The sequence below is a fragment of the Mycobacterium sp. 48b genome (genome assembly GCF_048282725.1).
Lineage (GTDB): Bacteria > Actinomycetota > Actinomycetes > Mycobacteriales > Mycobacteriaceae > Mycobacterium.
This window is the reverse complement of sequence record NZ_JBLVUL010000001.1, coordinates 5661398-5885439: the sequence shown is the minus strand read 5'-3', so window position 1 is coordinate 5885439 and position 224042 is coordinate 5661398. Positions and strand designations below refer to the sequence as shown.

General features: G+C 67.1%; 224 protein-coding genes, 1 tRNA gene and 2 pseudogenes (2 of these 227 running past the window's edge). 124 read left to right on the top strand and 103 right to left on the bottom strand.

What is annotated here, in order from left to right:
• Positions 1-1402, top strand: partial view of a DUF1254 domain-containing protein gene (locus tag ACNQR1_RS28755; RefSeq protein WP_418048991.1) — the 3' portion only. It extends 5 nt beyond the left edge of the window; 1402 of the gene's 1407 nt are visible here — the last part of the coding sequence; the start codon falls outside the window, past its left edge; it ends in the stop codon at positions 1400-1402.
• 15 nt (positions 1403-1417) lie between these two features.
• On the opposite strand, the gene ACNQR1_RS28750 is transcribed toward ACNQR1_RS28755, so the two are convergent.
• Positions 1418-1996 (bottom strand): alpha/beta fold hydrolase, encoded by a 579-nt coding sequence (locus ACNQR1_RS28750; RefSeq protein ID WP_418048990.1) that lies wholly within the window; start codon positions 1994-1996, stop codon positions 1418-1420.
• A 226-nt stretch (positions 1997-2222) separates the two neighbouring features.
• Positions 2223-3497, bottom strand: a complete 1275-nt coding sequence (locus tag ACNQR1_RS28745; protein WP_418048989.1) for a primosomal protein — start codon at positions 3495-3497, stop codon at positions 2223-2225.
• A 126-nt stretch (positions 3498-3623) separates the two neighbouring features.
• On the opposite strand from ACNQR1_RS28745, the gene ACNQR1_RS28740 reads away from it, so the two are divergent.
• Positions 3624-6821 (top strand): AAA family ATPase, encoded by a 3198-nt coding sequence (locus ACNQR1_RS28740; RefSeq protein ID WP_418048988.1) that lies wholly within the window; start codon positions 3624-3626, stop codon positions 6819-6821.
• 7 nt (positions 6822-6828) lie between these two features.
• Here ACNQR1_RS28740 and ACNQR1_RS28735 read toward each other — a convergent pair whose 3' ends face one another.
• The 4 genes from ACNQR1_RS28735 to ACNQR1_RS28720 form a co-directional block, all read right to left on the bottom strand.
• Positions 6829-7914, bottom strand: coding sequence for a C40 family peptidase (locus ACNQR1_RS28735; RefSeq protein ID WP_418048987.1), 1086 nt, complete (start codon positions 7912-7914; stop codon positions 6829-6831).
• Positions 7915-7916: 2 nt separating this feature from the next.
• Complete coding sequence (locus ACNQR1_RS28730; RefSeq protein WP_418048986.1) at positions 7917-8222, bottom strand: hypothetical protein; 306 nt, start codon at positions 8220-8222, stop codon at positions 7917-7919.
• A gap of 180 nt (positions 8223-8402) precedes the next feature.
• Positions 8403-9137, bottom strand: coding sequence for an SDR family NAD(P)-dependent oxidoreductase (locus tag ACNQR1_RS28725; protein ID WP_418048985.1), 735 nt, complete (start codon positions 9135-9137; stop codon positions 8403-8405).
• 20 nt (positions 9138-9157) lie between these two features.
• A complete protein-coding gene (locus tag ACNQR1_RS28720; protein ID WP_418048984.1) occupies positions 9158-9754 on the bottom strand; it encodes a sigma-70 family RNA polymerase sigma factor in 597 nt (198 codons plus the stop codon).
• A gap of 202 nt (positions 9755-9956) precedes the next feature.
• Between ACNQR1_RS28720 and upp the strand changes: the two genes are divergently transcribed.
• Entirely contained in the window at positions 9957-10580 is a 624-nt protein-coding gene (upp, locus tag ACNQR1_RS28715) for a uracil phosphoribosyltransferase (RefSeq protein WP_418048983.1), read from the top strand.
• On the opposite strand, the gene ACNQR1_RS28710 is transcribed toward upp, so the two are convergent.
• From ACNQR1_RS28710 to ACNQR1_RS28700, 3 genes are read right to left on the bottom strand one after another with little or no spacing between them, the layout of a single operon-like run.
• The gene (locus tag ACNQR1_RS28710) at positions 10562-12073 is read right to left on the bottom strand and encodes a hypothetical protein (RefSeq protein ID WP_418048982.1); all 1512 of its coding nucleotides are present in this window, start codon (positions 12071-12073) and stop codon (positions 10562-10564) included. The genes upp and ACNQR1_RS28710 overlap by 19 nt on opposite strands.
• Positions 12074-12085: 12 nt before the next feature.
• Positions 12086-13702 carry a phospho-sugar mutase gene (locus ACNQR1_RS28705; protein ID WP_418048981.1) on the bottom strand — a complete coding sequence of 539 codons (1617 nt, stop codon included), beginning with the start codon at positions 13700-13702 and terminating at the stop codon, positions 12086-12088.
• Entirely contained in the window at positions 13699-14145 is a 447-nt protein-coding gene (locus tag ACNQR1_RS28700) for a MarR family winged helix-turn-helix transcriptional regulator (RefSeq protein WP_418048980.1), read from the bottom strand. Before ACNQR1_RS28700 ends, ACNQR1_RS28705 begins: the two co-directional genes overlap by 4 nt.
• Before the next feature lie 109 nt (positions 14146-14254).
• Between ACNQR1_RS28700 and ACNQR1_RS28695 the strand changes: the two genes are divergently transcribed.
• The gene (locus tag ACNQR1_RS28695; RefSeq protein ID WP_418048979.1) at positions 14255-15373 is read left to right on the top strand and encodes an AbrB family transcriptional regulator; all 1119 of its coding nucleotides are present in this window, start codon (positions 14255-14257) and stop codon (positions 15371-15373) included.
• Here ACNQR1_RS28695 and ACNQR1_RS28690 read toward each other — a convergent pair.
• Positions 15334-16095, bottom strand: coding sequence for a hypothetical protein (locus tag ACNQR1_RS28690; protein WP_418048978.1), 762 nt, complete (start codon positions 16093-16095; stop codon positions 15334-15336). The two genes, ACNQR1_RS28695 and ACNQR1_RS28690, sit on opposite strands and share 40 nt — an antisense overlap.
• A 13-nt stretch (positions 16096-16108) precedes the next feature.
• Positions 16109-17257, bottom strand: a complete 1149-nt coding sequence (locus ACNQR1_RS28685; protein WP_418048977.1) for an FAD-dependent oxidoreductase — start codon at positions 17255-17257, stop codon at positions 16109-16111.
• Between the two features lie 100 nt (positions 17258-17357).
• Between ACNQR1_RS28685 and ACNQR1_RS28680 the strand changes: the two genes are divergently transcribed.
• Positions 17358-17903: a TetR family transcriptional regulator gene (locus ACNQR1_RS28680; RefSeq protein WP_418048976.1), complete on the top strand. Its 546-nt coding sequence runs from the start codon at positions 17358-17360 to the stop codon at positions 17901-17903.
• On the opposite strand, the gene ACNQR1_RS28675 is transcribed toward ACNQR1_RS28680, so the two are convergent.
• On the bottom strand, positions 17900-18685 hold the full coding sequence (locus ACNQR1_RS28675; protein WP_418050542.1) for a purine-nucleoside phosphorylase: 786 nt from the start codon (positions 18683-18685) through the stop codon (positions 17900-17902). The two genes, ACNQR1_RS28680 and ACNQR1_RS28675, sit on opposite strands and share 4 nt — an antisense overlap.
• Positions 18686-18729: 44 nt before the next feature.
• Between ACNQR1_RS28675 and ACNQR1_RS28670 the strand changes: the two genes are divergently transcribed.
• From ACNQR1_RS28670 to ACNQR1_RS28655, 4 genes are all read left to right on the top strand, one after another.
• Complete coding sequence (locus tag ACNQR1_RS28670) at positions 18730-19914, top strand: M20 family metallopeptidase (RefSeq protein ID WP_418048975.1); 1185 nt, start codon at positions 18730-18732, stop codon at positions 19912-19914.
• Positions 19911-21077, top strand: coding sequence for a M20 family metallopeptidase (locus ACNQR1_RS28665; protein ID WP_418048974.1), 1167 nt, complete (start codon positions 19911-19913; stop codon positions 21075-21077). The genes ACNQR1_RS28670 and ACNQR1_RS28665 overlap by 4 nt, the downstream gene beginning before the upstream one ends.
• A 105-nt stretch (positions 21078-21182) precedes the next feature.
• On the top strand, positions 21183-22121 hold the full coding sequence (locus ACNQR1_RS28660; protein ID WP_418048973.1) for a hypothetical protein: 939 nt from the start codon (positions 21183-21185) through the stop codon (positions 22119-22121).
• Positions 22122-22275: 154 nt separating this feature from the next.
• The gene (locus tag ACNQR1_RS28655) at positions 22276-23163 is read left to right on the top strand and encodes a hypothetical protein (RefSeq protein WP_418048972.1); all 888 of its coding nucleotides are present in this window, start codon (positions 22276-22278) and stop codon (positions 23161-23163) included.
• An 82-nt stretch (positions 23164-23245) separates the two neighbouring features.
• Here ACNQR1_RS28655 and ACNQR1_RS28650 read toward each other — a convergent pair whose 3' ends face one another.
• Positions 23246-23713, bottom strand: coding sequence for a gamma-glutamylcyclotransferase (locus ACNQR1_RS28650; RefSeq protein WP_418048971.1), 468 nt, complete (start codon positions 23711-23713; stop codon positions 23246-23248).
• Positions 23714-23754: 41 nt separating this feature from the next.
• Between ACNQR1_RS28650 and ACNQR1_RS28645 the strand changes: the two genes are divergently transcribed.
• The 4 genes from ACNQR1_RS28645 to ACNQR1_RS28630 are packed head-to-tail and all read left to right on the top strand — an operon-like array spanning position 23755 to position 28632.
• Positions 23755-25170: an NAD(P)H-quinone dehydrogenase gene (locus tag ACNQR1_RS28645; protein ID WP_418048970.1), complete on the top strand. Its 1416-nt coding sequence runs from the start codon at positions 23755-23757 to the stop codon at positions 25168-25170.
• 42 nt (positions 25171-25212) lie between these two features.
• Entirely contained in the window at positions 25213-26958 is a 1746-nt protein-coding gene (locus ACNQR1_RS28640; protein ID WP_418048969.1) for a glycerol-3-phosphate dehydrogenase/oxidase, read from the top strand.
• Positions 26959-26965: 7 nt separating this feature from the next.
• Positions 26966-27820, top strand: coding sequence for a pseudouridine synthase (locus tag ACNQR1_RS28635; protein WP_418048968.1), 855 nt, complete (start codon positions 26966-26968; stop codon positions 27818-27820).
• 41 nt (positions 27821-27861) lie between these two features.
• Positions 27862-28632: an SDR family NAD(P)-dependent oxidoreductase gene (locus tag ACNQR1_RS28630; protein WP_418048967.1), complete on the top strand. Its 771-nt coding sequence runs from the start codon at positions 27862-27864 to the stop codon at positions 28630-28632.
• On the opposite strand, the gene ACNQR1_RS28625 is transcribed toward ACNQR1_RS28630, so the two are convergent.
• Both ACNQR1_RS28625 and ACNQR1_RS28620 read right to left on the bottom strand, forming a co-directional pair.
• A complete protein-coding gene (locus tag ACNQR1_RS28625; protein WP_418048966.1) occupies positions 28629-29411 on the bottom strand; it encodes an enoyl-CoA hydratase/isomerase family protein in 783 nt (260 codons plus the stop codon). The two genes, ACNQR1_RS28630 and ACNQR1_RS28625, sit on opposite strands and share 4 nt — an antisense overlap.
• A gap of 9 nt (positions 29412-29420) precedes the next feature.
• Positions 29421-30113 (bottom strand): TetR family transcriptional regulator, encoded by a 693-nt coding sequence (locus ACNQR1_RS28620; protein ID WP_418048965.1) that lies wholly within the window; start codon positions 30111-30113, stop codon positions 29421-29423.
• 71 nt (positions 30114-30184) lie between these two features.
• Between ACNQR1_RS28620 and ACNQR1_RS28615 the strand changes: the two genes are divergently transcribed.
• A complete protein-coding gene (locus ACNQR1_RS28615) occupies positions 30185-31276 on the top strand; it encodes a ferredoxin reductase (protein ID WP_418048964.1) in 1092 nt (363 codons plus the stop codon).
• A gap of 28 nt (positions 31277-31304) precedes the next feature.
• Positions 31305-32456 carry a fatty acid desaturase family protein gene (locus ACNQR1_RS28610; protein WP_418048963.1) on the top strand — a complete coding sequence of 384 codons (1152 nt, stop codon included), beginning with the start codon at positions 31305-31307 and terminating at the stop codon, positions 32454-32456.
• Here ACNQR1_RS28610 and ACNQR1_RS28605 read toward each other — a convergent pair.
• Positions 32446-32961, bottom strand: a complete 516-nt coding sequence (locus tag ACNQR1_RS28605) for a GNAT family N-acetyltransferase (protein WP_418048962.1) — start codon at positions 32959-32961, stop codon at positions 32446-32448. The two genes, ACNQR1_RS28610 and ACNQR1_RS28605, sit on opposite strands and share 11 nt — an antisense overlap.
• A gap of 80 nt (positions 32962-33041) precedes the next feature.
• On the opposite strand from ACNQR1_RS28605, the gene ACNQR1_RS28600 reads away from it, so the two are divergent.
• From ACNQR1_RS28600 to ACNQR1_RS28590, 3 genes are all read left to right on the top strand, one after another.
• Entirely contained in the window at positions 33042-33662 is a 621-nt protein-coding gene (locus ACNQR1_RS28600) for a TetR/AcrR family transcriptional regulator (RefSeq protein ID WP_418048961.1), read from the top strand.
• A gap of 89 nt (positions 33663-33751) precedes the next feature.
• Complete coding sequence (locus ACNQR1_RS28595; protein ID WP_418048960.1) at positions 33752-35074, top strand: flavin monoamine oxidase family protein; 1323 nt, start codon at positions 33752-33754, stop codon at positions 35072-35074.
• A 37-nt stretch (positions 35075-35111) separates the two neighbouring features.
• Positions 35112-35951, top strand: a complete 840-nt coding sequence (locus tag ACNQR1_RS28590) for an SDR family NAD(P)-dependent oxidoreductase (RefSeq protein WP_418048959.1) — start codon at positions 35112-35114, stop codon at positions 35949-35951.
• Between the two features lie 24 nt (positions 35952-35975).
• On the opposite strand, the gene nei2 is transcribed toward ACNQR1_RS28590, so the two are convergent.
• The 4 genes from nei2 to ACNQR1_RS28570 are packed head-to-tail and all read right to left on the bottom strand — an operon-like array spanning position 35976 to position 42928.
• Entirely contained in the window at positions 35976-36728 is a 753-nt protein-coding gene (nei2, locus tag ACNQR1_RS28585; RefSeq protein WP_418048958.1) for an endonuclease VIII Nei2, read from the bottom strand.
• 3 nt (positions 36729-36731) lie between these two features.
• Positions 36732-37679 (bottom strand): SDR family NAD(P)-dependent oxidoreductase, encoded by a 948-nt coding sequence (locus tag ACNQR1_RS28580; protein ID WP_418048957.1) that lies wholly within the window; start codon positions 37677-37679, stop codon positions 36732-36734.
• A 42-nt stretch (positions 37680-37721) separates the two neighbouring features.
• A complete protein-coding gene (locus ACNQR1_RS28575; protein WP_418048956.1) occupies positions 37722-42239 on the bottom strand; it encodes an ATP-dependent helicase in 4518 nt (1505 codons plus the stop codon).
• A 35-nt stretch (positions 42240-42274) separates the two neighbouring features.
• Positions 42275-42928, bottom strand: a complete 654-nt coding sequence (locus tag ACNQR1_RS28570) for a TetR/AcrR family transcriptional regulator (RefSeq protein WP_418048955.1) — start codon at positions 42926-42928, stop codon at positions 42275-42277.
• Between the two features lie 63 nt (positions 42929-42991).
• Between ACNQR1_RS28570 and ACNQR1_RS28565 the strand changes: the two genes are divergently transcribed.
• Together ACNQR1_RS28565 and ACNQR1_RS28560 are read left to right on the top strand one after the other, a co-directional pair.
• Positions 42992-44386 (top strand): cytochrome P450, encoded by a 1395-nt coding sequence (locus ACNQR1_RS28565; protein ID WP_418048954.1) that lies wholly within the window; start codon positions 42992-42994, stop codon positions 44384-44386.
• 80 nt (positions 44387-44466) lie between these two features.
• Complete coding sequence (locus ACNQR1_RS28560) at positions 44467-45918, top strand: lipase maturation factor family protein (protein WP_418048953.1); 1452 nt, start codon at positions 44467-44469, stop codon at positions 45916-45918.
• On the opposite strand, the gene ACNQR1_RS28555 is transcribed toward ACNQR1_RS28560, so the two are convergent.
• A complete protein-coding gene (locus tag ACNQR1_RS28555) occupies positions 45898-46701 on the bottom strand; it encodes an SDR family NAD(P)-dependent oxidoreductase (RefSeq protein ID WP_418048952.1) in 804 nt (267 codons plus the stop codon). The genes ACNQR1_RS28560 and ACNQR1_RS28555 overlap by 21 nt on opposite strands.
• 9 nt (positions 46702-46710) lie before the next feature.
• Positions 46711-48288: an aldehyde dehydrogenase family protein gene (locus ACNQR1_RS28550; RefSeq protein WP_418048951.1), complete on the bottom strand. Its 1578-nt coding sequence runs from the start codon at positions 48286-48288 to the stop codon at positions 46711-46713.
• 42 nt (positions 48289-48330) lie between these two features.
• On the opposite strand from ACNQR1_RS28550, the gene ACNQR1_RS28545 reads away from it, so the two are divergent.
• Entirely contained in the window at positions 48331-48795 is a 465-nt protein-coding gene (locus ACNQR1_RS28545; RefSeq protein WP_418048950.1) for an Lrp/AsnC family transcriptional regulator, read from the top strand.
• Positions 48796-48847: 52 nt separating this feature from the next.
• Entirely contained in the window at positions 48848-50182 is a 1335-nt protein-coding gene (gene lat, locus ACNQR1_RS28540) for an L-lysine 6-transaminase (protein WP_418048949.1), read from the top strand.
• Here lat and ACNQR1_RS28535 read toward each other — a convergent pair.
• Complete coding sequence (locus ACNQR1_RS28535; RefSeq protein ID WP_418048948.1) at positions 50179-50742, bottom strand: restriction endonuclease; 564 nt, start codon at positions 50740-50742, stop codon at positions 50179-50181. The two genes, lat and ACNQR1_RS28535, sit on opposite strands and share 4 nt — an antisense overlap.
• 71 nt (positions 50743-50813) lie before the next feature.
• Here ACNQR1_RS28535 and ACNQR1_RS28530 point away from each other — a divergent pair, with 71 nt between their 5' ends.
• From ACNQR1_RS28530 to usfY (ACNQR1_RS28520), 3 genes are read left to right on the top strand one after another with little or no spacing between them, the layout of a single operon-like run.
• Positions 50814-51500: a PAS and ANTAR domain-containing protein gene (locus ACNQR1_RS28530; protein ID WP_418048947.1), complete on the top strand. Its 687-nt coding sequence runs from the start codon at positions 50814-50816 to the stop codon at positions 51498-51500.
• Positions 51501-51558: 58 nt separating this feature from the next.
• Positions 51559-52176: a flavodoxin family protein gene (locus tag ACNQR1_RS28525; RefSeq protein ID WP_418048946.1), complete on the top strand. Its 618-nt coding sequence runs from the start codon at positions 51559-51561 to the stop codon at positions 52174-52176.
• A 12-nt stretch (positions 52177-52188) separates the two neighbouring features.
• Positions 52189-52497 (top strand): protein UsfY, encoded by a 309-nt coding sequence (gene usfY, locus ACNQR1_RS28520; protein WP_418048945.1) that lies wholly within the window; start codon positions 52189-52191, stop codon positions 52495-52497.
• Between the two features lie 69 nt (positions 52498-52566).
• Here usfY (ACNQR1_RS28520) and ACNQR1_RS28515 read toward each other — a convergent pair whose 3' ends face one another.
• Positions 52567-52809, bottom strand: coding sequence for a CsbD family protein (locus ACNQR1_RS28515; RefSeq protein WP_418048944.1), 243 nt, complete (start codon positions 52807-52809; stop codon positions 52567-52569).
• 179 nt (positions 52810-52988) lie between these two features.
• Here ACNQR1_RS28515 and ACNQR1_RS28510 point away from each other — a divergent pair, with 179 nt between their 5' ends.
• Both ACNQR1_RS28510 and ACNQR1_RS28505 read left to right on the top strand, forming a co-directional pair.
• Complete coding sequence (locus ACNQR1_RS28510) at positions 52989-53678, top strand: HemK2/MTQ2 family protein methyltransferase (RefSeq protein WP_418048943.1); 690 nt, start codon at positions 52989-52991, stop codon at positions 53676-53678.
• Entirely contained in the window at positions 53675-53890 is a 216-nt protein-coding gene (locus ACNQR1_RS28505; protein ID WP_418048942.1) for a CDGSH iron-sulfur domain-containing protein, read from the top strand. Before ACNQR1_RS28510 ends, ACNQR1_RS28505 begins: the two co-directional genes overlap by 4 nt.
• On the opposite strand, the gene ACNQR1_RS28500 is transcribed toward ACNQR1_RS28505, so the two are convergent.
• The 7 genes from ACNQR1_RS28500 to ACNQR1_RS28470 form a co-directional block, all read right to left on the bottom strand.
• On the bottom strand, positions 53870-54889 hold the full coding sequence (locus tag ACNQR1_RS28500) for an iron-containing redox enzyme family protein (RefSeq protein ID WP_418048941.1): 1020 nt from the start codon (positions 54887-54889) through the stop codon (positions 53870-53872). The genes ACNQR1_RS28505 and ACNQR1_RS28500 overlap by 21 nt on opposite strands.
• Positions 54890-55146: 257 nt before the next feature.
• Positions 55147-55485 (bottom strand): hypothetical protein, encoded by a 339-nt coding sequence (locus tag ACNQR1_RS28495; protein WP_418048940.1) that lies wholly within the window; start codon positions 55483-55485, stop codon positions 55147-55149.
• Positions 55472-55846, bottom strand: a complete 375-nt coding sequence (locus tag ACNQR1_RS28490) for a hypothetical protein (protein WP_418048939.1) — start codon at positions 55844-55846, stop codon at positions 55472-55474. The genes ACNQR1_RS28495 and ACNQR1_RS28490 overlap by 14 nt, the downstream gene beginning before the upstream one ends.
• On the bottom strand, positions 55843-57072 hold the full coding sequence (locus tag ACNQR1_RS28485; protein WP_418048938.1) for an NRAMP family divalent metal transporter: 1230 nt from the start codon (positions 57070-57072) through the stop codon (positions 55843-55845). The genes ACNQR1_RS28490 and ACNQR1_RS28485 overlap by 4 nt, the downstream gene beginning before the upstream one ends.
• Positions 57072-57545, bottom strand: coding sequence for a hypothetical protein (locus tag ACNQR1_RS28480; RefSeq protein ID WP_418048937.1), 474 nt, complete (start codon positions 57543-57545; stop codon positions 57072-57074). The genes ACNQR1_RS28485 and ACNQR1_RS28480 overlap by 1 nt, the downstream gene beginning before the upstream one ends.
• An 11-nt stretch (positions 57546-57556) precedes the next feature.
• Entirely contained in the window at positions 57557-57781 is a 225-nt protein-coding gene (locus ACNQR1_RS28475; RefSeq protein ID WP_418048936.1) for a hypothetical protein, read from the bottom strand.
• 50 nt (positions 57782-57831) lie between these two features.
• Positions 57832-58851, bottom strand: coding sequence for a DNA topoisomerase IB (locus ACNQR1_RS28470; RefSeq protein WP_418048935.1), 1020 nt, complete (start codon positions 58849-58851; stop codon positions 57832-57834).
• Between the two features lie 202 nt (positions 58852-59053).
• Here ACNQR1_RS28470 and ACNQR1_RS28465 point away from each other — a divergent pair, with 202 nt between their 5' ends.
• Positions 59054-59416 carry an anti-sigma factor gene (locus ACNQR1_RS28465; protein ID WP_418048934.1) on the top strand — a complete coding sequence of 121 codons (363 nt, stop codon included), beginning with the start codon at positions 59054-59056 and terminating at the stop codon, positions 59414-59416.
• On the opposite strand, the gene ACNQR1_RS28460 is transcribed toward ACNQR1_RS28465, so the two are convergent.
• The 4 genes from ACNQR1_RS28460 to ACNQR1_RS28445 form a co-directional block, all read right to left on the bottom strand.
• On the bottom strand, positions 59413-59838 hold the full coding sequence (locus ACNQR1_RS28460; RefSeq protein ID WP_418048933.1) for an STAS domain-containing protein: 426 nt from the start codon (positions 59836-59838) through the stop codon (positions 59413-59415). The genes ACNQR1_RS28465 and ACNQR1_RS28460 overlap by 4 nt on opposite strands.
• A gap of 185 nt (positions 59839-60023) precedes the next feature.
• Positions 60024-60662: a maleylpyruvate isomerase family mycothiol-dependent enzyme gene (locus ACNQR1_RS28455; RefSeq protein WP_418048932.1), complete on the bottom strand. Its 639-nt coding sequence runs from the start codon at positions 60660-60662 to the stop codon at positions 60024-60026.
• Positions 60659-61147, bottom strand: a complete 489-nt coding sequence (locus ACNQR1_RS28450) for an SRPBCC family protein (protein ID WP_418048931.1) — start codon at positions 61145-61147, stop codon at positions 60659-60661. The genes ACNQR1_RS28455 and ACNQR1_RS28450 overlap by 4 nt, the downstream gene beginning before the upstream one ends.
• Positions 61144-61464, bottom strand: coding sequence for an ArsR/SmtB family transcription factor (locus ACNQR1_RS28445; protein WP_418048930.1), 321 nt, complete (start codon positions 61462-61464; stop codon positions 61144-61146). The genes ACNQR1_RS28450 and ACNQR1_RS28445 overlap by 4 nt, the downstream gene beginning before the upstream one ends.
• Before the next feature lie 151 nt (positions 61465-61615).
• On the opposite strand from ACNQR1_RS28445, the gene ACNQR1_RS28440 reads away from it, so the two are divergent.
• The 4 genes from ACNQR1_RS28440 (at position 61616) to usfY (ACNQR1_RS28425) (ending at position 62773) form a co-directional block, all read left to right on the top strand.
• Positions 61616-61849: a hypothetical protein gene (locus ACNQR1_RS28440; RefSeq protein ID WP_090432616.1), complete on the top strand. Its 234-nt coding sequence runs from the start codon at positions 61616-61618 to the stop codon at positions 61847-61849.
• Between the two features lie 7 nt (positions 61850-61856).
• Entirely contained in the window at positions 61857-62012 is a 156-nt protein-coding gene (locus ACNQR1_RS28435) for a DUF6131 family protein (RefSeq protein ID WP_418048929.1), read from the top strand.
• A 16-nt stretch (positions 62013-62028) separates the two neighbouring features.
• On the top strand, positions 62029-62286 hold the full coding sequence (locus ACNQR1_RS28430; protein ID WP_418048928.1) for a Rho termination factor: 258 nt from the start codon (positions 62029-62031) through the stop codon (positions 62284-62286).
• A gap of 178 nt (positions 62287-62464) precedes the next feature.
• Positions 62465-62773: a protein UsfY gene (gene usfY, locus ACNQR1_RS28425; RefSeq protein ID WP_418048927.1), complete on the top strand. Its 309-nt coding sequence runs from the start codon at positions 62465-62467 to the stop codon at positions 62771-62773.
• 62 nt (positions 62774-62835) lie between these two features.
• Here usfY (ACNQR1_RS28425) and ACNQR1_RS28420 read toward each other — a convergent pair whose 3' ends face one another.
• Positions 62836-63180 carry a hypothetical protein gene (locus tag ACNQR1_RS28420; RefSeq protein WP_418048926.1) on the bottom strand — a complete coding sequence of 115 codons (345 nt, stop codon included), beginning with the start codon at positions 63178-63180 and terminating at the stop codon, positions 62836-62838.
• Positions 63181-63230: 50 nt separating this feature from the next.
• Between ACNQR1_RS28420 and ACNQR1_RS28415 the strand changes: the two genes are divergently transcribed.
• Positions 63231-64217 carry an LLM class F420-dependent oxidoreductase gene (locus tag ACNQR1_RS28415; protein WP_418048925.1) on the top strand — a complete coding sequence of 329 codons (987 nt, stop codon included), beginning with the start codon at positions 63231-63233 and terminating at the stop codon, positions 64215-64217.
• On the opposite strand, the gene ACNQR1_RS28410 is transcribed toward ACNQR1_RS28415, so the two are convergent.
• Complete coding sequence (locus tag ACNQR1_RS28410; protein WP_418048924.1) at positions 64185-64730, bottom strand: DUF6328 family protein; 546 nt, start codon at positions 64728-64730, stop codon at positions 64185-64187. The two genes, ACNQR1_RS28415 and ACNQR1_RS28410, sit on opposite strands and share 33 nt — an antisense overlap.
• Before the next feature lie 280 nt (positions 64731-65010).
• Here ACNQR1_RS28410 and ACNQR1_RS28405 point away from each other — a divergent pair, with 280 nt between their 5' ends.
• The gene (locus ACNQR1_RS28405) at positions 65011-65445 is read left to right on the top strand and encodes an ATP-binding protein (protein WP_418048923.1); all 435 of its coding nucleotides are present in this window, start codon (positions 65011-65013) and stop codon (positions 65443-65445) included.
• Between the two features lie 26 nt (positions 65446-65471).
• Positions 65472-66194: an RNA polymerase sigma factor SigF gene (locus tag ACNQR1_RS28400; RefSeq protein ID WP_418050541.1), complete on the top strand. Its 723-nt coding sequence runs from the start codon at positions 65472-65474 to the stop codon at positions 66192-66194.
• Here the strand turns inward: ACNQR1_RS28400 and ACNQR1_RS28395 are convergent.
• Positions 66165-66587, bottom strand: coding sequence for an STAS domain-containing protein (locus ACNQR1_RS28395; protein ID WP_418048922.1), 423 nt, complete (start codon positions 66585-66587; stop codon positions 66165-66167). The genes ACNQR1_RS28400 and ACNQR1_RS28395 overlap by 30 nt on opposite strands.
• Before the next feature lie 195 nt (positions 66588-66782).
• Here ACNQR1_RS28395 and ACNQR1_RS28390 point away from each other — a divergent pair, with 195 nt between their 5' ends.
• Positions 66783-67328 carry a nucleotidyltransferase family protein gene (locus ACNQR1_RS28390; RefSeq protein WP_418048921.1) on the top strand — a complete coding sequence of 182 codons (546 nt, stop codon included), beginning with the start codon at positions 66783-66785 and terminating at the stop codon, positions 67326-67328.
• An 8-nt stretch (positions 67329-67336) separates the two neighbouring features.
• Here the strand turns inward: ACNQR1_RS28390 and ACNQR1_RS28385 are convergent, their stop codons facing one another.
• The 4 genes from ACNQR1_RS28385 to ACNQR1_RS28370 form a co-directional block, all read right to left on the bottom strand.
• Entirely contained in the window at positions 67337-68086 is a 750-nt protein-coding gene (locus tag ACNQR1_RS28385; RefSeq protein WP_418048920.1) for an SDR family oxidoreductase, read from the bottom strand.
• A 109-nt stretch (positions 68087-68195) separates the two neighbouring features.
• The gene (locus ACNQR1_RS28380; RefSeq protein ID WP_418048919.1) at positions 68196-69191 is read right to left on the bottom strand and encodes a malate dehydrogenase; all 996 of its coding nucleotides are present in this window, start codon (positions 69189-69191) and stop codon (positions 68196-68198) included.
• Complete coding sequence (locus tag ACNQR1_RS28375) at positions 69188-69520, bottom strand: hypothetical protein (RefSeq protein ID WP_064849307.1); 333 nt, start codon at positions 69518-69520, stop codon at positions 69188-69190. Before ACNQR1_RS28375 ends, ACNQR1_RS28380 begins: the two co-directional genes overlap by 4 nt.
• An 88-nt stretch (positions 69521-69608) precedes the next feature.
• On the bottom strand, positions 69609-71402 hold the full coding sequence (locus ACNQR1_RS28370; RefSeq protein WP_418048918.1) for a biotin carboxylase N-terminal domain-containing protein: 1794 nt from the start codon (positions 71400-71402) through the stop codon (positions 69609-69611).
• Positions 71403-71615: 213 nt separating this feature from the next.
• On the opposite strand from ACNQR1_RS28370, the gene ACNQR1_RS28365 reads away from it, so the two are divergent.
• Positions 71616-72335 (top strand): DUF6199 family natural product biosynthesis protein, encoded by a 720-nt coding sequence (locus ACNQR1_RS28365; protein WP_418048917.1) that lies wholly within the window; start codon positions 71616-71618, stop codon positions 72333-72335.
• Between the two features lie 10 nt (positions 72336-72345).
• On the opposite strand, the gene ACNQR1_RS28360 is transcribed toward ACNQR1_RS28365, so the two are convergent.
• The gene (locus ACNQR1_RS28360) at positions 72346-72819 is read right to left on the bottom strand and encodes a SufE family protein (protein ID WP_418048916.1); all 474 of its coding nucleotides are present in this window, start codon (positions 72817-72819) and stop codon (positions 72346-72348) included.
• The gene (locus tag ACNQR1_RS28355) at positions 72759-73646 is read right to left on the bottom strand and encodes a sulfurtransferase (protein WP_418048915.1); all 888 of its coding nucleotides are present in this window, start codon (positions 73644-73646) and stop codon (positions 72759-72761) included. The genes ACNQR1_RS28360 and ACNQR1_RS28355 overlap by 61 nt, the downstream gene beginning before the upstream one ends.
• 214 nt (positions 73647-73860) lie before the next feature.
• Between ACNQR1_RS28355 and ACNQR1_RS28350 the strand changes: the two genes are divergently transcribed.
• Positions 73861-75264 (top strand): IS1380 family transposase, encoded by a 1404-nt coding sequence (locus tag ACNQR1_RS28350; protein ID WP_011768002.1) that lies wholly within the window; start codon positions 73861-73863, stop codon positions 75262-75264.
• A gap of 148 nt (positions 75265-75412) precedes the next feature.
• Positions 75413-76150, top strand: a complete 738-nt coding sequence (locus ACNQR1_RS28345; RefSeq protein WP_418048914.1) for a DUF6199 family natural product biosynthesis protein — start codon at positions 75413-75415, stop codon at positions 76148-76150.
• Position 76151: 1 nt separating this feature from the next.
• On the opposite strand, the gene ACNQR1_RS28340 is transcribed toward ACNQR1_RS28345, so the two are convergent.
• From ACNQR1_RS28340 to ACNQR1_RS28325, 4 genes are all read right to left on the bottom strand, one after another.
• Positions 76152-76379 carry a hypothetical protein gene (locus ACNQR1_RS28340; RefSeq protein WP_418048913.1) on the bottom strand — a complete coding sequence of 76 codons (228 nt, stop codon included), beginning with the start codon at positions 76377-76379 and terminating at the stop codon, positions 76152-76154.
• A 99-nt stretch (positions 76380-76478) separates the two neighbouring features.
• Positions 76479-77117: a Maf family protein gene (locus ACNQR1_RS28335; protein ID WP_418048912.1), complete on the bottom strand. Its 639-nt coding sequence runs from the start codon at positions 77115-77117 to the stop codon at positions 76479-76481.
• Between the two features lie 32 nt (positions 77118-77149).
• The gene (locus ACNQR1_RS28330; RefSeq protein ID WP_418048911.1) at positions 77150-77452 is read right to left on the bottom strand and encodes an acyl-CoA carboxylase subunit epsilon; all 303 of its coding nucleotides are present in this window, start codon (positions 77450-77452) and stop codon (positions 77150-77152) included.
• Entirely contained in the window at positions 77449-79077 is a 1629-nt protein-coding gene (locus ACNQR1_RS28325; protein ID WP_418048910.1) for an acyl-CoA carboxylase subunit beta, read from the bottom strand. Before ACNQR1_RS28325 ends, ACNQR1_RS28330 begins: the two co-directional genes overlap by 4 nt.
• 126 nt (positions 79078-79203) lie before the next feature.
• Between ACNQR1_RS28325 and ACNQR1_RS28320 the strand changes: the two genes are divergently transcribed.
• The 8 genes and pseudogenes from ACNQR1_RS28320 to ACNQR1_RS28285 all read left to right on the top strand — a co-directional run bounded on the left by ACNQR1_RS28320 (position 79204) and on the right by ACNQR1_RS28285 (position 87000).
• The gene (locus ACNQR1_RS28320; RefSeq protein ID WP_418048909.1) at positions 79204-80346 is read left to right on the top strand and encodes a PucR family transcriptional regulator; all 1143 of its coding nucleotides are present in this window, start codon (positions 79204-79206) and stop codon (positions 80344-80346) included.
• Between the two features lie 134 nt (positions 80347-80480).
• Positions 80481-81058: pseudogene (locus ACNQR1_RS28315) on the top strand (nuclear transport factor 2 family protein).
• Positions 81051-82715: an AMP-binding protein gene (locus ACNQR1_RS28310; RefSeq protein WP_418048908.1), complete on the top strand. Its 1665-nt coding sequence runs from the start codon at positions 81051-81053 to the stop codon at positions 82713-82715. Before ACNQR1_RS28315 ends, ACNQR1_RS28310 begins: the two are co-directional and overlap by 8 nt.
• Before the next feature lie 10 nt (positions 82716-82725).
• Positions 82726-84270: an FAD-binding protein gene (locus tag ACNQR1_RS28305; protein ID WP_418048907.1), complete on the top strand. Its 1545-nt coding sequence runs from the start codon at positions 82726-82728 to the stop codon at positions 84268-84270.
• A complete protein-coding gene (locus ACNQR1_RS28300; protein ID WP_418048906.1) occupies positions 84267-85376 on the top strand; it encodes a Rieske 2Fe-2S domain-containing protein in 1110 nt (369 codons plus the stop codon). Before ACNQR1_RS28305 ends, ACNQR1_RS28300 begins: the two co-directional genes overlap by 4 nt.
• 31 nt (positions 85377-85407) lie before the next feature.
• Positions 85408-86217 (top strand): biotin--[acetyl-CoA-carboxylase] ligase, encoded by an 810-nt coding sequence (locus tag ACNQR1_RS28295; RefSeq protein ID WP_418048905.1) that lies wholly within the window; start codon positions 85408-85410, stop codon positions 86215-86217.
• Positions 86218-86226: 9 nt separating this feature from the next.
• Entirely contained in the window at positions 86227-86745 is a 519-nt protein-coding gene (locus ACNQR1_RS28290) for a PH domain-containing protein (RefSeq protein WP_418048904.1), read from the top strand.
• Between the two features lie 81 nt (positions 86746-86826).
• Positions 86827-87000 carry a CsbD family protein gene (locus tag ACNQR1_RS28285; protein ID WP_418048903.1) on the top strand — a complete coding sequence of 58 codons (174 nt, stop codon included), beginning with the start codon at positions 86827-86829 and terminating at the stop codon, positions 86998-87000.
• A 30-nt stretch (positions 87001-87030) separates the two neighbouring features.
• Here ACNQR1_RS28285 and ACNQR1_RS28280 read toward each other — a convergent pair whose 3' ends face one another.
• Positions 87031-87690: a GtrA family protein gene (locus ACNQR1_RS28280; protein WP_418048902.1), complete on the bottom strand. Its 660-nt coding sequence runs from the start codon at positions 87688-87690 to the stop codon at positions 87031-87033.
• A gap of 71 nt (positions 87691-87761) precedes the next feature.
• Between ACNQR1_RS28280 and ACNQR1_RS28275 the strand changes: the two genes are divergently transcribed.
• The gene (locus ACNQR1_RS28275) at positions 87762-89033 is read left to right on the top strand and encodes a 5-(carboxyamino)imidazole ribonucleotide synthase (protein WP_418048901.1); all 1272 of its coding nucleotides are present in this window, start codon (positions 87762-87764) and stop codon (positions 89031-89033) included.
• On the top strand, positions 89026-89538 hold the full coding sequence (gene purE / locus ACNQR1_RS28270) for a 5-(carboxyamino)imidazole ribonucleotide mutase (RefSeq protein ID WP_418048900.1): 513 nt from the start codon (positions 89026-89028) through the stop codon (positions 89536-89538). Before ACNQR1_RS28275 ends, purE begins: the two co-directional genes overlap by 8 nt.
• Before the next feature lie 13 nt (positions 89539-89551).
• On the opposite strand, the gene ACNQR1_RS28265 is transcribed toward purE, so the two are convergent.
• Positions 89552-90208, bottom strand: coding sequence for a TetR/AcrR family transcriptional regulator (locus ACNQR1_RS28265; protein WP_418048899.1), 657 nt, complete (start codon positions 90206-90208; stop codon positions 89552-89554).
• A 135-nt stretch (positions 90209-90343) separates the two neighbouring features.
• Here ACNQR1_RS28265 and ACNQR1_RS28260 point away from each other — a divergent pair, with 135 nt between their 5' ends.
• Positions 90344-91513, top strand: coding sequence for an acyl-CoA dehydrogenase (locus tag ACNQR1_RS28260; RefSeq protein WP_418048898.1), 1170 nt, complete (start codon positions 90344-90346; stop codon positions 91511-91513).
• An 86-nt stretch (positions 91514-91599) separates the two neighbouring features.
• On the opposite strand, the gene ACNQR1_RS28255 is transcribed toward ACNQR1_RS28260, so the two are convergent.
• Both ACNQR1_RS28255 and ACNQR1_RS28250 read right to left on the bottom strand, forming a co-directional pair.
• Positions 91600-92304 (bottom strand): TIGR03089 family protein, encoded by a 705-nt coding sequence (locus ACNQR1_RS28255; RefSeq protein ID WP_418048897.1) that lies wholly within the window; start codon positions 92302-92304, stop codon positions 91600-91602.
• A gap of 25 nt (positions 92305-92329) precedes the next feature.
• Positions 92330-93817, bottom strand: coding sequence for an LCP family protein (locus ACNQR1_RS28250; RefSeq protein ID WP_418048896.1), 1488 nt, complete (start codon positions 93815-93817; stop codon positions 92330-92332).
• Positions 93818-93883: 66 nt separating this feature from the next.
• Between ACNQR1_RS28250 and rfbD the strand changes: the two genes are divergently transcribed.
• The 4 genes from rfbD to ACNQR1_RS28230 all read left to right on the top strand — a co-directional run bounded on the left by rfbD (position 93884) and on the right by ACNQR1_RS28230 (position 97166).
• On the top strand, positions 93884-94768 hold the full coding sequence (gene rfbD, locus ACNQR1_RS28245) for a dTDP-4-dehydrorhamnose reductase (RefSeq protein WP_418048895.1): 885 nt from the start codon (positions 93884-93886) through the stop codon (positions 94766-94768).
• The gene (locus ACNQR1_RS28240; protein WP_418048894.1) at positions 94765-95655 is read left to right on the top strand and encodes a glycosyltransferase family 2 protein; all 891 of its coding nucleotides are present in this window, start codon (positions 94765-94767) and stop codon (positions 95653-95655) included. The genes rfbD and ACNQR1_RS28240 overlap by 4 nt, the downstream gene beginning before the upstream one ends.
• 1 nt (position 95656) lies before the next feature.
• Positions 95657-96736, top strand: a complete 1080-nt coding sequence (locus ACNQR1_RS28235; RefSeq protein WP_273732691.1) for an NDP-sugar synthase — start codon at positions 95657-95659, stop codon at positions 96734-96736.
• Positions 96737-96818: 82 nt separating this feature from the next.
• Entirely contained in the window at positions 96819-97166 is a 348-nt protein-coding gene (locus tag ACNQR1_RS28230; protein WP_418048893.1) for a DUF732 domain-containing protein, read from the top strand.
• Here the strand turns inward: ACNQR1_RS28230 and ACNQR1_RS28225 are convergent.
• From ACNQR1_RS28225 to cofD, 4 genes are read right to left on the bottom strand one after another with little or no spacing between them, the layout of a single operon-like run.
• Positions 97163-97999 (bottom strand): SDR family NAD(P)-dependent oxidoreductase, encoded by an 837-nt coding sequence (locus ACNQR1_RS28225; RefSeq protein ID WP_418048892.1) that lies wholly within the window; start codon positions 97997-97999, stop codon positions 97163-97165. The genes ACNQR1_RS28230 and ACNQR1_RS28225 overlap by 4 nt on opposite strands.
• Before the next feature lie 9 nt (positions 98000-98008).
• Positions 98009-98521, bottom strand: coding sequence for an NUDIX hydrolase (locus ACNQR1_RS28220; protein WP_418050540.1), 513 nt, complete (start codon positions 98519-98521; stop codon positions 98009-98011).
• 32 nt (positions 98522-98553) lie between these two features.
• Entirely contained in the window at positions 98554-99909 is a 1356-nt protein-coding gene (locus ACNQR1_RS28215; RefSeq protein ID WP_418048891.1) for a coenzyme F420-0:L-glutamate ligase, read from the bottom strand.
• Positions 99906-100889 (bottom strand): 2-phospho-L-lactate transferase, encoded by a 984-nt coding sequence (gene cofD, locus ACNQR1_RS28210; RefSeq protein ID WP_418048890.1) that lies wholly within the window; start codon positions 100887-100889, stop codon positions 99906-99908. Before cofD ends, ACNQR1_RS28215 begins: the two co-directional genes overlap by 4 nt.
• Before the next feature lie 396 nt (positions 100890-101285).
• Between cofD and ACNQR1_RS28205 the strand changes: the two genes are divergently transcribed.
• Positions 101286-101573: a WhiB family transcriptional regulator gene (locus ACNQR1_RS28205; RefSeq protein WP_273733430.1), complete on the top strand. Its 288-nt coding sequence runs from the start codon at positions 101286-101288 to the stop codon at positions 101571-101573.
• 46 nt (positions 101574-101619) lie between these two features.
• Here the strand turns inward: ACNQR1_RS28205 and ACNQR1_RS28200 are convergent, their stop codons facing one another.
• Positions 101620-102042: a metallopeptidase family protein gene (locus ACNQR1_RS28200; protein ID WP_036388738.1), complete on the bottom strand. Its 423-nt coding sequence runs from the start codon at positions 102040-102042 to the stop codon at positions 101620-101622.
• Between the two features lie 129 nt (positions 102043-102171).
• On the opposite strand from ACNQR1_RS28200, the gene ACNQR1_RS28195 reads away from it, so the two are divergent.
• The 4 genes from ACNQR1_RS28195 to manA all read left to right on the top strand — a co-directional run bounded on the left by ACNQR1_RS28195 (position 102172) and on the right by manA (position 106373).
• On the top strand, positions 102172-102591 hold the full coding sequence (locus ACNQR1_RS28195; protein WP_418048889.1) for a DUF3499 domain-containing protein: 420 nt from the start codon (positions 102172-102174) through the stop codon (positions 102589-102591).
• Between the two features lie 96 nt (positions 102592-102687).
• A complete protein-coding gene (locus ACNQR1_RS28190) occupies positions 102688-104076 on the top strand; it encodes a phosphomannomutase/phosphoglucomutase (protein WP_418048888.1) in 1389 nt (462 codons plus the stop codon).
• The gene (locus ACNQR1_RS28185) at positions 104073-105143 is read left to right on the top strand and encodes a TobH protein (RefSeq protein ID WP_418048887.1); all 1071 of its coding nucleotides are present in this window, start codon (positions 104073-104075) and stop codon (positions 105141-105143) included. Before ACNQR1_RS28190 ends, ACNQR1_RS28185 begins: the two co-directional genes overlap by 4 nt.
• Before the next feature lie 3 nt (positions 105144-105146).
• The gene (manA, locus tag ACNQR1_RS28180) at positions 105147-106373 is read left to right on the top strand and encodes a mannose-6-phosphate isomerase, class I (RefSeq protein WP_418048886.1); all 1227 of its coding nucleotides are present in this window, start codon (positions 105147-105149) and stop codon (positions 106371-106373) included.
• 13 nt (positions 106374-106386) lie between these two features.
• On the opposite strand, the gene ACNQR1_RS28175 is transcribed toward manA, so the two are convergent.
• Entirely contained in the window at positions 106387-107775 is a 1389-nt protein-coding gene (locus ACNQR1_RS28175; RefSeq protein ID WP_418048885.1) for an FAD-dependent oxidoreductase, read from the bottom strand.
• A gap of 234 nt (positions 107776-108009) precedes the next feature.
• On the opposite strand from ACNQR1_RS28175, the gene ACNQR1_RS28170 reads away from it, so the two are divergent.
• Entirely contained in the window at positions 108010-109317 is a 1308-nt protein-coding gene (locus ACNQR1_RS28170; RefSeq protein ID WP_418048884.1) for an AurF N-oxygenase family protein, read from the top strand.
• A 36-nt stretch (positions 109318-109353) separates the two neighbouring features.
• Here the strand turns inward: ACNQR1_RS28170 and ACNQR1_RS28165 are convergent, their stop codons facing one another.
• Complete coding sequence (locus ACNQR1_RS28165) at positions 109354-110187, bottom strand: methyltransferase domain-containing protein (protein ID WP_418048883.1); 834 nt, start codon at positions 110185-110187, stop codon at positions 109354-109356.
• Between the two features lie 155 nt (positions 110188-110342).
• Between ACNQR1_RS28165 and ACNQR1_RS28160 the strand changes: the two genes are divergently transcribed.
• The 7 genes from ACNQR1_RS28160 (at position 110343) to ACNQR1_RS28130 (ending at position 116909) form a co-directional block, all read left to right on the top strand.
• Positions 110343-111812: an amino acid permease gene (locus ACNQR1_RS28160; RefSeq protein ID WP_418048882.1), complete on the top strand. Its 1470-nt coding sequence runs from the start codon at positions 110343-110345 to the stop codon at positions 111810-111812.
• Between the two features lie 264 nt (positions 111813-112076).
• Positions 112077-113234, top strand: coding sequence for an alkane 1-monooxygenase (locus ACNQR1_RS28155; RefSeq protein WP_418050539.1), 1158 nt, complete (start codon positions 112077-112079; stop codon positions 113232-113234).
• Positions 113231-113404, top strand: a complete 174-nt coding sequence (locus ACNQR1_RS28150; protein ID WP_418048881.1) for a rubredoxin — start codon at positions 113231-113233, stop codon at positions 113402-113404. Before ACNQR1_RS28155 ends, ACNQR1_RS28150 begins: the two co-directional genes overlap by 4 nt.
• Complete coding sequence (locus tag ACNQR1_RS28145) at positions 113401-113586, top strand: rubredoxin (RefSeq protein WP_418048880.1); 186 nt, start codon at positions 113401-113403, stop codon at positions 113584-113586. The genes ACNQR1_RS28150 and ACNQR1_RS28145 overlap by 4 nt, the downstream gene beginning before the upstream one ends.
• 53 nt (positions 113587-113639) lie before the next feature.
• Positions 113640-114263 (top strand): TetR family transcriptional regulator, encoded by a 624-nt coding sequence (locus ACNQR1_RS28140; protein ID WP_418048879.1) that lies wholly within the window; start codon positions 113640-113642, stop codon positions 114261-114263.
• Between the two features lie 138 nt (positions 114264-114401).
• Complete coding sequence (gene ahcY, locus ACNQR1_RS28135; protein WP_418048878.1) at positions 114402-115862, top strand: adenosylhomocysteinase; 1461 nt, start codon at positions 114402-114404, stop codon at positions 115860-115862.
• A 156-nt stretch (positions 115863-116018) separates the two neighbouring features.
• The gene (locus ACNQR1_RS28130) at positions 116019-116909 is read left to right on the top strand and encodes an LLM class F420-dependent oxidoreductase (protein WP_418048877.1); all 891 of its coding nucleotides are present in this window, start codon (positions 116019-116021) and stop codon (positions 116907-116909) included.
• Here the strand turns inward: ACNQR1_RS28130 and ACNQR1_RS28125 are convergent.
• Entirely contained in the window at positions 116864-117709 is an 846-nt protein-coding gene (locus ACNQR1_RS28125; RefSeq protein ID WP_418048876.1) for a helix-turn-helix transcriptional regulator, read from the bottom strand. The two genes, ACNQR1_RS28130 and ACNQR1_RS28125, sit on opposite strands and share 46 nt — an antisense overlap.
• A 182-nt stretch (positions 117710-117891) precedes the next feature.
• Here ACNQR1_RS28125 and ACNQR1_RS28120 point away from each other — a divergent pair, with 182 nt between their 5' ends.
• From ACNQR1_RS28120 to secA, 7 genes are all read left to right on the top strand, one after another.
• A complete protein-coding gene (locus ACNQR1_RS28120) occupies positions 117892-118524 on the top strand; it encodes a dTMP kinase (protein WP_418048875.1) in 633 nt (210 codons plus the stop codon).
• Between the two features lie 52 nt (positions 118525-118576).
• Complete coding sequence (mtrA, locus tag ACNQR1_RS28115) at positions 118577-119263, top strand: two-component system response regulator MtrA (protein ID WP_019343547.1); 687 nt, start codon at positions 118577-118579, stop codon at positions 119261-119263.
• A complete protein-coding gene (mtrB, locus tag ACNQR1_RS28110; RefSeq protein ID WP_418048874.1) occupies positions 119260-120921 on the top strand; it encodes an MtrAB system histidine kinase MtrB in 1662 nt (553 codons plus the stop codon). The genes mtrA and mtrB overlap by 4 nt, the downstream gene beginning before the upstream one ends.
• On the top strand, positions 120918-122678 hold the full coding sequence (gene lpqB / locus ACNQR1_RS28105) for an MtrAB system accessory lipoprotein LpqB (RefSeq protein ID WP_418048873.1): 1761 nt from the start codon (positions 120918-120920) through the stop codon (positions 122676-122678). The genes mtrB and lpqB overlap by 4 nt, the downstream gene beginning before the upstream one ends.
• 131 nt (positions 122679-122809) lie before the next feature.
• Positions 122810-123439 carry a ComF family protein gene (locus ACNQR1_RS28100; protein WP_418048872.1) on the top strand — a complete coding sequence of 210 codons (630 nt, stop codon included), beginning with the start codon at positions 122810-122812 and terminating at the stop codon, positions 123437-123439.
• A gap of 330 nt (positions 123440-123769) precedes the next feature.
• Complete coding sequence (hpf, locus tag ACNQR1_RS28095) at positions 123770-124420, top strand: ribosome hibernation-promoting factor, HPF/YfiA family (protein ID WP_418050538.1); 651 nt, start codon at positions 123770-123772, stop codon at positions 124418-124420.
• A 171-nt stretch (positions 124421-124591) separates the two neighbouring features.
• Positions 124592-127438, top strand: a complete 2847-nt coding sequence (gene secA / locus ACNQR1_RS28090; protein ID WP_418048871.1) for a preprotein translocase subunit SecA — start codon at positions 124592-124594, stop codon at positions 127436-127438.
• On the opposite strand, the gene ACNQR1_RS28085 is transcribed toward secA, so the two are convergent.
• Positions 127435-127965 carry an Rv3235 family protein gene (locus ACNQR1_RS28085; RefSeq protein ID WP_418048870.1) on the bottom strand — a complete coding sequence of 177 codons (531 nt, stop codon included), beginning with the start codon at positions 127963-127965 and terminating at the stop codon, positions 127435-127437. The two genes, secA and ACNQR1_RS28085, sit on opposite strands and share 4 nt — an antisense overlap.
• 154 nt (positions 127966-128119) lie before the next feature.
• Here ACNQR1_RS28085 and ACNQR1_RS28080 point away from each other — a divergent pair, with 154 nt between their 5' ends.
• From ACNQR1_RS28080 to ACNQR1_RS28045, 8 genes are all read left to right on the top strand, one after another.
• A complete protein-coding gene (locus ACNQR1_RS28080) occupies positions 128120-130000 on the top strand; it encodes an ABC transporter ATP-binding protein/permease (protein ID WP_418048869.1) in 1881 nt (626 codons plus the stop codon).
• 79 nt (positions 130001-130079) lie between these two features.
• Positions 130080-131489 (top strand): WS/DGAT/MGAT family O-acyltransferase, encoded by a 1410-nt coding sequence (locus ACNQR1_RS28075; RefSeq protein ID WP_418048868.1) that lies wholly within the window; start codon positions 130080-130082, stop codon positions 131487-131489.
• Positions 131490-131561: 72 nt separating this feature from the next.
• Entirely contained in the window at positions 131562-133337 is a 1776-nt protein-coding gene (locus tag ACNQR1_RS28070; protein WP_418048867.1) for a BCCT family transporter, read from the top strand.
• A 9-nt stretch (positions 133338-133346) separates the two neighbouring features.
• A complete protein-coding gene (locus tag ACNQR1_RS28065) occupies positions 133347-133859 on the top strand; it encodes a DUF6912 family protein (protein WP_418048866.1) in 513 nt (170 codons plus the stop codon).
• A gap of 21 nt (positions 133860-133880) precedes the next feature.
• On the top strand, positions 133881-135296 hold the full coding sequence (locus tag ACNQR1_RS28060) for an amidohydrolase family protein (RefSeq protein WP_418048865.1): 1416 nt from the start codon (positions 133881-133883) through the stop codon (positions 135294-135296).
• Between the two features lie 58 nt (positions 135297-135354).
• Positions 135355-136491 carry a ferredoxin reductase gene (locus ACNQR1_RS28055; protein WP_418048864.1) on the top strand — a complete coding sequence of 379 codons (1137 nt, stop codon included), beginning with the start codon at positions 135355-135357 and terminating at the stop codon, positions 136489-136491.
• Between the two features lie 68 nt (positions 136492-136559).
• Positions 136560-137798: a fatty acid desaturase family protein gene (locus ACNQR1_RS28050; protein WP_418048863.1), complete on the top strand. Its 1239-nt coding sequence runs from the start codon at positions 136560-136562 to the stop codon at positions 137796-137798.
• A 132-nt stretch (positions 137799-137930) separates the two neighbouring features.
• Entirely contained in the window at positions 137931-138353 is a 423-nt protein-coding gene (locus ACNQR1_RS28045; RefSeq protein ID WP_418048862.1) for a hypothetical protein, read from the top strand.
• 2 nt (positions 138354-138355) lie between these two features.
• On the opposite strand, the gene ACNQR1_RS28040 is transcribed toward ACNQR1_RS28045, so the two are convergent.
• From ACNQR1_RS28040 to aroA, 3 genes are all read right to left on the bottom strand, one after another.
• Positions 138356-139162, bottom strand: coding sequence for an SDR family oxidoreductase (locus ACNQR1_RS28040; RefSeq protein WP_418048861.1), 807 nt, complete (start codon positions 139160-139162; stop codon positions 138356-138358).
• 70 nt (positions 139163-139232) lie between these two features.
• Positions 139233-140213: a ribosome small subunit-dependent GTPase A gene (rsgA, locus tag ACNQR1_RS28035; RefSeq protein WP_418048860.1), complete on the bottom strand. Its 981-nt coding sequence runs from the start codon at positions 140211-140213 to the stop codon at positions 139233-139235.
• 6 nt (positions 140214-140219) lie between these two features.
• Positions 140220-141521 carry a 3-phosphoshikimate 1-carboxyvinyltransferase gene (aroA, locus tag ACNQR1_RS28030; RefSeq protein WP_418050537.1) on the bottom strand — a complete coding sequence of 434 codons (1302 nt, stop codon included), beginning with the start codon at positions 141519-141521 and terminating at the stop codon, positions 140220-140222.
• A 66-nt stretch (positions 141522-141587) separates the two neighbouring features.
• On the opposite strand from aroA, the gene ACNQR1_RS28025 reads away from it, so the two are divergent.
• The 4 genes from ACNQR1_RS28025 to ACNQR1_RS28010 are packed head-to-tail and all read left to right on the top strand — an operon-like array spanning position 141588 to position 145332.
• Positions 141588-142358: an SOS response-associated peptidase gene (locus tag ACNQR1_RS28025; RefSeq protein WP_418050536.1), complete on the top strand. Its 771-nt coding sequence runs from the start codon at positions 141588-141590 to the stop codon at positions 142356-142358.
• Positions 142355-143857, top strand: coding sequence for a methyltransferase (locus ACNQR1_RS28020; RefSeq protein WP_418048859.1), 1503 nt, complete (start codon positions 142355-142357; stop codon positions 143855-143857). Before ACNQR1_RS28025 ends, ACNQR1_RS28020 begins: the two co-directional genes overlap by 4 nt.
• A 39-nt stretch (positions 143858-143896) precedes the next feature.
• Entirely contained in the window at positions 143897-144487 is a 591-nt protein-coding gene (locus ACNQR1_RS28015; RefSeq protein ID WP_418048858.1) for a TetR/AcrR family transcriptional regulator, read from the top strand.
• Entirely contained in the window at positions 144487-145332 is an 846-nt protein-coding gene (locus ACNQR1_RS28010) for an enoyl-CoA hydratase/isomerase family protein (RefSeq protein WP_418048857.1), read from the top strand. The genes ACNQR1_RS28015 and ACNQR1_RS28010 overlap by 1 nt, the downstream gene beginning before the upstream one ends.
• Here the strand turns inward: ACNQR1_RS28010 and ampC are convergent.
• Positions 145329-146501: a class C beta-lactamase gene (gene ampC, locus ACNQR1_RS28005; protein ID WP_418048856.1), complete on the bottom strand. Its 1173-nt coding sequence runs from the start codon at positions 146499-146501 to the stop codon at positions 145329-145331. The genes ACNQR1_RS28010 and ampC overlap by 4 nt on opposite strands.
• A gap of 3 nt (positions 146502-146504) precedes the next feature.
• The gene (locus ACNQR1_RS28000) at positions 146505-147293 is read right to left on the bottom strand and encodes a class I SAM-dependent methyltransferase (protein WP_418048855.1); all 789 of its coding nucleotides are present in this window, start codon (positions 147291-147293) and stop codon (positions 146505-146507) included.
• A 68-nt stretch (positions 147294-147361) separates the two neighbouring features.
• Between ACNQR1_RS28000 and ACNQR1_RS27995 the strand changes: the two genes are divergently transcribed.
• Positions 147362-148552 (top strand): NDMA-dependent alcohol dehydrogenase, encoded by a 1191-nt coding sequence (locus tag ACNQR1_RS27995; RefSeq protein WP_418048854.1) that lies wholly within the window; start codon positions 147362-147364, stop codon positions 148550-148552.
• On the opposite strand, the gene ACNQR1_RS27990 is transcribed toward ACNQR1_RS27995, so the two are convergent.
• Together ACNQR1_RS27990 and ACNQR1_RS27985 are read right to left on the bottom strand one after the other, a co-directional pair.
• Positions 148546-150150 (bottom strand): DUF222 domain-containing protein, encoded by a 1605-nt coding sequence (locus ACNQR1_RS27990; RefSeq protein ID WP_418048853.1) that lies wholly within the window; start codon positions 150148-150150, stop codon positions 148546-148548. The genes ACNQR1_RS27995 and ACNQR1_RS27990 overlap by 7 nt on opposite strands.
• A 102-nt stretch (positions 150151-150252) precedes the next feature.
• Complete coding sequence (locus ACNQR1_RS27985) at positions 150253-151101, bottom strand: SDR family oxidoreductase (RefSeq protein WP_418048852.1); 849 nt, start codon at positions 151099-151101, stop codon at positions 150253-150255.
• A 93-nt stretch (positions 151102-151194) separates the two neighbouring features.
• Here ACNQR1_RS27985 and ACNQR1_RS27980 point away from each other — a divergent pair, with 93 nt between their 5' ends.
• On the top strand, positions 151195-151344 hold the full coding sequence (locus ACNQR1_RS27980; protein ID WP_418048851.1) for a metallothionein: 150 nt from the start codon (positions 151195-151197) through the stop codon (positions 151342-151344).
• A gap of 1 nt (position 151345) precedes the next feature.
• On the opposite strand, the gene ACNQR1_RS27975 is transcribed toward ACNQR1_RS27980, so the two are convergent.
• The 6 genes and pseudogenes from ACNQR1_RS27975 to ybaK form a co-directional block, all read right to left on the bottom strand.
• Positions 151346-151786, bottom strand: coding sequence for a M15 family metallopeptidase (locus tag ACNQR1_RS27975; protein WP_418050535.1), 441 nt, complete (start codon positions 151784-151786; stop codon positions 151346-151348).
• A 124-nt stretch (positions 151787-151910) separates the two neighbouring features.
• The gene (locus tag ACNQR1_RS27970) at positions 151911-152831 is read right to left on the bottom strand and encodes a LysR family transcriptional regulator (protein WP_418048850.1); all 921 of its coding nucleotides are present in this window, start codon (positions 152829-152831) and stop codon (positions 151911-151913) included.
• A 70-nt stretch (positions 152832-152901) separates the two neighbouring features.
• Positions 152902-155319 carry a CoA transferase gene (locus ACNQR1_RS27965; protein ID WP_418048849.1) on the bottom strand — a complete coding sequence of 806 codons (2418 nt, stop codon included), beginning with the start codon at positions 155317-155319 and terminating at the stop codon, positions 152902-152904.
• A gap of 5 nt (positions 155320-155324) precedes the next feature.
• Positions 155325-156521, bottom strand: coding sequence for an acyl-CoA dehydrogenase family protein (locus ACNQR1_RS27960; RefSeq protein ID WP_418048848.1), 1197 nt, complete (start codon positions 156519-156521; stop codon positions 155325-155327).
• A 2-nt stretch (positions 156522-156523) separates the two neighbouring features.
• Positions 156524-157630 carry an acyl-CoA dehydrogenase family protein gene (locus ACNQR1_RS27955; protein WP_418048847.1) on the bottom strand — a complete coding sequence of 369 codons (1107 nt, stop codon included), beginning with the start codon at positions 157628-157630 and terminating at the stop codon, positions 156524-156526.
• A gap of 119 nt (positions 157631-157749) precedes the next feature.
• Positions 157750-158285: pseudogene (ybaK, locus tag ACNQR1_RS27950) on the bottom strand (Cys-tRNA(Pro) deacylase).
• Between the two features lie 167 nt (positions 158286-158452).
• Between ybaK and ACNQR1_RS27945 the strand changes: the two are divergent.
• Positions 158453-159097, top strand: coding sequence for a sigma-70 family RNA polymerase sigma factor (locus ACNQR1_RS27945; RefSeq protein ID WP_418048846.1), 645 nt, complete (start codon positions 158453-158455; stop codon positions 159095-159097).
• Positions 159094-159399: a mycothiol system anti-sigma-R factor gene (gene rsrA / locus ACNQR1_RS27940; protein WP_418048845.1), complete on the top strand. Its 306-nt coding sequence runs from the start codon at positions 159094-159096 to the stop codon at positions 159397-159399. The genes ACNQR1_RS27945 and rsrA overlap by 4 nt, the downstream gene beginning before the upstream one ends.
• An 82-nt stretch (positions 159400-159481) precedes the next feature.
• On the opposite strand, the gene ACNQR1_RS27935 is transcribed toward rsrA, so the two are convergent.
• Positions 159482-159574 carry a 50S ribosomal protein bL37 gene (locus tag ACNQR1_RS27935; RefSeq protein WP_003882799.1) on the bottom strand — a complete coding sequence of 31 codons (93 nt, stop codon included), beginning with the start codon at positions 159572-159574 and terminating at the stop codon, positions 159482-159484.
• Between the two features lie 136 nt (positions 159575-159710).
• Between ACNQR1_RS27935 and ACNQR1_RS27930 the strand changes: the two genes are divergently transcribed.
• A complete protein-coding gene (locus ACNQR1_RS27930; RefSeq protein ID WP_077743593.1) occupies positions 159711-159926 on the top strand; it encodes a biotin/lipoyl-binding carrier protein in 216 nt (71 codons plus the stop codon).
• Between the two features lie 19 nt (positions 159927-159945).
• A complete protein-coding gene (locus ACNQR1_RS27925; protein WP_418048844.1) occupies positions 159946-161445 on the top strand; it encodes a sensor histidine kinase in 1500 nt (499 codons plus the stop codon).
• 184 nt (positions 161446-161629) lie between these two features.
• Here the strand turns inward: ACNQR1_RS27925 and whiB1 are convergent, their stop codons facing one another.
• The 3 genes from whiB1 to ACNQR1_RS27910 all read right to left on the bottom strand — a co-directional run bounded on the left by whiB1 (position 161630) and on the right by ACNQR1_RS27910 (position 163549).
• On the bottom strand, positions 161630-161884 hold the full coding sequence (gene whiB1, locus ACNQR1_RS27920) for a transcriptional regulator WhiB1 (RefSeq protein WP_003882795.1): 255 nt from the start codon (positions 161882-161884) through the stop codon (positions 161630-161632).
• Between the two features lie 259 nt (positions 161885-162143).
• Positions 162144-163106, bottom strand: a complete 963-nt coding sequence (locus tag ACNQR1_RS27915) for a diacylglycerol/lipid kinase family protein (protein WP_418048843.1) — start codon at positions 163104-163106, stop codon at positions 162144-162146.
• Between the two features lie 35 nt (positions 163107-163141).
• Entirely contained in the window at positions 163142-163549 is a 408-nt protein-coding gene (locus ACNQR1_RS27910) for a YchJ family protein (RefSeq protein WP_418050534.1), read from the bottom strand.
• Between the two features lie 114 nt (positions 163550-163663).
• On the opposite strand from ACNQR1_RS27910, the gene aroQ reads away from it, so the two are divergent.
• Both aroQ and ACNQR1_RS27900 read left to right on the top strand, forming a co-directional pair.
• Complete coding sequence (gene aroQ, locus ACNQR1_RS27905; RefSeq protein ID WP_418048842.1) at positions 163664-164104, top strand: type II 3-dehydroquinate dehydratase; 441 nt, start codon at positions 163664-163666, stop codon at positions 164102-164104.
• The gene (locus ACNQR1_RS27900) at positions 164101-164478 is read left to right on the top strand and encodes a hypothetical protein (RefSeq protein ID WP_418048841.1); all 378 of its coding nucleotides are present in this window, start codon (positions 164101-164103) and stop codon (positions 164476-164478) included. Before aroQ ends, ACNQR1_RS27900 begins: the two co-directional genes overlap by 4 nt.
• Here ACNQR1_RS27900 and ACNQR1_RS27895 read toward each other — a convergent pair.
• From ACNQR1_RS27895 to ACNQR1_RS27885, 3 genes are read right to left on the bottom strand one after another with little or no spacing between them, the layout of a single operon-like run.
• Complete coding sequence (locus ACNQR1_RS27895) at positions 164475-164963, bottom strand: GNAT family N-acetyltransferase (protein WP_418048840.1); 489 nt, start codon at positions 164961-164963, stop codon at positions 164475-164477. The two genes, ACNQR1_RS27900 and ACNQR1_RS27895, sit on opposite strands and share 4 nt — an antisense overlap.
• Entirely contained in the window at positions 164960-165991 is a 1032-nt protein-coding gene (locus tag ACNQR1_RS27890) for an isochorismate synthase (RefSeq protein WP_418050533.1), read from the bottom strand. The genes ACNQR1_RS27895 and ACNQR1_RS27890 overlap by 4 nt, the downstream gene beginning before the upstream one ends.
• Positions 165992-166041: 50 nt before the next feature.
• Entirely contained in the window at positions 166042-166653 is a 612-nt protein-coding gene (locus ACNQR1_RS27885) for an acid phosphatase (RefSeq protein ID WP_418048839.1), read from the bottom strand.
• A 28-nt stretch (positions 166654-166681) separates the two neighbouring features.
• On the opposite strand from ACNQR1_RS27885, the gene ACNQR1_RS27880 reads away from it, so the two are divergent.
• The gene (locus ACNQR1_RS27880; protein WP_162490783.1) at positions 166682-167509 is read left to right on the top strand and encodes a ParA family protein; all 828 of its coding nucleotides are present in this window, start codon (positions 166682-166684) and stop codon (positions 167507-167509) included.
• Positions 167510-167553: 44 nt separating this feature from the next.
• Positions 167554-168630, top strand: coding sequence for a MerR family transcriptional regulator (locus ACNQR1_RS27875; RefSeq protein ID WP_418048838.1), 1077 nt, complete (start codon positions 167554-167556; stop codon positions 168628-168630).
• Positions 168631-168649: 19 nt separating this feature from the next.
• Here the strand turns inward: ACNQR1_RS27875 and ACNQR1_RS27870 are convergent, their stop codons facing one another.
• Both ACNQR1_RS27870 and ACNQR1_RS27865 read right to left on the bottom strand, forming a co-directional pair.
• Positions 168650-169876 carry a hypothetical protein gene (locus ACNQR1_RS27870; protein WP_418048837.1) on the bottom strand — a complete coding sequence of 409 codons (1227 nt, stop codon included), beginning with the start codon at positions 169874-169876 and terminating at the stop codon, positions 168650-168652.
• 37 nt (positions 169877-169913) lie between these two features.
• The gene (locus ACNQR1_RS27865) at positions 169914-171425 is read right to left on the bottom strand and encodes a DEAD/DEAH box helicase (protein ID WP_418048836.1); all 1512 of its coding nucleotides are present in this window, start codon (positions 171423-171425) and stop codon (positions 169914-169916) included.
• A gap of 295 nt (positions 171426-171720) precedes the next feature.
• Between ACNQR1_RS27865 and ACNQR1_RS27860 the strand changes: the two genes are divergently transcribed.
• Positions 171721-172419 (top strand): ferritin-like fold-containing protein, encoded by a 699-nt coding sequence (locus ACNQR1_RS27860; protein ID WP_418048835.1) that lies wholly within the window; start codon positions 171721-171723, stop codon positions 172417-172419.
• Positions 172420-172426: 7 nt separating this feature from the next.
• Here ACNQR1_RS27860 and ACNQR1_RS27855 read toward each other — a convergent pair whose 3' ends face one another.
• Positions 172427-173185: a hypothetical protein gene (locus ACNQR1_RS27855; RefSeq protein ID WP_418048834.1), complete on the bottom strand. Its 759-nt coding sequence runs from the start codon at positions 173183-173185 to the stop codon at positions 172427-172429.
• 230 nt (positions 173186-173415) lie between these two features.
• Here ACNQR1_RS27855 and ACNQR1_RS27850 point away from each other — a divergent pair, with 230 nt between their 5' ends.
• Positions 173416-173655, top strand: coding sequence for a DUF3107 domain-containing protein (locus ACNQR1_RS27850; protein WP_044516780.1), 240 nt, complete (start codon positions 173416-173418; stop codon positions 173653-173655).
• A gap of 2 nt (positions 173656-173657) precedes the next feature.
• Here ACNQR1_RS27850 and ACNQR1_RS27845 read toward each other — a convergent pair whose 3' ends face one another.
• Positions 173658-174314, bottom strand: a complete 657-nt coding sequence (locus tag ACNQR1_RS27845) for a TetR/AcrR family transcriptional regulator (RefSeq protein WP_418048833.1) — start codon at positions 174312-174314, stop codon at positions 173658-173660.
• A gap of 201 nt (positions 174315-174515) precedes the next feature.
• On the opposite strand from ACNQR1_RS27845, the gene ACNQR1_RS27840 reads away from it, so the two are divergent.
• The 3 genes from ACNQR1_RS27840 (at position 174516) to ACNQR1_RS27830 (ending at position 177760) form a co-directional block, all read left to right on the top strand.
• On the top strand, positions 174516-175553 hold the full coding sequence (locus tag ACNQR1_RS27840; RefSeq protein WP_418048832.1) for a DUF3152 domain-containing protein: 1038 nt from the start codon (positions 174516-174518) through the stop codon (positions 175551-175553).
• A gap of 137 nt (positions 175554-175690) precedes the next feature.
• A complete protein-coding gene (moeZ, locus tag ACNQR1_RS27835; RefSeq protein ID WP_090432958.1) occupies positions 175691-176869 on the top strand; it encodes an adenylyltransferase/sulfurtransferase MoeZ in 1179 nt (392 codons plus the stop codon).
• Between the two features lie 36 nt (positions 176870-176905).
• A complete protein-coding gene (locus tag ACNQR1_RS27830) occupies positions 176906-177760 on the top strand; it encodes a TIGR02569 family protein (RefSeq protein ID WP_418048831.1) in 855 nt (284 codons plus the stop codon).
• A gap of 15 nt (positions 177761-177775) precedes the next feature.
• Here ACNQR1_RS27830 and ACNQR1_RS27825 read toward each other — a convergent pair whose 3' ends face one another.
• Positions 177776-178072: an MGMT family protein gene (locus ACNQR1_RS27825; RefSeq protein WP_418048830.1), complete on the bottom strand. Its 297-nt coding sequence runs from the start codon at positions 178070-178072 to the stop codon at positions 177776-177778.
• A gap of 1 nt (position 178073) precedes the next feature.
• Entirely contained in the window at positions 178074-178847 is a 774-nt protein-coding gene (locus ACNQR1_RS27820; protein WP_418048829.1) for an alpha/beta fold hydrolase, read from the bottom strand.
• 78 nt (positions 178848-178925) lie between these two features.
• On the opposite strand from ACNQR1_RS27820, the gene ACNQR1_RS27815 reads away from it, so the two are divergent.
• Both ACNQR1_RS27815 and ACNQR1_RS27810 read left to right on the top strand, forming a co-directional pair.
• Positions 178926-182072, top strand: coding sequence for an ATP-dependent helicase (locus tag ACNQR1_RS27815; protein ID WP_418048828.1), 3147 nt, complete (start codon positions 178926-178928; stop codon positions 182070-182072).
• A 14-nt stretch (positions 182073-182086) separates the two neighbouring features.
• Positions 182087-185392, top strand: coding sequence for an ATP-dependent helicase (locus ACNQR1_RS27810; protein ID WP_418050532.1), 3306 nt, complete (start codon positions 182087-182089; stop codon positions 185390-185392).
• A gap of 16 nt (positions 185393-185408) precedes the next feature.
• On the opposite strand, the gene ACNQR1_RS27805 is transcribed toward ACNQR1_RS27810, so the two are convergent.
• On the bottom strand, positions 185409-186122 hold the full coding sequence (locus ACNQR1_RS27805; RefSeq protein ID WP_418048827.1) for a VIT1/CCC1 transporter family protein: 714 nt from the start codon (positions 186120-186122) through the stop codon (positions 185409-185411).
• A gap of 147 nt (positions 186123-186269) precedes the next feature.
• The gene (locus ACNQR1_RS27800) at positions 186270-186650 is read right to left on the bottom strand and encodes a hypothetical protein (RefSeq protein WP_418048826.1); all 381 of its coding nucleotides are present in this window, start codon (positions 186648-186650) and stop codon (positions 186270-186272) included.
• 75 nt (positions 186651-186725) lie between these two features.
• Here ACNQR1_RS27800 and ACNQR1_RS27795 point away from each other — a divergent pair, with 75 nt between their 5' ends.
• Positions 186726-187820 (top strand): potassium channel family protein, encoded by a 1095-nt coding sequence (locus tag ACNQR1_RS27795; protein WP_418048825.1) that lies wholly within the window; start codon positions 186726-186728, stop codon positions 187818-187820.
• The gene (gene nudC / locus ACNQR1_RS27790) at positions 187817-188764 is read left to right on the top strand and encodes an NAD(+) diphosphatase (protein ID WP_418048824.1); all 948 of its coding nucleotides are present in this window, start codon (positions 187817-187819) and stop codon (positions 188762-188764) included. Before ACNQR1_RS27795 ends, nudC begins: the two co-directional genes overlap by 4 nt.
• A gap of 18 nt (positions 188765-188782) precedes the next feature.
• Here nudC and ACNQR1_RS27785 read toward each other — a convergent pair whose 3' ends face one another.
• Positions 188783-189031 carry a mycoredoxin gene (locus tag ACNQR1_RS27785; RefSeq protein WP_170856455.1) on the bottom strand — a complete coding sequence of 83 codons (249 nt, stop codon included), beginning with the start codon at positions 189029-189031 and terminating at the stop codon, positions 188783-188785.
• Between the two features lie 101 nt (positions 189032-189132).
• Here ACNQR1_RS27785 and ACNQR1_RS27780 point away from each other — a divergent pair, with 101 nt between their 5' ends.
• The 5 genes from ACNQR1_RS27780 (at position 189133) to ACNQR1_RS27760 (ending at position 193752) form a co-directional block, all read left to right on the top strand.
• A complete protein-coding gene (locus tag ACNQR1_RS27780; RefSeq protein WP_418048823.1) occupies positions 189133-190269 on the top strand; it encodes an acyl-CoA dehydrogenase family protein in 1137 nt (378 codons plus the stop codon).
• Positions 190266-191279: an acyl-CoA dehydrogenase family protein gene (locus ACNQR1_RS27775; RefSeq protein ID WP_418048822.1), complete on the top strand. Its 1014-nt coding sequence runs from the start codon at positions 190266-190268 to the stop codon at positions 191277-191279. The genes ACNQR1_RS27780 and ACNQR1_RS27775 overlap by 4 nt, the downstream gene beginning before the upstream one ends.
• A 101-nt stretch (positions 191280-191380) precedes the next feature.
• Entirely contained in the window at positions 191381-191908 is a 528-nt protein-coding gene (locus ACNQR1_RS27770; RefSeq protein WP_418048821.1) for a helix-turn-helix domain-containing protein, read from the top strand.
• Between the two features lie 142 nt (positions 191909-192050).
• Positions 192051-192836, top strand: a complete 786-nt coding sequence (locus tag ACNQR1_RS27765) for an aldolase (RefSeq protein ID WP_418048820.1) — start codon at positions 192051-192053, stop codon at positions 192834-192836.
• A gap of 37 nt (positions 192837-192873) precedes the next feature.
• Positions 192874-193752: a dihydrodipicolinate synthase family protein gene (locus ACNQR1_RS27760; RefSeq protein ID WP_418048819.1), complete on the top strand. Its 879-nt coding sequence runs from the start codon at positions 192874-192876 to the stop codon at positions 193750-193752.
• Here ACNQR1_RS27760 and ACNQR1_RS27755 read toward each other — a convergent pair.
• Positions 193741-194223 carry an RrF2 family transcriptional regulator gene (locus tag ACNQR1_RS27755; protein ID WP_418048818.1) on the bottom strand — a complete coding sequence of 161 codons (483 nt, stop codon included), beginning with the start codon at positions 194221-194223 and terminating at the stop codon, positions 193741-193743. The genes ACNQR1_RS27760 and ACNQR1_RS27755 overlap by 12 nt on opposite strands.
• Before the next feature lie 74 nt (positions 194224-194297).
• Between ACNQR1_RS27755 and ACNQR1_RS27750 the strand changes: the two genes are divergently transcribed.
• The 3 genes from ACNQR1_RS27750 to ACNQR1_RS27740 all read left to right on the top strand — a co-directional run bounded on the left by ACNQR1_RS27750 (position 194298) and on the right by ACNQR1_RS27740 (position 198019).
• Positions 194298-195053, top strand: a complete 756-nt coding sequence (locus tag ACNQR1_RS27750; protein WP_418048817.1) for an SDR family oxidoreductase — start codon at positions 194298-194300, stop codon at positions 195051-195053.
• 54 nt (positions 195054-195107) lie between these two features.
• Positions 195108-197222: an ATP-dependent DNA helicase UvrD2 gene (locus ACNQR1_RS27745; protein ID WP_418048816.1), complete on the top strand. Its 2115-nt coding sequence runs from the start codon at positions 195108-195110 to the stop codon at positions 197220-197222.
• Between the two features lie 485 nt (positions 197223-197707).
• Positions 197708-198019: a WhiB family transcriptional regulator gene (locus tag ACNQR1_RS27740; protein WP_418048815.1), complete on the top strand. Its 312-nt coding sequence runs from the start codon at positions 197708-197710 to the stop codon at positions 198017-198019.
• Positions 198020-198098: 79 nt separating this feature from the next.
• Here the strand turns inward: ACNQR1_RS27740 and ACNQR1_RS27735 are convergent, their stop codons facing one another.
• Genes ACNQR1_RS27735 through ACNQR1_RS27725 form a run of 3 tightly spaced genes read right to left on the bottom strand, consistent with a single transcriptional unit; the run spans position 198099 to position 201809 of the window.
• Positions 198099-199433, bottom strand: coding sequence for an ABC1 kinase family protein (locus ACNQR1_RS27735; RefSeq protein ID WP_418048814.1), 1335 nt, complete (start codon positions 199431-199433; stop codon positions 198099-198101).
• 42 nt (positions 199434-199475) lie between these two features.
• The gene (locus ACNQR1_RS27730) at positions 199476-200324 is read right to left on the bottom strand and encodes a cyclodehydratase (protein WP_418048813.1); all 849 of its coding nucleotides are present in this window, start codon (positions 200322-200324) and stop codon (positions 199476-199478) included.
• A gap of 60 nt (positions 200325-200384) precedes the next feature.
• Positions 200385-201809 (bottom strand): zinc-dependent metalloprotease, encoded by a 1425-nt coding sequence (locus tag ACNQR1_RS27725; protein WP_418048812.1) that lies wholly within the window; start codon positions 201807-201809, stop codon positions 200385-200387.
• A gap of 91 nt (positions 201810-201900) precedes the next feature.
• Between ACNQR1_RS27725 and ACNQR1_RS27720 the strand changes: the two genes are divergently transcribed.
• From ACNQR1_RS27720 to ACNQR1_RS27690, 7 genes are all read left to right on the top strand, one after another.
• Positions 201901-202929: a PDZ domain-containing protein gene (locus tag ACNQR1_RS27720; protein ID WP_418048811.1), complete on the top strand. Its 1029-nt coding sequence runs from the start codon at positions 201901-201903 to the stop codon at positions 202927-202929.
• 95 nt (positions 202930-203024) lie between these two features.
• On the top strand, positions 203025-206036 hold the full coding sequence (locus ACNQR1_RS27715) for a UPF0182 family protein (RefSeq protein ID WP_418048810.1): 3012 nt from the start codon (positions 203025-203027) through the stop codon (positions 206034-206036).
• Between the two features lie 133 nt (positions 206037-206169).
• Entirely contained in the window at positions 206170-206691 is a 522-nt protein-coding gene (locus ACNQR1_RS27710; protein WP_418048809.1) for a WXG100 family type VII secretion target, read from the top strand.
• A 25-nt stretch (positions 206692-206716) separates the two neighbouring features.
• A complete protein-coding gene (locus ACNQR1_RS27705) occupies positions 206717-207892 on the top strand; it encodes an ESX-1 secretion-associated protein (protein WP_418048808.1) in 1176 nt (391 codons plus the stop codon).
• On the top strand, positions 207889-208419 hold the full coding sequence (locus tag ACNQR1_RS27700; protein ID WP_418048807.1) for a hypothetical protein: 531 nt from the start codon (positions 207889-207891) through the stop codon (positions 208417-208419). The genes ACNQR1_RS27705 and ACNQR1_RS27700 overlap by 4 nt, the downstream gene beginning before the upstream one ends.
• A 107-nt stretch (positions 208420-208526) precedes the next feature.
• The gene (locus ACNQR1_RS27695; RefSeq protein ID WP_418048806.1) at positions 208527-209921 is read left to right on the top strand and encodes an FAD-binding oxidoreductase; all 1395 of its coding nucleotides are present in this window, start codon (positions 208527-208529) and stop codon (positions 209919-209921) included.
• A gap of 84 nt (positions 209922-210005) precedes the next feature.
• Positions 210006-210082 (top strand) — tRNA-Met (locus tag ACNQR1_RS27690).
• Positions 210083-210153: 71 nt separating this feature from the next.
• On the opposite strand, the gene ACNQR1_RS27685 is transcribed toward ACNQR1_RS27690, so the two are convergent.
• The 5 genes from ACNQR1_RS27685 to ACNQR1_RS27665 form a co-directional block, all read right to left on the bottom strand.
• Entirely contained in the window at positions 210154-210909 is a 756-nt protein-coding gene (locus ACNQR1_RS27685) for a hypothetical protein (RefSeq protein ID WP_418048805.1), read from the bottom strand.
• A gap of 52 nt (positions 210910-210961) precedes the next feature.
• Positions 210962-212260, bottom strand: a complete 1299-nt coding sequence (locus ACNQR1_RS27680; protein WP_418048804.1) for an NtaA/DmoA family FMN-dependent monooxygenase — start codon at positions 212258-212260, stop codon at positions 210962-210964.
• A 25-nt stretch (positions 212261-212285) separates the two neighbouring features.
• Complete coding sequence (locus ACNQR1_RS27675) at positions 212286-212900, bottom strand: TetR/AcrR family transcriptional regulator (protein ID WP_418048803.1); 615 nt, start codon at positions 212898-212900, stop codon at positions 212286-212288.
• On the bottom strand, positions 212897-214723 hold the full coding sequence (locus ACNQR1_RS27670; RefSeq protein ID WP_418048802.1) for a flavin-containing monooxygenase: 1827 nt from the start codon (positions 214721-214723) through the stop codon (positions 212897-212899). The genes ACNQR1_RS27675 and ACNQR1_RS27670 overlap by 4 nt, the downstream gene beginning before the upstream one ends.
• Positions 214724-214829: 106 nt before the next feature.
• Complete coding sequence (locus ACNQR1_RS27665) at positions 214830-215873, bottom strand: class I SAM-dependent methyltransferase (RefSeq protein WP_418048801.1); 1044 nt, start codon at positions 215871-215873, stop codon at positions 214830-214832.
• A gap of 176 nt (positions 215874-216049) precedes the next feature.
• Between ACNQR1_RS27665 and ACNQR1_RS27660 the strand changes: the two genes are divergently transcribed.
• The 3 genes from ACNQR1_RS27660 to ACNQR1_RS27650 all read left to right on the top strand — a co-directional run bounded on the left by ACNQR1_RS27660 (position 216050) and on the right by ACNQR1_RS27650 (position 218722).
• Complete coding sequence (locus tag ACNQR1_RS27660) at positions 216050-217495, top strand: DHA2 family efflux MFS transporter permease subunit (protein ID WP_418048800.1); 1446 nt, start codon at positions 216050-216052, stop codon at positions 217493-217495.
• A gap of 119 nt (positions 217496-217614) precedes the next feature.
• Positions 217615-217908, top strand: a complete 294-nt coding sequence (locus ACNQR1_RS27655) for a hypothetical protein (protein WP_135453325.1) — start codon at positions 217615-217617, stop codon at positions 217906-217908.
• A gap of 67 nt (positions 217909-217975) precedes the next feature.
• Entirely contained in the window at positions 217976-218722 is a 747-nt protein-coding gene (locus tag ACNQR1_RS27650) for an SDR family oxidoreductase (protein ID WP_418048799.1), read from the top strand.
• Between the two features lie 68 nt (positions 218723-218790).
• On the opposite strand, the gene ACNQR1_RS27645 is transcribed toward ACNQR1_RS27650, so the two are convergent.
• From ACNQR1_RS27645 to ACNQR1_RS27635, 3 genes are all read right to left on the bottom strand, one after another.
• Complete coding sequence (locus ACNQR1_RS27645; protein ID WP_418048798.1) at positions 218791-218940, bottom strand: hypothetical protein; 150 nt, start codon at positions 218938-218940, stop codon at positions 218791-218793.
• Between the two features lie 223 nt (positions 218941-219163).
• Complete coding sequence (locus tag ACNQR1_RS27640; protein ID WP_418048797.1) at positions 219164-220327, bottom strand: CaiB/BaiF CoA transferase family protein; 1164 nt, start codon at positions 220325-220327, stop codon at positions 219164-219166.
• 40 nt (positions 220328-220367) lie between these two features.
• Positions 220368-221585: an acyl-CoA dehydrogenase family protein gene (locus ACNQR1_RS27635; RefSeq protein ID WP_418048796.1), complete on the bottom strand. Its 1218-nt coding sequence runs from the start codon at positions 221583-221585 to the stop codon at positions 220368-220370.
• 207 nt (positions 221586-221792) lie between these two features.
• On the opposite strand from ACNQR1_RS27635, the gene ACNQR1_RS27630 reads away from it, so the two are divergent.
• The gene (locus ACNQR1_RS27630) at positions 221793-223856 is read left to right on the top strand and encodes an acyltransferase family protein (RefSeq protein ID WP_418048795.1); all 2064 of its coding nucleotides are present in this window, start codon (positions 221793-221795) and stop codon (positions 223854-223856) included.
• Between the two features lie 3 nt (positions 223857-223859).
• Here ACNQR1_RS27630 and ACNQR1_RS27625 read toward each other — a convergent pair whose 3' ends face one another.
• Positions 223860-224042, bottom strand: the final stretch of a protein-coding gene (locus ACNQR1_RS27625) for a nitroreductase family deazaflavin-dependent oxidoreductase (RefSeq protein ID WP_418048794.1). 240 nt of this gene lie beyond the right edge of the window; the window shows 183 of its 423 coding nt (coding positions 241-423); the start codon falls outside the window, past its right edge; it ends in the stop codon at positions 223860-223862.

Here is a 224042-nt window from a genome sequence, read left to right as displayed (position 1 = left end):
GTTTCTGGCGTACGGACTGACGGCGGTTCTGCTCGCCGCGGTCGTCAGTTGTGGCGGAGCCGGCAAGCCGCCGAATGCGGCGCCGACACCTGAGACGGTGCGCGAGATCGCCAAGGAGGCCTACACATACGGCTTCCCGATGGTCGACTCGTACCGCATCCAGCACGCCTACTTCGTCGACAAGGCCAATCCCCAGTACAAGGGCGACTGGAACCAGACGCACAGCATCGCGCGGGTGTTCACGCCTGAGGACACCACGATCCAGACGCCGAATTCCGATACGCCTTACACGATGCTGGGTGCTGACCTGCGGGCCGAACCGTTGGTGCTCACCGTGCCGCCGATCGAGGCCGGCCGTTACTACTCCTTGCAGTTCATCGACAGCTACACCTACAACTTCGCCTACGTGGGCAGCCGCACCACCGGCAACGGAGGCGGCAGGTATCTGCTGGCCGGACCGAGTTGGAAGGGCGACAACCCCGCCGGCATCACCGAGGTGATCCGATCCGACACCGATTTCGCGTTGGTCATCTACCGCACCCAGCTGTTCGATCCCCAGGACATCGACAACGTCAAGAAGATCCAGGCCGGCTACACCGTCGAGCCGCTCTCGGCGTTCGCCAAGGAGCCCGCGGCGACCGCCCCTGCGGTGGATTTCATCGCGCCGCTGACTCCCGATGAGCAGAAGACCTCGCCCAAGTTCTTCGAGATCCTCAACTTCCTCATGAAGTACGCGCCGGAAGCGCCCTCGGAGAAAGAGCTTCGGGCTCGCTTCGCCACCATCGGCATCGGCCCCGACGGGGACTTCAATCCCGACACGATGAGCAAGGAAACGCTGCAGGCCGTGAAGGACGGGATGGCCGACGCGTGGACCGAACTCGACACCTTCAAGAAGGACAAGTTGGCCACCGGGCAGGTGACCTCGAGTCAGCTGTTCGGCACCCGGGAAGCCCTGAAGGACAACTATCTGTACCGGATGGCCGGCGCGGTGCTCGGTATCTACGGCAACTCCAGCGCCGAGGCCATCTACCCGGTGCTGGCCGTGGACTCGACCGGGGCACCGTTGACCGGGAACAACAACTACACCGTGCGGTTCGCGCCGGGGCAGTTGCCGCCGGTCAACTCGTTCTGGTCGACCACCATGTACACGATGCCGCAGAGCCTGCTGGTGGCCAACCCGATCAACCGGTATCTGATCAATTCGCCGATGCTGCCGAAACTGGTCAAAGACCCCGACGGCGGCGTCACGATCTACGTGCAGAACCAGTCGCCCGGCCCGGAGAAGGAGGCGAACTGGCTGCCCGCGCCGGACGGACCGTTCCAGATGATCCTGCGGTTGTACTGGCCCAAGGAAGAGGCGCTCGACGGCACCTGGCACGCACCGAAGGTCACCAAGGGCTGACCGGAGCGCGATAGGTCAGCCGCGCAACACCTCGCGGAGCACCTCGGCGAAAGCCCCTGGGGCGCCCATGAATCCACCATGGTCACCCGGGAACATCACCGGACGCGTCCCCAACAGATCAGCGAGCGCCGTCGTCGTCCGCTGGGTCAACAGGTGCTCGGACTCCTCGCCGAGTCCGAGCACCACCCGTCCGTTCTTCAGCGCCTCGACATCGGGCAGGTACCGCGTGGTGGCCCGCAGTTCGTGGTTGAAGAAGTGTGCCGCGTCGCGCAATTCCTGATCGCTCGGCGCGGGCATCTCGGGTGCACCGGCAGGCACGTCGAAGCCGGCGTTGGCCATGAACTTGCCCCAGGCCGCGAACATCCCGTCGCGGGAGAAGGTGGCGATGATGTCCTCGGTTGCGGCGCGCTGCTCGGCCGCGTCGGGCAACAACTCGAGCAGGGGAGGTTCGTGGGCCACGAGGGTGCCCACGCGGCCGGGGTGCCGGGCCAGCAGGGCCAACCCTGTCACCGCGCCGCCCGACGAGCCGAACATATCGGCCGAGGCGGCGCCCAGGTCGTCGAGGATCGCCGCGACGACTGCCCGCGATGCCACGTGGGTCGGCGGTCACCACGGTGTGATCACCGGCCAGCGCGTGCGCCAGCGGGGCGAACTCGGCTGCCGCCATCGGGGCGCCGAGGATCAGCAGCAACGGTCCCTGCCCGCGCACCTCATAGTGCAGGCGGGCGCCGGGAACCGTGACGGTGTGGGTGGAGAGGTTGCTCGAGGTGGTCATGAGTGGTCTGACCGCTTTCGCGGCCAGGACTCATCGCCGGACGGGCTACTCCGCGCGCAGGCGCGACTCCACGAAACGCTCCAACGCATCCCACTGCTCGACGGCCTGGGCGTAGGGGGCCTCGGGCTCGCGGGCGCCCTCGTCGCCGAGCACGTAACTCACGAACTTGCCGAGCGCCTTGGTGCCGGCCAGCGTCTCGTCGACGGTCTTGTCCTCGGAGTAGTCGCTGACGTCGCGGAGCAGTTCGACGGCCAACTCCAACTGGTCGTGGTCCACCGCGTCGGGTCCGTCGGCGATGTCGTCGGAGATGCCACTGAGGACGTAGACGTTCTCCTCGGCGACGTCGACCCGCAGGGAGCCGTCGGTGGCGGCGGTCCTGATGTCGTCGTAGGTGGCCAGGTCCGACAGGTCGTGGTCGTGTTCGTCGGCCAGGTAGCGGGCCAGCGCGCGCTCTGAGCTGAACACGCTGATGCGACCGTTGCGGCCGAGGAAGACCGGATCGTCGTCGAGGTAGCAGCGCAGGGTGTAGACGGTGCCCGAGCCGGTCATGATGCGCACGGGGTCGATACCGACCTTCTGCCAGAAGTCGACGTCGTCACCCAGGACTGCGGAGTCGGCAGCGCTGCGCACGGGCTCGGCGGCCACGTCGTCCTCGTCGCCGTCCTCGGAATCTTCGGAGTCAGCGTCGACGGCGAGGTCGTCCTCGTCCTCCTCGGGCGCCGGTTCCTCCAGCTGGGCCTCGGCCTTCTTGACCGCGTCGGCGTCGATGTCTTCAGGGATGCTGACGATCTCGTCGATGGAGTCGAGCACGCCGTCCCAGCCCCGGGCAATCACGGCTTCGATCTCGGACCAACGCTTGCGCCCGGACCGACCGGTGAAACCTTCCAGCCCGCCGCCCAGAGTGCCGAGCACGGGGTTGCCGTTGAAGAACTTGCTGATGGCGGCCAGCTCACACACCGAGCCGATCGACGACACCACCACCAGGGTGCGGTGCAGGCTCGCGACCGAGTCCTCGGTCGGCTTCTCGGCGACCAGGTCGGGCACCCCGACGATGTCGTACTCGCGATCCTCCGACGGCTGCAGCTTGTGCGCGTTGGCAGCGGTCAGCTTGCCCCATGACGGGTGATCGGCCAGGTCGTTGTCGGTGTTGGTGCGGACGAACGCCACCAGGTCGGCGACCGATTCGAAGGCGTACAGGGCGTCACCTTCGCCCAAGAAGGCCTCCCACTCGTCGCCGGCGTCCCGCCAACGCGGAGCCCACAGTGTGTAAAGGTCGCCCTTGGTCAGCCCGAGCCGGACCGGCACGATGTCAGCAGCCATGCGGCACAGCCTAATGGGGTGCCCTGGACGCCAGTCAGGTTGTCTCCGGTTCGGGGCCCGGATCGGCGTCGCCGGGCCGACATCGAATCTGCGGACACGGCTGACCTGCGGTGAAACAATATCGGCGTGGCCGACGTCGGCGACCGCCAACCGACAGCTGCCGTTCTCTCCTGCGGGGCATGCGGCGCTCAGGTAGCTGCGACCGCCAAGTTCTGCAGTCAGTGCGGCGCGCCGATCGCACGCACCGCACAGTTGGCGGAGTACAAGCAGGTCACGGTGTTGTTCGCCGACGTAGTGCATTCGATGGACATCGCCGCCGCGGTGGGCGCCGAACGGCTGCGCGAGATCATGACCGAGTTGGTGGCGAGGTCAGCGGCGGTGGTGCGTCGCTACGGCGGCACCGTCGGGAGTTTCACCGGCGACGGAATCATGGCGGTGTTCGGCGCGCCGCTGGCATTGGAGCATCACGCCGTCCACGCGTGTCTGGCGGCGTTGGATATTCAGGACGAAGCGAAACGGCTCGGACCCGAGATTCACCGGCGCGACGGTGTGGAGCTGTTGCTTCGGGTGGGCCTCAACTCCGGTGAGGTGATCGCGGGAGAGATTCGGTCTGGTCCACTCGGCTACACCGCCATCGGCGAACAGGTCGGGATGGCCCAGCGGATGGAATCGGTCGCGCCGCCGGGTGGCGTGATGCTGAGCTCGTCCACCGCGCGACTGGTCGAGGGCAACGCAATTCTCGGCGAGCCGGAGCGGGTCCGGATCAAGGGGGTCGTCCATCCGGTGCCGGCCCGCCGACTGATCGGCATGCGTCAGGATCGGATCCTCAGGCGAGCCGAGTCCACACTCGTCGGTCGACGGTCGGAGATGGACACCGTTGATGCATTGTTGGACCGTGCCATTGACGGCGATGGGGCGGTGATCGGCGTCGTGGGGCCACCGGGTATCGGGAAAAGCCGATTGGTGCGGGAACTTTCGGCTACCGCGCTCGCTCGTGGTGTCGAGGTGTTCACGACCTATTGCGAGTCCCACGCCGCCCAGATCCCGTTTCACGTCGTGGCTCAATTCCTGCGCGCGGCTACGGGAACGGCAGGGCGCGACGGGCAGAGTGCTCGTGATCGATTGCGCGACAGTTTCTCTGGTTCAGATCCCGAGGACCTGGTGCTGCTTGCCGACTTACTGGGAATCGCTGATCCCGACGAGCCATTGCCCCGGATAGATCCTGACGCGCGGCGGCGGCGATTGACCGCATTGGTGCACGCCGCGGCGATGGCGAGGGAGAGCTCGGCGCTGTATCTCATCGAGGACGCCCATTGGATCGACGAGGTCAGCGAGTCGATGCTGGCCGAGTTCCTCTCGGTGACGGCGCAGACGCACTCGTTGGTCGTCGTCACCTACCGCCCGGAGTACGCGGGAGCACTGACCCGGGCGCCCGGCACTCAGACCATCGCCCTGGAGCCGCTGAGCGACACGGAGACTGCCGCGCTGGTGTCGCAGCTGCTCGGTTCTGATCCCTCGGTGGCGGCCGTGACTCGGATGATCATCGAAAGGGCTGCCGGCACCCCATTTTTCGCTGAGGAGATGGTGCGGGACCTGGCGGAGCGCGGGGTGCTCCGCGGTGAGGTCGGCGCATACCGGTCGACGGCAGCAGTCGCCGAGGTGACGGTACCCGCGACCTTGCAGGCGATCATCGGTGCGCGCATCGACCGGCTCGACCCGAAGGCCAAACGTACGCTGACCGCGGCGGCGGTGGTCGGCTCACGATTCGGCGGTGATCTGCTGATGACGCTCGGCGTCGAGCCGGAGGTCGACAACCTCATGACGGCCCAGCTCATCGACCAGGTCAGGTTCACACAGCAACCCGAGTATGTCTTCCACCATCCGCTCATTCGCGCCGTGGCCTACGAGTCACAACTCAGATCCGATCGTGCCGAGATGCACCGACGGGTCGCGGCGGCACTCGAACGACGTGAACCAGCGTCTATCGACGAGAACGCCGCCTTGATCGCAGAACATCTCGATGCTGCAGGCGATCTGCACGCCGCACACGGCTGGCACATGCGTGCCGCGACGTGGGCGAGGGGCCGTGACATCACCGCAGCTCGACTCAGCTGGGACCGGGCCCGAATGATCGCCGACGCATTGCCCACCGACGACCAGAACCGCGCGGCGATGCGCATCGCCCCTCGCGCCATGCTGTGCGCCACTGCCTATCGGTTGCGTGCACATGGCGCCGGCGCACGCTTCGCCGAACTGCGCACCTTGTGCACGGGTGCCGGGGACAAGCCGTCTCTGGCGATCGCCATGTCCGGGCTGGTGATGGATCACGCGTATCAGGGTCAGATTCGTCAGGCCTCGCAGTTGGCATCGGAAGCCATGGCTCTCGTCGAGTCGGTCGCTGATGAGACGTTGACGGTGGGACTGTCCTACCCGGCGATCTTCGCCAAGGTCGAAAGTGGTGAGTATTCCGACGTATTGCACTGGTCGCAGAGAGTGGTCGACCTGGCCGGCGGCGATCCGTTCAAAGGCAATTTCATCTTCGGTTCTCCGTTGGCGCTCGCGTTGACGTCGCGGGCGACCGCCCGCTACTGCCTGGGGCTTTCTGGCTGGCGGGACGACCTGCGTGATGGCATCGCCATGGCTCACACTGCCGACCCGTTGACCTATGCCGCGGTTGTCGCGCTGGGTTACTTCCCGGGGATAGCGAATGGCGTCTTGGCTGCCGATGATCGCGCGGTGCGGGAGAGCGAGGATGCGCTACGGATTGCCGAACGATCCGGCAATGACATGGCGTTGGCGTTCGCGCGGTTCGCCCTGGGTATCGTGCTGGTGCATCGCGAGGCGGCTGTGGAGCGCGATCGCGGGCAGGTACTCCTGGCCGAGGTCAGCGAGGTGCTGGAACGTCAGCGACACAACCTCGGGGAACTGCCGTTGGTCAACGTGTACCTGGAGCGTGAACGGTTCCGTCAAGGCGATCATGGCCAGGCCATACCGAAGATGCGCGCTGCGGTCGACCAGTTGGCCCATGAGGGCCAACTGCTCGCGTGGGGCACCCCGACCACAGCTGTTGTCGCCGAAGCACTGATCGATCGTGCGGCCGAGGGCGATCTCGCCGCGGCCGACGCCGTGATCGATCGGTTGGCCGCCGCGCAGGCCGAGGACGCATTGGTGGTGCGCGACATCTGGATGTTGCGGGTACGTGCGCTACTGGCCAGGGCACGTGGCGACGAGGCCACGTACGGTGACTACCGGGAGCGTTATCGCACGATGGCCACGGAGTTGGGCTTCGAGGGACATATCGCGCTCGCTGCCGAGCTGCCGTGACAGCAACTCACACCGTCGGCCGCCAGAATCCCTGAAAGCCCTGCCCGGCGTTCGTAGTTCGGACGGGTGACAGTTTCACCGGGTCTCCCGCCTCGATCATCGTGTTCGCTCCGACGATCATCGCGACGTGCCCGTCCCACACCGCCAGGTCACCCGGCCGCAACGTTCCCGCCGAGACGGCCTTACCGATGTCCTGCTCCTGTGCCAGCCGCGGAATGTCCAGTCCGGCTTCGTGATAGGCCCACTGCGTCAGGCCGCTGCAGTCCAAGCCGACGCCCGGCGTGGTGCCACCCCACCGGTACGGCACCCCCAGCTGGGTCAGCGCGTGCCGGACGGCGCTGGCGGCCACGGCGTTGGGTGCCACCGCGGTGCTGCCGTCGGGCAGCCGCACCGCCACGCCGTCGCCGAACATGCCCGGATCGCGTAGCCCCTCCGCGGGTTCGGCGCCGCCCGGGCCGCTCAGCGGTGCGCCCGCAGACCACCCCGACGAGGCCGGCGCGGCACCGCCGGAGCCGGCCGAGAATCCCGCCGAGCGCGGGTACATCCCGGCCGCCGATGGCAAACCGCCGGCTGGTGCCGTGCCGGTGCCGGTGCCGGTGCCGGTGTCGGTGAGGGACCCGGCCTGACAGTCCAGTTCGGCCCGCAGTTCGTCGACGACGGCCGAGGCCTCGTCGACCGCGCGTCGCGCCTCGGCTTCCAACTCCTGCGCCACGCCCGGTTCATCGAGGTGAGGGGTCAGCGCCGCGGCACGTCCCTCGAAGCGGTCGATGATCGCCTGCAGCCGGGACCTGGCCTGGGCCACAGCCGAACCCGCGTCACGAGCCGCGGTACTGAGTGCCTGCGCCCGCAAGGCCAGGCCCGTGATTTCCGCGGCGGTGTTTGAGGCGAAGCCCGCGGCCGCCGTTGCCGACATGCCCGACCAATCGCCTGCGGCGCGCTCCCACGACCGCCCGAGTGCGCCCGCGATGTCCGACAGGGCGGCCTGCGCCCCGGTAAGTGCGGTCACGGCGGGGTTGTGGGCCTGCCAGCCGCTGCCGACCAGGTCCCGCAGCTCATAGAGTGGCGCAGCCAGCGCGATGGCGGATGCGGGCACGGCTACACCCGCGGCAACAGCTGTGCGGCCCGCTGACCGGCGGCGTCGTAGCCGGCGGCGGTGTTGCCGGCACTGACGGCCCCCGCGCCGGTACTGGCACCCAGCGCCGCGACGGCATCGCTGTGGGCGCCCACGGCGTCGGTGAAGGCCGCCGCGAACCGATGGCCGATCGGACCGAGTGCGGCCCCTGGTGACGGAATCGACCGCAGGGCAGCAGCCACGGCGCTGAGTTCGGCGGCGTACGCGTCGAGGGCGTCGCCAAGGGTGCGGATGGCCGCCATGTCGGCGCGCAGGGTTTCGGCGGGCATGTGGTTAGGACGCCCGCCGAACCCGATCGGTTCCCCTGAATCGCTGCGTCTTGCCCGCGGTGCTTACCGGTTTTCTACCTGAGGGTTGCTCGTGCGCGAGGGTTACCGCCCTGAGGTAGAAATCGACGCATACCGGATGAAATCGGCGCACACCGGCCGTGCCGAGCCAGGGTCACGCGTTCAGATCGCGGTGCCGCCGCCGTCGGCGTGCAGCGTGGATCCCGTGATGAACGCCGCGCGCGGTGACGACAGGAACAGCACCGCGTGGGCGATCTCTTCAGGCGTGGCGGTGCGACCCAACGGCAGTGCGCGGCCGAGTTCCTCGTTGGTGTCGCCCCATTGGGCCTCCACGCCCTCGGTGCGCGTCGGCCCCGGCGCCACACTGTTGACCCGCACACCGCCGGAACCGAATTCGGCGGCCCAGGTGCGCGTCAGCGATTCGACGGCCGCCTTGGACGCGCTGTAGGCCGAGGCGCCGGGAACGCCTTTCGATGCGACCATCGAGGTGACGTTGACGATGCTGCCGCGGCCGCGGTCGAGCATGCCGCCGACCAGTTGGGCCACCAGGAAGTAGGTGCCGCGCACGTTGGTGTCGAAGGTCTGCTCGAACGAGGCGACGTCCTGGTCGACGGTGAGTGCGCCGGGAAAGGCGGCCGCGTTGTTGACCAGGATGTCCAGCTGATCACATTGCCGGGCAAGGGATTGCACGGAATCCAGGTCGGCGAGGTCGGCGCCGACGAATCGGACATCCCCGCCGAGCGCGGCGGCCGCGGCACGCCCCCGCTGTTCATCTCTTCCGGTGATGGTCACCGCGGCGCCTGCCCGGGCCAGCAGGTCGGCACATGCCAGGCCGATGCCTGCGGTGCCACCGGTGACCAGCGCGCGATATCCCCTGAGTTCTGCTCCGGATTCCATTGTTTCCTTCCGTTCTCTTGTCATGCGACACGTCGGGTGTCGTCGTCTTCGCTCAATGCCGCCCTGAGCCGTTCGCGGCTGCGGGCGATGCGCGACATCACCGTTCCCACTGGGATTTCCATCAGTGCGGCGGTTTCGGCGTAGGTGAACCCCTCGATATCGGCGTAATACAAGACCGTTCGGAAGCCCTCCGGCAGGGTCAACACCGCATCGCGGATCCGGTCGTCGCAGAACACGTCGAGCGCCCGGTCCTCGGCCGAGCGCTCCGCGGTGGTGGAGTGGAGTGCGTTGCCGAACATGTCGCTGTCGGTGATCTCGGCGACGGCGAAGGTGTCGGGCCGGCGCTGCTTCATCCGGTGCGTGCTGATCCAGCGGTTGTGCAGGATGCGGAACAACCAGGCCCGCAGGTTGGTGCCCGGCTCGAACTGCCGGAAACCGGTGTAGGCGTTCATCAGTGTGTCCTGGACCAGATCCTCGGCGTCGGCATGGCTGTGCGTCAGGCGCCGTGCGGTGCGCAACAGGACGGTGTGGAACGGCATGGCATCCCGGACGAACCGGGCCGCCAGTTGCGCGTCAGACTCGGCGCTGAGCTCCTCGGCACCGATGCTCAAGGTCATCGGGCGGGAGCGACATCGGTCGACGGGGCGGCTGCGACTTTCGTCATGATCAGATCTCCAGAGTCGGGGACAAGAATGAGCGTCACCTCAGACTGGTTCGGAGAACTCCGTAGCGGACCCTTGAAAACCCGTAGTCCGTAGTCCGTGGAACCTGGCCCGGATCCACCTGCACGGCAGCGGCACCGACCGTTAAGGTCAGCGCATGGATGTACGCGTTGTCGACCACCCTCTGGCCGCCGCGCGGCTGACCACCCTGCGGGATGAGCGGACCGACAACGCGGGGTTCCGTGCGGCATTGCGCGACCTGACCCTCATGCTGGTGTACGAGGCCACCAGGGACGCGGCATCCGAGCAGATCCCGGTGCGCACCCCGGTGACCGACACCACCGGTTCGCGATTGGCCAACCCACCCTTGTTGGTCCCGGTGCTACGAGCTGGGCTGGGGATGGTCGACCAGGCGCATGCCCTGATCCCTGAGGCGCAGGTGGGCTTCGTCGGGATGGCGCGCGACGAGACGACCCATCAGCCGACGCCGTACCTGGCCTCGCTGCCCGAGGACCTGAGCGCACGGTCGGTGTTCGTCCTCGACCCGATGCTGGCGACCGGCGGATCGATGGCCTACACCATCGACCTGCTGCGGGAACGCAATGCCGTGGACATCACCGCGGTGTGTGTGGTGTGCGCGCCGCAGGGGATCGCCGCGATAGAGAAGATCGCCCCCGAAATGCGGCTGATCACCGCGACCATCGACGAAGGACTCAACGAATCCGCCTACATCGTTCCGGGACTGGGCGACGCCGGGGACCGTCAGTTCGGTCCGCGCTGAGGCGCTGTCGCGGTCAGGTAGGGCCGGGACAGCACCAGTGCCGCGGCGGTGGCGAGCACGAGCACATAGACCGGCAGCAGGTGGATGAACGTGGTGTAGCCGATCGCGTAGTGCACGGCAAGCGCCGGCAGTGTGCCCGTCACGAACCCGATCGACAACGTCCACCACACCCAGCGTTCGCCCCTGCGGAATCCCCACATCGCGATCAACGCGATCGCCAGTCCCGAACCGATCAAGGCGCCCCCGAACCCGGCCCGGTCATGGGCGATGAAGCTGACCAGTTGCGGGTCGGCGGTCCGTAGCGCCGCACCGTGCGTGTGCATGTATCCGAGGTCGGTGGAGACGAATACGTCGGTCAGCCCGACGAACGAGATGGTCGCCCCGGCCCCGGCGAGCCCGGCGCCCAAACCGATGAACAGCAGCTGGCCCCACAGCGCGCGTCGACGCTGTGACTCCGGACCGTCCGGCAGTGACGGCCATCGGGGCGGGTGCGGCTTGTTCCACACGGCGGCGAGCAGCATCGGGAACAGAGTCACCACCACCAGGGTGTGCAGGGGGTCGACGAATCCTGTTCCGACGAAATAGAACAACGTGAGAAATGCGACCAGCCCCGACAGGAGCAGCGTATTGCGGGCCCACACCTGGCCGCGCCTGATACCACCCCAGCACAGTCCGGTGTACAGCGCGCCGAGGCCGATCATGTTGCCGGCCATGCTGATCCGGTCATGCTGTATGAAATGCACCAGGTTGTCGTTGATTCGGTGCAGGTCATCGATGCCGAGGCCCAGATAGGACCGGTCATAGCTCAACAGCACCGGTCCGAGTGTGATGGCGCCCGCGCCCAACCCGGCCACGATCAAGCCGAGACCGGCCAGCGCACCCCACAACCAGCCCGGCCAGCGAAACGGGTTGAGCCCGGCATCGGCCAGGCCGGGCGGCTGCGTCGGTGGCGTCGAGGCTGCCTCGATCACCCGGTTGAACCAGCCCGGCCCGGCCGCCACCAGCACAGCGGGCCGGGCCAGCACGGTGGCCGAACTGTTGCGCAGGGCAGTGACGGCCGCAGCGACGTCGGGGTCGGTCAGATAGACCGTGTCGCTCGCAGAGCCGATGGCCACCTCGTCGACGTCGTTGACGAGCAGCTCGGCGACCTCGGCGGAGTCCGCCCGGGCGACGACACGGCAGCGTCTACCGGCCGCGGCCTGCCGCACCGTGTCGACGTCTGCGGCCGTGACCGGAGCGATCTCGACGATGCCGGCGCCCTGGACCGGCAGCACCAGGACGGCGTCGCGAGCCACCGACGGCGGGACCACCGCGCCGAACCGGCCTGCCCACTCCGGCGGCAGGGGCGGGTGATCGAAAACCCGTGGAATCCAGCGGTACCCACCCGCCTCGACCAGGGTCGCCAGGAACCGCAGCGCCCAGCGCTGGGTACGCCGTTCCCCGATGACCGCGGACGCGATGGGGCGAAGCGGTTGATAAGTCCAGTCCGGCATGAAGGTTCGTCGCTACCAGCGCGCCGCGGCGTCGGCGAGGTCCTGACTGAGCTTCTGGGCATGAGCCCTGGCGGTGTTGAGGTCATCGGTCGGTGCGCAACGGACTTCGGTGTAGGACTTGAGTTTCGGTTCGGTTCCCGACGGACGCACCACCACCCGGGCCGACGTACCCGCATCGCTGCCGGAGAGGATCAGGGCGTCGGTGCGCTGCTGTCCACGTCGCTCCAGTAGGTCTTCGACGGTGACGGTGATGCCGGCCAGTTCGGTCGGCGGAGCGGAGCGCAACCGTGCCATCGCCGCCTCGGCGTTGTCGACATGACGGCTGACCGCGCCGGTGACATGCACGCCGTGCACCTTGGCCAGGGCGTCGAGCGCATCGAGCATCGTGCGGCCCTGGTCGCGCAGCGCGGCCACCAGATCGCAGGCCAGGATCGCCGCTGTGATGCCGTCCTTGTCGCGTACCGAGGCGGGGTCGACACAATGTCCGATCGCCTCTTCGTAGGCGTAGACGAGGGTGGTGCCGGGTGTCTGGGCCCGCGCCAACCATTTGAATCCGGTGAGGGTTTCGGCATGCCGGACACCGTGCGCCGCCGCGATGGAGGCCAGCATCCGGGATGACACCACCGTGCTGGCCACCAGGGCGGCTTCGCTGACCGGACCCGGCTCAAGTTGGGACAAGATGTAATCGCCCAACAGCCAACCTGTTTCGTCGCCGGTGAGCATGCGCCACCCGTCCGGCCCCGGAACTCCGACGGCGCAGCGGTCGGCATCGGGATCCAGTGCGATCGCGATCTCGGCGTCGACGTCGTCGGCCAGGGCCAGCAGCGCGTCGACCGCGCCGGGCTCTTCGGGGTTGGGGAAGCTGACGGTGGGGAAGTCCGGGTCGGGGTTGAACTGCTCCTCGACCACGTGCACATCGTCGAATCCGGCCAGGGCCAGTGCATCAAGGGCGTACTCGCCGCCGACGCCATGCAACGGGGTAAGTGCCACCCGCACGGAACCGGTGCTGCGACGGACCCGGGCGGCGCGTTCCAGATAGCCGTAGATCTGCCTGCGGCCCGCGGTTTCCACTGCGGCCCTGCGAATCTCGTCGGCGTGCGGAGCCCGGGCCACCGCGGCCTCGATCTCGCGGTCGACGGGGGAGATGATCTGCACACCGCCGTCGAGAAACACCTTGTAGCCGTTGTCGGTCGGGGGATTGTGCGATGCGGTGATCTGGATACCGGCCGCCGCGGGCAGGTGCCGGACGGTGTATGCGACCACCGGCGTCGGGACGGCCGCCATCATGAGCAGTACGTCGAATCCCTCGGCGGCAAGCACTTCGGCCGCCGCCAGGGCGAATTCGTCGGACTGGTGCCGAGCGTCGCGGCCGACCACCACGTGCGACCCGCCCAGGCCCTTTTCCTTGAGCACCTGGGCCAGCGCCCACGTGGTGCGCATGACGACGGCCAGGTTCATCGCATCGGGGCCGCCCCGTAGCGGGCCGCGCAACCCGGCGGTGCCGAAGGTCAGCGGATGGCTGAATCGGCGGTCGAGTTCATCGGGACTACAGGCGGACAGTTCGGCGGCAGTCCGCGGGTCGGGGTCATGTGCGATCCAATCGGCGGCGGCGGTCGCGATGGAAGTCATGACCCAAGTGTGCCCGCAGCGGCGTCCGTGTACGCAAGCTTGCGCAGGACCGGTGCCACCAGCATCAGCAGATCGAACTCCAGATCCGTCAGGTTCTCCCGCATGGTGGCGTGCAGCCAGGCGTCCCGTTCGGCGCGGTCGGCCTGCAGCAACGCCGTACCTTCTGCGGTGATCTCGATGAGCTGACGGCGACGGTCGCTGTCGTCGGGACGCCGGGCGATCAGGCCACGACGCACGAGTTCGTTGATGCTGTCGGTCAGCGACTGGGCCCGCACGTGCAACCGGGCGCCCATCTCGGCCGGAGTGGTGGTTCCGCTGCGACTGGCCTCGCCGAGTAGTTCCAGCTGGCTCAAGGTCAGGCCGTGATCCGGGCGGTGCCGTCGCATCTGGCGGGTCACCGCCATCATCGACTCACGCAGTTCGGTCGCGGATGTGGCAGCCATAGACAAGTTATACCTTGGTATTAGTGGTGATGAATGCATGAATTGCCGAACTGGACGAGTAAAGAGCAAAGGTATCCCTTATTATTTCGGTAGGAGGTGCGACGAGGGGATGGCCCGGATACTGCGGTGGGTACTGCTGGTCGTCGCGACTGTCGCCGTCACCCTCCTGCTCAACCTCGTCGGGGTTCCCTCAGCCGCACTGTTCGCCGGGCTCGTGGTGGGCATCGCACTCGCCCTGGCCTCGCTCGCCCCGGAACGGATGCCACCCCCGGCCGGGGTTGTCGCCCAGGGAGTGCTGGGTGTCTACATCGGCACGATGGTCCATCAGGACGCCGTCAGCGCGCTCCGCTCGGACTGGCTGATCGTGCTGGTGATCACCGTGGCCACGTTGCTGCTCAGCATCTTCGCCGGTGGATTGCTCGGCCTGCACCGCGATGTCAGCCCGCTGACCGGATCCTTGGCACTGGTCGCCGGTGGCGCATCGGGTCTGGTGGCCATCGCCCGCGAACTCGGCGGTGACGATCGCGTCGTCTCTGTCGTCCAGTACCTGCGGGTGGCACTCGTCACCGCGACCATTCCCCTGGTGGTGACCCTCGTGTTTCATGCCGACCGGTCGCATCCGGCGACCGACCCGGCCGGGTCTCCGGATCAAACCGTTTCGGCACCTTGGTATCTCAGCCTGTCGCTGCTCGCCGTCATCGTCGCGGTCGGCATCGTCGGGGGGCGCTGGGCCAAGCTGCCCGGCGCCGGCCTCCTGGGCCCGCTGGCCCTGACGGTGGCACTGCAGCTCACCGGCCTGTCGTTCGGTCTGGCGGTCCCGGCGCTGCTGGTGCAGGCCGCCTACATGGTGATCGGCTGGCAGGCCGGCGTCGCCTTCACCCGTGACTCACTGCGCGCGATCGGGCGGATCCTCCCGCTGGCGCTCACCCTCATCGTGGTGCTGGGTGCGGCTACCGCGGGCCTCGGCGTGGTGCTGGCCGACGTCACAGGGAGGACCCAGCTTGAGGGCTACCTCGCGACCAGTCCCGGCGGGGTCTACGCGGTGTTGGCCACCGCGGTGGAAACCGGCTCCAACGTCACCTTCATCATTGCGGCCCAGGTGCTTCGGGTCCTGCTGATGTTGTTCGCGGCACCCCTGATGGCCAGGGGTATGGCCCGGATGGGCAGGCGCCGCAGTCTGGGACACGGTCAGCCGACCGGAGAACCGGTCGGCGCTGTCCGGCGATAGATGATCGGCTGGGCCGCGACGTCATTGGCGATGAAATTGGCCAGTACGAACGATCGGAATGTGCGACGGAACAGCAGGCTGGGCAGGAATGCCCGCAGGGTCGGCCAACTGGCGTGGTTGACCACGCGGTAGTCGGTCGGCTCACCTGGCCGCGGGGCGAGCAGCGTCGAGTCCGGCAGTGCGGTGTGGCGCTGAAACCATCCGGCCGTGTATTCCCATGTGGCATAGACCGTTTCCGCCGAATCGCAGTGAAAGTAGTTGAACAGGAACCACCGGTCGCTGGTGTGGTCGACGTCGGCGATCCGCGCCGCGTTGCCTGCCGCCATGAGATACGAATGCCGTGCGCTCTGGTGGATTTCGGAAACCATGCAGCGGTAGACGTCGTCCGCTCGTATGTCGGCGATCGCGCCGACACCGGCGGTGCGGATCAGGACGACCAGATCGTAACGGGCGGGCCGGACGCCCGCGCGCGCCAGCAGTGCCCCGCCCTCACCGGGTGGACGCAGCGCTCCGCGGAACACCACCGCCTCGGCGACGTCGTGGCGGTGAGTCAGCTTGGCCGCGGCCCGTTCGAGGGTGCGGGCCAGTCGGCGGCGGGTGCGTGACGGCAGGGCGAACGGGCCGCCCCAGCGTCCGGCTTCGGCCGCCAGGATCAGAAAACCGTCGTCCGTCGGCTGGATGAGCTGGACCGGCACCGCGAGTCGATCGTTGACGAGTTTCATCAGCGTTGCCTCCTCAGCGTCGGTTCAGGCCGGACAACCGCCAGGCCAGCGCCCGTCGGACGGCGGGCAATCTTCCCGCCATGCGCATGACGCGATTGCGGATGGGACGGCGGCGGGCCGATGCGGTGGCAAGTTCTGTCAGGCGGCTGGTCATCGCGACGACGCCGCCCGCGGTGCGGCGCCGGGCGACGGCGTACTCGTCGAGCAATGCTTCGTCGGCCCCGGCGTCGAGCACCTCCGAGAGGCGCTCGCCCAGCACGACTGCGTCCTCGATCCCGAGGTTCATCCCCTGCCCGCCGGCGGGCGAGTGCACGTGTGCGGCGTCGCCCGCAAGCAGGATGCGGTTGTCCCGGAACGCGTCGGCGATCCGGTGATGCACGCGGAAGCGCGATCCCCAGACCACCTCCTCGACCACCGCCGGCCGCGACACCGGGCCGCGCTCGTCGAGAAGCGACTGCACGAACGCGATGTCGGGGTGCTGCGGCGCCTCGTCCACCGTCGCGACGATGCGGTACATCCCGTCGGGCAAGGGGGCGACCACCACCAGTCCGGCCGGCGAGAAGTACAGGATGACCTCGTCGGCGGGTACTCCGCCGGACAGGCGGACATCGGCCAGCGCGAACGACTCACCGTATGTGCCGCCGCTGAACGCGATACCGGCCTGGTCCCGGACCGTGCTGTGCATTCCGTCGGCGCCGACCAGGTACCTGGCCCGGATCTGCTGCCCGTCGGCGAACGTGGCGACCGCGTGGTCGCTGGACTGCCGGATCGCGGTCACCGATGCGGGGCGGATGACCTTGCCGCCCAGCTCCTCCAGCCGGTTGAGCAGGAACGCCTCGGTGTCGGCCTGCGAGATCATCAACGTGTACGGGTAGGGGGTCGGCAGCTCGCTGAACGGCACGGCGATCAGGAGTTCGTCTCGGTCGCGGATGGTGAAGGTCGGGGTATGAACGCCCCGTGCGACGAGTTCGTCGACCACACCGTAGGGCTCCAGCAGTTCGAGGGTGCGGGGGTGGACCACGGCGGCCCGCGAGGTGTTGGTGCCCTCGGCTTGGCGGTCCACCACCGCCACGTCGTGGCCGTGCTGGACGAGCACGATGGCGGTGGTCAGACCGACCGGCCCGGCTCCCACGATCAGGACGTCTGTAGTGGTCGTTTGCATCTTCGGCTCCTTTGTCAACAACTGTTGGTCAACAACTGTTGACTTGAACTTAGGAGCCTTCCGGTCCGATGTCAACGGTTGTTGGCCTACAATTGTTGGCATGCGTCGACCGGCAGCTGAGACCAAGTCCGTCATCCTCGCCGCGGCCCGGGAGCGATTCGCCGCCGACGGGTACGAGCGGGCCACCATCCGGGCCATCGCAGCCGATGCCGCCATCGACCCGTCGATGGTGATGCGCTACTACGGCAACAAGGAGCGACTGTTCGCCGCCGCGGCCGAATTCGATCTGGAACTACCCGATCTGACCCGGGTGCCCCGTGAACAGGTCGGTGCCGCGCTGGCCGCGCACTTCCTCGAACGCTGGGAGCGCGACGAAGCGCTGTTGATCCTGTTGCGGGCCGGCGTGACCAACGAGGCCGTCGCGGAGCGGATGCGCACGATATTCGCCGCGCAACTGGCCCCGGTCATCGCGGAGACCACGGGCCACGCTCCCGACACCCCGGTGCGGGCCAGCCTTGCGGCGTCGCAGGTGCTGGGCATGGCGTTGTGTCGCTACGTGCTGGAATTCCCGCCACTGGTGGCCATGCCCCGCCAGCAGGTCGTCGACTGGATCGGGCCCACGCTGCAGCGATATCTGGTCGGCTAGATCCGTTCGATCACCGAACGCAGGAGCGCACCCATCCGGGTCGCGGACTGACGCCCGGCCTCGAGCACCTCGGCGTGGCTGAGCGGCTCACCCGTCATTCCCGCAGCCAGGTTGGTCACCATCGAGATGCCCAATACCTGCAGGCCCGCGGCCCGGGCAGCGATGGTCTCGTGCACCGTCGACATACCGACAAGGTCGGCACCGAGGGTGCGCAGCATCCGGATCTCGGCCGGCGTCTCGTAGTGCGGGCCCGGCAGCCCGGCGTAGACGCCCTCGGCCAGCGTCGGCTCGATCTCCCGCGCCAACGCCCGCAGCCTCGGGGAGTAGGCGTCGACCAGGTCGACGAACTGCGCCCCGACCAGCGGGGACCGGGCCGTGAGATTGAGGTGGTCGCTGATCAGCACCGGTTGGCCGACCTGGTATTCGGCTCGCAGTCCGCCCGCGGCGTTGGTGAGCACGACCGTGGACACGCCGGTGGCCGCCGCGGTCCGCACCGGGTGCACCACGTGCTGCAGGTCATGACCCTCGTAGGCATGGATGCGCCCGGCCAGCACCAGGACCCGCTGGTCACCGATGCGCACCGAGTGGACCTGGCCGCCGTGCCCGGCCGCGCTCGGCGGGGTGAAGCCCGGTACGTCGGCCATCGGCACTGTTGCGACCGGGTCACCGAGCTCGGCCACCGCAGGCGCCCAACCCGAGCCGAGCACGACCGCGACATCGTGGCGATCGACGCCGGTGCGTTCTGCGATGGCTGCTGCGCACGCGAGGAGATCGGTCACGATAGGCGAGCTTAACGGCCACGAACACGCAGTGAGATACTGCGAGGATGCCGTCTGCCACCGCCTCGCTGAGCGTCGAGGAAGCCGTCAATCGGCGTCGTGGCGACCTCATCGAGCTCTCTCACTCGATCCACGCCGAGCCCGAGTTGGCCTTCGCCGAGCATCGCAGCTGCGCCAAGACGCAGGCGCTGGCGGCCGAGTACGGGTTCGAGATCACCGCGGCGGCCGGCGGGCTGGACACCGCGTTCCGCGCCTCCTACGGCAGCGGCCCGCTCGTCGTCGGGATATGCGCCGAGTACGACGCCCTTCCCGAGATCGGGCACGCCTGCGGGCACAACATCATCGCCGCCTCGGCGGTCGGCACCGCGTTGGCACTGGCCGATGTGGCCGACGACCTCGGCCTGACCGTGGTGCTCGTCGGCACCCCGGCCGAGGAGCTCGGTGGCGGAAAAGTGTTGATGCTCAACGCCGGAGTTTTCGACGACATCGCCGCGACGGTGATGCTGCACCCAGGGCCGGTCGATATCGCCGCGGCCCGGTCGCTGGCGCTCACCGAGGTGACCGTCGAGTACACGGGCCGGGAGTCGCATGCGGCCGTCGCCCCGTACCTCGGGGTCAACGCAGGCGATGCGGTCACCGTCGCGCAGGTGGCCATCGGCCTGTTGCGCCAGCAGCTCATGCCGGGACAGATGGTGCACGGCATCGTCACCCACGGCGGGCAGGCCACCAATGTGATCCCCGGACGGGCCGAGATGCGTTACACCATGCGGGCCACCGACATGTCCGCGCTGCGGGAGCTGGAAGACCGGATGGCCGGTTGCTTTTCAGCGGGTGCGCTGGCGACGGGCTGTGAGCACCAAGTCGCCGACATCGCTCCGGCCTATGCCGAGCTGATGCCCGACCCGTGGCTCTCGGAGACCATCCGTGCCGAGATGCTGCGCCTGGGTCGTACCCCGTTGCCGGAGAACGTGGAGGCAAGTGTGCCGCTGGGCAGTACCGACATGGGCAACATCAGTCAGGTGATGCCCGGCATTCACCCGGTGATCGGGATCGACTCCGGTGGGGCGGCGATCCACCAGCCGGCGTTCACTGCTGCGGCAGCGGGCCCGAGTGCGGACAAGGCCGTGCTGGAGGGCGCAATCATGTTGGCCCGCACCGTGGTTCGGTTGGCCGAGACGCCCGCAGAGCGGGACCGCGTGCTTGAGGCGCAGCAGCGGAGGCGGGCTTCATGAGTGTGTTGCAGCACGCCGCTGCCCGCTGGTTGTCGGCCAACTACGACGAGATGGTGTCGTGGCGGCGGCATCTGCACGCCCATCCCGAACTGGGTCGCCAGGAGTTCGCAACCACCGAATTCGTCGCACGCCACCTGGCCGAGGCGGGCCTGAACCCCAAGGTGCTGCCCGGTGGCACCGGATTGACGTGTGATTTCGGGCCGGAGGACCGTCCGAGGATCGCGCTGCGCGCCGACATGGATGCGTTGCCGATGGTCGATCGGACCGGGGCGTCGTATGCCTCGACGGTGCCCAATGTCGCGCACGCCTGCGGGCACGATGCGCACACCGCGGTACTGCTGGGCACCGCGATGGCCTTGTCATCGGTGCCGGAATTGCCGGTCGGGGTGCGGCTGCTGTTCCAGGCGGCCGAGGAGCTGATGCCGGGCGGCGCGATCGACGCGATCAACGCGGGCGTTCTCAACGGGGTGAGCCGGATCTTCGCGCTGCACTGCGATCCTCGCCTGGCCGTGGGGCAGGTGGCCACCAAACCCGGTCCGATCACCTCGGCGGCCGATTCCATCGAGATCACCCTGCACTCGCCGGGTGGGCACACCTCCCGGCCGCACCTGACCGGCGATCTGGTCTACGGGCTGGGCACCTTGATCACCGGGTTGCCCGGCGTGCTGTCCCGTCGCATCGACCCGCGCCACGACACCGTCATGGTGTGGGGTGCGGTCAACGCCGGGGTGGCCGCCAACGCCATCCCGCAGATCGGCACGCTGGCCGGGACGATCCGCACCGCCAGCCGGGACACCTGGCTGACCCTGGAATCGATTGTGGAAGAGACGGTTACCGCGCTGCTGGCGCCGCTCAACATCTCGCACAGCCTCAACTACCGGCGCGGGGTGCCCCCGGTGGTCAACGAAGAGGTGTCCACGCGCATTCTCACCCACGCCATCGAGGCTGTCGGCCCTGATGTGCTGGCCGACACCCATCAGTCCGGCGGCGGCGAGGACTTCTCGTGGTACCTCGAAGACGTGCCCGGTGCGATGGGCCGGCTCGGCGTGTGGAGTGGGCAGGGCCCACAGCTCGACCTGCACCAGCCGACGTTCGACATCGACGAGCGGGCCCTCGGCGTCGGTGTGCGCACGATGGTCAACATCATCGCCGCGTCTGCGTAGCTGTTCCCCCTGCCCCGCGAGCGTGCGTGTCTGCCGCCCAACACGCCGCGTTTCACCGACATTTTGGCGTCACTCGCGGGCGGCGAGCGCCCATAGGCTGTCGACATGACAGCTGCGCCTGACGATCAACTGGCTTCGGCGACGGCCGCGATGCGGGAGGCCGAATCGCTCAAACGACAGCTGAAGACTGCGCAGTTGCACGCCGAGGAGTCCGCCGCCCGGGCCGAAACTGCCGAGGGTCGGCTGGAGTCAGAGGCTCGTGACGTCCACAAGTTGGAGTCGCTCTCGCTGACCAAGATCTGGGCCCATCTCAAGGGCTCCCACGAGGACGACATGGCCCGCGAGACCGCCGAGCGTCAATCCGCCGAGTACGACTACCTCACCCAACGAGCGCGCGCCGACGCCGACCAGCGGCACGTCGAGCATCTGAGCGGGCGGCTGGCGGCGCTGGGTGACGCCGGTGTCGCTCTGGAGCAAGCACTGCGTGCAAAAGAACGGTGGCTGCAGGAGAACGATGGCCCGGGTGCGTCGAGACTTCTCGAAATCGCAAGTATGCGAGGGCGATTGACGGCTGAGCGCACCGAGATCTCGGAAGCTTCCTCCGCCGGCCAGCGGGCATTGAAGGAGTTGCGCACCGCCGCCGAGAAGCTCGACAGTGCCCGGTCCTGGTCGGCCTACGACACCTGGTTCGACGGTGGCATGATCGCCAGCATCGTCAAGGAGGACAGGCTCGACAGCGTTGCGGTGTCGCTGCGTTCGGCTGACACCGATCTCAAGCGATTCAGCACCGAGCTTGCCGACATTCACCTGGAGGGTGTGCGTCTCGTCGAACTGAGTTCTTTCACAAGGGTTTTCGATGTGTGGTTCGACAATTTCTTCACCGATTTCGCAGTTCGTGACCGCATCATCGAGGCCCAGGAGAAGGTCGACCAGGCCATCACGGGTGTCAAACGGATCCTCAGCGACCTCGACCAACGCGCCCAGGCCCGCACCATCGAGTTGAACCGGCTGACCGCCGAACGCGCGGCCCTCCTCACCCCATAGCCCCGCGAGCGTGCGTGTCTGCCGCCCAACACGCCGCACATCACCAACTCTCCGCGCACGCTCGTCGCCGCCGGTTGTGCACAGCGTGCAGTTCATCCACAGATCCGCACATTGCGTCTTTCGAAGACATTGCGTACCAACGACGATCCTCAACATGGACGCTCAACTGATGCGGTTGTTCGACGAGCAGAACGGTGTCGCCACCAGTGGCCAGATTCTCTGCTCGATGACGCGCCATGCCTTCGAATCCGCAGTAGATTCTGGTGTGCTGGAAAGGATCTGGCATGGCATCTACTGCCGAGGTGAGCCTACGGAGCAGCTGCTGTTGCAAGGTCTGGACCTCGCCTGTGGTCGCAAGGTGCCGCTGTGTCTGGCCAGCGCCGCAGCTGTGCACGGATTCGACACCGAAGGCTCGGCTGACCTGCACATCTTGAATCCGCCGGGCTGTCAACTCCGCTCGGCTGACGGGCTGGTGGTGCATCGCAGGGACGGTGCGCCGTTGATTTCCGTCGACGGCAGGTACGTCACCGCGCCGGCATGGACCGCGATCGAGGTGGCCCGCACACTGCGCCGTCCGCGCGCCCTGGCAACACTGGATGCCGCGTTGCGAAGCAACACCTGCACGCGCGCCGATCTGTGGCGCGCGGCCCTCGAGCAGGCCGGGCGTCGCGGCATCGTCGCGGTCCGCAACCTGATCGCACTGGCCGACGGGCGCGCCGAGTCCCCGATGGAGAGTGAGGCGCGGCTGGTCATGCTTGACGGTGGTTTGCCGGTGCCCGAGTTGCAGTACGAGGTCATCGACGGCAACGGCCAGCTGAGGCGGCTCGACTTCGCGTGGCCGCGCCAGAAAGTCGCGGTCGAGTACGACAGCTTGGATTGGCATGGCAATCCCGATGCCTTGCGTGACGACCGGCGACGGACTGCGGCGTTGATGAAGGTCGGGTGGACCGTCATCGCAATCGTCTTCGAGGACGTGCGTTATCGCCAAGGTGAGCTGGTTGCGAGGATCAATGGGCAGTTGAGCGACGCTCGTGCCGCGTGAGGGTGCACGAATTGCCGGCGAAATGCGGCGTGTCGGGCGGCAGACACGCACGCTCGCGGTGCAAAGGGGGCAAGGGGAGCAGCTACGGGCCGATGTTGCGAGCCGGGCGGGTGCGCAGATCGTGGACGTACGCGTCCGGCGCCCCGGCGATCTCCGCGGCGTCGGCCATCACCCCGAGATAGCGGGCCGAGGGCAGACCGCCCTCCCAGGCGTCGACCACGTACAGCCAGGCCAGCACCGGGTCGGTGTTGGTGTCCGACGAGGTCCGGTCCACCCGGCACCGGATCTTCTTGTGGAATCCGAGCTCGGAACCTTCCCAGTGGTCCAGGCTCTGCTCGTCGGCCGGTGTCATGTCGTAGAGCACCACGAACACCTTCGACAGCGGGTCTTCGACGACGGTGGCCAGCGCGCCTTCCCAGCCGATGTCCTCACCGCCGAAGGTCAGCCGCCAGCCATGCAGCCACCCGGTACCCGCCATCGGCGAGTGCGGAGCCCGCTCCTGCATTTGCTCCGGGTGCATATTCGATCCATACGCGGCGTACAGCGGCACGGTAAGACAGCTTAATCGGCGAAGTTGGTTAGGTTGGTCCAGTGGCTACCCGCATCGTGATCATCGGCGGCGGACCCGCCGGCTATGAGGCGGCACTTGTCGCCGCTGCCCGCGGCCCGGAGGTCGCCCACGTCACCATCGTCGACTGCGACGGTATCGGCGGCGCGTGCGTGCTGTGGGATTGCGTGCCGTCCAAGACCTTCATCGCCTCCACGGGTGTGCGGACCGAACTACGGCGCGCCCCCAACCTGGGGTATTCGCTGGATTTCGAGCAGTCCAAGATCTCGCTGCCGCAGATCAACGAGCGCGTGAAGAACCTGGCCACGGCGCAGTCCGAAGACATCGCCGAGCGGTTGCGCAGCGAGGGCATCGAGTTGATCGCGGGCCGTGGCGAACTGATCGACGACGTCCCGGGCATGGCCCAGCACCGGGTCAAAGTCACCGGCCCGGACGGCGCGGTGAGTCAGTTGACCGCCGATGTGGTGCTCATCTCAACCGGTGCCAGCCCGCGGGTGCTGCCCAACGCCGCGCCCGACGGGGAGCGCATCCTCAACTGGCGCCAGCTCTACGACCTCGAAGCGCTGCCCGAACACCTCGTGGTGGTGGGGTCGGGTGTCACCGGCGCCGAGTTCGTCAACGCCTACACCGAGCTCGGCGTGACCGTGACGGTCGTGGCCAGTCGTGACCAGATCCTGCCGCATGAGGACTCCGACGCCGCCGCGGTGCTGGAGGAAGTGTTCTCCGAACGCGGTGTCACGCTCGTCAAGAACGCCCGCGCCGAGTCGGTCACCCGTACCGATACCGGCGTCCGCGTGACCATGGCCGACGGCCGAACCGTCGACGGCAGCCACGCCCTGATGACGGTCGGATCGGTTCCGAACACGAGTGGTCTCGGCCTGGAGCGCGTCGGCATCGAGCTCGGGCCCGGCAACTACCTCAAGGTCGACCGCGTGTCGCGCACCTCAGTGCCGGGCATCTACGCGGCGGGTGACTGCACCGGCCTGCTGCCGCTGGCCTCGGTGGCCGCCATGCAGGGACGCATCGCGATGTATCACGCCCTCGGCGAGGCCGTGGCCCCGATTCGGCTGCGAACCGTCGCCGCGGCGGTGTTCACCCGCCCGGAGATCGCCGCCGTCGGGGTTCCGCAGGCCGCAATCGACGACGGGTCCGTGCCAGCGCGCACCCTGACCCTGCCGCTCAACACCAACGCCCGGGCCAAGATGTCCAGCCTGCGCCGCGGCTTCGTCAAGATCTTCTGCCGCCCGGCCACCGGCGTGGTGATCGGCGGCGTGGTGGTGGCCCCGATCGCCTCCGAGTTGATCCTGCCGATCGCACTGGCCGTGCAGAACGGCATCCCGGTCGACGAGCTGGCCCAGACGTTCTCGGTGTACCCGTCGTTGTCCGGTTCGATCACCGAGGCGGCGCGCCAATTGATGAAACACGACGACCTGGACTAGAGAATCGGGCAGATCCCACCTCACCCACGTAGCCTGGGAATCGTGACTGACCCGATCTCAGCACCGGGCGACGGGCAAACCTTCCTCGGACCGCAGCAAAGGGCGCAAGCCTGGCAACGACTCGGCAGTGAACAATTCGACGTGGTGGTGATCGGCGGCGGTGTCGTGGGCGCCGGCGCTGCGTTGGACGCGGCCACCCGAGGATTGAAAGTCGCACTGGTCGAGGCCCGTGACTTCGCGTCGGGCACATCCAGCCGCAGCTCCAAGATGTTCCACGGCGGGCTGCGCTACCTCGAGCAGTTGGAGTTCGGGCTGGTTCGTGAGGCCTTGTACGAGCGGGAACTGAGCCTCACCACGCTGGCCCCGCATCTGGTCAAGCCGTTGCCGTTCCTGTTCCCGTTGACCAACCGGGTGTGGGAGCGGCCGTACATCGCGGCCGGCATCTTCCTCTATGACCAGCTCGGCGGCGCGAAATCCGTTCCCGCACAAAAGCATCTGACCAGGGCCGGTGCCTTGCGGTTGGCTCCTGGGCTCAAGCGCAGTTCGCTGATCGGCGGGATTCGTTACTACGACACCGTCGTCGACGATGCCAGGCACACCATGACCGTGGCGCGCACCGCAGCCCACTACGGCGCGGTGGTGCGTTCGTCGAGCCAGGTGGTGGCGTTGCTGCGCGAGGGCGATCGCGTCGTGGGTGTCACGCTGCGCGATTCCGAGGACGGCGCGATCACCGAAGTGCGAGGCCATGTCGTGGTCAACGCCACCGGAGTGTGGACCGACGAGATCCAGGCACTGTCCAAGGAACGCGGCCGGTTCCGGGTTCGCGCCTCCAAGGGCGTGCACATCGTGGTGCCACGGGATCGGATCGTCAGCGAGGTGGCGATCATCCTGCGCACCGAGAAATCGGTGCTGTTCGTGATTCCGTGGGGCACGCACTGGATCATCGGCACCACCGACACCGACTGGAATCTGGACCTCGCGCATCCCGCCGCGACAAAGGCCGACATCGATTACATCCTGCGCCACGTCAACACCGTGCTGGCCACCCCGCTGACCCACGACGACATCGACGGTGTGTACGCCGGGCTGCGTCCGCTGCTGGCCGGTGAGAGTGAGGAAACCTCCAAGCTCTCGCGTGAGCACGCTGTCGCGGTGCCCTCGCCGGGTTTGGTGGCCATCGCGGGCGGGAAGTACACCACCTACCGGGTGATGGCGGCCGATGCGATCGACGCTGCCGCAGAGTTCATCCCGGCTCGGGTCGCGCCGTCGATCACCGAAAAGGTCCCGCTGATGGGCGCCGACGGATATTTCGCGCTGATCAACCAGACCGAGTTCGTCGGGAAGCATTACGGGCTGCACCCGTACCGGGTCCGGCATCTGCTGGACCGCTACGGCTCGCTGATCGGTGAGGTACTCAAGATGGCGGAGGACGAGCCCGAGCTCTTGGCCCCGATCACCGACGCGCCGGTGTACCTCAAGGTCGAGGCCTACTATGCCGCCGCGGCGGAAGGCGCCCTGCACCTTGAGGACATCCTGGCCCGCCGGATGCGGATCGCCATCGAATACCCGCACCGCGGTGTCGATTGCGCCCGCGAAGTCGCCGAAGTGGTTGCGCCCGTGCTGGGATGGACCGCCGAGGACGTCGACCGTGAGGTCGCCACGTATATCGCCCGGGTGGAAGCCGAGGTGCTGTCGCAGACCCAGCCCGACGACGAGTCCGCCGATGCGCTGCGCCAGGCCGCACCCGAGGCCCGCGCCGAGATCCTCGAGCCCGTGCCGTTGAATTGACCCGACATTGAGAAAGCCCCCTCCGCTGCCGGTGCGTGACGGTCTGGGTCCGGCGCGGTTGCGGTTGTTGGGCGGCAATGTGTACGACGAGCTGCAGACGCGGTTCGGTATCGGCGCGAAAGTGCTTGCCGGAGAGGTGGTTCTGCCGGACGGTACGACGGTCGATGCGACGACGACGCTGCCCGCGGGAGCACATGTCTACTTCTACCGTGACCTGGTCGACGAGGTGGAGGTGCCGTTCGACATCCCGGTGCTGTACCGCGACGACGACATCGTCGTGGTGGACAAGCCGCACTTCCTGGCCACCATGCCGCGGGGCGGCCACGTCGTGCAGACCGCGCTCGTGCGGTTGCGTCGTGAACTGGACCTACCGGAACTGAGCCCTGCGCACCGACTGGACCGGCTGACCGCGGGTGTGCTGCTGTTCACCGCGCGCCGCGAGGTCCGGGGCCGGTATCAGCGGCTGTTCGCCGAGGGCGGGACCCGCAAGACGTATCTCGCTCGCTCTGAGGGCACCGCCTCGGTGGCCCTGCCGGCCACGTTGCGCAGCCGGATCATCAAGCACCGTGGTCGGTTACAGGCTTTCGAGGAACCCGGGGAGCCCAACGCCGAGACCTATGTCGAGGAGATGGGAAGCGGGCTCTACCGGCTGTCTCCCCGCACCGGGCAGACGCATCAACTACGTGTGCACATGGCCTCCATCGGGTTGCCGATCGTCGGTGATTCCTTGTACCCCAACGTGATCGACGTCGCACCCGATGATTTCGGGAACCCGCTGCAGCTGCTGGCCCAGCGCCTGGCGTTCACCGACCCGATCAGCGGCGAGGACCGTGCGTTCGTCAGTTCCCGCGTATTGGGCTGAAGCCTTGCGTGGCCGGACCGCGGTGATGTTCTACTGACGGGGTGAACCGTGAGACTTTTGACCATCTGTTCGACATGACCGACCGGACCGTGATCGTCACTGGTGGCACCCGTGGCATCGGATTGGCTCTCGCCGAGGGTTTTACGCTGGCCGGTGCGCGCGTGGTGGTGGCCAGCCGCAAGGCCGACGCCTGCGACCGGGCGGCCGAGCACCTGCGTGAACTCGGGGGACAGGCGATCGGAGTGCCCACACACAGCGGCAACATCGACGACCTCGGCACGTTGGTGGAGCGTACGGCCGCCGAGTTCGGCGGCATCGACGTGGTGGTCAACAACGCCGCCAACGCGCTCGCCCAGCCGCTGGGGCAGATGACGCCGGAGGCCTGGGCGAAGTCGTACGAGGTGAATCTGCGCGGACCGGTGTTCCTGGTGCAGCACGCGCTCCCGCATCTGAAGGCCAGCGCAAACGCCGCGGTGTTGAACATGGTGTCGGTCGGGGCGTTCAATTTCGCTCCCGCGCTGTCCATCTATGCCTCGGGCAAGGCCGCACTGATGTCGGTCACCCGGTCGATGGCGGCCGAGTTCGCCCCGCTGGGCATCCGGGTGAACGCCCTGGCGCCGGGACCCGTCGACACCGACATGATGCGCAACAACCCACAGGAGGCCATCGAGCTCATGAAGGGTGGGACCTTGATGAAGCGGCTGGCCACCCCGGACGAGATGGTAGGCGCGGCCCTGCTGATGTGTTCGGACGCAGGCAGCTACATGACCGGGCAGGTGGTCATCGTCGACGGGGGCGGGACAGCGCGCTAGCGGCCCGGAATCGAATTGGTCAGGCTGCCGGTGCCGACGGACAGGATCTGGCTGCGGTTCTCCACGTGCAGTGCCGTTTCCAGGCAGCCGGCGTCGAGGTTGGCCCACAGCACCTGCTTGGTCGATTCCAGTCCGAACTTGCCGTAGCCGCACAGGGTTTCGGCGATCTCGAGGGCTGCGTCGAGCAGGTTCGCGGTGTCGTCGACGATGCGGGTGACCAGACCGAGCCGCAGTGCCTCTGCCGCGTCGACCGCACGCGCGGTCAGGATCAGGTCGAACGCCGGGCCCGCGCCGATGATCCTGGGCAGGGTGTAGCTCACCCCGATGTCGCAGCCGCCGATGCCCAGTTTGATGAACTGCGTGCAGAACTTCGCCGACGGGCCGGCGATGCGGATGTCGCTGGCCGCGGCCAGCGCGAAGCCGCCACCGTAGGCCGCGCCGTTCACCGCGGCGATGACGGGCTGGCGCAACCGGTGCAGTTTGACCGTGAGGTTCGCGATGCGTTCCTGCCAGCGCATGCCCGACCGGGGGAACTCGGTGCCGCCACCGGCCTCGGGAGGGTTGGGGTTGCTCAGATCCAGGCCCGAGCAGAAGCCGCGCCCGGCGCCGGTGAGCACCACGACGCGGCACTCGTTGTTCGCCGCGATCGTGTCGAGGGTGGCGTGCAGGGCCTCGACGAGTTCGAAGGACAGCGCGTTGAGTTTCTCGGGGCGATTGAGCGTGATGACCGCGATGTCGGGCCGCGGGTAGGCAAGGTCGAGTGGCTGTGCAGGTGGCATGACCGGACCCTAGCCGGTGCTGTGCCACCCGTTGACGCCAACGGCGATCATCCGTAGTTGCTTGACCGCGGTGCGGTGGATGGCATCGACCGCTGAAGCGTCGCCTGCATCCTCAAGGCTCTCCGCTATCGAGATCATGGCGTTGACGAACAGGTTGGCCAGGATGTTGAGATCCTCGCTGCTCCAGTCCTTCAGGCCGGGGAAGCGGGCCAGGTCGATGGCCAGCTCGGAAGTGATCAACCGGATCTCGGTGCGGATCGCGTAGCGCAGCACCGACACACCGCTGGAACGTTCGCGGGCGATGAACCGCCAATGCTCACGCCGGTCGTTGAAACTTCCGATCAGGATCTCGGCCGAGGATTCGATGACGTGATGGGGGTCGAGCTTGCCGGCGCGCGCACCGCGCAGCATGTCGCGCAGAGACCGGAACGACTCGTCGATGAGGACGAGACCGAGCGCATCCATCGAGTCGAAGTGCCGGTAGAAGGCGGCGGGCACGATGCCTGCCTCTCGGGTGACCTCGCGCAGGGACAGCGCGCTGAAGCTCTGGTCCTCCAGAAGCGTGAGCGCGGCGGTGATGATCGCCCGCCGGGTGGCCTCTTTGCGCTCTTCCCTGGACAGCGTCTCCCGCGAACGCGACGCCGAGTCCGGCTTTCGTGTTCGTGACGTCGATGTTCGTGAATTGGGCGTACGTCTGTTCACTGGTGTGAACCCTACCACTTGCTGCGTTTTTATCGTTGACAGAGTCGCCTGTGCACGCGCACTGTGTACACATGTTCACTCAAACATTGGCTGAAGGTGTTGGCCGACGGCTATTGGCCGGACCGCGAATGAGTGCGCTCGCGAACCTGCTGACCGGCCCGCACGGCGTCGACCGCTACACCGAGCTGGTCGAACCGACCTGGACCCGCGGCGATGCCCGGGCCAAGGTGGTGGCAGTGCGGCGGCAGACGCCGCGCAGTGTCACGCTGACCCTGGAACCGAACGCGGCCTTCGCCGGGTTTCGGGCGGGTCAGCACATCAACCTCTCCGTCGAGATCAACGGCCGCCGTCGTACCCGGTGCTACTCGCCGGCCAACGCCGAAGGGGCTGGTCACCTCGAATTGACCATCGGCCGCCACGACGGCGGGCTGGTCTCGACCTACCTGTGTGACCACGCGTACCCGGGCATGGTGCTGGGGCTCGACTCGGTCGGCGGCGATTTCGTGCTGCCGGAGGCGCTGCCGCAGCGCATCCTGTTCGTGTCCGGCGGCAGTGGCATCACCCCGGTGCTGTCCATGCTGCGCACCTTGCGTGCACAGGCGTTCACCGGGGAGATCGCCTTCGTGCACTACGCGCGCGGCGCCGAGGAGGCCTGCTACCGCCCGGAGTTGGCGGCCATGCGTTCGGCCGGTGTCCGGATCCTGCACGGTTACACCCGAGGCGGCGTCGCCGGCGAGCTGGACGGGTACTTCGGTTTCGCGCACCTGGCCGAGGCCTTCCCGGGCGCCGAGCCCGACGCGGTGTTCGTCTGTGGCCCACCGGCACTGGTCGACGCGGTGCGTGAGGTTCGTCCCGACGCGCACTCGGAGAGCTTCGTTCCACCCGTGTTCGCGGCGCCGACCGGATCGACCGGAGGCACCGTCCGATTCGCCAACAGCGACGTGGAGGTGACCGACGACGGTCAGCCGCTGTTGGTGCAGGCCGAGGCCGCCGGCCTCACGCCGGAGAGCGGTTGCCGGATGGGTATCTGCCACACCTGCACCCGATTCAAGACCCGCGGCGCGGTCCGCAACCTGATCACCGGCGCGATCTCCACCGCCGACTGCGAAGACATCGAAATTTGCGTCACCGCACCCGTCGGCGACGTCGTCATCGACCTTTGAGACCTATCGACTCATGAAAGGCGCAGACATGACTCACTACACCCTTACCCCCGAGCAGTTCGAAACCTTCGGCGCCGAACTCGACGCCATCCGTGAAAAGGCGACCGCAGATCTCGGCGAACGCGATGCCACCTACATCCGCGACATCATCAAGATGCAGCGCAAGCTCGAGTTCGGAGGCCGGGCCCTGCTGTTCCTGCCGCCGGCCTGGCCGATCGGCACGGTGATGCTCGGGTTGTCGAAGATCCTCGACAACATGGAGATCGGCCACAACGTCATGCACGGTCAGTACGACTGGATGGGCGATCCCGCGCTGCGCGGCCAGAACTTCGAATGGGATTCGGCCTGCCCGTCCAACCAGTGGCGGCACTCCCACAACTACATGCACCACACCTACACCAACATCGTCGACATGGACCGCGACATCGGCTACGGCGTCCTGCGGATGAGCGAGGATCAGAAGTGGAGCCCGTACTACCTGGGCAACCCGCTGTACGCATTCCTGTTGATGGTGTTCTTCCAGTACGGCGTGGCCCTGCACGAGCTGGAGACCGAGCGGATCCGCACCGGTGAGATCAAGCTGCGTGACAAGAAGGACATGCTGCGCGAGATGTGGGCCAAGGTGCGCAAGCAGACCGTCAAGGACTATGTGGCGTTCCCGCTACTGGCCGGCCCGTTCGCACCATTCGTGTTTGCGGGCAACATGACTGCCAATCTGATGCGCAACGTGTGGTCCTACACGATCATCTTCTGCGGCCACTTCCCGGAGGGCACCCACGAGTTCACCATCGAGGAGACGCAGAACGAGACGCGTGGCCAGTGGTACTTCCGCCAGCTGCTGGGTTCGGCAAACCTGTCCGGCGGCAAGTGGTTCCACATCTTCAGCGGCAACCTGTCGTTCCAGATCGAACACCACCTGTTCCCGGACATCCCGGCGCACCGCTACGCCGAGATCTCCGGTGAGGTGAAGGAGATCTGCCAGCGTTACGGCCTGCCCTACAACACAGGCCCGATCCACAAGCAGTTCGCCTCGGTGGTCCGCAAGATCGTGCGGCTGGCGTTTCCGTGGGGCGGCACGCCCAAGGATCCCGAGCCCGTTGTGACCGAGTCCACAGCCAAAGAGTCCGCACTACAACCGGATTCGCAGCCGATCTGCGAGCCCGAACTCGTCAACTGCTGACCTTCAGGCTGCACTGCAGCAGCACCGTGTCCAGCCATCGTCCGTGCTTGTAGCCCACCGCACGCAGCCGCCCAGCTTCGGTGAAACCGTGTTTGCGGTGGAGGGCAAGGGATGGCGCTGCCTCGTCGGTGTCGACCACCACGGCGATGACCTCACGGATGTCTGCCGCAGTGCAGCCGTCCAGAAGCCCTTGCAGCAGCAGGGTTCCGATGCCGCGGCCGGCGCACTGCGGCGTGAGGTAGATGGAGTTCTCCACAGTGTGCCGATACGCCGGGCGCAGCTTCCATGGCGAGCAGTAGGCATAGCCCACGATCTCGTCGTCGAGTATCGCCGTGAGAAACGGCAGTTCACGTTCGCGGGCCGTCGCCAGCCGGCGCTCCCACTCTTCGCGATGCGGTGGGATCAACTCGAACGTGGCCACACCGGTCTCGACATGGTGGGCGTAGATGACGCTGATCGCGTCGAGGTCGTCCGGTGACGTGGGACGGACCACGATGTTGGTCATGATTTCACCCTAAAGGGCGTCGACCCGGTCGGTTGTCTGACTTTCTCCTAAGCTGTCGCTCAGTTGAGGAAGGGATTCCGATGGCCTACGTGAAGGCAGCCGAACGTCAGGAACAGATCGTCGCGGCGGCGATCCGCGTGCTCAGCGACGTCGGCGTGCCGGGGACGACGCTGCGTGCCGTCGCGGCGGAGGCGGGCGTCCCGCTGGGCACGTTGCATTACGTGTTCCCGTCCAAGGATCAGATGCTGCGCGCCGTCATTGTCGCCGTCATCGACGAGGTCGTCGCCACCGTGCATGACAGCCTGCAGCTCGACCGGGGTCTGGCCCACGCGCTGCGTCACGGCGTCACGACGTTCTGGGACGCCCTGGTCGAGGGCGACGTCGGCGTGCAGGTCATGCAGTACGAGCTGGCGATGTACTCCGTACGCAGCGAGGGGTCGGAAGGACTGGCGCGGCTTCAGTACGACCGCTACACCGCGCTGGTCACGGAGTTCTGCGAACAAGCGGCCAATGCCGCCGGCGAGCGCTGCGCCGTGGACTTCGCCACCCTGGGCCGCCTCGGGCTCGCGATGCTCGACGGCTTGATCATCCAGTACGTGGCCAGCCGCGACGGCCGGCGGGCGCGTCGTGATCTCGACCGCGGGATTCAGATGCTCGTGACGCTGGCAGATCCCCAGCCGGTGGGCGCTACGCGCGACTGAACCCTGGTCCGCTCGACGCGGGCTGTTGCCGCCAGGTGCCGCCGTGTTATAAAATTCGGACGGTTGACCGACTTAGAAACGGAGGCGGCATGACGGCACCGGGCAGTGCAACGGACGCCACGGTGGTTGTGGTCGGCGCGGGGATATCCGGGCTGACGGCAGCTCGCGAACTTCGCCGCCGTGGCGTCGACGTGGTGGTGCTGGAAGCGGCCGACCGGCTCGGCGGTCGAACGATGAGTGAGACCACCGCGCTGGGAACGACGGTTGACCTCGGTGGTCAGTGGATCGGCCATGATCACCACCGACTCATGGCGTTGGCCGACGAGCTCGGCCTGACCCGGTATCAGATGCACACGGGTCCGATGCCGGGCCTGATCGACCGCTCGCGCCGGTTGTCCGCGGCATCGCCGCCGGTGCTCCTGGCCGGATTGGCCTTGGCGACCGTCGAAGTCCTGTCCCGCACCGGCGTGCCGCGCTGCTGGAACAACACGACGGTCGAGTCGTGCTTGCGTCGAGTGCCGGGCCGCACCGCCCGACGACTGCTGGAAGTGATCGCGGCGGTGTCGTGGACTGCCGATCTGGACCGACTCTCGGTCTACGCCGCGGCGCGGATGATCCGGCAGCAGGGCGGCGTGCTCACCATGTTGTCGACCAAGGGTGGTGCGCAAGATTCCCTGATCGTCGAAGGAATGCGCGGACTCGCCGCGGGCTTGGCCGCCGAGCTGGACTCCCGGATCCGCTTGGGACATAAGGTCGTATCGATCGCTCGTGAAAGCTCTGGCGTGACCGTGCATACGACGGCGGGGGACTTTCGGGCAGCCAAGGTCATCGTCACGGTTCCGGCGCCGATGGCCGGCTCCATTGCCCACCAACCACCGCTCCCGCCGGAACAGGCCCGGCTCGCGGGTGACACGTACATGGGTTCGGTCTACAAGGCCATCGCGGTGTACGACCGGCCGTTCTGGCGGCAGCGCAAGGGTGGCGAGGTGATCGTCCTCGACGGTCCGGGCAGCGGTGTTTTCGACACCAGCCCGCCGGGCGGCCCGGGCCACCTTTGCGTGCTCATCGGCGGACCCGCGGCCCGTGAACTCGACGCCCTCAGTGCCGACGCCCGGCGAAGGTCTGTGCTGGAAACTTTGATCGGTCACATTGGGCCCGAGGTGCTTGAGCCGGTCAGCTGGCACGAGAAGTCTTGGCATACAGACGAATACGCCGGCGGCGGTTATATGGCGTTGCCGGTCGCGGGCGCCCTGGACGGGCTTCTTCCGCTGCCCTCCACACCCGTCGGTGACATCCACTGGGCCGGAACCGAAACCGCGAGCGATCACCCCGGCTACATCGAAGGCGCGATCGAATCCGGCCTGCGCGTGGCGCAGGAGGTCACTCAGGCGCTGGAGGACATTCGCGACTAGCGTCGTCTACTCCTGGTGGTGGAAGTACCCTCGCGTCATGCCCTCAGTTCTTGTCACCGGAGCCGCCCGCGGTATCGGCAAGGCTATCGTCGAGCATCTGGCCGCCACCGGGTGGGACGTCATCGCGGGAGTCAGATCGCACACCGACGGCGCCGCGGTGGCGGAACTCAACCCGCAACGCATCACGGCGGTGGTTCTTGACGTCACCAATGCGGACCATCTTGCCTCGTTGCCTGCTGCGCTCCCGCAGCGGCTCGACGCGGTGGTGAACAACGCGGGCATCGTGGTGGCAGGTCCGATCGAGACCCTGAGCCCCGAGGACTGGCGCAAACAGTTGGACGTCAACGTGATCGGCCAATTCGCGGTGACCCGGACAGTACTGCCGAAGCTGCGGGCCTCCCGTGGCCGTGTCATCTTCATCTCCAGCGTGAACGGGCAACTGTCAGCGCCGCTGCTCGGGGCGTACGCAGCGTCCAAGTTTGCCCTGGAAGCAGCAGCCGACGCGCTCAGGATCGAGGTACGCCCGTGGGGGGTGCGGGTGGCTGTGGTGGAGCCGGCGCAAACCGACACCGACATGTGGCGCACCGCCGACGATATGGTGGCGGAGCTGGAAACCTCGATGTCAGCAGAGCATCGCGCCCTGTATGACAAGCACATTGCCGGGATGAAGAAGTTCATCCCGCTGTCGAAGAAGTTGGCGGTACCGACTTCCAACGTGGTCGCGGTCGTCGAGAAGGCGCTGACCGCGCGTCGGCCTCGAGCTCGATACATGGTCGGTCTCGGAAGCAGAGTTCAGACGTCGATCATGACAAATATCCCTGCGGCAGTGCGTGATCGCGTTATCGCGGGGGTTGCCGGCGTACCGCGTAGGCCGTAGTGAGCCGGCGCGACCGCACATGGATCAGGTCTGACAGGTCGGACACCAGTACGTCACCCGCTCGCCGCCTTTGTCGGTCTCGATCAATGTCCCGCAGCGGCGGCAGGGCTCACCGGCGCGGCCGTACACCCACAGCTGTCGTCCATGCCGTGTGTCCCCGGTAGTGGTGCGGTTCCAGCGGGACCGGTTGAGCCACAGCATGTCCCGGGCCCGTTGCACGACACGCAGGGGATCGGTCAACGAGCTCACCGGAGAGGTGGGAAGCCGGCCGAAGACGAAACACAGCTCGTTGCAGTAGACGTTGCCCACGCCGGCCATCACCCGCTGATCGAGCAGGGCCGGCGCCAGGGGACGGTCCGGATCGGCAGCCAAGTTGGCGGCCGCGGTGCGGGGTTCCCAGTCGGGGCCGAGCAGGTCCGGTCCGAGGTGATCGACCGCTGCCATGTCGGCGTCGCGGTCCAGCACTTCCAGAACGCCGAGGTCGATCCCCGTCGCCCGACTGTCGGCGGTCTCCAGCACGATTCGGATCCGGTGGGCGGCGCCCTTTGTCCACCCGATGCGCCAGCTGCCCTCCATCTTGAGATGAGAGTGGATGCTGGCCGGACCCACCCGGATGAAGAGGTGCTTTCCTCGGCTGAGTACCTCGTCGACCACCTGCCCGGTCAGGTCGACCGTGGCGTAGCGGGGCACCCTGATATCGCAGCGCGTCAATGTCTTTCCTGCCAGCGCACTGCGCAGCGCGCCGGCGGTATGGAAGACGGTGTCGCCTTCGGGCATGCCCTATTGAACCAGTCGCAGCGATAGCTCCCACAGTCGTTGCGCGTTTGCCGGGTCCAGTGCATACGGCGCGACGCCGGATATGCCGAACTCGTCGCGGCGATCGACGACGGTGGCTTCGTTGCAGTCGTCGAAGTAGCGTCCGCCGATTCCCTCCAGCAGCGGTGAGGCTGCCAGCAGAACCGAGGTGGCCGCGCCCTGTTCGACTGTCTTGAGCCTGCTGCCGGCTTCCTGGAACCGTTGGGCCGCCTGGGCGCCATAGGCCGGGTCGAGATGGCGTTGCAGCGCCGTGAGGATGCCGCCGGGCATCAAGGCGTTGGCAGTGATTCCGTCGTCGGCCCAGCGGCGGGTGGCTTCCACGGCGAACAACACGTTGGCGGTCTTCGACTGGCCGTAGGCCCCGAACGGGTCGTAGTCGCGGAACGCATAGTCGATGTCGTCGAACACGACGGGGGAGCGCAGGTGCCCGGACGAGCTGACAGAGACCACGCGGGCGCCCCCTGCCGCGGAGAGGGCCCGGTGCAGGCCGGTGGACAGGGTGAAATGGCCGAGATGATTGGTCGCGAACTGCAGTTCGTGGCCGGTGGACGACAACGTGAGGTCCTGCACGGCCATCACCCCCGCGTTGTTGACCAGAATGTGCAGCGGCCCGGACCAGGCCCGCGCGAACGACCTCACACTGTCCAGATCGGTCAGGTCCAGGGCGGCGACCCCGATTTCGGTGTTTCCGGTCGACGCGTGCAGCTCGGCGGCGACGCGATCGCCCGCGGTGGTGTCACGGACGGCCAATGTCACGGCGGCTCCAGCGGCTGCAAGCGCTCGTGCCGTTTCGATGCCGATACCCGATGCGGCGCCGGTGATGATGGCCGAGCGCCCGGTCAGGTCGACCCCGGCGATCACATCCGACGCGGTCGATTCGAAGCCGAAGGGCGTGGTGATGGGAGCGGTCATGCGTCTCAACAACAACGCATGCCCAGGTGCTGTTCCCCGCGGCTACCGAAGCCGCAGGCCGCGTGGCGTGCGGGAGAATCCCGCCCCGGTCAGCGCGTCCTGCACGGCGGCACGGTCCGCGTCGACGCCGGGATCGAGCACCGCGGCCCCGTTGATCCGCTCGACCAGTAGCGACGGCATACGCCCCGTGCTCACGAGTTCGGCCAGAGCCCCCGCGGCGGCCCGCTGAGTATCTGCGTCGGAGGTGAAGCTGAGCAGGGTCCGGCCACCGCGCTCCAGGAACCACACCAACTGCCCGTCGACCAGGGCAACCAGTGCTCCGGCTTTCCGGCCCGGGCGGTGGGTGTCCTCGCCGCCGCGGTCCGGCCAGGCCAGTGCCGCTCCGTACGGGTTGGCCGGGTCGGTCGCCGCGAGCACGACGGCGTGATACTCGGGCCGCTGAGGGTCAACCCCATCCAGATATGACCGCAACCGGTCGACTGTCGATGCCGCGGCGAACTGTGCCCCGCCCAGCGACTCGACGAAGTATCCCCGCTGGCAGCGGCCGGCATCCTCGAACGCGCTCAACACCTTGTACAGGGTGGCGAACCCGCCGGGCACCCCTTCGGCCGCCGCCGCTCCCTTGGTCAGCACGCCATGCCGATTGAGCAGAAGCTCCGCCTGGAAGTGAGCCCGTACCGTCGAATCCGGTTCTGCACCAGGCAATGCCGACCACCGGCCGGACACCATCGGATCGCCTGCTCGGCTGTGCGGGCGCGCGACACTGTAGCGACTGAGCCGGGGTGGGCGTTGGCGCTGGCGATGCGCCGGTGCCCCGGACCGCCGCGGACCGGACAGCAGGGCCCGCACGGGGGCGAACGTGTCCCCGGTGACCCATCCGGCCCAGATCAGCTCCCACAGTGCGGTTTTCAGCTCCGACTCGGCAGCGTCGTCGGTGAGTTGACGGAAGAAGTACGCCCCGCCGTGCCCCAGCGTCTCCATGATCGCCCGGTGGGTATCGGTGAACTCGATCTCGGCGGGCACCGGCAACGTCAGTGGCGCGGTGTCTGCCAGATGGAATGCCACCCAGCCGTCGCTGCCGCCGATCTGCCCGGCGCCCGACCACATCACCTCACCGGAGGCGAGCAGCTCATCGAGCATGGCCGGTTGATAATCGCGTACCCGTTGACCGAAGACGAGTGACTCCACTGCCGACGCCGGGATGGGAATGCCGGCCAACTGTTCGATCACCGCGGCCAGCCCGTCGATACCCGCGCTGTGGCTGGAACCGACGTGTTGCCAAGACGTCAGGAAACGGCCGTAGGCGGCGGTGCTGACCGGTTCGACCTGAGCGCGCAGCGCGGCCAGGGAACGACGGCGCAGGATGCGCAAGACCTCGGCGTCGCACCACTGATCGCCGGGCAGATCGTCGACGAATTCACCGCGCACCAGCCGGTTGTCGACAGCCATGCGGCCCAACACATCTGCGGTGACCCGCAGCCCGAGCCCGAACCTCGCGGCGACCTCGGTGGTGGTGAACGGGCCGTGCGTGCGGGCATAGCGGCCGATCAGATCCCCGAGCGGGTCGTCGACGGATTCGGTGAACGCCGCGGGCACCCCCACCGGTACCGGCGCACCGACCCCGTCGCGCAGCAGGCCGATGTCCTCCACGGCCGCCCACCACGTCTGACCGGCGTAGGTCACCGGCAGCGCCCGTTTGGCGGCGTGCAGTCCGTCGAGCCAGCCGCCGACGGAGTCGGTGGTGGCGCGCGCCGCGATCTCGGCCTCGGTGAGCGGGCCGAGCATCCGCAGCAGGTCAGCCACTGCCTCGGCGTCGCGTGCCGCGCGCTCCTCCGTCAGGTGCTGCAGCTGAGCGGACGTCGAGGCGACCACCGCCGGATCCAGCAATTCGCGCAGCTCGACCCGGCCCAGTAATTCGGACAGCAGCACGGTGTCCAGTGCCAATGCTGCCGCCCGTCGCTCGGCCAGCGGGCTGTCGCCCTCGTACATGAACGCACCCACGTAGCCGAACAGCAGCGAGGCCGCGAACGGTGACGGAGTGGCGGTTTCGACCTCGACCACCCGCAGCCGGCGCTGCGCCACCCGTCCCATCAGTTCGGTCAGGGCGGGCACGTCGTAGACGTCCTGCAGGCATTCCCGGATCGTTTCCAACACGATCGGGAAGTCCGGGTACTTGCGGGCGATGTCGAGCAGTTGTGCGGCCCGTTGCCGTTGATGCCACAACGGGGAACGCTTGCCCGGGTGTCTGCGTGGCAGCAGCAGGGCACGCGCGGCGCATTCTCGGAACCGGGACGCGAACAATGCCGAGCCGCCCACCTCGGCGGTGACGATGGGCTCGACCTCGTCGGCGTCGAACACGAACAGGTCTGCACCCGGAGGGTTTTCACCGCTGTCGGGTAGCCGCACGATGATGCCGTCGTCGGAGGCGGTGGGCTTCTCGTCGATGCCGTACCGTTCCCGCAGCCGGCGGCCCACCGCGAGGGCAAGCGGGCCGTGGACCCGAAGACCGTATGGAGAGTGCAGGATCACCCGCCAGTCACCGAGCTCGTCCCGGAAGCGCTCGACCACAAAGGTGCTGTCGCTGGGGACCACACCGGTGGCCTCCCGCTGATCGTGCAACAGCTGATACAGGTTGTCGGTGGCGAAACCGGCGAAACCCATTGCCTGGCAGCGTTCGTCGAACTCGGCGCGACTGAGTGCGGCGAGCTCACCCGTGAACGCTCCGACCGCCGCGCCCAACTCGGCGGGCCTGCCCACACTGTCGCCACGCCAGAACGGCAGCCGGGCCGGTTGCCCCGGAGCCGGGACGACCAGCACGCGGTCGTGCGTGATCTCGGTGATCCGCCAACTGGTGGCGCCCAGGGAGATGACGTCACCGGGGCGCGACTCGTAGACCATCTCCTCGTCGAGTTCGCCCACCCGGGAAGGAGTTTCGGAATCGGTGGCCAGGTAGACGGTGAACAGGCCGCGGTCGGGGATGGCACCGCCGGAGGTCACGGCAAGGCGCTGGGCGCCCGGGCGGGCGGTCAGGGTTCCGTGGTCGCGGTCATACACGAGCCGTGGCCGGAGCTCGGCGAACTCGGTGGACGGATACTTCCCGGACAACAGGTCGAGCGTCGCCTCGAAGGCGCTGCGTGGCAACGTGGCGAACGGTGCACTGCGCCGCACCGCGTCGAACCAGGCATCGGCATCCACCGGTTCCAGGGCAGCGACCGCCACCGTGTGCTGGGCCAGCACGTCGAGCGGATTGGCCGGGACGTGCATGGTCTCGATGTCACTGGAGCGCATGCGCTGCACCGCCACCGCGCAGCCGATCAGATCGGTGCGGTGCTTGGGGAACAGCACACCCTGGGAGATCTCGCCGACCTGGTGCCCGGCCCGCCCGATGCGCTGCAGCCCGCTGGCCACCGACGGCGGTGACTCGACCTGGATCACCAGATCGACAGCGCCCATGTCGATGCCCAGCTCCAGGCTGGAGGTGGCGACCACGGCGCGCAGCCGCCCGCTCTTGAGGTCGTCCTCGACCTGGGCCCGCTGCTCCTTGCTGACCGAACCGTGGTGGGCCCGGGCCAGCAGCGGCAGCGCGCCATTGGCCTGGCCGCTGGCCATGAGTTGGGCCGGGGCGCCCCCGCCCACCTGCGGATTCCGATCCATCGACAGCTCGATGCCGGACCGCTCGGCGTGAATCTCGTTCAGCCGCGAGGTCAGCCGCTCTGCCAGCCGACGGGAGTTGGCGAACACGATCGAGGACTGGTGCGCCTCGATCAGATCCACGATGCGTTCCTCGACGTCGGGCCAGATGCTGTTGTTGTCGAGGTTGGCCATGTCCGGCACCGGAACCTGGACCGAGAGATCGAAGGTCTTGGCGGCAGGCGGAGCCACGATGGTGGTGGGTGCCTGCCCCGAGAGGAACCGGGCCACCTCCTCGGGGGGACGCACCGTCGCTGACAGCCCGATCCGCTGGGCCGGCGTGTCGAGAAGCTGATCCAGCCGTTCGAGTGAGAGTGCCAGGTGCGCGCCGCGCTTGGTGGCGGCAACGGCGTGGACCTCGTCGACGATCACGGTCCGCACGGAGGCCAGCGTCTCCCGGGCCGCCGAGGTCAGCATCAGGAACAGCGACTCCGGCGTGGTGATCAGGATGTCGGGCGGCTTGCTCAGCATCGCGCGGCGCTGGCTGGGCGTGGTGTCCCCGGAGCGGACCCCGACGCTGATCGACGGGGCAGGCACCCCGTGCCGCTCGGCGACCCGGGTGATCCCGGTCAGCGGGGTGCGAAGGTTGCGCTCGACGTCGACGGCCAGCGCCTTGAGCGGTGACACGTAGAGAACCGTCGTGCCCGACCTCTGCTCGGCGTCCGACCGGGCCAACTCGTCGATGGCCCACAGGAAGGCGGCGAGCGTCTTACCCGAGCCGGTAGGCGCGATGACCAGGGTGTTGTGCCCCTCGGCGATGGCCGACCAGGCCTGTGCCTGGGCGGCCGTCGGCGCCGGGAAGGCAGCCGTGAACCACTCCCGGGTCAAAGCGCTGAACCGGGCCAGCGGATCGGCCGGCGTGGTGGTCATCTAGCCATACTGCCGCGCACCACCGACAAGTGGCTTCAGCGGTGTTCGGGGGCGGCCGCGCACATCAGATCGGGCGGCAGACCAGGCACGCGACGGACGGCGTCGAGCAGGGCGTGCGCACACGTGTCGGCGACGAACCCCGCGTCGATCGAGGGGTCCTTGAGCCGTTGCCTGCACATCTCGAAGGTCAGGGCCAGCCAGCCGTAGACGGTGGCCCGCAGATCACGCTCGACCTTGGCATCCAGCGGCTCGGATACGGCGTCGGCGATCCGGCCCATGATCCGGTCCGCCTGCCGGTCGTTGTCGATGTCGTCGACGCCGCGCAGCACCGGGTCGGTGCGGCCCAGCCCCATGTACGCCGCCCACGCGCCGTGGGGGTGCTCCTCGTCGTAGCTCAGATAGGCGAGTACGCCTGCGCGCAGCTGGCCGAACAGGCTCTGACCGGGCTCGGGAGGGGTGCTGGTGGCCTCGAACAAGCGCTCGCCCTCGGCTTGCACCACGGCGGCGAAGAAGGCCCGCTTGTCGGGGAAGTAGTGGTACATCAGGGCTCGAGACACTCCGGCGCGCTCGGCGATCTCGTCGATGCGAACCTCGTCGTACGGTCGTTGGCCGAACACTTCGGCTCCCAGCGCCAACAGCTCGTTGCGTCTGTCGGCGGGGGACAGCCGGCGTCTCGACTCGGCACCCACGGGTGCAGCTTAACGCGGAGGCCTTACTTGACACATGTATAACAAGGACGGAATCCTGGTGTCATGACCGTCGCGGACGCACGGACCTCACACCCGGAGAATGCGAAGTATCCGAAACTGCCCCATCCGCCGCGACGGGTGCCGTTGCTCGGGGACGTGCTCGGGCTCAAGTCCGACTCGTCGATGCAGAATGCGATGGGCATGGCCGAGCTCGGGCCGATATGCGAATTCCGGTTCCTGGGCGCCCGCTACGTCGTCGCCACCGGGGCCGATGCGGTGGCCGACCTCAACGACGAAGCCCGATTCTGCAAACATGTCGGCCCCGACATCGAAGCACTGCGGATCGTCGGCGGCGACGGGCTGTTCACGGCGTACAACGACGAACCGAACTGGCACAAGGCCCATCAGCTGCTGATGCCGGCGTTCAGCCAGGCCGCGATGCGTCGCTACCACGGGGTGATGTTCGACGTCGCCGGCGAGCTGACCGACCGTTGGGATCAGCGGTCCGCCGAGGGCGACACCGTCGACGTCTCGGCAGACACCACCAGGGTGACGTTGGAGACCATCGGGCGGTGCGCGGCCGGGTATTCGTTCGGGTGCTTCCAGGGCGACGCGATGCACCCGTTCGTCGCGCACATGGTGTCCGCGCTCCTGGGCGCCGACCGCCTCGGTGTGCTGCGCGAGACCTACCTTCCCGCCGTCGTCTACCGGCGGTACGAGCGCCGGGTCCGCAACGACGCCAAATATCTGCACGAACTGGCCGACGACATCGTCGCCAGCCGGCGCGCGCAGCCGTCGGGCAGTCATGAGGACCTGCTGCAGATCATGCTGCAGTCCGATCTCGATGTCGCGAACATCCGCTATCAGCTGATCAATTTCCTGATCGCCGGGCACGAAACCACATCCGGTGCATTGTCATTCGCGCTGTACTTCCTGTCGCAGAGTCCTGAGGTGTTCGCCCGCGCCCGCGACGAGGTAGACCAGGTGTGGGGCGATGATGCACGGCCCGAGTTCGAGAAGATCGCCAAACTGCGGTATGTCCGGCGGGTTCTCGACGAATCGCTGCGATTGCAGCCGACGGTGCCTGCGTACTACCGCGCTGCCCGCCACGACACGGTGCTCGCCGGAATCCACCCGATGCGCAAGGGCGACTGGGCTTTGGCGCTGACGTCCACGTTGCACCGCGACCCACGCTGGGGCCCTGACCCGGACACATTCGACCCGGACCGGTTCGCCCCGGAACAGATGCGGGCACGGCCTGCCGGCTTGTACAAGCCGTTCGGCACAGGTGAAAGATCATGCATCGGAAGGCAATTCGCACTGCACGAAGCGGTCCTGATGCTGGCCGTGCTGATCCGGCGTTATGACCTGACCGCCGATCCGGACTACACCCTGCAGGTACAGGAGCGCCTGACCATGATGCCGTCAGGGTTCCGGCTGGGACTGCGACGGCGCTAGCTTGCCCTACCACGTATGAAACGCCCCGATTCGGGGTACCGTTTCCGTGGACAGACCCGCAAACGTCGGCAGGTCCACGTATGGAATGGTTCAACGCAGACGAATATTGGTTGGCCAGACAGGTGTTGCAGCGGGGGACCGCCGCGATCTACCTGATCGCCTTCATCGTGGCGGCCCGGCAGTTCCGCGGGCTCCTCGGCGAGCGGGGGTTGCTCCCGATACCCCGGTTCCTGGCCGCCAACTCCTTCCGGCGCGCCCCCAGCCTGTTCCAGTTCCACTACTCGGACCGCTTTTTCGCCGCGGTGTGCACGGCCGGGGCGGTGCTCTCGGCGGCCCTGCTGGTGGGCTTCGGGGACCTGGTGCCGCTGTGGGCCGCAATGCTGACCTGGCTACTGGTGTGGGTGCTGTACCTGTCGATCGTCAACGTCGGCCAGACGTGGTACTCGTTCGGCTGGGAATCGCTGCTGCTCGAAGCCGGCTTCCTGGTGACGTTCCTGGGCAACGACGACGTAGGCCCCCCGCTGCTGGTGCTGTGGCTGGCCCGCTGGCTGTTGTTCCGGGTCGAGTTCGGTGCCGGGCTGATCAAGCTGCGCGGCGACCCGTGCTGGCGCAACCTGACCTGCCTGTACTACCACCACGAGACCCAGCCCATGCCGGGGCCGCTGAGCTGGTTCTTCCACCACCTGCCCAAACCGCTGCACCGAATCGAGGTGGCCGGCAACCACTTCGCCCAACTCGTCGTGCCGTTCGCCCTGTTCGCGCCGCAGCCGGTCGCCTCCGGGGCGGCGATCGTCGTCATCATCACCCAACTGTGGTTGGTCGCGTCAGGGAACTTCGCCTGGCTCAACTGGATCACCATCGTCCTGGCATTCAGCGCACTCTCGGACTCCGCCGCTGCGGTGCTGCTTCCGATGCCGGAGCAGCAATTCGGCAAGACCCCAATGTGGTTCGCCGTCGTGGTGATCGGGTTCGCTGTCGCGGTGGCCTGGTTGAGTTACCGGCCTGCCCGCAACCTCATCTCCAGACGGCAGCGGATGAACGCTTCCTACAACCACTATCACCTGGTGAATTCCTACGGCGCTTTCGGCACCGTGGGCCGTGCTCGCGACGAGGTGGTGTTGGAAGGCACCTCGGACCCGATGCTGAGCGATCACACCGTATGGAAAGAGTACGAGTTCAAGGGCAAGCCAGGCGATGTCCATCGGTGGCCGCGACAGTTCGCGCCCTACCATCTGCGCCTGGACTGGCTGATGTGGTTCGCGGCCATCTCGCCGGCCTATGCCCAGGGCTGGCTGCGAATGCTGCTGACCCGACTTCTGGAGAATGACAGGGACACGCTGAAGCTGCTGCGGTGCAACCCATTCCCCGACGAACCGCCGCGCTACGTCCGGGCGAGGTTGTACCGGTACGAGTTCAGCACCTGGACCGAACTGCGCCGCGATCACGTGTGGTGGCACCGCATCTCGCTCGGTGTGTACGTTCCACCGCAATCGCTGCCCTCGGCAGGGCGCTCATCGGCCGGCGCGCAGTGACCGCTGGTAACGGCGCATCCCCGCGATCCACCGGTCGTAGTCGGAGCCCTTGTGGCGGTACATGTCCAGCACCTGCGGGTGCGGGAGTACGAGAAAGCTATCGGACCGAACGGCCGCCACAGTGGCCGCCGCGACATCCTGGGCACTGATGACCTCGCCGGACTGCACGATCGACGCCGCACCGGCCGCGGAATCCGGATCCGCCGATGCACGTACCGCGTCGAGCAGTGGGGTGTCCACCCCCAACGGGCACACGCAACTGACCCCGACGCCGTCATCGCCGTACGTGATGGCCAGCCACTCGGCGAATCCGACCGCCGCGTGCTTGGTGACGGCGTATCCGGCCGCGCCGATCTGGGATAGCAGACCGGCCGCTGAGGCGACCGACACGAAGTATCCGCCGCCCCGCGACAACCACTGCGGGACAAGCACTTGTGCCGCCCGGACGTGGGAGCGCAGATTGACGTCGAGGATGGAATCCCAGTCCTGGTCGGTGCCGAGACCCGGCGCGCCGATGATTCCGGCGTTGGCGACGTAGATGTCGACCGGGCCGAACTCGGTGGTGGTCAGCGCCTCGATGTCGGCCGTGACACCGGCGTCGGCCCGGATTCCCAGCGCCTGCCCGCCGCCGGAACGGATCTGCGCGGCGGTCTGTTCGGCCGACTCGGCGTCGAGGTCGGCGGCCACCACCCGGGCACCTTCCGCGGCGAACGATTCGGCGAGTGCCCGGCCGATACCTGATCCGGCGCCGGTGATGACCGCGATTCTGCCGTTGAGCTCCATGAGCATTTCTTAGCCGAAATGAACGCCCTGGGCCAGCGGCAGCTCCGAGGAGTAGTTGACCGTGTTGGTCGCGCGGCGCATGTAGGCCTTCCACGCATCCGATCCGGACTCACGGCCTCCGCCGGTGTGCTTCTCACCCCCGAATGCCCCGCCGATCTCGGCGCCGGAGGTCCCGATGTTGACGTTGGCGATACCGCAGTCGGATCCGTCGGCGGCCATGAACCGCTCGGCCTCACGCACGTCGGTGGTGAAGATCGCCGACGAAAGGCCCTGTGGTACGGCGTTGTTCAGGGTGATCGCGTCGTCGATGTCGTCATAGGTCAGCACGTAGAGGATCGGGGCGAAGGTCTCGGTGTGCACGACGGCCGTCTGTGCGGGCATCCGCACCACCGCAGGGGCGACGTAGAACGCACTTCTGCCTGAATCCTCCTCGCGTCCGGAGAAATCTCCCAGGTCGTGACGCTCACCGCCGAAGACCTCTCCGCCGTCGGCGCGGGCCTGCTCCAGCGCTCCGACCATGTCACGGTAGGCCCGGGTGTGGATGAGCGGGCCGACCAGCGTCCCGTCCGCGCTCGGATCTCCGATCGGCAGGCTCTGGTAGGCCGAGACGATCCGCGACACCAGGTCGTCGGCAACCGAGGAGTGCACGATCAGGCGGCGCAGCGTGGTGCAGCGCTGTCCCGCGGTGCCCGCCGCGGAGAACACGATGGCACGTACCGCGAGGTCCAGATCGGCTGACGGCGTCACGATCGCAGCGTTGTTGCCGCCGAGCTCGAGCAGGACCTTGCCGAATCGCGCCGCCACCCGCGGCCCGACCTGTTGGCCCATCCGCACCGAGCCGGTCGCGCTGACCAACGCCACCCGCGGGTCGTCGACCAGTCGCTCACCCAACTCACGCTCACCCAGGATGAGTCGGGCCACTGATGCCGGCGCACCTACATCGGCTGCGGCCCGTTCGATCAGCGCCTGGCAGGCGATCGCGGTGAGCGGGGTGAGTTCCGACGGTTTCCACACCACGGTGTCGCCACAGACCAGCGCGACCGCGGTGTTCCACGCCCACACCGCGACCGGGAAGTTGAAAGCGGTGATCACGCCGACGACGCCCAGCGGGTGCCACGTCTCCATCAGCCGGTGTCCAGGACGTTCGGAGGCGATGGTGCGGCCGTACAACTGGCGTGAGAGGCCGACGGCGAACTGGCAGATGTCGATCATCTCCTGCACTTCGCCCAGCGCCTCGGAGGTGATCTTGCCCGCCTCCACCGTCACCAGGGTCGCGAGATCTGACTTGTGCTCGACGAGCAGCTCGCCCAGGCGCGCCACCAATGCGCCACGCACCGGTGCCGGGGTCGTGCGCCAGGCCGAGAAGGCCTGTGCTGCATCGGAGATCGCGGCATCAACCTGTTCAAGACTGTCTTCGGGCAGGGTGAACAGGACGTCTCCGCTGATCGGTGTGCTGGCGTGCAGGCCACTACCCGGAGCGGCCGGCTCGCCGAGTTCCGCCCTCGCACCGATGGCATCGAGGGCCTGACGTACCCGCCGGCGCAGTTCCTCTGCGGTGGGGAGATCGGTCCGTTCGGTGGTGGTCATCGTGTGCCTTTCTGGGATCGCCGAGGATTACAGTTGCGGGCCATGGGTGAAGCCGACGAATACGTGCTGGACGAGACCGATCGGACCCTGGCCCGCGCGCTCGCCACCGACGGCAGGGCCACCCTGGCACAGCTGGCATCTGCGGCCGGGTTGTCGGTATCGGCGGTGCAGGCGCGGGTGCGCCGGTTGGAGTCGCGGGGTGTCGTGACCGGATACACCGCGCGGCTCAATCCTGAGGCACTCGGCAACATGCTCTCGGCGTTCGTCGCCATCACTCCTCTCGATCCGTCCCAACCCGATGATGCACCCGCCCGGTTGCAGCACATCCCCGAAATCGAATCGTGCCACTCGGTGGCGGGCGAGGAGAGCTACGTCCTGCTGGTCCGCGTGGCCTCGGCCCGGGCCTTGGAGGATCTGCTCCAACGGATCAGGACCGCGGCCAACGTCCGGACGCGCAGCACCATCATTTTGCAGACATTTTACAGCGGACGGGACTACATCCCGTAATGGTTCCGGTCAGACTGGGTAATGACCGTAAAGATTCCGTTAGGATGGCGTCATGACCGCAGTGCTGACGACCACGCCGCACGTGACGCCTGACCGGGTGCGAGCCGTCCTGGCGCGCAGCATCCTGACCGACGGCTTCGACTTCGTCCTCGACCTGGACCGATCTCGGGGCTCCTATCTGGTGGATGCGCGTACCGGCGGGCGCTTCCTGGACATGTTCACGTTCTTCGCCTCGTCCGCACTCGGCATGAACCACCCGGCGCTGGCCTGCGATGAAGACTTCCGGAGCGAGCTCGCCCGGGTGGCAGTCAACAAGCCGAGCAATTCAGACATCTACAGCGTGCCGCTGGCCCGGTTCGTCGACACCTTCCGCCGCGTGCTCGGCGATCCGGAACGGCCGCACCTGTTCTTCGTCGACGGCGGAGCGCTGGCGGTCGAGAACGCACTCAAGGTGGCATTCGACTGGAAGAGCCGGCACAACGAGTCCCGCGGGATCGACCCCGCGCTGGGCACCAAGGTGCTCCACCTGCGCGGCGCGTTCCACGGCCGTAGCGGATACACCATGTCGCTGACCAACACCGACCCGGTCAAGGTGGCTCGCTTCCCCAAGTTCGACTGGCCCCGCATCGATGCCCCTTTCCTGCGGCCCGGCGCGGATATGGCTGCGCTCGAAGATGATTCGCTGCGCGCAGCCAGGGCGGCGTTCGAGGCCAACCCGCACGACATCGCCTGCTTCATCGCCGAGCCGATCCAGGGTGAGGGTGGTGACCGGCACATGCGGCCGCAGTTCTTCGCCGCGATGCGTGAGCTGTGCGACGAGTTCGACGCCCTGCTGATCTTCGACGAGGTGCAGACCGGGTGCGGTATCACCGGAACCGCTTGGGCCTACCAGCAATTGGGGATTGCCCCTGACGTGGTCGCCTTCGGCAAGAAGACGCAGGTGTGCGGCGTGATGGCGGGCCGCCGCGTGGATGACGTCGCGGACAACGTCTTCACCGTGAGCTCGCGGATCAATTCCACCTGGGGCGGAAACCTGGTGGACATGGTGCGATCGCGGCGCATCCTCGAAGTCATCGAGTCCGAGGATCTGTTCGGCAACGCTGCGATGACGGGTGACTACCTGCTCGGTCAGTTGTCCGCGCTGGCAGAGGATTTCCCCGATACGGTGCTGGACCCACGGGGCCGCGGCCTGATGTGTGCGTTCAGCCTGCCCACCGCCGAAGTGCGCGACAAGCTGGTTCGCCGATTGTGGGACCGGCGCGTCATCATGTTGCCGAGTGGGACCGACTCGGTGCGCTTCCGGCCGGCGCTGACTGTGACGCGCAACGAGATCGACGAATGCATCGAGGCCGTACGGGAGGCGCTGAGATCGCCGTTGGCTGGTTAGGGTGCGCTGTCTGACGACACCGCGCGGCGCAGGATCGACTTGAGTCTGGGTAGATCGGCTCCGCCCACCAACTCACAGCCGTGAAGTTCGGCGAGTTTACGTGCGGCCGGGGTGAACTCGTTGTTGGTGACCACCATGGTCCTGCCGCAGTCCTGCATGGGCGCGCCTGCGACAACCTCCTGGACGGCGGCAGCGCCCACCGGTCGGGACAGCCGTTTGCATTGCACGGCGATTCGATTGGGCCGCTGTCCGACGATCAGATCCACGCCCCAGTCCCCGGTGAGCGGAGTCATGATCACCGGTAAGCCACACGTGCGCGCCACGCGGGCCACATAGTCTTCGAATTCCAATCCGGTCATCTCGGTCGCCGCCTGTTCGCGTGCGCCGGGGGTGCTGGCTCCATGGAATGCGCCCAGCAGGAACCGTGGAGTCGCGGCCAGCGCCAGTGGGACCGCACAGCCGATCGCCAGGCTCCATGCCGCGTCGAACCCGGCCAGGTGGCTCGCGATCGCAGCCGCCGCACCTGCGGCGATGATGAGCTTGATCCGTAGCCGTCTCACGGCGCCGAATGTAGACGTCACCTGTGACAATCTGTCGAGTCGCTGTCGGCTCGGCGCGTTAGGCTCGATCCGTGACGAGTGATCCCGCTGCGGGGAACGCCGAGTCGCCGATCGAGCATGCTTTTGCCGGCGGCGAGGCGCAGCGTGTCGGTTGGTTCCGGTTCTACTTCGCAGACGAGCGCTGGGAGTGGTCGCCGCAGGTGGAGCGGATGCACGGGTACGAGCCGGGTACCGTCCACCCGACGACCGAGCTGGTGCTCTCCCACAAGCACCCCGACGACTACGGGCAGGTGGCGGCGACGCTCCTGGAGATCCGGCGCACCGCGAGCGCGTTCAGCACCCGGCACCGGATCATCGATACCGCAGGCGATGTCCACCAAGTCGTGGTGGTGGGGGATCAGCTCTTCGACGACGCAGGCACGGTCGTCGGTACCCATGGTTTCTATGTCGACGTCTCACCGTCGATCTCGCAAGATCGTGAGGACGCCGTCACCGAGGCGGTGGCCGAGATCGCCGAGGCCCGTGGTGCCATCGAGCAGGCCAAAGGCATGTTGATGCTGATCTACCGGATCAACGCGGACGCGGCGTTCGAACTGCTGAAATGGCGGTCCCAGGAGACCAACACCAAGTTGCGGTTGCTGGCCGAGCAGCTGGCAGAAGACTTCCTGGCGCTCGAATACACCGAGACGCTTCCGAGCCGTGCGATCTTGGACCGGCTGCTGCTCACCGCCCATCAGCGGGTCAGCACGGAGGTTTAGTCCGGCCCCGTCCAGGGAAGACTCCCGGCGCTGATCGAAGCGAACCGGGAGGTGATTGATGACTGCACCGACCCTGACGGCACTGGCCCTGGTCTGCAGTCTCAAGCGCCGGCCGGCCGAGTCCAGCAGCGAGCTGATCGCCGATCAGGTCCTCGAGAATCTCGGGGCACTGGGAGTCGGTACAGAGTCGCTACGTTGCGCCGACTTCGTCATCGAACCCGGCGTCGAAGCCGACATGGGCGGCGACGATCAGTGGCCCGAGATCCGCAGAAAGGTCTTCGACGCCGACATCCTGCTGCTGTCGACACCGATATGGCTCGGCCACCCGTCGAGCATCGCGCAGCGTGTCCTGGAGCGACTCGATGCCGAACTGTCCAATACCGACGACGCCGGCAGGCCGGCGTTGGCGGGCAAGGTGGCCCTGGTGTCGGTCGTGGGGAACGAGGATGGCGCCCACAAGACCGTCGCCGATCTTTTCCAGGCGCTCAACGACGTCGGCTACACCATCCCGGCCCAGGGATGTACGTACTGGATCGGTGAGGCGATGCAGGGCACCGATTACCAGGATCTCGACGAAGTGCCCGGTCCCGTCGCCGATGCCACTGGCGCGGCCGCACGCAATGCGGCGCACCTAGCCGGACTGCTCAAGGTGGGCGAGTACCCGCGTTACGAGTGAGAGGGAGAAATGATGAAAGGTCCCGAGGACCCTGTCGACCACACCAGGACGACCCGGCCACACGCCGGTGAGGCGATGAAGGACAACCGCAACATGCCCGCGCTGGTCCTGGTCGGGCTGGGTGTGGTGATGTTCGTCGCGTGTCTGGCCGGCTTCGCGACCGGTAACACGGGGATCGCGGTGGTGCTGGCGATTCTGGCTGCCGTGGGTCTGCTGGCCGGCGGATTGTGGCTGGCCATCGCCCACCTACGTGTGCGCCGGATCGAAGAGCGTTGGTATGCAGAGCATCCCGAGGTGACCAGGCAAGCACCCAACAGTTGACCTGCTGCACCTGAAAACGCGAGATGGCCCAGCCAACGGTGGCTGGGCCATCTCTTCGATCACGCCGGGTCAGGGTCGCTGGTGCGCCTGCTCACGCTGCTCGGCGGCCTTTGCGCCAGCCCGGGCCGCTTCGGCTTCGGCCTCCTTCTTGGCGGCGTCTTGCTGCGCGTCGGCCTTGTCCTGCTGGGCTTTGCCCTCGCGGACCAGGTCGTCGCGGCCGGTCACGGTACCAACAGCTTCCTTCGCCTTGCCCTTGACGTCCTCGACGACGCCCTTGATGGCTTCTTCAGGTCCTGAGTTCTTCTCGGTCATGCTTACCTTTCCGCTTCAGGAGTGGATTGGTGTTCACTACGCGGCTTCTCCACGCAAGCGTTGGATTCCCGGATCCGCCCGCACTAAACGTGACGTGACGAATCGTGGTGTTGGCGACAAGCGAGTTTGCTCAGCGCACGGATGGGTACCGAATAGGGGTACTTTCCGGAAGGGGTGAAATGGCCAGCAGAACGGTCGCGGAGACCATTGCCGTTGGCGCCGAGAGTGTTTACCGGCCTCAGCACGACTCGTGGCTACTGGTCGATGCATTGCAGCGCAGTCAAGCGGTGGCCGGCGGCCGCGTGGTGGATCTCTGCTCCGGAAGCGGAGTGGTGGCGATCGCCGCGGCTGAGCTGGGCGCCAGCGCGGTGACGGCGCTGGATATTTCGCCCAGCGCGGTACTGTGCACGCAGGCCAACGCGCTGGCCGCGCAGGTCGACGTCGAAGCCGTATTGGGGTGCTGGACCCAGGCGTTGGAGCGCGAACCGTTCGACATCGTGGTGTGCAATCCGCCCTATGTTCCGGTTGGTCCCGACACCGCCGCGGGGTCGGTCTCGGCGACCGGTCCGATGGCTTCGTGGGACGGCGGACCTGATGGCCGGCTGGTGCTGGACCCGCTGTGCCGATCAGCGGCCGCCATGCTGGCCGAGGGCGGGTCGTTGTTCCTGGTGCAGTCCGAGTTCGCCGATGTCGAGCAGTCGGTGCGGCTTCTGCGCCAGAGTGGACTCGAGTCGGATGTCTGTGCCACGCAGCGGATTTCGTTCGGTCCGGTGCTGCATTCGCAGGCCGGTTGGCTCTGCGCCACCGGGCGGCTGACAGACGCGAGGACGGAAGAGGAACTGGTTGTCATCAGGGCGGACAAGCCATGACCGAGCCTCGGGTGGTCCGGGTGGTTCAGGGCGGCCCGATCCTGGTCGAGGGCCCGGTGCGGATCGAACTGCCCGACGGGAACACCGTGGAGTCAGATCGGTTCATGGTGGCCATCTGTACGTGCCGACGCTCCAAGACCTACCCGTTGTGTGATACCAGCCATCGGAAGGTCAAGCGGGCCGGCCAGGGCTCAGGCAAGCGGCCGGCATAGCGAACTACGTTCGGCCAGCCAGGATTCCATCAGGTGATCAGCCAACCTGTCCTCCATGACGGCGAAGGCCCGCATCCCAAAAACCACGTCGGCATCGAGGTCTGGTTCGCGCCGGACCAAATCGCCCACCACATCGTGACGGACGACAAGTTCGTGTACCGCGTCGGCCTCGACGTGCTCGCGGTAGAACCGGATGCACGCCTCAGGTGCGTCCAGTCGCTCCAGTGCGGTGACCATGCGCTGCGACCCTGGCGAAGAGGTGATCTCGGTAGCCGCGAAATGGCCCGTGGCGGCGCCACGCAGCCGTCGGTGCAATCCGAACATGGACATGAGATTGACCAGCGCGAGGCTCTGGGCCGGTACCGCGTCGAGGTAGCCCAGGTAGCGGTCGTCCAGCGCGGCCTCTCTCAAGAGGTCGGCGAACAGATTCTGGTGCAGGCGGGCAGCTGAGCCCGCCCCGTATTCGTCGTACTCGACCGCGACGAAGGCGGCTTTCGCCTGGCCGCCGAGGCGGGGGATCAGCCAGGCGTGTGGGTCACCCTCTTTGAGGTGGTACAACGACCGGTGCACGAAGTACTCGCGCATCTGCTCCCAGGTGCCCACATCTCGAAGGTGATATGAGGGGCCGGCTCCGTCGGCTGGTTCCACCGACAGCCGGGCCATCTCGCGCTCCGCGGTGTCCTCGGGATCGATCTTGCCGACCACACGGCGGACTGCCGCGAGAAACATGCGTTCGAACTGTGAGCGCAGGTGCAACAGCCCGGCATTCCATTCCCAGTCCTGATCGACGCCGCCGAATCCCTGGTAGTGCAGTTCGTAGCAGATGTAGAGCGCCAGCTGAACGTCCAAGCCGAACGGATCGCAATCGCGCAGCGGAATCCAGACCGGCTCGAGGTGATTGTGAGGTGCACGATCGCCGAGCCGCTCGATCAGTGCGGCGGATATCGGCCCCTTCGCAGGCGGAAGCCCTCGCTGCGGAAGGGCGGGGAGCGTCGTCATGGCGGATCAGGTATGCCCGCGGACCGTTGCTGGTAAACCCGCGGTTTCCGGGGTTTGTGCGGTGCCCTGCGGGGGTATACAGGCACCTGTTGAAGTCGAGGTGAGGAACATGGCCAGGCCAGCACAGTCTCCGTCAATGCAGGGTCGACGAGAAGTCACTTTCGAGCGGATCGGCGAGGTTCTCGAGTCGGAGCACCGCCAGGCTCTCACCGAGTACGCCCTGACCGAACTGCTGTGGCATCGTTCGGGCGCCGCGGTTACGGGGTTTGCAGGGTCGGACAGTGCCGGCCGTAGCCGGCACGCAGCGTGATGTGGTCCGACCCGATCCTTGCCACATCGTCCCAGGCGGTCAGGAAGGTGCCCCGATGCCGCCACTTGGCGATGGCGGCGATGAGGGCAGGTGCGTTGATACCGGTGCGCTCATAACCCAGGTAGGACGAGCGGGTTCGCGGACTGATCACAAGACCGACCACTTCAGGTGCAGACGGACGACCGGTGTGGTGGGTGGATGTCTTTAGGCGGACATCGATGACCGTGCCGACCGGGTGATGGCCGGCATCCAGCACGCGAAGTTCAAGCAGGTTACTCAGCTGCATGTCGTCCTCCGGGGATACGGGCCACGATGTGATCACGCAGCCAGCGCTCGACCCAGTTCGCGTCGAACCGGGTTTCGGTGGGCGTCAACCGCAGGGTGATACCGATCGAAGCCACCAACTCCCAAGGAATTTCGTGCAGCAGCGATCGCGGCGGAGCACCGCCGAGAATGCGGGTGGTCACGACCTGCCCTGAGAGCACCGTGGTCACGTGCGGCGGCGGACTGCCGGGTTCGATGTCGTGATCGAGTTCGACGCCGTCGATTTCGAGATCGTCGACGATACCGACGGGGTCGCCGTCGTGGTCGAGCAGTTGGCGGTCCAACAGGTGCAGACGCGCGTCGAGTAACACCGGCCCGGTCATTGGCCCGCTCCGGTCACGATCATCAGCGGTATGGCGGCCAGCGACGCCGCCACGATTATCACCAGGTACACCGAGCCGAACATGTTGAGCAGCCTTCCGTTCGTCTTGTCACCCATGTATTCCGGATCGTTGGCCACGATGAGGATGGGCAGGTAGGTCAAGGGGAGTGCTATGGCCGAGAACACCACCGAGTACTCGGTCACCATGACGGGGTCGATGCCGGTGAACAGGACGGCGGCTCCGGTCACGATGCTCACGAACATCACCACGTGGAAGCGAGACGCCTCGGCGGGGCGGCGAAACTTGCCCCACGGCCATCCGAAGAACTGAGCCAGGGTGTAGCCGCTGGAGAGTGTGGTCTCAAGGGCCGCACCGAATGTGGCCGCCACGATGCCGATGATCGCGAACGCCAGTGCCAGCTTGCCGCCGGCCTCGGCGACGGGCATCACGACCTGTGACAATGACGTCACTTCGATCTGGCCGGGCAGCAGAACCAGGGTCGCGCAGGCGGCGATAGCGATCGACAGGATGCCGCCGAGCGGGAAGCCGACCAGGACGTTGAGTCGTGACACCCCGAGATCCTTGGTCTTCCAATGTTCCTCGACCGCACCCGACGAGAAGAAGAACACCTCGTACGGTGTCATCGCGGCGCCGAAGAGTGCGATCGCGTAGTACCAGTACGTCGCCGAAGACTCGGATTCCGGAATCGCCGGCTGCACCGCTTGATGGGCCAATCCGCCCCAATCAGGTTGTAGGGCAAAGACTGCGACGGCGAAGACGATCAGGCACAGTCCGGCCAGGCCCGCGGTGTTCTCCATGGCAGAGAACTTGACGCGCCAGATCACCAGCCACACCGCGGCGGCCGCCACCGGGATCCACAGCATCCGCCCGACATCGGTGGCCAGTTGCAGGGCAAGCGCAACGCCGCCGATCTCGGCCGTCAGTGTCATCAGATTGATCAGAAATGAGGCGCCGAGGTTGGCCGCTGCCGTGCGCGGGCCCAAGCGCTCCCGGATGATCTCGAATGTGGCTCGCCCGCTGACCGCCGCCACCCGGCCTGCCATCTGGGCGAACAGACAGATGCCGACAACACCGACGATCACCACCCAGACCAGAGCCAGACCGAATCGGGAGCCGACCACGGCGTTGGTCACCAGGTCACCGATGTCGAGGAAACCGCCGATCGCGGTAAGGATCCCCAGCGCTACCGCGAAAAACTTCTTCATCAGCGATACCCGGCTTCCAGCGCGTCGGCCGACGCCACCAGCTGCTCGCGCAGCGCGGACAACTCGGGCTCGGTGGACACCTCGCGGACCCGCGCCGATGCCGTGTTGAGTTGTCCGATCATCGTCGTCATCGCTTCGGTCAGCAGCCGCTGGCGTTCCAGATCAGCCGGATCGTCGGCACGTAGATCGGCGATGCCCTGGTAGGCGTTCACCACTTCGTCACGTGCATCGGCGATTTGGACGCTGACCAGCTGTGGTGTGGAACGGTCCCGCATCCGCAGGTCGAGTGCATAAGCGCCGCTGCGGGCGGCCGCCACCGTCTCTTCCATGGCCTGGGCGAGTTGGCCGGACATACCGTCGCGGTTTGCCGGGCAGCGGGTCAGCAGCAGCCCCAGCGAGACGATCAACAGGGCGACCAGCAGTGCCGCCCGTAGTTGTCGGGGTCTGTCTTCAGGGCCCCCGTCGTCCGCCATGGCGGCCTCCCTCACCCGGGCAGTGTGTCGCCATCTTCGCGGTCGAAGTCGTCGAGGCCGGACTCGTCCTCGACAGCCTCACGCTGTTCCTGCCAGTCGGGATCGGTCGCCTCCAACGGCGGGCTGTCCAGGTCGGAGACCGAGGCTTCGACATCCGGAACCGGTTCGCTCTGCTCACGTTGCTGTTCGAGAGCGTCGGCGACAGGCACGTCGTCGGGCACGTCTCTGCGTGTCATGCGGCCGGAATACCCGTTGGCCCTTTGGTCAAACGCTGCGGGCGTCCGGGTCACGTCCGCCTGTCCACCTTCCGGATCAGCCGGGCGGTACTGCCCTCCAGGATCGCCTGGCGCTTGTCGCTGTTGCGGACACGGGCAGCGCGGCGGGTGCCGGCGGCGATGGTGAGCCCGTCGCGGTACGCGTGGACCACGCGGGGATCGACGTATGCGCTGCGGGTGACGGCGGCGGTGTTGCCGAGGGCCTCGGCGACCTCGCGCATGACTGCCGACTCGACGCGTTTGATCACCTTGTCGTCCACCGGCGGGTCGGCCTCGACGAACGCCTCGGCCGCCAACACCGTGCCGTGCCACGTCCGCAGATCCTTGACGGTGTAGTCGCCGCCGACCATTTCCTTGAACCGGAGATTGAGGTCCTCGGCGTGCACCTCGGTCCATTCGGCGGAGTGGCGGAATGCCAGCAGGCGGTCGCCGTTGCTCCGGCTCCGCTGCAGGGACCGGACGGCCCGCACCACTGCGGGATCCTCCACCAGCAGCGTGCGCCGCACGCCGCTCTTGGCTGGAAAGTCGAACTCGATGGCGTCCGAACGGATGGTGATGTGGTCACGCAGCAACGTGGCGATTCCGAACGAGTTGTGCTCTTCGGCGTACCGGTCCCCGCCGGCCCGGAAGTACCCGAGGTCCAGCAGTCGTAGCCCGAGGGCGAGCACGCGATCGCGGGTCAGCCCGCGTCGGCGCAGATCCTTCGCGAGTTCGGTGCGCCAATCCGTCAGCGACGCCGACAGCTCAAGTACGCGATCGAATTTCTCCTCGCCGCGCTCCTCCTGCCATTGCGAGTGATAGAGGTACTGCCGACGGCCCGCGGCATCGGTCCCGACGGCCTGGATGTGCCCGTTGGGATGCGGACAGATCCAGACTTTCCTCCACGCCGGCGGGATCACCAGATCCTCGATCCGCTGCAACGTCGTTGGATCGGTGACGGCGACACCGCTGTCGTCGAGATAGCTGAATCCGCGGCCGCGCCGCACCCGGCGCAACCCCGCACTGCCGACGACGCTGCGGCGCAACCTCATTACGTCCGCCCCTTCGGTTTAGCGACCCGGTCGCTGCGGGTACGCGACCAACATGTCATCGTCAGGCCGCGCATCGAGGCCCCCGCTGACTGTGCTGCATGGCCAGCGATTACCCCAGCGGGGATTCAGCCACACGCGAGGGCCACGAGCTGTCGAACTCCGGGTGCCTGCCCGTGCTGATGCTCTGGCGTTGGTGAGATTGATGACGGGTTCCCTGGCCAACTATGAAGAGTTGGACGACGATACGGCCACCGATCTGGCCTTGGCGGTGGATGAGGCGTGCACGGTGCTCATCGGCATGGCCGAGCCGAGGTCAGATCTGGTGCTGGTCGAGGACCCGCGCGCACGCGAACTCACCATTCGGGTATCGGCGACCTGCGACCAGGTGCATGTCGACCCCGGCAGCGTCTTCTTGAGCGGTTTCAGCCGTCGGGTACTGGAGGCGTTGACCGACAAGGTCGACACCTTCGTCGAAGACGCTGAGCACGCGGGTACCGACAGCGGGCAGCCGGTACTCGGCATATCGCTGACCGTACTGCGGCGTTGGGCCGCGGCCGGCGGTTAACGAGCCGGGTCGACCAGCTGCAGCTGTCGTGGCTGTCTGCGCAGCAGCGACAGGGCCTCGGGCAGGCCGGTGGAGATCGGCAGGGCGCCGGCCGGATCGCAGATCCCCAGGACCCGGGACACGGAGGTGCTGGGAATCAGCACCCAGTCGATGTTCTCGCCGGCGCAGCGCACGTTGAGGGTGTGCAGGCCGGCGAAGCAGCCTGCACCGAAGAACTCGACAGCGCTCAGGTCCAGGACGAGCTGCCCGCTGGGCCTGCTGTGCCGGGTTCCCCATTCGGTCAGCTCTGTGCCGTTCGAGGCATCAAGCTCGCCGGTGACACTGACCACCGCGGTGGCCGGCCACAGCCACTGGGCGCAGAATCTCGCGCGGCTGCGGTCGTTGGAAGGTGTGGCGCGTTTCGCCACGTTAATGGTGGACATCGGTGACTCCTCAGTAGAAATACTGTGGTCACGTCACATTTCAGGCTCTGTGGGCTCAAAACCCCTGGGTACAGGGAGTACCACGACCCTGCACCCGATGACGATTCCGGGGCGGCTGTGAACTCAACCTGCATTGGACACTACGCCGCATCATGATCTCGAACAATGCCCGAGCCTCCTCCGCCTCACCTGCCCCGTCCGCAACACCGGCTGAGCAGGGTCGAAGCGCCGGTGCCGGTGAGTTCCTCCGCTGCCTGCCGGCGGCCGGTCATGGCCAGCAGCAACGCCTCGCCGGTGCCGGTGACCTCTGGGCCGCTGCCGTGCTCCCAGTCGATATCGTTGGCGCGCAGTCGAAGTCCTTTGATTCTCTTGCCCGCGCCGAGCCGCGGATTGCCGGGCACCAGAGGCAGGATTCGTTGCAGGCGCTGCGCGGGAACGGTGCGGGGGCGGCCGAGTGCACGGCGGATGTCCTGGTGATGGACGGTTCCGTCGACGAGGCCGATCATGCCTCCGAATCCGGCGGTCAGACCCTGTGGCCGCAGATGTTCGTTGAGGAACAGGAGCAGTTCATCTGTCGACTTGGTCGAGTATTCGGCGACGCCGACCTCGTTGGCACGCACGATCCGCCCCTTCGCGAATCGCTTGAGCAATCCGGAAATGCTGAGCTCTTCGTAGCTGATGACATGAGCCACAACATCTTTCACCGTCCATCCCGTGCACAGCGACTCGGTCTGCCATTGCGCAGGGGTCAGGGTGGCGAGGAACTCGGCAAGGTCGGTCCGCTCGTCACGGGCCAGGTCCATCAGCGACGGTTCGTTGTTCATCGTTGCGTCTCCTGTGCGACCACGTCGAGATAGCGGTCGAGGTACAGCGGCCATCCTGCACCGCCGCCGACCCCGTCGGCCACGGAACGCCAGCCCTCGCCGTGGCGCTCGAGGTGCCGGTGCTCCAGCTCCACCCGGGTGCGATCGGCTGCTTCCGAGACGAACCGTACTTCCACCTCGCTGGTGCGATTCGGGTCGGATTCGATCTGCCATGTCGGGCCGATGTCCCACGAGAAGACGACGCGGGTGGGAGGTTCGTAGACCAGGACTCGCGCCCACTCGCATCGGCTGCCGTCGGTCCCGAGGTCGTAGATGTGGCCGCCGACGTGCGGTTCGAAGACGGTCTGAGCGATCGGCGCCTTGAGCAGATTGTGTTCGCGAGGTTTGATCGCGTCGAACCGGTCGATGAACAGTGTGAACGCTTGTTCCACAGGTGCGTTGACGACGACGGTCTTGCGAATGGGTTCGACCTCTGCGGATGTCATTTCCCCTGTACCTCCTGCTCGACGATGTCCTTGAACGTGTCCAACGCCTGGCCCCAGAAGCTGTCGAGCTCGGCGCGAAGTGCCGCGATGCCGTCGGGATCGACGTGATAGACGCGGCGGGTTCCCGCGGCCCGATCACGCACCAGCCCAGCGCATTTCAGCACTTTCAGATGCTGCGAGACCGCCGGCCGGCTGATCGGGAGCTCGCGGGCCAACTCGCCCACTGCCATCGGCCCCGCTGCCAGCCGCCTGACGATGGCTCGCCGGCTGCCATCGGCCAGGGCGGCCCATGGATCGTTCATTGGGTAAGTCACCACGAACGGTAAGTCTATACTTACTGATATTCCGAGTCCAGGCATTCTCGCGCCGGCTCCGGTTTACTTGCGGTCCGTTCACCCTGAACACCCGCTGCGCCAGGGGGTTTGGCCCGAGGTTTGACCCTCGCGTCAGTTGGGTACATCGCATGCCATGAGACTTGGTGGATTGTTCGGGACGCTCGTGCTCATCTGGCTGATCATCGGCGTGGTGGCAGCCTGGCAGCGCGACTATTTCCATGGTGGATCAACTAACTGCGCGACCGCAGGCGCCATAGCGCTCACGGTCCTTGCCGGCCCGCTCAACTACGCGGGCGTCAACCCGAAGGTGGACGAGTGCCGTTTGCCCCAACCCAGCGCGATGGACTCCATCGCCGCCGTGAAGTGAGGTCGTCATGATTGTTCTGGGGGCAGTTCTGCTCATCCTCGGCTTGATCCTGAACGTCTACCTGCTCTGGGTGGTGGGCGTGATCCTGCTGGTCATCGGCGGCGTGTTCTGGCTGCTCGGAGCCATCGGACGGCCGGTCGCCGGGCGGCGAAGCTGGTACTGACACAGGGAGGTGCATGATGCCGAATCCGTCTATCAAGGACGAGAAGCTCTACGAGGACCTGCGCGATGAGGGCAATTCGAAGGAGAAAGCGGCGCGGATCTCCAACGCCGCTGCCGCCAGGGGCCGTTCGAGCGTCGGCCGCGCGGGCGGAAAGTCCGGTTCCTACGACGACTGGACTGTCGATCATCTGCGCAAGCGAGCCAAAGAGCTTGGCATCAAAGGGTATTCCGACAAGAACAAGCGTGAGCTGATCGGGATGCTCCGCAACCATTGATTGCCGGGTCGAAGACGGCCACCGACGGCCCCGCTCCCCGGAGCGGGGCCGTCGGTGTAGGCAGGTACAGGCAATGGCAGATGATCACGGCGTTTTTCTCGCCAGACCTGCTCAGGAGATCTACCGTGGAGACAGCCCATACGGCAGATAGGGCGAGAAGTGGCGGGAAGGAGCAGCCATGCACGGCCCAAAAGATCCGGTTGACCACGCCAGGACTACCCGGCCACATGCCGGTGAGTCGATGAAGGACAACGTCATCATGCCCGCGCTGATATTGATCTTTGTCGGGTTGGTGTTGTTCGTCAGCACCCTTGCAGCGTTCGCCACCGGCCACCCCGACGTCGGCCTGACCGTAGGCACCTTGTCTGCGGCCGGCTTCATCATCGGATCGATGTGGCTGGCGCTCGAGCACCTGCGGGTGCGTCGTATCGAGGAACGCTGGTACACAGACCATCCCGGCGTGATGCGGCAGCGTCCCAGCAGCTGAGGCCTGCGCCGACGACCCGGCCGCGCTGCGGCCGGGTCCCTGTCTCATGATTCGGTAGATGCTCAGAACGTGAGCGCCAGTATCGCGAAATCAATTGCCAACAGCGCCAATCCGATCAGCGGGACCAGGATGCCGTAACGCAGCCGTGCGGTGAACATCGATACGAGGATCGTGACCACGGGCACCACCGGCGCGCCGTAGAACAAGATCCCGAACCAGAATTCTCCCGGCCCCTTGCTCGCGCACACCTCGCCGGTACACCCGGCCATACCCATCACCGCGCCCATGCCGTACAGGAACACCGCGATGGCAACGGGCACCGTCAGCACGGCCAGCACCCAGGTGATCGAGATCGGCATCCGTCGCTCGCCGGTGTGCTGTGTCTGCAGAGTCTGTGATTCGGTCATGGCGTCCGCATACCCAGTTTCGTGACCATCTGCACGGGTATCCCAGCGGCATGGCCAGATTCGGATACACATTGATGACCGAGCAGAGCGGTCCCCGACAGCTCGTCGACTATGCGGTGTCGGCAGAGCAGGCGGGTTTCGACTTCGAGGTGAGCAGTGACCACTTCAGTCCCTGGCTGGCGAGCCAGGGGCACGCGCCCAACGCCTGGCCGGTCCTGGGAGCGGTAGCTCACGCGACCGAGGCCGTCGAGCTGTACTCCTATGTCACCTGTCCGACGATCAGGTATCACCCGGCGATCGTCGCTCAGCAGGCAGCCACCGTGCAGATCCTGGCCGACGGCCGGTTCACGCTCGGCCTCGGTAGCGGTGAGAACCTCAACGAGCACGTCGTCGGGCAGGGTTGGCCCACGGTCGAGCGCCGCCTCGACATGCTGGCCGAGGCGATCAAGCTGATCCGTGAGCTGCTCACCGGGGACCTGATCGACTTCACGGGCGAGTACTACGAGGCCGCCTCGGCGCGCATCTGGGATGTGCCCGAGGTCCCGGTGTCCATCGCGGTCTCGATGACCGGTGAGAAAGCCGTCGAGAAACTGGCCGTGGCAGCCGATCACCTGATCAACGTGGCGCCCGATCGGGCGGTCGTCGAGGGCTGGCATCAGGCCCGGCAGGCGACCGGCGTGCTGCCAGAGGGGCGGGTCATCGGACAGCTCCCGGTGTGCTGGGATCCCGATCGCGACGCGGCAATACACCGGGCCCACGACCAGTTCCGCTGGTTCGGCGGTGGCTGGGCGGTCAACGCCGACCTGCCGACCCCGGCGAGCTTCGCCGCGGCAAGCCAGTATGTGCGTCCGGAGGACGTGGCGGAGTCGATCCCGTGCGGACCTGACCTGGATGCGATCGTCGCTGCTGTGGCCCCGTTCGTCGATGCGGGATTCACCGATGTCGCCCTGGTGCAGATCGGCGATCAGGGCCAACAGCGGTTCCTCGACGAGGCGGCAAAACCGCTACTGGCCGCGCTGCGCGCCGAGTTCGCCTGAGTGTCCGGTCGACATCGGATGACCCAGTCGCATCGCGAACGGCAGCACCAGCCAGATCCCGACGAACGTCACGAGGGCGATCGCCCCCGCGACCATCCCGGCGTCGCGTCCGGCGACCGTGTCGAAGATCAACTCGGTCACCCCGGCCATGGCGAGGCCGAGCATCACCAGCCCGATGAACGCGCACCGGTGTGCGGCGGAGACCAGCAGGTTCAACCGGTGCCTGTGGAACAGGATGCGATGCATGCCGACGGGGGCGACCAGCAGAGCGGTGGCAGCGGCCGAGCACGCGACGGTCACGAGGTAGAGCACCCGCATGGGCTCGTCGAGCATCGAGAACCGCTCCTGGAAGGGCAGTGTCAGCAGCAGGCCGGTGAGCAGCTGAACACCGGTCTGCACGACGCGCAGTTCCTGCAGCAGACTGCTCCAGTTGCGATCCAGCCGCTCCGCTTCCGTTTCGTGACGGGCGGTCTGGTCCCAGGCCTGATCCAGCTCGGGACGGTCCAGATCCATACGGTCGATAATCCCACGTTCGTCACAGGTTTCGAGTCGCGTCGCGGTGGGCATCCCTGGCCGGAGGTCGCTCGTGGGGCCTTGTGGGAGTGCGCAGGAAAGGAACGGCAGTGTCGAAGTCGAGACCGACGTCACGTCGCGGTCACGGGAGGGCCGCGCGTCCGATGGGAACTGCTCCGCGCACAATGCTTCAGGGCCACGCGAGCACGATCAGCAGCGCGGTCTCGTGAGATCAGGATCCCAACTGGGATACTGTCGAGCCGAGATGTCGGGAGGTGAGATGGCCGAGGAACAGGGCCAACCCAAGCCGCCGAGCCGCGCGGAGCGGTCGGTGGAGATTGGGGTCGCTGCCAGGCTTGAGAACCTGGCCGTAGTGCGCACGCTGGTCGCTGCGGTGGCAGCATTCGAAGACCTTGATTTCGACGTCGTCGCCGACCTGCGTTTGGCCGTGGACGAGGCATGCACCTCTCTGATCCGGGCCGCAGTCCCGGATTCGAGCCTGCGTCTGACCGTCGACCCGGGCGAGGAGCAGGTGGTGATCACCGCATCCACCACCTGCACCGGTGCCTCGGTGGTCGAGCCGGGCAGCTTCAGCTGGCACGTGCTGAGCTCCCTGACCGACGAGGTCAAGACCTTCACCGACGGTGACGGACCTGACACCGGACAGGTATTCGGCATCACCTTGACGACGAGACGAGCGAGCCTGCTGCGGTGACGTCGGAATATGCGGACGTCCGCGAAATGTTTCGCGAACTCAGCGGATTGTCCGAGGACTCGTCGGCCTACGAACGCCAACGTGAGCGGATTGTCGAGCGGTGCCTGCCGCTCGCCGATCACATCGCGCGGCGGTTCGACGGCCGCGGTGAACCGCGTGAAGACCTGACCCAGGTGGCGAGGGTCGGCCTGGTCAACGCGGTCAACCGCTTCGATGTCGAGGCCGGATCGGACTTCGTGTCGTTCGCGGTGCCGACGATCATGGGGGAAGTCCGGCGTCACTTCCGGGACAACAGCTGGTCGGTGAAGGTCCCGCGGCGGCTCAAGGAACTGCACCTGCGCCTGGGTGCCGCGACTGCGGAGCTGTCTCAGCGATTGGGCCGTGCCCCGACAGCCTCCGAGCTCGCCGAAGAACTCGACATGGACCGCGAAGAAGTGATCGAAGGACTGGTCGCGGGCAGTTCGTACAACACGCTCTCGATCGACAGCGGCGGCGGGGGCGACGAGGAAGCCCCGGCGATAGTCGACACGCTCGGCGATATGGACACCGGTCTGGATCAGATCGACAACCGAGAAACGTTGCGGCCGTTGCTGGCTCAATTGCCTGAGCGGGAACGGACGGTGCTGGTGCTGCGATTCTTCGAATCCATGACGCAGACCCAGATCGCCGAACGGGTCGGTGTCTCGCAGATGCACGTGTCGAGACTGCTGGCGAAATCGCTAGCGCGACTTCGTGACCAGCTGCAGTAGCGGGGGTTTGCCGTTCAGCATGGACAGTGCCGCGGCCACGCTGTAGCACGTGCGCAACGCCGAGTCCGGGTCGCAGATGCGCAGTAGCCGGCTCACTGCCTTGCTGGGCACCAGCACCCACTCGACATCGGCGGTGGAGCAAAGCAATTCGACGGCCATGAGGGCGGAATATCCCGCGGTACCGAAGAACTCGCACTCGGTGAGGTCGATCGCGACCCGCTCGGCCGTGGCGGCGTTACGCAACGCGTAATCGGCGAAATCGCCTGCGTTGACGGCATCGACCTCGCCGTGGGCGCTGATCACCGCGGTTGACGGCGGCAGCCGGCGCGTCGCGAACGTCGCGGGCTGATCGTCGGTCCGGTCGATCGGTGCGCTTTTCGAGAAGACGGTCATTGACGGCTCCATCAGTCGTAATACGCGTATTCGTACTGTTGGTGCGACGCCGATCGACAATCGTGCGAGTCCCCGCGCGTATGTCGATGACGCTTGCTGCGGTTGTGAACTCAACCTGTTTCGGACCCTACCGCGATCAAGGTCATCGGACAATTGTCTGAGTGCATTCTTATTGTTCGAGGTCAGAATGTTCGCATGCCGAACACCGACACCGTCGCCGGGGTGGTCCTGGCCGCCGGCGCGGGCAGCCGATTCGGAATGCCGAAAGTTCTTGCCGAGCGCGGTGATTGGCTCGCACGGGCGGTGACCGCGCTCGATCGTGGTGGCTGCGACGAGGTGATCGTGGTGCTCGGTGCCGCTGTGGTCGACGTGCCCGCGCCTGCCCGGGCTGTGGTGGCCACACGTTGGGCCGACGGCATGAGCGCGTCGGTACGCCAAGGACTGGCGGCCGCAGGCCCGGCTGACTGGGTCGTCCTGCACACCGTCGACACCCCGGATGTCGGCGCCGACGTCGTGGCCCGGGTCCTGCGCGCAGCGCGCGGCGCAGGTTCCGGCCTGGCCCGCGCCACGTACGAGGGGCGCCCCGGTCACCCCGTCGTCGTGGCCTGCAGGCACCTTGAGGCGCTGGCTGCCTCACTGCACGGTGACCAGGGAGCCCGCGGCTTTCTCGGTGGCCGTGACGACGTCATCACCGTGGAATGCGGCGACCTGGCCACCGGTGTCGACATCGACGAACGCTGACCACCCAGTCAGCGGAAGGCGTACCCGCCGTCGGGGAAGAGGGTGGAACCGGTAGTGATCCGGCTGCTGAGCAGGTAGCCCACCGACTGTGCGATCTCGTCCTCGTCGGCCAACCGCCCGATGGTGGAGGCGTCGCGATAGGCCGTGAACGCCTGTTCCCGGATGGCCGGATCGCGTTGGCTCCACAGATTGCCCTCGACCGTGCCAGGGGCAATCGCGTTGACGGTCACCGGCGCCAATTCCACAGCCAGCCCACGGGCCAGGCCTTCGATCGCCGCGTTGGCCGCGCTGTATGCGGGAGCGACCGCAGCCGGGCGGGCACTGGCGGCTCCCGACATCAATACGATCGCGGCGTCAGAGCTGAGCACCGGAATCGCCGACTTGACCACGCGGTACTGCCCCCAGAACTTGGAGTCGAACGCCGTGGCCGCCTGATCGATGCTGAGCCGGCCCATCGGACCGGTCAGGTAATCGGCGGCGGTGGTGAACAGGCCGTGGACGGAGCCGAACCTGGCACCGACGAAATCGAAGAACGCGTCGATCGAATCCTGGTCGGCGGTATCAACCCGATGCCAATCGGCTTGTGGGCCGAGGGCTGCCGCGGAAGAGGCCAGTCGCTCGGACGTGCGCCCGCCCAAGACGACGGTGCCCTTCCCAGCAATGACCAGGCGGGCCGTGGCCAGACCGATGCCTGAACCGCCGCCGATGAGGACGATGTTGCGTCCTGCAAACGGGTGTGCCGAAGGATGAGGTGGCATGCGCTGAGGCTAGAAGCTCGCAGTGCGGTCGAGCGTCCGCACAAGGCAGGCCGGGTTGCCGGCCTGCTTATTCCGCACGATTCACGGTGGGTGAAAGCCGCCCGATGGACTACAGCAGACCGAGCCGTTTGACCGCATGGCGCTCGTCGAGCAGTTCGGCCACCGACGCGTCGATGCGGGCCCGGGAGAAGTCGTTGATCTCGAGGCCCTCGACGATCTCCCACGCGCCGTCGACGGCGCGCACCGGCAGCGAGGCGACAACGCCCTCAGGGACCCCGTAGACACCAGGAGAGGGCAGTGCCACCGACGTCCAGTCATCGGGGTCCGTGCCGTCCACCCAGTCCCGGACGTGGTCGATGGCGGCGTTGGCGGCCGACGCCGCCGACGAGGTGCCGCGAGCCTCGATGATCGCGGTACCGCGGGCGGCGACGGTCGGGATGAAGTCGTCGGTCAGCCAGTCAGTGTCGACTGCGTATTCCGAGCCGGGCCGCCCGTCGACCACCGCATGGAAGATGTCGGGGTACATGGTCGGGGAGTGGTTGCCCCACACGGTCACCCGGGACACATCGGTGACGTGCACGCCCGCGTGGGCGGCCAGGGCGGCGACGGCCCGGTTGTGGTCGAGCCGCGTCAGCGCGGTGAATCGCTCGGCCGGGATGTCGGGGGCGTGGGCCGCTGCCACCAGGGCATTGGTGTTCGCCGGATTGCCGACCACGACGACGCGCACATCGGTGGCCGCGCCGGCGTTCAGGGCCTTGCCGGACTCGGCGAAGATCGCGGCGTTCGCCGCCAACAGGTCGGCGCGTTCCATGCCCTTGCTGCGTGGCCTGGCCCCGACCAGCAGGGCGACGTCGACACCATCGAATGCCCGCACCGGGTCGTCGTGGATCTCGATGTCGACCAGCCCGTCGAAGGCGCTGTCGACCAGCTCCATGACCACACCTTCGGCGGCACGGATCGCCGAGGGCAGTTCCAGCAGGCGCAGCTTCACCGGCACATCGCGCCCCAACAGGGCACCGGCCCCGATCCGGAAAAGGGCGGCGTAGCCGATCTGGCCGGCCGCGCCGGTGACTGTGACGACCTTGGGGTTCGCGGGCGTGCTCACGTGTGCACCTCCAGCCCGAGCACCTGCGTCGCGTAGCGCCGGACGGTGTCCTCCGAGATGGCAGCGGCGTCCTCGAAGCCGGGCCTGCCCCGACTGCTCAGGAAGCCGGTCACGGGATCGAGGATGACCTCGGCGAGCAGTTCGCCGGTGGTGGGTTCGCAGACGGCCCAGGTGTAGCGGGTGTCGTCGGCCCAGCCGTCTGCGGCGTCGTGAACGTAGTCCAGGTCGTCCTCGCCCAGATCGGTGAGCGCGGGCCGGTCGTCGACCCGGTCATCTGCGCGCAGGCCGCGCAGATACCACTGGCCGTTGTTGATCTCCACAGGTTCCACGTACCCAGCGTTCCATAGTCGGTGGCCGAGAAACGCCGCGAGGCCGCAGTCACGTGGTGACTACGGCCTCGACGGAAAGAGCTGGGCGTTACTTGATCTCGGCGATCACGGTGCCCTGGGTGATGGCGGCACCGGCCTCGACGGCCAGGCCGGTGATGACGCCGTCCTTGTGGGCGGTCACCGGGTTCTCCATCTTCATGGCCTCCAGGACCACCACGAGGTCGCCTGCGGCCACCTCCTGGCCCTCCTCGACGGCCACCTTGACCACGGTGCCCTGCATCGGTGCGGTCACCGAGTCACCCGACGCCGCCGTGGCGCCGCCGCCACCGCGCTTGCGGGCCTTGGGCTTCTTGCGGATCGCACCGGTGGCAGCGCCGCCGCCACCGCCGAGCGCCAGGTCACCGGGCAGCGACACCTCGAGGCGACGGCCACCGACCTCGACGACCACGGTCTGGCGAGGAACGGTGTCTTCCTCCTCGATCGGATCGCCACCGGTGAACGGCTCGACCGTGTTGTCCCACTCGGTCTCGATCCAGCGGGTGTGGACTTCGAACTTCTCGCCGTCGCCGATGAAGGCCGGGTCGGCGGTCACGGCGCGGTGGAACGGGATGACGGTGGCCAGGCCCTCGACGTTGAACTCAGCCAGGGCGCGACGCGAGCGGGCCAGGGCCTCTTCGCGGGTGGCGCCGGTGACGATCAGCTTGGCCAGCATCGAGTCGAACTGGCCGCCGATGACCGAGCCGCTCTCCACACCGGAGTCCATCCGGACGCCGGGGCCCGTCGGAGCCTCGAACTTGGTGACGGGGCCGGGGGCGGGCAGGAAGCCACGGCCCGCGTCCTCGCCGTTGATGCGGAACTCGAACGAGTGGCCGCGCGGGGTCGGATCCTCGGTGATGTCCAGGGCCTCGCCGTTGGCGATCTTGAACTGCTGCAGCACCAGGTCGATGCCCGAGGTCTCCTCGGTGACCGGGTGTTCCACCTGCAGACGGGTGTTCACCTCGAGGAACGAGATCAGGCCGTCCTGGCCGACCAGGTACTCGACGGTGCCGGCACCGTAGTACCCGGCCTCCTTGCAGATGCGCTTGGCGGACTCGTGGATCTCCTTGCGCTGCGCGTCGGTCAGGAAGGGGGCCGGGGCCTCCTCGACCAGCTTCTGGAAGCGGCGCTGCAGCGAGCAGTCGCGGGTACCGGCGACGACCACGTTGCCGTGGGTGTCGGCGATGACCTGAGCCTCGACGTGGCGCGGCTTGTCCAGGTAGCGCTCGACGAAGCACTCGCCGCGGCCGAACGCGGCGACGGCCTCACGGGTCGCCGACTCGAACAGCTCCGGGATCTCCTCGATGGTGCGGGCCACCTTCATGCCACGACCGCCACCGCCGAAGGCGGCCTTGATCGCGACCGGCACGCCGAACTCCTTGGCGAACGCGACGACCTCGTCGGCGTCCTTCACGGGGTCCGGGGTACCCGGCACCAGCGGCGCCTGGGCGCGCGCGGCGATGTGGCGGGCGGTGACCTTGTCACCGAGATCGCGGATCGACTGCGGGCTCGGCCCGATCCAGATCAGTCCGGCGTCGAGCACGGCCTGGGCGAACTCGGCGTTCTCCGACAGGAAGCCGTAACCCGGGTGGATGGCGTTGGCGCCGGACTTGGCGGCGGCGTCCAGGAGCTTTTCGAAGACCAGGTACGACTCGGCTGAGGTCTGTCCCCCCAGGGCGAAGGCTTCATCGGCGAGCCGCACGTGCGGTGCATCGGCGTCCGGCTCGGCGTACACGGCCACGCTGGCAAGTCCAGCGTCTTTGGCGGCGCGGATCACCCGGACCGCGATCTCCCCGCGATTGGCGACCAGCACCTTGGAGATCTTTGAGCTGGCGTGGTTGGCCACGGTGCCTCCTCGGCAGTTCTCTAAGAAACGTCTTTAAGAATCTATCGCGGGCAGTTTATGCGCCGCACCTTGAGGCTTCCCAATCCGGTATCGGTTACCGGTGAGTAGGTTTTGGACGGCTTCTGTCGCTGGACACACCGGTTCTCACATCAGTCCTGTTGACGCATGAAATTGCCGTCTCGACCGACAGTCCGACGCCATTACTGTTGGCCCGTGGGTGCGGGGATTTTGGTCATTGTCATCGGCGTGTTGGTGGGCGGGGCGATGGTGGCCTCGCCGAGGCGCATCTGGTGGGTCACCGAGTCCTGGAAGTTCAAGAATCCGGAGGCAAACGAACCGAGCGACACCGCCTACGGGATGACCCGGGCGGGCGGGGTGTTCGTGATCCTCCTGGCGTTGTTCCTGGGCGTGTCGATCATTCACAGTGACTTCCAACGGAAGGACCGCCGCGAAGCGAAGGAACAGCAGCAGGCCGCTGAGAAGGCCTTCGTCGCCCCGCCGCCGGAGAAACGCGGGTTGTTGCCGGTGATCGGCTATTTCGCCGAGAAGCGGGAACGCGGCGCGACGGTCACGGTGTACTACCAAGCCCCCGGCGAAGCGGTGCATGAGCGGTTCCTCGCATCGGTCAACAAGTGGAGCAGTCACCCGGGCTACACCTCTGCCGGGATCAGCTCGACAGGGGACACGCCACCGGTTGTGAACCCTGAATTGATCTGGGGGCCTCAGGAACTCGGAGACACGGCCAAATCCGACCGTTGCCGTCCGGGTATCGGCCGTAAGGTTCACGAAACGTCACGGTTCATCGATAGCTCTGTGGCACTGCCGGTCGTCACCGACTCGGCCATCGTCAGTGAATACGGAACGCAGATCCTGCCTCCCGGGCCGGGCAATCTCGTGCCCGAGCTCACCGAGAAGTTGAGAACCGACCCGTAACGGCCGAGACTCAGGCCCCGCGCAACCGCCGCTTGATCCGCGTCAGCATCGCCGACATGCCGCGCAGCCGCAGCGGGCTGATCAACGCGGCCAGTCCCAGAGCGGTGTAGAAGTCATCGGGCACCGCCAGGATGTCATCGGCGGACTGACCGTCGAGGCCGGTCGCCAGGATCGCGGCGAACCCACGCGTCGTCGGCGCCTCCGGGGGAGCGCTGAAGTACAGGCGCACTTTGTCCCGGTCGGATGCGTCGACGTCCAGGAACAGCGGGGACTGGCATTCGGGAACCGGCTCCATGGCCGCTTCCTCGAGATGGGTAGGCAAAGGCGGCAACTCGTTGGCGAACTCCAACAACAGTTGCAACTTGTCCTGGCCGGCCACCTCCTGGAAGTCGGAGACGACCTCGGCCAGGGTGGCCGGCATCGTCACGGAGCTTCGCCTGCGTCCGGGCCCACTGCCACCGGCACCCGCACGGCGTTGCCCCATTCGGTCCAGGAGCCGTCGTAGTTGCGCACACCGGGCAGCCCGAGCAGATGGGTCAACACGAACCAGGTGTGGCTGGAGCGCTCACCGATCCGGCAGTACACCACCGTCTCGTCGTCGGGCTTGAGGAAGCCGTAGAGCTCCTCGAGTTCGGCGCGGCTGCGGAACTGGCCGCTGTCGCGGGCTGCCTTGGCCCAGGGGATCGACTTCGCGGTGGGGATGTGCCCGCCGCGCAGCGCGCCCTCTTCGGGGTAGTCGGGCATGTGGGTGCGTTCGCCCGTGTACTCCTGGGGCGAACGGACGTCGATCAACGGCTGCTTGCCGAGGATGTCGAGCACGTCGTTGCGGTAGGCGCGGATCGGGGCGTCGTCGCGCTCCACGACCGGGTAGCCGCTGGACTGCCGGGTGGGCACCTCAAGGGTGGTGTCGCGGCCGTGGGAGACCCACAGATCGCGGCCGCCGTCGAGCAGGCGCACATCGGGGTGCCCGAACAGGGTGAACACCCACAGCGCGTAGGCCGCCCACCAGTTGCTCTTGTCGCCGTAGATGACGACGGTGTCGTCGCGGCCGATGCCCTTGCGGTCCATCAACTCGGCGAACTGTTCACCGTTGATGTAGTCGCGCACGTTGGGGTCGTTGAGGTCGAGATGCCAGTCGATCTTGACCGCGCCCGGGATATGGCCGGTGTCGTAGAGCAAGACGTCCTCGTCGGACTCGACGATGGCCAAACCGGGCCGCCCCAGATTGCTGGCCAGCCAGTCGGCGGTGACCAGGCGCTCCGGGTGGGCGTACTCGGCAAGAGTGGGGCTGGGATCAGCAGGCAACGACACACCAAGAGCGTACCGTCGGTCCGCATATTCTCCGCGCGGCAGTGTCCCCGACCGGCGCAGATTGCTGCATCGCGGGCCGGGCGTGCGGCCTTAGCCTCGATCCACCGATGAATTGCCTGTGTAGGTGGGTGTCGATATAAGGAAAGTGCCCCTTGAGCTGGGAGGATTGGTGTTCTCTACGCATCAATCAGGCCAGTTAAGAAAGGCACTTCCAGTGCAAGTGTCCCACGGGTTCGCTGCGTCGTCGGCGGTCTTCGATGAGGATCATCTCGTGTCGTGCGCCGGACTGGTGCCGGTGATGACACTGGCTGAGCAGACCGGCCTGCCGAATCTGTTGGCTGACAAGATCTTCATCCCCGCGCCGAAGATCAAATCCGGGTCAGCGAATCCGGCACCGAAGCTGGCCACGGTGATCGCCGGGATGTGCGCCGGCGCCGACAGCATTGATGACCTCAACATCGTCCGGGCCGGGGGCATGAAAACACTCTTCGGCGATGTGTACGCACCATCAACCATCGGAACCCTGTTGCGGGAGTTCACCTTCGGACACGCACGCCAACTCGAATCAGTCCTGCGCGAACACTTGGCCGCCCTCTGCCGGCGCGTTGAGTTGCTACCCGGATCCGACAGCGGTGTGTTCATCGACATCGACTCCCTGCTACGACCGGTCTACGGCCATGCCAAACAAGGCGCCTCCTACGGACACACCAAAATCGCTGGCAAGCAGGTCCTGCGCAAAGGACTCTCGCCGTTGGCGACCACGATCAGCACCCCCGGTGCGGCGCCGGTGATCGCCGGGATGCGGCTGCGGGCCGGCAAGACCGGCTCCGGTAAAGGAGCCGGTCGAATGGTCGCCCAGGCCATCACCACGGCCCGAGCGGCCGGGGTCACCGGCCAGATCCTGGTCCGCGGCGATTCGTCCTACGGCACCCGCGCCGTCGTCGGCGCCTGCCGACGCCATGGTGCGCAATTCTCGGTGGTCATGGGCCGCAACAGCGCGATCAACCGGGCCATCAACGCCATCGACGACGCGGCGTGGACACCGGTGAAATACCCGGGCGCGGTGCGTGATCCCGACACCGGAGAGTGGATCTCTGATGCCGAAGTCGCCGAAATCAGCTACACCGCATTCGCGGCCACCACAGACCGCTTCACCGCCCGACTGGTGGTACGTCGGGTCAAAGATGCGCGCTTCCGCGACGCCCTGTTCCCGGTCTGGCGGTATCACCCGTTCTTCACCAACACCGACCTACCAACCGCCGACGCCGACATCACCCACCGTCAACACGCGATCATCGAAACTGTCTTCGCCGACCTGATCGCCGGCCCCTTGGCCCACATGCCCTCCGGGCAATTCGGCGCCAACTCCGCGTGGGTGCTCTGCGGGGCCATCGCCCACAATCTGCTGCGCGCCGCCGGTGTGCTTGCCGGTGGAGCGCACGCAGTGGCCCGGGGAGCCACCTTGCGACGCACGATCATCACCGTCCCGGCACGGCTGGCCCGACCGCAACGCCGACCCATCCTGCACCTACCCAGCCACTGGCCCTGGACCGAGCACTGGCTCACCCTGTGGCGCAACACCATCGGCTACAGCCCACCCGCTACCGCAACCGTCTAACCGTCGCCGAACAGGCCCCACCGAAGCACACAGGAAAAGCTGGGCAGACCAGCGGCTACATCCTGCCCACCCCACAAACCGCCGTCAGAATCACCGTCGAACCACACCACTCAAGTCAGTCCACGGATTGAGGCTTAGGCTACTTTTCGTGGCGCTAGCGATCCTCTGCCTGGTCATCGGCATACCGCTCGGCCTGTTCATGCTGCTGCGGCCCAGGAAGATCTGGTGGGCCACCGAATCATGGAAGTACGAGAACCCCGAAGCCAACGAACCCAGTGAGGCCGGGTACGGAATGCAGGCTCTCGGCGGACTGTTCGTCATCGTCGCGGCCGTCATTCTCGCCGGGCTGGCCTGGTCGACGGAGCGCGACAAGACGGCGGCCGAAGCCGAGCAGAAGAAGAAAGACGATTGGGACAAGGCGGTCGCGGCGTACCAACCGCCGCCGCCCGAGAACCGCGGCCCGCTGCCGATCATCGGCTACGTGGAGAAGCCCCAAGGGTCGTCACCAGGGCTGGACCTTGAGGTGTATTACCTGCAACCGCCGAACGTGTCCTCGGGCGGTGTCAAGAGCTACGGCGCACCCAAGGGCTGGTTCCAGTGCGTCACCCGCGTCAGTCGATATGCACCCAGAGACGTCAATCCGGCACCGATAACGGCCCATCTGAGCTGGGAACCCGACGTGCCGCAGGACGGCAGTGCCGCATCCGACGGGTGCACCACCCGCGATATCGCACGGTCGAACGAGATCAAGTCGCAGACCCTGTCTGTCGCTCCCGGGACGGGACTGGTCACCGACTCACCGATAGCCGACGCGCACGGGACGGTTCTCGTGCCTGCCAAGCCCGGCAATGTGATTCCGAAGCTCGACGCCGCGCCGCGGCGGTGAGTCACGCGGTGAACGCGACCTCGTAGGCCACGGCGAAGCGGCGGGCCCCGTTGTTGGCGCGGAAGAGTGAGCCGCCGTTCTGCGACCAGGTGACCACGCGCAGCAATTGCTTACCCGGCGACAGCCGCTTGGAGATGATGTCGGCGAATGCGGCGCGCAGCCGCTCCAGGTCGCATGTCTCGAAGTCGCGTGCCACGCGAACATCCCACATTGTTTCTTCGACTGGCATCGGCCCAGTGTCAACCCGAGGTTGAGACTATTCGGGACGTCGGCGCGGCGCGCCGTCATTCAAAAGGTTGCAGTTTGGTCACTGCAGCCTCATCGGTAATCAGCTGGGCGCGTGCCGTGCCCAGAGATCGGCGATGGAAATCCCTGCCGCGGCGAGCATCCGGCGCAACAGCGGCAGGCTCAACCCGATCACGTTGGACGGATCGCCGTCGATGCCTTCGATGAACCAGCCGCCCAGTCCGTCGAGCGTGAAACCGCCTGCGACACCGAGGGGTTCGCCGCTTTCGAGATAGGCTTCCAGGTCCGCGCCGGTGGGTGAGCCGAAATGCACTGCGGTGACACCGGTATCGGCGAGCCGGTGGGTGACGGCCCCGTCCCTGACGACGAGTACCGCGTGGCCCGAATGCAGCTGAGCCGTCCGGCCCGACATCGCCTGCCATTGCCGTCGCGCGGTCTCGGCATCTCCGGGCTTGCCGCACAGCTGCCCGTCGAGCAGCAGCATCGAGTCACAGCCGATGACCACGCAATCTCCGGCGACGGCCGCGGGCAGATGGGTGAACACCTCGTCGGCCTTGGCGGCGGCCAGTCCGTTCACCACCTTTTCAGGTGGGGCGCCGGCCAACGACGCCATGACGGCGTCCTCGTCGACACCGGACACCACCACCAACGGATCGAGGCCGGCCTGGCGCAGAACGCCAAGCCGGCCTGTCGATGCCGAACCCAGGACGACCCGGGTCATTCAGGGCCGTTTCTTCTTCGCGCAAGCGCTCATCAGCGGCGCATGTGGGTGCGCTCCACCAGCGTCACCCGCTGCCAGCTGAAGATCGAGTAGCGCAGCTTGTCCACCGGATGGCCCCACATGTTGCGGTCCCGCAGCACGGGGCCCTCGGCGCCGCCGCCACCGGCGGTCCCGAGGACGGCCATCAGCGCAGCCATGTCCTCATCGGTGGGCTGACCACTGAGCACCTTGATGTGTGCCTCGTGGTCGGCCTTGACGTCCTCGGTCGTGGTCTCGTCGGCCACGGTCGCCTCGTTCGCCCCGCTCACAGGAGTGGAATCGTTCGCCCCGCTCACAGTGGAATGTTTCCGTGCTTCTTCGGCGGCATCTGGATGATCTTGCGCTCCAGCAGCCGCAGCGCGTTGGCCACGTAGCCACGGGTGTGTGACGGCGGGATGACCGCGTCGACATATCCGCGCTCGGCGGCGATGTAGGGGTTGACCAGAGTGTCCTCGTAGGTCTGCTGCAGCTCCAGGCGGAGCGCGTCGACGTCCTCGCCCTCGGCGGCAGCTTTCTTGAGCTCGGAGCGGTAGACGAAGCCGACCGCGCCCGAGGCGCCCATCACGGCGATCTGAGCCGTCGGCCACGCGACCACCACGTCGGCACCCATGTCCTTGGAACCCATGACGCAGTACGCGCCGCCGTAGGACTTGCGGGTGATGACGGTGACCTTGGCGACCGTGGCCTCACCGTAGGCGTAGAGCAGCTTGGCGCCGCGCCGGATGATGCCGTTGTACTCCTGGTCGGTGCCGGGCAGGAAGCCCGGGACGTCGACCAGCAGGACGATCGGGATGTTGAAGCAGTCGCAGGTCCGGATGAACCGGGCGGCCTTCTCCGAGGCGTTGATGTCGAGGCAGCCGGCGAACTGGGTGGGCTGGTTGGCGACGATGCCCACCGGGCGGCCGTCGACCCGGCCGAAGCCGACCACGATGTTTCCGGCGTAACCGGCCTGCACCTCGAGGAACTCGTCGTCGTCGAGGATGCGGGTGATGACCTCGTGCATGTCGTACGGCTGATTCGGGGAATCCGGGATCAGCGTGTCGAGCTCGATGTCCTCGTCGGTCAGGGTCTCCTCGATCGAGCCCTGTACCGGGGCCACCGGGTAGTGCGGCGGCTCGGCGTAGTTGTTCGGGGGCAGGTAGCTCAGCAGGTCGCGGACGTACTCGAAGGCGTCCTGCTCGCCCGAGGCGACGTAGTGCGCGGTGCCGGACTTGGCCATGTGGGTGTGGGCGCCGCCCAGCTCCTCCATGGTGACGTCCTCGCCGGTGACGGTCTTGATGACGTCCGGGCCGGTGATGAACATCTGGCTGGTCTGGTCGACCATGACGATGAAGTCGGTCAGCGCGGGGGAGTAGACGTGGCCACCGGCCGCGGCGCCCATGATCAGCGAGATCTGCGGGATGACACCCGAGGCCTTGATGTTGTTGTGGAAGATCCGGCTGTACAGGCCGAGGGAGACCACACCCTCCTGGATGCGGGCGCCGGCGCCGTCGTTGATGCCGATCAGCGGACGGCCGGTCTTGATGGCCAGCTCCTGGACCTTGACGATCTTCTCGCCGTAGACCTCGCCGAGGCTGCCGCCGAACACGGTGGCATCCTGGCTGAAGATGCAGACGTCGCGGCCGTCGATGGTGCCGTAGCCGGTGATCACACCGTCGCCCAGCGGCCGGTTGCTCTCCAGGCCGAAGTTGGTGCTGCGGTGCTTGGCCATCGCGTCGAGCTCGACGAACGACCCTTCGTCGAGCAGGGCGAGGATGCGCTCGCGGGCGGTCAGCTTGCCCTTGGCATGCACCTTGTCCACGGCGGCTTCGCCGACAGGATGCAGCGTCTCCTCGGCCCGCCTCTTGAGATCAGCCAGCTTGCCTGCAGTGGTGTGGATGTCCACCTGGTGCTCGGCGGACGGCTCGGTAACGCTCGTCATGGGTCCCGATGTTATCGGTAACCCTAAGACTGGTCTAAGAGAGGTGGGCGTGGCGCGCGTCACTCCGGTGGGGGCAGTGTGCTGTGGCCTGACGCCCAGGTGGGCTCTGGGCCTACGCTCTCGATCATGACCACGGCGCCGGTTCTGCTCTCTGAACTGGGCAGCGATCCCGCCTCGGTGCTGCGGCTCGTCGCGCAGTTCGACGCGCTGGAGGAACAAGAGGCCAACGCCGACGCGGCCGTACGGTTTGCCGCGCTGATCGCCGGATGCCCGGTGGGCGTGCGGTGGCCGGGCGGCACCGTCGTCCGCTACGACGCGTCCGGACGTCTCGATCCGGTCGAAGGCGGGGCTGGCCCGGCATCCGACCGGAACGAGACGGTCGTCTGGGTGGAACGTGACGGACCCGGGCACCCCCTGGACGACGTGCTGCTCGACCGACTGCGACGGCTGGTGGGCCGCGTCGCGGCGCGGACCGGCGTCAGCGGGGTGCCGCATCTGGGCGATCCCGCGCTGCTCGAGGTGGTGCTGTCGGCCAAGGAGCATCGCGAAGACCGCGCCCGGGCCATCCGGCTCTTGGGTCTCGACGAGACCAGGCCGACGTGCGTGCTGGCGGCGTCGGGGCATTCGCCGCGGGAGACGGTGCGCCTCATCACCGGTGAACTTGCCGCGCCGACGGTGCGGTCGGCGGTGATCGGCAACGCGACAGCCATCGTGTGCCAGGGAACGTTCGACATGCGGGAGCTCTCCGATCGCCTGGAGCGCCTCGTCGTCGAGCAGTTTCCGGCGGTGGTGAACACCGGCACCGCATCGGGCCCGTGGATCGGAATCGGGTCGGTCGGCAACGCGTTCAGCGCGTCGACCTCATGGCACGAAGCCGTACGCGCCTTGCGATTCGCGTCATCGACCGGGTTCGGCAGGCGCGTGGTGGCCTACGAGCGGCTGAGCTCGCTGGAGCTGCTCGCCGATCTCCCGATCGACCGGGTGCGACGCAATCGAGATGTGGCCCGTATCAACGAGATTGCGTCGACACCTGCCGGGGACCTCGATGTGCGGACCACCGAGGCGTTCTTCGTCTACGGCTCGTTGCGCCGGACCGCCGCCGAACTGCACGTGCACCACAGCACGGTCGCGGCCCGGTTGGCGCGCGTGCAGGCCGCGATGGGGTGGGATTTCGAAGATCCGGTGGACCGCTTCCTGGGCACGCTGGTGCTCATGGTCCGGCGGATCGCCATGTCGTCGGCGGAACTGGCCGACGCCGATCTGCTGTAGGGGTGCTTTGGTTTGGGCCCGACGAGTGTCGGATCGATTGGCCCGATAGTCCGACGTATGGCGGGTGACGGCCATCACGCGATTGGCCAAGATTGCGATGCAGCCCACAACAGCCCACACAAAAGGAGGCCGCCATGGCCGTCATCGACCCCACCAAGACCTGGGTCCCCGTGGAAAAGCGTCTCGCCGTCACCACCGACGAGCGACACCGTCAGGTTCTCGGCGTCGTGCTCGAGCACATGAAGGCCGAGGCCGAGCCCGACATGGAACGGCTGATGGCCACCTTGGCCCCGAACCCGGACTACCACTTCTGGTACGCGAATGCCGATATGGGCCCCAAGACCACCGAGGGTGTGCGCGCCTATTACGAGGCGTTCGTGGCCAGTGGGGCCAACCACCTCGTTTTCGAGATCGATCGCCTCGCCGTCGACGATGATCTGGTGATGACCGAAGGCTGGATGAAGATGATCTATCCGGGAGCGGCGGCCCAGGCGATCGGCGTCGAGGTCGACGACCCGGATGGCGACTACCTGCTGCTGTTCCGTCAGCTCATCAACTGGCCGATCGACGCCGACGGCCTGATCCTCGGTGAGGACGCCTATCAGACGGGCCCGGTCAGACGGGCCCGGTCAGCGTGACCAAGCTGAGCCGGGAAGACCTGCCGCAGGCCTACATCGACCAGAAGCGCGCCGCCGCCCAAGCCCATGCCTGACGCTCGGACGGACATCGCGGCACTGCTGCTCGACCGGGTCGGTGACCAACGCCTCGGCCTGCGCACCCGCGAGAAGGACTGGACCTGGGACGAGGTGGTCACAGAGTCCGCCGCGCGTGGAGCACTGGCCCAGTCGCTCCGTGCAGACGGCCCCTTCCACATCGGCGTGCTACTGGACAACGTGCCGGACTTCGTGTTCTGGCTGGGTGGGGCTGCGCTCGTCGGGGCGACGATCGTCGGCATCAACCCGACGCGCGGCAACGACGAACTGGCCGGCGAGGTCCGGCACGCTGACTGTCAGCTGATCATCACCGATTTGGCTGGGCGGGAACGGCTTTCGGGCCTGGACCTCGGCCTGACGCCGGACCGCATCCTGGTCGTCGACGACCCGGCCTACCAAGACGCGATTTGTGCACGAAGGTCCGCGGTAAGCGCGGAAAACCGTGCACAAATCGCGGCTGGGTCTCTGCTTTTGCTGCTGTTCACCTCGGGCACGACGGGCGCCTCGAAGGCGGTCATCTGCAGCCAGGGCAGGCTGGCCCGGATCGCCTATGCGGCGGCCGAGAAGTTCGGCCATGTGCGCGAAGACGTGGAGTACTGCTGCATGCCGCTGTTTCACGGCAACGCCATCATGGCGCTGTGGGCGCCGGCGCTCTCGGTCGGCGCGACCGTGTGCCTGACACCGTCGTTCTCGGCGTCCGGATTCCTGCCCGACGTCCGGTATTTCGGTGCGACGTTCTTCACCTACGTGGGCAAGGCGCTCGGCTACCTGATGGCCACACCCGAACAACCCGACGATGCCGACAACCCCTTGATCCGCGGCTTCGGCACCGAGGCCTCGCCCGACGACCAGAACGAGTTCCGGCGGCGCTTCGCCGCCGAACTCTTCGAGGGCTACGGCTCCAGCGAAGGCGGCGGGGCAGTGGTACTCGCCCCCGACATGCCACCGGGTGCCCTGGGCCGTCCCGCGCATCAGGGGGTGGCGATCGTCGACCCCGAATCGCTGAACGACTGTGTGCCGGCAGTTTTCAACGAGCACGGCCGTGTTCTCAACCCCGACGACGCCGTGGGGGAGATCGTCGACAAGTTCGGCACCCGCACGTTCGAGGGCTACTACAAGAACGACGACGCCAATGCCGAACGCATCCGCAACGGCTGGTACTGGACCGGTGACCTCGGCTATCTCGACGAGCAGGGATTCATCTACTTCGCGGGCCGGCGCGGCGACTGGATCCGGATCGACGGCGAGAACACCTCGGCGCTGAACATCGAGCGGGTGCTGCGCCGTCACCCCGAGGTGGTGGCGGCCGGTGCGTACGCGGTCCCCGATCCACGCTCGGGCGATCAGGTGATGGCCGCGGTCGAGGTGGCCGATCCCGACGGCTTCGACGCCGCAGCCTTGGTGGCCTACCTGGCCGACCAGGAAGACTTGGGGGCCAAGGGAATTCCGCGCTTCCTGCGGGTTTCGAAGAACCTGCCGGTCACCGGGTCCAACAAGGTGCTCAAACGCGAACTGCAGCAGGAGCGCTGGCACACCGACGAGGTGGTGTACCGGTGGGCGGGACGCGGCGCACCGGTGTACCGGGCGATGGACGACGATGACAAGAAGTCGCTGGACGCCGAGTTCGCGCAGTACGGGAGGCAGCGTTATCTATGAGGCGGTCCGAATGAAGTGGGATGACGAGTGTGACGTCCTGATCGCCGGGTCCGGCGGTGGTGGTGTGGCCGGTGCCTACACCGCGGCCCGCGAAGGTCTGTCGGTGATCCTGGTGGAGGCCAGCGACAAATTCGGCGGCACCACAGCGTATTCCGGTGGCGGCGGGGTGTGGTTCCCGTGCAACCCGGTGCTCAAGCGGGCCGGCACCGACGACACCATCGAGGATGCGCTGGAGTACTACCACGCCGTCGTCGGCGACCGCACTCCGCGGGAACTGCAGGACACCTACGTGCGCGGCGGAGCCGGGCTGATCGAGTACCTCGAAGCCGACGAGAATCTGAAGTTCGCCCCGATGCCGTGGCCCGACTACTTCGGCAAGGCGCCCAAGGCCCGCGCCGACGGCCAACGCCACATCGCCGCCCGGCCGCTCAAGGTGGAGAAAGCCCCGCACCTGCGCGAGCTGGTGCGCGGCCCGCTGGACGCCGACCGGTTGGGCGCCGAGCAGCCCGATGACTACTTCATCGGCGGCCGGGCACTGATCGCCCGCTTCCTCAAGGCCATCGAGCAGTACCCGGATGCCTCGGTGCGGCGTAACACGCCGCTGGTGGAGTTGGTCGTCGAGGAGGGTGCCGTGACCGGTGCCATCGTCGAATCCGACGGCCAACGGCAGGCGATCCGGGCCCGGCGCGGCGTGCTGCTCGCCGCGGGCGGCTTCGAAGGCAACGACGAACTGCGCCGTGAATACGGTGTGCCGGGCGTCGCCCGCGACACCATGGGACCACCGGCGAACCTGGGCCGGGCGCATCAGGCGGCGATGGCCGTCGGCGCCGACGTCGACCTGATGGAGCAGGCCTGGTGGTCGCCAGGCCTGACACATCCCGACGGCCGGTCGGCCTTCGCGCTGTGGTTCACCGGCGGCATCTTCGTAGACCAGAACGGACAGCGTTTCGTCAACGAATCGGCGGCCTACGACCGGATCGGCCGCGCGATCCTGCCGCGGCTGGCCGACGGTTCGATGACGTTGCCGTACTGGATGATCTACGACGACCGGGAGGGCGAAGTCCCTCCGGTGAAGGCCACCAACGTCTCGATGGTCGACACGCAGCGCTACGTCGAGGCCGGGTTGTGGCACACCGCGGACACCCTGGAGGAGCTGGCCGCCGAGATCGGCATTCCGGCCGAGAACCTGACCGCCACCGTCCAGCGTTTCAACGGCTTCGTCGCCGCCGGGTCGGATGAGGATTTCGGTCGCGGTGACGAGGCGTACGACCGCGCGTTCTCCGGCGGCGCGTCCCCGCTTGTCGCGATCGAGAAGGGGCCCTTCCACGCCGCGGCGTTCGGCATCTCCGACCTCGGCACCAAGGGCGGATTGCGTACCGATACCGCGGCCCGGGTACTCGACGTCGACGGACAGGTGATCGCCGGTCTGTATGCCGCGGGCAACACCATGGCCGCCCCGAGCGGCACCGCGTATCCGGGCGGCGGAAATCCGATCGGCACCAGCATGCTGTTCAGCCACCTGGCGGTCAAAGACATGTTAGGCAGGAACACATGAGTGACATCCGGGAAATCGACGCCGGCGCGGAGATGACGCGGTTCGCCCGCGGCTGGCACTGCGTCGGGCTCGCTGCGACGTTCCGCGACGGGCAGCCGCACGGCATCGAGGCTTTCGGTACCAAGCTCGTCGTCTATTGCGACTCGGCCGGCGAACTGCACGTGCTCGATTCGTACTGCAGGCACATGGGCGGCGACCTGTCGATGGGGTCGGTCAAGGACGACAACCTGGCCTGCCCCTTCCATGACTGGCGCTGGGGGAGCGACGGAAAGTGCAAGCTGGTGCCGTACGCCAAGCGGACTCCGCGGCTGGCGCGCACCCGGAAGTGGCCCACAACCGAGGTCAACGGTCAGCTGCTGGTCTGGCATGACCCGGAAGGTTCCGCGCCGGCCGTCGAGCTGACCCCGCCCACGATCGAGGGCTATGACGAGGGCATCTGGTCACCGTGGCAATGGAACTCGATCCTGATCGAAGGGTCGCACTGCCGCGAGATCGTCGACAACAACGTCGACATGGCGCACTTCTTCTACATCCACCACGCCTACCCGAAGTACTTCAAGAACGTCATCGAAGGCCACACCGCCAGCCAGTTCATGGAGTCCAAGCCGCGCCCGGACTACGCCACCAGAGAACTCTGGGACGGCACCTACCTGCGTTCGGAGGCAACGTATTTCGGCCCGGCGTACATGATCAACTGGCTGCACAACGATCTCGCCCCGAACTTCACTGTCGAGATCGCGCTGATCAACTGCCACTACCCGGTGACGCACAACTCGTTCGTGCTGCAGTGGGGAGTCGCGGTCCAGCAGAATCCCGCGCTGTCGGCCGACAAGGCCGAGAAGCTCGCCGCGACCATGAGCCGGACCTTCGGCGACGGCTTCATGGAGGACGTCGAGATCTGGAAGCACAAGGCCCGGATCGACAATCCGTTGCTGACCGAGGAGGACGGTCCGGTCTACCACCATCGCCGGTGGTACGAGCAGTTCTACGTCGACGTCGCCGATGTCACGCCCGAGATGACCGACCGGTTCGAGCAGGAAGTCGACACCACGCACGCCAACGAGCTGTGGCACGAGGAGGTCGCGGCCAACCTGGCCAATCGGTAGCTGACTGCTGGTGCGAATAAGCTGACGGCCCATGGATGATCGCCAGCCGAACCGCCCGCCGCTCGATGTCGCCGCCTTGCGGCAGTCGTTGAGCGACCCCTGGCACCAACTCGATGTCGTCGACGAGACCGGATCGACCAACGCCGATCTGATCGCGCGGGCGGCCGCCGGTGAACAGATCGCCGGTGCGGTGTTGTTGGCCGAGTACCAGAACGCCGGGCGCGGCAGACACGGCAGGCAGTGGTCGGCGCCGCCACGGTCGCAGCTGGCACTGTCTGTCGGCGTCGACGCGTCAGAGGTACCCGCGGATACCTGGGGATGGCTGCCCTTGGCCACCGGCGTCGCCGTCGTCGACGCCGTCGCCGAGGTCACCGGCGTGCGGGTCGGCCTGAAATGGCCGAACGACGTCCTGGTCGGCCCGGGTGGCGGGAAACTGGCCGGAATCCTCGCCGAGGTGGCGTCGCCCGCGCCGGTCGTCGTCGTCGGGCTCGGCTTGAACGTGACGATGACCACCGACGAGGCCCCCGACCCACGCGCCACCTCACTGACGCAGCTCGGCGCCGGAACGGTGGACCGCAACCCGCTGGCTCAGGCGCTTCTGCGGCATCTGGCCGCCCGCTTCGCCGGGTGGCGCAGTTCCGATCCGAGGCTGTCCGCCGACTACCGCGCTCGCAGCGTCACCATCGGCAGCCGGGTCCGCGCGATCCTGCCCGGCGACAACGAGTTGGTGGGCACGGCCGTCGACGTCGACGAACTCGGGCGGCTGATCATCGACACCGGTGCCGAACGGGCCACGGTGTCTGCAGGCGACATCACGCACCTGCGCCCCGATGCGCCGTAGAGTGCTGCCGTGGGGTACCCGGAGAACGTGCTGGCCAACGACGAGCAGGTGGTGCTGCACCGGCACCCGCACTGGAAACGTCTGATCGGTGCGGTCCTCGTCCTGGTTCTGATCACCGCGGCGTCGGCGTTCGTCGCCGCCGTGGTCAACACCATGGACTGGCAGGCCACTGCCAAGAACGTGCTGTTCATCGTGATCGGGGCGATCTGGCTGATCGTGGTCGGCTGGCTGACGGTGTGGCCGTTCCTGAATTGGTGGACCACACACTTCGTCATCACCGACCGGCGGGTGATGTTCCGGCACGGCGTACTGACCCGTTCGGGAATCGACATCCCGCTCGCGCGGATCAACAGTGTCGAATTCCGCCACGGGCTCACCGACCGGCTGTTGCGCACCGGCACCCTGATCATCGAATCGGCATCGCAGGATCCCCTGGAATTCCACGACATTCCGCGCGTGGAACAGGTGCACTCACTGCTGTATCACGAAGTCTTCGACACCCTGGGGTCCGAAGAGTCACCGAGCTGACACGTCATTGCCGGTTTGGTGCGCACCGCGCCCGGGCAACCTCACCTTGACCGCAGCATGGCACTGTCAAGGAGGAGCCACATGAGCGCCATCGACAAGGCGAAGAACAAGGCCGAAGAGTTGGCCGGCAAGGCCAAGGAGAAGGTCGGTCAGGCAACCGGGGATACCGACACCGAGGCCGAGGGCCACAAAGATCAGGCCACGGGCAACCTGAAGCAGGCCGGCGAGAAGGTGAAGGACGCCTTCAAGAAGTAGTGCAGCCGCGATCCCGCTACTGGTGCGGGATCAGGAACTCTTGGACACCGGGTCCGAATCATCGCCCAGCTGACGCGCTTTCGCGCGTCGGCTCGGCCTGCGCAACGGCGTGACGGTCGCGGACTTGCGCTCGACGTGATCCTCGAGCGCCTCGGCGAACCCGCCGCCGGTGAGCGTGGACTCGAGCGCCAGATCGGGCTTGTCGACGAACTCGTCGGGGAACACCCAGCGGCGGAACGCCCAGAACCGGAACGCCATCTGCAGCAGATTGCCCAGGATGTAGGCCGAGATGAAGTCGGCGATGTTCTCGACCGTGAGCGAGACCTCGGGAACCCGAAGGCCCAGCACGTAGCTGGAGAAGTACAGCGGAAGCATCGACAGCATCACGCCCACGCCGCTGAACGCGAAGAACAGCAGGGCCTCGTGGTGGCGCTCGCGCCCGCCGCGGTTCTGGAAGCTCCATTCCCGGTTGAGGATGTAGGAGGCGATCACCGCGACGATGCCGGCGATGATCTTGGCGGTGACCGGCTTGGGCTCCAGCACCGTGAGTTTGAGGGTGTAGAAGATCGCCGAATCGATGACAAACGTCGTCGCGCCGACGATCGCGAACTTGATCAGCTCGTGATGCCGCTCGGCGTAGGGACGGACGAATCGCGGCAATCGAGCGATTGTCGCATCGGCGAAGGACACAGCTAGGCAGTGTACGTAAGTGCGCCGTTTGATGCCGAATCGTTGCGAAGCTCGACCTTAACCGCAGGTCAATGAGCCGGTCACAACGAGGACACCAAACCGCGCATGACACCATAGAGGGCGTGCCGACAACTCCCAAGAAGCCGTCTTCCCCCGTGAGCGGGGCATCCCCTGTGGTGGCGATGATCGGCGGCGGCCAGCTCGCGAGGATGACGCACCAGGCGGCCATCGCGCTCGGGCAGACCCTGCGGGTGCTGTCCGCCGGGCCGGATGAATCCGCCGCGCAGGTCACCCCCGACGTCGTCATCGGTTCCCACACCGACCTGGACGCGCTGCGCAAGGCGGCCGACGGCGCAACGGTGTTGACGTTCGACCACGAGCACGTGCCGACCGAGCACCTGGAGAAGCTGGTGGCCGAAGGTGTCACGGTCAACCCGCCGCCGCAGGCGCTGGTGCATGCCCAGGACAAGCTGCTCATGCGCCGCAAGCTGCACGGCATGGGTGCCCCGGTGCCGCGCTTCGCCGAGATCACCTCGGTGGCCGACGTCGAGGAATTCGTGCGGCAGATCGACGGTCCGGTGGTGATCAAGACCGTGCGCGGCGGCTATGACGGCAAGGGTGTGGTGATGGCCGACGACCTCGCTGCCGCGCGCGAGGTGGTGGCCGGATACCTGGCCGACGGAGTGGCCGTGCTGGCCGAGGAGCGCGTCGCGATGCGACGGGAGCTCGCCGCCCTGGTGGCCCGGTCGCCGTTCGGGCAGGGCGCGGCGTGGCCGGTCGTGGAAACCGTCCAGCGCGACGGCATCTGCGTGGAGGTGTATGCCCCGGCGCCCGGCCTGTCCCAGGAACTCGGTTCGGCCGCACAGGAACTCGGCCTGCGGCTGGCCAACGAGCTGGGGGTGGTCGGGGTACTCGCGGTCGAGCTGTTCGAGACGGTCGACGGCACGCTGCTGGTCAACGAGTTGGCCATGCGTCCGCACAACTCCGGGCACTGGACGATGGACGGCGCGGTCACCAGCCAGTTCGAGCAGCATCTGCGGGCGGTCCTGGACTACCCGCTGGGCGACACGTCGGCCATCGCACCTGCTGCCGTGATGGCCAACGTGCTCGGGGCGCCGCAGACGCCGACGATGTCGATGGACGAGCGGATGCACCACCTGTTCGCGCGGATTCCCGACGCGAAGGTGCACCTCTACGGCAAGGGGGAACGGCCCGGACGCAAGCTCGGGCACGTCAACATCATCGGCACCGACATGGACGAGCTTCGCGAGCGTGCGGTGCGGGCAGCGCACTGGTTGTCGCACGGCGAGTGGACCGACGGATGGGATGAACATGGTGAGTAACGCATCAGCACGGGTCGGGCTCATCATGGGCAGCGACAGTGACTGGTCGGTGATGTCCGACGCGGCCGAAGCGCTCGCCGAGTTCGAGGTGCCGTTCGAGGTCGGTGTGGTCTCCGCGCATCGCACCCCGCAACGCATGCTCGACTACGCCAAGACCGCCGCGGACCGGGGCGTCGAGGTGATCATCGCCGGAGCGGGAGGCGCCGCCCACCTGCCCGGCATGGTGGCATCTGCCACACCGCTTCCCGTCATCGGAGTCCCGGTGCCGCTGGCCCGCCTCGACGGCATGGACTCGTTGCTGTCGATCGTGCAGATGCCGGCCGGGGTGCCGGTGGCGACGGTTTCCATCGGCGGAGCGCGGAACGCGGGCTTGCTTGCCGTGCGGATCCTCGGTTCATCCGACATCACGCTGCGGGACCGCATGGTGAAATTCCAGGCCGACCTGGAGAACATGGTGCTGGCGAAAGACGCCGCATTGCGCGATCGCCTGCTGGGCGACGCCTGAGTCGCCGGCTGAGTCAATCCCCGATCAGCTCGCGAATGCGGGGTGTCAGGGATTCGACCGGTTCATCGGTCGACATCACCACGACGGCGGTGCGGCCGCCGCCGCCCCGGTAGATCGGCCAGGTCGCGGCCAGCGCCTCGGCCAGGTCCGACCGCGGGTTGGCCACATCGCCGCGCAGCCATCGGCGCAGAACATGGTTGTGTGCGGCGACCACGGCGTTGGCGAACAGTTCGGCGCGCAGGTCCGCCGTCCAATCCTCGGACCGTGCGGTTCGTAGATGCTTGGTGAACAGCCGCACATATCGCGACACCACGGCCGTTTCGAAGTCTCGGAGGGCAGGCACCGAGCGGGTGAGCCGATAGCGCGTGCGGGCGCGCTCGCCCTCGGCGAGGTAGTTCTCGAAGACCGAGGTCGTCGCCACCGCGATGACCTCGGCGGGCAGCGTTTCTGTCGGCGTCGCCGAAAGCCTCTCGTCGGCGCGGCGCAGCAGAGTCTCGTGATCGGGAAAGATCATCGCCTCTTTCGATCCGAACTGGCGAAACGCCGTGGTGCGTCCCACCCCCGCCCGTGTCGCGATGTCATCGACGCTGGTGGCCTCGTACCCCCGCTCCTCGAACAGCTCGAATGCCGCGCTCACCAGGCGCTCCCGGGTACTTGGCAGGTCGGGCATGGCTGCACCTTTCGTGGTACTGAGTGCCGATGATATGGTACTGGGTACCAAAAGTAGCAGGGCGATGTACTCGATGTGCAGTCCGCGCAACGATTGATCCAACAGAGCCAAGAGCGCAAAGCTAGGGAGAAGATCATGGCCGGCTGGGGCGGTAACCCATCTTTCGATTTGTTTCAGTTGCCCGAGGAGCACCAGGAGCTTCGTGCGGCGATCCGGGCGCTGGCGGAGAAGGAAATCGCCCCGCACGCTGCCGACGTCGACGAGAACGCGCGCTTCCCGGAGGAAGCTCTGCAGGCCCTGAATGCCTCGGGTTTCAACGCGATTCACGTGCCGGAGGAGTACGACGGTCAGGGTGCCGATTCGGTCGCGGCCTGCATCGTGATCGAGGAAGTTGCCCGGGTGGACTGCTCGGCCTCGCTGATCCCGGCGGTCAACAAGCTGGGCACGATGGGCCTGATCCTGCGCGGCTCCGACGAGCTGAAGAAGCAGGTGCTGCCGTCGCTGGCCTCCGGTGAGGCGATGGCCTCCTACGCTCTGAGTGAGCGCGAGGCGGGCAGCGACGCCGCCGGTATGCGCACCCGCGCCAAGGCCGACGGCGATGACTGGATCCTCAACGGCACCAAGTGCTGGATCACCAACGGCGGCAAGTCGACCTGGTACACCGTGATGGCGGTGACCGATCCCGAGAAGGGCGCCAACGGCATCTCGGCATTCGTCGTGCACAAGGACGACGAGGGCTTCAGCGTCGGCCCCAAGGAGCGCAAGCTCGGCATCAAGGGCAGCCCGACCACCGAGCTGTACTTCGAGAACTGTCGTATCCCGGGCGACCGGATCATCGGCGAGCCCGGCACCGGTTTCAAGACCGCACTGGCGACCCTGGATCACACCCGCCCGACGATCGGCGCGCAGGCCGTGGGTGTCGCCCAGGGCGCACTGGACGCGGCGATCGCCTACACCAAGGACCGCAAGCAGTTCGGTACTGCCATCGCCGATTTCCAGGCCGTGCAGTTCATGCTGGCCGACATGGCGATGAAGCTGGAAGCTGCGCGTCTGATGGTCTACCACGCTGCGGCGCGCGCCGAGCGTGGCGAGACCAACCTCGGGTTCATCTCGGCGGCGAGCAAGTGCTTTGCCTCCGATGTGGCCATGGAGGTCACCACCGATGCGGTGCAGCTGTTCGGTGGCGCCGGCTACACCGTGGACTTCCCGGTCGAGCGGATGATGCGTGACGCCAAGATCACCCAGATCTACGAGGGCACCAACCAGATTCAGCGCGTGGTCATGAGCCGCGCCCTGCTCAAGTAATTTCGACGCCCAGCGGCCAGTTGGCGCACGCTTTCATCGAAAGGCCGTGCGATAACTGGCCATTGGGCTTTTCGGGGCACGCTGAGCTAGCCGCGGGTGACCTTCTCCGTGGTGCGGCGCCGTTCCTGCGCGCCCGCATCGGGATTGGTCACCTGCACGAGTGATGCCCCGGCGGCGAACACCGCGATCAGATTCGCCATGAGCTCGTCGGGGGTGGCCCAGCCCGCGGTGGACAATACGCGGTCGTCGGCGGTGAAACCCTGTGTGGCCGCGGCATTCCGGGCAGCCTCCAGAACCTGCTCGACCGAGTCGCCGGCCAGGGCCGGGCCGGGCACGCGCTCGGGCACGATCTGGTCGCCGTGCACCCGCACCGCGGTGGCGTAGTCGGTGACCCCGATGGGCAGATCCGCGGCCGGCTTGCCGAACGGGTCCAGCGACAGCACCGCGACCTCGCCACCCGAAACCGCGTCGTCGGCCTCATCGAGCCGATCGCGGGTGCACAGGGCCATGTCGGCTTCCCCGTCCAGCACGACTTCGGCGCCGATCCACCAGATCCCGAACAACACCGCAGCGGTCTGCCAGTGCGCGGGCAGCAGCACCGCCACCCGCGTGCCCGGGCCCGCACCCATCTCGTCGCGCAACAGGTTGGCGGTCTTGGCGGCCCAGTTGGCCATGGTCACCGTCGACAGCTCGATCCGCTCGCCGGTGGCGTCGTCGTAGTAGGTGATCCGCGGCCCGGCGGGGTCGGCTGCCAAAAGGGGATCCAGGACCGCAGCGCTGACTGTGCTCATAGCCTCTGGTTCTACTCGAGGACGATCAGTTCACACACTTGGGATCGTCGGAACCCGCGTTGAGGATCGGCGACGGCGGTGGCGGTGGGCTCTGTTCGCCGGTATCGCTGTAGGTGTCGCCGGCCGCCGCCGGGTCCACGATGCCCGCGCCGGCCGTCGGATCCATGCCGTCGGAGCCGGGTCCGGTGTAATCGGCGGCCAGGACCACCCGCACCGCGCCGGGAGGCAGCGACGAATCTTCGTTCACCGGCAGTCCGCCGAGATCCTTCGACACCGCCTGGGCGCCGAGGTCGTCACTCTTGGCGGCCAGCACCTGGCTGGACGCCGGCGCGACACCCTCGTGGTTGCCGGTGGCGCCGGGCAGGAAGCCCTTGTTGCTCAGTACCTGTGACACCGCGGCGGCCAGGCCGTTGATGTCGGTGCCGTTGACCACCTCGACGGTGGTGTTCTCCGGCGAGTAGCTGAGTTGTTCGGTCTTGCCCTCGTCCTGGTCCTGCAGCAGGCTCGACACCCACTGGTGGACCTCGTCGGGGTCCACCCGGACCACGCTCTGCATGCCGTCGTCGCTCCAGCCGTCCTCACGAAGGATCGGGATGGTCGCGAACGCCACGCTTCCGGCCGCCAGCTTCTGCAGCTGTTCGACGAAATTCATGATGTCCCAGCCGTCGGAGATCACCACCGAGCGCTGCACGGCATCCTGCAGCCGCCCCAGCGTTCCCGGGCTGGACAGCGTCTTGCTGGAGATCACCTCATGGGCCAGCGAGGCCATCACCGACTGCTGGCGGGTCACCCGGTCGAGGTCACCGCGCGGCAGGTCATGACGTTGCCGAACGAAGCTCAGCGCCTGCGGGCCGCTGAGCTTCTGCCAGCCAGCGGGGAAATCGGCACCCGAAAGTGGTTCGTAGACAGCATCTTTGAGGCAGACATTGACGCCACCGAGGGCGTCGGTGATCAACGCGAAGCCGAGTAGTCCGATCTCGGCGTAGTGGTCGACCGTGACGCCGGTCAACGAGGCGACCGTCTGGATCAGCTCCTCGCGGGCCGCCTCGGTGGCCTTGGGCTCGGCGACGGAGGGATCTTCGCCCTCGACCTCGACGAGCTGCTTCATCCGGTCGAGCTTGACGTCCCCGAACACGCCGTTGATCTTCATCTTCCCCCAGCCCGGCGCTTCGACATACGAATCGCGGGGGATGGAGATGGCGGTGGCCGACTTCCCGTTGTTCGGGATCCGGATCAGGATGATGGTGTCGGTATTGGTCGAGACGTCGTCGCCGGCCCGCAGGGTCTCCAGCTCCTCGGCCGACAGCGGGTTGCCGTGGGCATCGGTACGACTGTCCATACCCACCAGCAGGATGTCGATCGCGCCGTCCTCACCGCCGCCGCCGAGCGCCGCGGAGCTGATGTGGTTGATGCCGGATTCGAAGGAGCGGATCTGGCTCCAGGCCACCCCGGTTCCGAGCACCACGGCCGACGCCGTGGCGACAGCGAGGGAGCGAAGGACAGGGAAAGGCACGTGCCCAGGCTACTTGCGGCTCGGACGTGAGCCGGGTAACGCAGACCGGCGTGCCAGACTCGGCGCATGGCACAACGGATTGTGATCACCGGGGGTGGCGGCATGGTCGGCCGAGTATTGGCTGATCAGGCCCGTGGCGAGGGTCGTGACGTGCTGGCCCTGAGCTCTGCGGAATGTGATATCACCAACGTTGACACGGTGCGCGGGTTCGTCGAGCCCGGCGACGTGGTGATCAACTGTGCGGCGTACACGCAGGTCGACACCGCGGAGACGGACCAGGACAGGGCCAACGCCGTCAACGCCGTCGGCCCTGGCAACCTCGCCGCGGTGTGTGCCCGGGCCGGTGCCGGCCTGGTTCACATCTCCACGGACTACGTGTTCGGCGCCTCCACGCAACGTCGCACCCCATATGAGATCGATGATCAGACCGGACCGGTCAACGTCTACGGCCGGACCAAACTGGCCGGGGAGCAGGCGGTGCTGGCCGCCAAACCCGACGCGTACGTCGTCCGAACCGCCTGGGTGTACCGCGGCGGCGACGGAACCGACTTCGTGGCGACCATGCGCCGGCTGGCGGCCGGTGACGGCGCGGTCGACGTGGTCGCCGACCAGGTCGGGTCGCCCACCTATACCGGTGACCTGGTGGCGGCGTTGCTGCAGATCGCCGACGGCGGTGTGCGGCCCGGCGTGTTGCATGCCGCCAACGCCGGGGCTGCGAGCAGGTTCGACCAGGCGCGAGAGACCTTCGCGGCCATCGGTGCCGACCCGGAGCGGGTCCGGCCCGTGGGGAGTGACCGTCACCCGCGGCCCGCGCCCCGGCCCGCCTACACGGCGCTGTCCGCGCGCCGGTCGGCCGAGGCCGGCCTGACGCCCCTGCGGGATTGGCGAGAAGCCCTGGCAGCGGCGGTTGGAAAAGAGCGCCCGTCCGGCCCGCTACCCTCTACGCCGTGACTGAGGATGCGGCCCGCCCGCTCGTCGTGGTGACGGTGACGTATTCGCCGGGGCGACATCTGGACCGTTTCCTGGCGTCGCTCGCCCTGGCCACAGACCGGCCGGTGACCGTCGTCATGGCCGACAACGGCTCGACCGACGGGGCACCCGAACAGGCGGAGAAGCGCTACCCGAACGTGCACCTGCTCCGCACCGGCAGCAACCTCGGTTACGGCAGCGCGGTCAACCGCGGCGCCGAGCGGATATCGGATGCGGAGTGCTCGGAGTTTTTTATCGTCGCCAACCCGGACGTGCAATGGGGCCCCCGCTCGATCGACATCCTGCTCGAAGCGGCCCAGCGGTGGCCGCGGGCCGGCGCACTCGGACCGTTGGTCCGTGACCCCGACGGTTCCGTCTACCCGTCGGCCCGCCATCAGCCCAGCCTGGTCCGCGGCGGCATGCACGCCGTCGTCGGCCCGTTCTGGAAATCGAATCCGTGGACCGCGGCCTACCGCCAGGACCGCCAGGAGCCCAGTGAGCGCGAGGTCGGCTGGTTGTCCGGCTCGTGCCTGCTGATGCGCCGGGCCGCGTTCGACGCCGTCGGCGGATTCGACGAGCGCTACTTCATGTATATGGAAGACGTCGACCTCGGTGACCGGATCGCCCAGGCCGGCTGGCAGAACGTCTACGTGCCGTCGGCTGAGGTGTTGCACCACAAGGGGCACTCCACGGGTCGCGATCCGGCACGCAACTTGGCCGCCCATCACCGCAGTACCTACACTTTTTTGGCTGATCGATACCCGGCGCCTTGGCAGGCGCCGTTACGGTGGACAATTCGGGCCGCGCTGGCAGCACGTGCGGGCCTGGTGGTCGGTAGTTCTCGACGTAAACAGGCGAAAGGGCACTGACGTGATCAATCCCGCGGAGGTGGACGCTGTCGTCCTCGTCGGTGGACGAGGCACCAGGCTGCGGCCGTTGACCCTCTCGGCGCCCAAGCCGATGCTGCCGACGGCCGGCGTCCCGTTCCTCACCCATCTGCTGGCGCGGATCTCCGTGGCAGGCATCAAGCACGTGGTGATGGGCACCTCGTACAAGGCCGAGGTTTTCGAGGAGGCGTTCGGCAACGGCTCCGACCTCGGACTCGAGATCGAATACGTCACCGAGACCGAGGCTCTCGGCACTGGCGGCGCCATCGCCAACGTGGCGGACAAGCTGCGCTACGACACCGCCATGGTGTTCAACGGTGACGTGCTGTCGGCCGCCGACCTCGGCGCGGTGCTGGAGTCGCATGACACCCACCAGGCCGACGTCACGCTGCACCTGGTCCGGGTCAGCGATCCCCGTGCGTTCGGCTGTGTGCCCACCGATGCCGACGGGTTCGTGACCGCCTTCCTGGAGAAGACCCAGGATCCGCCGACCGACCAGATCAATGCGGGCTGTTATGTGTTCAACCGCAACGTCATCGACCAGATCCCGCGCGGTCGTGCGCTGTCGGTGGAGCGCGAGATCTTCCCCGAGGTGCTCTCCCGCGGACTGAAGATGTGCGGGTACGTCGACGCCTCGTACTGGCGGGACATGGGCACACCGGACGATTTCGTGCGCGGATCGGCCGACCTGGTCCGGGGCATCGCACCGTCGCCGGCGCTCAACGGCCGGCGCGGCGAGTCCCTGGTCCACGAAGGTGCGGCGGTTGCGCCGGGCGCCTTGTTGATCGGCGGCACCGTGGTGGGCCGCGGAGCCGAGATCGGTGCGGGCGCACGTCTCGACGGTGCGGTGATCTTCGACGGCGTGCGCGTGGAAGCCGGTGCGGTGATCGAACGTTCGATCATCGGCTTCGGAGCCCGCATCGGCCCGCGGGCGCTGATCCGCGACGGCGTGATCGGCGACGGGGCCGACATCGGTGCCCGCTGCGAACTGTTGCGCGGTGCCAGGGTCTGGCCGGGGGTGGCCATTCCCGACGGCGGTATCCGGTACTCGACCGACGTCTGAGGTCGCGCCGTCCCGGCGCTGAGAAAGTGTGTTTGCCGGGCCTTCCTGAGCCTTACGATTTGATGGGCGAAAGGGGAGGGCGATGTTCGACGGGTTGATCAACGGACTACGGCGCAACGCATTGGCGTCGATCGCGGCGGCGACGGTGTTGGGGACGCTTTTTGGGCTCACCGCACCTCCGGCAGCGGCTTGGCCGGTGCCGCTGACCGCGGAGGACACCACCTATCTCAAGGCCACACGCGGAGTCTTTCCGGGTGATGACGACCAGTTGCTGCTGGTGGGCCGCGAGATGTGCCGCCTGCTCTACACGGGGACACCGGCGCAGGCGGTGATCGACCAGATGTCCGGCCAGTACGCGGCCACACCGCAGCAGACCGCGGTTGCGTTGCGGGCTGCCCGCCGGGCGTACTGTACGCAAGCCCCGGGCTAGGCGCCGACCATCTCCCGGCTTCGGTCCCAGAGTTGTTGTGCCAGAACAGGATCGTTGGCCTGCCTGTTCGGCCGACCGGGCTTGCGCCGGGCGTAGTACTGCCCGGAGGTCCAGTCGGTGCCCGGCGTCGACGTGGCGAGCCACACCAACTGATCTGCCCCCTTGTCCGGGCTGATCAGGATGAGCTTCTTCAGCGGTGTGCGGTAGAGGAGTTCCAGCGCCGGGTTGTTGGCCTCCGCGCCGAAGTTCGAGGCCACCGAGCCCGGGTGGAACGCCGCCGTGGAGATCCCATCCGAGTGGTGGCGGCGGTGCAGTTCCTTGGTGAACAGGATGTTGGCCAGTTTCGCGTCGCCGTAGGCCTTCTGCGCCTTGAACCCGCGTTCATGGTTCAGGTCGGTGATGTCGATGTGGCCGAACAGTCGGTTGCCGACGCTGGAGGTGTTGATCACCGATGCCTGGGCCTCGATCAGGCGATCCAGCAGCAGGGTGGTCAGCAGGAACGGGGCTAGGTGGTTGACCTGGAAGGTCTTCTCGAACCCGTCGACGGTCTCCTGCCGGGTTCGGTCCAGGAGGCCGCCGGCGTTGTTGGCCAGCACGTCGATGCGCGGATACCGGTCCAGCAGTTGGGTGGCCAGGTCTCGGACCTGGCCGAGTTCGGCGAAGTCGGCAACGAAGTGGTCGGCGCCGAGCGCACCGGCCACCGCCGCGGTCTTGGCGGGCGAGCGGCCCACCACCACGACATTGTCGCCGCGCCTGCTCAACTGGCGGGCGGCTGCGGCGCCGACGCCGTCGCTGGCGCCGGTGATGACGATGGTCCTGTGGTCCGGGTTCACCGGGCCAGACTAGACGGCACCGGTGACAGAGTCGGCGAGTTGTCGAAGGCCGAAGTCGGTGCCATCGGGCAGCGCATCCAGCGGCCACCAGCGTAGGTCCAAAGACTCGTCGCTGCGAGCGATCTCGGCGCCCGCCGGGGCCCGCACCACGAACTGCATGTCGAGGTGGCGGGTCGGCACTCCCAGTGAGCAGGTCACCGGATGCACGTGCAGCGCCGCCAGTTGCGGGTCGATGGTCAGGCCGGTGATGCCGGACTCCTCGGTGGCCTCGCGCAGCGCGGCCGAACGCATGTCGGCATCCGATTCCTCACAGTGCCCGCCGAGCTGCAACCAGCGGCCGAAGCGTGGATGCAGTGTGAGCAGTGTCTGCGTTCCGGTGTGGTCGACGACCAGTGCAGAAGCGGTGATGTGGCCGGGGACGCAGGCGCGCAGGCAGGCATCGGGACGGGCGGCCAGAAACGACAGCACCGCGTGCCGCAGTGTGTCCTGACCGGGATCGGCTGTCTGCCAACGCGTCAGCATCTCGACGGCGGAGGCATGTAGGCTCTCGGCGCTCACTTGACGACCAGCAGGCCGTCGGTGGGCACCGGGTCGCGCGGCGGCTGCGGATCGGCCGCGTGTCCGATCGCGATGGCGCCCAACGGCTCCCAGTCCGCGGGAAGGTCGAGCTCGGCACGCACCAGATCGCCGGCGAAGATCGTCGAGCCGATCCAGCAGCTGCCCACCTCGCGCACCGCCAGTGCCACCAGCAGGGCTTGCACCGCGGCACCCACAGCAACGGTGAACATGGTGTGCTCGGCCTGGGTGCGGTCCGCGTCCGGATAGCTGTGGGCGCCGTCGGGAACCAGGAACGGAATCACCAGTTCCGGGGCGTCATACAGGATCTGGCCGCGGTTCACGCGGCGCTCGACAGACCCGGGGTCTCGGCCGTCGGCGGTCAGATCGGCCCGCCACTTGTCCTTCATCCGGTCCAGCAGCCGGACCCGGGTGGCGCTGTCCTGCACCCACACGAAGCGCACCGGGCGGGTGTGGTGCGGGGCGGGCGCCGTGAGCGCCTCGCTGACGGCGGCTTCGATGAGCGCGTGGTCGACGGGCTCGTCGGAGAACGCGCGCACCGAGCGGCGCAGCAGCTGAGCCTGGCTGCGTCCCAGCTCGATCGACTCGGCGGTTCCGAGCCAGAACAGATCGTCCTCGCCGGAGCGCAGCAGCGTGGCCGCGTTCGACCCGTCGTCGGTCAGCTCCAGCCCGCGCACGACGGCGACCGGGATCGCGGTGAGCTTGCCCTTCACCAGATCCGCTGCCGCCGCGATCTCGTCGGCCACGGCCACCTCGGTGACCAACAGCTCGTTGCCGTGCCGGTCGCGGGCCCCGGCGTAGCCGTGCAGGACGGTGAGCCCGGAGGCGCCGATCGCGAAATCGGCCTGGCCGTTGCGCCACGCGCGGCCCATGGTGTCGGTGATCACGATGCCGACGGTGACGCCGAGTTGCTCACGCAGGCCGGCCCGTAGCGTCCGCGCGCTGCCGTCGGGATCGACTGGCAGCAGCGCCAACTCGTTCGAGTCGACGTTGGAGCCGTCGACGCCGGCGGCGGCCTGGACCAGCCCGATGGCGTTCTCGGTGATCAGCGTCCGGCCCTTGCGGGCCAAAACGCGAACCGCCTCACTGTCTATCAGCTTGCGCCGCAGGGTATCCCGCTCTTCCGGATCGGAAGGAGCGGTGACGATGCGGCCCTCGCACTTGGAGAGGACCTTACTGGTGACCACCAGTACATCACCGTCGCGCAGCCAAGGTGCCGCTTCGGCGAGAATGGTGGCCAGGTCATCTCCGGGCCGGAACTCGGGAAGCCCTGGTACCGGCAGAATCTCGACCCGGCCGGCCGACCCGTGCTCGGTGTTCGCATCGGTGGTCACAACTGGACTCCGGCGAGATCCAGGCCGGCACGCACCATCTCGGCGGTGGTGGCCGGGTCTGTCATCAGCAGTGGCACGGCGCGCACCCGCACGCCCTCGATCTCGGCGTCATCGCCTTCGTGCACCAACCAGCCGTCCAGGATTCCGGTACCCGACCGGGCGCCGAAGTGCTGACCGACGGCCTGTGAGGTGGATTCCACGCCGATGATGGAAAGGCACTCATCTGCCATGCCGCGCAACGGCTTTCCGTTGATGATCGGGGAATAGCCGACCACCGGTGCCTCGGTCGAGCGCAGCGCGCCCCGGACTCCCGGGATCTGCAGGATCGGTCCGATGCTCACGACCGGATTTGACGGCGCCAGCAACACCACGTCGGCATCGGCGATCGCCTCGGCGACGCCCGGCGCGGCGGTTGCCTGTTCCGCACCGACGAACGCAAAGCTGTGCGAGGGCACCTGCGCGCGGTGGCGCACCCACCACTCCTGAAAATGGATGGCCCGTCGTTCGCCGTCGGCGGGGTCGGTGATCACCACATGGGTCTCGCTGCGGTCGTCGGTGACGGGCAACAGCTGCGCCCCCGGTGACCAGCGCTTACACAGCGCCTCGGTGACCTGCGACAGCGGGTAGCCGGCGCGCAGCATCTGGGTGCGGACCAGATGGGTGGCGAGGTCGCGGTCGCCCAGGCCGAACCAGTCGGGTTGCACTCCGTATGCGGCCAGCTCTTCCTTGGCGTGCCAGGTCTCATCCTTGTGTCCCCAGCCGCGCGCGGGGTCGATACCGCCACCGAGGGTGTACATGCAGGTGTCGAGGTCCGGACAGATCCGTACGCCGTGCATCCATGCGTCGTCACCGACGTTCACGATCGCGGTGAGTTCATGCTTGCTGTCGCCCCCGGCAAACTGGCCCAGGCCCAACAGGTGCTGCACTCCCAGCAAAAACCGGGCGCCTCCGACGCCCCCGACCAGAACGGTGATCTTCACAACGTCCGACCCTAGGCGTTCAGAGCGTGCGGATGGAAACGACGTCGTCACGGGCAGGACACGCCGATGTCGCGACGCGCCGATTTGACATTACGAGATGGTATGAATTCGCGCCCTGGCGCTTGACCCTGGCAGCTAACACGTGTGTAATCACAGATGTGTCATTTCCCGGTCGGTGACTGATTCCGGTGTCGCAGACCGAGATTCGATCATTTGTTCGAATGGGGTGACCGCATATCGCAATAGTGGGGCTCCACTTAGGATCTACGAGACCGAGTGAGGAGGCGGGGGATAATGTCTTATGAGAGCGGCGATTTCGATCGTGTGGTCCGGTTCGACAACCGGCTACTCGGCTCACTGGACAACGCACCGCACATCAATGCGGCACCGGCACCGATGGGGGAGGCTGGACGCCCTCAGCTGAGTTTGGTGCCCGAACACATTGATGTTGATCCGGAAGCCGAAGACGACCAATGGCAGGAACGTGCGCTGTGTGCACAGACCGACCCGGAGGCGTTCTTCCCGGAGAAGGGTGGGTCTACCCGCGAGGCCAAGCGCATCTGCCTTGGTTGCGAAGTTAAAGACGCCTGCCTGGAGTACGCGCTCGCGCACGATGAGCGTTTTGGTATTTGGGGAGGCCTGTCCGAACGGGAGCGTCGCCGGCTCAAGCGCGGCATCATCTGACGCTCCAGCTCGACGGAGCGCTCACCGCAGGGTGTGGCGCTCGGTGTCAGTCGTCGTCGATCGTCGGGTCGATGACGGACGGCTCAACTCCCAGATAGGTGGCCACTTGGGCCACCAGGATTTCATGCAGCAAGTCAGCAAGCTCATCGGATCCTTTGACCCGGCGCTCGATGGGCTTGCGGAACAAGACAATTCGAGCCCGGGTCGCATTTCCTCTGACGTCGACCCCGGCAGGTATCAGCCGCGCCAAAGCGATCGGTCCATCGGCGATGACCTCGGGTGGCCATTGCACACTGTCCGGATCTTTCGGAGACATCCGCGGAATCTCGTCGACGGCGACATCGAGTTCTCTCAAGCGCGACGCCCACCGACGTTCGATCGGCTCGTAGGCCTCCAACACCGCCATGTCGAACCGCTCGGCCCGGCTACGCCAGCCGGGAACCGAGCGTGGAAGCAGCGGCCCGCGCATATCGCGGCCGCGGCGCGATCGCCATGGGTTCCGCTGGGCCACGGCGATGATCGTAACGGTTCGGGATCGGGGCCCCCACGGCCGCGTGTCCGGCGGCGCACAGCGATCGTCCAAAGTAATCTCTGGAGCGTGAATGTTCCCCGTCGCTGCTGCCGGCCCGGGTGCCCGCACTATGCCGTGGCGACGCTGACTTTTGTCTACTCCGACTCCACGGCGGTAGTCGGACCCCTGGCCACGGTGTCTGAGCCTCATTCCTGGGATTTGTGTGTCGGCCACGCCGGCCGTATCACCGCACCGCGCGGTTGGGAGCTGGTCCGCCACGCCGGGCCGCTGCCCACTCATCCCGATGAAGACGATCTGGTGGCGTTGGCCGATGCGGTCCGCGAAGGCCAGCCCGGTGCCGTTTCCCGGGGTGGAGTGGTGGCCGGATTCTCCGATCCCGCCACCGGTCTGGGCGCCAGTGCGGTGATGGCTCCGCAGGCGCGCCCGGCTGAGACCAACGGACGTCGCCGCGGACACCTGCGGGTGCTGCCCGATCCCACCGATTGACCCTGAACAGACGACGACCGGCCCAAGAGTAGTGAACGTGTCGACGCGGCCCGACGGTTAGGCTGGCGCCAACGATTCCGTTTCACAAGGAGCTATATGTCTAGGCCAGCGGCGGCTGTTCACGATGTCATCAAGGCCTATGACGTCAGAGGTCTGGTCGGCAGTCAGATCGACGAGGCCTTCGTGGCCGAGGTCGGCGGGGCGTTCGCTCGCCTGGTGCGCGGCGAAGGCGCCACGCAGGTCGTGATCGGCTACGACATGCGGGCCAGTTCGCCGACCCTGTCATCCGCGTTCGCCGAAGGTGTCACGGCACAGGGCCTGGATGTGGTCCGCATCGGCCTGGCCTCCACCGATCAGCTGTACTTCGCGTCGGGCCTGCTGGACTGTCCCGGGGCGATGTTCACGGCGAGTCACAACCCCGCGGCCTACAACGGGATCAAACTGTGCCGCGCCGGGGCCAAGCCCGTGGGCAAGGACACCGGACTGTCGGTCATTTCCGACGAGGTGATCGCGGGAGTGCCGGCCCACGACGGCCCCGCCGGGACCGTCTCCGATCGCGATGTGCTGGCCGACTACGGCAACTTCCTCCGCTCCCTGGTCGATCTCAGCGCGCTGCGGCCGCTGCGCATCGCGGTCGACGCGGGCAACGGCATGGCCGGCCACACCACGCCCGCGGTTCTCGGACCGATCCCGGGCGTCACCGTGCTCCCGCTGTTCTTCGAACTCGACGGCAGCTTCCCGAATCACGAGGCCAACCCGCTGAATCCGGCCAACCTCGTCGACCTGCAGGCCCACGTGCTCGCCACCGGTGCCGACATCGGCCTGGCGTTCGACGGTGACGCCGACCGCTGCTTCGTGGTCGACGAACTCGGGCGCCCGGTGTCGCCGTCGGCGGTGACGGCGCTGGTCGCCGCCCGTGAACTCAAGCGGGAGATCGGTGCGACGGTGATCCACAACCTGATCACCTCACGCGCCGTTCCGGAGTTGGTGGTCGAGCGTGGCGGCACGCCCGTGCGGTCCAGGGTCGGGCACTCCTACATCAAGGCCCTGATGGCCGAGACCGGTGCCATCTTCGGCGGGGAACACTCGGCGCACTACTACTTCCGTGACTTCTGGGGCGCCGACTCCGGCATGCTCGCGGCCCTGCACGTGCTGGCCGCACTGGGTGAGCAGGACCGCCCGCTGTCCGATTTCATGGCCGACTACCAGCGGTACGAGGCCTCCGGCGAGATCAACTTCACCGTCAGCGACGCCCCGGCATGCGTGGAGGCCGTGCTGAAATCCTTCGGCAGCTCGATCCAGTCCATCGACCACCTCGACGGAGTGACGGTCGACCTCGGTGACGGCAGTTGGTTCAACCTGCGCACGTCGAACACCGAGCCACTGCTGCGGCTGAACGTGGAAGCGCGCACGGCCGAAGACGTCGCTGCACTCGTCGACAGAGTTTCGGTGGAGATCCGTGGGGTGAGCGAGCCGGTGCCGTGAACGCCGTGGACGCCACGGTTGATCTAGACGACGGAGACGGACTGCTCGCAGCCGATCGCAACGGTCTGCTGCGGGCGGCGGCCATGGCGGGCGCCCAGGTTCGGGCCACCGCTGCGGCGTTGGCGGAGGGCCTGCTGGATCCGCTGCGCGCCGATCACCCACCGCGCACGGTGATTTGGGTTGCCGGGCGGGGTACCGCCGAGAACGCCGGGGCCATGCTGGCCGCCGCGCTCGGCGCGTCGATCTCGGCGCCGATCGTCGTGGCCGCCGAGACGCCGCCGTGGCTGGGGGCCCTGGACGTGCTGATCGTGGCCGGGGACGACCCGGGTGATCCGGCCCTGGTGAACGCGGCGGCCACCGGCGTGCGCCGCGGCGCACGGGTGCTGATCGTGGCCCCCCACGAGGGGCCGTTGCGCGACATCGCGGCTGGGCGCGCGGTGGTGCTGGCGCCGCGGTTGTGGGTGCCCGACGACTTCGGGCTGACCCGGTATCTGGCCGCAGGCCTGGCCGCGTTGCACGTTGTGGATCCGGGGATGCGCGTGGATCTGTCCGCGCTGGCCGACGAACTCGACGCCGAGGCGCTGCGCAACAGCGCCGGGCGAGAACTGTTCACCAACCCGGCCAAGACGTTGGCCGAGCGGATGTCGGACAGCGCGGTCGTGCTGGCCGGCGACAATCCGGCCACCCTGGCACTGGCCCGGCACGGGGCGGCCGTGATGCTGCGCCTGGCCGGGGAAGTGGTGGCTGCCGCCGGACTGGCTGACGTGCTCGCCGCGATTGGCAGTGGGGCGGTAGGGCCGCCCGCCGCCCGGTCGCTGTTCCATGACGAGGAGATCGACGGACCGCTGCCACGCCGCATGCGTACGTTCGCGTTGATCACCGACACCGAACGACAAGCGGTGGGAGTACGTGTCAGCGGCTTCGACGACATCGCGGTGATCGGTGCCGAGGATGTACCGGAGTCGGCAGGTAGCACCCTGCCGATCGGGCGCCCGGAACAACAACTGGCGATTCTGGCTGTCCGTGTGGAGATGACGGCCGTATATTTGAAACTGGTTCGAGGATAAGAAGTGCATCTGCTACGGGGCGCGGTGCGGACCTATGCCTGGGGTTCGCGGACGGCAATCGCCGAATTCACCGGAAGGCCCAGTCCGACAATCCATCCGGAGGCCGAACTATGGCTCGGAGCACATCCGGCCGACCCGGCGTGGCTGCAGACCGAACACGGTGAGCAGTCGCTGCTGCAGGCGGTCCACGACGACCCCGAGGGCCAGCTGGGCAGCGTGGCCATCGGCCGATTCGGCGATGCACTACCGTTCCTCGTCAAGGTGCTCGCCGCCGACGAACCGCTGTCGTTGCAGGCCCACCCCAGCGCAGCGCAAGCCCGGGAGGGCTTCGATCGTGAGGATCGACTGGACATCCCGGTCACCTCGCCCATACGCAACTACCGCGACCGGAGCCACAAACCCGAATTGCTGGTTGCGTTAGGACATTTCGATGCGCTCGCCGGATTCCGCACGGTGGACCGCACGGTCGAGTTGATGCGTGCGCTCGCGGTCTCGGATCTGGACCCGTTCATCAACCTGCTCTCCGATCAGTCCGACGCCGATGGCTTGCGGGCGCTGTTCACCACCTGGATCACCGCGCCGCAGCCCGACCTCGACGTGCTGGTGCCGGCGGTCCTCGACGGTGCGGTGCATTACATCCGTTCCGGGGCAAAGAAATTCGCCGCCGAGGCCAAGACCGTGCTGGAACTCGGCGAGCGTTACCCCGGTGATGCGGGCGTGCTGGCCTCTCTGTTGCTCAACCGCATAAGCCTGCGGCCGGGTGAAGGCATCTATCTTCCCGCGGGGAACCTGCACGCGTACCTGCACGGTGTCGGTGTCGAGGTGATGGCCAACTCCGACAACGTGCTGCGCGGAGGGTTGACCCCCAAGCACGTGGACGTTCCTGAGCTGCTGCGGGTACTGGACTTCACCCCGACCCCCGAGGAGCGGCTCCGTCCCGAAACGGTCACCGACGGCGCCGAAACCATCTATCGGACACCGGCACAGGAGTTCGCGGTATCGGTGTTGGCGGTCGACGGTGAACACATCGGTGCCGAGATCGACGTGCATTCCCACCACGACGGTCCGCAGCTGCTGCTGTGTACGGAGGGCGCCGCGGTGATCTATGCCGACGACGACAAGCTGACCTTGCAGCGTGGCGCGGCGGCCTGGGTGGCGGCCGAGGACGGCCCCATCCGGGTGACCGCCGCCGAGCCGACCAAGCTCTTCCGCGTGACCATCGGCATCTAGCGATACCGGTAGATCAGCCGCGGACGGTTACGGATGCCTCCGAGTGGTTGGACCCCCGGCGACGTTCGGCCAGCCACGCCTTGATGTTGTGCCGGACCGCACGTCCGACGATCCGGGGCGGCGGCGTCAGCCACAGGCTGTCCAGCATGCTCGTACGCCGCAAAAACCACTCGGCCAGAACGGGATCCGTTTCGGCTGCCCCGAGGAACTGGTCGAAGAGACCGAAGAGCGGGTTGAACCAGAAGGCTTTGTCACCCTCCGCCCCGTGCTTCACCTGATCGGCAACTGAATTCATCGTCCACACCGGATAGGTGGTTCGCGCGGTTCGCCGGGCCAGCCGGGGAATCAGGTCATGAGTTCCCTCGGCAAGCACCTCACGCAGGTTGGCCGCCTGGACGGTCGACATGGTGACGCCCTGCCCATAGGTCGGATTCAGGCTGACCACCGCATCGCCGAACGGAAAGATGCCGTCCGGGAACCGGCCGAGCTTGTCGTAGCGTCGCCATTTGCTGACCGGGTAGCGGTGAAAGTTCATCTCGCCCACCGCATCACCGGCACGCAGCGCGGTGGCAAGGTGCGGTGGCAGGGCAGTGTCGCCGAGTTGTTTGATGCCGGCGAAATCGCTCGGCGGCTCGGCCTTGGCGACACCGAATGCGGTCACCGTCCAGATACCGTCCTCGTGGAACAGCATGCCCATACCGAGGCCGCTGTCGTGCGCCGCACTGACGACGACCATCTTCTCGCTGATGAGCTCCGCGGGAATGCGGACCCGCTGAGATGCGTAGGTGACCCCGATCTTGATCGATTCTTCGGGTGGTCGCTCGTAACCCCACTGTTCCAGCCACACCGGCAGTCGGCTGCCGCGCCCGGAGGCGTCGACCACCACGTCGGCCGCAACCTGTTCCCCGTCGTCGAGCACGAGCCCGGTCACCCGTTCGGTTCCGGGGTCATACTGCGGTTCACTCACCCCGCGATGCAGGATCTGCACGGTGGGCAGGGCCGACACCCGTCGGCGAATCTGCCATTCCAGCTGGCCGCGGCTGGGCACGTAGGCGGTGAAGTTGGACTCGAGGGTCTGTCCGGTACCGAGCAGGTGCCCACCGGCCTCGAAGTGGATGGCGGCCGGTCGGTTTTCCACCACCGGAACATTTGCGGCCACCATGTCGTCGAGCAATCCGGGAAACAGCGCCTCCAACTCGTCGGCCCCACGAGCCATCAGCAGGTGCACATGCTGGCCCTGCGGTATGGCGCTCCGATTGACCGGCTGATCCGGCAGCTCGTCACGCTCGTAGAGGGTGACGCGGTCGAAATGGTCGGCGAGAACCCGGGCTGCGCACAGCCCAGCGATGCTCCCTCCGATGACGACGGCATGGTTCGGGGAAAGTTCGTGAGTACTGCGCATATGACGGCTACGGTACTGCGAACCACGCGTGAACCGGGTCGGAATGGGAGGCGGCGTCAATATGTCGGCCTTTCTGTCGTCGTCTCCGGCGCACGCTCACGCCTGGTCGGCACCGGGATCCGCTTGCCTAACGGACTTGCAACAACTCGTGGCACAATGCCGTGGCTGGAGGCGTGATGCGGCTCTCAGGTTGATACCCTCTGCAAGGAAACTCACACATCAACGGATGGGGAAATGACAACGGTTGGCGACGCGGACGGCACGGCAACGGGGGACCTTTACTTCGAAAGAGTGGAGGCCCTCTCTCGTGCGACGGTCCGTCGACGCTTCGATCCCCACGTCGACATCGATTGGGACGCACCCGAGAACGCGTTGGACGAGCACGATCCGCGCTGGCAGCTGGATCCGGACAGCGCCCCCCTCGCGGCGACGGACTGGTACGCCCAACAGCCATTGCAGCGCCGAATCGACATGGGCCGTTGGATCACCGCCAACACCCTGAAGGTCACGCTCCAGTTCGAAATGATGTTGATTCGCGGAGTGGTGCATTACGCCGGCAAGTTGCCCAACGGTTCGCCGGTATTCCAGTATCTGCTGCACGAACTGATCGACGAATGCAATCACATCCAGATGTTCCAGGAATTCGTCAATCGCACCGGCGAGGATGTGCCCGGAATGCGGCGCGGCTCCCGGGTGATCGGGCCGATCCTGGGCTTCATCGGCGGTTATGCCAACATCATCCATTTCATCGGGGTGCTGTGCGGTGAACAGCCACTGCATTTCCAGCAGACGCTCCAGCACCGCGGCGCGGCGCACGTTCCGCCGCTGCTGAACAAGATCACCTACATTCATCTGGCGGAGGAAGCCCGTCACATTTCGTTTGCCGATGACCTTCTCGCTCAACGAATGCAACGCGTCACCCGATTGAAGCGGGCGTGGTACGCAATTCTCTTCCCGTTTTTTCTCCGGTGGCTGATCGGAGAGATGATCGGGCCGCCACGCACTTTCGCCCGCCAGTTCGGAGTTCCGCGCCAGGTGTTCAAGTCCGCGTTCTGGCGGAGTGGCCGGTCGCGCCAGATGATGGCGGAATCGGCCGCAGACGTTCGGCGGGTAGCCGAGGACCTGGGTCTGCGGACGGCGTGGTCACGGTGGATCTGGCGAATGTTGGGTATCGATGGGCGGTTACCGCGCTATCGGGGTGAGCCCGATCGTGGTTCTGCGATCACCCGGGTGACCGGGCTTCGCACCGCCGTGACGGCACGCCTGACGGCGGTGGCGATCATGGCGGGCGTCGCGCTGCTGGCGACGCCGGACGGACTGCGCATCATCGCGTGTGCCGCTGCGGGCGCGGGTGTGTGGGCGGCGTACCACACCTTCCGGGAGCGCCGCGGCGGTGTGATGGGGAACCAGCCCTTCGAATGGCCGAGGCTTTTCGTGTGGGTTGCGGTGTGCGTGGCCATGATTCCCGCGGGCGGGCTGATCGGGCTGGCTCTGGTGGTGTTCATGATCCTGGCGCTGGCCGAGTTCATGCCCACCCTCTGACCGCTGGTCCGAGGGTTTCGTCGAGCCCGGCTACCGTCAGGCGGGCTTGTGGTAGGTGTACACCCGGTACTGGATGAGGCCGAGCTTGGACAGCCACTTCATCCAGCGCGTACCGACGATCATCGTCTTCTGGGCATCCGCTGACCCCTGCTCGCGGAAGAACTTGAGCAGGAACGGATACGTCGGCAACGTGTTCTTCCGGATGTTGCGCTTGGCCGCGAGTTCGAGCCCGGCCCGCTTGCCCATGGACTTGTAGCCCCGCAGGGGCACATTGCCGAGCGTTCCGTAGGACTTGGCGATCCTGGGGCGGATCGCCATCCAGATCGGTGTCTTGCCGAAGAACATCAAGGTCGGCACGAAGTCGGACACCGCCAGGTAACCACCCGGCTTGAGCACCCGCGCCGCCTCCGCGAGGAACTTCTCGCGGGACGGGAAATGGAAGATGCACTCGACGGCCAGGACGCGGTCGAACGAGTTGTCCTCGAACGGCAGCTGGCAGGCGTCGGCCTCGACCCAGCCGATCTTGTTGCCGTTGGCCGGCACGGTCTGGGCCTCGGCGGCCGCGAGCTGGCGCGGGTCGATGTTCAGGCCCGTGAGATCCATGTCGGAGTACGTGCCGTTGATCTGCTGGATGGTTCCGCCGAATCCGCAGCCGGCATCGAGCACCTTCTGCCCGTCGGCAACCTTTCCTGCCGCGAACAGAACGTGGTCCATCTGCTCCATGGCAGCGATGTAGTCGGCCCGGGTGCCCTTGGCGGTTCTGGGGTCTTCCCAGTAGCCCCAGTGCACCTGGTTTTCCCACAATTGGCCGGTCTCGCCACCGTCCTGCCGTTCATCGATCAGCAGGTCAAAGTAGGGGAGCTCAGCCATGCGCGGGACCGTATCACGATCGAGGTCAAGTGTGACGTAGACCCCACTTGGGCGGCAGGGCACGGTTCGGCGAAGTTTGAGAGTCCTACCTGTTTCTCCGTCATCGCGGTGGGAACATGGCGTGACCCCGGTCAGGATGAGAGGCAACGCCAGATATGTCTGCCCTTCGGCGAACGAAATCAGTCGAGCAGTCGATAGCCGACACCGACGAGCCGTCGACGCGGCTCCGCAAGGACCTCACGTGGTGGGACCTGACGGTGTTCGGGGTGTCGGTGGTGATCGGTGCGGGCATCTTCACCATCACCGCGTCGACGGCGGGCAATCTGACCGGCCCGGCGATCTCGATCGCCTTCGTGATCGCGGCCGTGGCATGTGGGTTGGCCGCCTTGTGCTACGCGGAGTTCGCCTCGACGGTTCCGGTGGCAGGCAGTGCCTACACCTTCTCCTATGCGACGTTCGGCGAATTCGCGGCGTGGATCATCGGGTGGGACCTCATCCTGGAGTTCGCCGTGGCCTCCGCCGTGGTGGCCAAGGGCTGGTCGAGCTATCTCGGGACGGTGTTCGGATTCGGCGGCGGGATCGCGGACTTCGGCGGCCTGGCGGTCGACTGGGGCGCACTGGTGATCATCGCGCTGGTGACGGTCCTGCTGGTGATCGGCACCAAGTTGTCGGCGCACTTCAGCCTGGCGATCACGATCATCAAGGTGTCGGTCGTGCTGCTGGTGGTGATCGTCGGCGCGTTCTACATCAAGGCTGCGAACTACACCCCGTTCATCCCGCCGAACGAGGCCGGGGAGGGCGCCAGCGGCGCAGACCAGTCGTTGTTCTCGTTGCTGACCGGGGCCGCGGGCAGCCACTACGGCTGGTACGGGGTGCTGGCCGGCGCCTCGATCGTGTTCTTCGCGTTCATCGGGTTCGACGTCGTCGCGACCACGGCCGAGGAGACGCGCGATCCGCAGCGCGACGTACCCCGCGGCATCCTGGCCTCTCTCGGCATCGTCACCGTGCTCTATGTCGCGGTGTCGGTGGTGCTTTCGGGCATGGTGTCCTACACCGTGCTGCGTGACGCGCCGGACGGCCACGCCAACCTGGCCACGGCGTTCGAAGCCAACGGCGTGCACTGGGCGGCGAAGGTCATCTCGATCGGAGCCCTCGCCGGCCTCACCACGGTGGTGATCGTGCTGATGCTCGGGCAGACCCGGGTGCTGTTCGCGATGTCGCGCGACGGGCTGCTGCCGCGCCAGTTGGCCGTCACGGGTGGCCACGGGACACCGGTCCGGATCACGGTGATCGTCGGGGTGCTGGTGGCCATCGCTGCCTCGGTCTTCCCGATGGGCCGCCTCGAGGAGATGGTCAACATCGGCACGTTGTTCGCCTTCGTACTGGTCTCGGCCGGTGTCATCGTGTTGCGGCGGACCCGCCCCGACCTGCCGCGCGGATTCCGTGTGCCGTGGGTGCCGGTGCTCCCGATCGCGGCGATCCTGGCGTGCCTGTGGCTGATGCTGAACCTGACCGGATTGACCTGGATCCGGTTCCTGCTCTGGATGGCGATCGGCGTGATCGTGTACTTCGCCTACGGCCGCCGGCATTCGGGCCTGGCCAACCGGGACGTCGCCACCGTTTAAGCACCACGCCGCCCGGCGGAGCCACGCCGTCGAATCTCGTTCGCAGCTCGCACACGGCTCTGCCTGCGTTGTGACCTCGCACACCAACATCTCTTTACAAAAGGCCATTAAATGTCTAGACACGCGACATCGTGCGGCATATAGTCAAGTCATTGCAGTGACAGCTCTCACATAAGGAGGCTCATCGTGGTGGCGGAACTCTCGAACGGGTCGGGCGTCGCAGACGTCGGGCAATGGCGGGACAAGAAGCGGCATCTGTGGCTCATGGGTCTGATCGCCCCGACGGCGATCTTCGTGATGCTGCCGTTGGTCTGGGCGCTCAATCAGGCCGGCTGGCATGTCGCGGCGCAGGTGCCGCTCTGGATCGGCCCGATCCTGCTCTACGTTCTGCTGCCACTGCTGGACCTGCGGTTCGGACCCGACGGTCAGAACCCGCCCGACGAGGTGATGGAACAGCTGGAGAACGACAAGTACTACCGGTACTGCACCTACGTCTACATCCCGTTCCAGTACGCGAGCGTCGTGATGGGTGCCTATCTGTTCACCGCGTCCGACCTCAGCTGGCTCGGGTTCGACAGCGGGCTCGGCTGGCCGGCCAAGATCGGCATCGCGTTGTCGGTGGGTGTGCTCGGAGGGGTGGGCATCAACACCGCACATGAGATGGGGCACAAGCGTGACTCGCTGGAGCGCTGGCTGTCCAAGATCACGCTGGCCCAGACCTGGTACGGCCACTTCTACATCGAGCACAACCGCGGGCACCACGTGCGGGTCGCCACTCCCGAGGATCCCGCGTCGGCCCGTTTCGGCGAGACCTTCTGGGAATTCTTGCCGCGCAGCGTGTTCGGTAGCCTGCGCTCATCGTGGGAGTTGGAAGCCCAGCGTCTGCGCCGGCAGGACCGCTCACCGTGGCACTGGTCCAACGATGTGCTCAACGCGTGGGCGATGTCGGTGGTGTTCTGGGGCGCACTGATCGCGATCTTCGGAGTCGGTGTGATCCCGTTCATGGTGATTCAGGCGATCTACGGGTTCAGCCTGCTGGAGTCGGTGAACTACCTCGAGCACTACGGGCTGCTCCGGCAGAAGACCGCCGGCGGCCGTTACGAGCGCTGTGCGCCGGTGCACAGCTGGAACTCCGACCACATCGTGACCAACCTGTTCCTGTATCACCTGCAGCGCCACAGCGATCACCACGCCAACCCGACACGCCGGTACCAGACCCTGCGGAGCATCGACGGTGCACCGAACCTGCCCAGCGGGTACGCCTCGCTGATCGGTCTCACCTACCTGCCGCCGTTGTGGCGCAAGGTGATGGACCACCGGGTGCTGGAGCACTACGACGGCGACATCACCAAGGTCAACATCCAGCCCCGGCTGCGGGAGAAGGTCTTGGCCCGCTACGGCGCTGCGGAGGCCGGAGCATGAGCGCCTACGGGTGCCCCGGGTGCGGCTACGTCTACGACGAGGCCAAAGGCGCTCCGCGCGAAGGATTTCCGGCGGGAACGCGGTGGGCCGACGTACCAGATGACTGGTGCTGCCCCGACTGCGCGGTGCGAGAAAAGCTCGATTTCGAACCGATGGAGGTGAAGCAATGACCGAGCCCTACAAGCTGTTCGTCTGTGTGCAGTGCGGATTCGAGTACGACGAGGCCAAGGGCTGGCCCGAGGACGGCATCGCCCCGGGCACTCGTTGGGACGACATCCCCGACGACTGGAGTTGCCCGGACTGCGGCGCCGCGAAGGCCGATTTCGACATGGTCGAGGTCGTGCGGCCTTGACCGCTTCGTGCGACGCGCTCGAAAGCGGCCCGGAAAGCGATATTGTCGCCCGTGTGAGTCGGCCGCGAGACAAGCAGCGCATCCCGTATGCGGAGGCGTCGCGAGTGCTGTTGCGCGATTCGATACTCGACGGCATGCGGGAGCTGCTGCTGACCCGCGACTGGTCGGCCATCACGCTCTCGCACGTGGCGCAGGTCGCGGGGATCAGCCGTCAGACCATCTACAACGAGTTCGGTTCACGCCAGGGCCTGGCCGAGGGATATGCCATGCGCCTGGCCGATCGCCTCGTCGACGCCGTCGACGAGGCGATCAACAACAACGTCGGCGAAGTACACGCGGCGTTTCTTGAGGGCTTTCGCGCGTTCTTCCTGGAGTCGGCCGCCGATCCGCTGGTGATCTCCCTGCTGACCGGTGCGTCCAAGCCCGACCTGCTGCAGATCATCACCACCGGCAGCGGGCCGATCATCTCCCGGAGCTCACAACGGCTGACCGGAACCTTCCAGAACAGTTGGATGAAGGCCAGCGACGAGGATGCCGGTGTGTTGGCCCGGGCGATCGTGCGGCTGGCGATGAGCTATGTGTCGATGCCCCCCGAGGCGGACCACGATGTGGCCGGTGACCTGGCCCGACTCATGACGCCGTTCGCCGAGCGCTACGGTGTCATAGATACCGCTTAGCTGTCAGAGCGCCGCCGCTGTTGAAAATCGCATGAGCGCCTGTCCCGCGAGCCCGCAGGCTAGAGGTATCTGCGTGTGGCGTCGCCGTTGGGTGCGCCTGTGCGCTGGCAAGCAATCACGACTGAAAGAGGGCTCTACATGACTGAGTTGAAGGCTGACAGCCTGGGCGGCATCGACTTCAAGGTCGCCGACCTGTCGCTGGCCGAGTTCGGCCGCAAGGAAATCCGCCTGGCCGAGCACGAGATGCCCGGCCTGATGGCGCTGCGTCGCGAATACCACGACGTGCAGCCGCTCAAGGGTGCGCGCATCTCCGGCTCGCTGCACATGACGGTGCAGACCGCAGTGCTGATCGAGACGCTGGTGGCACTCGGTGCCGAGGTTCGCTGGGCCTCCTGCAACATCTTCTCCACCCAGGATCACGCCGCCGCCGCAGTGGTCGTCGGGCCGCACGGCACCCCCGAAGAGCCCAAGGGCACCCCGGTCTTCGCCTGGAAGGGCGAGACGCTGGAGGAGTACTGGTGGGCCGCCGAGCAGATGCTCACCTGGGAGGGCGAGCCGGCGAACATGATCCTCGACGACGGTGGCGACGCCACCATGCTCGTGCTGCGCGGCGCGGAGTACGAGAAGGCCGGTGTGGTCCCGCCTGCCGAGGAAGAAGACTCGGCCGAGTGGAAGGTCTTCCTGTCCCTGGTGCGCAAGCGCTTTGAGACCGAGAAGGACAAGTGGACCAAGATCGCGGCGTCGGTCAAGGGTGTCACCGAGGAGACCACGACCGGCGTGCTGCGGCTGTACCAGTTCGCCGCCGCGGGTGAGCTGGCGTTCCCGGCCATCAACGTCAACGACTCGGTCACCAAGAGCAAGTTCGACAACAAGTACGGCACCCGGCACTCGCTGGTCGACGGCATCAACCGCGGCACCGATGCGCTGATCGGCGGCAAGAAGGTGCTGATCTGCGGCTACGGCGACGTGGGCAAGGGCTGTGCCGAGTCGCTGGCCGGTCAGGGTGCGCGCGTGCAGGTCACCGAGATCGACCCCATCAACGCCCTGCAGGCGCTGATGGACGGTTACGACGTGGTGACCGTCGAGGAGGCGATCGGCAACGCCGACATCGTGGTGACCGCCACGGGTAACTTCGACATCATCCTGCTCGACCACATGAAGGCGATGAAGGACCACGCGATCCTGGGCAACATCGGCCACTTCGACAACGAGATCGACATGGCGGCCCTGGAGAAGTCGGGCGCCACGCGGCTGAACATCAAGCCGCAGGTCGACCAGTGGACCTTCGGTGACTCGGGCAAGTCGATCATCGTGCTGAGCGAGGGCCGCCTGCTCAACCTCGGAAACGCCACGGGCCACCCGTCATTCGTGATGAGCAACAGCTTCTCGAACCAGGTGATCGCCCAGATCGAGCTGTGGACCAAGAACGACGAGTACGACAACGAGGTCTACCGCCTGGCCAAGCACCTCGACGAGAAGGTGGCACGCATCCACGTCGAGGCACTCGGCGGCTCGCTGACCAAGCTCACCAAGGAGCAGGCCGAGTACATCGGCGTCGACGTCGAGGGCCCGTACAAGCCGGAGCATTACCGCTACTGAGTTGACCTTTCTGCGCAGGCAGACGCGAAAGTCCCCGTCATCCAAGGATGTCGGGGACTTTTGCGTTGCGGCCAGATCTGACGCGCAGGGTGGTGGTGCCGGTCCCAGGTTGACTGCGCCCTTTTCGGATCGGCGTCCGAGCGGCACGGTGGAGGCATGAAGTTCGGTGTCAGCACATTTCTCACTGACCGGGGCCTGGCGCCCACGAAACTGGCGACAGCCCTCGAAGAGCGGGGATTCGACTCGCTTTTCGTCGCCGAGCACACTCATCTGCCGGTGGCCGGGCCGGTACCGCCCGAAGGTGACCTACCGCCGCACGACTACTACCGCTCGCTGGACCCCTTCGTGGCGCTGGCGGCGGCCGCCGTCGTCACCGATCGACTGATCCTCGGTACCGGGATTGCGCTGGTGGTGCAACGGGATCCGATCACCCTCGCCAAGGAAGCGGCCAGTGTGGACCACCTCTCCGGCGGTCGTTTCCAGCTCGGCGTCGGAGCCGGTTGGTTGCGTGAGGAGATGCGCAACCACGGCACCGAACCGAGGACCCGGCTGGCGTTGATGCGCGAGCGGGTGCTGGCGATGAAGGAGATCTGGACCGCCGAGAAGGCCGAGTTTCACGGCGAGTTCGTCGATTTCGACCCGATCTACTCATGGCCCAAGCCGGTTGGCCGTCCCCACCTGCCGGTGCTGGTCGGCGGCAACGGTCCCACCGTGTTGGAACGGGTACTCGAATACGGTGACCAGTGGGCGCCGAATCTGGTCGGCACACCTGAGGAGCTGGTGACCCGGGTGAAGGAACTTCAGCACCGGGCTGGCGAGCGCGGGCGGGACCGGATTCCGGTGACGCTGATCGGTGCCGACCAACGCGGCTACCTGGGGCCCGACCGGCAGCGCACGATCACGCCGCTGACCCGACGCGAGCTCGAGGTGTTGGCAGACGGCGGCGTCGATCATTGCGTGTTCTTCCGCGACGCTGCCGCCGCGGAGACCGAGGCGTTGCACTATCTGGACGAACTCGCCGAGCTGACCGGGCCGTTCCGCGATTGAGCCCGCATCACGGCGGCGAGCCGTTCGTCGGTACCGGTTCCGGGTCTGGGGTTGTACAGCACCAGGTGCCAGCCCGGATGATCGGTGACGGCCAGGGTTGTCTTGTCGAACACCAGCTCGCCGGTCTGGGGATGCAGCACTGCCTTGATCGCCTGTGAATGGTGACCCACGTCGTGCCGTTCCCACAGCTCGACGAACTCGGGACTGACCGCGCCGAGGTCATCGACGATCTCGGCGAACCGGGCATCGTCCGGATACCGTGCCGCGTCGGCGCGGAACGCCGACACCACCCCAGGGGCAGCCGCTGCCCAGTGCTGGTACATGCCGCGGTAGCGGCCGTTGGTGAAGAAGGTGACGAGGCAGTTGCGGTCGGTGTCGCCGTAGCCGAACACCCGCTGGGTCGCCTCGTTGACCGCGAGCAGATTCCAGTACCGGTCCTGCAGCATCGCCGGTCGCGGCGACCATGCCTCGAGCAGGTGGAGAAGTTCGGGAGTGGCTTCGGTCGCGTGCTCACCGGCAGGCGGGGGATTCAACCCCGACAGCGAATACAGGTGCGCGCGTTCGGATTGCGAGAGTTGCAGGGCGGTGCTGATCGCGTCCAGCACGCTCGACGACACGTTGATGTCGCGGCCCTGTTCGAGCCATGTGTACCAGGAGATTCCGACACCGGCCAGCAATGCGACCTCCTCGCGGCGCAGTCCCGGGGTCCGTCGGGTACCGCCGACCACCAGCCCCACGTCGGCCGGCTTGAGCCGGGCACGGCGAGTACGCAGGAAATCACTGAGCTGCTCGCGCTTCATAAGGCGATGGTAGAAGTGGCAGCCGCCGGGATGCGGGGACGAGTGCGAACGCGCGGTGGGCCCCGCAGGTCCAGCTCCCGGTAGGTGAGTTCCGTGAGGTTCTCGCCGTCGCAGGAGAAGCTGAACGCGACCTTGTCCCGGTAGGTCTCGGCGCGCTGCCGTCCCGGCGTTAGGCTGCCCGCGTGCTCATTGCGATCGAGGGTGTCGACGGTGCAGGCAAACGTACGTTGACCAACGGCCTGCGAGCGGCGTTCGAGGCCGATCACAAGTCCGTCGGAAGCCTGGCTTTCCCGCGGTATCACCGCTCGGTGCCTGCCGATCTGGCCGCCGAGGCGCTGCACGGGGTACACGGGGACCTGGCCGATTCGATTTACGCGATGGCCACGTTGTTCGCACTCGACCGCGCCGGCGCTCGTGAGGAGATCGAGCACCTGCAGGGCGCCTACGACGTGGTCATCCTGGACCGTTACGTCGCCTCGAACGCCGCCTACAGCGCGGCCCGGCTGCACCAAAGCGCCGACGGCGACGCGGTGGCCTGGGTGCGCGAGCTCGAGTTCGACCGCCTCAAACTCCCAAGGCCGGATTGGCAGGTGCTGCTCGACGTCCCGACCGAGCTGGCCGCCCAGCGCGCCGAGCACCGGGCCAACACCGAGGCCGACCGGGCCAAGGACGCGTACGAGCGCGACGGTGGTCTGCAGCAGCGCACCGGTGAGGTCTATGCCGCGCTGGCCGCCGCCGACTGGTGCGGTCGGTGGGCCATCGCGGGCCCGGATGTGGACCCGGCCGCCCTGGCAGGTCGGCTAAGCAGCAGATAAAGCCGAGAAACCCGCGTGTGGTAGCCCGGTTTTATCGCGATCGGGTGACACCATGGACACCATGAGGCAAAGGATCCTTGTCGTCGACGACGACCCATCACTGGCCGAGATGCTCACCATCGTCTTGCGTGGTGAAGGATTCGACACCGCGGTCATCGGCGATGGCAGCCAGGCGCTGACCGCCGTCCGCGAACTGCGGCCCGATCTGGTCCTGCTGGATCTGATGCTGCCCGGCATGAACGGCATCGACGTCTGCCGCGTGCTCCGCGCCGACTCCGGCGTGCCGATCGTGATGCTGACGGCCAAGACCGACACCGTCGACGTGGTGCTGGGCCTGGAATCCGGCGCCGACGACTACGTGATGAAGCCGTTCAAGCCGAAGGAGCTGGTCGCCCGTGTGCGCGCGCGGCTGCGTCGCAACGAGGACGAGCCTGCCGAGCTGCTCTCGATCAACGACGTCGAGATCGATGTGCCGGCCCACAAGGTGACCCGTCAGGGCGAGCAGATTTCGCTGACACCGCTGGAGTTCGACCTGCTCGTGGCGCTGGCACGCAAACCACGCCAGGTGTTTACTCGTGATGTGCTGCTCGAACAGGTGTGGGGATATCGCCACCCCGCTGACACCCGTTTGGTGAACGTGCATGTCCAGCGGTTGCGGGCCAAGGTCGAGAAAGACCCGGAGAACCCGCAGGTGGTGTTGACCGTTCGAGGAGTGGGATACAAGGCCGGACCCCCGTGATCTTCAGCTCCAGACGGCGCATCCGTGGTCGCTGGGGAGGTTCCGGCCCACTGTTGCGCGGATTGGGGACGCTCGGCAGAGCGCTGAGCATGGTGTGGCGGCGTTCGCTGCAACTGCGCGTGGTCACCCTGACGCTGGGGCTCTCCCTCGCCGTCATCCTGGTTCTCGGTTTCGTGCTGACCAGCCAGATCACCGACCGCATTCTCGAGGTCAAGGTCAAGGCCGCCACCGAGGAGGTCGAGCGCGCCCGCATCACGGTCGGCGGCATCGTCGGCGGTGAGGAGAGCCGCTCGCTCGACAGCAGCCTGCAGCTGGCCCGGAACACCCTGATCGACCGCAAGGCCGACGCCCGCGCCGACGTGGCCGGGGCGTTCGACGCGGCGCTCATCGTCCCCGGCGACGGTCCGCGCGAGGCCGCGGCCGCCGGGCCGGTCCAGCAGGTGCCGAAGGCGTTGCGGGACTTCGTCAAAGCCGGGCAGGTCAGTTACCAGTACGCCACGGTGCACACCGACGCGTTCTCCGGGCCGGCGTTGATCGTCGGCAGCCCGGCGTCCTCGTCGGTGCCCAATCTTGAGCTCTACCTGATCTTTCCGCTGAACAACGAAGAGAGCACCATCTCGCTGGTGCGCGGCACCATGCTGACCGGCGGCGTGGTGCTGTTGGGTCTGCTGGCCGCGATCGCCCTGGTGGTGGCGCGCCAGATCGTGCAGCCGGTGCGTTCGGCCTCCCGGATCGCCGAGCGGTTCGCCGAAGGCCATCTCACCGAGCGCATGCCGGTGCGCGGTGAGGACGACATGGCCCGGCTCGCGGTGTCGTTCAACGACATGGCCGAGAGCCTGTCGCGCCAGATCCAGCAGCTCGAGGAATTCGGTAACCTGCAGCGCCGCTTCACCTCTGACGTCAGTCACGAACTGCGCACGCCGCTGACCACGGTGCGCATGGCGGCCGATCTGATCCACGACCACAGTGAGGACCTCGACCCCGCGCTGCGCCGGTCCACCGAACTGATGGTCAACGAACTGGACCGCTTCGAGACGTTGCTGGCCGACCTGCTGGAGATCTCCCGCCACGATGCCGGTGTGGCCGAGCTGTCGGTGGAGTCCGTCGATCTGCGGTCTACGGTGCAGAGCGCGCTGGACAACGTGGGGCACCTGGCGGCCGACGCCGAGGTCGAGCTCGACGTCAACATGCCCGAGGGCGAGGTGATCGCCGAGGTGGATCCACGCCGGGTGGAACGGATCCTGCGCAACCTGATCGCCAACGCCATCGACCACGCCGAACGCAAACCGGTGCGAATCAGGATGGCCGCCGACGAGGACACCGTCGCGGTCACCGTCCGCGACTACGGCGTCGGCCTGCGTCCAGGCGAGGAGAAGCTGGTGTTCAGCCGCTTCTGGCGGTCGGACCCGTCGCGGGTCCGGCGCTCCGGCGGCACCGGGCTGGGCCTGGCCATCAGCATCGAGGATGCGCGCCTGCACCAGGGCCGGTTGGAGGCCTGGGGCGAGCCGGGCAAGGGCGCCTGCTTCCGCCTGACGTTGCCGCTGGTGCGTGGGCACAAGGTGACCACCAGCCCGCTGCCACTCAAACCCGTTGCACCGCAGCAGAAGCCGCGGCAGCGTCCCAACCGAGACCGGGAGCATGCGGAGGAGAACGTGTGAAGCGCCTGCTGACGGTGGTGCTCGTCGGTCTGGTAGTCCTGGTGTCCGGATGCGCGGGAATTCCCAATTCATCGTCCCCGCAGGCGATCGGCACGGTCGACAAGCCGGCACCACCGAACCTGCCCAAACCGGCGCCGGGGATGGACCCCGACGTGCTCCTGCGTGAATTCCTCAAGGCCACAGCCGATCCGGCGAACCGGCATCTGGCGGCCCGGCAGTTCCTCACCGAGTCGGCCTCCAGCTCCTGGGACGACGCAGGCAGCGCGTTGCTGCTCGACCGCGTGGTGTTCGTCGAAACCCGTGGCTCGGACCGGGTTTCGGTGAACATGCGGGCGGACATCCTCGGATCGCTTTCGGATATGGGCGTATTCGAGACGGGGGAGGGGGCGCTGCCCGACCCCGGTCCCATCGAGCTCGTCCAGACCCCGGGCGGGTGGCGCATCGACAAGCTGCCCAACGGAGTCTTCCTCGACTGGCAGCAGTTCCAGTCGACCTACAAGCGCAACACCCTCTACTTCGTCGACCCGACCGGAACCACCGTCGTGCCGGATCCGCGCTACGTCGCGGTCTCCGATCCCGACCAGCTGGCCACCGAGCTGATCTCTAAACTGGTGGCCGGGCCACGGCCGGAGATGTCCAGGACGGTGCGCAACCTGCTCGAAGCACCGCTGCAGCTACGCGGTCCGGTCACCCGCGCCGACGGTGGCAAGACCGGGGTGGGCCGCGGCTACGGCGGTGCCCGGATCGATCTCCAGAACCTCTCGACCACCGATCCGCACAGTCGACAACTGCTTGCCGCACAGGTCATCTGGACCCTGTCGCGGGCCGGGATCAGCGGGCCCTACGTGATCAACGCCGACGGTGCGCCGCTGGACGACCGGTTCGCCGACGGATGGGAGACCTCCGATGTCGCGGCCGCCGACCCCGGGGCGGTGCCCGGTGCGGCCGCCGGCCTGCACGCGCTGGTGGGCGGCTCACTCGTCTCGCTGGACGGCCAGCACACCACCCGGGTGTCCGGCGCCTTCGGCTCGGCGCCATTCCAGATGTCGGCGTCGGTGTCACGCAACGGTCAGGATGCCGCCTCGGTCGTGGTGCTGCCCGACGCGCCGGAGGCCACCGCGGCCTCGCTGTGGATGGGGCAGCTGGGCGGGGCCACCGCCAAGGCCATCGAGGGCCGCACCCTGACCCGGCCCAGCTGGTCGCTCGACGAGGCCGTATGGGTCGTGGTCGACGATGCCAACGTGGTGCGTGCCATCCGTGACGCGTCCGGGGTTCCGGCCCGCATCCCGGTCGATGCGGCCGCGGTGGCCACGCGCTTCCCCGGCCCGATCACCGAACTGCAGCTCTCCCGCGACGGCACCCGTGCGGCCATGGTGATCGGTGGGCAGGTGATCCTGGCAGGCATCGAGCGGACACCCGAGGGACAGTTCCTGCTGACCTATCCCCGGCGCCTCGGCTTCGGCCTGGGCAACACCGTGGTGTCGCTGTCCTGGCGTACCGGCGATGACATCGTGGTCAGCCGGACCGATCCGGCGCACCCGGTGTCGTACGTCAATCTCGACGGGGTGAATTCGGACGGACCCAGCCGCAATCTGGTGGCCCCCGTCGCCACGGTCGCCGCCAATCCGTCGACGGTGTACGTCGCCGACCAACGCGGTGTGATGCAGCTTTCGGCCTCGGTCAACGAGGACAACCCCGGGTGGGTCGAGGTGCGTCCGCTGATGGTTGCGGGCTCGCTGCCGGTGCTGCCCGGCTGAGGCTTGGGCCGGCTCCGCAGCGCCCGCCGATTTCCACGCCTGGGCTGGGCCCGCGGCGGATCCACGACCCACATGTGGAAACCGGCGAACCAGAAACCGGCGATGTCGGCGCCGGCGCGCAGACTGCCGGCATGTTCGACCTCATCCTGCCGCTGGAATGTGGTGGCTGCGGCGCGCCGTCGACCAGGTGGTGCGCGTCGTGCGCCGGACAACTCCGGGTCCGTGACGATGAGCCGCACCTGTTCACCCCGCGAACAGATCCGGGGGTCCCGGTGTTCGCGCTGGGCCGGCACGCCGGCATCCGCCGGCGCGCCATGGTGGCGCTCAAGGAGCACGGCCGTAGCGACCTGATCGCCCCACTGGCCCGCACCCTGAACACGGGCCTGCAGCACCTGCTGACCTGGGGCGTCATCGGCACTCCGGTGACCGTCGTGCCGGCTCCCACGCGGCGCGCCGCAGCACGTCGTCGCGGCGGTGACCCGGTCGGCCGGGTCGCGGTCGCGGCGGCAGCCGAGCTTCCCGGTGTCCGCGTCGTGCCGGCCCTGCGCCTGCGACCGTGGGTGCGTGATTCGGTGGGCTTGTCGGGTGCCGCGCGTCAGCGCAACATCGCGGGCCGGGTCCGGCTGATCGGACCGATCGGGGGCGAGGTGGTGTTGGTCGACGACATCGTCACCACCGGGGCGACGGCAGCCGAATCGGTGCGGATGCTCACGCGTGCCGGGGCGCAGGTGTCCGCTGTCCTGGCGATTTCGCACGCCTGACGTGCCCGTCATTTCGCTGGGATCAAACCCACATGAAGAACTGAAAACACGTATTTGAAATTGGTGGCACGAGTGGGTGAACACGGACTACCGTCGGCAGCAACCACCCGTGAACGACTCACGGCGGCGCCCCCCGAACGCGGCGCCACTTCACCGCCAAACGGTAGGAGGTGAGTACCCGACACCTTTCGCCGATGGGTGGAGCAAACTATTCGGCCCATCGGCGCCATCACGATTCGTTGAGAAGTAGGGCACGCGTGAGCGCGTGTGACAACTGAGAGAAACGAGTTGCCGAGTATGTCAACCCATTCCCCGGATACAAGCGCCACCATGGTGGTCGACCCCGACGAGCAGGTCGGAGACACCACCCCGGAGCCGAACGCAGAGGTTGTGGTCAAGGGTCGAAACGTCGAAGTTCCGGACCACTTCCGCATCTACGTCTCGGAGAAGTTGTCGCGCCTGGAGCGATTCGACCGCACCATCTACCTGTTCGACGTCGAGCTCGACCACGAACGCAACCGCCGTCAACGCAAGAACTGCCAGCACGTCGAGATCACCGCCCGCGGCCGTGGCCCGGTGGTGCGCGGCGAGGCCTGCGCCGACAGCTTCTACGCCGCCCTGGAATCAGCGGCAGGCAAACTCGAGAGCAGGCTGCGCAAGAGCAAGGACCGCCGCAAGATCCACTACGGCGACAAGACCCCGGTTTCGCTGGCAGAAGCGACGGCGCACGAGACACTGTTCGAGCAGCAGCCGTCGGCGACCGCCGATGCCGGATTGGCGGATGGTCTCGACGACCATGAGCCGGGCCGGATCGTGCGGACCAAGGAACACCCGGCGAAACCGATGACCGTCGACGACGCCCTCTACGAGATGGAGCTGGTCGGGCACGACTTCTTCCTGTTCCACGACAAGGAGAGCGACCGGCCGTCAGTGGTTTATCGCCGCCACGCCTACGACTACGGGCTGATCCGCCTGGCATAGCGCGTCTCGGCCAGGGACGCAGAAACAAAACCGCACCTCGGAGCATTCCGGGGTGCGTTTTTGTCTCTTCGCGCCAGCAGAACCAGCGACTTCGACCGGTCACCTACGATGGAGGCCAACAAGCCCGACCGATCCCTTCACGGGATCCATCGAACCCACAGGGGAAATAGCGTGCTGTCGAAGTTGCTCCGTCTCGGTGAAGGCCGCATGGTCAAGCGCCTCAAGAAGGTGGCCGACTATGTCGACACCTTGTCCGACGACATGGAGAAGCTCTCGGACGCCGAGCTGCGAGCCAAGACCGACGAGTTCAAGAAGCGGATCGCCGACGGGGAAGACCTCGACGACCTGCTGCCCGAGGCGTTCGCCGTCGCCCGTGAAGCCGCCTGGCGGGTGCTGAGCCAGAAGCACTTCGAGGTCCAGATCATGGGTGGCGCGGCTCTGCACTTCGGCAACGTCGCCGAGATGAAGACCGGTGAGGGCAAGACCCTGACCGCGGTGCTGCCCGCCTACCTGAACGCGCTGTCCGGTGACGGCGTGCACGTCGTCACGGTCAACGACTACCTGGCCAAGCGCGACAGCGAGTGGATGGGCCGCGTGCACCGCTTCCTGGGCCTGGAGGTCGGCGTGATCCTCTCGGGCTTGACCCCGGAGGAGCGCAGGACGGCGTACCACGCCGACATCACCTACGGCACCAACAACGAGTTCGGGTTCGACTACCTGCGCGACAACATGGCGCACTCCACCGAGGAGATGGTCCAGCGCGGCCACAACTTCGCGATCGTGGACGAGGTCGACTCGATCCTGATCGACGAGGCCCGTACCCCGCTGATCATCTCGGGTCCGGCCGACGGCGCTTCCAACTGGTACAGCGAGTTCGCCCGGTTGGCGCCGCTGATGGAGAAGGACACCCACTACGAGGTCGACATCCGCAAGCGCACCATCGGTGTGCACGAGCTGGGTGTGGAGTTCGTCGAGGACCAGCTGGGCATCGAGAACCTCTACGAGGCCGCCAACTCGCCCCTGGTCAGCTACCTCAACAACGCCATCAAGGCCAAGGAGCTGTTCCAGCGCGACAAGGACTACATCGTCCGTGACGGTGAGGTGCTCATCGTCGACGAGTTCACCGGCCGGGTGCTGCTGGGCCGGCGCTACAACGAGGGCATGCACCAGGCCATCGAGGCCAAGGAGCACGTGGAGATCAAGGCCGAGAACCAGACTCTGGCCACCATCACGCTGCAGAACTACTTCCGCCTCTACAACAAGCTCTCGGGCATGACCGGTACGGCCGAGACCGAGGCCGCCGAGTTGCACGAGATCTACAAGCTGGGCGTGGTGCCGATCCCGACCAACCGGCCGATGGTCCGCCAGGATCAGTCCGACCTGATCTACAAGACCGAGGAAGCCAAGTACATCGCGGTCGTCGACGACGTGTCGGAGCGCTATGAGAAGGGGCAGCCGGTCCTGATCGGTACCACCAGCGTCGAACGCTCGGAGTACCTGTCCCGGCAGTTCACCAAGCGCAAGATCCCGCACAACGTGCTCAACGCGAAGTACCACGAGCAGGAGGCGAACATCATCGCCGAGGCCGGCCGGCTCGGCGCCATCACCGTCGCCACCAACATGGCCGGCCGTGGTACGGACATCGTGCTCGGCGGCAACGCCGACTTCCTGGCCGACAAGCGGCTGCGCGAAAAGGGTCTGGACCCGGTGGAGACCCCGGAGGAGTACGAGGCCGCCTGGGACGACACCCTCACGACGATCAAGGAAGAGGCCGGCAAGGAGGCCGAGAAGGTCGTCGACGCCGGTGGGTTGTACGTGCTGGGCACCGAACGCCACGAGTCGCGGCGTATCGACAACCAGCTGCGTGGCCGCTCGGGCCGCCAGGGTGACCCGGGTGAGTCCCGGTTCTACCTGTCGCTGGGTGACGAGTTGATGCGACGGTTCAACGGCGCGACGCTGGAGTCGCTGCTGACCAGGCTCAACCTGCCCGACGACGTGCCGATCGAGGCCAAGATGGTGACCCGCGCCATCAAGAGTGCCCAGACGCAGGTCGAGCAGCAGAACTTCGAGGTCCGCAAGAACGTCCTCAAGTACGACGAGGTGATGAACCAGCAGCGCAAGGTCATCTACAAGGAACGGCGGATGCTGCTGGAGGGCGAGAACCTCCAGGAGCAGGCCCACGACATGCTGGTCGACGTGATCACCGCCTACGTCGACGGGGCCACCGCCGAGGGCTATGCCGAGGACTGGGACCTGGCCAAGCTGTGGGAGGCGCTCAAGACGCTGTACCCGGTCGGGATCGACCACCACGATCTGGTCGACTCGGATGCGGTGGGCGAGCCCGGTGAGCTGACCCGCGACGAGTTGCTCGAGGCACTGATCGCCGACGCGGACCGTGCCTACGCCGAGCGTGAGAAGCAGCTCGAAGAGCTGGCAGGCGAAGGCGCCATGCGTCAGTTGGAGCGCAACGTCCTGCTCAACGTGATCGACCGCAAGTGGCGCGAGCACCTCTACGAGATGGACTACCTCAAGGAGGGCATCGGCCTGCGGGCGATGGCGCAGCGCGACCCGCTGGTCGAGTACCAGCGCGAGGGCTACGACATGTTCGTCGGCATGCTCGACGCGCTCAAGGAGGAGTCGGTCGGCTTCCTGTTCAACGTTCAGGTCGAGGCCGCACCCGCACCGGCCGTTGCGCCGGTCGCCGCGCCCAGTGGTCTGGCCGAGTTCGCCGCGGCCGCCGCGGCGAAGGCCGGTGAGGCCACGGCCGCCGAGGCGGATTCGGGCGCGGTGGCCACCAAGGAGCGTCCGGCACCGGCATTGCGGGCCAAGGGCATCGAGAACGACGCACCGCCGCTGACCTACACCGGGCCGTCCGAGGACGGCACCGCCGAGGTGCAGCGCTCGGGCGGCAGTGGACGGCATTCCGCTGCGTCCGGTGGCACCCGGCGTGAGCGTCGCGAAGCGGCCCGCAAGCAGGCCAAGACCGGCAGGCCCTCGAAGTCGCACCGTAAGGGCTAGCCCAGCTGCAGCGCAGTGAGTTGCCAACGGCCACTGCGCAATTCGATACGCCCGGCGATGGCGCGCACCCGCGCCCCGCGGGTGTAGGTGGCGAACAGCTCGGCGGCCTCGGCTGAGGCTGCCGGGCGTAGCCCCACCCGGCGCAGACTTGCCGTGGTCCGGTGCCGGGTTCCGGCGGTGACGATGACCGCGTCGACCAGCAGTTGGCTCATCAACGATCTCAGCTGGGCCGGAGGCCTGCGCCGGTCGACGACTTCGAGGACCCGGCGCAGCGCCATGTCGGCGAACTGCGCGGCGCCCGGCTGAAGTTGCGGTTCCGGCTCAGGGCCGACCAACCGCAACCGGCGCGGGGTATGCCCGTGCAGCACGGTCGGAGCCGGGCAGACCGCCCCCGCAGGCAGGACCACCGGAGCCGCCATGGCATCCAGTGGCAGCGCGGGCGGCTCGCAGTCGATGACGGGGGAGGTCAACGGGCGCCGGGAACCGCGCGTCGAGGCGGATTGCGCGGCGGATTTCGGAATGGGCACAGACAACCTCCAGCGGTCGGCATCACGGACGACATCTGCTGGAGAGGTGCAGACCTCCCAATGATCGCACGGGTACGGCGTGCCGGAAGCACGGATCATCGGGCACCCAGCTTCGCCCGATAGCGTGGCGAGAGTCGTCGAACCAGGGGGACACATGGTTCAGCCCAGCATCGATTGGCCGGCCGAGCCGCTGCGCTCACTGATATGGACGTTGCAGGCATGGGCGGTCACGGTCGTGGTGTTCCTTGCCGTGGCGGTGCTCATCGCGAGGTTCACCCGGTGGGGACGACAATTCTGGCGGGTCAACGCACCGTTCTTCTGCGGACCGAGCAGCTGGCGCACCTGGGCGCTGCTGGCATTCATGCTGTGGCACACCGTGTATGCGGCGCGGGTGGTGGTGATCTTCACCTACCAGTACGCGGACCTGATGAATGCGGTGCAGGCCGGCTCGGAGGCGCTGGCCACCCACGACCCGGCCAAACTGGATGCCGCGCGCAGCGCGTTCATGACGTCGTTCGCGATCAGCGGGATCCTGGTGGCGCTCACGGTGATCTATACGGTGGTCGACCTGTTCCTGCGCAGGGTGTTCTCGATCCGCTGGCGGGTTTGGCTCAACACCCGCCTGGTCGACGACTGGATGGCCGGCGACGCGTTCTACCGCAACCGCTTTCTGGATGCCCCGGTGGAAAACCCCGACCAGCGCATCCAGACCGACGTCGAAACCTTCACCACCAAATCGGTGGACCTGAGCATCGGCGCGGTGAGCAAGTCGTTGCTGATCGTCATGTTCACCGGCGTGTTGTGGCAACTGTCAGGCCCATTGCAGTTGGGCGGCTGGGTGATCCCGCGGGCCATGGTCTTCGTGGCGTTCATCTTCTCGATCACGGTGACGGTGATCGCATTCTGGATCGGCCGCCCCCTGGTGCGGCTCAACTTCCTCAACGAGCGCTTCAGCGCCAGTTTCCGGTACGCGTTGGTGCGGCTGCGCGACAGCGCCGAGCGCGTCGCCTTCTACCGGGGCTCCGAGCGGGAGCGGCAGCTGCTGCACTCCCGGTTCGCCGAGGTGATCGCCAACATGTGGCGCATCGTGTTCGCCCAGCTGCGGCTCAACGGGTGGAACCGCGGCGTCGGCGACGTGACGACCGGCATGATCCCCTACATCGTGCAGGCGCCCAGGTTCTTCACCGGCCAGATCACCCTGGGTGGTCTGCTGCAGACCGTGGCCGCATTCGGAAACGTCTGTGCCGCAATGGCGTTCTTCCGTGACAGCTACGACGAGTTCACGGTGTACCGGGCCGCGCTGATGCGCATCGACCAGATGCTGGACAGCGATCACCGGGCCAGAGAGCTGCCCCGTCTCCGCGTCGGCACCGCGCGAGACTCGCTCACCCTGACCGATGTGGAGGTCGGTGACCTACAGGGGCGCCCGCTGATCAGCGATCTGACGATGATGCTGAACCCGGGGGACAGCGTGGTGGTGAAGGGTCCGTCGGGGTGCGGCAAGACCACCTTGCTGCGCAGCCTGGCGGAGTTGTGGCCGCGGACATCGGGACTGGTGGAGTATCCGTCCGGATGGGCGACGCTGTTCCTGCCCCAGCTGCCATACCTTCCGCTGGGAGATCTGCGAGCCGCGGTGGTGTACCCGCTCCCGATTGCCGGGGTGAGCGACAGCGAACTCCGGGACACGTTGCGCGCAGTGGCACTCGGCCATCTGACGGAACGACTGGAGGAAGAGGCCGACTGGGCGTCGGTGCTGTCGCTGGGGGAACAGCAACGCGTCTCGATCGCACGGGTGCTGCTGGTGCGCCCGCGGGTGGTGTTCCTCGACGAGTCGACGTCCGCGCTGGACGAGGGACTCGAGGACGCCATGTATGAGTTGGTGCGTGATCGGTTACCCGAGTGTGTGGTGGTCAGCGTGGGGCACCGGTCCACGATCGATCGCCATCACCGGTGCCGGCTGAGCCTGGAGGGGGATGGGCGTTGGGAGCTGTCGGCGATTTCGCGCGAACGCCGACACGAAATTGACGCGCGGTAGCACCCGTGATGCGCGGTGGCCGAATCGCCGGTTAACGTGACGGGGTTCAAGGGGAGCGAGAAGGGGAGGTTGGCGCCGCATGGTGAGCAGACTGTCGGCGTCTGACGCAGCGTTCTACCACCTGGAGAACACCGCGACGCCGATGTACGTGGGGTCCCTGTCGATCCTGCGCAAGCCGCGCGCCGGCTTGAGTTACGAGACCCTGCTGGAGACCGTCGAGCACCGTCTGCCGCAGATTCCGCGTTACCGGCAAAAGGTGCGTGAGGTGACTCTGGGCCTCGCCCGCCCAGTCTGGGTCGACGACCGGGATTTCGACATCACCTACCACATCCGGCGCTCGGCGCTGCCGTCTCCTGGCAGCGACGCGCAGCTGCACGACCTGATCGCCCGGCTCGGCTCGCGGCCGTTGGACCGGACCCGGCCGCTGTGGGAGATGTACCTGGTCGAAGGGCTGACCAAGAACCGCATCGCGATTTACACCAAGACTCATCAGGCCCTGGTCAACGGCATGACGGCACTCGAGATCGGGCACGTGATCGCCGACCGCGCGCAGAAGCCGCCGGAGTTCGGTGAGGACATCTGGATTCCGGCCCGGGAACCCAGTGACCGTCAGTTGGTGCTCGGCGCGATCGGCGAGTGGATCGCCCGGCCGACCAGCCAGCTGGCCGCCCTCCGGGACACCGTGACCGAGGTGGCCACCAGCGCCAGCGAACTGGCCGCGGTGGGCCGCCGGGTTGCCGACGTGGCCCGTACGGTGGCGCGCGGCACCGCACCCAGCAGCCCGTTGAACACGACCGTGTCGCGCAACCGCAGGTTCTCGGTGGACCAGCACCGGTTGGAGGACTACCGGCTGGTGCGGGCCCGCTACAACTGCGACATCAACGACGTCGTGCTGGCGGTGGTGGCCGGTGCGCTGCGCAACTGGCTGCTGTCGCGCGGGGAGCCGGTGACCCCGACCACCACGGTCCGGGCGATGGCGCCGATGTCGGTGTATCCGGACGCCGAACTGGACTCCTCGGGCCCGGGCCAGGCCATCAGCGAGGTCTCGCCGTTCCTGGTGGATCTACCGGTCGGTGAGGGCAACCCGGTGGTGCGGCTCTCGCAGATCGCCCATGCCACCGAATCGCATTCGACCGCGGCCAGCCTGGTCGACGCGCGCACTATCGTCACGCTGTCGGGGTTTGCGCCGCCGACGTTGCACGCCATGGGTACTCGCGTGGCCACAGGTTTTTCGGCGCGGCTGTTCAATCTGCTCATCACCAACGTGCCAGGGGCCCAGAAGCAGATGTACATCGCGGGCACCAAGTTGCTGGAGACCTACTCGGTGCCGCCGTTGCTGCAGAACCAGGTTCTGGCCATCGGGGTCACCTCGTATGACGGCATGTTGTATTTCGGGATCAACGCGGACCGGGACGCGATGAGCGACGTCGACGTCCTGCCGAGTCTGTTCCGTGAATCTCTCGAAGAGTTATTGGAAGCGGCTAAGTAGGTTCTGGGCACGCTCTGGCAAATACTCCAAGTGTTTGACCTCGCGCTCGGTTCGCGGTCTGATGAATTCACCATGGCCACTGAGATACGAAAAAGTAGATCTGACAAGCACACGCAAGAAGCCAAGAAAGCAACCGAGAAGGCACTGAAATCGCCCACCGGCGAGGTGGTGCCGCACCCGGTACTCGACGTCCCGGTCGAACAGAAGGCGTACACCCGACGCGCCGGCGTGGACTGGGTGGTCTTCGGTGTCACCGCCGTGATCGCCGTGGCATTTCTGATCTGGGGATTCGTCAGCACCGATTCTCTCGCCACCGCCTCGTCCAATGCCCTCGGCTGGGTCATGGACGATGTCGGCTGGCTGTTCGTCCTGACCGCATCCGGTTTCGTGGTGTTCGTGATCTGGCTGGCGATGAGCCGGTACGGAAACATCCCGTTGGGGCGCGACGACGACGAACCCGAGTTCCGCACCGTGTCCTGGGTGGCGATGATGTTCAGCGCCGGTATGGGTATCGGCCTGATGTTCTTCGGAGTGTCCGAGCCACTGTCGCATTTCGCCTCCCCACCGCCGGGGACCGGGGGACCGGGAAATCCCCGGGCAGCCGAGACCGCGATGGCGACCACGATGTTCCACTGGACTCTGCATCCGTGGGCGATCTACGCAGTCGTCGGCCTGACCATCGCCTACGGGGTGTACCGCAAGGGCCGGCTGCAGCTGATCTCGGCAGCGTTCGAGCCATTGCTGGGCAAACGTGCCAACGGGCCGTGGGGCAAGGTGATCGACATGCTGGCGATCTTTGCCACGCTGTTCGGGTCGGCCGCCTCGCTCGGGCTGGGCGCGCTGCAGATCCGCAGCGGCCTGCACATCGTCGCCGGAATCGGCGAGGCCGGCAACGCCGTCCTGATCGGCATCATCACGATCCTCACCGTCGCGTTCGTATTGTCGGCGGTCTCGGGCGTCGCACGCGGTATCCAGTGGCTTTCCAACATCAACATGGTGCTGGCCCTGGCGATGGCGCTGTTCATCTTCGTGGTCGGCCCGACCATCTTCATGCTGAACATGATTCCGACCTCCATCGGCAGTTATGTCGGCGATCTCGCGCAGATGGCTGCCCGGACCGGCGCCGAAGGCGATGCGGTCAGCACCTGGCTGCAGAGCTGGACCATCTTCTATTGGGCGTGGTGGATCTCCTGGACCCCCTTCGTGGGGATGTTCATCGCCCGGATCTCCCGCGGCCGCACCATCCGGCAGTTCGTGACGGGCGTGCTGCTGGTGCCCAGCGTGGTGTCGGTGATCTGGTTCTGTGTGTTCGGCGGCGCGGCCATTTTCGAGCAGCAGAACGGTGTGGACCTGGCCGGGATGGGCAGCCAGGAGCAGCAGCTGTTCAGCTTGCTCGGCGAGTATCCGATCGCGACGGTCACCAGCGTGGTGGTGATGGTGCTGGTCGCCATCTTCTTCGTGTCCGGTGCCGATGCCGCGTCGATCGTGATGGGTTCGCTGTCCGAGCGCGGCACCATCAAGCCCACCCGGCCCACGGTGATCTTCTGGGGTGTCGCCACCGGTGCGGTGGCCGCGGTCATGCTGCTGGTCGGCGGAGCGGATGCGCTGAACGGCCTGCAGTCGATCACGATCATCGTCGCGGTCCCGTTCGTGCTGGTGATGATCGGCCTCGCGGTGGCGCTGGTCCGCGATCTGCGAAGCGATCCCTTGGTGGTGCGCCGCGAGTACGCGCTGGAGGCGGTCAACGACGCGGTGGTCGCCGGTGTCACCCAGCACGGCGACGACTTCGTGATTTCGGTGGAGAAGGACCCGCAAGCCGACGACCGGGAAAACGCCGAAGACGGCTAATCTCGCGGTGTGCGCGTCTACATCCCGACGACTCTGGTCGCCCTGCAGCAGCTTGTCGCCGACCGCCACCTGCTCGTCGTGAACGGGACCGCCTTCGCGGTCACCCCGACGCTGCGGGAGGCCTACTCCGAGGGCGACGACGAAGAACTCGCCGAGGTGGCGTTGCGCGAGGCCGCGCTGGCCTCGCTGCGGTTGCTCGCAGGCAACGCGGACCAGGATTCGGGTCTGCCGCCGCGCCGCGCCGTGGTGGTCGCCGATCCGGGGGCGGACGTCGCAGTGACGATCCGACCCGATCTCGACGACGCCGTCGTGCGGTTGTCGGGACCCTTGCCGATCGATGCCGTCGTCGCGGTGTACGTCGACAACGCCGACGCGGAGCCGGCGGTGCTGGCCGCCGTCGGCGTCATCGACGAGGCGGATATGGGGGACGAGGACGCCGAACTCACGGTGGGAGACGCCCAGGATCACGACCTCGCGTGGTACGCCCCGCAGGAGTTGCCGTTCCTGCTCGAACTGCTCTGACCGAACAGAAGGAACCCCTTGATGCGCGGATTCGGGCTGGTGGCGGTGCTGGCCGTGGTCTTGGCCGGTGCGGCGTGTTCGGACGGTGGCGGGGCCACCCCGTCGGCAGGCTCAACCGGGGCCGCTGCCCCGACCGAGTCTCCGAAACCTCCCGCGCCACCGGCCACCGGGGCGGCTGTCACCGACTTCCGCAACGTCAAGATATTTGACGGCCACAGTGATCGGCTGTCGGCACCGTCGAATGTGCGGGTCAAGGGCAACCGGATCGAGCGGATCTCCACCGAGGCGCTGCCTGAAGAACCGGGGGCCACGGTGATCGACGGCGGCGGTCGCACGCTGATGCCGGGCCTGATCGACAACCATTGGCACACGATGCTCGTGCGGCCGCCGGTGACACAGTTGACGACCTTGGATCCCGGATACCTCAACCTGCTCGCCGGTGCCGAGGCCAACGACACCCTGATGCGCGGGTTCACCACGGTCCGCGATCTGGGCGGCCCGAGCTTCGGTCTCAAGCAGGCCATCGACGAGGGCGTCGTCAACGGTCCGCGCATCTTCCCGTCGGGCGCGATCATCACCGTCACCAGTGGCCATGGTGACTTCCGTACACCTGCGGACCTGCCGCGCAATCCGGGTGGCCCGCAGTCGCGTCAGGAGGAGTTGGGCGCCGCCATGGTTGCCGACAGCCCCGACGAGGTGCGGATGCGCGCCCGCGAGCAGCTGTTCCAGGGCGCGTCACAGATCAAGCTGACCGCCGGGGGCGGGGTGTCCTCGCCGCACAGCCCGCTCGACGTCACCACATTCACCGAACCCGAACTGCGGGCGGCCACCGAAGCCGCGGGCAACTGGGGCACCTACGTGGCCGTGCATGCCTACACCCCGCAGACCATCCAGCAGGCGATCCGAGCCGGCGTCATGTGCATCGAGCACGCCCACCTGATGGATGAGGCGACGGCGAAAGAGATGGCCGATAAGAACATCTGGCTGAGCACCCAGCCCATCCCGGCCGAGATGATCGGCGCGTTCCCGCCGGGTTCCGACGAGGCCGCCAAGGCCAAGGAGATCGTCGACGGCGTCGACAACGTCTATCAGTTGGCCCGCAAGTACAAACTCAAGACGGCCTTCGGCACCGACATCCTGTTCTCGCCGCAGCTGGCGCCGAAGCAGGGGGCGCTGTTGGCGGGGCTCGGTAAATGGTTCTCGCCCGCCGAGACTCTGACAATGGCCACCGGGACCAACGCCGAGCTGCTCGCGCTATCGGGCAAGCGCAGCCCGTACGCCGGGAAACTGGGTGTGGTCCAGGAGGGCGCACTGGCGGATCTGCTGCTGGTCGACGGTGACCCGCTGGCGCGCCTGGACCTGGTTGCCGACCCGGAACGCAACTTCAAAGTGATCATGAAGGACGGGAAAACGTACAAGAACAATTTGGCGTCCTGACCTGCGGCAGCGGACGTGCGACTGGCTACGGGGCAGTAACCTACGGTACCGTAGGTTTATGGCCAAGAACTCCATCAAGGTCTCGGCCAATGTGGCCGACACGGTCCGCCCCACGATCGCCGGCGCCGCGCGGCGCCCCGGCTGGAACGCGCTTCGCCGCATCGTCGGACAGGTGACCACCCCGCTGCTGCCCGACGATTACCTCAAGCTGGCCAACCCGTTGTGGTCGGCGCGCGAGTTACGCGGCCGGGTCGTCGAGGTGCGCCGGGAAACGGCTGATTCCGCGACCCTGGTGATCAAACCGGGCTGGGGATTCTCGTTCGACTATCAGCCCGGCCAGTACGTCGGTATCGGTGTGCTGATCGACGGGCGGTGGCGCTGGCGGTCGTATTCGCTGACGTCGGCGCCGGAGAAATCCGTGCGCACCATCGCGATCACCGTCAAGGCGATGCCCGAGGGGTTCTTGTCGACCCACCTGGTCGACGGCCTGCGGCCGGGAACCGTGGTGCGGCTGGCCGCGCCGCAGGGCAACTTCGTCATGCCGCAACCGGCGCCGGCAACGGTCCTGTTCGTGACGGCGGGCTCGGGCATCACCCCGGTGATGTCGATGCTGCGCACCCTGGTGCGCCGGGGTCAGGTCACCGACATCGTGCATGTGCATTCCGCGCCGACCGAATCCGACGTGATGTTCGGCCAGGAGCTGGCGGAACTGCACGATGCGCATCCCGGCTACCGGCTGTTGTTGCGCAGCACCCGGACCGAAGGCAGGCTTGATCTTGCGCAACTCGGTGAGTTGGTTCCCGATTGGCGCGAGCGTCAAGCATGGGCATGCGGGCCGGAGGGCATGCTCAACGACGCCGAACAGGTGTGGGAGGCCGCCGGCATCGCCGAGCACCTGCACCTGGAGCGGTTCGCGGTGTCGCGGGCGGCTCCGCACGGCGCTGGGGGCACGGTGACATTCGAGCGCAGTGGCAAGGAGGTCACGATCGACGGCGCGACGCCGTTGATGGACGCGGGGGAGCAGGTCGGGATTCAGATGCCGTTCGGCTGCCGGATGGGGATCTGCCAGTCCTGTGTGGTGGGCCTGGTCGAAGGGCATGTGCGCGATCTGCGCACCGGCGTCGAGCATGACCCGGGCACCAGGATTCAGACGTGTGTTTCCGCCGCTTCCGGCGACTGCGTCCTGGATGTTTAAGCTTTACTGGCTAGTAACCTACGGGATCGTAGGTTACGCTACCGTAGGTAATTGAGAGGAGGCTGACGATGGCAGTAACCGACGTTCCCGCATTCGCGCATCTGACCGATGCCGACATCGAGAATCTGGGCATAGAACTCGACGCGATCCGGCAAGACATCGAAGACTCCCGTGGTGAGCGGGACGCCCGCTACATCCGCCGCACCATCGCGGCCCAACGTGCGCTCGACGTCGCCGGCCGCGTCATGCTCGCGGCGAGCTCGAAGCGTTCCGCGTGGTGGGCGGGCACCGTCACCCTGGGCGTGGCCAAGATCATCGAGAACATGGAGATCGGCCACAACACCATGCACGGCCAGTGGGACTGGATGAACGATCCCGAGATTCACTCCTCGTCGTGGGAGTGGGACATGAGCGGGGCGTCCAAGCACTGGCGGTTCACCCACAACTTCATGCATCACAAGTACACGAACATCCTCGGCATGGACGACGACGTGGGCTACGGCGTCATCCGCGTGACCCGGGATGCCAAGTGGAAGCCGTTCAACCTCTACGGCAACCTGCTCTTCAACACCCTGCTCGCGATCGGTTTCGAGTGGGGAGTGGGGCTGCAGCACCTGGAGCTCGGCAAGATCTTCAAGGGCCGCGACAACCGCAACGCGACGCTCGTCCGGGTCCGTGAATTCGGGGTCAAGGCCGGCCACCAGCTGGCCAAGGACTACGTGGTCTGGCCGGCGATCACGTCGCTGTCGCCCGGTGCCACCTTCAAGTCCACCTTGAAGGCCAACGCGGTGGCCAACGTCATCCGCAACGTCTGGGCCAACGCGGTGATCTTCTGCGGCCATTTCCCCGATGGCGCAGAGAAATTCACCAAGACCGACATGGTCGGTGAGTCCAAGGGGCAGTGGTATCTGCGCCAGATGCTGGGCAGCGCCAACTTCAACTCGGGTCCGGCGCTGGCGTTCATGAGCGGCAACCTGAGCTACCAGATCGAGCATCACCTGTTCCCGGATCTGCCGAGCAATCGGTATGCCGAGATCGCGGTCCGGGTGCGGGCGCTGTGCGACAAGTACGACCTGCCCTACACCACGGGACCGTTCCTGGTGCAGTACGGCAAGACCTGGCGCACGATCGCCAAACTGTCGCTGCCGGACCGGTTCCTGAAGGACACGGCCGACAACGCCCCGGAAACGCGCAGTGAGCGGATGTTCACCGAGCTCGACGGGTACGGCGTCACCGATCCGACGACGGGACGTCGGCGGGGCCTGAAGACCGCCATCGAGACGGTGCGGGGCTGGCGCCGCAAGTAGTTTCGTCCGGGTTCGGTCATGGCGTGGTTGCTCGAATTCCAAGCAACCACCCGCCGTACTCCCAGCGTCCTCGCAGACGGCGCCAATAGCCTTCTCACTCACAGGGTGGGGACAGGCGAATCGGAGGTTCTGATGAGGAAGCTGCTCGCAGCTGCCATGGTGCTCGGCGCTTCCGCCGTCCCGGTCGGTGGATTGGCCACCGGTGTGGCCGCGGCCGACGACTATGCCGGCCAGAAGTATTCGGACGCCCAGTCGTCGCTGGCCGACGCCGGCATGAAGGGGGTCGTCGCCACCCGCTCAGGTGACTCGGAGGCCGACGACGACTGCGTCGTCACCAGCTCCGAGAAGGCACCCTGGCTCAAGGGCGACAACTTCGCACCGGTCAGCGACACCGTGCTGCTGAACCTCAACTGCAGCGCAGGTGTGGCATCGGCGAAGACGCCGGGTAACTCGGCCGCCAGCCCTGAGGGCCGGGCCGCCATCGCGGCGGCCAAGCAGCAGGCCGCCGAAGAGCAGCAGCAGGCCGAGGCCGATCAGGCCAAGGCCAAGCACTGACCTCACATGTTGAGTTCCCAGACTTTCGGCCAGTCCTTGCCGCGGAGCACGGCGTCGATACCGCCGTCGACGAAGATGACCGAGCCGACGAAGTAGCTCGCCTCGGGGCCCAGTAGGAAGGCCACCAGCGCGGCCACCTCTTCGGGGCGTCCACCGCGTCCGGCGGGGATCGTCTTGAGGAACTGTTCCATCCCGTCGCCGGTCAGCGGGTCCTTGCGCCCCTCCTGGGTCATCGGGGTGTCGATGAGACCCGGTGCGATCGCATTGAGCCGGATGCCCTCGGCGATGTACTCCGCGGACTTGGTGCGCGCGTAGTACGCCAGTGCGGCCTTGGTTGCCGGATAGGCCTGTAGCGCCGCGAAATCGCCGTAGGTGGAGGCGATCGTGTTGGCCGCCACCTCGTCGCCGGCCAGGCAGGCGTCGGCCAGCTCGACCGGCCAATTAGGTTGACTGGTGGTCGAATTCGAGCTGATCAGCACCACGGAGGCATTGTCGCGGTTCGCCAGCAGCGGGCGCAGGCCCTCCAGCAGCTCGATCGCGGCGAAGTAGTTGACGGCAATCAGCAGATCCGCAGGACGGCCGGTCGCGGCGGCAAGCCCGGCGAACGGGACGAAACCGTCGATGCCGCCGTCGGCCAGCTCGGTGACCTTCGCGATCGCCTCCGACCGCCCGCCGGGGGTGCTCAGGTCCACGTTCACGTCGGCATCGCGCAGGTCGACGCCGATCACCCGATGCCCGTCGGACTCCAGCCGTTTCTTGGTCGCAGCGCCCAGGCCCGAGGCGCTGCCGGTGAGAACATAAGTAGCCACAATCAGCGACCCTAGTGCGGCGCGGGGGTGATTCGAGGTGATGTGCCGCCCAGCGGTACATCGGTAGCGATCAGGCTTCCTTGAGCACCGCCAACAGACGGCGGGCTGCCGCCACCCGGCCGGCCGCCGGGCCGGACAACGCATCCAGGGCGCACTCCGGATCGGCGGGCGGGCCCATGTGGCCGCAGCCGCGGGGACAGTCGTCGATGGTCTCCGCCAGATCGGAGAACGCCAGGATCACGTCGTCCGGTTGGATATGGGCCAGGCCGAACGAGCGGATGCCCGGGGTGTCGATCACCCAACCGCTGCCGTCCAGCGGCAGGGCCACCGACTGGGTGGAGGTGTGTTTACCCTTGCCCACCCCGGAAACCTCGCCTGTCGCCCGGTCTGCTTCGGGGACAAGACGATTCACCAGGGTGGACTTGCCGACCCCGGAATGCCCGAGGAACACCGTGACCTGATCGTCCAGCATGGGCGCGACCACGTCCAGCGGATCCTCGCGGCCGGCGGTGACGATGGTGAGATCCAGGTCGGAGAACTGCGCGGCGAACGGCTCAGGCGGCGCCAGATCGGACTTTGTCAGGCACAAAATGGGTTTCAGCCCACCGGCATAGGCGGCGATCAGGGTTCGTTCGACGAATCCGGTGCGTGGCGGCGGGTCGGCCAGTGCCACCACGATCAACAGTTGGTCGGCGTTGGCCACCACCACGCGTTCGGTCGGATCGTCGTCATCGGCGGTGCGGCGCAACACCGTTCGCCGCTCGCCGCGGCGCACGATGCGGGCCAGGGTGTCCGGCCGTCCGGACAGGTCGCCGACGATGTCGACATCGTCGCCGACCACGATCGGGGTGCGCCCCAGTTCACGGGCCCGCATGGCGACCACGCGGTGATGCGGGTCGCGGTCCAGGGCACAGCCCCAGCGGCCGCGGTCGACGGTCACCACCATCGCCGACCGGGCATCGGCGTGGTCGGGGCGGTTCTTGGTGCGCGGACGCGAGCCTTTACCCGGTCTGATCCGGACGTCGGACTCGTCGTACTCCCGCGCTCCCAAGGTGGTTTACTTCCCCCTCGCAGGCGGGTCGCCCGCCAGCATCTGTACCCACATCAACGGGAAATCGGGCAGGGTCTTGGCCGTGGTCTCGATGTTCTCCACCTCTACGCCGGACACCCGGAGGCCGATGATCGCGCCGGCGGTGGCCATCCGGTGGTCGGCATAGGAGCGCCAGGTGCCGCCGTGCAGCGGCCGCGCGGTGATGAGCAGGCCGTCATCGGTTTCAGAGCATTCGCCCCCGAGCCCGTTGATCTCGGTGGTCAGCGCCGCCAGCCGGTCGGTCTCGTGCCCGCGCAGATGGGCGATGCCGCGCAGCCGAGATGTCGCGCCGTCTCGGGCGAGCGCGGCGAGTGCGGCGACCGTGGGGGCCAGTTCGCCGACGTCGTGCAGGTCGGCGTCAAATCCTTCGTAGCCGTCGGCGCCAGTGACCTCCAGGTGTGAATCACGTTGGTGGACAGTCGCATCGACCTTGGCCAGCAGGTCGAGAATCGTGTCGGCAGGTTGGATGCTCACCGATGGCCAGCCCTCGATCCGCACCGTACCTCCGGTGACGATCGCGGCGGCCAGAAACGGTGTCGAATTGGACAGATCCGGTTCGATGCTCCAGTCGCGTGCGGCGACCGGGCCGGGAGCCACCCGCCAGCGGTTGGGGACCGAGTCGTCGACCTGCACGCCGGCGTCGCGCAACATCGCCACCGTCATCGCCACATGCGGCGCCGAGGGTACCGAGGTGCCGGTGTGCACGATGGTGAGCCCGTCGGCGAACGTCGCGCCGGACAGCAACAGCCCGGAGACGAACTGCGAGGACCCCGACGCGTCGATCTCGACCGTGCCGCCGGCAACAGCGCCGCGGCCGCGCACCGCGAACGGCAAGCCGTCACCGCCGACGTCCACGCCCAGACCGCGCAGAGCGTCGAGCAGCGGGGCGATGGGTCGGGCCCGGGCCTGCTCGTCGCCGTCGAACGTCACCGAGGTGGTGCTCAGCGCGGCGACCGGTGGCACGAAACGCAGCACCGTGCCGGCCAGGCCGCAGTCGATCCGGGCATCGGAGGCCGGCTCGATGCCGCCGCTGACCGTCAACTCGGTGTCGTCGTGTTCGGCCGGTTGCACGGTGACGCCCAGGGTGCGGATCGCGTCGATCATCAGATCGGTGTCGCGGCTGCGCAACGCGCCGCGGATGGTCGAGGTGCCCTGCGGGGTGGCCAGCGCGGCCAGCACGAGCGCGCGGTTGGTCAGAGACTTCGAACCGGGCACCGTCACGGTGGCGTCGACCGGGGTTGTCGCCGACGGAGCCGGCCAGTGTTCCAATTGCTCCTGACGTCCGCTCACGCTCTATATCCTGCCTTGTCCGCCGACTCTGCAACCATGGGCACTATGTGTGGACGTTTCGCGGTGACCACCGACCCGGCCCTGTTGGCGCAGAAAATCCAGGCGATCGACGAGAGCGCGTCGAGCACGGGAGACAAAGATGTGGCGGGCGCCAATTACAACGTCGCCCCCACGACGACCATCAGCAGCGTCGTCAAACGGCACACCGAACCCGAGGACTCCTCGACGCGCCGGGTCCGCTCGATGCGCTGGGGACTGATCCCGCCGTGGGTGAAAACCGCCGAAGGTGGCGGTCCGGACACCAAGGGCCCGTTGTTGATCAACGCGCGCGCCGACAAGGTCACCAGCTCACCAGCGTTCCGCAACTCTGCCAAGAACAAGCGCTGCCTCATCCCGATGGACGGCTGGTACGAGTGGAAGCCCAACCCTGGCGACGCAGGCAAGAAAGCAGCCAAGACGCCGTACTACATGTACGCCGACGATGGCGAGATGCTGTTCATGGCGGGCCTGTGGACCACATGGCGCCCCCAAGGCGCGCCCAAGGATGCCCCGCCGCTGCTCAGCTGCACGATCATCACCACCGACGCCGCCGGGCCGCTCGCCGAGATACACGACCGGATGCCGCTGACCATCAGCGCACCGGACTGGGACCGCTGGATGGATCCCGACGCCCCGATCGACGAGGGGCTGCTGCGCGGGCACGGGGATCTGGACCGGATCGCCGTCCGCGAGGTGTCGCGCTTGGTCAACAGTGTCCGCAACAACGGCCCGGAGCTCATCGAGCCGGCCGAACCCGAAGAGATGGGACTGTTTTGAGCGGGTTCGAAGGTGTCGATTCAGGCGTCGTCGATGCGATCGGTGCCGACCTGCGTTCGGCCGGATTCACCACCGACGGGGTGGCCGATCTGCTGGGCGCCGATGCCAACGCCGCGCTGAGCCGGGGCGTGTGGTGGCCCGCGTTGCGGGTGACCCGCGCCGCGCCGGACGATCGTCAGCGCCTCGGCGTGCTGGTGCGTCTGCTGTTGCTCGGCACCGAGGAAACGCCCGCGTCGGTCTCGGCGGCGTTCCCGTCGGTCAGCCTGCAGACGTTGGCCGCCAACGGTGTTCTCGAGTTCACCGGTGACCTGGTGCGGGCAGCCCTGGACATCCGCCCGCACAGCGACGGGGCGCGGGATTTCTACGTGGTCTCTGATCAGGACGCCGCAGTGCGCCGTGGGCCGTTGCGTCACGATCATGTGCTGGGTATCGGAGGCGCGTCGGTGTCACTGGCCCGCGCGGTCACACGAAACTCGGTCGGCCGCGCGCTCGATCTCGGTACGGGGTGCGGTATCCAGGCGCTGCACCTGAATGCGCACTGCGACGAGATCGTCGCGACCGATACCAACGAGCGGGCGCTGGGATTGGCGGCGATGACGGCGCGGCTCAACGGTATGTCGTGGGATCTGCGGCACGGCAGCCTGTTCGAGCCGGTGGCCGGTGAGCGTTTCGATCTGATCGTCTCGAATCCGCCGTTCGTGGTGGGCTCGGGTGCCCGCGATTACATCTACCGCGACTCGGGCTTGGCCGGAGATGCGTTGTGCCAGAGCCTCATCGAGCAGGTCGGTGACCACCTGCTGCCGGGCGGAACCGCGCACATCATGGCCAACTGGATCGTGCGTGACGGATCAGATTGGCGGGAGCGGGTTTCGGGCTGGCTCGCCGGCACCGGCCTGCACGCCTGGGTGGTGCAGCGTGAACTGGCGGACCCGGTCAGCTATGTATCGCTGTGGCTGGCCGACGCAGGCGAGGATCTCGACCGGCAGGCGCAGCGGGGCGGCCAATGGCTCGACTGGTTCACCGAACAGGGCATCGCAGGTATCGGCATGGGCATGATCTCGCTGCGGCTGCCGCGCGACGGGGAGCCGCCCGAACAGATCCTCGAGGAGATCACCGGCGCCGACGAGGTGCTCACCGGCTCGGAGATCGAGGCGTTCTTCGCCCGGCGGGCCTACCTGCGCGACACGTCCGACGACGCGCTGCTGGCTGCCCGGCTCTCCACGGCGCCGGTTTTCCTGGAGGAGCAGTCGCTGCCCGGGCCCGAGGGTTGGCAGGAGATCGGGGCCGCGGTGCGCCGCCCGGGTGGTCCGGCCGCGGTGATCGGCGTCGACGAGGTACTGCGAGCGCTGCTGGCCGGTTGCCGCGGTGAAGTCCCACTGGGCACCCTGATTCAGCTGCTCGCCGCCCATCACGGGGTGGATTACGACGCCCTGGCACAGGCCGCACTACCGGAGGTCCGGGAGGCGATCGGTCGCGGAATCCTCTATCAGGCCGAATGAGCGACTAGAGGATTCCTCGGTTTTGGTAGAGTGTTCCTCGTGCCACCGTCCAGGGTCACGGGTGCGCGCAACCGATTGATAGCGGTTGCGCGTCGTCGCTTCGCGGCAGAGGGCACCATCGCCCCGACGCTGGATGAGATGCGGCGTGAGGCCGAGGTGAGCGTCGGATCGCTTTACCATCACTTTCCCGACAAGCCCGCGTTGGCGGCGGCGGTCTACGCGCAGGTCATGACCGAGTACCAGGCGGGGTTCCTGGACATGCTGCGCGAACAGGCGACCGCCGAAGACGGGATCCGTGGCGGTGTCCGCAATCATCTGAACTGGGTGGCGGCTCACCGCGGCGAGGCCGCACTCCTGCTGGGCGATCGGCTGGACAGCCCGGAGCTTCGTGAAGCCAACCGGAACTTCTTCGCGACCATCGGGGACTGGTGGCGCCCGCATCACACCTACGGGGCGCTGGTGGCCATGCGGCAGGGCATCACGGCCGCCCTGTGGCTCGGTCCCGCACAGGAATATGCCCGCTACTGGGTGGCCGGCGATATCGCCGAGATGGACAGCGACGTCGTCGAGACCTTCGCCGATGCGGCATGGAAAGCATTGCAGGCCAGATCAGTTGAGGAGGACTCGTGATGGACAAGCCGTTGTATCGCAGCATGGTGGCCGACGGGGACGACCCGGACGCTCCGCAACGGATACTCGTCGACCGCAACGGCGATCGCGCCGTGGTGACTCTCGATGAACCCGGCCGGTTGAACGTGCTTTCCGCACCGCTGGTCCGGCAGTTACGCCGGGCTCTGGAGGAGCTGGCCGCCGACAATGACATTCGCGCAGTCGTGTTGACGGGCGCGGATCCGGGTTTCAGTGCGGGCGGAGACCTGCGCATGATGCAGTCAGCCATCGAGAGCCGATACCAGGGCGAGGGAACCGCGGACGTATGGCGTTGGATACGGCGCGAATTCGGTGGCATCGCCCGACTCATCGCGGGTTCGGACACCATCTTCGTGGCCGCTCTCAACGGGCCCGCGGCCGGCGTCGGGCTGGCCTGGGCGCTCACCTGCGACCTGACCATCGCCAGTGAGAAGGCCGTCATCGTGCCGGCCTTCGCGCGCCTCGGGTTGATCCCGGAGGTCGGCACCAGCTGGGCGCTGACCCGGCGACTCGGCTATCAGGGCGCGCTCGCCTACTACCTGAAAGGTGAGCACATCGACGCCGAAACCGCGCAGCGGTTGGGGCTGGTGCACGAGGTCGTCGCCCACGCCGAGCTGCTCGCCACCGCGGATGTGTGGTGCTCGCGCGTCGCTGCGCTGCCACCTCACGCGGTCGCGATGGCCAAGCCCCTGTTGCGCGCCGCGGCCGATGCCAGCTGGAACGACGCGCTCACGCTCGAAGAGTTCGCCGAACCGACCTGTTTCACCACCGCGGCCTTCGCCGACAGTGTCGAGACCATGCTGTCCGGTGGGACGAGTACGCGCTAGGTGTTCGAAAGCTGTTGCAGGACAGCGTGGGCCGCAGTGACACGGGCAGCGATCGGATAATTCTTGTTCGCGAGCACCACCAGACCGATCCGTTTGTCGGGCACGAAGACGGCATAGGCGCCGAACCCATCGGTAGAACCGGTCTTGTTGAACAACGTCGGAGATCCGGTGGGCCGCGGAGTGAGTGGGGTCGCCGGGTTGGGCTGCATGGCCATGGTGCTGGAGTTGCCGGCGAGCAGTCGCTCGAGGGTGACCGGGTAGGGATACTGTTCCCAGCCGAGCCCCTGGGTCATCTCACCCACCCTGAAATATCCGATATGCGTGCCCTCGACAGCCTCGCGCATCGGGGCCTCAAGATCGTCGGGCGCGATGTTGGTCTCGACGAAACGGAGCAAGTCGGCTGCAGAGGACTTGACGCCGTAGGCTTCGGCATCGAAAACGCCTGGGTTCACCCGGACCGGCTCGTTGTCGGCGTTGTAGCCCCACGCGTAACCGTCCATCTCGGTTTCCGGCACTCGGACGTAGCTGCGGTGTAGTCGCAGCTTGGGCAACACCTCCCGTTCGATCAGGTCGCTGAAGTCACGGTTCATGGCCAAGGCGGTGAGGTGGCCGAGCAACCCGATGCTGGGGTTGGAGTATCGCCGCTGTTGCCCGGGTGGGGCATCGGGTGTCCAGTGCTGAAAGTACCTGGGCATCTGGGCGTCGTCGGTGATGTCAGGCGGAAACTGCAGGGGCAATCCACCGGCGGTGAAGGTACCCAGATTGAGCAGGTCGGCCCTGTCGATGGCACTGCCCGCCAACTCCGGCATGTGGGTGCTGGGGTGATCATCCAGCGAGATCCGTCCGAGCGCGTGCGCATAGGACGCCAGAGTGGCGGTGAATGTCTTACTGACCGAGCCGATCTCGAAGATCGTGTCCCGCGTCACCGGCGCGCCACTTTGTTTGTCCGCGACACCGAAATCGAAGTACCGCTGTTCCCCGTCGACCGTCACTGCTACGGCCATGCCCGGTATGTCGTACTGGGCCATGAGCGGCCGAAACGCGTGGTCCACGGCGGCTGCGAGGGCGTCGGGACTTGCGGAAGCGGTCGTGCCGGTGGACGCACAGAGAAGGACTGCGACGAGCAACGGTGCGGCCGCTCTGGTGCCTTTCCTTATGTCACGCAGCATGTTTCATGACCTGCGGTGGGCCGTCACCACCGCATAGGGCGCCTCGAAGGAGACCCGTCCCTCATCGTCGGTTGCCGCACGCAGCGCGGCGGTGAACGCGTCGAGCAGGCGGGCACGCGTCGCCCCGTCGAGCCGGCTCAGCAGATCGACATGCATCGGCGACTCATCGGAGATGAAACGCACCGCGGACTCGACGGATTCGAACTGCCAGGTGTGCGAGCCGGTTTCGAACGTCACGTCGTCGAACCCGGGGAACAGCCGGGACCGCACGATCTCGAGGTCACCCCACTGATCGGGCGAATACACCGAGGCCGGTGGTTGGCCCAGGGTTTCGACGATCGGGGTGAAGAACGGGCTGCCCGCCTCATCGCGGACCCAGGTGGAGAACGCGAACACTCCACCGGGGCCGAGCAGCCGGGTGACCTCGGCGACCAGGCTGGTCGGTTCGACGAAGATGATGCCCATATTCGACACGACAGTGCCGAACTCACCGTCGGGCAGGCCGGTGTGTGCGGCGTCGGCAACCACCCATTGCACTGCGTCCGCTCCGGGCCGCTCGGCGGCGATGGCGAGCAGCTCAGCGGTGAGATCTACGCCGGTGACCTTGGCGCCGGCCTGCGCGGCCGCCAGCGCGGCGCTGCCGGTGCCGCACGCCAGGTCGACCAGCGCGGTGTCCCGCACCGGCCGTAACCGGTCGGCGGCGGCGACGACTTCACCGGCGATCACGGCGATACGTTCGGCGACGGCCTGGTAGCGGCCGGCCGCCCAGTTGGTGGGTTGTGGATCAGGCATGGAGACGAGCCTAGATGGGGTATGCGGATACGCTACCGCTCCCTGTGGGGCGGGCAGATGCTCGGAACATGACCGAATCTCTTGCAGAGCCGCTGAAGTGCCGGGGCGCAATACTGCGCGGGGTCGGTATGGATTGGGAGATCGAAGAGATCACGCTCGATCCGCCGCGCACCGGTGAGGTACTGGTGAAGATGGCCGTGGCCGGGATCTGTCACACCGACGACCACTTCACCACGGGCGACATGGTCCCGACACCGGAGCTGGTGGCCATGTACGAGGCGGTGGGCGTGCCTCCGCCTGATTTCTTCCCGATGCTCGGTGGGCATGAAGGGGCCGGCGTCGTCGAGGCTGTAGGTCCAGGTGTGCGGTCGGTGCAGCCGGGTGACCACGTGGGTCTGTCGTTCATCGCCGCGTGCGGTATCTGCCGCTGGTGCGCCTCGGGGAGGGCATACCTCTGCGACAACGGTGCCTTGATGCTGGCCAAAGAGATGGTCACCGACAACACGGTGCGGCGCCATATCGGCGACGAGGGCCTGATGGCCATGACCCAACTCGGCACATTCGCCGAATATGCCGTTCTGGCTGAGGAATCGGTGATCAAGCTCGACGAGTCGACTTCACTTGAGGCCGCATCGCTCGTGTCCTGCGGCGTGACGACAGGCTGGGGTTCGGGAACAGTCGGCGTCGGAACCGAACCCGGCGACACCGTCGTCGTGGTCGGCATCGGTGGGGTGGGCGTCAACGCGGTCCAGGGTGCCCGCGCCGTAGGCGCCAAACTGGTGATCGCCGTGGATCCCATTGATTTAAAACGGGATACGGCGAAGTTCTTCGGTGCGACGGATACCTGCCCGTCGCTCGAAGCAGCGATACCGCTGGTGCGGGAATTGACGCGTGGCCTGATGGCCGACCGCGTAGTGCTCACACCGAGTGTGGTCACCCCGGAGATGCTGGCCCCGGCCTTGATGTTGACGGGCAAGGGCGGCACCTGCCTGATGACCGGTGTCCCCAAGTTCGAGTTCAGCATGGTCCCGATGCTGCTCGTCGACATGTTGCAGAACTGCAAGACATTCAAGGGATTGATCTACGGCGGCATGAACCCCCGGGTGAGCATGCCCATGCTGCTGGACATGTACCGCAACGGCCACCTCAAACTCGACGAGCTGGTGACGCGGCGGTACCGGCTCGATCAGATCAACGACGCCATCGCCGATATGCGCGAGGGACGCAATATCCGGGGCATCATCGAGTTCCCTCAATAGGGCGGGGGTTTGTCTTGTTCGGTGTTGAGTCGGCGTTCGGTGTTGATGCGTTGGGTGCGGGTTTGTTGGCGGGTGCGTTGGCGGAGTGGCATTTTCATGTGCCGGTCGGTGGTGGTTGTGGGGGCTGGTTGTGGGGGTGGGGCTGGGGTGTGGGTGGTGTGGTCGGGGAACAGGATCTGGCTGAAGGGTGTGGTGCGGTAGGTGTGGCTGGTGGGGGAGGTCCAGGTGTGGCTGCCGTCGGGGTGTTGGGTGTCGGTCCAGCCGTTTTCGCCGGTGTGGAAGGTCTTGATGAGGTGGTGGGTTCGGCATTTGGGGCCGAGGTTGGCGGGGTGGGTGGCTCCGGTGGGCCATGGGGTGGTGTGGTCGAGGTCGCAGTGGGTGGCGGGGACTGTGCAGCCGGGGAACATGCAGGTGAGGTCGCGCATGCGGACGAAGGTGGCCAGTTTGGGTGAGGGCCGGTAGCGGGTTTGGGTGGGAAGGTCGGCGGGGTTGGTGAGGTGTGTGACGGTGGCGCCGGTGGCGATCAGTTCGGCCAGTAGGGGTGCGGGCACGATGCCGCCGCCGAGGATGATTGCGGGTGGTCCGGTGACGGCGGGGGTGCGGTCGGCACCGTAGTCGTTGGGTGCGGGTTTGCCGTGGATGCGCGGATCGCGGGGTGGTTGCGCCGGGGCGGCGGGGGCGGTGTCGTCGTCACCATCGGGCCCCTCGACAACACCGCTCTCGTTGTCGGCCTTTTCGCCCGATTCACTGTTTTCGTCGTGGGCTTCTGCCTTGGCGGTGTGGGGCAGGGTGTGGGCGAGTAGGTGGATGAGGACGGCGCGGGAGCGGGGGTCGATGCCGGTGGCGGGGCAGTCGGGGTTGGCGCATTGGCAGGTGAGGTTCTCGGCTCCGGCGCCGAGGGCTCCGAGTGCGTCGCTGCGGCGTTGTCCGAGGGTGCGTGGGTCGTTGTCGCAGACTGTGTGGGCCATGGTGGTGAGTAGGTTTTTGAGCAGGGCGGCGTCGGTGGCCAGCAGGCGTCCCCAGATGGAGACGGTGCCGTTGGGGTCGTCGGGGTCGCCGAAGTGGATGTCGCGTTCGCGGGCGGCGGTGCGGGTTTTGCGGACGGCGGCGGGGTCGAATTTTTCTACCCAGACGTCGATGGCGTGTTCGGTTTTGGTGGCGGTCAAGGCGCCGTAGGTGGTGGCGGCGCCGGCCAGGGCGGTGTCGATCAGTGTCAGTGCGTCGGTGTCGGTGACCAGTTGGGTGCGCCAGGTGATGGTGGCGATGACTTTGGCTGAGATGTCTCCGCGGGCGAAGACGGCGGCGACTTTGGGTAGCCGGTCGCGTAGGGCTTGGGCGATGCGCATCTGGGCGGAGGCGGCGCCGCGGCTGAGGTTGCAGGCGGCGCTGATCGCGGCGTTGGCGGTTTCCCAGCCGTCGATGGCGCAGTAGGCGGAGGTGTCGTCTTCGTCGTCGCAGTGCCGCGCCACGATCTCGGCGATGACCGCCAGGCGGGCGGCGGCCTCGGCGGCTTCGGTGCGGGTGTGGTGTTCGAGGGTGTCGATCAGTGCGGTGTCAGTGCATTCACTGAGTACCGGCCGATCAAGCAAGTCGAACACATGTTCGATACTACTCGCGAATATGCAGGCCAGCAAGCATTTTCTGGCGGCAAACAGCGCACGCTCGCTGTGGGCGAGCGTGCGCTGCGTGGTGCCTGATTGCTACGGCTGGGTGTATCCCGCCGGGTTGGGGGTGTCCACCCACAGGTCGACGCCGAGATCAGATCCGGGCACGCAGTCGTACACGGACAGATCGGTGACGCCGTTGTCCACCAGGACGTCCTCGCACAGCAGGCTCTGCCCGGTGTACTCCCGGGCCGGCTTGTTGAAGATCGTGTAGGCGGCGTCGGCGTAGACGTCGGGCTTGCGGGCGCGGCCCATGGCCTCGTCACCGCCGAGCAGATTCTGCACGGCCGCGGTGGCGACCAGGGTGCGCGGCCAGAGGGTGTTCGAAGCGATACCCGCTTCACGCATCTCCTCGGCAATACCCAACGCACACAGCGTCATTCCGAACTTCGCCATCATGTAGGCGGTCGGCTTGAGCCACTCGGACTCCAGCCGGATCGGCGGGGACAGCGTCAGGATGTGCGGGTTCTCCCGGCCCTTCATGTGCGGGATGCAGGCCTGCGACACGGCGTAGGTGCCGCGGATCTGGATCCCGTTCATCAGGTCGAAGCGCTTGAGCGGAACTTCCTCGATGGAGCCGAGGTTGATGGCGGAGGCATTGTTGACGCAGAGGTCGATGCCACCGAACTGCTCGACGGCCTTGGCGACCGCGGCCGCCACCGAGTCACCGTCACGGACGTCGCCGACGATCGGCAGGGCCTGCCCGCCGGCCTCCTCGATCTCCTTGGCGGCCGTGTAGACCGTGCCCTCGAGCTTGGGATGGGGTTCGGCGGTCTTGGCCACCAGCGCGATGTTGGCGCCGTCGGCGGCGGCTTTCTTGGCGATCGCCAGGCCGATGCCGCGGCTGGCGCCGGAGATGAACATGGTCTTCCCGGACAGAGTCATAGGGACACGATATGCCGACCGGGATGGATTGAATTGCCCGGTTCAGGGCTATGCCGGGGGGACGATGGATTTGCCGACGAATTGGAGGAAGACATGAGCGTCGCTCCTACCGGGACCGTGCTGACCTGTGCGCACGAAGGTTGTGGGTGCCGGATCCGCGTCGAGTCCGAATGTCATTGCGAAGGCCCGGAAAGCAGCTACAAGTGCACGTGCGGCGCCGATATGGTGCCCGTCGCCGAATAGATCAGCCCGCTGCGTCGGGCTGCAGCGGCGGACAGTTGCCCGCCGGGTCGGCGACCAACTCGAAATGCCACAACTCGTTGGCATAGATCTGGCAAAGGCCGAAGCGTGCACCGTTGGCGATCAGCCAGTGATCGGCCTGCGGACCGCCGACATCGACGGCCTCACCGGTCACATGCCGGGACGCCGTCGGTGTCTGGACGTACTGGCGTGCGGCCGCGAGGCTGCCATAGGTCTGCACCGCCTGGTCCAGCAGCGATTGCTGGAAGGCAGCCGACCGCCAACCCGAGTTGATCGTCATGGTCACGCCGTCGGCCGCCGCGGCAGTGGCGGCATTCTGAACGGCGGCCAGCAGCCGCGGATCCAGCCGGCCGATCGCGGGGTTCTGCACGTCGAACGGGGTCAGGACCTGCCCGTCTGCCAGGGAACCGTCACCCTGGGTCATCGGGACGGTGTCGTCGACGAGACGGATCTGCGGTGCGGGTGCGGACGTGCCGAGCAGGGCCGCCAACGCGGCGACGCTCGAGACCACACTTGCTCCCACCATCGTCGGCATCACCGTCAACACATTACTGCGCCCGCGAGCGGGCCAGTACCAACACCAATTCGGCCACCATCGCCTCGATCTGCGCCGGATTCTTCAGCCGATCGGGTACCCAGGCCAAGGCGATGCGGGCCGGCGACCAGGTGCTCTCGTCGATGGGCACCAGCCTGAAATCCGGTGGGGAGAAGATCTTGCCTATCAACGATTCGGGCGCGTAGGGCACCAGCGCGACGAGGTGCCGGTTGGACACCTGGGCGGCCATCTCCAGCTCGCCGCCGAACTGGTTGGTGGTGCGCACGATGCGGGTCACCCCACGTGCGTTGAGCGCACGGGTCAGGCCGGCCAGCATGACGGGATTGGGCCGGGCGAAGTCGATCACGACGTCGCGATCGCGCAATTCCTCGATCGACACCAGATCCTTGGCCGCCAGCGGATCGTCGAACCGCACTGCCACTGCACCCTGGAAGGTGGCCACCACCCGGTATTGCAGCCGTTTGTCGGAGGTGGGCAGATGGATCAGTCCGAGGTCGAGGTGGCCGGACACCAGCTTGGCCGTCACCTCCGCAGCCGACCCGGGCACGCTGAACTCGGTCGGCACTGCCAGGTCGGCGACGGCGGTCTCTACCTGTGCCACGAAATCCGACGGCGCATAGGCGGTCGCTCCCACCCGGACCGTCGCGACTCCCTCGGTGAGCCGCACCGCGGTGGCCTTCAATTCGTCGACCTGACGCAGGATCTCGCGGGCGGGCCCGAGCAGTTTCGCACCCAACGGCGTCAGGCGGACCTCGTGGTAGTTGCGCTCGAAGAGCTGCCCGCCGAGCTCCTTCTCCAGCAGCTTGATCTGTTTGCTCAACGGAGGCGGGGTGATCATCAGGCGGTCGGCGGCCCGCTTGAAATGCAGTTCCTCGGCGACCGCAACGAAGTACCTGAGTCTGGTGAAGTCCATGCGGTCATTTCCGGCTGTGCGAGGGCGGTATTCGGCGAGGGGTGATCCACGAATCGTACGAGACGCGCGATCAGCGCCCCGCCGGTTGCGCGTTCTGCGGGACTTCGAGCACCCCGGCCGCGATCAGCTCATCGATCTCGGAGTTGTCCATACCGAGCAGTTCGGCGGCGATCTCGCGGGTCTGCTCGCCGAGTAGCGGCGCCTGCAGCAGTGGTGGATCAGCGATGCGATCCGAGTGGATCTGCACGTTCTCCATCGTGAACGGCTCGTCGGCGTGCGGGTGCAGTTCCTCGCGGAAGGCGCGGCGCTGCACGTAGTAGTCCCAGTCGGCGACCTCTGCGGCACGCAGCGCAGCGCCGGCCGGAACCCCGGCCGCCTGCAGCAGATCCATCGCCTCGGTCGCCGGGCGCTGTGACGTCCAGGACCGCACGGCCTCGTCGATGCGGCCACGCTGGGCGTCGCGCCCGGTGGGATTGGCCAGGTGTGCGTCGGCGCTCAGGTCAGGACGGTCGATCACGTCGCACAGCGCACGCCATTCGGCGTCGTCGCGCACGGTCACGGCGAGCCACCGGTCCTCGCCGGCTGCCGGGAACAGTCCCCACGGCGCATCGTGGACCGGACGGCGGGAGGGCTCGTGCCCGCGCCGCACCAGGACCTCGGCCGCGATCTCGCCGGCCAGGTGGCTGAGCATCACCTCCGATTGCGCGACGCTGACCGAGCCGCCGGAGCCTGTGCGTTCGCGGCGCAGCAGCAGGGCCAGCGCGCCGAGCGCGCCGATCCTCGCGGCCACGTGATCGGGGTAGACGGTGACGGTGTCGCAGAACGACTCCGGTTCGCCGGGGTACACCCACAGGTCGGTGAACCCCGCGGCCGCACGCACCAGCGGGCCGTAGCCCATCCGCTTCGCCCACGGCCCGGTGGGCCCGAACGCCGAACTGTCGACGACCACGATGCCCGGGTTCAGCTCCCGCAAGGTCTGGTGGTCCATGCCCAGTGTCTCGGCCACGCCCGGTTTGAAGTTGGTCAGCACGACGTCGGACAGGGTCACCAGCCGGTGGGCCAGGGCCCGGCCCTCCGGCGTCCGCAGATCGATGCCGATCGAGCGCTTGTTTCGATGGCCGGCGGCGTAGGTCTGCGACATCGAGTTCGGATTGCCGCGCAGCCCGTCCGGGAACGCCGAGTTCTCGATCTTGATGACGTCGGCGCCGAGGTCGCCGAACAATCGTCCGGTGTCGGACCCGACGACGATCACACCGAGGTCCAGCACGCGCACGCCTTCCAGCGGAAGGCCCTCGTCGCGGCGTCGGCGGCCGCCGAGGAGGGGGGCGACGTCGATTCGGCGCGGGTGGTCCGGAGCCCGTTCGGAAAGGTTCAGAGTGTTGGCCCGGTGCCCGTCGATCTCGACGACGCCCGCCGGCACCGGTGCGGACATCCCGGGGGACAGGTCGACCTCGTGGAAGTACCCGCGGCTCTTGACCTGTTCGGTGCCGAGAGTTTCGGCCAGGGTCAGCACGGCCGCTGTCGGCACCCCGTGCCGCTGGCCGGCGACCTCCAGCTCGGCCCGGGTCTGGCCGGCGCAGAACCGTCCGATCTCGGTCATCAACTCCGGCGAGCTGAACCGCACCCGCAGCCGGTCGAACGAGGGATCGGCGAACTGAGCCGGGCGGCCCATCCACTCGAACATGCCGTGCCACTGGCGTTTTGCCAGCAGGCAGATCCGCACGTGCCCGTCCTTGCACGCGATGATCGGGTACCGCAGGCGTTCGGCGTTCCAGTCACGTTGTTGCGCGCTGAGTGCGACCCCGGCCGAGGCTGTGCCGGCTGTCCCGTACGGAGGGTCGAGCGTCTGCATGGCCCCGTCGAGAATCGAGAAATCGATGAAATCGCCTTCACCGGTGCGTAATCGGTCCAGGTAAACGCTGATGGTCATCACGGCGGCCTGCGCCGCGGCCACGTGGTAGGGGAGTTGGGCGGCGGGAGGCACCAGGGGCTCGCGTCCCGGGATTCCCGAGCGGGACAGCTCACTGGTCAAGGCGTGCAGCACCGGAGTGGTGGCGTGCCAGTCGCGGTAGCTGGTGTCGCGACCGAAATCGCTGATCGACAGGATCACCAGGCGCGGGTGCTCCGCGTGAATGTTGCGGGCCGCCAAGGCTTTTTCGCCGGCCGATCCGGGGCGGGTGTCCTCGATCAGGATGTCGGCCCCGGCCAGCAGGTGAACCCACCGCCGGTGGTCGTCGGGGGTCGACGGATCGATGGCGACGGTGTCCACCCCGTGTCGGTTGATCGCGATGCCGACCGATTCGGGATCGACTCCGGCGCCCTCGACGATGGGGCCGGCGGGTTCTTCGGTGACACCGTGCACGTGCACCTGGGTCACCGTGGCGCCGAGGTCGGCCAGCAGGCGTCCCACCGCCGTCATCGGTCCGCGCGACAGGTCGAGGATGCGGACCCCGGCCAGTGGTGGGTCGTAGTCGTCCGGTTTGGCCATCGGTGTCAGCTCCGGCGGGCCTGGCGGAAGGGGATGTCGCGATCGACCTCGGGCTCCTTGGCCAGGCCGAGAACGCGTTCGCCGATGATGTTGCGCTGAATCTGGTCGGTACCGCCGCCGATCGACGTGAAGAACGCGTTGAGGGTCAGGAAGTTGATGTCGTCGGCTTCTGGGTTGTCCGGACCCGCCAGAAGTGCTTCCGCGCCGATGATCTCGGTCTTGAGGCGTGCCTCGGCGTGCAGGATGTTCGACATCGCCAGCTTGCCCAGCGACATGATTGAGCTGGATGTACCTTGTGCCGCAGCGGCTTTGGCACGGGCGTTGTTGAGCGAGTTGAGTTCGCGCAACGCCAGCACGTCCGCCAGTTCCCTGCGGACCGCCGGATCTTCCAGGCGGCCGTGGTCGCGCGCCAGGCCGATGAGGTCGTCGGCCCGGGTCCGGTTGCGCGAGCCGCGTCCGCCGTCGCCCATGATGGACCGCTCGTAGGCCAGTGCGGTCTGCAGCACCCGCCATCCGTTGCCCTCGCCGCCAAGGAGGTAGGCATCGGGCACCCGTGCATCGGTGATGAACACCTCGTTGAAGTGCGATTCACCGGTGATCTGGACCAGTGGACGGACATCGATGCCGGCCTGGCGCATCGGAATCATGAAGAAGCTCAAGCCTTTGTGCTTGGGCACGTCCCAGTCGGTGCGCGCGATCAGCAGCGCGTACTCGGACGTGGTGGCACCCGACGTCCACACCTTCTGGCCGTTGACCACCCACTCGTCACCGTCGCGAATCGCGGTGGTGCGTACCGCTGCCAGATCCGATCCGGCTCCCGGCTCGCTGTAGAGCAGACAGGTGCGGGCCTGTTCGGTCAGGAAGTCACGCACCAGGTCGTTCTTGAGCTGCTCGGTGCCGAATTTGAGCGCCGTGTTGGCCGGGATGCTGTATTTGTCCTGGCGCGCGCCGGGTGCCTTGACCGCACGGAACTCCTGCTCGATGACGGCGGCCAGTGCATTCGGGTACCCCCGCCCGAACCACTCGGTGGGGTATGTCGGCACGGCGTACCCGGCGTCGAGCACCTTCTGCAGCCAGGCCACCCGCTCGGGAGAGCTGACCCACGGATTGGTGGATTTCGTCAGCCCGGACCAGTTCTGGGCGAGCCAGTCGCGCACCTCGGTGCGCAGTTCCTCGGCACTGGGCAGGTCGTTGGCGGTCATCTTCAGGCGCCTTTCGACGTGAGGTAGCGCTCGCGGTGCAGCCCGGAGCCGCCGAGCAGCTGCAGGCCGGTGCGCGCGCGGCGCAGGAACAGGTGTGCCGGGTGCTCCCAGGTGAACGCGATACCGCCGTGCATCTGGATCGCCGACATGGCCGTCGTGTGGTAGGCCTCGGCACACGCGAATCCGGCCAGAGCGATTGCACCGCTCGCCTTTTCGCTGCCGGAGGCCAGCTCGGCCGCGGCGTGCTGGGCGGCCGAGGTGGCCGATTCCACCTGAATCAGCAGGTCGGCCGCCATGTGCTTGAGTGCCTGGAAGCTGCCGATGGGACGGCCGAACTGGATCCGGGTCTTGAGGTAGTCCACGGTGATGTCGAAGATCCGCCGTGCACCGCCGACCTGTTCGCCGGCCAGTGCGATCAACGCGAGATCGAGGGCATGCTGCACCGCGTCCCAGCCGGCGGTGCCGATACGGTGGGCCGGCGTGGCGTCGAACGTGTAGGTCGACAGCGGGACGGTCGGGTCGAAAACCGTTGCGACCGTGCGCTCGAAGCCATCGGCGTCGGGTGCGACCCGGAACACGCCGAAGTCTCCGTTGACGCGGGCGACGACCAGGATCACGTCGGCCACCTGACCGTGCATGACGTAGTGGGCGTTGCCGGTCAGCGCGTAGGTGGCCCCATCCGCGGCCGAGGCGCGTACCGAGACGCCCTCCCGCGCCCAGGTGCCGCGGGCACCTGTCACCGCGACGGTCCCCACCGAGGTGCCGTCGACCAGGCCGGGAAGCAGGCGTTGCTTGTCGTCGTCGGTGCCTGCCGCCTCGATCAGCGCCGTGGCCAGTACCGCGCTCGACAGGAACGGTGCGGGCAACAGCGCAGCGCCGGTCACCTCGGCGACAGCCTCGAGCTCGAGGGCTCCGAGACCGACGCCGCCGTACTCACTGCCGACCAGCAGTCCGGTGACACCTTGGGCGGCGAGCTTGCGCCACAGCCGGCGATCGAACCCGTCGTCGGTGCCCATCACCCGGCGTACGTCGTGCTCGGTGCATTCGTCGTGCAGCAACTCGGAGACCGCGGCGGCCAGTTCCGCCCGCTCGGCCACGCTGATCGTCATGTGCACCCGCCTTCCTCGTCGGGTCCATGCAATCCGGCCTGAGCCGTGGTGTAAATCACGGATTCGCACACCGACAGGTTTCCGTTTGCGACATGCCGGTGGCGCGGCCTACCCCGAAGTCAGGAAACGCCGATGTCGGCTGTCACCGCCGAGGTCGCGCGGATCAGGTCCTCGGGCGACAGCGCCACGTCCAAGCCGCGCTTGCCCGCGCTGCAGAGCACCTTGTCGAAGGCCAGTGCCGAGGTGTCGACGACTGTCGGCAGCCGCTTGCGCTGGCCCAGGGGGAGATCCCGCCCACGACGTAGCCCGTGGACCGCTGAGCGGCGACCGGGTCGGCCATTTCCACCTTCGGAACGCCCAATGCGGCCGCGGCGGCTTTGAGGGACAGCTTCTTCGGCACTGGGACTACTGCTACCGCCAGCCCTTTCGGCAGTGCGATAACGAGCGTTTTGAAGACCTGTTCGGCGACGATGCCGTCCGCCGCCAACTGGGCGACCGCCTCGTCGCCGAACGACTCGTTGCGAGGGTCGTGCTGGTAGGCCACCACTTCGTGGTCGATGCCCGCGGCCACCAGAGCTGCGATCGCGGGAGTCGCTGCACGTGCCACGGCGCTCAAGGGTAGCCGGGCACGCCGGGAACACAGCGGCACCCACATGCTGTTATTGCTCTCGACACCTGCTCAGCGCTACTTGTCGGTAGCACGCTCTAGGATCAGTAAGGAGGATTCTGGTGCCAACCGTATGCCTGGAACGGCCGCCGGATACCCAGTGGTATTCCGGAGCTCCTGGTGGCGCCGTGACAGAAGGGAAGGTGTTTCCCACGATGACTGACGTCGAGCAGGCTGAGCCTGACACGCCGCAGCCGACTGCCGAAACCGATGCCGAGCTGACCGCCCGGTTCGAACGTGATGCCATCCCGCTGCTGGACCAGCTCTACGGCGGCGCCTTGCGGATGACCCGCAACCCCGCCGACGCCGAGGACCTGCTGCAGGAAACCATGGTCAAGGCCTACGCCGGGTTCCGGTCTTTCCGCGAGGGCACCAACCTCAAGGCGTGGCTGTACCGCATCCTGACCAACACGTACATCAACAGCTACCGCAAGAAGCAGCGCCAACCCGCTGAGTACCCGACCGACGAGATCACCGACTGGCAGCTGGCGTCCAATGCCGAGCATTCCTCGACCGGTCTGCGGTCGGCGGAGGTCGAGGCACTCGAGGCGCTGCCCGACACCGAGATCAAGGCAGCGCTGCAGGCGTTGCCCGAGGAATTCCGGATGGCGGTGTACTACGCCGACGTCGAGGGCTTCCCCTACAAGGAGATCGCCGAGATCATGGATACTCCCATCGGGACCGTGATGTCCCGACTGCACCGCGGCCGCAAGCAGCTGCGTGAGCTGCTGTCCGACGTGGCCAGGGATCGTGGCTTCATCCGAGGTCAGCTCGGTGAGCCGGAGGAGGTGTCGTCGTGAGCGAGAAGCACGATGAGGACGAGCGCTGGACCCCGCCGATCGGTCCCGTCGACCCGGAGCACCCGGACTGCGCGGCGGTGATCGCCGAGGTATGGACGTTGCTCGACGGTGAATGCACGGCCGAAAGCCGCGACAAGCTCAAGCACCACCTCGAAGAATGCCCGGCCTGCCTGCGTCACTACGGCGTCGAGGAGCGCGTCAAGCGGCTCATCGCGGCCAAGTGCAGTGGCGAGAAGGCCCCTGAGGGGCTGCGGGAACGGCTGCGCATCCAGATCAGCCAGACCACGATCATCCGGGGCTGACCAGGCGGTTTGCCCCCGCCGGCCCAACGACAAACCGCCCGATCTCCGAAGGGAGTCGGGCGGTCACAGTCTGCCGAAGTGGCTAGCGCACTGACTTCGAACCGGCGTTGGGGCGCTTGCCGTGGTTCGCCTTCGAGTGCTTGCGGTCCCGCTTCTTGCGGCCACGCTTGGCCATGATGATCCTCCAGATGGTGTAAGAGCTTGCTCCCTAGTGTCTCATGACCCGGGGGCGGCGCTGACCACCCGGTGTTGTGGTTCGATATAGGCCGCAGAAGTAGTCGGGTTGGCAGCGGTAGTGAAGTGGGGTGAAGATGGCCGAGGACGTTCGCGCCGAAATCGTGGCCAGTGTGCTCGAGGTCGTGGTTCACGAGGGCGATCAGATCGGTGCAGGGGACACCCTGGTGCTGCTCGAGTCGATGAAGATGGAGATCCCGGTCCTCGCCGAGATCGCGGGCACGGTGACCAAGGTCAACGTCGCCGAGGGCGATGTGATCCAGGCCGGCGATCTCATCGCGGTGATCGACTGACGCTGCGGGAAGTTGGCTGATGTCCACCCTCGGTGACCTGCTCGCCGAGCACACCGTGCTGCCCGGCAGCGCGGTGGACCACCTGCACGCGGTGGTCGGGGAGTGGCAGCTGTTGGCCGACCTGTCGTTCGCCGACTACCTGATGTGGGTGCGTCGCGACGACAGCGTCCTGGTGTGCGTCGCGCAGGTGCGTCCCAACACCGCCCCCACCGTATTGCTGGCCGACTCGGTCGGCACGCTCGCGGCGGCCGCCGACCTCCCCGTTGTCGCCACGGCCTTCGAGTCCGGGGCGATCGGGCGCGGAAACGGTGGTACGCAACGACATTCGCCGGACCTTCCCGGCCTGAACGTGGAAGCGGTGCCGGTGCGGCACCGTGATCACGTGGTCGCGGTACTGACTCATCAGACCGCGTTGGCCACCCGCCGGATGGCCAGTCCACTGGAGGGCGCTTACCTGGACTGTGCGAGCGATCTGCTGCACATGCTGTCGGAGGGCACCTTCCCCAATGTCGGCGATCTGGCCATGTCGCGCTCCAGCCCACGGGTGGGCGACGGGTTCATCCGGCTCGACGAGGTCGGCGACGTGGTGTTCGCCAGTCCCAACGCCATCTCGGCCTATCACCGCATGGGGCTGGCCTCAGAACTCGACGGGCACAATCTGGTGACCGTCACCCGTCCGTTGATCTCCGACCCGTTCGAGGCCCAGGAACTGGCCAACCACGTGCGCGACTCGCTGGCCGGCGGCTCCAGCATGCGTATGGAGGTGGACGCCGGTGGTGCGGCGGTGCTGTTGCGGACCCTGCCGCTGGTGGTGCACGGCGCGGCGGTCGGTGCCGCTGTCCTGATCCGCGACGTCACCGAGGTCAAACGGCGTGACCGCGCGTTGCTGAGCAAGGACGCCACCATCCGGGAGATCCATCACCGGGTGAAGAACAATCTGCAGACCGTGGCGGCCCTGCTGCGGCTGCAGGCGCGCCGGACCAACAATCTGGAGGCCCGCGAGGCACTGATCGAGTCGGTGCGGCGGGTGTCCTCGATCGCGCTGGTGCACGACGCCCTGTCGATGTCGGTCGACGAGGAGGTCAACCTCGACGAGGTGATCGACCGGATCCTGCCGATCATGAACGATGTCGCGTCGGTGGACACGCCGATCCGGATCAATCGGGACGGCGCCCTCGGGGTGCTCGACGCCGACCGTGCGACGGCGCTGATCATGGTGATCACCGAATTGGTGCAGAACGCCATCGAGCACGCCTTCGACGCGAACACGCCCCAAGGGTGTGTGACCATCCGGTCCGAGCGGTCGGCCCGCTGGCTCGACGTCGTGGTGCACGACGACGGGCGTGGCATGCCCGACGGGTTCAGCCTGGAGAAGTCCGACCGACTGGGTCTGCAGATCGTTCGGACACTGGTCACCGCGGAATTGGACGGCTCGCTGGGCATGCACGACGACCCGTCGGGGGGAACCGATGTGGTGCTGCGGGTGCCCATCGGACGCCGCAGTCGCGGGATCCAGTGAGGTCGTCGGCGGATTCACAGGACGTCCACAGTGGGACGTCAGTACCACCGAAGCAATTACGCAGTTGCGTCAATACGAAATGTGACGACAATTACGCAATTTGCTGCGGAAATTGTCACAGAAATAAGCTACGGCCCCGACATTCGTCGGGGCCGTAGCTTGCGTCGGGATCTGGACCGAAGGGTCAGACTCCGGTGCGGGCCTTGGTGCGGGCGTTGCGACGCTTGAGCGCACGACGCTCGTCCTCGCTCATCCCGCCCCACACGCCGGCGTCCTGGCCGGAGTCCAAGGCCCAGGTGAGGCACTCGGTGGTTACCGGGCAACGGTTGCACACCAGCTTCGCGTCAGCGATCTGAGCGAGCGCCGGGCCACTGTTTCCCACGGGGAAGAACAGCTCCGGATCTTCGTCGCGACAGACGGCCTTGTGGCGCCAATCCATAATGATCAAACTCCTCGTTAGACATGTCATGCGTGCGCGGCGAAGCGCACTAGATTTTCTTCGGCTGTTAACGCGTGCACACGAATGTTTCTGCACTGTTGCATTGATGCTTTCACAGGCTGAACAGATGTCAATAGCATTGAGTTAACACGTGGGCAATGTCACTGGCGGGGTCGGTGACCTGCCCCCTGCATCCTGTGTACTACACTTCCAAACTAGCTGCGCCCTAATTCCACCGTAGACGGTGTGTTTGTGCAGGTCAATCGGTTTTATTCGTCGGTGCGACAACGCTCAGCGCCTCGGGGACCGACGTGAACGTCATGGTTTCGCGCTCACCGATGTAATCTCCGTCAATCTGGCACGCGACAGGCGTGTTGCTCGTCACGGTGACCGACGAGACGTCGTCCGCGCGGATCAGATGCTTGGCCTCCAAGCGGGGATTGCGGGCCACCATCTGCCGGACCAGCCGCAGATTCGCCCAGACGTTCATGCTCGTGGTGGCGAACACGCCAAGGCCGGTGTCGAACGTGGTCTCCGGGTTCGTCCACACCGGGCGGCTGTTCGCATACGTCCACGGGCTGGAGTTCGACACGAACGCGAAATGCACCCCGCCGACCGGATCGGCGCCCGGCAGCTGCAGCGTCAGGGTCGGTTCCTTGCGCGCGCCGGCGAAGAACTCGCGGACGGCCACCCGGATGTAGCGCGACGCGGTGACCTTGCGTCCCTTCTCGCGCTGGGCCTCCACAGCCGCCACCACGTCACCGTCCATGCCCATGCCCGCGGTGAACACGCCCCAGCGCTCGCCGCAGTCCATCAGCCCGATACGGCGCCACGGACGCCCCATCCGATAGCCGCCGAGCAGGTCGACGAGTTGGTTGGTGGCCTCGATGGGATCGGGGCTGATGCCCAAAGCCCGGGCGAAGACGTTGGCCGAACCACCCGGGACGACGGCCACGGCGGGCGCCAGGCCCGCGTCGGGGCGGGTTCCGCAGTCCCCGAGCACGCCGTTGACCACCTCGTTGACCGTGCCGTCGCCGCCGTGCACGATCAGCACATCCACGCCGTCGCGGGCGGCGGCACTGGCGATCTCGATCGCGTGACCTCGGTGGTTGGTGTGTTCGACGGTCAGCGTCACCCGGCTTTCCAGCGCATGGGCGAGCAGGTCACGACCCGCCGGGGTGGTCGAGGTGGCGTTCGGGTTGACGATCAGCACGGCACGCACGGGGCATGAGCCTAACCGGGCGAGGTGTCCTGCCGTTATTCGTAGATCTCGCCGTCCACGTAACGCCACTCACCCTTCACCCGCTCGAAACGACTGCGTTCGTGAAGGATGTGCCGGCTGCCGCCGTGGACGTATTGGGCTCGGAACTCCACCACGCCGGTGGTGTCGGCCTCGTCGCCGGCGTCGGTGTCGACGATCTGCAACCGTCGCCAGGTGACGGTCTCGTCGAGGGTCAGCTCGACGGGACGGGTGTCGGGATGCCAGGAGGTCAGCAGGTACTCGACGTCCCCCACGGCGAAGGCGCTGAACCGTGACCGCATCAGTGCGACGGCGGTCGGGGCCGGGCGGACGCCGGCGTGCAACGGCCCGCAGCAGTCGGGGTAGGCGCTGCCGGTACCGCACGGGCAGAGGTTCACGCTCGACACGCGGTCCAGTATCTCCATCGGTCGCTCACGGCCCGTCCTCGACGCCGAGATCGACATGAGGGCTGCGCCTTTTGCCCAATTGCAACCCTGGTGTCGATCTCGACACGGGAACCAGCCGGTACCGTACTGCAGGTGACCGAACGTCGATTGTTGCTCGTCAACGGGCCGAATCTCAACATGCTCGGCACCCGGCAGCCCGAGATCTACGGGTCCACCACGCTGGCTCAGATCGAGCAGCGGGTGGCCGAGGTGGCAGCAGGGTTCGGTTTCGAGGTTCGCGCGGTGCAGAGCAACCACGAGGGCGTGCTGGTCGACGCGATCCAGGCGGCCCGTGGTGACTGCACGGGCATCATCATCAATCCCGCGGCCTACAGCCACACCTCGGTGGCCATCCGCGACGCGCTGAGCGCCGCCGAACTGCCGGTGGTCGAGGTGCACCTGAGCAACATCCACACCCGGGAACCGTTCCGCCACCACTCGTACGTGTCGGCTGTCGCGCAGGTCGTGATCGCCGGAGCGGGTCCGGCCGGATACGAGTACGCGGTGCGCTACCTCGCGGAGCGGCAGTCGTGATCCAGCCTCCCTCCATCCGGTACGCAGGATTTCTGACCGCCGCCGAAGGGATCGCCGCGCTGATCATGGCGGTCGTGCTGCTGGTGCGTGCGATCGGCGGTGCCGACCAGCACATCGTCAGCGGGTACGGCACCGCGATCTGGTTCGTCCTGATCGGTGGCGGGGTGCTCGCCGGCGGTTGGGCGCTGATCACCGCTCGGCGCTGGGGCCGGGGGATCGCGGTGTTGACCAACCTGCTCTTGCTGCCCGTGGCCTGGTACGTGATCACCTCACACCACGTCGTGTACGGCGCCCTGGTCGGATTGCTCGCCCTGGTGACGCTGGGCCTGTTGTTCAGCCCGTCCTCGGTGGACTGGATCACCCGGCGCGGCTAGTCGCGGCGCTCGGCGGCCAATGCCGAAAGTTCCGGGCCCGATACCCGGTAGGTGGTCCATTCGGTCTGCGGCTTGCCACCGACGGCGTCGTACAGCGCGATGGCGTTGACGTTCCAGTTCAGTACCGCCCAGGTCATCCGCGAGTAGCCCTGCTCGACGCACTCACCGGCCAACGTGGACAACAGTTTTCGGGCCAGCCTCCGACGCCGGAACACCGGACGCACGTAGAGGTCCTCCAGATAGAGTCCGGCGACGCCGTCCCAGGTGGAGAAGTTCAGGAACCACACCGCGGTCGCAGCAATCTGCCCGTCGATCTCCACCATGTGCGCGTACGCCACCGGACGGTCGCCGAAAAGCGCCGTGTGCATCTGCTTTTCGGTCACCGTACATTCGTCCGCGGCCCGTTCGAACTCGGCCAACTCGCGAATCATCGCGGTGATCTCGACCTCGTCACCGGGCCGCGCCCGGCGGATCAACTCGCTCATGTTGCCCCTAGTCCGGTCAGGATGGTCCTGAATTTCGTGGTGGTCTCGTCGACTTCGTCATCTGGATCGGATTCGGCGACGATACCTCCGCCCGCACTGGCCAGTGCCGTCGATCGATCTGCGGACAACACCGCGCACCGGATCGAGACGACCCAGCGGCCGTCGCCGCGGCTGTCGCACCAGCCGACGGCGCCGGCGTAGAACCCGCGATCGCCCTCGAGTTCTCCGATCAGGGCAGTGGCCCCCTCGGTCGGGACTCCGCCGACGGCCGGGGTGGGATGCAACGCGAGTGCCAGATCGATTGCCGTGATGTGCTTTTCGCGCAACCTGCCCACCACCGGGGTGCTCAGGTGCCACAGTGCGTCGGTGCCGTGCAACTCGGGTTCGTCGGCGATCTGCAGATCCACGCACAACGGGTCCAGCGCCTGACGCATCATGTCGACCACGAGCTGATGCTCATGTCGGTTCTTCGCCGATGCCGCCAGCGCGGCCGCGTTGGCCGCATCGATCTGCGGATCGGCCGATCGTGGCGCCGACCCGGCGAACGGTTGGCAGATCACCGTCTCGCCCTCGCGCGCCACCAGCAACTCGGGACTCGCGCCGACCAGGACGGTGCCGGTGTGGGCGCCGCCCGCCGCGGACAGGTCCGCCAGGTAGACCGTGGCGGCCGGGTCGGCGTCGGCAAGCCTGCGCAGCACGCTTCGCACCTCCCACGGGGAATCGGCGGTCAGGCGCAGCGCGCGGGCCAGCACCACCTTGTCGATCGGGATCTGCGGGTCGCGCAGTCGCCGGATCGCCTCGGCCACCCGGCCGCGGTGCACCGGTCCCGGCGGCAGGGTTTCGCGGTCCACCACCGCGGGAGGTGGACTGGTGGGCCAGGACGGCAGCGCATCGCTGAACCGGACCGTCTCGGGTTCGTACAGGGCGGCAGGCGTCGCCAGATCGAATGGCAACGCGCCCAAAACAATTGGAGTTCCCGAGCGCAGGGCTGCCTGCGCGTCGGCGATGTCGGGGAATCCGGCACGCATTCCCTCGGCCAGTACGGTGCCGGTCGGACCGGCCAGCACGAATGAGGGGCTCACAGCGACAGGCACGGGTTGGGGTGACCGGTCAGGCCGAGTGCGGTGATCTGGCGTACGCCGTGCTCGAAACCGCACACCGCGAGAGAAGCGGGAACCATCGACACCCGGATTCCTTCGGACACCGGCAGTTCCGCCCAGCGGGTCAGCATCGCGCGGGAGAAATGGCCGTGCCCGACGAACACCACATCCCGGGTCGGCACATGCTTCAGGGCCAACGCCACGGCCTGGTCGGCGCGCGCACCGACCTGTGCCACGGTCTCCCCGCCGGGACAGCCATGTGTCCACACCAACCAGTCGGGCACGGTCTGGCGGATCTGCGGGGTGGTCAGTCCCTCGTAGTCGCCGTAATCCCACTCGGAGAGCACCGGGTCGACCTCGTCGACGTGCAGGCCGGCCAGTTCGGCGGTGACCAGGGCTCGGCGCCGGGGGCTGCTGATCACCAGCGGGTCGCTCAACTGCAGTTCGGCGAGTGCCGGGCGGGCCAACACGGCCTGCTCGCGTCCGGTCTCGGTGAGTTCGAGTTCGGTGCGGCCGGTGTGCCTGCCGGTCGCCGACCACTCGGTCTCGCCGTGGCGGAGCAGGATCAGGCGGTGCAGGCGGTCGCTCACAACGGCGATTCTGCCGCACGTTCCGGCAATGCCGCCGAGAGCGTGCTTGGATGAAGGTGTGACGCGAGTATTAGCGGTCGCCAATCAAAAGGGTGGGGTAGCCAAGACGACTACGGTCGCGTCGCTGGGTGCGGCGATGGCCGAGCAGGGGCGGCGGGTGCTGCTGGTCGATCTGGATCCGCAAGGCTGTCTGACGTTTTCATTGGGACATGACCCGGACAAACTGCCGGTATCGGTACACGAGGTATTGCTCGGCGACGTCGAGCCGGGGGCGGCCCTGGTCGAGACGGCCGAGGGGATGACGCTGCTGCCGGCCAACATCGACCTGGCGGGCTCCGAGGCCATGCTGTTGATGCGGGCCGGGCGCGAGTACGCGCTCAAGCGGGCCCTGGCCAAGGTCGAATCCGATTTCGACGTGGTGATCATCGACTGCCCGCCGTCGCTGGGGGTGCTGACACTCAACGGTCTGACGGCCGCGAACGAGGTGATCGTGCCGTTGCAGTGCGAGACTCTGGCGCACCGCGGTGTGGGCCAGTTCCTGCGCACCATCTCCGACGTGCAGCAGATCACCAATCCCGAGCTGGCGCTGCTGGGTGCGCTGCCGACGCTCTACGACTCGCGCACCACCCACAGCCGTGACGTGCTGCTCGATGTCGCCGACCGGTACGAGCTGCCCGTGCTGGCTCCGCCGATTCCACGCACGGTCCGCTTCGCCGAGGCCAGCGCGTCGGGGTCCTCGGTGCTGGCCGGCCGCAAGAGCAAAGGCGGGCTGGCCTACCGAGAGTTGGCCCAGGCGCTGCTCAAACACTGGAAGTCCGGGAAGAAGCTCCCGACCTTCGCACCCGAGGTGGTCTAGGGCGCCCTTGACCTTGCCCCACGGGCAGACCCGATGCTGACAACATGAACGAAGACCTGATGAGCATCGGAGAGTTCGCGGCCAAGACCGGGCTGTCGGCGAAGATGTTGCGCTCGTACGCGGCGTCGGGCGCACTGGTGCCGGCCGCCGTCGATGAACTGACGGGGTACCGGTACTACTCCCGGGGGCAGATTGCTCAGGCCCGGACGGTGGGGTTGCTCCGGGGAGCCCAGATACCGGTCGCCGAGATCGCCGGATTCCTGCACGACCCGAGCGAGCAGCAACTGGCTGCCTGGCGGACGGCGCTCGATGATGAATACGCGCACCGCTGCCAGGCGCTCGGGGCGGTCCGCGGCGCGCTGCTCGCCCACACTTCTCCGGCGGCAGGGGGTCGCCGGAGTGACGAGAGGACGATCTGGATGGCTTCGGTGTTACGGTCCGCGACGGCCACCGATCAGGGGCCCGTGCGGGAGAGCAACCAGGATTCGCTGTTCGCCGACGGCGTCCTGTATGCGGTCGCCGACGGTTTCGGGCCCGGCGGTGAACACGCCAGCCGCATCGCGATCGAGGTGCTGGCCGCAGGATTCGCGGCCGCACCTGACCGCGACGGGCTCATCGGTGCGGTGCAGCAGGCCAACGAGCAGGTCTTCGCGCACGTCAGCGCGTCTGGCACCAGTTCTGGCGCCACGCTGACGGTGGTGGCGATGTTCGGTGACGAGCAGGGCGGTCCGATGGCCGTCAACATCGGGGATTCGCCACTGAACCGCATTCGTGACGGAGTCATGTGTCAGCTCACCGACGATCACAGTGTCTCGGGGGAGCTGGTGCGAGCCGGTGAGATCACCCGGGAGGAGGCCCGTTTCCACCCGCACCGTCATCTGCTGACCCGGGCGCTGGGCATCGGCCCCTTCATCCGGCCGGACCTCTTCGATCTCGACTGCCGTCCCGGCGACCGGTTCCTGATCAGCAGCGACGGATTGTTCGCCGGAGCCGAGGATGCCGACATCGTGGGCGCGGCCGCCGCCGACGAACCCGAGGTCGCGGTGCAGCGGCTGGTTCAGGTGGCCAACGATGCCGGCGGCAGCGACAACACCACCGTGATCCTGATCGACATCGGCTGAGCCGGCGTCAGGCTGTGCCTCATCCAGGGCCCAGCGCCACCAGTTGCGCGCCGCGCTGTTCGAGCACGGTGTCTCCGGCCACCACCGGCACCACGGGCGACACGCTGGGCGTGCGCGGCAGTGCGATGTGGCGTTGCCCGGTACCGGTCTGCGGATCGAATACGTCATAGCCGTCGTTGACCGGAACCAGGAGCTGCCCGGCCATCACCGTGCCGGGGCCGACCGGGAAATGCGGTCCGGATGGGGTCACGGTGAACTTGTACTGAAGGCCGGCGGTCCCGGTGGTGCTGAAGACCAGCACCGAGTCGCCGGTCCACCAGCTGATCAGGTCCCCGGAACGGGTGGTGGTGGACTGCGGCGCGGCCGGTTTGGCCAGCGGCAGGCTGGCGAGGGTCTTTCCGGTCTCGTCGATGACGTTCACCATCGGCTTCGGGGTGGGCAGGTACACCGCTGTGGTGGTACCCGACACCGCGATCACCTGGGCGCCGGATTCGTCGGTGATGTCCTGCAACTCGACATAGCGCACGTCGGGGGTGTCTTCTTCGTCGGCCGGGCGCAGCAGCGTCAGCCGGATGAATTTGCTCTTCGGACAGGACTCCAGCACCGACACCGCCGAGGAACTCGCCGCCGCCGACAGCTGCCTGCACACAGGTGATGCCGGCACGTCCGGCTTGATGCGGGCGTCCAGTGCGCCATAGGACAGCATCCGGACCATGTCCGAGCGCCACAGCTCGAGGCGACTGTCCCCGGCGGAGAGCACGGTGGTGCCGTCGGAGGACAGCCGGACCTCGGGGTCGGCGTAAGCGGTGCGGGCTGGCCCGCGGGTGCCGGTCTTGCCGTCGACGGTGCTGACCTGTCCGCACCCACGGACATCCGGGTATACCGCGACGGCGTATTGGTACACCGCCGTCACACCGCACAGTTCGAGGTCGCGGGCATAGCTCCACAACACCGCACCGGTCACCGGATCGCGCCCTTCGACGGTGGATCCGTGCGCACTCACCACCGACCCGCCGGCGAGCACGGGTTCGGTGGTCTTCGAACTCTCGGTGGTCCACAGCTCCTGCAGACCATTTGGCACCTCGCGCGCCGGGGTCAGGTACGGCACCGGTGATGCGGCAGGCCTGCTGATTGTGGCCCGTGCATCACTGGTCCACCAGATCAGGCCGGCCGCCAGTGCGACGATCGCGACGATTGCCGCCGCGGCTGCCATGTCGGTGCGGGTGCGGCGTTCAGGTTTGACCATGGACTGGTGTCGTCAGGTCTTGTCTGGCGGGCGCCGGTCAGCCGGCCGTCGCGGTCTCGGTCTTCCGGGGGCGGCGCCGGCGGCGGCGACGTCCGGCGCTGGACGCGTCGCCCGCGGTGTCCTCCGACTCGGTCACCGGTGCGGCTTCGGCGCTGTCCTGCGCAGGGGCTGCGGTGCCCTCGGGGTGCCCGGTGCCCGCCTGGCCGCCGCGGGTACGCCGACGGTTACGGGTCCTGGTCTTGGCCGGCCGGTCCTCGTCCGCCGAGGAGATGCGCTTCTCGTCGGGGCTGCGCGTGGACTTGGCCTTGGCCTTGGCCTTGCGGGGCTCGCCGATGGTGCCCGTGGCGTCGGTCGGGATGCCCAGCTCTTCGTAGATGTGCGGTGAGCTGGAATAGGTCTCCGCCGGATCGGGGCAGTTCAGGCTCAGCGCCTTGTCGATCATTTCCCACCGGCCCAGTTCGTCCCAGTCGACCAGGGTGATGGCGACACCGGTCTTGCCGGCGCGGCCGGTGCGTCCGATGCGGTGCACGTAGGCCTGCTCGTCCTCGGGGCACTGGTAGTTGATGACGTGCGTGACGTCGTCGATGTCGATACCGCGAGCCGCGACGTCCGTCGCAACCAGCACGTCGACGGCGCCGCTGCGGAACGACTTCAGAGCCTTCTCGCGGGCACCCTGGCCCAGGTCGCCGTGCACGGCGTCGACCTTGAACCCGCGCTCGGCGAGCTCGTCGGACACCTTCTGCGCGGTGCGCTTGGTGCGGGTGAAGATCATCGTGGCGCCGCGGCCCTCGGCCTGCAGAATCCGGCTCACCAGCTCCGACTTGTCCAGGGCGTGAGCCCGGTAGGCGAACTGCTCGGTGGTGTCGTGGGTGGCCGCCGAGTGCGGGGCCTCGGCCCGGATGTGGGTCGGCTGGTTCATGAACGTGCGAGCCAGCGTGATGATCGGGTCGGGCATGGTGGCCGAGAACAGCATCGACTGCCGGTCGTCGGGGGTCAGCCGCAGGATGCGCTCGATATCGGGCAGGAAGCCCAGGTCCAGCATCTCGTCGGCCTCGTCGAGCACCAGCACGGACAGTCCGCCCAGCTGCAGGTGTCCCTGCTGGGCCAGGTCGAGCAGCCGGCCCGGGGTGCCGACGACGACGTCGACGCCCTTGCGCAGGGCCTCGATCTGGGGCTCGTACGGACGTCCGCCGTAGATCGAGGTCACGGAGAACTTGCGGTCCGCGGTGGTGAGGTACTTGGCGGCGCCGGCGAGGTCGTCATAGACCTGCAGACACAGCTCGCGGGTCGGCACCACGATCAGGGCGCGGGGAGTGCCGTTGAGCGGGCGGGTCTCGTCGGTGGAGACGCGGTGCAGCAGCGGGATCCCGAAGGCGTAGGTCTTGCCCATACCGGTGCGGGCCTGACCGATCAGGTCGTCACCGGCGAGCGCCAGCGGGAGGGTCAGTTCTTGAATGGCAAAGGGGTGTTCGATGCCGGTTTCGCGCAGGGCACGGACGATCTCGTCGCGGACACCGAGCTCGGCAAACGTTTTATTTACATGCGTCATGGTGGGTGGAGGTGGCCTTTCACTGTCAAACCTCATGGGCATCCAGCGCACACGGAGTCTGACGATGAAACGGTCGGGTTCGCCCGGATACGGTTCGTATCCCTCGGCGCTGCCGATCCGTTGGGCCCAGCTCCACAGGGCGGGCCAACTGCGTGCACGCACATTTCCTGGTAGCGGTTCGGGCGCTGAAACAGTCGGCTCGAAGCCGTTACCAGATACCATTGTAGCTGGTAACGGGATCTGGACCGATTTGCCAGCAGATCACGGTGCTCCGACGGCGTCTAGAGTTGGCCTCATGAATTCGCCTCAGCCTGCCGCGGAACAGATCGTCGAACCGGTCGACCCAGGCGTGACGGCGGATCATCCCGGGGTCAACGAGTTGTTCGCGGTGCTGGCCTACGGCGAGGTCGCCGCGTTCTACCGGCTCACCGAGGAAGCGCGCATGGCGCCGAATCTGCGGGGCCGGATCAACATGGCGAGCATGGCCGCCGCCGAGATGGGCCATTACGAGCTGTTGCGGGATGCGTTGGAGCACAGGGGAGTTGACGTCGTCCCCGCGATGACCAAATACGCCTCGGCGTTGGAGAACTATCACCGGATGACGACTCCGAGCACGTGGCTGGAGGCGTTGGTCAAGACCTACATCGGCGACGCGCTCGCCGCGGACTTCTATCTGGAGATCGCCGACGCGCTGCCCGAGCAGGTGGCCACGGTGGTACGTGCGGTGCTGTCCGAAACCGGCCATTCGCAGTTCGTGGTCGCCGAGGTGCGGGCCGCGGTGACCGCCAGCGATCGGCAGCGGCACCGGCTGGCGCTGTGGGCGCGTCGCCTGCTCGGAGAGGCCGTCACCCAGGCCCAGTTCGTGCTGGCCGATCACGACGAACTCGTCGACCTCGTGATGTCCAGCGGTGAGGGTCTGACCCAGCTGGCCGAGTTCTTCAGCCGCCTGCAGAACACCCACCAGTCCCGGATGCAGGAACTGGGCCTGGCGTAAACGGTCGCTACTGCGTGCAGGTGGTGATCATCGTGTTGTTGGCCTGCGCGACGAGCACGGCGCCGGACGCATCGGTGATCGAGCAGTTGAGCTGACCCGCGACGCTCGTCGCGGTCACCGACTTGAGCGTGACACCCGGGTTGAGCACCACGGTCTTGGCCCAGGGCAGCGCGACGTTGATGTCGGTCTGCAGTGCACCCTGCTCGTCGGTGTAGACGATGGTCACCAGGTCGATCAGCTGGCGGTTGCCGGTCACCCGGTAGGTGATCGCGTTCGGGGTCGCGATGGCCGCGGGCGGAGCCGCCTCGGGCGGCGCGGCCGGCGCGGGTGCGGCGGTCGCGCTGGGCGCCGGCGTCAGGGTCGTGACGGTCTCGGGTGACAGCGGCGCCGTCGGTGCGGCCCGCGGCGGAACCGGCTTCGTGCTGGCGTCCTGCGCCGGTTGCGTCGTCTGGGTCGGCTGCGCCGACGGCGAGGTCAGGGTGGCCGATACCGAGCCACTGTCGCCGCCGCCCAGGATCACCACGGTGCAGATCACCGCGACGAGCAGGATCGCGCCGGCCACGGCGGCCACCCAGATCCAGCGCCGGTCGATCGGGTCCTCGTAGAACGTGACCTCGTCGTCGTAGTCCGCGTCGTAGTCGGCGTCGGCGTCGTACTCGTCCGTCTTGTAGTCAGGGGTGTAGCCGGAGTACCCGCTCGGCTCATACGGGCGGTCCCCGAACCGCTCGGTCGGGCTGGTGTCGTACGGCGAATAGTGCCTGGTCATGCGGGTGCCCCAGTCGTCTCGTCCAATATCGGCACTGATGCTATCGAGGCAGAAGTGACAGATGAGGTTGAGCTCGGGGCGTGTCGGTCACGGTCCGGACTCGGTTCGGTATCTGCGTTTCGCGCACGGCGTACCTCTGGTCCAGACCGCTGGCGGCGACGCGACCCGGCTGTCCACTAGCCTGCTCAGGGAAGTCGACAAACGACGCGAGAAAGAAAGAAGGGTCCAGCGTGGAGGTCAAAATCGGTGTCACGGACAGCCCGCGCGAGCTGACCTTCAACAGCGCGCAGACACCCACCGAGGTGGAGCAGCAGGTCACCGAAGCACTCGCCAAGGATTCGGGTGTGCTGGCGCTGACTGATGAGAAGGGGCGGCGATTCCTGGTGCAGAACAGCCGGATCGCCTACGTCGAGATCGGCGCCGCCGACGTGCGCCGGGTTGGTTTCGGCGTCGGAGCGGAATCCGCCTGAGATCAGGACCGGGTGAGTGGCACGTGTGACAGTCCGCCCCAGGCGAACTGCACCGTGCCATCCACGGCCGTATTCCGGTCGATCGGGCGGTCATTGGTCAGCCAGTACCGCGCCGAGTCGACGCTGATGGCCACCAGCCCGACCGCGATCATCCTGGCGCGGTGCGCCTCCAGGCCGGAATCCCGGCTGATCAGATCGAACACCGCATCGGTGCACGCCTCGGTCGCGACCTTCACCTGAGCCGCCACCTGCGGCTCGCTGACGTAGTCGTTCTCGAAGATCAGCCGGTAGCCCTGGCTGTCGTGCTCGATGAAATCGAAGAACGCCTCGACCGCCGCGCGTAACCGCTGCCGGTTGTCGGTCGTGGTCCGAAGGGCCTGGCGCACGCCGGACACCAGATTGTCGACGTGCCGCTGCAGTACCGCCAGGTACAGCTCGAGCTTCGATGAAAAGTGTTGGTACAGAACAGGCTTGCTCACGCCCGCACGTTCGGCGATCTCATCCATGCCCGCTGCGTGGTAACCGCGCTCGACGAACACCTCACTGGCGGCAGCCAACAGCTGTCCACGCCGTTCATCACGGGGAAGGCGATTGCCGCGTCGACCACCGGTCGTGGGCTTGTCGCCTCTCCTCTCGGCGGTGTTGGCGAGATCGCTCATCAGGTCCTCAATCTGTATTGCTCTGGCGCACTTGGACATGTTCACCCGAGCCGCTGATCGCACCGACACTACTACCGTGGCGCGCCAGTTTCGCCGCGCGGTCGCGGAAGAAACCGCACGGGGTTTCGAAATGACACCGGCGAGGTCACGGCATAGCTGCGCCGAGAACCGATCCACAGGAGTCTGTGCCATTCTGGTCCGGTGACCTACGACCCGGGACGTCGCGGGGGTGGCCGTGTCCCGGCGCTGCGCAACGAGTGGCGGGAGCCGCTACGCGCTCAGCGAGATCCGATTGCCGCTGATTCAGGACGAGCGAGATCCAATCGGGACGACCACCAGCAGTGGCGCAAGCAAACGTGGATCGGCCATTTCGTGTCCACCTACGGCTGGCGCGCGTATGCGTTGCCGGTGCTGATCGTGCTGACCGTGGTGGTGATCTACCAGACCATCACGGGCACCAGTGCGCCGCACTCCGCCCAGGAGGAGGAGGGCCCGGTGCAGGGCCCGCCCACCATCGATGTGGCCAGCACCGCGATCATCGGTGCACCGCCCAAAGGCCTGACCCAGTTCGACGCGAACCTGCCCACCGGGATCCTGCCCGCGGGCGGACAGTTCACCGAGGCCGGGGCGCGGACCTGGCGGATCGTGCCGGGCATCACTCCCAAGATCGGTGAGGGCACCACGAAATCCTTCAACTACACCGTCGAGGTCGAGGACGGCGTGGACACCACCGCATTCGGGGGCGACGAAGGTTTCGCCCACATGGTCAGCGAGACGCTGGCGAATCCGAAGAGCTGGACGCACAACGGGCTGTTCGCGTTCACCCGGGTGGATGCGAGCAGTGGCGTGGAACCGGATTTCCGGGTGTCGCTGACCTCCCCGATGACGGTGCGTGAGGGCTGCGGGTACGACATCGAGCTGGAGTCCTCCTGCTACAACCCGTCCTTCGACGGGAATCAGCCAAGGGTGTTCGTCAACGAGGCCCGGTGGGTCCGCGGCGCGGTGCCGTTCCAGGGGGACATCGGCTCCTACCGGCAGTACCTGATCAACCATGAGGTTGGTCACGCCATCGGGTACCAGCGGCACGAGGCGTGCGAGGCCAACGGAAAGTTGGCGCCGATCATGATGCAGCAGACGTTCTCCACCTCGAACGACGACGCCGCCAAGTTCGACCCCGGAACCGTCAAGGCGGACGGGCTGACCTGCCGGTTCAATCCCTGGCCGTACCCGATCGCATAACTGCCGGCCGCACTCCTGTGCGCGGTCGCGGTAGCCGGACGGCGGGAAGCATGAGCGCCGGATTACCGTTGTGGATACGAGCAGCTGGGACGATGAACTGACCAGGAAAACTGAGGAGACATACGGTGTCCGCGAATTTGGACGTGTCGTTACCGCCGTTGGTTGAGCCGGCCGCCGAGCTGACGAGGGAAGAGGTCACGCGCTACAGCCGGCACCTGATCATTCCGGACGTCGGCGTGATCGGGCAGAAGAGGCTGAAAAACGCCAAGGTCCTGGTGATCGGGGCCGGCGGACTGGGGTCGCCGACCCTGCTGTACCTGGCCGCGGCCGGGGTGGGCACCATCGGGATCGTCGAGTTCGACGTGGTCGACGAGTCCAACCTGCAGCGCCAGATCATCCACGGCCAGTCCGATATCGGCCGGTCCAAGGCGCAGAGCGCCAAGGAGTCGGTGCTGGAGATCAACCCGCTGGTGACGGTGAACCTGCACGAGTTCCGGTTGGAACCCGACAATGCGGTGGAGCTGTTCAGCCAGTACGACTTGATCCTGGACGGCACCGACAACTTCGCCACCCGTTACCTGGTGAACGACGCGGCGGTGCTCGCAGGCAAGCCCTACGTGTGGGGCTCGATCTACCGGTTCGAAGGTCAGGTGTCGGTGTTCTGGGAGGACGCGCCCGACGGGCTGGGCCTCAACTACCGCGACCTCTACCCCGAACCGCCGCCACCGGGCATGGTGCCCTCGTGCGCCGAGGGCGGGGTGCTGGGCATCCTGTGCGCCTCGATCGCGTCGGTGATGGGTACCGAGGCCATCAAGCTCATCACCGGCATCGGGGAACCGCTGCTCGGTCGCCTCATGGTGTACGACGCCCTCGAGATGTCGTACCGGACCATCCGAATCCGCAAGGATCCGGCCACTCCGAAGATCACCGAGCTCATCGACTACGAGGCCTTCTGCGGTGTGGTCTCCGACGAGGCTGCGGCCGCTGCAGCTGACTCGACGATCACCCCGCTGGAGCTCAAGGAACTCATCGACTCCGGGAAACCGTTGGCGCTGATCGACGTCCGCGAACCCGTCGAATGGGATATCAATCACATCGAGGGTGCCGAGCTCATCCCGAAGCCGACATTCGAGTCCGGCGACGCGTTGGCGAAACTCGCTGTGGACCGGACACCGGTGCTGTACTGCAAGACCGGGATCCGTTCGGCCGAGGTGCTCGCCATCGTCAAGAAGGCCGGTTTCTCCGATGCGTTGCACCTTCAGGGCGGAATTGTGGCCTGGGCCAAGCAACTCGAGCCCGACATGGTGATGTACTGACGGCTGGTTTGCCGGTCAACGCCTTAGGCTGAGGCTGTGAGTGTGGAACGGCCGCCGGAACATGTGCTGGCGGCGTTCGGCCTGTCCGGGGTGCGCCCGGTACCGCTCGGCTCGAGCTGGGAGGGTGGCTGGCGCTGCGGCGAAGTGGTGATGTCGATGGTGCCCGAGCACGCCCGTGCGGCGTGGTCGGCCAAGGTTCGGGAGTCGCTGTTCATCGACGGCGTGCGGCTGGCCCGCCCGGTCCGTTCGACAGATGGCCGTTACGTGGTCGCCGGCTGGCGGGCGGACACGTTCGTCGCGGGCACGCCCGAACCGCGTCACGACGAGGTGGTGTCGGCGGCAGTGCGATTGCACGAGGCCACCGCGAAATTGGAGCGGCCACGCTTCCTCACCCAACCGCCGGTCGCGCCGTGGGCCGATGTGGATGTGTTCATCGCCGCCGACCGGGCTGCCTGGGAGGACCGGCCGCTGCACTCCTTGCCGCCCGGCGCCAGGGTCTCGCCCGGCTCGTCGGACGGCGAACGCTCTGTGGAACTCATCAATCAGCTGGCAGGCCTGCGCCGACCGACCCGGAGCGCGAACCAACTGGTTCACGGTGACCTCTACGGCACAGTGCTTTTCGCCGGGACGGCGGCGCCGGGAATCACCGACATCACCCCGTACTGGCGCCCGGCACCGTGGGCCGCGGGTGTGGTGGTGGTCGACGCCCTGTCCTGGGGTGACGCCGACGACGGCTTGATCGAGCGATGGCAGTCGCTACCCGAATGGCCGCAGATGTTGTTGCGGGCGTTGATGTTCCGGCTGGCCGTACACGCGCTGCACCCGCGGTCCACCGCCGCGGCCTTCCCGGGTCTGGCGCGCACCGCCTCGCTCGTCCGGCTGACCCTCTGACTCGCCTGTTCGCGATCAGAACCGGTGCCGGTACTCGGCCAGGCGTACCCGCCCGTCGGTGGCCAGCACCCCCTCGGCGCGCAGCCGTTCCAGCTGTCGGGTGGCCAGGTGCGGGGCGGGACGCCCGGATGCCGTGATCACCCGGTGCCAGGGCAGGTCCGAGGAATCGGTCCGCATGATCCAGCCGACGATCCGTGGGCTGGAAAGGTCTGCGGCATCGGCAATGTCACCGTATGTGCAGACCCGCCCCGGCGGGATCGCGGCCACCAGCGCCCGCACGGTCTCGACCTGTTCCTCGGTCACCGCAGGCATGTCAGCCGAGCTGTTCGAGGATCAGTTTCGCGGTCTCGGCGGGTTTGGCCTGGGCCACCATGTGGTCGCAATCCCAGTCCAGGAGAGCGAAATCCGGACCGAGGTGCTCACTTAGCGCGCCGATGAGAGCGTCGTGCGCGTACGGCGGGCTGGTCCGGGTGGCGCGGACCAGGGCCGTGGGAGTGCCCTTGCGTGGCAGCGCAACCGGGCGGGCCAACTCGCTCCAGTAGGACATCATGGCCGGGATGCTGATCCGCCACCCGTAGCGGCCGTCGGCAAGCTCGACGAGATGCTCGTCGAGGTCCCGGTCCAACTCAGCCGGTGCCACCTCACCCCACGAACCATTGGCTTTCTCGGCGCGGGCCTCGGCACGGTCGGGATAGTCGGGCGAGGCCATCATGGCCTCGGCGATCTCGCGCATCCATTCACCGTCGAGCTCCACAGCCGGGTCGAGCAACACCAGACCGCTGACCAGATCCGGGTGTGCGGCAGCGAGATTGAGAGCCACCGCACCCCCGAAGGAATGCCCGGCCACCAAGGTCGGACCGTCCAGCAGCGCGGCCAGGGCCTCGACGTTGGCATCGAGCGTCCACGGTGCAGCCCACGACGAGCGGCCGTGGCCGAGCAGATCGGGGGCAAGCACCGCCTGCTCGGGCAGATGCTGCTCGGCCAGTGTCTTCCAGCGTTGGCCGTGCCCGGTCAAACCGTGGATGAGCAACAGTCGGGGCGCCCGGTCAGGGCCGTAGCGGTGGACGTGCAACTTCTCGGCTGACATTTCATAGATGCTGCCAGGGACCATTCAGCGCTGCCTGCCGGGATCTACTTGTCGGTCCTGTCTGGTGTCATTCCCTCCATGACCGCACAACACGTCCAGCCCGCCCTGGCAGGCACCGAGCTTCTGGTTCCGGGGCGCGACGGTGTGGTGCGGGTGCTGGGTGGCCCGGGTACCGGGAAGAGCTCGTTGTTGGTCAGCACCGCGGCCGAGCACATCGCGGCGGGCACCGATCCCGAGTCGGTGTTGTTGTTGACCGGTTCGGCCCGGTTGCGCTCAGAGGCCAGGGCCGCGGTCACCGCGCGGCTGCTCGCGGCCGGAACCCGTGGCGTGGTCCGGGAACCGCTGGTGCGCACCGTGCACTCCTACGCGTTCGCTCTGCTGCGGCTGGCGGCCCAGCGCAACGGTGATCCGCCGCCGCGGCTGATCACCACCGCAGAACAGGACGGCATCATCCGCGAGCTGCTGGCCGGGGATCTGGAGGACGGCGCCGACTCGCCCGTGGGCTGGCCCGAGCAGCTGTGGCCGGCGCTGAGCACCGCGGGCTTCGCCACCGAACTGCGTGATCTGCTGGCCCGCTGCACCGAGCGCGGTGTGGATCCACGTGCCCTGCAACGGCTGGGCCGTTCGGCGGGACGGCCGGAATGGTTGGCTGCGGGCCGGTTCGCGCAGGCCTACGAGCAGATCATGCTGCTGCGGTCGGCGGTCGGTATGGCCGCACCGCAGGCGACGGTGCCCGCACTGGGCGCGGCCGAACTCGTCGGAGCAGCGCTGGAAGCGCTGGGGACCGACGCCGACCTGCTGGCCGGTGAGCGCGCGCGGATCAGCCTGCTGCTGGTCGACGACGCACAGCACCTCGACCCGCAGGCCGCCCTGCTGGTCCGGGTGTTGGCGGCCCGGGCCGGTCTGACGGTGATCGCCGGCGATCCCGACCAGGCGGTGTTCGGGTACCGCGGTGCCGACCCGCTGTTGTTGCGCGATCACGGCGGCGAGGACACCCCGGCGATCACCCTCACCCGGTCGCACCGCTGCGCCCCCGCGGTGGCATCGGCCATCTCGGGTATCGCCCGCCGGCTGCCCGGTGTCGGGCCCGGCCGCGTGCTGGAGGGCACCCCGGAGCGCGGGCAGGGGGAGGTGACGCTGCGGATGGCAGCCACAGCGCATGCCGAGAACGCGTTCATCGCCGATGCCCTGCGTCGTGCCCATCTGGTTGACGGGGTGCCGTGGTCGCAGATGGCGGTGGTGGTGCGCTCGATCCCGCGGGTGGGTGCGGCACTGGCGCGGGCACTGAGCGGGGCCGGGGTGCCCGTGCAGGCGACGGGCCCCGATCTCGGGCTCGCACAACAGCCTGCGGTCGCGGCCCTGCTGACCGTGTTGGAGGCGACCTCGTCCGCTCACCTGGACGGCGACAGCGCGCTCAACCTGCTCACTGGCCCCATCGGCCGCGTCGACCCGGTGACCCTGCGGCAGTTGCGCCGGGCGTTGCGCCGGGCCGACGGCTCCACGCCGCCAAGAGGTTTCGCCGATCTGCTGGTCGCCGCGATCGACACTGAGCCGACCGGGCTGTCGGCCGAACACGTCAAGCCGCTGCGCCGGTTGCGGTCGGTGTTGGCCGCCGCCCGCCGGAGCGAGCGTGACGGCGCCGACCCGCGCTACACCCTGTGGCAGGCCTGGAACGCCTGCCGGTTGCAGCCGCGCTGGCTGGCCGCCAGCGAGCGGGGCGGCACCATCGGGGCGCAGGCCGACCGGGATCTGGACGCGGTCACGGCGTTGTTCGATGTGGCCGACCAGTATGTGAGCCGCACGGCGGGGGCGTCGCTGCGGGGGCTCGTCGACCACGTGGCGACACTGGGAACATCGATGTCGGCGTTGGATTCGAGCCCGCAGACCGACGCGGTGGCGGTGCTCAGCGCGCACGCCGCACTCGGCCGGGAATGGGACTTCGTGGTGATCGCCGGTGTGCAGGAAGGGTTGTGGCCCAACACCGTTCCACGTGGCGGCATCCTGGGCACACAGAATCTGGTGGATGTGCTCGACGGCGTGGCCGCGCCGGACGACCGGGCGGTTTCGACCCGGGCGCCGCTACTGGCCGAGGAGCGCCGGTTGTTGATGGCCGCCATGGGCCGGGCCCGGACCCGGCTGCTGGTGACCGCGGTCGACAGCGACGGTGGCGATGAATCGCTGCTGCCCTCGCCGTTCTGTGCCGAACTGGCCGAGGTGGCAACTGAATCCGTGCCGCTGCCGCCGTTGGCTGCTCCGCGGGTGCTGCTGCCATCGGCGGTGGTCGGTCGGCTGCGGGCCGTGGTGTGCGCCCCGGAAGGGGCCGTCGATGACGCGTCCCGATCTTGTGCCGCAACTCAATTGGCCAGGCTCGCTGCCGCAGGGGTGCCGGGCGCCGATCCGTCGCAATGGCACACCATGACCGCGCTGTCCACCGAGGAGCCACTGTGGTCGGATCCCGAACATGTGGTGAAGCTGTCCCCGTCGACGCTGCAGATGCTGACCGACTGCCCGCTGCGTTGGCTGCTGGAACGCCACGGCGGCAGCGACGGCCGCGACGTGCGCTCGACGGTCGGTTCCTTGCTGCACGCGCTGGTGTCCGACTCCGGCAAGACCGAGAGCCAGCTGGTCACCGACCTGGAAAAGGTCTGGGAAGACCTGCCTTTCGAGGCGAAGTGGTACTCGGACAACGAGTTGTCGCGGCACCGGGCGATGCTGGAGACCTTTACCCGCTGGCGCGCGGACTCCCGGGGCCAGTTGACCGAGGTCGCCACCGAGATCGACGTGGACGGTGTGATCGTCGAGCCGGGGCCCGACGGCCCCGGCGTCCAGGTGCGGGGCCGGCTGGACCGGCTTGAACGCGACCGGGCGGATCGGCTCGTCGTGGTCGACCTCAAGACCGGCAAGAGTCCGGTCACCAAAGATGACGCGCAGAAGCACGCCCAGCTGGCCACCTACCAGCTCGCGGTGGCCGCGGGGTTGTTACCCCACGGCGACGAGCCGGGCGGCGGCCGGTTGGTATACCTGGGCAAGGCGGGGGCGGCCGGCGCCACCGAACGCGAACAGGATCCGATGACACCCGACACCCGTGCCGACTGGTTGGGCACCGTGGCCGACGCCGCGGCGGCCACGGCCGGCCCGCGGTTCGCAGCCCGCGTCAACGACGGCTGCGCGAATTGCCCGGTGCGGTCATCGTGCCCGGCCCAGGCGGTCGGGGACCGGTCATGACGGACGCCGCGAAGGTGGGCGCGCGGTACAGCCCGGCCGAACTGTCGACCGCGCTGGGCTTGTTCCCGCCGACCGACGAGCAGGCGGCGGTGATCGCGGCGCCGCCGGGACCCGTTGTGGTGATCGCCGGTGCGGGCGCAGGCAAGACCGAGACCATGGCGGCGCGGGTGGTCTGGCTGGTGGCCAACGGGTATGCCACGCCATCGCAGGTGCTGGGGCTGACCTTCACCCGTAAAGCCGCCGGGCAGCTGCTGCGCCGGGTGCGCACCCGGCTGGCCCGGCTCGCCGGTGCCGGTCTGGCGCCGGTACATGGCGCGGGCGACGAGTCGGTGGAGTCGGCGACGGTCAGCACTTATCACGCGTTCGCCGGCACGCTGCTGCGCGAGCACGGGTTGCTGCTCCCGGTCGAACCGGACACCCGACTGCTCAGCGAGACCGAACTGTGGCAATTGGCCTTCGAAGTGGTGTGTGCGCACCCGGGAGAGCTCGCCATCGAGAAGACGCCGGCCGCGGTCACCGGCATGGTGCTGCGCCTGGCCGGTGCGCTCGCCGAGCATCTGGTCGACACCGATCAGCTGCGCGACACCCATGTGGAGTTGGAGCGGCTGGTGCACACCCTGCCTGCCGGGCCTTATCAGCGCGACCGCGGGCCCAGCCAGTGGCTGCTGAAAATGCTGGGGACGCAGACCGAGCGCACCGAGCTGGTGCCGCTGATCGATGCGCTGCACCAGCGGATGCGTGCCGACAAGGTGATGGATTTCGGTATGCAGATGTCCGCGGCGGCCCGGCTGGCCTCGAAGTTCCCGCAGGTCGGCGAGCAACTGCGCCAACGTTTCCGGGTGGTGCTGCTCGATGAGTACCAGGACACCGGGCATGCGCAGCGGGTCGCGTTGTCCTCGCTGTTCGGTGGCGGCGTCGATGACGGCCTGGCGCTCACCGCCGTGGGGGATCCGATCCAGTCGATCTACGGCTGGCGGGGCGCGTCGGCGACGAACCTGCCTCGGTTCACCACGGATTTTCCGCTCGCCGACGGCACGCCGGCACCCACCCTGGAACTGCGGACCAGCTGGCGCAACCCGCCGGGTGCCCTGCACCTGGCCAACGCGGTGTCGGCCGAGGCACGCCGCCGTTCGGTGACCGTGCATGAGCTGCGGCCCCGGCCGGACGCCGAGCCAGGCACCATCCGGTGCGCGCTGCTGTCCGATGTCGAGACCGAACGTGACTGGGTGGCAGATCATCTGGCCCGGGTCTATCACGGCGCGGTGGCTCAGGGTGCGGCCACACCCACCGCTGCGGTGCTGGTACGGCGCAACGCCGACGCAGCGCCGATGGCCGAGGCGCTGAGCGCCCGCGGGGTACCCGTCGAGGTGGTCGGGGTGGCCGGACTGCTGGCTGTGCCCGAGGTGGCCGACCTGGTCGCGATGCTGCGGCTGGTGGCCGATCCGGCCGCGGGGTCGGCGGTGATGCGGGTGCTGACGGGGCCGCGATGGCGATTCGGAGCCCGCGACATCGCCGCGTTGTGGCGGCGCGCCAGGGAACTCGACGACAGGTCGGTGGGGGAGCCCAGCCCCGCCGAGATCGTGGCACAGGCCGCCCCGGATGCCGATTCGGCCTGCCTGGCCGACGCGATCTGCGATCCCGGTGCCGCCGAACACTATTCGCAGGCGGGCTTTCAGCGGATCGAGGCGCTCGGACGCGAGCTGACCATGCTGCGGGCGCATCTGAGTCACCCGCTGCCCGAGTTGGTGGCCGAGGTGCGACGCGTCGCAGGCCTGGATGCCGAAGCTCGTGCGGCGCGGCCCGTTGCGTCGGGGTGGACGGGGACCGAAAACCTCGACACGTTCGGTGATCTCGTCGCCGATTTCGCCGGACGGCCGGGCGGGTCGGTGCTCGCGCTGCTGGCCTATCTGGATGTGGCCGCCGAGGTCGAGAACGGACTGGCTCCCGCCGAATTGACGGTGTCACATGACCGGGTGCAGATCCTCACCGTGCACGCCGCCAAGGGGCTGGAATGGCAGGTGGTGGCCGTCCCGCATCTGAGTGGCCGGGTATTTCCGTCGACGGCGTCGGCCCGCACCTGGCTCACCGATCCGTCGGATCTGCCTCCGCTGCTGCGCGGCGACCGCGCGACCGAATCGGAGCTCGGTGTGCCGGTGCTCGACACCTCCGACATCAACGATCGGAAGATCCTGTCGGACAAGATCTCCGATCACAAGCGCAGCCTCGAACAGCGCCGTGTCGACGAGGAGCGCCGGCTGCTCTACGTCGCGATCACCCGGTCCGAGGACACCTTGCTGATCTCGGGGCATCACTGGGGTGCGACCGAGAGCAAGCCGCGCGGCCCATCGGAATTCCTGTGTGAGATCAAGTCCATCGTGGAGGACGCCGCCGCGCAGGGCCATCCGTGCGGCGAGATCGAACAGTGGGCTCCGGACCCGCCCGTCGGCGAGGTGAACCCGTTGCGGGACAAGGCTGTCGAGGCCATCTGGCCCGCCGCTCCGGCCAGGGCTTCTGATGTCGACCGGGGTGCGGCGCTGGTGGCGCAGGTGCTGGCGGGCGACCGTGGTCAAGAGGGCAGCACGCAAAACGACGATGACGACGTCGACGGTGAGGGCTGGGCCGCCGACGTCGATGCCCTACTGGCAGAACGGGATCGCGCACCGCAGGTGGCCCCGGTCGAACTACCCGGTCAGCTGTCGGTCAGCACCTTGGTGGAGCTCAGTCGTGATCGGCAGGCCGCCTTGCAGCGCCTGCACCGGCGGTTGCCCCAACGTCCGGATCCGAACGCCCTGCTGGGCACTGCCTTCCACGAGTGGGTGCAGCGGTTCTTCCATTCCGAGCGGTTGTTCGACCTCGACGACCTGCCCGGCGCCGTGGACGGCGAGAGCGGACGGGCCAGTGCAGCAGAACTGTCCGAGCTGCAGGACGCCTTCGTGATGTCGTCGTGGGCCGCCCGCACCCCGATCGAGGTGGAGGTGCCGTTCGACATGGCGATCGGGCGGAGCCGGACCACCGTCGTGCGGGGCCGCATCGACGCGGTGTTCGCGCAGGACGACGGCACCACCACCGTGGTGGACTGGAAGACCGGCGAGCCGCCGTCGACTCCGGAAGCCATGGCGCAGGCGGCAGTTCAGCTCGCGGTATATCGCCTGGCCTGGGCCTCGCTGCGCGGGTGCCCACCGGAATCGGTGCGGGCCGCGTTCCATTACGTGCGCTCGGGAAAGACCGTGAGTCCCGAATCGCTGCCCGGCGAGGACGAACTCGTCGCATTGCTGGCCGACCCCACGACCGGTTCGCAGGATCTCCCGCAGCAGCCCTAGCCGGGTCCGGCTGAGGTCAGGTGATGGCGGTGCCCACCAACAGGCCGATCAGATAGGTGATCACCAGGGCCAGGCCGCCACCGATCACGTTGCGCAGCACCGCGCGTCCCTTCGGCGCCCCACCCATCCCGGCCGACACCGCCCCGGTGAGCATCAGTGCCAGCAGCACCGCCACCACGGTCACCGGGATCCGCCATGTCGTCGGTGGAATCAGGATCGCGATCAACGGCAGTAGCGCACCGATGGTGAACGACAACGCCGAGGACACGGCCGCCTGCCAAGGGTTCGTCAGATCCTTGGGGTCGATGCCCAATTCGACCTCGGCGTGTGCGGCGAACGCGTCGTGGTCGGTGAGCTCCTCGGCCACGGTGCGCGCGGTCGCCGTGGTAAGGCCCTTCGTCTCGTAGAGCGCGGTCAACTCGTCCAGTTCGGCGGCCGGGTCGTCCCGCAACTCGCGGCGTTCCTTGCGTAGCAGTGCGCGTTCGGTGTCACGCTGGGTGCTCACCGAGACGTACTCACCCAACGCCATCGACACCGCGCCGGCGGCCAGGCCGGCGATACCCGCGGTCAGAATCGGTGCCTTCTCGACCGTGGCGGCGGCCACGCCCACGACGATGCCTGCCGTGGAGACGATGCCGTCGTTCGCGCCCAAAACCCCGGCACGAAGCCAGTTGAGTCTCGACGACAGCGAACCCACGTGCGGTTCGGATGGGTGGCTGGTATCCGTCACGGTCTGACGATATCGGCGAAAACTACACTCCACCAGCAACGATAGCCTTGCCAAACTTGGCGCCTCGCGAGGCCCGGAGCGGTTCCGGGTAACGAAACGGGTTGCTGCCCAGGCGTTCTGGTTGGACGGCGAGCCGGAAGTGGGCGGCTAGGAGTTGCGGTACACCCGCAGGGCCCAGGTGATCATCGGGATCTGCAGCGGCAGCCGGGCGATCGCCACGATCCGCAAGGGCCAGGGCTTGTCCCACCACAGCCGGACCATGTTCACGTTCCCGGGGAACACGGCGATGAACAACGCCACGGCGGCCAGCGCGCCGAGTTTCCGGGTGCGGGGCACGGCCACCAAGGCTCCGGTGGCCAGCTCGCCCACCCCGGAGGCATAGGTGTAGAAGCGGGCGCTGCCCGGCAGCTCGGCCGGGATGATGGAGTCGAAGGGTTTGGGCGCGACGAAGTGCAGCGTGCCCATGCCCAGGAGCAGGGCTGCCATGCGTTGGGCGGAGGAGATCCGCTGAGGCTCGGGTGCGGTCATGGTTACATTGTGGCGTGCGTCTGATCAGATTGATCCCGGCGCGTCCCGGGGCGCTTTGCTCGATGATGGGGTCGCGTGGCTAAAGGCAGGCTGCGGCGCCGCCTCGCCGCGATCGACTCGAACCTGACCTCGCGCCCGGACGCCGCGCTCGTCGATGTGTTGCGCATCCCCGAGCCGTTCGTCAGTCCGGCTCGCAAGATCTTCATGCGGGTGCTCTACGCATTGGGTGCGTTGTTCGCCGCGGTGCTGATCGTCTACGCGGATCGCTACGGCTACCGGGACAACGACAGCGCTCCGGATGTCAACAATCCGCTTTCGTTCCTGGACTGCCTGTACTACGCGACGGTGTCACTGTCGACGACCGGTTACGGCGACATCACGCCGTACACGGATTCGGCGCGCCTGGTGAACGTCATCGTCATCACGCCGCTGCGGGTGGCCTTCCTGATCGTTCTCATCGGTACCACCGTGGAAACCCTGACCACCCAATCCCGGCAGGCGCTGAAGATTCAGCGATGGAGGAACAAAGTGCGTAACCACACCGTCGTCGTCGGATACGGCACCAAGGGCCGGACGGCGGTCGCCGCGATGGTCGGCGATGAGGTCTCTCCGGCCGACATCGTCGTCGTCGACGAGAACGCGGCCGCGCTGGAACGCGCCAAGGGCGCCGGGTTGGTGACCGTGCACGGCGACGCCACCAATTCCGGTGTCCTGAGGCTGGCGGGTGCCCAGCATGCCAAGTCGATCATCGTCGCGGCGGATAACGACGCCAGCGCGGTGCTGGTCACGTTGACGGCTCGTGAGTTGGCGCCCAAAGCCAAGATCATTGCGGCGGTGCGGGAATCGGACAACCTGCATCTGCTCAAACAGTCGGGCGCGGACTCCACGGTGGTGTCGTCCGAGACCGCAGGCCGGCTGCTCGGTATTGCGACCCAGACTCCCAGCGTGGTGGAGATGATGGAGGATCTGCTGACCCCAGATGCCGGCTTCGCCATCGCCGAGCGCGAGGTGACGCCGAAGGAGGAGGGCGGCTCGCCACGGCATCTGCACGACATCGTGCTGGGGGTGGTGCGCGGAGGCCGTCTGGTGCGGGTCGATGCACCCGAGGTGGATGCACTCGAGGCCGGGGACCGGCTGCTCTACATCCGCAGTGCGGACGCCGAGCGATGACAGACCGCCTCACCTTCGGCCTGCGCAACGTCCCGCTGCTCTCGCGCGTCGGTGCCGATCGCGCCGATGCGCTGCGTACCGATATCGATGCCGCAACCGAGGGCTGGCGGGACGCGCTGTTGCTGCGGGTCGACCGGCGCAACCAGGTGTTGATCTCCGGTGGTCAGGTGGTGCTCGGCAAGGCCTCCAGCCTGGGCGGGGACAAGCCGCCGGAGCACGCGGTGTTCCTGGGCCGGCTGAGCGATGGGCGCCACGTCTGGGGCGTTCGGAGTGCGCTGGAGGCCCCGGAGGATCCCGAGGCGCCCGCCGAGGTGCTCGACCTACGCCGGGCCGGTGAGGTCTTCGACGATGTCAGCGCCCAGTTGGTGGCGACGGCGACCGCACTGCTGAACTGGCATGACAGGGCCCGGTTCAGTGCGGTGGACGGTGCGGCGACGCGGTCGGCCAAAGGCGGCTGGTCGCGGGTCGACCCGGTCAGCGGTCACGAGGAGTTCCCACGGATCGATCCCGCGGTGATCTGTCTGGTCCATGACGGCCACGACCGTGCGGTGCTGGCGCGGCAGACGGCGTGGCCCGAGCGGTTGTTCTCGATCCTGGCCGGATTCGTCGAGGCCGGAGAGTCCTTCGAGACGTGTGTGGTGCGTGAGATCGCTGAGGAGGTCGGCCTCACGGTGACCGACGTGCAGTATCTGGGCAGCCAGCCGTGGCCGTTCCCGCGGTCGCTGATGGTCGGTTTCCACGCCATCGGCGATCCGGAACAGCCCTTCTCGTTCAACGACGGGGAGATCGCCGAGGCCGACTGGTTCACCCGGGCCGAGATCCGCGAGGCGCTGGATCAGGGCGACTGGAGTGCGGCCGACGGCGATTCCCGGTCGAGGCTGCTGCTGCCCGGATCGATCTCGATTGCCCGCGAGATCATCGAGTCCTGGGCGGCCCTGGACTGACGCCGGTCTGCTGGCAGCTCAGCTGAGCTTGGCCTTGACCTGCTTGATGGTGGGGTTGGTCAGCGTCGACCCGTCGGCGAACTTCACCGTCGGCACCACATGGTTGCCGCCGTTGACCGAGCCGACGAACTCGGCTGCAGCCGGATCCTGCTCGATGTCGACCTCGGTCCACGAGATGCCCTCTGACTTCAGCGCGGTCTTGAGCCGCGAGCAGTAGCCGCACCAGGTGGTGGTGTACATGGTCAGAGCAGTCGGTGTAGCAGTCATAGTGCACATAACGTAGCCGAACCACCGACTGATGCCCGCGGTGACACAGGTCTCCGGCCCGCAGCGGTAAGTTGCTAATCCGCAGTGGACGGAGCTGAAACATGACCAGGTTGGTGCCGCCGGTAGCCGGCGACCCGCATGCGCTCGACGAGTTGCGGTTGCAGGTGCGGCAGTTTGTCACCGAGCAGCAGCAGGCCGGAAAGATCGGCCGGTACGCCGACAGCTGGCTGACCGGTTGGGACGAGGACTTCAGCCGGGCGCTGGCAGCCCGCGGTTGGCTGGGCATGACGGTGCCCGTCGCATACGGCGGCCACGGGCGCAGCCACCAGGAGCGGTTCGTGGTCACCGAGGAACTGCTGGCAGCCGGGGCTCCGGTGGGGGCGCACTGGATCGCCGACCGCCAGATCGTTCCGTCGTTGCTCAAGTACGGCACCGAGGAACAGCGACGAAAGTTCTTGCCCGCCATAGCCAAAGGCGAGTGCTACTTCGGTATCGGGATGAGCGAGCCGGATTCGGGATCAGATCTGGCCAGCGTGCGCACCAAAGCGGTTCCGGTCGACGGAGGTTGGGCGATCACCGGTGCCAAGGTATGGACGTCGGGGGCGCATCTGGCGCACGCGTTCATCTGCCTGGCCCGCAGCGCGCCGGTGGATCCCGCGCACCGTCACGACGGACTGAGCCAGTTCCTCGTCGACCTGCGTGCCCCCGGCGTGGACATCCGGCCCATCATCTCGATGAACGGCAAGCATCATTTCAACGAGGTGATCCTGGATGAGGTTTTCGTGCCCGACGCCATGGTGTTCGGCACCATCGGCAACGGCTGGCAGCAGGTGACCTCGGAGCTGAGCTTCGAACGCAGTGGGCCCGAGCGCTTCCTGTCGACGTTCCCGCTGCTGGCCGACATGGCGACACACATGCGTGACGGATCTCTGCCCCGGCACACCGACCTGGGGCGCTACCTGGGCCGCATCACCGGTCTGCACCAGATGTCGATGGCGGTCGCCGGCGCGCTGGAACGGCACGAACCGGCCGATACCGCGGCGGCCGTGGTCAAGGTGTTGGGGACATCCACCGAAGGAGACATCGCCGATTTCGCCGATGTGCTCGGTGAGACCGACGACGAGGGGTACCGCTCCATGCTGGCCGATGCGGTGGTCCAACGCCCGGGGTTCACCCTTCGCGGCGGTACCAACGAGGTGTTGCGTGGGGTCATCGCGCGCGGACTGGGGATGAGATGAGCGTCGACGCCGAACTGGTCGAGATGATGTCGGCGGTCTTCGCCGCGCACCGTGAACAACATCAGCCCGACGAGGGCATCGCCGAATTATGGGGCAGGCTGGGGGAACTCGGACTGGTCCGGCTCACCGGGTCAGAGGAGTCCGGGGGCAGTGGCGCGGGCTGGGCCGAGGCTGTCGAGTTGCTGCGCGCGGCCGCTTCACACGGCGTGACGATCCCGCTGGCCGAACATGATCTGCTGGCCTGCTGGTTGTTGGAGACGGCGGGACTGGAGATCGACGACGCGCGACGCACCGCCTGTCTGCTCGACGACACCGGAGTCGCGCGCGGCGTGCCCTGGGCGGCCGGCTCCGATCGGGTGGTGCTGCTCTGGCGCGACGGTGCCGGCTACCGCGTGACCGACGCGGACATCGCCACGTTGTCGGTCACGGCAGGACACAACAACGCGGGGGAGCCACGTGACGAGGTCCGTGTGGATCCAGCCGCCTTGACCGGAAACCCGGTGCCCGACAACGTGGTCGGACAGTTCGCGCACCGGGCCGCCCTGGTGCGCGCCGTCCAGGTGTGTGCCGCGCTGGACCAGATCCTGGCGTTGTCGGTGGCGCATGCCGGCGAACGGACCCAGTTCGGCCGGCCGCTGGCCAAGTTCCAGGCCGTGCAGAACCTGGTTGCCGACATCGCCGCCGAGTCGGCGCTGGCCCGAGCCGCCACCGACGGTGCGCTGGCCGAGGCGCTGCGATCAGACTGGTCCTCGTCGCACCTGGACTTCCTTGTCGCCGTGGCACGTTCGTGCGCCGGACATGCCACGTCGGTGGTGGTGCGCAACGCCCATCAGGTGCACGGTGCCATCGGCACCACGCGCGAGCACCGGCTGCACGAGTTCACCATGCCCGCATTGTCGTGGCGTTCGGAGTACGGCTCGGTTGCGCACTGGGATCAGGTCCTCACCGACTACGCCACCACTGCCGGGGCGGACGGCTTGTGGGCGTGGGTCACCGCCACCGGCAGCTGACCGGTTCGCCGTCGACGATTCGGAATGTCGACGATATGACACCCGCTGTCCTATGGGACCATGTGCCGGAGCGGGGTTTTCTGACCTGAGCAGGAGGTGTTGTGAGCGCTCTCTTGCGTGCTGTGCGTCAACAGCGGGGCATGACCCTTGAGGAACTCGCCGAGGCCACCGGCCTGACCAAGAGCTACCTGTCCAAGGTCGAACGGCAGAGGTCCACCCCGTCCATCGCGGTCGCGATGAAAGTGGCCCGTGCGCTCGAGGTCGATGTCGCACAGTTGTTTTCCGAGGATCCAGCGGTCACGACGTTGTCGATCGATCGCGCCGGCGAGCGGGGAGCCAACCGGTATCAGGCCGTGGCCGCCGGGATGCTGGGAAAGTCGATGTCGCCGTTCATCGTGCGGCCGACACCCAAGTTCGCCGAGCACCCGCATCCAGAGCACGCCGGGCAGGAACTGGTGTTCGTCCACGCAGGGGTGGTGGAGCTGCGCTACCGGGACGAATTGGTCATCCTCGAGCCCGGCGACTGTGCGTACTTCGACGCCTCTCTACCTCACCAATTACGGCAGCGGGGGAGTGCTCCCAGCGAGGTTCTGGTGATCACCCACACCGAGTACAGCCGCAATCGCTGACCGTCGTCGCTTCACGCCTCCCGCGTACCCCCTGAGCGCTCAGCGCTGAATGTGGCACCCGCATGGTTGACGATAGGACACAAAGTGTCCTATCGTTCGTGATGTGTCTCCTGCGGAGTTCCAATCGGGAAGGTGGACCGAGATGACGACGACACTCGGTGATTCGAAACAAGTTCTGATGCAGCGCGCCCTCGACGGCCTGTCGGCCCATATCGAGGAGTCCACGCTGACGACGCGGCAGAAGCTGGCCCTGACCTGCCGGGCACTGTTCGACGCGGGCCACGATTCGGGTCTCGCCGGCCAGATCACCGCGCGGGCCGAGAAGCCGGGTACCTACTACACCCAGCGACTCGGTCTGGGCTTCGACGAGATCACCGAAGACAACCTGCTGCTCGTCGACGAGGATCTCAATGTTCTCGACGGCGCGGGAATGGCGAACCCCGCCAATCGCTTCCACACCTGGATCTACCGTGCGCGGCCGGATGTGCAGTGCATCGTGCACACCCATCCGTTCCACGTCGCCGCGCTCTCGATGCTGGAAGTGCCGTTGCAGGTGTCGCAGATGGATATCGCTCCGTTGTACGACGACTGCGCCTTCCTGGCCGACTGGCCCGGCGTTCCGGTCGGCAACGAAGAGGGCGAGATCATCAGTGCCGCGCTGGGGGACAAGAAGGCGATCTTGTTGGCGCACCACGGTCACGTGATCGCCGGAGCCAGCATCGAGGAGTCGTGCTCGCTGGCGATGCTGATCGAGCGGGGCGCCAAGCTCCAATTGGCTGCCATGGCAGCGGGAACGATCGCCGATCTGCCTCCGCGGCTGGCGCGTGAGGCGCATGACTGGACGTTGCGGCCCAAGCGCAGTCAGGCCAACTTCGCCTACTACGCCCGCCGCGCGTTGCGCAATCATCCCGACGCGCTGACGAGTTGACCCCCGAACCGGCCCAACCACACCCAAGGACCCGAACATGCCCTCCAGCAATGAAATTCACGGAATTCTCGCCTATCCGGTGACGCCCTTCACCGACGGCCAGCAGGTCGACACGGGCAAGCTCGCCGCCCTGGTCGACCGTCTGGTGACCGGCGGAGCGCACGCGATCGTCCCGCTCGGCAGCACCGGTGAGTCGGCGTATCTCACCGAAGCCGAGTTCGATGCCGTCATCGACACCACCATCGGCGTGGTCGACCGCCGGGTGCCCGTCATCATCGGTGCATCAGATCTGACCACTGCCAACACCATTCGCCGGGCGCAGTATGCCGAGCGGGCCGGCGCCGATGCCGTGATGGTGCTGCCCATCTCCTACTGGAAACTGTCCGAACGGGAGATCGCCCAGCACTACGCGTCGATCGGCGCCGCGATCGGCATTCCGATCATGGTGTACAACAACCCCGCCACCAGTGGCATCGACATGCGGCCCGAACTGCTGGTCCAGATGTTCACCGACATCGACAACGTCACCATGGTCAAGGAATCCACCGGTGACATCACCCGCATGGAGCGCCTGTCCGAGCTCACCGGCGGCGAGCTGCCGTTCTACAACGGCAGTAACCCCATGATCCTCAAGGCCTTCAAGGCGGGGGCCGAGGGCTGGTGCACCGCGGCGCCGAACCTGATGCCGCAGCCGTGCCTGGATCTCTACGCCGCGGCGCAGGCCGGAGACTGGACGAAGGCCGAGGCCATCTACGCCGAGATCAAGCCGTTCCTGGAGTTCATCGTGGCCGGCGGCCTGCCCACCACCATCAAGGGTGGACTCGAACTGTTGGGTCAGGGCGTCGGAGACCCGCGTCCACCGCTGCTGCCCCTCGACCACACCGGCAGCGAGGAGCTGCGCCGGTTACTGCTCTGAACCCTGCCTGCCCAACAGCTTTCGGGTACGGGCAGGCGCCGCGGCCGGGATGTCGCCGAGGATGTCGGCGAGCGTGACGCCGTCGAGGCTGGCCCGCCAGGCCTGGTGGGCATCGGCCATCTTCACCGCAAGGATGCACTCGTGGCGGCACCAGCTCGCGGGGAGGGCGCCGCGGCCCTGCCTGCGGATCTCGCGGCATTCGTAGGGTGGCGACGCGCCGTCGACGGCCTCGACGATCTGCAGCAGTGTGATCTCGACGGGTGACCGCCCGAGCCGGAAGCCGCCGCGCGGACCGGTCGTGGCGGCCAGCACACCCGCGCGGGTCAGCGCCTGCAGTTGTTTGGCCAGATAGGCGGCGGGCAGGTCGAAATACTCCGCGAGATCGGCGGCCGCCGCGGTGGTCCCCGGCTCGAGCTGCGCCAGCGACGTCGCGCAATGCAGGGCCCACTCCGTGGCCACGGGAAGTTTCACAGCTCGTACTTTATTACAGATATTACGGACCTATATAGTCCGAGATAGGTGATTGACACGGGACGGGAGACATCATGCGGATCGCAGTGGCCGGAGCTACGGGAAACATCGGGGCGCGGGTGGTCGCCGCTCTGCGGGGCGCAGGACACGAGGTGGTGCCGATCAGCCGCTCGGCCGGGGTCGACCTGTCGACCGGGGAGGGTCTCGACGCGGCCCTGACCGGGGTGCAGGCGGTCGTCGACGCCATCAGCGCCCCGCCCACCGACCGGGACAGCACGGTGGACTACCTGGGCACCGCCACCGGCAACCTGCTTGCCGCCGAAGACCGGGCCGGGGTGGCACATCACGTGCTGTTGTCCATCGTGGGAATCCACGGCATCGAAGGCAATCCGCACTACGCCGGTAAACGCGAGCAGGAGAAGCTGATCGAAGCCGGGCCGGTGCCGTGGACGATCGTGCCGGCCACCCAGTTCCACGATTTCGCCGAGATGGTCGTGAGCTGGACCGAACAGGAGGGTCCCGACGGTCTCACCGCGCCGATCGCCCCCCTTCTGGTCCAGCCGATCGATCCCGACGATGTGGCCGCCGTGCTCGCCGAGGTCGTCGTGGGCGACCCGCAGGGCCGCCACGTCGATGTGGCAGGTCCGCAGACCCAGGATCTGGTGGACATGGCCCGGCGGACCCTTGCGGCGCGTGGCCGGGAGGTGACGCTGGTGCCGACGTGGTCTGCGGTCTTCGGGCTGGACATGGCGGGCAACGCGCTGCTGCCCGGTGAGAGCGCGCGCCTCGCGCCCACCACCTTTGAGCAGTGGCTGAGCCGGCAGCAGTAGGCCGGGGCCACGCCGCGCCCGGGACTGTCACAGGTCCCTGACATCATGGACCGCATGCCGTTGGAGGCTCCCTCGCCCGCCCTGGGCGATCTGGACGATGAGCAGCGGGAGGCAGTGCTGGCCGCCCGCGGTCCGGTGTGCGTGCTGGCCGGCGCCGGTACCGGCAAGACCCGCACCATCACCCGCCGGATAGCGCATCTGGTCGCCGGCGGTCACGTCGCGCCCAGCCAGGTGCTCGCGGTGACGTTCACCGCGCGGGCCGCGGGCGAGATGCGGGGCCGGTTGCGGGTTCTGGGACAGGAGTCGGGGGTGAACACCGCTGCGGTGCAGGCGGTGACATTTCACGCCGCGGCTCGCAGGCAGTTGCAGTACTTCTGGCCGCGCCTGGTCGGTGACACCGGGTGGGAGCTGCTCGACAGCAAGTTCGCCGTCGTCGCCCAGGCTGCGAACCGGGCCGGGATGCAGACCAGTACCGACGACGTTCGTGACCTGGCCGGTGAAATCGAGTGGGCCAAGGCGTCTTTGATCACCCCGGAGGCCTACAGCACGGCGGTGGCCAAGGTCGGGCGCGACATCCCTTTCGATGCGGCCAAGGTCGCGGCCGTCTATTCGGGTTACGAGGCGCTCAAGGCCCGCCGCGACGGCTCGGCGCTGCTGGACTTCGATGACCTGCTGCTGCACACCGCCGCGGCCATCGAGAACGACGCCGCGGTCGCCCAGGAATTCCGCGACCGTTACCGCTGCTTCGTCGTCGACGAGTACCAAGACGTCACACCCCTGCAGCAACGGGTGCTCGACGCCTGGCTGGGGGAGCGCGACGACCTCACCGTGGTGGGTGACGCCAACCAGACCATCTACTCGTTCACCGGGGCCACCCCGCGTTTCCTGCTGGACTTCTCCCGGCGCTTCCCCGACGCCGCGGTGGTGCGGCTGGAGCGTGACTATCGCTCCACGCCGCAGGTGGTGTCGTTGGCCAACCGCGTGATCGCGGCCGCCCGCGGCCGGATGGCGGGCAGCAAGTTGCATCTGGTGGGGCAGCGCGACCCCGGCCCGGAGCCGACGTTCTCCGAGTATCCCGACGAGGTCGCCGAGGCCAACGCCGTCGCCCGGTCCATCAAGAAGCTGATCGAAAACGGAACGGAGCCGGCCGAGATCGCGGTGCTCTACCGGATCAACGCGCAGTCCGAGGTGTATGAGGAGGCGCTCACCGAGGCCGGGATCGCCTTCCAGGTGCGTGGCGGTGAGGGCTTCTTCAGCCGTCAGGAGATCCGCCAGGCGTTGGTGGCGATGCAGCGCTTCGCCGAACGTGACATCCCCGAGGACAACCTGCCTGCCCTCGTGCGTGAGCTGCTCGAGCCGCTGGGCCTGACCGCCGAACCCCCGGCCGGAACCAAGGCCCGCGAACGCTGGGAAGCGTTGACGGCGCTGGCCGAGTTGGTCGACGAAGAGGTCGCGGTACGTCCCGAGCTGGATCTGCGGGCGCTGATCGCCGAGCTGCGCCAGCGGGCTGATTCGCGGCACCCACCCGTGGTGCAAGGTGTCACCTTGGCATCGCTGCACGCCGCCAAGGGGTTGGAATGGGATGCGGTGTTCCTGGTCGGCCTGGCCGACAACACGCTGCCCATCTCGCATGCGCTCGCCCACGGGCCCGACAGCGAGCCGGTGGAAGAGGAGCGCCGCCTGCTCTACGTCGGGGTCACGCGCGCCCGCGTGCACCTGGGGCTGAGCTGGGCGCTGGCCCGCACGCCCGGCGGGCGGCAGGGCCGTCGGCCGTCGCGGTTCCTCAACGGCATCGCCCCGCAGCTGCAGAATTCGGCCGGCTCGGGCCCGGATCGGTCGCGTCGTCAACGTGGCCCCGCGCCGCGCTGCCGGGTGTGCAATGCCGCGTTGACGACGCCGCCGGCGATCATGTTGCGCCGCTGCGAAACCTGCCCGTCGGATCTCGACGAGGAGCTGCTCGCCGAGCTCAAGGACTGGCGGCTGCGGGTGTCCAAGGAGATGAAAGTGCCGGCGTATGTGGTGTTCACCGACAACACCCTGATCGCCATCGCCGAGTCGATGCCGGCCGACGAGGCCGCACTGGTCGCTCTTCCCGGCATCGGTGCGCGCAAGCTCGAGCAGTACGGCCCGGACGTTCTCGAGTTGGTCAAGGGCCGCCAAAGTTCGTAAAGATCGAGCCAAAACCGCAGGTAGAAAATAGGTTGTGCGATTTGGCTGTTAGGCTTTAGCCTCGTAACACAGCTCTGGTGACGAGACGGAAGGAGGGTGCCCGCAATGGATAACAACATCGAATTCAGCGGTGTAGCGGTTGCAGGCATGCCGTCGTCCGTGCTCGCCGTCGCCGTTTCCCCGGTTTCCCCGGAGGCACGTCGGCATGCCGCACCCGCTGCCCTCGCCGCCGCTGGATGGCCGGCCGCCGCCGCTGCTATTGCACCGCAGCACAAGCGCCGCCCCGCCGCCGCGACTGGCGCGTCCGTGGATCGGAGCCCCTACTAGGTAGAGCTCCCATCACAGCCAAATGGCCACGGACCCGCAGTCAACCGGATCCGTGGCCAATGTTTTTGGGAGTTGTTCCAACCCTCGAAACCTGGTCGCAGATCCCTCGAAGAGACAGATCGCCGACAACTACGACCAGGAAGCAGGGGGACAAACACATGTCCATTGCGATGACCGCTCCGGAGATGAGCGTCGCGCCGGTGACATGCGAACAGCGGCTACCGGCGGTGCCGTGCCACATCGGGGATCCCGATCTGTGGTTCGCCGAGAGCCCAGTCGATCTGGAGCAGGCCAAGGCACTGTGCGCGGATTGCCCGATTCGTAACGCGTGCCTGGCCGCTGCGCTGGAACGGCAGGAGCCGTGGGGCGTTTGGGGCGGGGAGATCCTCGACCGGGGAACCATCGTGGCCCGCAAGCGGCCGCGTGGCCGTCCGCGGAAGAACGCCGCGGGTAACCCGGCCGCCGCGTGACGCCTGAAGACACCGACGGCGCCGAGTGCGAGACACTCGGCGCCGTTCGGTGCGTCTGCGCGCGGCGTAATCCGTCGCGCTAGGCGGCTTCCTCGGCGAAACCCGGAACCAGTTCGGTGGCAATGGCTTTCACCGGCACATGGGCGTCCAGCTGGCAGCACATGGCGATGGTCGAGGCGATCACCCGCAACGGGATGGCCAGGTTGGGCGGCAGGTCGAGCTGGCGGGCGGTCCGGATCTGGGCCACCCAGTTGTCCATCTGCCCGGCCGCCATCCGCTGAATCCACCGGCGGTTGTAGTGGAAGACGTCAACCTCGATCGGTTCGACGTACTGGCGCAACATGTCGTCGACTTCCTCGATCGAAACCTGTTGTCCCTTCTGGATGAAACCGGCTTCCTCCATGGTGGGCAGCAGCTCGTCGTAGTTCTTGTCCCGGGCCAGCCGGATGCACTCGCCCAGGGAGGTCGGGAAACCGTCGGGCAGTGGTGCGACGGCACCGAAGTCGATCACGCCCATCCGCCCGTCGGGCAGCAGCATGAAGTTCCCCGGATGGGCATCGCCGTGCATCATCTGCAACCGTTTGGGCGCGTCGAAGGTGAGCTCGGACAGCCGGGTGCCCATCAGGTCGCGCTGTTCGGGGGTGCCCTCGCGGATGATGACCGACATCGGGATGCCATCCATCCATTCGGCGATGACGACCTTCGGTGCGCTGGCGACGATCGCCGGGACGCAGAAGTGCGGATCGTCGCGGTAGGCCTTGGCGAACGCCCGCTGGTTCTCGGCCTCGAGCCGGTAGTCCAGCTCCATGTCGGTGCGTTCGATCAATTCGTCGACGATGCCCTGGATGTCCACACCCGGGGCCAGCTGCTTGAACACGCCGACCAGGCGCTGGATCGTCTTGAGGTCTGCGCGCAGTGCCTCGTCGGCGCCGGGGTACTGGATCTTGACGGCCACCTCGCGCCCGTCGGACCAGACCGCCTTGTGCACCTGACCGATGCTGGCCGAGGCCACGGGGGTGTCGTCGAACGAGGTGAACCGATCCCGCCACTTGGTGCCGAGCTGCGCATCGAGCACCCGGTGCACCTTGGCGGTCGGCAGCGGCGGGGCCTCTCGCTGCAATTTGGTCAGCGCCTCGCGATACGGCTTGCCGTACTGCTCGGGGATGGCCGCCTCCAGCACCGACAGTGCCTGGCCCACCTTCATCGCCCCGCCCTTGAGCTCACCGAGCACGGCGAACAATTGTTGAGCGGCCTTGTCCATCAACTCGGCAGTGACTTCGTCCTTGGACTTGCCGGTCAGACGCTTGCCGAAGCCCAGTGCGGCCCGACCCGCCATGCCGCCGGCCAAGCCGGCGAGCTTCGCATTCCGTGCCACGCTTCCACGTTTGATGTCAGACACCAGACCATCATCCATGACTCGCCTGAATCGGCCGCAACCAACTGGCAACAAACGTTTTCAACATGGACAGTCCGGATGGCGGGACCAGCGGCGCGCGACGATCGAGTAACCCTCGGCGTCGAGTTCGAGGGTGGTGTTCAGCGTCGGCGGAGCGTCGGGTGTGGGTCGGCCGTCGCCGGTGTGTGCGACGGCCCGGATCACCAGGTCCACCTGGTGCATCGCCAGCGCCGCGGTGGCCAGGATGGTCGCGCGGCTGGCACTGCCGACGGCGCCCCGGAGCTGGCCGGCCACCGCCGGCCACGCCGCGTCGCGATCGGTGCGGTGCAGGTCGGCGCAGTGCAGGCAGCTCGTCAGGCCCGGTATCACCAGCGGCCCCACCAACCCGGCACCGTCGCGGACCCGCACCGGAAGGTGGGCGATGCCGCCCTGGTGAAGTTCCTGCAGCAGCCGCGGGTCGGTGATCTGGTAGTCGGCCAGCACCACCAGGTCGGTCGAGGCCGCCACGTTCCTGGTGTGGGGGTTGGAGCTGTGTCTGACCTTCGCGCCCGAGCAGCGCAGCCCGTTGGTCAGGAGCTCGGACAGCGGGCCGCGGCCGTGGACGCGGATGGACGCCGAGCGGGTCCGCCGTGAGCCCGCGGCGGACGGCGTCGTGAGGATTCCCGAACCGGTCAGTGCGCCGATCAGCTCATCTACGGCAGCGGCGTCACCGAATGATTCTGCGGCCGTGACCAATTCGTCCCGGGTGGCGCCGGCTTGCAAGGCGCGCAGCAGGTCGGCCAGTTGCGCCTGGGACATGTCGCACGGGGGACGGACCAGCACTGCGCGCCGCGGATCCCACCCCAGCTGGACCGCCCCGTCGGGACGCAGCAGGATCGGCCTGCCCGCGGCGAGCACGTAGCGCGTCATCCGATGACTGTGCCACGGCAGCGGGGACGGCTGTTTCAGTTATCCACAGGCCGTCGGACCTCAGGACTCGCTGTCGCCGCCTTCGTCGCGGCGCCCGTCCTGTTCCTTGTCCCGATCGGCTTCTTTTTCGAGATCAGCCAGAGCCTGCTCGAATGCGCTGTCGATGCCGCTGGTGTCGCCGCCGATCATCCGGTCGATGAATCCCGCCGGCTCGTCGAGATCGGCCGCGCTCGGCAGCAGGTCGGGGTGCTGCCAGACACCGTCGCGGGCGTCGGTGCCCACCGCGTCGGTCAGCCGCTCCCACAGCGCCGCGGCCTCACGCATCTTGCGGGGTCGCAGTTCCAGGCCGACAAGCGTGGCGAAGGTCTGTTCGGCGGGTCCGCCGGTGGCCCGGCGCCTGCGCAGGGTCTCGGCCAGCGCCGAGGTGCCGGGGATGCGATCGCCCAGTGCTGCGGTGACGACGGTCTGCACCCAGCCCTCGATGAGCGCGAGCAGGGTTTCCAGCCGTTCCAGGGCGGCTTCCTGCTCAGGGGTGGCCTTCGGCTCGAAGATGCCCTGGTTGAGCAGCTGCTCCATCTCCGACGGATCGCCGAGCGAGGCCGGGTTGAATCCGCGGGCGAAGTCCTCGATGCCGGTCATGTCGACCTTCATGCCCTTGGCGAACGCCTCGACGGTGCCCAGCAGCTGGCTGGACAGCCACGGCACGTGGCTGAACAGCCGGTGATGGGCGGCCTCGCGGGCGGCCAGGAAGGTCAGGATCTCGCTGCGCGGACGTTCCAGTCCCTCGGCCAGCGTTTCGATGGCGTCGGGCATGAGCGCCGCGACGCCTTTGGGGCCCAGCGGCAGGCCGACGTCGGTGGACGTCAGCACCTCGCGGGACAGCTTGCCCAGCGCCTGGCCCAGCTGGGAGCCGAACGCCATGCCGCCCATCTGCGACATCATCGCCAGCAGTGGACCGGCCATGCTCTTGGCCTCTTCGGGCAGGGCCGACGCCCACACCGACGAGATCTGCTCGGCCACCGGGTCGCACAGCCGCTTCCAGGTGTCCAACGTGTTGTCCAGCCAGTCGCTGGGCGTCCACGCCACCGACCGGGTGGTGCCCGCCGGCAGCGGGGTGACCCCGTCGAGCCACGTCTCGGCCAGCCGCACGGCGTCGGCGACCGCGCCGGTGGTCTTCTCCGGCACGGGTGCGACGAACCCGATCGAGTTGGACGCCAGCTGCCGGGCCAGGTCGTAGTTCACCGGACCGGATTGTTTGCCACCGGCCATCGCGCTGCCTGCGCCGCTGAACATCTCACCGAGCTTGGTGAAGATCTGGCCCAGGTCGCCCATGTCGAAGTTGGCTCCGCCCATGCCGAAACCGAACGGATCCGATCCCGGACCTGGTCCGGAGTTGCCGGAACCGGACCCCGAGTCGGGGTCTTTCTTGTCTTTGTCTCGGTCGGGGTCGTTCCCGGCGGAGAAGCCGAAGGGCAGGTCAGCCATACCCACAACGGTACTCATGACCGGGTGCCGGGGTGCGGCTGTGGGTCACGCTGTGGGTGAACACACCGGCGAAGGCTTTACTGTGGGCGGCGTGAACAGGCGGATTTTGACGCTGCTGGTCGCGCTGGTGCCGATCCTGGCGTTCGGCGTGCTGCTGTCGGTGGTGACGGTGCCCTTCGTGTCGTTGGGTCCCGGTCCGACGTTCAACACCCTCGGCGAGGTCGAGGGCAAACAGGTGGTCGACATCCACGGACCCGACGCTGACGTGCACCCCACCGCGGGGCACCTGAACATGACCACCGTGTCCCAGCGCGACGGCCTGACCCTGGGCCAGGCGATGGCGTTGTGGATGTCGGGCCGTGAGCAGCTGGTTCCGCGCGACCTGGTGTACCCGCCGGACAAGTCCAAGAACGAGATCGACGAGGCCAACAACTCCGACTTCAAGAAGTCCGAGGACAGCGCGGCGTACGCGGCGCTGTCGTTCCTGAAGTACCCGGTGGCAGTGACCGTGCAGAGCGTCACCGACCCCGGCCCTTCGGCGGGCAAGCTGCAAGACGGGGACGCGATCGACGGTGTGAACGGCACGCCGGTGGCCAACCTCGACGAGTTCCAGGCCATCTTGAAGAAGACCAAGCCCGGCGACCAGCTGGTGATCGACTTCCGTCGCAAGAACGCACCGCCCGGGGTCGCGACCATCACCCTCGGCGACAACCCCGACCGGGAATACGGGTTCCTGGGTGTGGGTGTGCTCGATGCCCCGTGGGCACCGTTCGACATCGACTTCAACCTGGCCAACATCGGCGGCCCGTCGGCCGGGCTGATGTTCAGCCTCGCTGTCGTCGACAAGCTGACCACCGGTGACCTCAACGACGGCAAGTTCATCGCAGGCACCGGAACCATCACCGGCGACGGCAAGGTCGGGTCCATCGGCGGTATCACGCACAAGATGCTGGCCGCCAAGGAAGCCGGCGCCACCGCGTTCCTGGTGCCCGCCGACAACTGCACCGAGGCGCGCTCGGAACCCCAGGACGGCATGGATCTGGTCCGGGTGGAAACGCTGACCCAGGCGGTCGACGCGCTGCACACGATTTCTGCCGGTGGCGAACCGCCTCGTTGCTAGACCGCACGCGGCCGGTGGATGACTAGAGTTGTAGAAAATCGGGCGGCCCCTCGGGCATGTCACGAGTCCACCGAGGCTGAAACGGGAGTTCACGAGTGGGGATGCGGCCCGCGGCGAGGATGCCGAAGCTGACACGACGAAGCCGGGTACTGATCGGGCTGGCGCTGGTGGTGGTGCTGGCGCTGTTGATCGGACCTCGGGTGGTCGACGGGTACGTCGACTGGTTGTGGTTCGGCGAGCTGGGCTACCGCTCGGTGTTCACCACCGTGCTGGCCACCCGGCTCATCGTGTTCCTGGTGGTGGGGCTGCTCATCGGTGCGGTGGTGTTCGCGGGGCTGGCATTGGCCTACCGCAGCCGTCCCGTGTTCGTCCCGGCCGCAGGCCCGAATGATCCGGTCGCGCGGTACCGCACCACGGTGCTGGCCCGGCTGCGGCTGTTCGGCATCGGGGTCCCGGTCTTCATCGGCCTGCTGGCCGGTGTGATCGCGCAGAGCTACTGGGTGCGGGTGCAGTTGTTCCTGCACGGCAGTGACTTCGGGATCACCGACCCGCAGTTCGGCAAGGACCTGGGCTTCTACGCGTTCGATCTGCCGTTCTACCGGCTGGTGCTGACGTATCTGTTCGTCGCGACCTTCCTGGCGTTCGTCGCGAACCTGCTGGGGCACTACGTGTTCGGCGGGATCCGGCTGACCGGTCGCAACGGCGCGCTGAGCCGTGCCGCACGCATCCAGCTGATCAGCCTGGTCGGCACCCTGATCCTGCTCAAGGCGTTCGCGTACTGGCTCGACCGTTACGAGCTGCTGAGCAACACCCGTGCAGGCAAGCCGTTCACCGGTGCCGGTTACACCGACATCAACGCCGTACTGCCGGCCAAGCTGATCCTGTTGGCCATCGCGCTGATCTGCGCGGTCGCGGTCTTCTCGGCGATCGTGCTGCGCGACTTGCGGATTCCCGCCATCGGTGTGGTGCTGTTGCTGCTGAGTTCGCTGGTGGTGGGTGCGGGTTGGCCGCTGATCGTCGAGCAGTTCAGCGTCAAGCCGAACGCCGCGCAGAAGGAAAGCGAGTACATCAGCCGCAGTATCACCGCGACCAGGCAGGCCTACGGGCTCACCAACGACACGGTGACATACCGCAATTACGAGAGCAACGGTCAGACCACGGCCGCGCAGGTGGCTGCGGACCGGGCGACCACGTCCAACATCCGGCTGCTCGATCCGACCATCGTCAGCCCCGCGTTCACCCAGTTCCAGCAGGGCAAGAACTTCTACTTCTTCCCGGATCAGCTGGCCATCGACCGCTATGCCGGTCCTGACGGCGGGCTGCGCGACTTCGTCGTCGCCGCACGCGAACTCAACCCCGACCGGTTGATCGAGAACCAGCGTGACTGGATCAACCGGCACACGGTCTACACCCACGGCAACGGGTTTATCGCGTCCCCGGCCAACACCGTGCGCGGTATCGCCAACGACCCCAACCAGAACGGCGGCTACCCCGAGTTCCTCGCCAGCGTCGTCGGCGCCAACGGCAAGGTGGTCTCCCCGGGACCGGCGCCGCTGGACCAGCCCCGGGTCTACTTCGGTCCGGTGATCGCCGACACCTCGGCCGACTACGCGATCGTCGGCAAGAACGGTGACGTCGACCGCGAGTACGACTACGAGACCAACACCGACACCAAGAACTACACGTACTCGGGCACCGGCGGTGTGTCGATCGGCAACTGGCTGGCGCGGACGGTGTTCGCCGCCAAGTTCGCCGAACGGAACTTCCTGCTGTCCAACGTGATCGGTGAGAACAGCAAGATCCTGTTCAACCGGGACCCGGCCGAGCGGGTGGAGGCGGTGGCGCCGTGGCTGACCACCGACACGAGCGTCTACCCGGCGATCGTCAACAAGCGCATGGTCTGGATCGTCGACGGCTACACGACGCTGGACAACTACCCCTACTCGGAGTTGACCACGCTGTCGAGTGCGACGGCCGATTCCAACGAGGTGGCGGTCAACCGGTTGGCCCCGGACAAGCAGGTGTCCTACATCCGCAACTCGGTCAAGGCCACCGTCGATGCCTACGACGGCACCGTGACGCTGTACGCCCAGGACGAGCAGGATCCGGTGCTCAAGGCCTGGATGAGCGTGTTCCCGGGCACCGTCAAACCGAAGGCGGACATCTCCCCGGAGTTGCAGTCGCACCTGCGTTATCCCGAGGACCTGTTCAAGGTGCAGCGTTCCCTTTTGACCAAGTACCACGTCGACGATCCGGTGAAGTTCTTCACCAACGCCGATTTCTGGAACGTGCCGCTGGATCCCAACCCGACGGCAAGCAGCTATCAGCCGCCCTTCTACATCGTCGCCAAAGATCTTGTGAACAACGACGGTTCACCGTCGTTCCAGTTGACCAGCGCGCTGAACTGGCTGCAGCGGGAGTTCCTGGCGGCCTATGTCAGCGCCAGCTCGGATCCGTCGACCTACGGCAAGATCACCGTGCTGACCATCCCGGGTGAGGTCAAGGGTCCGAAACAGGCCTTCAACGCGATCAGTACCGACACGGCCGTGACGCAGGACCTCGGTGTGATCGGGCGCGACAACCTGAACCGGATCCGGTGGGGCAACCTGTTGACCTTGCCGGTGGCCGATGGCGGATTGCTTTATGTGGCACCGGTTTACGCATCGCCGGGTACCAGCGACGCGGCGTCGACCTATCCGCGGTTGATCCGGGTGGCCATGCTCTACGGCGACAAGGTCGGCTACGGCCCGACCGTCGGTGCCGCCCTGACCGAACTGTTCGGTCCGGGGGCGGGTGCCACCGCCACAAATGTGGCTCCCACGGACGGCAAGCCGCAGGCCGCTGCCGGTACACCCGAGGCGCCACCGGCCGCCCAGCCGCCGGCCAATGCCGACGGTCAGGCGCCGCAGGTCGTCGCACCGCCGCCCGCGGCGGTCCCGCCGGGTCAGCCGGTGCAGTTGTCGCCGGCCAAGGCCGCCGCGCTCAAGGAGGTCGAGTCGGCCCTGTCCGCGGCGCAGGATGCGCAGCGCAGCGGTGACTTCGGCAAGTACGGGCAGGCGTTGCAGCAGTTGAACGATGCGATGAACAAGTTCAACACCGCCAAGTAGCGGAGCGGATTGGCGCGACGACTCAGTGAAGTAGTCGTCTGGTCTCCGTCGAATATTGGTGCATCACCCGGCCGGTGCGGCGGGGGACAATGGGTCCGTAGTCGGTGGATGACGGGCGGGTGGGGAGTCGCTGGTGGCGGTGACGATTTCGCAGGTGTTGGGCAGCAATCCCGAGCAACTGGTGTCGGCGGCCGGTGACGTGGCCGCGGCCGCGGGTGACATCGACGATCAGATCGCCCGCGAACGCCTGCAGTTGACCCGGTTGGCCTCGGACTGGCGGGGCACCTCGTCCGACACCGCACAGGGCCACGCCAACGAGATGTTCGGCGATCAAGAGGTCTACCGCGACAGGCTCAAGTTGCTGCACACCGCGATGTCCGCCGGCGGTGCGGAGCTCGGCGGTATCCGGGGTCGCCTGAACGCTCTGGTGTCGAGTTCGGCGGCGGGCCTGTTCGACATCTCTGACGAGGGGCGAGTCTCACTGGGATGGCGGCTGAAGTTCTTGGTGTCGACCAATCCGGTGCTCGCGGTGATGTGGGGGATGCGGCGGATGGCGCTGCAGTCGGCCATTCAGGCTGCGTTGGCCGAATTCGACGCGGCGGACAAGTCGACGGCCAACAAGATGGACCGGATCAACAAGGGGCTCGTGAAATGAAGCCTCGGGACACGGGCTGCGTGACATGAGTGACGCCACGCTCTACGTCGATGAACAGACAATGCGGGATACGGCATCCACTTTCGACAACGCGGGTCATGAGGTCAGCGGTAATCGCGGCGGATCGGCCATTTCCGGTGCGGCCGGGGCGATGCCGTCGCTGGCAGTCGGGGCGGCCTGCGGGACGATCGGATCCACACTCACCGAGCAGGCGAAGCTACTCGGCGGCGACGTGACGGTGTATGCCCAGAAGCTGCGGGTGGCCGCTGACCGCTATGAGCGCGGCGACGACGAGGCGGCCGAACGCATCGACTTCACCGGGACGGTCGAGTTACCGGATCTCGGCGAGCATCCGCCGGTCAGTGTGTACGAGAAGGCACTGCGTGATGCCGGGCTCCTCACGGGACCGGTGGTGCCGGGTTCGAAATACGCTCAGTGGCTGGAGAATGCGTCCAAACACGGGGTTGATCCGCAGACCATGGTGGACATCGCCCGTCAGCAGAACATCACCCCGCAATCGTTCGACGTGCTCAACGGACTGCAGGAAGTCAAGGACAAGGACGGCAAGTCGTTCTTCATCCTGCCTCCCGGTACCAGCAAGGAGGACGCGAAGAAGGCTGTGGCGATGACCTACATCCTCAACGCGGGCACTGACTACGACGCCGCCGAGGCGGGCAAGGACGGGGTGCTGGGCACCGCCGACGACGTGCAGAACGATTTCGAGGAAACGCCCTACTCGGCTGCCGAGGTACAGCGCATCATCGACCGACAGAACGCGAACTCCTGGAGTTACGACCAGATTTTCGACAAGGGCGGCGGGGGATCGTTGGCCACTACGCCCAACGGCATGCTGATGGGGTTGGGAGGCCCGGTGATGGACAAGATCGGCGTCCACGGCGGGACGACGTACGGCGACCTGTTCGTGGTCAACATCGACGGATCCAAGGATCCGGCCGCCCAGCTGAGTCAGATCATCCAATCCGGGGCCGGCTGGAACATGCGCGACGACGGTACGCCGTTTCAGGGCAGACTCGACCTCGATCGTCTGTTGCATCACGAAGAGCGCCATTCCGAACAGTGGGCGCAGAAGGGGTTCGCCGGGATGGCACGGGATTACGGGCTGGGTGCGCTCATCGAACAGAAGACGGGCGTCAACCCGTTGGAACGCGATGCGGGCCTGTCCGACGGGGGTTATTCGTGAGGCCGTGGCTGGCCGTGTTGTCGAGCCTGCTGGTGGCGGTGGGGCTCACCGCTTGCCGGACCGGCGACCGCCCGTGGTCGGATGCGCCGTTCGCCGCGCCGATGCAGCCGGCGTTCGGTGCCCGGGTCACCGACGGCAAGCTGGAGATCTGGATGCCGCCGGGCTGCGTCGGGGTGCGGTCGGTGGAGGTCGGATTTGGATTCGGCCCGAAGCTCGTGTTGACCGATACCTCCGGTACGGCGACTCTCGACCGGTTCACCGTCGGTGGACCCTATCCGGGTCTGACCGCGACCGAAGCGCCGCCGCCTGACTTCGATTGGCGCACAGAAGAATATTTGTTTCTCGATGTGCAGTCCACGCCCGGGGGGTACCCCGCGACCGCTCGGACGGCCGAGGTCGTCGCCGGATCGAACAGTCACCCGGCCGACACCTTCTTCTTCGACGGCGTCGGTTGGCTCGACCCCGCGGGTGTCGCCGAGAAGGAAGGCAAGGAGTTCGCGGGTGTCTGCACGCCGCAAGAGAAGTGATGCGGCGTAGGTTCATTGCCTCCCTGAGCTGGCCGCCAAGTCAACGCCAAGTCGTCCCGGTGATGCTGTGCGCCGAGAATTCGCACAACTTTGCCGAGAGGACCCCGATGACCCTGACCGACCTTCCGCATGAGGGCCTGGACGACGCGTTGGAGGGGCTACGCGCCCACGTCGCCGCCCCCGTCGCTCTGCCGGGAGAGGCCGGCTACGAGCGCGCCACCCCGTGGAATCTGGCGGCCACCGTGGAGCCTGCCGCGGTGGTGCTGGCGACCTCCGCCTACGACATCGCCAACACCGTGGGCTTCGCCGCCGCACGGGGATACCGCGTGAGCGTCCAGTCCACGGGCCACGGCGCCCTTTCCGTCGCCCCCGACACGATCCTGGTGCTGACGGCCGGCATGACCGGAGTCACTGTGGATCCGGTGGCCCGCACCGCACGGGTGGCGGCCGGGGCGACGTGGCAGCACGTGCTCGACGCAGCGGCTCCGCACGGACTGGCCGGGTTGTGTGGATCCTCGCCTCAGGTCGGCGTCGTGGGATTCCTGACCGGTGCAGGGATCGGGCCGTTGGTACGCACCGTCGGATTGTCGTCGGACTATGTGCGGTCCTTCGAGTTGGTCACCGGTGCAGGGGAGTTGCTGCGCGCCACCCCGGAGGAGAACGCCGAGCTGTTCTGGGGACTGCGCGGCGGCAAATCGACACTGGGCATCGTCACCTCGGTCGAGATCGAGTTGCTGCCGATCGCTGAGTTCTACGGCGGCGCCCTCTATTTCGACGGTGCGGATGCCGCAGCGGTGTTGCGTGAATGGGCCCGCTGGTGTGCCGACCTGCCCGAGTCCGTCTCGACTTCGATCGCGCTGCTGCAACTCCCACCGCTTCCCGGAATTCCCGAGCCGCTGGCAGGCCGGCCCACCGTCGCCGTGCGCTACGCCGCTGTCGGTGACTTCGCCGAAGCCGAACAACTGCTGGCGCCGATGCGCGCGGTCGCGACGCCGGTACTCGATACGGTCGCGGTGCTGCCGTACGCCGCAATCGGTGCGGTGCATGCCGATCCGGTCGATCCGATGCCGATCTACGAACACCACACGCTGCTGCGGGAATTGACCGCGGACACGGTTGAGGTGCTGTTGGCTGCGGCCGGGCCGGAGTCGGGCTCGGTGCAGACCATCGTCGAGGTCCGGATGCTCGGTGGGGCGCTGGCGCGGGAGGGAAAGCACCGCAGCGCGTTCTGCCACCGTGACGCCGCCTTCGCGGTGGCCGTCATCGGGGTCCTGGCGCCTCCGGTCGCCGACCTTGTGGTGCCTCAGGCCGGTGCGCTCATCGTCGCGTTGTCGCGGTGGTCCAGCGGCGGCCAGATCCCCAATTTCGCACCGTCGGAGGACGCTGGGCGGGCCGTGCGGGTCTACGACGACGAGACCCGGCACTGGTTGTCGGCGCTGGCCGACCGGCACGACCCGGCAGGCGTGTTCCGGTGCGGTCAGGTGGTGCGCTCCAGGGTCTGATTTCCGGTCGTTTTCGGGCCGGAAACGCCTCTGAGCACCCGATTTGGAGCTCTACGTAAGACCCCGGTAACCTTGTATTCGCAACGCGGGGTGGAGCAGCTCGGTAGCTCGCTGGGCTCATAACCCAGAGGTCGCAGGTTCGAATCCTGTCCCCGCTACCAAGAGGAAATGGCCCTCGGAGGAAACTCCGGGGGCCATTTTCGTCGGCATCGGGCGCTGGTGACGAACAGGCCTACTGAGTCAGTTTGTCCCGCATCCCCGGCGCGAGAACGCCGCCAAGGGTGTCCCAGCTCACCGTGACCGGGTAGTAGTCGCCGAGCACGTGGGCGACCGGGATGTAGACGACCAGTCCGCCGTCGTCGGGCAGCCAGTTGGCGAGCTGATCTGCGACCGGTTCGGGCGCAGACTGGTTGGCCAGCTTCTCCTCGGCCGCCATCGCGGACTTGATCCCGTCGACCAGTGCGGTCAACCCGGCAGTCTGGTCGGTGAACAGGTCGGAGATCATGATCGGCTTGGCGGTGTGGGCGTCGATCACCGTCGTGGCGACGGCGTTGAACGGATGCGCCGCGTGGTCGACGAAGATGTTGAGCAGCAGTACGCCGGCCACCGCGCCGGTGCCGATGTGGCTCACCTCGCTGCGGTTGTCCTCGCCCAGTGCCCCGGGCGCGACGGTCACCGGGACGTTGTCGTCGGTGGGCTTGAGGTAGTCGTCGAGGGCGGCGCGCATCCCGGCGTTGAACTTGTCGCGGACGGCGGCGTCTCCGCCTTTCAGTTGGGGAAGCTCCGCCTTGTAGGTGACCGTTCCCGCGGTGCCGTCGACGGATTCGACGAACCCCGTGAACGGCGTGGCATCGGCGGTCGGAGATTCGCTCATGGTCGTCGTCTGCCCGGGCTCGGCATTGTCGGACGTGCATGCCGTCCCGATGCTGAGCATCGAGATGACGACCGCCACCGACGCCAGCCTGCGCACCACCGGTATGTCACTCATTTTTTGACGATAACCCCGGGTGGGTCGTCAGGACCGCCGAATGGCCTTGACGTCAGAAACGTTCTCGCAACGGGCGGTCGGCCGGAGTGCTGCGATAGATACCGCGGTCGATGAGCCGTGGGACCACCTCGTCGATGAACTCGCGGATGGATTGTGCTCCGGCGGAGAACATCAGGTTGAATCCGCCGACATTGCCGTCGGAGTGCCACGCCGCGAAATCGTCGACGATGTCGTCATAGGAGCCGACGAACTTGCGATGCGTGGCACCGCCGCGGCCGACCGCCTGGGCCACCACCTCGCGCACGGTCACTCCCGGGCGCTCCTGAATCCAGTTGTACAGCCCCACATAATTGCCGAACGTGCTCTTGATCGTCTTCTCCACATCGGCGGGAACCGGCAGTTCCTCGACCGGGAACGGTGCGGTGATGTCCTCGAGCGGGATGTCGATACCGAACTGGCCCAACGCGAATGGTGCGATCGGTGCCCAGTCGACGTAGCTGTCCAGTTCGCGCAGTTTCTCCTCTGCTTCTTTCGCCGTACGGCCGAGGTAGGGGATGAGTCCGGGGATCGGCGGGACCGATCCCGGGGCGCGTCCCTGGTCGACGAGTGCCTTGTCCAGCGTCTCTCGGTAGGCCGCCGCGCTCTCGCGGGTGGACGAGTTGGTGAACACCATCTCGGCATGCTTGGCGGCGACCTTGATGCCGGCTCCCGACCCGCCCGCCTGTGCGATGAGCGGCCGCCCTTGGCGGCTGGGTGCGATGTTGAGTGGCCCGGAGACCTGAAACAGATTGCCCCGGTGGTTGATCGGGTCGGCGTAGAACCGGGTGCGGCCGTCGGGATCGCGACGCAGCTCCCGGTTGTCCCACAGTGAGCGCAGCACATCGAGGAACTCGTCGGCACGCTGGTAGCGCTCCTCGCGGTCCAGGTGCTTGGCCAGGCTGTAGTTCAGCGCGAAGTCGTCGATGACCGACGTGACCGCGTTATATCCGGCGCGACCGTCGGAGGCCTGGTCGAGCGAGCCCAGCAACCGGGCCAGGTTGTAGGGGTCGTAGAACGTCGTCGATGCCGTTGCGATCAGGCCGACATGCTTGGTGTGCTGCGAGATTGCGGTCAGTGCGGTGATGGGTTCTGCCGGTCCACCATCGAAGGCCGGCGATCCCTGCATGCCGGGGATGTCGCCGACGAACAGCGCGGTGAACAAACCCTCGTCGCCGAATGCCCCGTACTCGAGCAGGCGCTCGAAGGTGCTGCGCTGGGGTACGCCGTTGGCCTGCTCGTACCCGAACGCACCTTGGTGCAGGTTGATGTCGTTGGCAACCAGGTTCAGGTGCAGATAGCGTCGATCGGGCATGGGTGTTCCTGTCCTCGTGAGGGATTCAGCGCATGGTGGCGTACAGGGCGTCGGTCATCGTCTCGATGGCAGCTTCGCGGTCCAGCGACCAACCGTCGACGAGCCACAGATGCATGAAGGAATCCACCATCGTGTACATCATCGCGATGGCCAGGCGGAGCTGGGCTTCGGTGGCGCCGGGCATGGCGTTGTGCTGAATCCAGTCGTCGACGTTGGCTTCCATCGTGGCGCGGTGGGCTGTGGCGAATTCCGGGTCGGCGGCCCTGGCCTGATGAAGGGCCGTGTAGAGCTCCGGCGCGGAAGTGTAGAAGTCGACCACCTTTTCGAAGAAGGCGCGGATCGAGGGCCGTCCGGATGGGCCGCCCCGCGGAGCATCCTGCTGCGACCACACTGTCATTCGGGTGTTGCGAAGTTCGCGCAGAACCGCGGCCTTGCTGTCGAAATGGAGATAGAACGTCGCGCGCCCGATTCCGGCACGGCGCACGATGTCGTCGATGGTCACCTGGACGTAGCCGCGTTCGGCGAAGGCCTCCAGGGCGGCGGCCATGATGTGCTCGCGGGTCATGATGCGGTGACGGTCGCGCATCGTGAGCTTCGGTGCGACGCTGGTGTTCTCGGTGACCTGAGGTGCTTCGGTCATGCGAGGGTCACCCCCTCCAACTGGCCAGTCGATCGCCATTTGTGCAGCATGTCGAAGAAGTCGACAGGTTTGCCGCCGAAGTTGTTCGACAACATGCTGTGTGGGTTGTCCTTGTCGCCCTCGGAGCTCAGATAGCTCGGCGTGCAGTCGGCGAAGAAGGCCTTCGGTTGCACCGTCGACTCGTTCATCTCCGACAACCACTCGTCTTCGGCCTCCTGGGTGGCCTCGATGACCGCGGCGCCACGCTGCGCCCAGGTGCTGACCAGGTAGGCGAAATGGCGGGCCCGTTCCTCGGCGGTGTGGGTGTAGTTGGGGGAGACCCCGGATTGGGTGTAGCCGAGGAAGAAACAGTTGGGAAAACCGTGGCTCTGCAGGCCGTGCAGCGTCCGCATGCCCTTGGACCACTTGTCGCTCAGCCGCACGTTGTCCCGGCCGGTGATCTCGAATCCGAGCCGCCGGGTGAACTCGGTGCCCACCTCGAAGCCGGTCGCGAAGATCAACGCGTCGAGTTCGTAGTGCACCCCGTCCACGACGGCGGCGGTCGAGGTGAACCGCTCGACTCCGCGCCCGTCGGTGTCGACCAACTCGACGTTGCGCCGGTTGAACGTCGGCAGATAGTCGTCGTGGTAGCCCGCGCGTTTGCAGTTGAGCTTGAACCAGGGCTTCAGGGCCTCGGCGGTCTTCGGGTCGTGCACGGTCCGGCTGATGCGGGCGCGCAGGCGCTCCATCGCCACATAGTCGGCCCGGTACAGGAGTGCGTCGATCTCCTCCGGCGTCATCTCCCTGCCGAGGCGGGCGGTCTCCCGGATCACCGCGGGCTCGGTCAGCTCAAGGGCGTTGCGGGTCCACCCGTCATCGGTGAGATCGAGGTCCATCTCGACACCGCAGGTCACGCTGGTGAAATTCTCCATGCGTTCCCGTTGCCAGCCCGGGGACAGGCTCGCGGCCCAGGCGGGATCGGTGGGCCGGTTGTTCCGTTCGGCGACGGTGCTCGGCGTCCGTTGGAACACGTAGAGCTGCTGTGCCCACCGACCGAGGTGCGGTATGCACTGCAGCCCCGTCGCACCGGTGCCGATGATCCCGACGCGCTTGTCCTGCAGTCCGCTCAGTCCACCGGACTCATCACCACCGGTGTAGCCGTAGTCCCAGCGGCTGGTGTGGAAGGTGTGCCCGGAGAATTCGTTGATGCCCGGGATCCCCGGGAGCTTCGGCCGTGTCAGGGATCCGGGCGAGACGGCCACCAGTGACGCGGTGAGCATGTCGCCGCGGTCGGTCGACACCTGCCAGTGCTGGGCCTCGTCATCCCATCGCATGCCGGTGACGGTGGTCTGCAGCAGGGCTTTCCGGTACAGCCCGTAGTGACGTGCGATGGCCTGCAGGTGCTCCCGGATCTCTGGACCGTGGGCATAGCGCTCGGTGGGGGTGTAGCTCAGCTCTTCGAGCAGTGGCAAGTAGATGTAGGACTCGATGTCGCACTGGGCGCCGGGGTAGCGGTTCCAGTACCAGGTGCCGCCGAAGTCCCCCGCGGTGTCGACGATCCTGATGTCGTCGACACCCGACTCCTGGAGCCGGGCCGCGGCGATCAGGCTGCCCAGTCCGGCCCCGATGATCAGCACCGTGACGTGGTCGTGCACTGCGTCGCGTTCGAGCGGCTCGGTCCACGGGTCGTCGGCGTAGTGCGAAAAGTCCGCGGTGACCTCGACGAATTGATTGACGGCGTCGCTGCGAAGGCGCTTGTCGCGTTCGAGTTTGTACTTCGCGCGTACCCACTCGGCGTCGTACTCCGCCGGCTGGGGCCCCAGGGGAGCCGCCGTGTCTGGCATCGGGTGGTGCTCCTCGCGTCATGAATTCGCTGGACAGTCTGTCTCGTCAACAGACTGTGCAGCATCTTGCCAGACAACGCGTATTTTGTAACGGCTACGCTCAAGCTCACGCAGGCCGGCGCGCGGATGCGAACAGGTTGATCCCGGTCGCTTCGCGCCGCACCTCGACGGGCGCGTGCCCGAACGCCGATCGTCCGAACAGACCCACCAGGTCCCGCGGCGACCGGTGGATCAGTTTCCAGTCGAGCAGGTGGTCCATGAACGCCCGGTCCGGATTGTCGATGTCGAAGTTTCCGACAATCGCTGTGCCGCCGGGGCGCAGCCGGTGGTAGATCCAGTCGAGCAGTTTGATGACGAGGTGATCGGCCAGGTAGTCGATGAGGCCGATCGAATACACCAGATCCTGATCGCCCAATTCGAGCGTGTGGCGTCCCAGCGCGAGTTTGACGACATTGGCTTGCACGAACGCCACTTGCCGGGTCACCCCGACACTGTCGGCAATGCTCTGCGCGTATGCCAAAGCCTGGTCGTCGATGTCCAGGCAGGTGGCGATGATGTCCGGGTGGTCGGACTCGCCGAAGATGTCGAAGATCTCCCGGGCGGGCCCGCAGGCCAGGCTCGTGATCGCGACCGCCCTGCCCCGGCAGGCATTCGCGGTGTCGATGATGATGTCGCGCAACAGCTGTCGCCGATTCTTGACCGCGCACGAGGCCGGAATGCCGAGAAACCACCGGTCGATGTAGGGGCCGAGTCGGCGGACGCCGTCCGGTTGGTCGTCGTACACCATCTGCAAGGTCAGATAGTCACCGGCGTAACCCCGTGGCTTGGTGTAGGAGCGGTCGATCAGGGTGCTCAGCCCGAGGTAGGGGTAGGTCTCCATGTGGATGAATGCGCCCATCTCGTCGGCGTCAGGGTTACCCGGCCGCAGGTGGACGCAGATCTCGTCGGACAGGGCGTTGCAGGCGGCGCTGACCCGGGTTTGCACGTCATCGCTCGTGGCGTCACCGTCGATGACGAGTCTGTCCGCGGCCAGCATCGCTGCCTTGAATCGCGCCGCGGTGAGGGCAAGAGGGTGTGGCATCCCGTCGGCGGACAGCGGGAACGAGGGGATGGGACTGCCGAGGTGCGGTGCCGCGTCGGTGATCGTCATCGTCCGATGCTTTCGCGTTTCCGCGGCAACGTATGCAGTAGTGCACTACTCAATTTCTTCGCGCGTCAATTTCCATCGAGGTGGCGACCGCAGCAAAAACTGGTTTCCCCGACGCGGGGTGTCCCACCTACCCTGGGTGGCTGCGCAGTCGATGCTCGGGGAGACAGGGAGTGGCAATGATGACGGGCCCGAGCACGGGGGAGATCGCTACACGGCCGCGCGCCCAGTCGAGCGCCAACGTGATCATCGGGCTGCTGGTCGGTTCGGCGTTCGTGATGATCCTCAACGAGACGATCATGAGCGTGGCGCTGCCTGCCCTGATCGTCGACTTGGACATTTCGGCGAGCACGGCGCAGTGGCTGACCAGTGGCTTCCTGCTGACGATGGCTGTCGTCATCCCGATGTCGGGCTCGCTGTTGCAGCGCTTCCCGGTGCGCAGCATCTACCTGGCGTCGATGACGTTGTTCTGCACCGGCACCTTGGTGGCCGCGCTGGCGCCCGGGTTCGCGGTTCTGCTGGCCGGACGGATCGTGCAGGCGTGCGGCACCGCCGTCATGATGCCGCTGCTGATGACGACGGTCATGACGCTGATCCCGGCCGAGCGGCGCGGGCAGATGATGGGCACCATCTCGATCGTCATCGCTGTCGCGCCGGCCGTCGGCCCCACCCTGTCGGGCTTCATCCTGGGCTCGCTCGACTGGCGCTGGATGTTCTGGATCGTGCTGCCCATCGCGCTGGTGGCACTCAGCGCCGGTCTCGTCTGGCTGCGGGTCGACGATGAACGGCAGGAGCCGACGCCCATCGATCCCGTCTCGGTACCACTGTCGGCGATTGCGTTCGCGGGCTTGGTGTTCGGGCTGTCGCTGATGGGTGAATCCGCTCACGGTCAGCAGGGCATACCCGCGTGGGTGCCGATGTCGATCGGTGCGGTGGCGATGCTGCTCTTCGGTGCGCGGCAACTACAGCTGCAACGGCGTGACCGCGCGTTCCTCGACCTTCGGCCGTTCACCTATCGGCGGTTCTCGGTGTCGCTGGGCCTGGTGGTCCTCGGCTTCATGGGCCTGTTCGGCGCCATCATCATGGTGCCGCTGTATGTGCAGGACGTGCTGGGACAGAGCGCCTTGGTGGCCGGCCTGACGAGCCTGCCCGGTGGGCTGCTGATGGGCGTGGCGGGGCCATTGGTCGGCCGGGCCTACGACCGGCACGGCGCCCGGCTGCTGGTCGTACCGGGGTCGATGATGCTGTGCGTGTCGCTCTGGGGATTCACGATGCTGTCGGCCGCGTCGCCGGTCTGGGAACTGGTTGTCCTGCAGACGATCATGATGGTCGGGTTGTCGATGATGTTCACCCCGTTGATGACCGACGCGCTCAGTGTTCTTCCCGACCGGCTCTACTCACACGGCAGCGCCATCCTCACGACGCTGCAACAGGTCGGCGGCGCGGCCGGCACGGCCCTGTTCGTCACGGTCATGACCAAGGCGTCGCAATCGGGCGGTGCCCCGGATCTCCCCGGCGTGCACGCGGCATTCATGGCCGCGGCGGTGATCAGTGTGATTGCCGTGGGCACGGCGTTCTTCACCGCGCCGCGCCCGAGCCCCGCTGGCGGCACCCCGACGCATTAGCGCCGGGCCCTGAACTCAGTCGAGTAGCGCACTACGCGTGCGTGGTGCCGTGACCGCGGTCGATGGTGGAAGAGCCCATCGACCAGGGGCGCGCATCGGCACTCGACATAGGAGTTCACATGAGCTGGAGATGGACTGGCAATCACGGGGACGCGCCGTCGGCGGCGGCCGCGGCCACCGCATCGGGGGCAGGTCCCGGTGAGGCGATCTTCGAGGTCAACGACGGCGGCACCGTCGGCCTCTACATCTTCGACAACCACACCGGCACCGGTGGCCGTTCGTGGAACTGGACCGGCAATCACGCTGACGCCCCGTCGGCGGTGGCCGCCGCCAACGCGGCCGGCGCCGGCCCCGGGGAGGCGGTCTACGCGGTGAATGACGGTGGCACGGTAGGTCTTTACCTGCTCCGCTGAACTCCCTCGCCTCGGCGCAACCGGCGATCCTGGATGCGCCGAGGCGAGGTCGTGCACAATCGGGATCGTGCAGAAAGACCAAAAAGTCGTGGTCATCACGGGTGCGGGGAGCGGAATCGGCCGCGCGACGGCCCAGGTCCTGTTGGATGCCGGGCATCAGGTGGTGCTGACGGGTCGTCGGTCTGAACCGCTGGCGGCCGTTGCCGACGGGAGACCGAATGCCCGCGTTGTCCCGACCGATGTCACGGACTCCTCCTCGGTGCAGGCGCTGTTCGTGGACGTCGTCTCGGCCTTCGGGCGGGTCGACGTGCTGTTCAACAACGCCGGTGTGTTCGGCCCGTCTGCGTCGATCGTCGACATCGACGACGAGCAGTGGCACTCCACGTGGCGCACCAACGTCGACGGCGTGGTGTTCTGCGCCAGGGAAGCCGCCCGCGTCATGGCTTCCCAGCTGCCCAGGGGCGGGCGGATCCTCAACAACGGATCGATCTCCGCGCACCGGCCCCGCCCGAACAGCCTGGCCTACACCGTCACCAAACACGCGATGAGTGGGTTGACCGCGTCCATGCTGTTGGACCTACGAGACCTCGACATCTGCATCACACAGATCGACATCGGCAATGCCGCCACGGACATGACCGCCGGATTCAGTCACCAGACCTTGCAGGCCGACGGAAGTCTCGCGGCTGAACCGACTTTCGACGTCGAGCACGTGGCTCGTGCCATCGCGCATCTGGTCGATCTGCCCCTGGAGGTGTCGGTACCGTCACTGACCGTGATGGCCCGGGCCATGCCGTACTTCGGTCGCGGCTGAACTCCAGCCCTGAAAAGCAACAGAGCCGGGGCCTTCGGGCCTCCGGCTCTGTAAAGCGGAATCGTTGTTCAGTGCTGTGCATCCTGAAGCTCGTACCGCTGAACCACTGCGATCAACTCTTCGCGAACCGACGAGCTGGGCAGTTCGTTGATCCGCGCGTAGAGGCGGCGCCGCATGGTGGCCCGCTTCTGGTTTGCACGGAACTGTGCGAACGACATACTTCTCACTCCTCAAAAGTGCCCCGGGTCACGGGTACTCGTTTTGTTGACATCCACATCGGGGATCGCCCGAAGAAAAGGACACCTCCATGCTCCCGCTCGGCGATGATTAAAACCAATTCTTAGAGTGTGAGTTTCGCTACAGCCCAACGCTGTTCGCCGCAGACACGTGCTCGCCGTCACAATCGGGTGGCGAGGTGATGCCGGTGACGGCCGAAAGGAGTCAGACTGCAGCTGCCGGCGTCTCGCCGGCCGGGCTGAACCCGCTGTCGTCCACCTGGTCGGCGCCGAGCCCGGGCGGCCCGCTGCGGTAGGTGACCGGTGTCTGCGACAACGTGATCGGGTTGGCCACCTGGGGCGTGGCCGTTCCGGGCACCGAGATCGTGGCCTCGATGCCGAGCCGGCGGGCGAACGCGAAGGCTTCCGCCAGGTCGTTGATCGGCCCGGCCGGGACACTGGCGGCGGTCAACACCGAGTACCAGTGATCGGCCCCGTGGTTCTTCAGTGCGGTTTCGACGATGGCGCACAACGCGTCCCGGTGGGCGACCCGCTGTGGATTGGTGCCGAACCGGGGATCGTCGGCGAGCTCCGGCTCACCGATGGCGGCGGCGAAGGCCCGGAACTGCTTGTCGTTGCCGACGGCCACCGCGATCGGGCGGTCGGCGGTGTCGAACGTCTGATACGGCGCGATGCTGGGGTGCCGATTGCCCATCATCTGCGGCACCGCACCCGCACCGAGATAGCCCGAAGCCTGGTTCACCATGGAGGACAACAACACCGAGAACAGGTTGGTGTCGACGCGCTGTCCGGCCCCGGTGCGGTCACGGTGCGCCAGCGCCGCCAGGATTCCGGTCGACGCGTGCAGGCCGGCCAGCACGTCGACCAGTGCCACACCGGCCTTGGTCGGATCGCCCGGTTCGGTTCCGGTGACGCTCATCAACCCGCCGACCGCCTGCACCAGCAGGTCATAGCCCGGCAGCTCGGCGCCGCCGTCGCGGCCGAATCCGGTGATCGAACAGTAGATGAGATCGGGACGGATCGTCCGCAGGTCCTCGTAGCCCAGTCCCAGTTTCTCCATGGTCCCCGGCCGGAAGTTCTCCACCACGATGTCGGCGCGGGCCACCAGGGACCGGGCCCGCTCCCGGTCGTCCGGGTCGGTCAGGTCCAGCACGACCGAACGCTTGTTGCGGTTGACGGCGTTGAAATACGTTGCCACGCCGGATGAATCGTAGGGCGGGCCCCATGCCCGGGTGTCGTCGCCGGTGCCGGGTCGTTCGATCTTGATCACCTCGGCCCCGAAGTCGCCGAGCATCATCGTCGCGTACGGCCCGGCCAGCACCCGGCTGAAATCCACCACGACCACTCCGTCGAGCGCACCAGCACTCATGCGCCGCCCTGCCCCTTGGGGCCCTCGATGGTGACGGTCATCAGCGGAAGGCCGCCTGCCCGGTCAGAGCCTTGCCGATCGACAGCAGATGCATCTCGGAGGTGCCTTCGTAGGTGAGGACGGATTCGAGGTTGTTGGCATGCCGTAGCGGTGAGTACTCGAGGGTGATTCCGCTGCCGCCCAACAGGGTTCGGCAGTCACGGGCGATGGCCAGGGCTTCGCGGACGTTGTTGAGCTTGCCCAGGCTGATCTGCTCGGGCCTGGCCCCTTCGGCATCCTTGATGCGGCCCAGGTGGATTGCCAGCAGCATTCCCTTGCCGAGCTCGACGGTCATGTTGGCCAGCTTCTCCTGGGTGAGCTGGTAGCTGGTCAGAGGCTTGTCGAAGACCTCGCGGGAGCCCGCGTAGTCGATCGCGGTCTCCAGGCTGTCGCGGGCCGCGCCGAGCGAGCCGAACACGATGCCGAACCGGGCTTCGTTGAGACACGACAGCGGGGCCGACAGGCCCTCGGCCAGCGGCAGTTGCGCCGACGCCGGCAGCCGCACGTTGTCGAGCACGAGCTCGGAGGTCACCGAGGCCCGCAGGGAGAGCTTGCGGTGAATCTCGTTGGCGGTGAATCCAGGGGTGTCGGTGGGCACCAGGAAGCCGCTGATATCCCCGTGGCCGTCCCCCGTTCTAGCCCACACCGTGGCCACGTCGGCGAGGTTGCCGTTGGTGATCCACATCTTTGTGCCGTTGAGCACCCAGTCGGCGTTGTCTCCGGAGCCGTCACGCCGGGCCCGGGTGCGCATGCCCGCGGGGTTGGAACCGAAGTCGGGTTCGGTCAGGCCGAAGCAGCCGATCGCGTCACCGGCGGCCAGTCGGGGCAGCCATTCGTTCTTCTGTTCCTCGGACCCGTAGCGGTAGATCGAGAACATCGACAGCGAGCCCTGCACGGAGACGAAACTGCGGAACCCGCTGTCGCCGGCCTCCAGTTCCATGCAGGCCAGTCCGTAGCTGACGGCGTTGGTGCCCGCGCAGCCGTAGCCCTGCAGATGCATGCCGAGCACCCCGAGCTTGCCGAACTCCTTGGCCAGCTCCCTGGGCAGGGTGGCCGATTCGAACCATTCGCCGACGTTGGGCCGCAGCCGGGTGTCGACAAACTTGCGTACCGTCGCGGCGATCTCGCGTTCGTCGTCATCGAGGAGCCGGTCGGTGTCGAACAGCTCCAGCGGCCGGTAGACGGACTTCTTGGCAGCCGGTGCGGCGGTGGCGGTCATGGGTCCAGGCTAGATTTGCCTGGCAAATCTGCCTATGGCCGGTTTGCACAACGGTGCGGGCAAAGCTGTCCACTATGGCGCCTGAGGATCCCTGGCGGCCGGCAATGACCACCTGTTCCGGTGGCCTATGCTCGGTGCGTTGAACGGCGTACCCCCGGGTGAACTCGTCGTCAGTGACCGGCGAAGACGGCCCAGGGAAAGTGAACCGTGCAGGCAATTGTTGACGATCCGGTTCGCGTCCCTGCCCTGGCGCGGCGGGGTCGTGACGACCTGATCGGGTTGTGTGGCGTTGCCGTCGTTCTGGTGGTGGTCTGCCATTTCTGGTTCGGACGGGCGTGCGGCGGGCTGGATGTCCTGCTGGTCCTGTCCGGCTACTTCGTCGGCGGCCGCATCCTTCGCAACATCGATTCGGCGAGCCCGATGGCCCTGGCCGCCGAAGCGGGGCGGGCAGCGCGCTGGCTGGTGCCACCACTGGTTCTCGTGGTGGTCGTGAGCGCGGTGCTCACGGTGCTGGTCCAGCCGCAGACCCGGTGGGAGGCGTTCGCGGATCAGACGCTGGCCAGTTTGGGCTTCTACCAGAACTGGCAGCTGCTCCAGTCGGCCGACGACTATGTGCAGGCCGGCCAGGCCGTGACCCCGCTGCACCACCTGTGGGCGATATCGGCGCTGGGCCAGTTCGTGCTCGGCTTCTTCGTGCTCGCCGGCACGATCGTGGCGGCGACGGTCCGTCGGGGCCGTGGCGCGCGATACGCAATCCTGGTCGCCGCATCCGTGATCGCCATGACGGCATCGCTGTATTACGCGGTCACGGCCCAGTCGGACAACCCGATGCTCGCCTACTACAGCACCGCGGCCCGGGCCTGGGAGGTGCTGGTCGGAGTGCTGGCCGCGGCGCTCGTGGCGGGCCCGGTGGGGCGTGTCCGGTGGCCCGGTTGGTTGCGGGCCGGTGCGGCTGCGGCCGGGCTGGCGGCAATCCTGGTGTGCGGTGCCCTGACGGAACGGACCATGCAGTCCCCAGGGGTCTGGACCTTGATTCCGGTGGCGGCCACCGTCCTGGTCATCGTCAGCGCGGCCCAGGGGACCTCGCCGCGGACCAACGAACTTCTCCGCAGCGTCCCGCTGGTCGCGATCGGCGCGGCGGCCTATCCGCTGTACCTGTGGCACTGGCCGCTGCTGATCTTCTGGTTGGCCACCATCAACGACGACGCCGTCGGCCTGGTCGATGGCAGCGCGGTCATGCTGGTGGCGGCGCTGCTGGCGTGGCTGACCGCGCGGTGGGTCCAGCTGCCGTGGCGCCGGGGCACCGACGTACGACTGGTGTCGAGCGCGGTCGTGGTGTTGGTCGCGGTGATGCTGGTGGCGACATCGCTGATGTGGCAGGGCCATGTCGTGCTGGCCCGGGCCAGCGGTGCCGAACTGGGCATGCTCTCGATCCGCGACTATCCGGGCGCGCAGGCCCTCATCGAGAATCGCCGGGTCCCCAAGCTGCCGATGCGCCCGAGTGTGCTGGAGGCCGATGACGACATCCCGCCGTCGTCGATCGACCACTGCGTCACGGGTTTCACCGGCGGTGAGGTCGTCACCTGTGTGTACGGGGATCCCAAGGGCACCCGGACGATCGCACTGGCAGGCGGGTCGCATTCGGAGCACTGGCTGACCGCGCTGCATCAGATCGGGCGTCAACACGGCTTCAAGGTGACCACCTACCTGAAGTTCGGCTGTCCGCTGACCACCAAACGGGTGCCGATCATCGCGGGATCCTTCGAGGCATACCCGTCGTGCCGGACGTGGTCGGACAACGCGTTGGCGCAGATCATCGCCGACCGGCCGGACTACGTGTTCTTCACCTCGACCCGCCCGATCCTCAACAGCCCCGGCGACTACGTCCCCGATTACTACCTCGGGATCTGGAATGAGTTGTCCGCCAACGGAATTCCGATGCTCGGCATGCGTGACACGCCGTGGATGATCAAGGACGGGTGGTTCTTCTCGCCGGTCGACTGCCTGTCCAAGGGCGGTGACGCCGACTCGTGTGGGCTACCGAGGGATGACGCCCTGGCCCAGCGCAATCCCACCCTCGAGCACCTGGCGGACTATCCACTGATGAAGATCCTCGATCTCAGCGACGCGGTCTGCCGGCCGACGATCTGCCGTGCCGTGGAGGGCAACGTGCTGGTCTACCACGATGCCCACCACTTGTCGGCGGCCTACGTCCGCACGCTCACCACCGAGTTGGCGCGGCAGATGTCCGACGCCCTCGGATGGTGGTAGCCGTCATTCGACGACGAAGACCGGAATCTGTCGGGTGGTCTTGGTCTGGTACTCGGCGTACGGCGGGTAGGCCTCGACTGCCAGCTTCCACCAGTGCTCGCGCTCGTCGCCGGAGAGTTCACGGGCGGTCAGCGATGCGGTCTTGTCGCCGTCCTGCACCGTGACGGCGGGGTTGGCCTTGACGTT

Excerpts from the sequence above, each read along its gene's own strand:
- ACNQR1_RS28745 (WP_418048989.1), bottom strand. The coding sequence starts at position 3,497 with ATGGCTGCTGACATCGTGCCGGTCCGGCTCGGGCTGACCAAGGGCGAC.
- ACNQR1_RS28730 (WP_418048986.1), bottom strand. The coding sequence starts at position 8,222 with ATGCCCGCCGAAACCCTGCGCGCCGACATGGCGGCCATCCGCACCCTT.
- ACNQR1_RS28725 (WP_418048985.1), bottom strand. The coding sequence starts at position 9,137 with ATGGAATCCGGAGCAGAACTCAGGGGATATCGCGCGCTGGTCACCGGT.
- ACNQR1_RS28720 (WP_418048984.1), bottom strand. The coding sequence starts at position 9,754 with ATGACCTTGAGCATCGGTGCCGAGGAGCTCAGCGCCGAGTCTGACGCG.
- upp (WP_418048983.1), top strand. The coding sequence starts at position 9,957 with ATGGATGTACGCGTTGTCGACCACCCTCTGGCCGCCGCGCGGCTGACC.
- ACNQR1_RS28710 (WP_418048982.1), bottom strand. The coding sequence starts at position 12,073 with ATGCCGGACTGGACTTATCAACCGCTTCGCCCCATCGCGTCCGCGGTC.
- ACNQR1_RS28705 (WP_418048981.1), bottom strand. The coding sequence starts at position 13,702 with ATGACTTCCATCGCGACCGCCGCCGCCGATTGGATCGCACATGACCCC.
- ACNQR1_RS28700 (WP_418048980.1), bottom strand. The coding sequence starts at position 14,145 with ATGGCTGCCACATCCGCGACCGAACTGCGTGAGTCGATGATGGCGGTG.
- ACNQR1_RS28695 (WP_418048979.1), top strand. The coding sequence starts at position 14,255 with ATGGCCCGGATACTGCGGTGGGTACTGCTGGTCGTCGCGACTGTCGCC.
- ACNQR1_RS28690 (WP_418048978.1), bottom strand. The coding sequence starts at position 16,095 with ATGAAACTCGTCAACGATCGACTCGCGGTGCCGGTCCAGCTCATCCAG.
- ACNQR1_RS28685 (WP_418048977.1), bottom strand. The coding sequence starts at position 17,257 with ATGCAAACGACCACTACAGACGTCCTGATCGTGGGAGCCGGGCCGGTC.
- ACNQR1_RS28680 (WP_418048976.1), top strand. The coding sequence starts at position 17,358 with ATGCGTCGACCGGCAGCTGAGACCAAGTCCGTCATCCTCGCCGCGGCC.
- ACNQR1_RS28670 (WP_418048975.1), top strand. The coding sequence starts at position 18,730 with ATGCCGTCTGCCACCGCCTCGCTGAGCGTCGAGGAAGCCGTCAATCGG.
- ACNQR1_RS28665 (WP_418048974.1), top strand. The coding sequence starts at position 19,911 with ATGAGTGTGTTGCAGCACGCCGCTGCCCGCTGGTTGTCGGCCAACTAC.
- ACNQR1_RS28660 (WP_418048973.1), top strand. The coding sequence starts at position 21,183 with ATGACAGCTGCGCCTGACGATCAACTGGCTTCGGCGACGGCCGCGATG.
- ACNQR1_RS28655 (WP_418048972.1), top strand. The coding sequence starts at position 22,276 with ATGGACGCTCAACTGATGCGGTTGTTCGACGAGCAGAACGGTGTCGCC.
- ACNQR1_RS28625 (WP_418048966.1), bottom strand. The coding sequence starts at position 29,411 with ATGCCACCTGCACAGCCACTCGACCTTGCCTACCCGCGGCCCGACATC.
- ACNQR1_RS28615 (WP_418048964.1), top strand. The coding sequence starts at position 30,185 with ATGTTCACTCAAACATTGGCTGAAGGTGTTGGCCGACGGCTATTGGCC.
- ACNQR1_RS28610 (WP_418048963.1), top strand. The coding sequence starts at position 31,305 with ATGACTCACTACACCCTTACCCCCGAGCAGTTCGAAACCTTCGGCGCC.
- ACNQR1_RS28605 (WP_418048962.1), bottom strand. The coding sequence starts at position 32,961 with ATGACCAACATCGTGGTCCGTCCCACGTCACCGGACGACCTCGACGCG.
- ACNQR1_RS28600 (WP_418048961.1), top strand. The coding sequence starts at position 33,042 with ATGGCCTACGTGAAGGCAGCCGAACGTCAGGAACAGATCGTCGCGGCG.
- ACNQR1_RS28595 (WP_418048960.1), top strand. The coding sequence starts at position 33,752 with ATGACGGCACCGGGCAGTGCAACGGACGCCACGGTGGTTGTGGTCGGC.
- ACNQR1_RS28590 (WP_418048959.1), top strand. The coding sequence starts at position 35,112 with ATGCCCTCAGTTCTTGTCACCGGAGCCGCCCGCGGTATCGGCAAGGCT.
- nei2 (WP_418048958.1), bottom strand. The coding sequence starts at position 36,728 with ATGCCCGAAGGCGACACCGTCTTCCATACCGCCGGCGCGCTGCGCAGT.
- ACNQR1_RS28580 (WP_418048957.1), bottom strand. The coding sequence starts at position 37,679 with ATGACCGCTCCCATCACCACGCCCTTCGGCTTCGAATCGACCGCGTCG.
- ACNQR1_RS28575 (WP_418048956.1), bottom strand. The coding sequence starts at position 42,239 with ATGACCACCACGCCGGCCGATCCGCTGGCCCGGTTCAGCGCTTTGACC.
- ACNQR1_RS28565 (WP_418048954.1), top strand. The coding sequence starts at position 42,992 with ATGACCGTCGCGGACGCACGGACCTCACACCCGGAGAATGCGAAGTAT.
- ACNQR1_RS28560 (WP_418048953.1), top strand. The coding sequence starts at position 44,467 with ATGGAATGGTTCAACGCAGACGAATATTGGTTGGCCAGACAGGTGTTG.
- ACNQR1_RS28555 (WP_418048952.1), bottom strand. The coding sequence starts at position 46,701 with ATGGAGCTCAACGGCAGAATCGCGGTCATCACCGGCGCCGGATCAGGT.
- ACNQR1_RS28550 (WP_418048951.1), bottom strand. The coding sequence starts at position 48,288 with ATGACCACCACCGAACGGACCGATCTCCCCACCGCAGAGGAACTGCGC.
- ACNQR1_RS28545 (WP_418048950.1), top strand. The coding sequence starts at position 48,331 with ATGGGTGAAGCCGACGAATACGTGCTGGACGAGACCGATCGGACCCTG.
- lat (WP_418048949.1), top strand. The coding sequence starts at position 48,848 with ATGACCGCAGTGCTGACGACCACGCCGCACGTGACGCCTGACCGGGTG.
- ACNQR1_RS28525 (WP_418048946.1), top strand. The coding sequence starts at position 51,559 with ATGACTGCACCGACCCTGACGGCACTGGCCCTGGTCTGCAGTCTCAAG.
- usfY (WP_418048945.1), top strand. The coding sequence starts at position 52,189 with ATGAAAGGTCCCGAGGACCCTGTCGACCACACCAGGACGACCCGGCCA.
- ACNQR1_RS28515 (WP_418048944.1), bottom strand. The coding sequence starts at position 52,809 with ATGACCGAGAAGAACTCAGGACCTGAAGAAGCCATCAAGGGCGTCGTC.
- ACNQR1_RS28510 (WP_418048943.1), top strand. The coding sequence starts at position 52,989 with ATGGCCAGCAGAACGGTCGCGGAGACCATTGCCGTTGGCGCCGAGAGT.
- ACNQR1_RS28505 (WP_418048942.1), top strand. The coding sequence starts at position 53,675 with ATGACCGAGCCTCGGGTGGTCCGGGTGGTTCAGGGCGGCCCGATCCTG.
- ACNQR1_RS28500 (WP_418048941.1), bottom strand. The coding sequence starts at position 54,889 with ATGACGACGCTCCCCGCCCTTCCGCAGCGAGGGCTTCCGCCTGCGAAG.
- ACNQR1_RS28495 (WP_418048940.1), bottom strand. The coding sequence starts at position 55,485 with ATGCAGCTGAGTAACCTGCTTGAACTTCGCGTGCTGGATGCCGGCCAT.
- ACNQR1_RS28490 (WP_418048939.1), bottom strand. The coding sequence starts at position 55,846 with ATGACCGGGCCGGTGTTACTCGACGCGCGTCTGCACCTGTTGGACCGC.
- ACNQR1_RS28485 (WP_418048938.1), bottom strand. The coding sequence starts at position 57,072 with ATGAAGAAGTTTTTCGCGGTAGCGCTGGGGATCCTTACCGCGATCGGC.
- ACNQR1_RS28480 (WP_418048937.1), bottom strand. The coding sequence starts at position 57,545 with ATGGCGGACGACGGGGGCCCTGAAGACAGACCCCGACAACTACGGGCG.
- ACNQR1_RS28475 (WP_418048936.1), bottom strand. The coding sequence starts at position 57,781 with ATGACACGCAGAGACGTGCCCGACGACGTGCCTGTCGCCGACGCTCTC.
- ACNQR1_RS28470 (WP_418048935.1), bottom strand. The coding sequence starts at position 58,851 with ATGAGGTTGCGCCGCAGCGTCGTCGGCAGTGCGGGGTTGCGCCGGGTG.
- ACNQR1_RS28465 (WP_418048934.1), top strand. The coding sequence starts at position 59,054 with ATGACGGGTTCCCTGGCCAACTATGAAGAGTTGGACGACGATACGGCC.
- ACNQR1_RS28460 (WP_418048933.1), bottom strand. The coding sequence starts at position 59,838 with ATGTCCACCATTAACGTGGCGAAACGCGCCACACCTTCCAACGACCGC.
- ACNQR1_RS28455 (WP_418048932.1), bottom strand. The coding sequence starts at position 60,662 with ATGAACAACGAACCGTCGCTGATGGACCTGGCCCGTGACGAGCGGACC.
- ACNQR1_RS28450 (WP_418048931.1), bottom strand. The coding sequence starts at position 61,147 with ATGACATCCGCAGAGGTCGAACCCATTCGCAAGACCGTCGTCGTCAAC.
- ACNQR1_RS28440 (WP_090432616.1), top strand. The coding sequence starts at position 61,616 with ATGAGACTTGGTGGATTGTTCGGGACGCTCGTGCTCATCTGGCTGATC.
- ACNQR1_RS28435 (WP_418048929.1), top strand. The coding sequence starts at position 61,857 with ATGATTGTTCTGGGGGCAGTTCTGCTCATCCTCGGCTTGATCCTGAAC.
- ACNQR1_RS28430 (WP_418048928.1), top strand. The coding sequence starts at position 62,029 with ATGCCGAATCCGTCTATCAAGGACGAGAAGCTCTACGAGGACCTGCGC.
- usfY (WP_418048927.1), top strand. The coding sequence starts at position 62,465 with ATGCACGGCCCAAAAGATCCGGTTGACCACGCCAGGACTACCCGGCCA.
- ACNQR1_RS28420 (WP_418048926.1), bottom strand. The coding sequence starts at position 63,180 with ATGACCGAATCACAGACTCTGCAGACACAGCACACCGGCGAGCGACGG.
- ACNQR1_RS28415 (WP_418048925.1), top strand. The coding sequence starts at position 63,231 with ATGGCCAGATTCGGATACACATTGATGACCGAGCAGAGCGGTCCCCGA.
- ACNQR1_RS28410 (WP_418048924.1), bottom strand. The coding sequence starts at position 64,730 with ATGGATCTGGACCGTCCCGAGCTGGATCAGGCCTGGGACCAGACCGCC.
- ACNQR1_RS28405 (WP_418048923.1), top strand. The coding sequence starts at position 65,011 with ATGGCCGAGGAACAGGGCCAACCCAAGCCGCCGAGCCGCGCGGAGCGG.
- ACNQR1_RS28400 (WP_418050541.1), top strand. The coding sequence starts at position 65,472 with ATGTTTCGCGAACTCAGCGGATTGTCCGAGGACTCGTCGGCCTACGAA.
- ACNQR1_RS28395 (WP_418048922.1), bottom strand. The coding sequence starts at position 66,587 with ATGACCGTCTTCTCGAAAAGCGCACCGATCGACCGGACCGACGATCAG.
- ACNQR1_RS28390 (WP_418048921.1), top strand. The coding sequence starts at position 66,783 with ATGCCGAACACCGACACCGTCGCCGGGGTGGTCCTGGCCGCCGGCGCG.
- ACNQR1_RS28385 (WP_418048920.1), bottom strand. The coding sequence starts at position 68,086 with ATGCCACCTCATCCTTCGGCACACCCGTTTGCAGGACGCAACATCGTC.
- ACNQR1_RS28360 (WP_418048916.1), bottom strand. The coding sequence starts at position 72,819 with ATGGGGCAACGCCGTGCGGGTGCCGGTGGCAGTGGGCCCGGACGCAGG.
- ACNQR1_RS28340 (WP_418048913.1), bottom strand. The coding sequence starts at position 76,379 with ATGCCAGTCGAAGAAACAATGTGGGATGTTCGCGTGGCACGCGACTTC.
- ACNQR1_RS28335 (WP_418048912.1), bottom strand. The coding sequence starts at position 77,117 with ATGACCCGGGTCGTCCTGGGTTCGGCATCGACAGGCCGGCTTGGCGTT.
- ACNQR1_RS28325 (WP_418048910.1), bottom strand. The coding sequence starts at position 79,077 with ATGACGAGCGTTACCGAGCCGTCCGCCGAGCACCAGGTGGACATCCAC.
- ACNQR1_RS28320 (WP_418048909.1), top strand. The coding sequence starts at position 79,204 with ATGACCACGGCGCCGGTTCTGCTCTCTGAACTGGGCAGCGATCCCGCC.
- ACNQR1_RS28310 (WP_418048908.1), top strand. The coding sequence starts at position 81,051 with ATGCCTGACGCTCGGACGGACATCGCGGCACTGCTGCTCGACCGGGTC.
- ACNQR1_RS28305 (WP_418048907.1), top strand. The coding sequence starts at position 82,726 with ATGAAGTGGGATGACGAGTGTGACGTCCTGATCGCCGGGTCCGGCGGT.
- ACNQR1_RS28300 (WP_418048906.1), top strand. The coding sequence starts at position 84,267 with ATGAGTGACATCCGGGAAATCGACGCCGGCGCGGAGATGACGCGGTTC.
- ACNQR1_RS28295 (WP_418048905.1), top strand. The coding sequence starts at position 85,408 with ATGGATGATCGCCAGCCGAACCGCCCGCCGCTCGATGTCGCCGCCTTG.
- ACNQR1_RS28285 (WP_418048903.1), top strand. The coding sequence starts at position 86,827 with ATGAGCGCCATCGACAAGGCGAAGAACAAGGCCGAAGAGTTGGCCGGC.
- ACNQR1_RS28275 (WP_418048901.1), top strand. The coding sequence starts at position 87,762 with ATGAGCCGGTCACAACGAGGACACCAAACCGCGCATGACACCATAGAG.
- ACNQR1_RS28265 (WP_418048899.1), bottom strand. The coding sequence starts at position 90,208 with ATGCCCGACCTGCCAAGTACCCGGGAGCGCCTGGTGAGCGCGGCATTC.
- ACNQR1_RS28260 (WP_418048898.1), top strand. The coding sequence starts at position 90,344 with ATGGCCGGCTGGGGCGGTAACCCATCTTTCGATTTGTTTCAGTTGCCC.
- ACNQR1_RS28255 (WP_418048897.1), bottom strand. The coding sequence starts at position 92,304 with ATGAGCACAGTCAGCGCTGCGGTCCTGGATCCCCTTTTGGCAGCCGAC.
- rfbD (WP_418048895.1), top strand. The coding sequence starts at position 93,884 with ATGGCACAACGGATTGTGATCACCGGGGGTGGCGGCATGGTCGGCCGA.
- ACNQR1_RS28230 (WP_418048893.1), top strand. The coding sequence starts at position 96,819 with ATGTTCGACGGGTTGATCAACGGACTACGGCGCAACGCATTGGCGTCG.
- ACNQR1_RS28220 (WP_418050540.1), bottom strand. The coding sequence starts at position 98,521 with ATGCTGACGCGTTGGCAGACAGCCGATCCCGGTCAGGACACACTGCGG.
- ACNQR1_RS28205 (WP_273733430.1), top strand. The coding sequence starts at position 101,286 with ATGGGGGAGGCTGGACGCCCTCAGCTGAGTTTGGTGCCCGAACACATT.
- ACNQR1_RS28200 (WP_036388738.1), bottom strand. The coding sequence starts at position 102,042 with ATGCGCGGGCCGCTGCTTCCACGCTCGGTTCCCGGCTGGCGTAGCCGG.
- ACNQR1_RS28190 (WP_418048888.1), top strand. The coding sequence starts at position 102,688 with ATGTCTAGGCCAGCGGCGGCTGTTCACGATGTCATCAAGGCCTATGAC.
- ACNQR1_RS28175 (WP_418048885.1), bottom strand. The coding sequence starts at position 107,775 with ATGCGCAGTACTCACGAACTTTCCCCGAACCATGCCGTCGTCATCGGA.
- ACNQR1_RS28170 (WP_418048884.1), top strand. The coding sequence starts at position 108,010 with ATGACAACGGTTGGCGACGCGGACGGCACGGCAACGGGGGACCTTTAC.
- ACNQR1_RS28165 (WP_418048883.1), bottom strand. The coding sequence starts at position 110,187 with ATGGCTGAGCTCCCCTACTTTGACCTGCTGATCGATGAACGGCAGGAC.
- ACNQR1_RS28160 (WP_418048882.1), top strand. The coding sequence starts at position 110,343 with ATGTCTGCCCTTCGGCGAACGAAATCAGTCGAGCAGTCGATAGCCGAC.
- ACNQR1_RS28155 (WP_418050539.1), top strand. The coding sequence starts at position 112,077 with ATGGGTCTGATCGCCCCGACGGCGATCTTCGTGATGCTGCCGTTGGTC.
- ACNQR1_RS28150 (WP_418048881.1), top strand. The coding sequence starts at position 113,231 with ATGAGCGCCTACGGGTGCCCCGGGTGCGGCTACGTCTACGACGAGGCC.
- ACNQR1_RS28145 (WP_418048880.1), top strand. The coding sequence starts at position 113,401 with ATGACCGAGCCCTACAAGCTGTTCGTCTGTGTGCAGTGCGGATTCGAG.
- ahcY (WP_418048878.1), top strand. The coding sequence starts at position 114,402 with ATGACTGAGTTGAAGGCTGACAGCCTGGGCGGCATCGACTTCAAGGTC.
- ACNQR1_RS28130 (WP_418048877.1), top strand. The coding sequence starts at position 116,019 with ATGAAGTTCGGTGTCAGCACATTTCTCACTGACCGGGGCCTGGCGCCC.
- ACNQR1_RS28125 (WP_418048876.1), bottom strand. The coding sequence starts at position 117,709 with ATGAAGCGCGAGCAGCTCAGTGATTTCCTGCGTACTCGCCGTGCCCGG.
- mtrA (WP_019343547.1), top strand. The coding sequence starts at position 118,577 with ATGGACACCATGAGGCAAAGGATCCTTGTCGTCGACGACGACCCATCA.
- ACNQR1_RS28100 (WP_418048872.1), top strand. The coding sequence starts at position 122,810 with ATGTTCGACCTCATCCTGCCGCTGGAATGTGGTGGCTGCGGCGCGCCG.
- hpf (WP_418050538.1), top strand. The coding sequence starts at position 123,770 with ATGGTGGTCGACCCCGACGAGCAGGTCGGAGACACCACCCCGGAGCCG.
- ACNQR1_RS28080 (WP_418048869.1), top strand. The coding sequence starts at position 128,120 with ATGGTTCAGCCCAGCATCGATTGGCCGGCCGAGCCGCTGCGCTCACTG.
- ACNQR1_RS28075 (WP_418048868.1), top strand. The coding sequence starts at position 130,080 with ATGGTGAGCAGACTGTCGGCGTCTGACGCAGCGTTCTACCACCTGGAG.
- ACNQR1_RS28070 (WP_418048867.1), top strand. The coding sequence starts at position 131,562 with ATGGCCACTGAGATACGAAAAAGTAGATCTGACAAGCACACGCAAGAA.
- ACNQR1_RS28060 (WP_418048865.1), top strand. The coding sequence starts at position 133,881 with ATGCGCGGATTCGGGCTGGTGGCGGTGCTGGCCGTGGTCTTGGCCGGT.
- ACNQR1_RS28055 (WP_418048864.1), top strand. The coding sequence starts at position 135,355 with ATGGCCAAGAACTCCATCAAGGTCTCGGCCAATGTGGCCGACACGGTC.
- ACNQR1_RS28050 (WP_418048863.1), top strand. The coding sequence starts at position 136,560 with ATGGCAGTAACCGACGTTCCCGCATTCGCGCATCTGACCGATGCCGAC.
- ACNQR1_RS28045 (WP_418048862.1), top strand. The coding sequence starts at position 137,931 with ATGAGGAAGCTGCTCGCAGCTGCCATGGTGCTCGGCGCTTCCGCCGTC.
- ACNQR1_RS28025 (WP_418050536.1), top strand. The coding sequence starts at position 141,588 with ATGTGTGGACGTTTCGCGGTGACCACCGACCCGGCCCTGTTGGCGCAG.
- ACNQR1_RS28010 (WP_418048857.1), top strand. The coding sequence starts at position 144,487 with ATGGACAAGCCGTTGTATCGCAGCATGGTGGCCGACGGGGACGACCCG.
- ampC (WP_418048856.1), bottom strand. The coding sequence starts at position 146,501 with ATGCTGCGTGACATAAGGAAAGGCACCAGAGCGGCCGCACCGTTGCTC.
- ACNQR1_RS28000 (WP_418048855.1), bottom strand. The coding sequence starts at position 147,293 with ATGCCTGATCCACAACCCACCAACTGGGCGGCCGGCCGCTACCAGGCC.
- ACNQR1_RS27995 (WP_418048854.1), top strand. The coding sequence starts at position 147,362 with ATGACCGAATCTCTTGCAGAGCCGCTGAAGTGCCGGGGCGCAATACTG.
- ACNQR1_RS27985 (WP_418048852.1), bottom strand. The coding sequence starts at position 151,101 with ATGACTCTGTCCGGGAAGACCATGTTCATCTCCGGCGCCAGCCGCGGC.
- ACNQR1_RS27980 (WP_418048851.1), top strand. The coding sequence starts at position 151,195 with ATGAGCGTCGCTCCTACCGGGACCGTGCTGACCTGTGCGCACGAAGGT.
- ACNQR1_RS27975 (WP_418050535.1), bottom strand. The coding sequence starts at position 151,786 with ATGACCCAGGGTGACGGTTCCCTGGCAGACGGGCAGGTCCTGACCCCG.
- ACNQR1_RS27970 (WP_418048850.1), bottom strand. The coding sequence starts at position 152,831 with ATGGACTTCACCAGACTCAGGTACTTCGTTGCGGTCGCCGAGGAACTG.
- ACNQR1_RS27965 (WP_418048849.1), bottom strand. The coding sequence starts at position 155,319 with ATGGCCAAACCGGACGACTACGACCCACCACTGGCCGGGGTCCGCATC.
- ACNQR1_RS27960 (WP_418048848.1), bottom strand. The coding sequence starts at position 156,521 with ATGACCGCCAACGACCTGCCCAGTGCCGAGGAACTGCGCACCGAGGTG.
- ACNQR1_RS27955 (WP_418048847.1), bottom strand. The coding sequence starts at position 157,630 with ATGACGATCAGCGTGGCCGAGCGGGCGGAACTGGCCGCCGCGGTCTCC.
- ACNQR1_RS27945 (WP_418048846.1), top strand. The coding sequence starts at position 158,453 with ATGACTGACGTCGAGCAGGCTGAGCCTGACACGCCGCAGCCGACTGCC.
- ACNQR1_RS27935 (WP_003882799.1), bottom strand. The coding sequence starts at position 159,574 with ATGGCCAAGCGTGGCCGCAAGAAGCGGGACCGCAAGCACTCGAAGGCG.
- ACNQR1_RS27930 (WP_077743593.1), top strand. The coding sequence starts at position 159,711 with ATGGCCGAGGACGTTCGCGCCGAAATCGTGGCCAGTGTGCTCGAGGTC.
- ACNQR1_RS27925 (WP_418048844.1), top strand. The coding sequence starts at position 159,946 with ATGTCCACCCTCGGTGACCTGCTCGCCGAGCACACCGTGCTGCCCGGC.
- whiB1 (WP_003882795.1), bottom strand. The coding sequence starts at position 161,884 with ATGGATTGGCGCCACAAGGCCGTCTGTCGCGACGAAGATCCGGAGCTG.
- ACNQR1_RS27910 (WP_418050534.1), bottom strand. The coding sequence starts at position 163,549 with ATGGAGATACTGGACCGCGTGTCGAGCGTGAACCTCTGCCCGTGCGGT.
- ACNQR1_RS27895 (WP_418048840.1), bottom strand. The coding sequence starts at position 164,963 with ATGAGCGAGTTGATCCGCCGGGCGCGGCCCGGTGACGAGGTCGAGATC.
- ACNQR1_RS27890 (WP_418050533.1), bottom strand. The coding sequence starts at position 165,991 with ATGCGTGCCGGATTCCCCGACATCGCCGACGCGCAGGCAGCCCTGCGC.
- ACNQR1_RS27880 (WP_162490783.1), top strand. The coding sequence starts at position 166,682 with ATGCCGCCGAGAGCGTGCTTGGATGAAGGTGTGACGCGAGTATTAGCG.
- ACNQR1_RS27875 (WP_418048838.1), top strand. The coding sequence starts at position 167,554 with ATGAACGAAGACCTGATGAGCATCGGAGAGTTCGCGGCCAAGACCGGG.
- ACNQR1_RS27870 (WP_418048837.1), bottom strand. The coding sequence starts at position 169,876 with ATGGTCAAACCTGAACGCCGCACCCGCACCGACATGGCAGCCGCGGCG.
- ACNQR1_RS27865 (WP_418048836.1), bottom strand. The coding sequence starts at position 171,425 with ATGACGCATGTAAATAAAACGTTTGCCGAGCTCGGTGTCCGCGACGAG.
- ACNQR1_RS27860 (WP_418048835.1), top strand. The coding sequence starts at position 171,721 with ATGAATTCGCCTCAGCCTGCCGCGGAACAGATCGTCGAACCGGTCGAC.
- ACNQR1_RS27855 (WP_418048834.1), bottom strand. The coding sequence starts at position 173,185 with ATGACCAGGCACTATTCGCCGTACGACACCAGCCCGACCGAGCGGTTC.
- ACNQR1_RS27845 (WP_418048833.1), bottom strand. The coding sequence starts at position 174,314 with ATGAGCGATCTCGCCAACACCGCCGAGAGGAGAGGCGACAAGCCCACG.
- ACNQR1_RS27825 (WP_418048830.1), bottom strand. The coding sequence starts at position 178,072 with ATGCCTGCGGTGACCGAGGAACAGGTCGAGACCGTGCGGGCGCTGGTG.
- ACNQR1_RS27820 (WP_418048829.1), bottom strand. The coding sequence starts at position 178,847 with ATGTCAGCCGAGAAGTTGCACGTCCACCGCTACGGCCCTGACCGGGCG.
- ACNQR1_RS27815 (WP_418048828.1), top strand. The coding sequence starts at position 178,926 with ATGACCGCACAACACGTCCAGCCCGCCCTGGCAGGCACCGAGCTTCTG.
- ACNQR1_RS27800 (WP_418048826.1), bottom strand. The coding sequence starts at position 186,650 with ATGACCGCACCCGAGCCTCAGCGGATCTCCTCCGCCCAACGCATGGCA.
- nudC (WP_418048824.1), top strand. The coding sequence starts at position 187,817 with ATGACAGACCGCCTCACCTTCGGCCTGCGCAACGTCCCGCTGCTCTCG.
- ACNQR1_RS27785 (WP_170856455.1), bottom strand. The coding sequence starts at position 189,031 with ATGACTGCTACACCGACTGCTCTGACCATGTACACCACCACCTGGTGC.
- ACNQR1_RS27780 (WP_418048823.1), top strand. The coding sequence starts at position 189,133 with ATGACCAGGTTGGTGCCGCCGGTAGCCGGCGACCCGCATGCGCTCGAC.
- ACNQR1_RS27775 (WP_418048822.1), top strand. The coding sequence starts at position 190,266 with ATGAGCGTCGACGCCGAACTGGTCGAGATGATGTCGGCGGTCTTCGCC.
- ACNQR1_RS27765 (WP_418048820.1), top strand. The coding sequence starts at position 192,051 with ATGACGACGACACTCGGTGATTCGAAACAAGTTCTGATGCAGCGCGCC.
- ACNQR1_RS27760 (WP_418048819.1), top strand. The coding sequence starts at position 192,874 with ATGCCCTCCAGCAATGAAATTCACGGAATTCTCGCCTATCCGGTGACG.
- ACNQR1_RS27750 (WP_418048817.1), top strand. The coding sequence starts at position 194,298 with ATGCGGATCGCAGTGGCCGGAGCTACGGGAAACATCGGGGCGCGGGTG.
- ACNQR1_RS27745 (WP_418048816.1), top strand. The coding sequence starts at position 195,108 with ATGCCGTTGGAGGCTCCCTCGCCCGCCCTGGGCGATCTGGACGATGAG.
- ACNQR1_RS27740 (WP_418048815.1), top strand. The coding sequence starts at position 197,708 with ATGTCCATTGCGATGACCGCTCCGGAGATGAGCGTCGCGCCGGTGACA.
- ACNQR1_RS27735 (WP_418048814.1), bottom strand. The coding sequence starts at position 199,433 with ATGGATGATGGTCTGGTGTCTGACATCAAACGTGGAAGCGTGGCACGG.
- ACNQR1_RS27730 (WP_418048813.1), bottom strand. The coding sequence starts at position 200,324 with ATGACGCGCTACGTGCTCGCCGCGGGCAGGCCGATCCTGCTGCGTCCC.
- ACNQR1_RS27725 (WP_418048812.1), bottom strand. The coding sequence starts at position 201,809 with ATGGCTGACCTGCCCTTCGGCTTCTCCGCCGGGAACGACCCCGACCGA.
- ACNQR1_RS27705 (WP_418048808.1), top strand. The coding sequence starts at position 206,717 with ATGAGTGACGCCACGCTCTACGTCGATGAACAGACAATGCGGGATACG.
- ACNQR1_RS27695 (WP_418048806.1), top strand. The coding sequence starts at position 208,527 with ATGACCCTGACCGACCTTCCGCATGAGGGCCTGGACGACGCGTTGGAG.
- ACNQR1_RS27685 (WP_418048805.1), bottom strand. The coding sequence starts at position 210,909 with ATGAGTGACATACCGGTGGTGCGCAGGCTGGCGTCGGTGGCGGTCGTC.
- ACNQR1_RS27680 (WP_418048804.1), bottom strand. The coding sequence starts at position 212,260 with ATGCCCGATCGACGCTATCTGCACCTGAACCTGGTTGCCAACGACATC.
- ACNQR1_RS27675 (WP_418048803.1), bottom strand. The coding sequence starts at position 212,900 with ATGACCGAAGCACCTCAGGTCACCGAGAACACCAGCGTCGCACCGAAG.
- ACNQR1_RS27670 (WP_418048802.1), bottom strand. The coding sequence starts at position 214,723 with ATGCCAGACACGGCGGCTCCCCTGGGGCCCCAGCCGGCGGAGTACGAC.
- ACNQR1_RS27665 (WP_418048801.1), bottom strand. The coding sequence starts at position 215,873 with ATGACGATCACCGACGCGGCACCGCACCTCGGCAGTCCCATCCCCTCG.
- ACNQR1_RS27660 (WP_418048800.1), top strand. The coding sequence starts at position 216,050 with ATGATGACGGGCCCGAGCACGGGGGAGATCGCTACACGGCCGCGCGCC.
- ACNQR1_RS27655 (WP_135453325.1), top strand. The coding sequence starts at position 217,615 with ATGAGCTGGAGATGGACTGGCAATCACGGGGACGCGCCGTCGGCGGCG.
- ACNQR1_RS27645 (WP_418048798.1), bottom strand. The coding sequence starts at position 218,940 with ATGTCGTTCGCACAGTTCCGTGCAAACCAGAAGCGGGCCACCATGCGG.
- ACNQR1_RS27640 (WP_418048797.1), bottom strand. The coding sequence starts at position 220,327 with ATGAGTGCTGGTGCGCTCGACGGAGTGGTCGTGGTGGATTTCAGCCGG.
- ACNQR1_RS27635 (WP_418048796.1), bottom strand. The coding sequence starts at position 221,585 with ATGACCGCCACCGCCGCACCGGCTGCCAAGAAGTCCGTCTACCGGCCG.